Source organism: Pantoea sp. 1B4, assembly GCF_016925765.1.
Lineage (GTDB): Bacteria > Pseudomonadota > Gammaproteobacteria > Enterobacterales > Enterobacteriaceae > Pantoea > Pantoea agglomerans.
The window spans coordinates 228,965-459,650 of sequence record NZ_JAEUWZ010000005.1; the positions used below are offsets into that span (position 1 = coordinate 228,965).

181 protein-coding genes, 52 pseudogenes and 1 riboswitch (2 of these 234 cut by a window edge) are annotated in these 230,686 nt (G+C 53.4%); of the genes and pseudogenes, 128 read left to right on the forward strand and 105 right to left on the reverse strand.

Going from position 1 to position 230,686, the window contains the following annotated elements:
* Together JNO11_RS22600 and JNO11_RS22605 are read right to left on the reverse strand one after the other, a co-directional pair.
* A protein-coding gene (locus JNO11_RS22600; RefSeq protein ID WP_325177957.1) for an arginase family protein crosses the window boundary here: on the reverse strand, positions 1-41 show its 5' end (the start). 778 nt of this gene lie to the left of the window's left edge; 41 of the gene's 819 nt are visible here — the first part of the coding sequence; it begins with the start codon at positions 39-41; the stop codon falls past the left edge of the window.
* Between the two features lie 145 nt (positions 42-186).
* The gene (locus tag JNO11_RS22605; RefSeq protein WP_045139936.1) at positions 187-396 is read right to left on the reverse strand and encodes a DUF6434 domain-containing protein; all 210 of its coding nucleotides are present in this window, start codon (positions 394-396) and stop codon (positions 187-189) included.
* Positions 397-778: 382 nt separating this feature from the next.
* Here JNO11_RS22605 and JNO11_RS22610 point away from each other — a divergent pair, with 382 nt between their 5' ends.
* Positions 779-1,333, forward strand: coding sequence for an SDR family NAD(P)-dependent oxidoreductase (locus JNO11_RS22610; protein WP_325177958.1), 555 nt, complete (start codon positions 779-781; stop codon positions 1,331-1,333).
* Positions 1,334-1,798: 465 nt separating this feature from the next.
* Here JNO11_RS22610 and JNO11_RS22615 read toward each other — a convergent pair whose 3' ends face one another.
* Positions 1,799-2,125: a metalloregulator ArsR/SmtB family transcription factor gene (locus tag JNO11_RS22615; RefSeq protein WP_325177959.1), complete on the reverse strand. Its 327-nt coding sequence runs from the start codon at positions 2,123-2,125 to the stop codon at positions 1,799-1,801.
* Positions 2,126-2,197: 72 nt separating this feature from the next.
* Here JNO11_RS22615 and JNO11_RS22620 point away from each other — a divergent pair, with 72 nt between their 5' ends.
* On the forward strand, positions 2,198-3,190 hold the full coding sequence (locus JNO11_RS22620; RefSeq protein ID WP_325177960.1) for a threonine/serine dehydratase: 993 nt from the start codon (positions 2,198-2,200) through the stop codon (positions 3,188-3,190).
* Between the two features lie 209 nt (positions 3,191-3,399).
* Entirely contained in the window at positions 3,400-3,801 is a 402-nt protein-coding gene (locus JNO11_RS22625) for a GNAT family N-acetyltransferase (protein ID WP_325177961.1), read from the forward strand.
* A 143-nt stretch (positions 3,802-3,944) separates the two neighbouring features.
* Here JNO11_RS22625 and JNO11_RS22630 read toward each other — a convergent pair.
* The 4 genes and pseudogenes from JNO11_RS22630 to JNO11_RS22645 form a co-directional block, all read right to left on the reverse strand.
* Positions 3,945-4,251: pseudogene (locus JNO11_RS22630) on the reverse strand (cupin domain-containing protein).
* Between the two features lie 321 nt (positions 4,252-4,572).
* The gene (locus JNO11_RS22635; protein ID WP_346267506.1) at positions 4,573-4,791 is read right to left on the reverse strand and encodes a protein phosphatase CheZ; all 219 of its coding nucleotides are present in this window, start codon (positions 4,789-4,791) and stop codon (positions 4,573-4,575) included.
* Positions 4,718-5,194, reverse strand: coding sequence for a protein phosphatase CheZ (locus JNO11_RS22640; protein WP_325177962.1), 477 nt, complete (start codon positions 5,192-5,194; stop codon positions 4,718-4,720). Before JNO11_RS22640 ends, JNO11_RS22635 begins: the two co-directional genes overlap by 74 nt.
* A gap of 341 nt (positions 5,195-5,535) precedes the next feature.
* A pseudogene (locus JNO11_RS22645) lies at positions 5,536-6,220 on the reverse strand (hypothetical protein).
* A gap of 309 nt (positions 6,221-6,529) precedes the next feature.
* Here JNO11_RS22645 and JNO11_RS22650 point away from each other — a divergent pair.
* Positions 6,530-6,841 carry a cupin gene (locus JNO11_RS22650; RefSeq protein WP_010259799.1) on the forward strand — a complete coding sequence of 104 codons (312 nt, stop codon included), beginning with the start codon at positions 6,530-6,532 and terminating at the stop codon, positions 6,839-6,841.
* Here the strand turns inward: JNO11_RS22650 and JNO11_RS22655 are convergent, their stop codons facing one another.
* Together JNO11_RS22655 and gstA are read right to left on the reverse strand one after the other, a co-directional pair.
* Complete coding sequence (locus tag JNO11_RS22655) at positions 6,842-7,579, reverse strand: alpha/beta hydrolase (RefSeq protein ID WP_033773720.1); 738 nt, start codon at positions 7,577-7,579, stop codon at positions 6,842-6,844. It abuts the gene before it with no gap.
* A 168-nt stretch (positions 7,580-7,747) separates the two neighbouring features.
* Positions 7,748-8,353 carry a glutathione transferase GstA gene (gene gstA / locus JNO11_RS22660; RefSeq protein WP_033773722.1) on the reverse strand — a complete coding sequence of 202 codons (606 nt, stop codon included), beginning with the start codon at positions 8,351-8,353 and terminating at the stop codon, positions 7,748-7,750.
* Positions 8,354-8,482: 129 nt separating this feature from the next.
* Between gstA and JNO11_RS22665 the strand changes: the two genes are divergently transcribed.
* A complete protein-coding gene (locus tag JNO11_RS22665; protein WP_325177963.1) occupies positions 8,483-9,373 on the forward strand; it encodes a LysR family transcriptional regulator in 891 nt (296 codons plus the stop codon).
* Between the two features lie 196 nt (positions 9,374-9,569).
* Here JNO11_RS22665 and JNO11_RS22670 read toward each other — a convergent pair whose 3' ends face one another.
* The 5 genes from JNO11_RS22670 to JNO11_RS22690 form a co-directional block, all read right to left on the reverse strand.
* Complete coding sequence (locus JNO11_RS22670; protein ID WP_325177964.1) at positions 9,570-9,962, reverse strand: hypothetical protein; 393 nt, start codon at positions 9,960-9,962, stop codon at positions 9,570-9,572.
* Positions 9,943-11,088, reverse strand: coding sequence for a hypothetical protein (locus JNO11_RS22675; RefSeq protein ID WP_325177965.1), 1,146 nt, complete (start codon positions 11,086-11,088; stop codon positions 9,943-9,945). Before JNO11_RS22675 ends, JNO11_RS22670 begins: the two co-directional genes overlap by 20 nt.
* 247 nt (positions 11,089-11,335) lie before the next feature.
* Positions 11,336-12,304: a YiiG family protein gene (locus tag JNO11_RS22680; protein ID WP_325177966.1), complete on the reverse strand. Its 969-nt coding sequence runs from the start codon at positions 12,302-12,304 to the stop codon at positions 11,336-11,338.
* A gap of 135 nt (positions 12,305-12,439) precedes the next feature.
* Complete coding sequence (locus JNO11_RS22685; protein WP_325177967.1) at positions 12,440-14,317, reverse strand: M48 family metallopeptidase; 1,878 nt, start codon at positions 14,315-14,317, stop codon at positions 12,440-12,442.
* A gap of 358 nt (positions 14,318-14,675) precedes the next feature.
* The gene (locus tag JNO11_RS22690; protein ID WP_010670648.1) at positions 14,676-15,113 is read right to left on the reverse strand and encodes a DUF2628 domain-containing protein; all 438 of its coding nucleotides are present in this window, start codon (positions 15,111-15,113) and stop codon (positions 14,676-14,678) included.
* 401 nt (positions 15,114-15,514) lie between these two features.
* On the opposite strand from JNO11_RS22690, the gene JNO11_RS22695 reads away from it, so the two are divergent.
* Together JNO11_RS22695 and JNO11_RS22700 are read left to right on the forward strand one after the other, a co-directional pair.
* Positions 15,515-15,760, forward strand: coding sequence for a hypothetical protein (locus tag JNO11_RS22695; RefSeq protein WP_325177968.1), 246 nt, complete (start codon positions 15,515-15,517; stop codon positions 15,758-15,760).
* Positions 15,761-15,887: 127 nt separating this feature from the next.
* On the forward strand, positions 15,888-16,487 hold the full coding sequence (locus JNO11_RS22700; RefSeq protein WP_033760995.1) for a hypothetical protein: 600 nt from the start codon (positions 15,888-15,890) through the stop codon (positions 16,485-16,487).
* 243 nt (positions 16,488-16,730) lie between these two features.
* Here JNO11_RS22700 and JNO11_RS22705 read toward each other — a convergent pair whose 3' ends face one another.
* Entirely contained in the window at positions 16,731-17,849 is a 1,119-nt protein-coding gene (locus tag JNO11_RS22705) for an ABC transporter ATP-binding protein (protein WP_325177969.1), read from the reverse strand.
* Between the two features lie 326 nt (positions 17,850-18,175).
* Here JNO11_RS22705 and JNO11_RS22710 point away from each other — a divergent pair.
* The 6 genes and pseudogenes from JNO11_RS22710 (at position 18,176) to JNO11_RS22735 (ending at position 25,671) form a co-directional block, all read left to right on the forward strand.
* Positions 18,176-19,397 (forward strand): annotated as a pseudogene (locus JNO11_RS22710) (extracellular solute-binding protein).
* A 41-nt stretch (positions 19,398-19,438) separates the two neighbouring features.
* Positions 19,439-20,747 (forward strand): annotated as a pseudogene (locus tag JNO11_RS22715) (sugar ABC transporter permease).
* Between the two features lie 10 nt (positions 20,748-20,757).
* Positions 20,758-21,609, forward strand: a complete 852-nt coding sequence (locus tag JNO11_RS22720) for a sugar ABC transporter permease (RefSeq protein ID WP_010259151.1) — start codon at positions 20,758-20,760, stop codon at positions 21,607-21,609.
* 99 nt (positions 21,610-21,708) lie between these two features.
* A pseudogene (locus tag JNO11_RS22725) lies at positions 21,709-22,806 on the forward strand (glycosyl hydrolase 53 family protein); the annotation flags it as partial.
* A gap of 41 nt (positions 22,807-22,847) precedes the next feature.
* Positions 22,848-24,924: pseudogene (locus JNO11_RS22730) on the forward strand (beta-galactosidase).
* A gap of 422 nt (positions 24,925-25,346) precedes the next feature.
* A pseudogene (locus tag JNO11_RS22735) lies at positions 25,347-25,671 on the forward strand (glucose PTS transporter subunit EIIB).
* 83 nt (positions 25,672-25,754) lie between these two features.
* Here JNO11_RS22735 and JNO11_RS22740 read toward each other — a convergent pair.
* On the reverse strand, positions 25,755-27,017 hold the full coding sequence (locus JNO11_RS22740; RefSeq protein ID WP_157353336.1) for a maltoporin: 1,263 nt from the start codon (positions 27,015-27,017) through the stop codon (positions 25,755-25,757).
* Between the two features lie 265 nt (positions 27,018-27,282).
* Here JNO11_RS22740 and JNO11_RS22745 point away from each other — a divergent pair, with 265 nt between their 5' ends.
* On the forward strand, positions 27,283-28,353 hold the full coding sequence (locus tag JNO11_RS22745; protein WP_010259142.1) for a LacI family DNA-binding transcriptional regulator: 1,071 nt from the start codon (positions 27,283-27,285) through the stop codon (positions 28,351-28,353).
* A gap of 184 nt (positions 28,354-28,537) precedes the next feature.
* Positions 28,538-28,864 (forward strand): hypothetical protein, encoded by a 327-nt coding sequence (locus JNO11_RS22750; RefSeq protein WP_010259140.1) that lies wholly within the window; start codon positions 28,538-28,540, stop codon positions 28,862-28,864.
* A 101-nt stretch (positions 28,865-28,965) separates the two neighbouring features.
* On the opposite strand, the gene JNO11_RS22755 is transcribed toward JNO11_RS22750, so the two are convergent.
* Positions 28,966-29,739, reverse strand: a complete 774-nt coding sequence (locus JNO11_RS22755) for a hypothetical protein (protein WP_325177971.1) — start codon at positions 29,737-29,739, stop codon at positions 28,966-28,968.
* 357 nt (positions 29,740-30,096) lie between these two features.
* Positions 30,097-30,246: a hypothetical protein gene (locus JNO11_RS22760; RefSeq protein ID WP_164973029.1), complete on the reverse strand. Its 150-nt coding sequence runs from the start codon at positions 30,244-30,246 to the stop codon at positions 30,097-30,099.
* A 306-nt stretch (positions 30,247-30,552) separates the two neighbouring features.
* Between JNO11_RS22760 and JNO11_RS22765 the strand changes: the two genes are divergently transcribed.
* A complete protein-coding gene (locus JNO11_RS22765; protein ID WP_010259132.1) occupies positions 30,553-31,800 on the forward strand; it encodes a sensor domain-containing diguanylate cyclase in 1,248 nt (415 codons plus the stop codon).
* Positions 31,801-32,158: 358 nt separating this feature from the next.
* Here the strand turns inward: JNO11_RS22765 and JNO11_RS22770 are convergent.
* Positions 32,159-32,543: pseudogene (locus JNO11_RS22770) on the reverse strand (helix-turn-helix domain-containing protein).
* Positions 32,544-32,641: 98 nt separating this feature from the next.
* On the opposite strand from JNO11_RS22770, the gene JNO11_RS22775 reads away from it, so the two are divergent.
* Complete coding sequence (locus tag JNO11_RS22775) at positions 32,642-33,370, forward strand: glucose 1-dehydrogenase (protein WP_033761031.1); 729 nt, start codon at positions 32,642-32,644, stop codon at positions 33,368-33,370.
* Positions 33,371-33,623: 253 nt separating this feature from the next.
* On the opposite strand, the gene JNO11_RS22780 is transcribed toward JNO11_RS22775, so the two are convergent.
* On the reverse strand, positions 33,624-34,010 hold the full coding sequence (locus tag JNO11_RS22780; protein WP_031292508.1) for a hypothetical protein: 387 nt from the start codon (positions 34,008-34,010) through the stop codon (positions 33,624-33,626).
* A gap of 612 nt (positions 34,011-34,622) precedes the next feature.
* Between JNO11_RS22780 and JNO11_RS22785 the strand changes: the two genes are divergently transcribed.
* Positions 34,623-35,333, forward strand: coding sequence for a YnfC family lipoprotein (locus tag JNO11_RS22785; RefSeq protein ID WP_033773736.1), 711 nt, complete (start codon positions 34,623-34,625; stop codon positions 35,331-35,333).
* Positions 35,334-35,491: 158 nt separating this feature from the next.
* Here the strand turns inward: JNO11_RS22785 and JNO11_RS22790 are convergent, their stop codons facing one another.
* The 3 genes from JNO11_RS22790 to JNO11_RS22800 form a co-directional block, all read right to left on the reverse strand.
* Positions 35,492-35,920 carry an aspartate/glutamate racemase family protein gene (locus JNO11_RS22790; RefSeq protein WP_346267511.1) on the reverse strand — a complete coding sequence of 143 codons (429 nt, stop codon included), beginning with the start codon at positions 35,918-35,920 and terminating at the stop codon, positions 35,492-35,494.
* Positions 35,886-36,224: a hypothetical protein gene (locus JNO11_RS22795; RefSeq protein WP_325177972.1), complete on the reverse strand. Its 339-nt coding sequence runs from the start codon at positions 36,222-36,224 to the stop codon at positions 35,886-35,888. The genes JNO11_RS22790 and JNO11_RS22795 overlap by 35 nt, the downstream gene beginning before the upstream one ends.
* Positions 36,225-36,566: 342 nt before the next feature.
* A complete protein-coding gene (locus JNO11_RS22800; RefSeq protein WP_325177973.1) occupies positions 36,567-37,247 on the reverse strand; it encodes a DUF3313 domain-containing protein in 681 nt (226 codons plus the stop codon).
* Positions 37,248-37,560: 313 nt separating this feature from the next.
* On the opposite strand from JNO11_RS22800, the gene JNO11_RS22805 reads away from it, so the two are divergent.
* The 3 genes from JNO11_RS22805 (at position 37,561) to JNO11_RS22815 (ending at position 38,607) form a co-directional block, all read left to right on the forward strand.
* Entirely contained in the window at positions 37,561-37,854 is a 294-nt protein-coding gene (locus tag JNO11_RS22805) for a hypothetical protein (protein ID WP_325177974.1), read from the forward strand.
* Between the two features lie 82 nt (positions 37,855-37,936).
* Entirely contained in the window at positions 37,937-38,161 is a 225-nt protein-coding gene (locus tag JNO11_RS22810; protein WP_325177975.1) for a hypothetical protein, read from the forward strand.
* Between the two features lie 194 nt (positions 38,162-38,355).
* Complete coding sequence (locus tag JNO11_RS22815) at positions 38,356-38,607, forward strand: hypothetical protein (protein WP_033773987.1); 252 nt, start codon at positions 38,356-38,358, stop codon at positions 38,605-38,607.
* A 321-nt stretch (positions 38,608-38,928) separates the two neighbouring features.
* Here JNO11_RS22815 and JNO11_RS22820 read toward each other — a convergent pair whose 3' ends face one another.
* Positions 38,929-39,546 (reverse strand): TetR/AcrR family transcriptional regulator, encoded by a 618-nt coding sequence (locus JNO11_RS22820; RefSeq protein WP_325177976.1) that lies wholly within the window; start codon positions 39,544-39,546, stop codon positions 38,929-38,931.
* Positions 39,547-39,729: 183 nt separating this feature from the next.
* Between JNO11_RS22820 and JNO11_RS22825 the strand changes: the two are divergent.
* Positions 39,730-39,861 (forward strand): annotated as a pseudogene (locus JNO11_RS22825) (molecular chaperone DnaJ); the annotation flags it as partial.
* 200 nt (positions 39,862-40,061) lie between these two features.
* Positions 40,062-40,352, forward strand: coding sequence for a Bor family protein (locus JNO11_RS22830; RefSeq protein WP_033760039.1), 291 nt, complete (start codon positions 40,062-40,064; stop codon positions 40,350-40,352).
* 247 nt (positions 40,353-40,599) lie between these two features.
* Here JNO11_RS22830 and JNO11_RS22835 read toward each other — a convergent pair.
* Both JNO11_RS22835 and JNO11_RS22840 read right to left on the reverse strand, forming a co-directional pair.
* Positions 40,600-41,059: pseudogene (locus JNO11_RS22835) on the reverse strand (GNAT family N-acetyltransferase).
* Between the two features lie 51 nt (positions 41,060-41,110).
* Positions 41,111-41,728, reverse strand: coding sequence for a LysE family transporter (locus tag JNO11_RS22840; protein ID WP_325177977.1), 618 nt, complete (start codon positions 41,726-41,728; stop codon positions 41,111-41,113).
* Positions 41,729-41,857: 129 nt separating this feature from the next.
* Between JNO11_RS22840 and JNO11_RS24900 the strand changes: the two genes are divergently transcribed.
* Positions 41,858-42,439 carry a LysR family transcriptional regulator gene (locus JNO11_RS24900; RefSeq protein ID WP_346267507.1) on the forward strand — a complete coding sequence of 194 codons (582 nt, stop codon included), beginning with the start codon at positions 41,858-41,860 and terminating at the stop codon, positions 42,437-42,439.
* A 31-nt stretch (positions 42,440-42,470) separates the two neighbouring features.
* A complete protein-coding gene (locus JNO11_RS24905; protein ID WP_346267508.1) occupies positions 42,471-42,734 on the forward strand; it encodes a hypothetical protein in 264 nt (87 codons plus the stop codon).
* A gap of 74 nt (positions 42,735-42,808) precedes the next feature.
* On the opposite strand, the gene JNO11_RS22850 is transcribed toward JNO11_RS24905, so the two are convergent.
* Positions 42,809-43,591, reverse strand: coding sequence for a PhzF family phenazine biosynthesis protein (locus JNO11_RS22850; protein ID WP_325177978.1), 783 nt, complete (start codon positions 43,589-43,591; stop codon positions 42,809-42,811).
* Positions 43,592-44,040: 449 nt separating this feature from the next.
* Positions 44,041-44,625, reverse strand: coding sequence for a methyltransferase domain-containing protein (locus JNO11_RS22855; RefSeq protein ID WP_325177979.1), 585 nt, complete (start codon positions 44,623-44,625; stop codon positions 44,041-44,043).
* 244 nt (positions 44,626-44,869) lie between these two features.
* Between JNO11_RS22855 and JNO11_RS22860 the strand changes: the two genes are divergently transcribed.
* The 5 genes from JNO11_RS22860 to JNO11_RS22880 are packed head-to-tail and all read left to right on the forward strand — an operon-like array spanning position 44,870 to position 47,065.
* Positions 44,870-45,190, forward strand: coding sequence for a multidrug efflux SMR transporter (locus JNO11_RS22860; protein WP_325177980.1), 321 nt, complete (start codon positions 44,870-44,872; stop codon positions 45,188-45,190).
* 29 nt (positions 45,191-45,219) lie between these two features.
* Entirely contained in the window at positions 45,220-45,771 is a 552-nt protein-coding gene (locus JNO11_RS22865) for a TetR/AcrR family transcriptional regulator (RefSeq protein ID WP_132499815.1), read from the forward strand.
* Positions 45,772-45,822: 51 nt separating this feature from the next.
* A complete protein-coding gene (locus tag JNO11_RS22870; protein ID WP_325177981.1) occupies positions 45,823-46,221 on the forward strand; it encodes an arginase family protein in 399 nt (132 codons plus the stop codon).
* Positions 46,208-46,747: an arginase family protein gene (locus JNO11_RS22875; protein ID WP_325177982.1), complete on the forward strand. Its 540-nt coding sequence runs from the start codon at positions 46,208-46,210 to the stop codon at positions 46,745-46,747. Before JNO11_RS22870 ends, JNO11_RS22875 begins: the two co-directional genes overlap by 14 nt.
* Positions 46,748-46,789: 42 nt before the next feature.
* Entirely contained in the window at positions 46,790-47,065 is a 276-nt protein-coding gene (locus JNO11_RS22880) for a hypothetical protein (protein ID WP_325177983.1), read from the forward strand.
* A 376-nt stretch (positions 47,066-47,441) separates the two neighbouring features.
* On the opposite strand, the gene JNO11_RS24910 is transcribed toward JNO11_RS22880, so the two are convergent.
* Complete coding sequence (locus JNO11_RS24910) at positions 47,442-47,711, reverse strand: hypothetical protein (RefSeq protein WP_346267509.1); 270 nt, start codon at positions 47,709-47,711, stop codon at positions 47,442-47,444.
* A gap of 295 nt (positions 47,712-48,006) precedes the next feature.
* Complete coding sequence (locus JNO11_RS22890) at positions 48,007-48,918, reverse strand: hypothetical protein (protein WP_325177984.1); 912 nt, start codon at positions 48,916-48,918, stop codon at positions 48,007-48,009.
* A gap of 403 nt (positions 48,919-49,321) precedes the next feature.
* Between JNO11_RS22890 and JNO11_RS22895 the strand changes: the two are divergent.
* Together JNO11_RS22895 and JNO11_RS22900 are read left to right on the forward strand one after the other, a co-directional pair.
* Positions 49,322-49,661: pseudogene (locus JNO11_RS22895) on the forward strand (cupin domain-containing protein).
* 561 nt (positions 49,662-50,222) lie between these two features.
* Complete coding sequence (locus JNO11_RS22900) at positions 50,223-50,675, forward strand: GNAT family N-acetyltransferase (RefSeq protein WP_325178066.1); 453 nt, start codon at positions 50,223-50,225, stop codon at positions 50,673-50,675.
* Between the two features lie 117 nt (positions 50,676-50,792).
* Here the strand turns inward: JNO11_RS22900 and JNO11_RS22905 are convergent, their stop codons facing one another.
* From JNO11_RS22905 to JNO11_RS22920, 4 genes are all read right to left on the reverse strand, one after another.
* Positions 50,793-51,524, reverse strand: a complete 732-nt coding sequence (locus tag JNO11_RS22905) for an aspartate/glutamate racemase family protein (RefSeq protein ID WP_325177985.1) — start codon at positions 51,522-51,524, stop codon at positions 50,793-50,795.
* 370 nt (positions 51,525-51,894) lie between these two features.
* Entirely contained in the window at positions 51,895-52,440 is a 546-nt protein-coding gene (locus tag JNO11_RS22910; protein WP_067436278.1) for a CpmK protein, read from the reverse strand.
* Positions 52,441-52,497: 57 nt separating this feature from the next.
* Positions 52,498-52,986 carry a CpmJ protein gene (locus JNO11_RS22915; RefSeq protein WP_325177986.1) on the reverse strand — a complete coding sequence of 163 codons (489 nt, stop codon included), beginning with the start codon at positions 52,984-52,986 and terminating at the stop codon, positions 52,498-52,500.
* Complete coding sequence (locus tag JNO11_RS22920; protein ID WP_325177987.1) at positions 52,983-53,816, reverse strand: SUMF1/EgtB/PvdO family nonheme iron enzyme; 834 nt, start codon at positions 53,814-53,816, stop codon at positions 52,983-52,985. The genes JNO11_RS22915 and JNO11_RS22920 overlap by 4 nt, the downstream gene beginning before the upstream one ends.
* A 479-nt stretch (positions 53,817-54,295) precedes the next feature.
* Here JNO11_RS22920 and JNO11_RS22925 point away from each other — a divergent pair.
* Positions 54,296-54,893 (forward strand): annotated as a pseudogene (locus JNO11_RS22925) (glutathione S-transferase family protein).
* Positions 54,894-55,010: 117 nt separating this feature from the next.
* Here JNO11_RS22925 and JNO11_RS22930 read toward each other — a convergent pair.
* Positions 55,011-56,651 carry a methyl-accepting chemotaxis protein gene (locus tag JNO11_RS22930; protein ID WP_325177988.1) on the reverse strand — a complete coding sequence of 547 codons (1,641 nt, stop codon included), beginning with the start codon at positions 56,649-56,651 and terminating at the stop codon, positions 55,011-55,013.
* 694 nt (positions 56,652-57,345) lie between these two features.
* Here JNO11_RS22930 and JNO11_RS22935 point away from each other — a divergent pair.
* On the forward strand, positions 57,346-57,951 hold the full coding sequence (locus tag JNO11_RS22935; RefSeq protein WP_187494835.1) for a hypothetical protein: 606 nt from the start codon (positions 57,346-57,348) through the stop codon (positions 57,949-57,951).
* 509 nt (positions 57,952-58,460) lie between these two features.
* Positions 58,461-59,433 (forward strand): annotated as a pseudogene (gene hemH / locus JNO11_RS22940) (ferrochelatase).
* Between the two features lie 257 nt (positions 59,434-59,690).
* On the opposite strand, the gene JNO11_RS22945 reads toward hemH, so the two are convergent.
* Together JNO11_RS22945 and JNO11_RS22950 are read right to left on the reverse strand one after the other, a co-directional pair.
* Complete coding sequence (locus JNO11_RS22945; RefSeq protein ID WP_111534335.1) at positions 59,691-60,215, reverse strand: VOC family protein; 525 nt, start codon at positions 60,213-60,215, stop codon at positions 59,691-59,693.
* Positions 60,216-60,258: 43 nt separating this feature from the next.
* The gene (locus tag JNO11_RS22950) at positions 60,259-60,825 is read right to left on the reverse strand and encodes an NAD(P)H-dependent oxidoreductase (protein WP_325177989.1); all 567 of its coding nucleotides are present in this window, start codon (positions 60,823-60,825) and stop codon (positions 60,259-60,261) included.
* A gap of 127 nt (positions 60,826-60,952) precedes the next feature.
* Between JNO11_RS22950 and JNO11_RS22955 the strand changes: the two genes are divergently transcribed.
* Positions 60,953-61,882: a LysR family transcriptional regulator gene (locus JNO11_RS22955; RefSeq protein ID WP_163794266.1), complete on the forward strand. Its 930-nt coding sequence runs from the start codon at positions 60,953-60,955 to the stop codon at positions 61,880-61,882.
* A 172-nt stretch (positions 61,883-62,054) separates the two neighbouring features.
* Positions 62,055-63,242 carry an MFS transporter gene (locus JNO11_RS22960; RefSeq protein ID WP_325177990.1) on the forward strand — a complete coding sequence of 396 codons (1,188 nt, stop codon included), beginning with the start codon at positions 62,055-62,057 and terminating at the stop codon, positions 63,240-63,242.
* 116 nt (positions 63,243-63,358) lie between these two features.
* Here the strand turns inward: JNO11_RS22960 and JNO11_RS22965 are convergent, their stop codons facing one another.
* The 4 genes and pseudogenes from JNO11_RS22965 to JNO11_RS22980 form a co-directional block, all read right to left on the reverse strand.
* Complete coding sequence (locus JNO11_RS22965) at positions 63,359-63,835, reverse strand: glutathione peroxidase (RefSeq protein ID WP_050679441.1); 477 nt, start codon at positions 63,833-63,835, stop codon at positions 63,359-63,361.
* A 161-nt stretch (positions 63,836-63,996) separates the two neighbouring features.
* A pseudogene (locus JNO11_RS22970) lies at positions 63,997-65,021 on the reverse strand (NADP-dependent oxidoreductase).
* 202 nt (positions 65,022-65,223) lie between these two features.
* Positions 65,224-66,006, reverse strand: coding sequence for an SDR family oxidoreductase (locus JNO11_RS22975; protein ID WP_325177991.1), 783 nt, complete (start codon positions 66,004-66,006; stop codon positions 65,224-65,226).
* Between the two features lie 75 nt (positions 66,007-66,081).
* Entirely contained in the window at positions 66,082-67,170 is a 1,089-nt protein-coding gene (locus JNO11_RS22980) for an alkene reductase (protein WP_325177992.1), read from the reverse strand.
* 127 nt (positions 67,171-67,297) lie between these two features.
* On the opposite strand from JNO11_RS22980, the gene JNO11_RS22985 reads away from it, so the two are divergent.
* The gene (locus JNO11_RS22985) at positions 67,298-67,846 is read left to right on the forward strand and encodes a TetR/AcrR family transcriptional regulator (RefSeq protein ID WP_010670684.1); all 549 of its coding nucleotides are present in this window, start codon (positions 67,298-67,300) and stop codon (positions 67,844-67,846) included.
* Between the two features lie 180 nt (positions 67,847-68,026).
* On the opposite strand, the pseudogene JNO11_RS22990 reads toward JNO11_RS22985, so the two are convergent.
* Positions 68,027-68,828, reverse strand: a pseudogene (locus JNO11_RS22990) (SDR family oxidoreductase).
* Positions 68,829-69,071: 243 nt separating this feature from the next.
* On the opposite strand from JNO11_RS22990, the gene JNO11_RS23000 reads away from it, so the two are divergent.
* Positions 69,072-69,197 (forward strand): hypothetical protein, encoded by a 126-nt coding sequence (locus JNO11_RS23000; protein WP_325177995.1) that lies wholly within the window; start codon positions 69,072-69,074, stop codon positions 69,195-69,197.
* A gap of 65 nt (positions 69,198-69,262) precedes the next feature.
* Here the strand turns inward: JNO11_RS23000 and JNO11_RS23005 are convergent.
* Positions 69,263-69,890, reverse strand: a pseudogene (locus tag JNO11_RS23005) (LysE family translocator).
* Positions 69,891-70,363: 473 nt separating this feature from the next.
* Between JNO11_RS23005 and JNO11_RS23010 the strand changes: the two are divergent.
* Complete coding sequence (locus tag JNO11_RS23010) at positions 70,364-70,837, forward strand: Lrp/AsnC family transcriptional regulator (protein WP_033768618.1); 474 nt, start codon at positions 70,364-70,366, stop codon at positions 70,835-70,837.
* Between the two features lie 492 nt (positions 70,838-71,329).
* On the opposite strand, the gene JNO11_RS23015 is transcribed toward JNO11_RS23010, so the two are convergent.
* Entirely contained in the window at positions 71,330-72,304 is a 975-nt protein-coding gene (locus JNO11_RS23015; protein WP_325177996.1) for a nitrilase family protein, read from the reverse strand.
* Between the two features lie 100 nt (positions 72,305-72,404).
* On the opposite strand from JNO11_RS23015, the pseudogene JNO11_RS23020 reads away from it, so the two are divergent.
* Positions 72,405-73,281: pseudogene (locus JNO11_RS23020) on the forward strand (LysR family transcriptional regulator).
* Positions 73,282-73,434: 153 nt separating this feature from the next.
* Here JNO11_RS23020 and JNO11_RS23025 read toward each other — a convergent pair.
* A complete protein-coding gene (locus JNO11_RS23025; protein WP_325177997.1) occupies positions 73,435-73,905 on the reverse strand; it encodes a DUF1203 domain-containing protein in 471 nt (156 codons plus the stop codon).
* Positions 73,906-74,381: 476 nt separating this feature from the next.
* On the opposite strand from JNO11_RS23025, the gene JNO11_RS23030 reads away from it, so the two are divergent.
* Positions 74,382-75,722 (forward strand): MFS transporter, encoded by a 1,341-nt coding sequence (locus tag JNO11_RS23030; RefSeq protein ID WP_033768614.1) that lies wholly within the window; start codon positions 74,382-74,384, stop codon positions 75,720-75,722.
* 162 nt (positions 75,723-75,884) lie between these two features.
* Here JNO11_RS23030 and JNO11_RS23035 read toward each other — a convergent pair.
* A pseudogene (locus tag JNO11_RS23035) lies at positions 75,885-76,815 on the reverse strand (LysR family transcriptional regulator).
* Positions 76,816-76,904: 89 nt separating this feature from the next.
* Here JNO11_RS23035 and JNO11_RS23040 point away from each other — a divergent pair.
* Together JNO11_RS23040 and JNO11_RS23045 are read left to right on the forward strand one after the other, a co-directional pair.
* Positions 76,905-77,923: pseudogene (locus JNO11_RS23040) on the forward strand (NADP-dependent oxidoreductase).
* A 63-nt stretch (positions 77,924-77,986) separates the two neighbouring features.
* A complete protein-coding gene (locus JNO11_RS23045) occupies positions 77,987-78,289 on the forward strand; it encodes an antibiotic biosynthesis monooxygenase (protein WP_325177998.1) in 303 nt (100 codons plus the stop codon).
* Positions 78,290-78,486: 197 nt separating this feature from the next.
* Here the strand turns inward: JNO11_RS23045 and JNO11_RS23050 are convergent.
* A pseudogene (locus JNO11_RS23050) lies at positions 78,487-79,393 on the reverse strand (LysR family transcriptional regulator).
* Between the two features lie 98 nt (positions 79,394-79,491).
* Here JNO11_RS23050 and JNO11_RS23055 point away from each other — a divergent pair.
* Positions 79,492-80,019, forward strand: a complete 528-nt coding sequence (locus JNO11_RS23055) for a GNAT family N-acetyltransferase (RefSeq protein WP_061902261.1) — start codon at positions 79,492-79,494, stop codon at positions 80,017-80,019.
* Positions 80,016-81,209: an MFS transporter gene (locus JNO11_RS23060; protein WP_033773781.1), complete on the forward strand. Its 1,194-nt coding sequence runs from the start codon at positions 80,016-80,018 to the stop codon at positions 81,207-81,209. The genes JNO11_RS23055 and JNO11_RS23060 overlap by 4 nt, the downstream gene beginning before the upstream one ends.
* A 253-nt stretch (positions 81,210-81,462) precedes the next feature.
* Here the strand turns inward: JNO11_RS23060 and JNO11_RS23065 are convergent, their stop codons facing one another.
* The 3 genes and pseudogenes from JNO11_RS23065 to JNO11_RS23075 form a co-directional block, all read right to left on the reverse strand.
* Entirely contained in the window at positions 81,463-81,861 is a 399-nt protein-coding gene (locus tag JNO11_RS23065; protein ID WP_232526468.1) for a TonB family protein, read from the reverse strand.
* A 375-nt stretch (positions 81,862-82,236) separates the two neighbouring features.
* Positions 82,237-83,188: pseudogene (locus tag JNO11_RS23070) on the reverse strand (hydroxyacid dehydrogenase).
* Positions 83,188-83,881, reverse strand: a pseudogene (locus tag JNO11_RS23075) (RraA family protein). The pseudogenes JNO11_RS23070 and JNO11_RS23075 overlap by 1 nt, the downstream one beginning before the upstream one ends.
* Before the next feature lie 172 nt (positions 83,882-84,053).
* Here JNO11_RS23075 and JNO11_RS23080 point away from each other — a divergent pair.
* From JNO11_RS23080 to JNO11_RS23090, 3 genes and pseudogenes are all read left to right on the forward strand, one after another.
* Positions 84,054-84,765: pseudogene (locus JNO11_RS23080) on the forward strand (IclR family transcriptional regulator).
* A 462-nt stretch (positions 84,766-85,227) separates the two neighbouring features.
* Positions 85,228-86,208 carry a DUF1852 domain-containing protein gene (locus tag JNO11_RS23085; RefSeq protein WP_033760144.1) on the forward strand — a complete coding sequence of 327 codons (981 nt, stop codon included), beginning with the start codon at positions 85,228-85,230 and terminating at the stop codon, positions 86,206-86,208.
* A 27-nt stretch (positions 86,209-86,235) separates the two neighbouring features.
* A complete protein-coding gene (locus JNO11_RS23090) occupies positions 86,236-87,267 on the forward strand; it encodes a methionine synthase (RefSeq protein ID WP_010670701.1) in 1,032 nt (343 codons plus the stop codon).
* Positions 87,268-87,394: 127 nt separating this feature from the next.
* Here JNO11_RS23090 and JNO11_RS23095 read toward each other — a convergent pair whose 3' ends face one another.
* Positions 87,395-87,973, reverse strand: coding sequence for an XRE family transcriptional regulator (locus JNO11_RS23095; protein ID WP_033780126.1), 579 nt, complete (start codon positions 87,971-87,973; stop codon positions 87,395-87,397).
* A 63-nt stretch (positions 87,974-88,036) separates the two neighbouring features.
* Between JNO11_RS23095 and JNO11_RS23100 the strand changes: the two genes are divergently transcribed.
* From JNO11_RS23100 to JNO11_RS23110, 3 genes are all read left to right on the forward strand, one after another.
* Positions 88,037-88,546: a GNAT family N-acetyltransferase gene (locus JNO11_RS23100; RefSeq protein WP_325177999.1), complete on the forward strand. Its 510-nt coding sequence runs from the start codon at positions 88,037-88,039 to the stop codon at positions 88,544-88,546.
* A 196-nt stretch (positions 88,547-88,742) separates the two neighbouring features.
* On the forward strand, positions 88,743-89,372 hold the full coding sequence (locus JNO11_RS23105; RefSeq protein ID WP_010247507.1) for a LysE family translocator: 630 nt from the start codon (positions 88,743-88,745) through the stop codon (positions 89,370-89,372).
* 185 nt (positions 89,373-89,557) lie between these two features.
* Entirely contained in the window at positions 89,558-89,986 is a 429-nt protein-coding gene (locus JNO11_RS23110) for a GFA family protein (RefSeq protein ID WP_325178000.1), read from the forward strand.
* A 91-nt stretch (positions 89,987-90,077) separates the two neighbouring features.
* Here JNO11_RS23110 and JNO11_RS23115 read toward each other — a convergent pair whose 3' ends face one another.
* The gene (locus JNO11_RS23115; protein ID WP_325178001.1) at positions 90,078-90,632 is read right to left on the reverse strand and encodes an AAA family ATPase; all 555 of its coding nucleotides are present in this window, start codon (positions 90,630-90,632) and stop codon (positions 90,078-90,080) included.
* A gap of 161 nt (positions 90,633-90,793) precedes the next feature.
* On the opposite strand from JNO11_RS23115, the gene JNO11_RS23120 reads away from it, so the two are divergent.
* The 8 genes and pseudogenes from JNO11_RS23120 to JNO11_RS23155 all read left to right on the forward strand — a co-directional run bounded on the left by JNO11_RS23120 (position 90,794) and on the right by JNO11_RS23155 (position 97,495).
* Positions 90,794-91,795, forward strand: coding sequence for a hypothetical protein (locus JNO11_RS23120; RefSeq protein ID WP_262419639.1), 1,002 nt, complete (start codon positions 90,794-90,796; stop codon positions 91,793-91,795).
* 268 nt (positions 91,796-92,063) lie between these two features.
* Entirely contained in the window at positions 92,064-93,182 is a 1,119-nt protein-coding gene (locus JNO11_RS23125; RefSeq protein WP_325178002.1) for an alkene reductase, read from the forward strand.
* A gap of 16 nt (positions 93,183-93,198) precedes the next feature.
* A complete protein-coding gene (locus JNO11_RS23130) occupies positions 93,199-93,513 on the forward strand; it encodes a helix-turn-helix transcriptional regulator (protein WP_010247494.1) in 315 nt (104 codons plus the stop codon).
* 253 nt (positions 93,514-93,766) lie between these two features.
* Positions 93,767-94,314 (forward strand): annotated as a pseudogene (locus JNO11_RS23135) (cysteine hydrolase family protein).
* A gap of 63 nt (positions 94,315-94,377) precedes the next feature.
* Positions 94,378-94,497, forward strand: a riboswitch (TPP riboswitch).
* Between the two features lie 131 nt (positions 94,498-94,628).
* Positions 94,629-95,568, forward strand: a pseudogene (locus JNO11_RS23140) (FAD-dependent oxidoreductase).
* The gene (gene thiS, locus JNO11_RS23145) at positions 95,558-95,755 is read left to right on the forward strand and encodes a sulfur carrier protein ThiS (RefSeq protein ID WP_010247485.1); all 198 of its coding nucleotides are present in this window, start codon (positions 95,558-95,560) and stop codon (positions 95,753-95,755) included. Before JNO11_RS23140 ends, thiS begins: the two are co-directional and overlap by 11 nt.
* 2 nt (positions 95,756-95,757) lie before the next feature.
* Entirely contained in the window at positions 95,758-96,516 is a 759-nt protein-coding gene (locus JNO11_RS23150; protein WP_010247482.1) for a thiazole synthase, read from the forward strand.
* A gap of 9 nt (positions 96,517-96,525) precedes the next feature.
* Positions 96,526-97,495 (forward strand): annotated as a pseudogene (locus JNO11_RS23155) (HesA/MoeB/ThiF family protein).
* Positions 97,496-97,504: 9 nt separating this feature from the next.
* On the opposite strand, the gene JNO11_RS23160 reads toward JNO11_RS23155, so the two are convergent.
* Both JNO11_RS23160 and JNO11_RS23165 read right to left on the reverse strand, forming a co-directional pair.
* Positions 97,505-97,918: an ASCH domain-containing protein gene (locus JNO11_RS23160; protein WP_325178003.1), complete on the reverse strand. Its 414-nt coding sequence runs from the start codon at positions 97,916-97,918 to the stop codon at positions 97,505-97,507.
* Between the two features lie 252 nt (positions 97,919-98,170).
* On the reverse strand, positions 98,171-98,713 hold the full coding sequence (locus JNO11_RS23165; protein ID WP_061703399.1) for a thioredoxin domain-containing protein: 543 nt from the start codon (positions 98,711-98,713) through the stop codon (positions 98,171-98,173).
* Positions 98,714-99,030: 317 nt separating this feature from the next.
* Between JNO11_RS23165 and JNO11_RS23170 the strand changes: the two genes are divergently transcribed.
* The 6 genes and pseudogenes from JNO11_RS23170 to JNO11_RS23195 all read left to right on the forward strand — a co-directional run bounded on the left by JNO11_RS23170 (position 99,031) and on the right by JNO11_RS23195 (position 105,494).
* Positions 99,031-99,300 carry a hypothetical protein gene (locus JNO11_RS23170; RefSeq protein ID WP_031593389.1) on the forward strand — a complete coding sequence of 90 codons (270 nt, stop codon included), beginning with the start codon at positions 99,031-99,033 and terminating at the stop codon, positions 99,298-99,300.
* Between the two features lie 447 nt (positions 99,301-99,747).
* The gene (locus JNO11_RS23175; RefSeq protein ID WP_033773802.1) at positions 99,748-100,338 is read left to right on the forward strand and encodes a fimbrial protein; all 591 of its coding nucleotides are present in this window, start codon (positions 99,748-99,750) and stop codon (positions 100,336-100,338) included.
* Between the two features lie 97 nt (positions 100,339-100,435).
* A pseudogene (locus JNO11_RS23180) lies at positions 100,436-101,063 on the forward strand (molecular chaperone).
* Between the two features lie 117 nt (positions 101,064-101,180).
* Positions 101,181-103,631 (forward strand): fimbrial biogenesis outer membrane usher protein, encoded by a 2,451-nt coding sequence (locus JNO11_RS23185; protein WP_325178004.1) that lies wholly within the window; start codon positions 101,181-101,183, stop codon positions 103,629-103,631.
* A gap of 16 nt (positions 103,632-103,647) precedes the next feature.
* The gene (locus tag JNO11_RS23190; protein ID WP_325178005.1) at positions 103,648-104,757 is read left to right on the forward strand and encodes a fimbrial protein; all 1,110 of its coding nucleotides are present in this window, start codon (positions 103,648-103,650) and stop codon (positions 104,755-104,757) included.
* Positions 104,758-104,966: 209 nt separating this feature from the next.
* Entirely contained in the window at positions 104,967-105,494 is a 528-nt protein-coding gene (locus JNO11_RS23195; protein WP_010247467.1) for a sterol desaturase family protein, read from the forward strand.
* On the opposite strand, the gene crtB is transcribed toward JNO11_RS23195, so the two are convergent.
* The 6 genes and pseudogenes from crtB to JNO11_RS23225 all read right to left on the reverse strand — a co-directional run bounded on the left by crtB (position 105,433) and on the right by JNO11_RS23225 (position 111,945).
* A complete protein-coding gene (gene crtB, locus JNO11_RS23200) occupies positions 105,433-106,362 on the reverse strand; it encodes a 15-cis-phytoene synthase CrtB (RefSeq protein ID WP_033780147.1) in 930 nt (309 codons plus the stop codon). The genes JNO11_RS23195 and crtB overlap by 62 nt on opposite strands.
* Positions 106,359-107,838 (reverse strand): annotated as a pseudogene (locus JNO11_RS23205) (phytoene desaturase). Before JNO11_RS23205 ends, crtB begins: the two are co-directional and overlap by 4 nt.
* Positions 107,835-108,995 carry a lycopene beta-cyclase CrtY gene (crtY, locus tag JNO11_RS23210; RefSeq protein WP_325178006.1) on the reverse strand — a complete coding sequence of 387 codons (1,161 nt, stop codon included), beginning with the start codon at positions 108,993-108,995 and terminating at the stop codon, positions 107,835-107,837. Before crtY ends, JNO11_RS23205 begins: the two are co-directional and overlap by 4 nt.
* Positions 108,982-110,277, reverse strand: a complete 1,296-nt coding sequence (locus JNO11_RS23215) for a glycosyltransferase (protein ID WP_325178007.1) — start codon at positions 110,275-110,277, stop codon at positions 108,982-108,984. Before JNO11_RS23215 ends, crtY begins: the two co-directional genes overlap by 14 nt.
* A gap of 9 nt (positions 110,278-110,286) precedes the next feature.
* Positions 110,287-111,195 (reverse strand): polyprenyl synthetase family protein, encoded by a 909-nt coding sequence (locus tag JNO11_RS23220; protein WP_010670731.1) that lies wholly within the window; start codon positions 111,193-111,195, stop codon positions 110,287-110,289.
* A 218-nt stretch (positions 111,196-111,413) separates the two neighbouring features.
* Positions 111,414-111,945 (reverse strand): annotated as a pseudogene (locus JNO11_RS23225) (YtfJ family protein).
* 172 nt (positions 111,946-112,117) lie between these two features.
* Here JNO11_RS23225 and JNO11_RS23230 point away from each other — a divergent pair.
* Positions 112,118-112,345, forward strand: coding sequence for a hypothetical protein (locus JNO11_RS23230; RefSeq protein WP_010247439.1), 228 nt, complete (start codon positions 112,118-112,120; stop codon positions 112,343-112,345).
* A 45-nt stretch (positions 112,346-112,390) separates the two neighbouring features.
* On the opposite strand, the gene JNO11_RS23235 is transcribed toward JNO11_RS23230, so the two are convergent.
* From JNO11_RS23235 to JNO11_RS23245, 3 genes are all read right to left on the reverse strand, one after another.
* Positions 112,391-113,068 carry a pirin family protein gene (locus JNO11_RS23235; protein WP_033773813.1) on the reverse strand — a complete coding sequence of 226 codons (678 nt, stop codon included), beginning with the start codon at positions 113,066-113,068 and terminating at the stop codon, positions 112,391-112,393.
* Between the two features lie 126 nt (positions 113,069-113,194).
* Complete coding sequence (locus JNO11_RS23240) at positions 113,195-114,925, reverse strand: DUF2534 family protein (protein ID WP_033773814.1); 1,731 nt, start codon at positions 114,923-114,925, stop codon at positions 113,195-113,197.
* A gap of 45 nt (positions 114,926-114,970) precedes the next feature.
* Complete coding sequence (locus JNO11_RS23245; protein ID WP_010247431.1) at positions 114,971-115,390, reverse strand: DUF2946 domain-containing protein; 420 nt, start codon at positions 115,388-115,390, stop codon at positions 114,971-114,973.
* 221 nt (positions 115,391-115,611) lie between these two features.
* Here JNO11_RS23245 and JNO11_RS23250 point away from each other — a divergent pair, with 221 nt between their 5' ends.
* Together JNO11_RS23250 and JNO11_RS23255 are read left to right on the forward strand one after the other, a co-directional pair.
* Positions 115,612-116,550, forward strand: coding sequence for a D-2-hydroxyacid dehydrogenase (locus JNO11_RS23250; protein ID WP_179256638.1), 939 nt, complete (start codon positions 115,612-115,614; stop codon positions 116,548-116,550).
* 214 nt (positions 116,551-116,764) lie between these two features.
* Positions 116,765-117,694, forward strand: coding sequence for an Rpn family recombination-promoting nuclease/putative transposase (locus JNO11_RS23255; protein WP_325178008.1), 930 nt, complete (start codon positions 116,765-116,767; stop codon positions 117,692-117,694).
* 138 nt (positions 117,695-117,832) lie between these two features.
* On the opposite strand, the gene glsB is transcribed toward JNO11_RS23255, so the two are convergent.
* The 5 genes from glsB to fucO all read right to left on the reverse strand — a co-directional run bounded on the left by glsB (position 117,833) and on the right by fucO (position 122,136).
* The gene (glsB, locus tag JNO11_RS23260; protein WP_263056957.1) at positions 117,833-118,753 is read right to left on the reverse strand and encodes a glutaminase B; all 921 of its coding nucleotides are present in this window, start codon (positions 118,751-118,753) and stop codon (positions 117,833-117,835) included.
* An 88-nt stretch (positions 118,754-118,841) separates the two neighbouring features.
* Positions 118,842-120,041, reverse strand: coding sequence for an MFS transporter (locus JNO11_RS23265; RefSeq protein WP_325178009.1), 1,200 nt, complete (start codon positions 120,039-120,041; stop codon positions 118,842-118,844).
* 176 nt (positions 120,042-120,217) lie between these two features.
* Positions 120,218-120,388 (reverse strand): hypothetical protein, encoded by a 171-nt coding sequence (locus JNO11_RS23270; RefSeq protein WP_010247418.1) that lies wholly within the window; start codon positions 120,386-120,388, stop codon positions 120,218-120,220.
* A gap of 104 nt (positions 120,389-120,492) precedes the next feature.
* Positions 120,493-120,666, reverse strand: coding sequence for a GhoT/OrtT family toxin (locus JNO11_RS23275; protein WP_010247416.1), 174 nt, complete (start codon positions 120,664-120,666; stop codon positions 120,493-120,495).
* Between the two features lie 321 nt (positions 120,667-120,987).
* Positions 120,988-122,136, reverse strand: coding sequence for a lactaldehyde reductase (fucO, locus tag JNO11_RS23280; protein WP_325178010.1), 1,149 nt, complete (start codon positions 122,134-122,136; stop codon positions 120,988-120,990).
* 258 nt (positions 122,137-122,394) lie between these two features.
* On the opposite strand from fucO, the pseudogene JNO11_RS23285 reads away from it, so the two are divergent.
* Positions 122,395-124,033: pseudogene (locus tag JNO11_RS23285) on the forward strand (dihydroxyacetone kinase subunit DhaK).
* A 5-nt stretch (positions 124,034-124,038) separates the two neighbouring features.
* Here JNO11_RS23285 and JNO11_RS23290 read toward each other — a convergent pair.
* A pseudogene (locus JNO11_RS23290) lies at positions 124,039-124,919 on the reverse strand (LysR family transcriptional regulator).
* Positions 124,920-125,176: 257 nt separating this feature from the next.
* On the opposite strand from JNO11_RS23290, the gene JNO11_RS23295 reads away from it, so the two are divergent.
* Entirely contained in the window at positions 125,177-125,725 is a 549-nt protein-coding gene (locus JNO11_RS23295; protein ID WP_010247409.1) for a YbhB/YbcL family Raf kinase inhibitor-like protein, read from the forward strand.
* Positions 125,726-125,777: 52 nt separating this feature from the next.
* Here JNO11_RS23295 and JNO11_RS23300 read toward each other — a convergent pair whose 3' ends face one another.
* Positions 125,778-126,644 (reverse strand): alpha/beta hydrolase, encoded by an 867-nt coding sequence (locus JNO11_RS23300; protein WP_325178011.1) that lies wholly within the window; start codon positions 126,642-126,644, stop codon positions 125,778-125,780.
* Positions 126,645-126,820: 176 nt separating this feature from the next.
* Here JNO11_RS23300 and JNO11_RS23305 point away from each other — a divergent pair, with 176 nt between their 5' ends.
* A complete protein-coding gene (locus JNO11_RS23305; RefSeq protein WP_062759173.1) occupies positions 126,821-127,408 on the forward strand; it encodes an ABATE domain-containing protein in 588 nt (195 codons plus the stop codon).
* A gap of 54 nt (positions 127,409-127,462) precedes the next feature.
* Here JNO11_RS23305 and proP read toward each other — a convergent pair whose 3' ends face one another.
* On the reverse strand, positions 127,463-128,929 hold the full coding sequence (gene proP / locus JNO11_RS23310) for a glycine betaine/L-proline transporter ProP (protein WP_010670739.1): 1,467 nt from the start codon (positions 128,927-128,929) through the stop codon (positions 127,463-127,465).
* A gap of 309 nt (positions 128,930-129,238) precedes the next feature.
* Positions 129,239-130,418, reverse strand: a pseudogene (locus JNO11_RS23315) (aminotransferase class I/II-fold pyridoxal phosphate-dependent enzyme).
* A gap of 202 nt (positions 130,419-130,620) precedes the next feature.
* Between JNO11_RS23315 and JNO11_RS23320 the strand changes: the two are divergent.
* The 11 genes and pseudogenes from JNO11_RS23320 to JNO11_RS23375 all read left to right on the forward strand — a co-directional run bounded on the left by JNO11_RS23320 (position 130,621) and on the right by JNO11_RS23375 (position 141,254).
* A pseudogene (locus JNO11_RS23320) lies at positions 130,621-131,452 on the forward strand (MetQ/NlpA family ABC transporter substrate-binding protein).
* Positions 131,449-132,485, forward strand: a pseudogene (locus JNO11_RS23325) (ATP-binding cassette domain-containing protein). Before JNO11_RS23320 ends, JNO11_RS23325 begins: the two co-directional pseudogenes overlap by 4 nt.
* Complete coding sequence (locus JNO11_RS23330) at positions 132,469-133,137, forward strand: methionine ABC transporter permease (protein WP_010670743.1); 669 nt, start codon at positions 132,469-132,471, stop codon at positions 133,135-133,137. The pseudogene JNO11_RS23325 and the gene JNO11_RS23330 overlap by 17 nt, the downstream one beginning before the upstream one ends.
* A 3-nt stretch (positions 133,138-133,140) precedes the next feature.
* Positions 133,141-135,456, forward strand: a complete 2,316-nt coding sequence (locus tag JNO11_RS23335) for a molybdopterin-dependent oxidoreductase (protein ID WP_325178012.1) — start codon at positions 133,141-133,143, stop codon at positions 135,454-135,456.
* 131 nt (positions 135,457-135,587) lie between these two features.
* Positions 135,588-136,608, forward strand: a pseudogene (locus JNO11_RS23340) (isopenicillin N synthase family oxygenase).
* 41 nt (positions 136,609-136,649) lie between these two features.
* A pseudogene (locus JNO11_RS23345) lies at positions 136,650-137,436 on the forward strand (MetQ/NlpA family ABC transporter substrate-binding protein).
* The gene (locus JNO11_RS23350) at positions 137,429-138,217 is read left to right on the forward strand and encodes an ATP-binding cassette domain-containing protein (RefSeq protein WP_010670747.1); all 789 of its coding nucleotides are present in this window, start codon (positions 137,429-137,431) and stop codon (positions 138,215-138,217) included. The pseudogene JNO11_RS23345 and the gene JNO11_RS23350 overlap by 8 nt, the downstream one beginning before the upstream one ends.
* A pseudogene (locus tag JNO11_RS23355) lies at positions 138,205-138,874 on the forward strand (methionine ABC transporter permease). Before JNO11_RS23350 ends, JNO11_RS23355 begins: the two are co-directional and overlap by 13 nt.
* A gap of 10 nt (positions 138,875-138,884) precedes the next feature.
* Entirely contained in the window at positions 138,885-139,955 is a 1,071-nt protein-coding gene (locus JNO11_RS23360) for an iron-containing alcohol dehydrogenase family protein (protein ID WP_325178013.1), read from the forward strand.
* Positions 139,956-140,052: 97 nt separating this feature from the next.
* Positions 140,053-140,655, forward strand: coding sequence for an NAD(P)H-dependent oxidoreductase (locus JNO11_RS23365; protein WP_325178014.1), 603 nt, complete (start codon positions 140,053-140,055; stop codon positions 140,653-140,655).
* Positions 140,645-141,254, forward strand: a pseudogene (locus JNO11_RS23375) (TetR/AcrR family transcriptional regulator). Before JNO11_RS23365 ends, JNO11_RS23375 begins: the two are co-directional and overlap by 11 nt.
* Positions 141,255-141,341: 87 nt before the next feature.
* On the opposite strand, the gene malG reads toward JNO11_RS23375, so the two are convergent.
* The 3 genes from malG to malE all read right to left on the reverse strand — a co-directional run bounded on the left by malG (position 141,342) and on the right by malE (position 145,154).
* Complete coding sequence (gene malG, locus JNO11_RS23380) at positions 141,342-142,232, reverse strand: maltose ABC transporter permease MalG (protein ID WP_010247369.1); 891 nt, start codon at positions 142,230-142,232, stop codon at positions 141,342-141,344.
* Between the two features lie 150 nt (positions 142,233-142,382).
* Positions 142,383-143,906: a maltose ABC transporter permease MalF gene (malF, locus tag JNO11_RS23385; RefSeq protein ID WP_158132272.1), complete on the reverse strand. Its 1,524-nt coding sequence runs from the start codon at positions 143,904-143,906 to the stop codon at positions 142,383-142,385.
* A 57-nt stretch (positions 143,907-143,963) separates the two neighbouring features.
* A complete protein-coding gene (malE, locus tag JNO11_RS23390) occupies positions 143,964-145,154 on the reverse strand; it encodes a maltose/maltodextrin ABC transporter substrate-binding protein MalE (RefSeq protein WP_325178017.1) in 1,191 nt (396 codons plus the stop codon).
* A gap of 365 nt (positions 145,155-145,519) precedes the next feature.
* On the opposite strand from malE, the gene malK reads away from it, so the two are divergent.
* The 6 genes from malK (at position 145,520) to JNO11_RS23420 (ending at position 150,339) form a co-directional block, all read left to right on the forward strand.
* Positions 145,520-146,629, forward strand: coding sequence for a maltose/maltodextrin ABC transporter ATP-binding protein MalK (gene malK, locus JNO11_RS23395; RefSeq protein ID WP_187484507.1), 1,110 nt, complete (start codon positions 145,520-145,522; stop codon positions 146,627-146,629).
* Between the two features lie 43 nt (positions 146,630-146,672).
* Positions 146,673-147,974: a maltoporin gene (locus JNO11_RS23400; RefSeq protein WP_325178018.1), complete on the forward strand. Its 1,302-nt coding sequence runs from the start codon at positions 146,673-146,675 to the stop codon at positions 147,972-147,974.
* Positions 147,975-148,076: 102 nt separating this feature from the next.
* The gene (malM, locus tag JNO11_RS23405; protein ID WP_022624735.1) at positions 148,077-149,015 is read left to right on the forward strand and encodes a maltose operon protein MalM; all 939 of its coding nucleotides are present in this window, start codon (positions 148,077-148,079) and stop codon (positions 149,013-149,015) included.
* 188 nt (positions 149,016-149,203) lie between these two features.
* Entirely contained in the window at positions 149,204-149,419 is a 216-nt protein-coding gene (locus JNO11_RS23410; RefSeq protein ID WP_033773851.1) for a type II toxin-antitoxin system Phd/YefM family antitoxin, read from the forward strand.
* A 98-nt stretch (positions 149,420-149,517) separates the two neighbouring features.
* Entirely contained in the window at positions 149,518-149,862 is a 345-nt protein-coding gene (locus JNO11_RS23415; RefSeq protein ID WP_033773852.1) for a type II toxin-antitoxin system PrlF family antitoxin, read from the forward strand.
* Between the two features lie 6 nt (positions 149,863-149,868).
* The gene (locus JNO11_RS23420; protein ID WP_010247344.1) at positions 149,869-150,339 is read left to right on the forward strand and encodes a type II toxin-antitoxin system YhaV family toxin; all 471 of its coding nucleotides are present in this window, start codon (positions 149,869-149,871) and stop codon (positions 150,337-150,339) included.
* A gap of 188 nt (positions 150,340-150,527) precedes the next feature.
* Here JNO11_RS23420 and malQ read toward each other — a convergent pair.
* Positions 150,528-152,605, reverse strand: a pseudogene (malQ, locus tag JNO11_RS23425) (4-alpha-glucanotransferase).
* An 8-nt stretch (positions 152,606-152,613) separates the two neighbouring features.
* Positions 152,614-155,017, reverse strand: a pseudogene (gene malP, locus JNO11_RS23430) (maltodextrin phosphorylase).
* A gap of 281 nt (positions 155,018-155,298) precedes the next feature.
* Between malP and malT the strand changes: the two are divergent.
* Both malT and JNO11_RS23440 read left to right on the forward strand, forming a co-directional pair.
* Positions 155,299-158,001: an HTH-type transcriptional regulator MalT gene (gene malT / locus JNO11_RS23435; RefSeq protein WP_033760251.1), complete on the forward strand. Its 2,703-nt coding sequence runs from the start codon at positions 155,299-155,301 to the stop codon at positions 157,999-158,001.
* Positions 158,002-158,216: 215 nt separating this feature from the next.
* A pseudogene (locus tag JNO11_RS23440) lies at positions 158,217-158,754 on the forward strand (dihydrofolate reductase family protein).
* 980 nt (positions 158,755-159,734) lie between these two features.
* Here JNO11_RS23440 and JNO11_RS23445 read toward each other — a convergent pair.
* Positions 159,735-160,686 (reverse strand): annotated as a pseudogene (locus JNO11_RS23445) (AraC family transcriptional regulator).
* 109 nt (positions 160,687-160,795) lie between these two features.
* Here JNO11_RS23445 and JNO11_RS23450 point away from each other — a divergent pair.
* The 4 genes and pseudogenes from JNO11_RS23450 to JNO11_RS23465 all read left to right on the forward strand — a co-directional run bounded on the left by JNO11_RS23450 (position 160,796) and on the right by JNO11_RS23465 (position 163,624).
* A pseudogene (locus tag JNO11_RS23450) lies at positions 160,796-162,020 on the forward strand (MFS transporter).
* A gap of 318 nt (positions 162,021-162,338) precedes the next feature.
* Positions 162,339-162,803, forward strand: coding sequence for a GNAT family N-acetyltransferase (locus JNO11_RS23455; RefSeq protein ID WP_033773866.1), 465 nt, complete (start codon positions 162,339-162,341; stop codon positions 162,801-162,803).
* A 328-nt stretch (positions 162,804-163,131) separates the two neighbouring features.
* A complete protein-coding gene (locus JNO11_RS23460; protein WP_325178019.1) occupies positions 163,132-163,431 on the forward strand; it encodes a hypothetical protein in 300 nt (99 codons plus the stop codon).
* Complete coding sequence (locus tag JNO11_RS23465) at positions 163,409-163,624, forward strand: GNAT family N-acetyltransferase (RefSeq protein WP_325178020.1); 216 nt, start codon at positions 163,409-163,411, stop codon at positions 163,622-163,624. Before JNO11_RS23460 ends, JNO11_RS23465 begins: the two co-directional genes overlap by 23 nt.
* Before the next feature lie 321 nt (positions 163,625-163,945).
* Here the strand turns inward: JNO11_RS23465 and JNO11_RS23470 are convergent, their stop codons facing one another.
* Positions 163,946-164,563: an alpha/beta hydrolase gene (locus tag JNO11_RS23470; protein WP_325178021.1), complete on the reverse strand. Its 618-nt coding sequence runs from the start codon at positions 164,561-164,563 to the stop codon at positions 163,946-163,948.
* A 401-nt stretch (positions 164,564-164,964) separates the two neighbouring features.
* Positions 164,965-165,739: pseudogene (locus JNO11_RS23475) on the reverse strand (helix-turn-helix transcriptional regulator).
* 113 nt (positions 165,740-165,852) lie between these two features.
* Between JNO11_RS23475 and JNO11_RS23480 the strand changes: the two are divergent.
* From JNO11_RS23480 to JNO11_RS23495, 4 genes are all read left to right on the forward strand, one after another.
* Positions 165,853-166,578, forward strand: coding sequence for a type 1 glutamine amidotransferase (locus JNO11_RS23480; protein WP_307594935.1), 726 nt, complete (start codon positions 165,853-165,855; stop codon positions 166,576-166,578).
* Positions 166,579-166,644: 66 nt separating this feature from the next.
* Positions 166,645-167,265, forward strand: a complete 621-nt coding sequence (locus JNO11_RS23485; RefSeq protein ID WP_033773874.1) for a LysE family translocator — start codon at positions 166,645-166,647, stop codon at positions 167,263-167,265.
* 9 nt (positions 167,266-167,274) lie between these two features.
* A complete protein-coding gene (locus tag JNO11_RS23490; protein ID WP_325178022.1) occupies positions 167,275-167,721 on the forward strand; it encodes a hypothetical protein in 447 nt (148 codons plus the stop codon).
* 67 nt (positions 167,722-167,788) lie between these two features.
* Entirely contained in the window at positions 167,789-168,214 is a 426-nt protein-coding gene (locus JNO11_RS23495; protein ID WP_325178023.1) for a hypothetical protein, read from the forward strand.
* A 46-nt stretch (positions 168,215-168,260) separates the two neighbouring features.
* Here the strand turns inward: JNO11_RS23495 and JNO11_RS23500 are convergent.
* Positions 168,261-168,834: pseudogene (locus JNO11_RS23500) on the reverse strand (tyrosine-type recombinase/integrase).
* A gap of 205 nt (positions 168,835-169,039) precedes the next feature.
* Between JNO11_RS23500 and JNO11_RS23505 the strand changes: the two are divergent.
* Positions 169,040-169,492, forward strand: a complete 453-nt coding sequence (locus JNO11_RS23505; protein WP_033773878.1) for a GNAT family N-acetyltransferase — start codon at positions 169,040-169,042, stop codon at positions 169,490-169,492.
* Positions 169,493-169,623: 131 nt separating this feature from the next.
* On the opposite strand, the gene JNO11_RS23510 is transcribed toward JNO11_RS23505, so the two are convergent.
* On the reverse strand, positions 169,624-170,115 hold the full coding sequence (locus tag JNO11_RS23510; protein ID WP_033773880.1) for a heme-binding protein: 492 nt from the start codon (positions 170,113-170,115) through the stop codon (positions 169,624-169,626).
* Between the two features lie 5 nt (positions 170,116-170,120).
* Positions 170,121-170,531: a hydroxyisourate hydrolase gene (gene uraH / locus JNO11_RS23515; RefSeq protein WP_010247303.1), complete on the reverse strand. Its 411-nt coding sequence runs from the start codon at positions 170,529-170,531 to the stop codon at positions 170,121-170,123.
* 136 nt (positions 170,532-170,667) lie between these two features.
* Between uraH and hprR the strand changes: the two are divergent.
* Positions 170,668-171,349, forward strand: a pseudogene (hprR, locus tag JNO11_RS23520) (response regulator transcription factor HprR).
* Positions 171,342-172,700, forward strand: coding sequence for a heavy metal sensor histidine kinase (locus tag JNO11_RS23525; protein WP_325178024.1), 1,359 nt, complete (start codon positions 171,342-171,344; stop codon positions 172,698-172,700). The pseudogene hprR and the gene JNO11_RS23525 overlap by 8 nt, the downstream one beginning before the upstream one ends.
* A 263-nt stretch (positions 172,701-172,963) precedes the next feature.
* Here the strand turns inward: JNO11_RS23525 and JNO11_RS23530 are convergent, their stop codons facing one another.
* Entirely contained in the window at positions 172,964-173,257 is a 294-nt protein-coding gene (locus JNO11_RS23530) for a DUF1330 domain-containing protein (protein ID WP_325178025.1), read from the reverse strand.
* A 402-nt stretch (positions 173,258-173,659) separates the two neighbouring features.
* Between JNO11_RS23530 and JNO11_RS23535 the strand changes: the two genes are divergently transcribed.
* The 4 genes from JNO11_RS23535 (at position 173,660) to JNO11_RS23550 (ending at position 176,959) form a co-directional block, all read left to right on the forward strand.
* On the forward strand, positions 173,660-174,565 hold the full coding sequence (locus tag JNO11_RS23535; RefSeq protein WP_033773883.1) for a LysR family transcriptional regulator: 906 nt from the start codon (positions 173,660-173,662) through the stop codon (positions 174,563-174,565).
* Positions 174,566-174,712: 147 nt separating this feature from the next.
* Positions 174,713-175,273 (forward strand): YfiR family protein, encoded by a 561-nt coding sequence (locus JNO11_RS23540; protein ID WP_187484493.1) that lies wholly within the window; start codon positions 174,713-174,715, stop codon positions 175,271-175,273.
* 1 nt (position 175,274) lies between these two features.
* Entirely contained in the window at positions 175,275-176,483 is a 1,209-nt protein-coding gene (locus tag JNO11_RS23545; protein WP_010670302.1) for a diguanylate cyclase, read from the forward strand.
* Between the two features lie 2 nt (positions 176,484-176,485).
* Positions 176,486-176,959 (forward strand): OmpA family protein, encoded by a 474-nt coding sequence (locus JNO11_RS23550; protein WP_033786942.1) that lies wholly within the window; start codon positions 176,486-176,488, stop codon positions 176,957-176,959.
* Positions 176,960-177,117: 158 nt separating this feature from the next.
* Here the strand turns inward: JNO11_RS23550 and JNO11_RS23555 are convergent, their stop codons facing one another.
* From JNO11_RS23555 to JNO11_RS23570, 4 genes and pseudogenes are all read right to left on the reverse strand, one after another.
* On the reverse strand, positions 177,118-178,128 hold the full coding sequence (locus JNO11_RS23555; protein WP_010247281.1) for a Gfo/Idh/MocA family oxidoreductase: 1,011 nt from the start codon (positions 178,126-178,128) through the stop codon (positions 177,118-177,120).
* Between the two features lie 9 nt (positions 178,129-178,137).
* Complete coding sequence (locus tag JNO11_RS23560) at positions 178,138-178,965, reverse strand: TIM barrel protein (protein WP_033773887.1); 828 nt, start codon at positions 178,963-178,965, stop codon at positions 178,138-178,140.
* 98 nt (positions 178,966-179,063) lie between these two features.
* A pseudogene (locus tag JNO11_RS23565) lies at positions 179,064-180,513 on the reverse strand (sugar porter family MFS transporter).
* Between the two features lie 321 nt (positions 180,514-180,834).
* Entirely contained in the window at positions 180,835-181,737 is a 903-nt protein-coding gene (locus JNO11_RS23570) for a LysR family transcriptional regulator (protein ID WP_010247278.1), read from the reverse strand.
* 100 nt (positions 181,738-181,837) lie between these two features.
* On the opposite strand from JNO11_RS23570, the gene JNO11_RS23575 reads away from it, so the two are divergent.
* Positions 181,838-182,905 carry an SDR family oxidoreductase gene (locus JNO11_RS23575; protein WP_325178026.1) on the forward strand — a complete coding sequence of 356 codons (1,068 nt, stop codon included), beginning with the start codon at positions 181,838-181,840 and terminating at the stop codon, positions 182,903-182,905.
* 88 nt (positions 182,906-182,993) lie between these two features.
* The gene (locus tag JNO11_RS23580; RefSeq protein WP_325178027.1) at positions 182,994-183,650 is read left to right on the forward strand and encodes an SDR family oxidoreductase; all 657 of its coding nucleotides are present in this window, start codon (positions 182,994-182,996) and stop codon (positions 183,648-183,650) included.
* A gap of 89 nt (positions 183,651-183,739) precedes the next feature.
* On the opposite strand, the pseudogene fumA reads toward JNO11_RS23580, so the two are convergent.
* A pseudogene (fumA, locus tag JNO11_RS23585) lies at positions 183,740-185,387 on the reverse strand (class I fumarate hydratase FumA).
* Positions 185,388-185,543: 156 nt separating this feature from the next.
* Positions 185,544-187,052, reverse strand: coding sequence for an anion permease (locus JNO11_RS23590; protein WP_010247273.1), 1,509 nt, complete (start codon positions 187,050-187,052; stop codon positions 185,544-185,546).
* A 590-nt stretch (positions 187,053-187,642) separates the two neighbouring features.
* On the opposite strand from JNO11_RS23590, the gene JNO11_RS23595 reads away from it, so the two are divergent.
* Positions 187,643-190,423, forward strand: a complete 2,781-nt coding sequence (locus JNO11_RS23595; protein ID WP_031592419.1) for a flavocytochrome c — start codon at positions 187,643-187,645, stop codon at positions 190,421-190,423.
* A 63-nt stretch (positions 190,424-190,486) separates the two neighbouring features.
* Positions 190,487-191,449 (forward strand): FAD:protein FMN transferase, encoded by a 963-nt coding sequence (locus tag JNO11_RS23600; RefSeq protein WP_124890556.1) that lies wholly within the window; start codon positions 190,487-190,489, stop codon positions 191,447-191,449.
* On the opposite strand, the gene dcuR is transcribed toward JNO11_RS23600, so the two are convergent.
* Positions 191,443-192,162 (reverse strand): two-component system response regulator DcuR, encoded by a 720-nt coding sequence (gene dcuR, locus JNO11_RS23605; RefSeq protein ID WP_009093030.1) that lies wholly within the window; start codon positions 192,160-192,162, stop codon positions 191,443-191,445. The two genes, JNO11_RS23600 and dcuR, sit on opposite strands and share 7 nt — an antisense overlap.
* The gene (locus tag JNO11_RS23610; protein ID WP_033768480.1) at positions 192,159-193,748 is read right to left on the reverse strand and encodes a sensor histidine kinase; all 1,590 of its coding nucleotides are present in this window, start codon (positions 193,746-193,748) and stop codon (positions 192,159-192,161) included. The genes dcuR and JNO11_RS23610 overlap by 4 nt, the downstream gene beginning before the upstream one ends.
* 351 nt (positions 193,749-194,099) lie before the next feature.
* On the opposite strand from JNO11_RS23610, the gene mqo reads away from it, so the two are divergent.
* On the forward strand, positions 194,100-195,749 hold the full coding sequence (gene mqo / locus JNO11_RS23615) for a malate dehydrogenase (quinone) (protein WP_033760335.1): 1,650 nt from the start codon (positions 194,100-194,102) through the stop codon (positions 195,747-195,749).
* Between the two features lie 74 nt (positions 195,750-195,823).
* On the opposite strand, the gene JNO11_RS23620 is transcribed toward mqo, so the two are convergent.
* Entirely contained in the window at positions 195,824-196,135 is a 312-nt protein-coding gene (locus tag JNO11_RS23620; protein WP_325178067.1) for a VF530 family protein, read from the reverse strand.
* 208 nt (positions 196,136-196,343) lie between these two features.
* On the opposite strand from JNO11_RS23620, the gene JNO11_RS23625 reads away from it, so the two are divergent.
* Positions 196,344-197,657 (forward strand): MFS transporter, encoded by a 1,314-nt coding sequence (locus tag JNO11_RS23625; protein ID WP_187484490.1) that lies wholly within the window; start codon positions 196,344-196,346, stop codon positions 197,655-197,657.
* Positions 197,658-197,933: 276 nt separating this feature from the next.
* On the opposite strand, the gene JNO11_RS23630 is transcribed toward JNO11_RS23625, so the two are convergent.
* Both JNO11_RS23630 and JNO11_RS23635 read right to left on the reverse strand, forming a co-directional pair.
* The gene (locus JNO11_RS23630) at positions 197,934-198,068 is read right to left on the reverse strand and encodes a hypothetical protein (RefSeq protein WP_254920067.1); all 135 of its coding nucleotides are present in this window, start codon (positions 198,066-198,068) and stop codon (positions 197,934-197,936) included.
* Between the two features lie 386 nt (positions 198,069-198,454).
* Positions 198,455-199,459 carry a nitronate monooxygenase gene (locus tag JNO11_RS23635; RefSeq protein ID WP_033773901.1) on the reverse strand — a complete coding sequence of 335 codons (1,005 nt, stop codon included), beginning with the start codon at positions 199,457-199,459 and terminating at the stop codon, positions 198,455-198,457.
* 169 nt (positions 199,460-199,628) lie between these two features.
* On the opposite strand from JNO11_RS23635, the gene JNO11_RS23640 reads away from it, so the two are divergent.
* The gene (locus JNO11_RS23640) at positions 199,629-200,504 is read left to right on the forward strand and encodes a LysR family transcriptional regulator (RefSeq protein ID WP_060679114.1); all 876 of its coding nucleotides are present in this window, start codon (positions 199,629-199,631) and stop codon (positions 200,502-200,504) included.
* A 152-nt stretch (positions 200,505-200,656) separates the two neighbouring features.
* Here the strand turns inward: JNO11_RS23640 and JNO11_RS23645 are convergent, their stop codons facing one another.
* From JNO11_RS23645 to JNO11_RS23655, 3 genes are all read right to left on the reverse strand, one after another.
* On the reverse strand, positions 200,657-202,123 hold the full coding sequence (locus JNO11_RS23645) for an aspartate aminotransferase family protein (protein ID WP_039389056.1): 1,467 nt from the start codon (positions 202,121-202,123) through the stop codon (positions 200,657-200,659).
* A gap of 14 nt (positions 202,124-202,137) precedes the next feature.
* Positions 202,138-203,523: a diaminobutyrate--2-oxoglutarate transaminase gene (locus JNO11_RS23650; protein WP_022624771.1), complete on the reverse strand. Its 1,386-nt coding sequence runs from the start codon at positions 203,521-203,523 to the stop codon at positions 202,138-202,140.
* Between the two features lie 473 nt (positions 203,524-203,996).
* Positions 203,997-204,572 (reverse strand): TetR/AcrR family transcriptional regulator, encoded by a 576-nt coding sequence (locus JNO11_RS23655; protein WP_010670320.1) that lies wholly within the window; start codon positions 204,570-204,572, stop codon positions 203,997-203,999.
* A 104-nt stretch (positions 204,573-204,676) separates the two neighbouring features.
* Here JNO11_RS23655 and JNO11_RS23660 point away from each other — a divergent pair, with 104 nt between their 5' ends.
* Positions 204,677-205,570: an ABC transporter six-transmembrane domain-containing protein gene (locus JNO11_RS23660; RefSeq protein WP_325178028.1), complete on the forward strand. Its 894-nt coding sequence runs from the start codon at positions 204,677-204,679 to the stop codon at positions 205,568-205,570.
* Between the two features lie 142 nt (positions 205,571-205,712).
* Here the strand turns inward: JNO11_RS23660 and JNO11_RS23665 are convergent, their stop codons facing one another.
* Positions 205,713-206,462 (reverse strand): NAD(P)-dependent oxidoreductase, encoded by a 750-nt coding sequence (locus JNO11_RS23665; RefSeq protein WP_325178029.1) that lies wholly within the window; start codon positions 206,460-206,462, stop codon positions 205,713-205,715.
* A 294-nt stretch (positions 206,463-206,756) separates the two neighbouring features.
* On the opposite strand from JNO11_RS23665, the gene JNO11_RS23670 reads away from it, so the two are divergent.
* From JNO11_RS23670 to cspA, 3 genes are all read left to right on the forward strand, one after another.
* Positions 206,757-207,551: an MFS transporter gene (locus JNO11_RS23670; protein WP_325178030.1), complete on the forward strand. Its 795-nt coding sequence runs from the start codon at positions 206,757-206,759 to the stop codon at positions 207,549-207,551.
* Positions 207,481-207,954, forward strand: a complete 474-nt coding sequence (locus tag JNO11_RS23675; protein WP_325178031.1) for an MFS transporter — start codon at positions 207,481-207,483, stop codon at positions 207,952-207,954. Before JNO11_RS23670 ends, JNO11_RS23675 begins: the two co-directional genes overlap by 71 nt.
* A 424-nt stretch (positions 207,955-208,378) precedes the next feature.
* Positions 208,379-208,591, forward strand: a complete 213-nt coding sequence (cspA, locus tag JNO11_RS23680) for an RNA chaperone/antiterminator CspA (protein WP_003855207.1) — start codon at positions 208,379-208,381, stop codon at positions 208,589-208,591.
* Positions 208,592-208,770: 179 nt separating this feature from the next.
* Here cspA and JNO11_RS23685 read toward each other — a convergent pair whose 3' ends face one another.
* Positions 208,771-209,787: a lipoate--protein ligase A gene (locus tag JNO11_RS23685; RefSeq protein WP_010247208.1), complete on the reverse strand. Its 1,017-nt coding sequence runs from the start codon at positions 209,785-209,787 to the stop codon at positions 208,771-208,773.
* 231 nt (positions 209,788-210,018) lie between these two features.
* On the opposite strand from JNO11_RS23685, the pseudogene JNO11_RS23690 reads away from it, so the two are divergent.
* The 5 genes and pseudogenes from JNO11_RS23690 to JNO11_RS23710 all read left to right on the forward strand — a co-directional run bounded on the left by JNO11_RS23690 (position 210,019) and on the right by JNO11_RS23710 (position 215,318).
* Positions 210,019-210,931: pseudogene (locus JNO11_RS23690) on the forward strand (DMT family transporter).
* A gap of 144 nt (positions 210,932-211,075) precedes the next feature.
* Complete coding sequence (locus tag JNO11_RS23695) at positions 211,076-212,305, forward strand: MFS transporter (RefSeq protein WP_158149912.1); 1,230 nt, start codon at positions 211,076-211,078, stop codon at positions 212,303-212,305.
* A 26-nt stretch (positions 212,306-212,331) separates the two neighbouring features.
* Positions 212,332-213,393, forward strand: coding sequence for a sugar phosphate isomerase/epimerase (locus JNO11_RS23700; protein ID WP_325178032.1), 1,062 nt, complete (start codon positions 212,332-212,334; stop codon positions 213,391-213,393).
* A gap of 54 nt (positions 213,394-213,447) precedes the next feature.
* The gene (locus JNO11_RS23705) at positions 213,448-214,428 is read left to right on the forward strand and encodes a LacI family DNA-binding transcriptional regulator (RefSeq protein WP_325178033.1); all 981 of its coding nucleotides are present in this window, start codon (positions 213,448-213,450) and stop codon (positions 214,426-214,428) included.
* Positions 214,429-214,592: 164 nt separating this feature from the next.
* Positions 214,593-215,318: a pirin family protein gene (locus tag JNO11_RS23710; protein ID WP_010670327.1), complete on the forward strand. Its 726-nt coding sequence runs from the start codon at positions 214,593-214,595 to the stop codon at positions 215,316-215,318.
* A gap of 41 nt (positions 215,319-215,359) precedes the next feature.
* On the opposite strand, the gene JNO11_RS23715 is transcribed toward JNO11_RS23710, so the two are convergent.
* The 4 genes and pseudogenes from JNO11_RS23715 to JNO11_RS23730 form a co-directional block, all read right to left on the reverse strand.
* Positions 215,360-216,181 carry an alpha/beta hydrolase gene (locus JNO11_RS23715; protein WP_325178034.1) on the reverse strand — a complete coding sequence of 274 codons (822 nt, stop codon included), beginning with the start codon at positions 216,179-216,181 and terminating at the stop codon, positions 215,360-215,362.
* Between the two features lie 47 nt (positions 216,182-216,228).
* Positions 216,229-217,857 (reverse strand): MFS transporter, encoded by a 1,629-nt coding sequence (locus JNO11_RS23720; RefSeq protein ID WP_256843827.1) that lies wholly within the window; start codon positions 217,855-217,857, stop codon positions 216,229-216,231.
* Positions 217,844-218,266 (reverse strand): DoxX family protein, encoded by a 423-nt coding sequence (locus JNO11_RS23725; RefSeq protein WP_033769030.1) that lies wholly within the window; start codon positions 218,264-218,266, stop codon positions 217,844-217,846. Before JNO11_RS23725 ends, JNO11_RS23720 begins: the two co-directional genes overlap by 14 nt.
* 2 nt (positions 218,267-218,268) lie before the next feature.
* A pseudogene (locus JNO11_RS23730) lies at positions 218,269-220,147 on the reverse strand (amidohydrolase).
* Positions 220,148-220,434: 287 nt separating this feature from the next.
* Here JNO11_RS23730 and JNO11_RS23735 point away from each other — a divergent pair.
* The 5 genes and pseudogenes from JNO11_RS23735 (at position 220,435) to JNO11_RS23755 (ending at position 227,637) form a co-directional block, all read left to right on the forward strand.
* Positions 220,435-221,127, forward strand: a pseudogene (locus JNO11_RS23735) (hydrolase).
* 59 nt (positions 221,128-221,186) lie between these two features.
* Positions 221,187-221,408: a DUF1427 family protein gene (locus tag JNO11_RS23740; protein WP_022624301.1), complete on the forward strand. Its 222-nt coding sequence runs from the start codon at positions 221,187-221,189 to the stop codon at positions 221,406-221,408.
* Between the two features lie 2 nt (positions 221,409-221,410).
* Positions 221,411-221,665, forward strand: a complete 255-nt coding sequence (locus JNO11_RS23745; RefSeq protein WP_223565905.1) for a XapX domain-containing protein — start codon at positions 221,411-221,413, stop codon at positions 221,663-221,665.
* Positions 221,666-221,708: 43 nt separating this feature from the next.
* On the forward strand, positions 221,709-222,092 hold the full coding sequence (locus JNO11_RS23750; RefSeq protein ID WP_010670332.1) for a response regulator: 384 nt from the start codon (positions 221,709-221,711) through the stop codon (positions 222,090-222,092).
* A pseudogene (locus tag JNO11_RS23755) lies at positions 222,092-227,637 on the forward strand (AAA family ATPase). The gene JNO11_RS23750 and the pseudogene JNO11_RS23755 overlap by 1 nt, the downstream one beginning before the upstream one ends.
* 29 nt (positions 227,638-227,666) lie before the next feature.
* Here the strand turns inward: JNO11_RS23755 and JNO11_RS23760 are convergent.
* Entirely contained in the window at positions 227,667-228,287 is a 621-nt protein-coding gene (locus JNO11_RS23760; protein WP_010670334.1) for a response regulator, read from the reverse strand.
* Between the two features lie 820 nt (positions 228,288-229,107).
* Here JNO11_RS23760 and fdhF point away from each other — a divergent pair.
* A protein-coding gene (gene fdhF, locus JNO11_RS23765; RefSeq protein WP_325178035.1) for a formate dehydrogenase subunit alpha crosses the window boundary here: on the forward strand, positions 229,108-230,686 show its 5' portion. It continues 1,394 nt past the right edge of the window; only the first 1,579 of its 2,973 coding nucleotides appear in the window; it begins with the start codon at positions 229,108-229,110; its stop codon lies beyond the right edge, outside the window.

Genomic DNA, 230,686 nt, shown 5'->3' on the forward strand with positions numbered 1-230,686 from the left:
TTGAGACCAAGACCAGACGGGACAAGAATTATTTTTTCCATAAAAAAACCTGATTTTAACTGGGTTGAGTACCACAGAAACTAAGCTTTCTTACGAAACAGCTTTGTCGCCGAGATAAAATTCGAGGTGTTAACCTGTGCCAGAACGCACAAGGTTCGCTATAAGTGAGAGGCTGACATCCATATTTTAACGTTTATATCGCCGTTTCCACTCATCTACGACATCACCCAAATTCTTAGGGGTAGCATTACTTATCCAGATCATAAATTCACGATTGAATCGGAAATTCTCTCCACACTCTTTGATCATAAAACGGCGAACGTTTTGTGTGTTTTTGTAATTTTTATCAATGATGGTCGAACGTGTTAGTGAGGAGCTATGCCAATCAGTTTCCATTTTTCCAGTTCCCGTAATGAGTGGTTTTAAATAAAAATTAGTACTCCACTTTAGTCAGGGAAGCTGAAATTTCTCAAGGTCTGCTCCGGGAAAAAAGCGGTCTGAAACGCGGCCCCATGCCTCCAGTGCGTTTTAACCTGCCACAACCCGTCAAAACAGAGGTGCGCTTGTTAGCCGAGCTCAATATCGACTGGCGGGCCTGCTACTGCAGTCAATCGAGCGGTTCAGGCATTGACTGTACCTCTTTCAGAAAATCTACAAAAGCGCGCAGAGGTGCTGACATAAAGCGGCTGGGAAAGTAGAGCCAGGGACCTTCAAATTCGGGCCACCACTCCGGAAGCACAGGCAGCAGTTCACCCGTCGTAAAGCAGGGCTGCAGCCAGTGTTCAAAGACGGCGACAGCCGGTTGCTGTCGGAAGGCATTAAAGTGCGGCTGGCTATCATTGACGTGACAGACCAGAAAAGTGTTGATGCGGCCGTCGGGCAGATAAAGTCAGAAGATGGAAAACTAGATGTGCTGATCAACAATGCGGGTATTCCCGGAACCTGGCCCATCGCGCCTGAGTCGCAGAGCATCAGCGATATTATGACGGTGTATAACACCAACGTTTTCGGCGTCATCAGAGTAACGCAGGCTTTTCTGCCGCTGCTCAAACTGGGTGAGGAACCCCGGATTATCATGGTCAGCAGCGGGCTGGGATCGCTGGAATGGGTATCTGACAAAGCGCATCCCCACTCTCAGGTAGCGGCACTGGGCTATACCAGTTCAAAAACAGCATTAAATGGCGTTACGGTGGCATTTGCCAATTCACTGTCTGAGTATGGCATCAGCGTAAACGCAGTTGACCCGGGATATACGGCCACCGATTTTAACGGACATACCGGTTATCGAACTGTATCCCAGGCGGCCAGGGGGGATCGTCTGGCTCGCTGCTGAAGTATCCCAGACAATCACCGCAAGATTCTTTTTGGATGGAGAGCGTGCACCCTGGTGAATCTCGTCTAATAAAAGCTTTCCACCTGCCTGAATGGGGCAGGTTGGTTGACGGGTTGCGGCAGAACGCCAGGCGTGTCGTGCGCAGTCGGTTCTAAAATATGTCCGAATCATCCTGAAGGAAAATAAGCGGCTCAATGTTTCTTAGCGCATCTGAATGTAATTAATGGCCGCCTCAGGCACGGATCGTACAGAAAGTTAGGTCATAAGGTCCGCTTTGAACGAAAGCGGACCCAAACCTACAGGTTGGTCATCAGCCGGGGTAGTTTCTGAAGTTAAACGGCAGTTTTGCAGAAGATGACAACAGATAACGATGACCGAATAAATTTATCTGAAAGGCGGGCACGCCAGGAGCGAGATATACACACACACTGGATTTAGTGCCCTGTAAATACACATACTGACCAATTATGGCTGCTCAGGTGAACCAGTCGCCAGCTTCCCATATCCAGACAACATTGCCGTAGCTTCATCCATCCGTTGTCGATCAAGTTTATAGAACACCCAGTTCTTGATACGTTTCGATGTCACAATTCCGGCCTTAGCAAGAATTTGCAGATGGCCTGTCACGGTGGGCTGACTCAGTCCAATTTTTTCGGTGATAAATCCGACACACACACCATCCTTAACCAGATCGCCGTCCTGCTGCACCGGAAAATGTGACTCTGGATCGGACAGCCATTCAACAATCACGAGCCGATGCTCATTACCAAGGGCACGAAAAATATCGGCCATTAATGTCTTTGAGTTGTGCATATAGCCAATCGCCTATATAGTCATTTTCTTATATAACTTTAGGGGCATACTATGACAAACCACAGACAAAGGCTAACAGACGGTGTCACGCTGAAAGATATTTATGCCGCTTCCGGGCGAATTAAATCAACAGTATGCAAAACTCCACTGGAGCCTTCCCACTCGCTGTCTGCTCTTGTCGGGACGGAGGTCAGGCTCAAGATGGAAAATCTTCAGCATACGGGTAGCTTTAAGCTGAGAGGTGCTGCAAACGTTCTTGCCAGTCTTAATGCAGACCAGCGACGTGCCGGCGTCATCGCCCCGACGGCAGGGAATCATGGTTTAGGGCTTGCCTGTGCGGGACATGCGGCAGGCATACCCGTATCCATATTCTTACCGTTTTCAGCAGACCCGATTAAGGTTTCTGCAATGAAAAGTTATGGTGCGCAGGTTACGTTTTTTGACAACATTGAAGATGCAAGGCAGGAAGCCATTGTTGCAGCGCAACAGTCCGGCGCTACGTTCGTCTCAGCCTATAATAATCAGCAGATGATTGCCGGAGGCGGCACCGTCGGTCTGGAAATCATGGAAGACTGGCCAGACGCTGACGTTATTCTCGTGAACATTGGCGGCGGCGGGCTGGCCTCCGGTATCGCAACAGCCATCAAGGGCATAAACCCTGCAGCCGAAGTGTGGGCAGTGCAGAGTGAAGCAAGCCCGACGTTTGCGTGCTGGAAAGAAGCTGGTGAGGCGATCCCAGTGGAAATATCGTCGTCAATCGCCGAAGGCATAAGTGGCTATATAGAGCCTGAAGCGATGACCTGGCCACTTATACGCGATCGCGTCGATCGTGTTCTTCTGGTTTCAGAAGCTGAAATTAAAGCAGCGATGCTGTTAATGCTTAATCTGCACAGCCATGTTGTAGAGCCTTCAGGCGTACCCGCAGTTGCGGCAGCCATCCGTTATGCAAAAGAACTGAGCGGGCGTAAAGTTGTCTGCGTGGTGAGTGGTAGAAACATATCGGGTTCCCGCTATCTCAAATTAGTTAATGAGGCGTCACTATGAAGAAACAGAGCGGAGTTAAGGTCGGCTGAGCTCTTATTGCACAACGTTCTTATCATAACGGCTTCATTCATTATGCAGGCTTTGAGGTAGTGCCGCCTTTGACGGCCTGCCGTTTAACAGCTTTTTTTGCTCAAGATTCTATGGTTCGTTTAAGGGAATGTCAGGCATCATCATCAAGAAATATTTTTGTCATACAAGGAGTAAGACTAATGAATATTAATATAAGAACAGCCCGGGCTTCTGATGTTGATAGTATTTTCGAAGTCAGAACCTCAGTGCTCGAGAATTATTTGAGTCGTGAAGAAATGCGTCAGCTGGGGATCACCGAAAGCGTCGTGGCCGATATGATTGAAAAGAATTTATGCGCCTGGGTTGCGGCTGAAAACGACAAAATAGTCGGCTTTTCAATGATTTTACCGGATGAAGGCTGTCTTTTTGCGGCCTTTGTTCTCCCGGAATATGAAGGCCAGGGGATAGGTCGCAGGCTGGTTTTTCTCGCCGAGCAGGAATTATTCAAACATCATGAGATTGCCTGGCTGGAAACTGATAAAAATAGTCGCGCGGCGAAATTTTACATGCAGCTCGGCTGGGGTAATAAAAAAAGAGATTAACGATACCGATATCAAACTGGAGAAATATCGCAGCGCGTAATCTACTGTCATTTTCATAAACGTCCGCTTATGGCATAAGGCGGACATCTGCATCAGGCAAATTATCTTCTGATCAAATATCTGACAAACTATCGTTAGGCTACTCATGTTTCTGGCAAATCTATGATAACCAGTGTGCCAAAACTGCCTTTTTTTTACATTATGAGGAATCCCAGCCTTGGCTACGTAAAGCTGGCCAGAAGTTACAGAGATTTGTTTTCCTTTCACGCTCAGTTCAAGACGACCGTCAATGACCAGTAACCCTTCATCATACTCATGTACCTCTTCAATAACAGAGCGTTCATCCATTCGTAAAACTTTGAGATTCGCTGTGCCAATGTGGCCTAATACCTGAGAGTGCCAGGCCTCTGGTAATGCATGTGATTCAATTCTAAGGTCATAAAGCGACATAACGTCACTCCTTTGAGTGTTCTTTTAATGCTCTTATGCCATATATATTTCCTACCGTCATATAATAAATATGGGAAAATAAATCGAATAAGAGACTATACCATTCCTCATTATGCTCTTATTTCTGAAATGCCAGATTATGCAATCTGGCCTGGTCAGAACCTTGTTTATCAACGGGCCGATAGTTAAATCGCGTCAGCTAATAGCGCAAAGCGGACATTTAGCCGCAATAGCGTGTTTGCTGTCAGACGAACTGTTTGTCCTGCGCAGACCTTTAATCATTAATCGTCATTTTAAATCGCGTATTTTCTTCGGGTCGGCTTACATTCCCAGACTGGCCAGCAGGTCGTCCACATCATCCTGACTGGCAGGAGTCTCTGGTGCGGAGGAAGGTTTAGACGGCGCAGTGCGCTCGGCGGTGCTGTGTGAGCCGGTATTATCGCGGATGACCTGTATCAGCTGCTGCTCAGCCTGATTCAGCACGGCCATCATAGCCTGCACAATCTGTCCTGTGAGGTCCTGGAAGCCCTGTGACATCATAATCGCGTGTAACTGCTGTTGCGTCAGACCCGTGACGCGGGGGGACATCATTCAGCAAGGCAACGGTATCTGCCGCTAATGCCTGGGTCTGTTCTTTGTCTGACAGCGTACCGGAAGTGGCATCCCAGCGTTGCGAGAGTTTCTCAGCTTTTTCTCCCAGATCGGTTTGCAGAGGCTGCGTGATTTCCACGCTGTTGATTACGCCCTCTGCTGCTTCGCGGGTCATTGTGACGACATAACCCAGCCTTTCACGGGCGTTTGGGATGCTTCCCGCCACATCGGCGATGGTTTTATCAAGCCCCAGCTGTTGCAGACTGTCGCGAAGCTGTCGCAGGATGAAGCCAGCACGCGCCGTAATTTCGCCAATTTCCTGATGCTTACTATGGGTGTCGGATGGTGACATTGATGTTGTTTCCTGCGTACAGAGTTTCGATACCTGAGGTTATCGGCAGCTCGCGGCGGTTTTTTAAATTTCCTGAGGTTTTTACTCGTGAAAAAAGTGACATGATGTGAATGAGGCACCACAGGGCTAGCGACATCAGGTTTGTAAAAGACAGAAAGTGTTGCGCGCAGGCCCTGTTTTTTCAGCCGGAGGGGGGTTGTCAGGTATAGAGCGGAATGTGTGCGGATTAATGACTGTTATGAGCGAAAAAAGGGGCGTATTACCCACTTCTGAAACGTTTACGCGAGGACAGGCAGTGGAAACTAAGACATCTTATTTATCATGTAATTTCTTCGTCTTAATTAATCCGCCAACGGATAACATTTTGTCCAGTTGTAGTTGACCGTCGCCAGTTTTAACTCTCCATCTACATCCCCAAAATTAATGGTCTGACGTTCAAAAATAAACTCACGCACGGGTGCAGGTAAAAAAATCAGCGCCGTAGCGCAGAATCGTGCTGTGCCAGAAGGGTGCCGGTAATGGGCTGCCGGTATGACGCATCAGCAACTCATTTTTCCAGTGCGAATCCAGAACTTTTTCGCAGAATGAGTGGCGCATGGCTATTGCCGAACTATCAGGGATCCCCGCAAGCAATAACTGACTGGGCAATGCAACTAACCGCAGATCTCTGATAACAATTTTTATCGCATCAAATCCGCTCCAGATATTCGTCAATTCATCGATTTTTTCGGGCAATGGCTCGTTTTCGTTATAGAGCGGCAGAGTCAGGGACAGGAAGGTAAAATGGAAACCCTGTGTGGGCAGAATATCGGCAAGGGGATCATCCTTTGTGAGCTGCTGTAATTCACAAATAAGACGTGAGACATCAAAGGTCACCGGCGGCTGAATGCCCGCTGCAAGAGCCAGCCTTACAGGATCGTAGTAATTCCCCTCTTTAACAGCCCCAACTCCTGCATTTTCCGACCAGATGGAGACGGTGTGCTCGTTGGCAGAACGATACAGACCTTCCAGATTTATCGATTTCATTACAGACCTTTGGCATTGGTATGAATAGAGGCGATTCGTCATCCATGCGATTTCAGCCCATAACTGTTCAGAAGTATCCCTGTAGCTAATCGTGAACACATTACCATACGCTCAACGCCTGCTCTGGCATAAAGCGCACATGTGCGGTGCCGGGTTTGCCTGAAAGTATTGCGACCTTCCCGCTCTGCCCCTAAACGGACAACCAGAGGACAGATCAGGACAACAGATGCCTGACGTATAGAATCGATCAACTCTCTCTGATATTGATGATGTCGATGGCGTTAAATCACTCCTGTTGAGAGAGCTAAAATGAATTTTTATTGCAGTAAGGAATTTACCGGTTCGAAGGCCTGGGACTCACAGCATATTGCCAGCTTCGATAATGTCAGCGTGAAACTTCACTGGACCGATCAGCCTTATAAGTGGCACATCAACGATGGTCAGGAGGTTTTTGCTGTCATGGATGGGTGTGTTGAAATGCAATATAAAGAGCAGGGCGAAGTTAAAAGCCGTGTACTCAACGCCGGTGATATTTTTTATGCCAGTGAAGGGACAGAGCATATTGCGCGTCCACAGGGCGTCGCCCGCGTGCTGGTGATTGAAAAAGAGGGATCGGTTTAATTAAGGTGATTCATTAACTGGCTGAGCCAACAAGCCAGTGACAAAACGGGCGATCTCTTCTCCCAGATTGAGAAGAAAGGCGTCGCGTGATGGGTGGGTGTCAGTGATATGCGGCGGCAGGATGTTCATGAAGGTAAAATGCCCGGCATCTTTAACCACGCAAAGTTCTGTCTCAGTTCGATTATCTAATTCTTCTTTGATGAATAGCGCTTGCGATGGCGGTGTCAGGGTGTCCTGCTCGCCACTCCAGATCCTGACCGGCACTTTCACGGAGGCGAGGGCCGAGGGTGCTCTGAAAAAATCCGCAGGTGGCGCTAACAGCACAAGTTGATTCAAATCCTGTCTGCCTGCATATGTCACCTTCTCTCCGGAGCGAGTCCAGGCCGTCGCCCCGGCGTGCATTAACAAAATCACGGTGCCGAGTGAGTGTCCGATGCCGGTAATCGAGGCATAATGTTGACAAAACGCATCGCGGGCGAGGACAAGCCTTTGGCTGCGTTGCAGTAAGTCAGCCTTTGAGGGCGTGGAAGAGGTTAACCGTTCGAAATGGGGCGCTACCACTGAAATACCATTGCGGCTAAAGATCTGCAGAAGCTCAAGATGACGCAATGGACTTCCGCCAGCGCCTGCCGCAAAAAGGATGCAGTGGCTGGCCTCATTCACCTTCAATAACGTGACGTCAAAATTCCTGTCGGCATGCCTGATGACAGAGGTTTCCGCCCTGGTGTTGTTAATCATAAAGCCGACTCCCCGCTAAAAGGTCAGTCTGGAGATACTAACCCGTTCCCGGTGAAACGATAAATTTCAGTCCGCTTCTGGCTCCAGACTACCGTTACGCAAGGCGCCAGCAGCAGATCAAGGATCGGTTATTCATACTCTGGCCTCAGGCCACCAATCTGTCTGCGCTTACTGCGTCGCCTCTGCCCATAATGCCGCCTGCACAGCAGGGCGCACACTGATATTTGCTCTGTATGCCACCAGCGCAGGCCAGCGATCCAGTTCAATGCTGAAGAACTTACACCAGCCCAGTACGGTGAAAAGGTAGGCGTCAGCAATGCTGAATGACGGCCCCATCAGAAACGCTTTTTCGGCGAGCGTATCCTGCAGAAAGTCGAACCGCCGGAAGAGCTTTTCACGAAACAGTGACAGGACAGCGTCGGGCAGTGCCTGGTTAAACAACAGAGCGGAACCCGCGTGGATTTCACTGGTAATGAAGTTCAGCCACTCCTGCAGTCGAACACGCGCCCAGCTGCCTGCTGGCGGTGCCAGCCCGCTTTCCGGCCTCAGGTCGGCGAGGTACTGCACAATCGCCGGCCCTTCAGTCAGTATCTGCCCGTCGTCCAGTTCCAGTGCAGCAACATAGCCCTTGGGGTTGATAAGGCGAAAGTCGCGTCCGTCAGAGGTGAGCTTGCTCCTGTTATCCACTTTAACCAGCTCAAACTCCAGTGCGAGTTCACGCAGCACGATATGGGGTGACAGCGAACAGGTATCCGGGGCGTAATAAAGTTTCATGTCTTCTCCGTTAACATTGAAAGCGATGTGAGATTCTCTTTGTCGTTACGGAACAGACTGTGCTTAACGCAGAGAATTCTGTAAAATTAATGCTTCAAAAGTTAACTATTAGCTGAGCTACTGATAACCATGATGAATCTTCTGCACTGGCGCTTGCTGGTGGCGGTGGCCGATGCCAGCAATATTTCGCGTGCTGCTGAAACGACAGGCATGACACAGTCCGGTGCCAGCCAGGCTATCGCCCAGTTAGAGTCGTCACTCGGGTTCGCGGTATTCGTGCGTGAGCGCCGGCACATCAGTGTTACCGCGCTGGGAGAGCAGGTCATTGAACATGCCAGGATTATGCTGTCGCAGCTCAGCGCGATCCGCGTGCTGGCTGATGAGAGCCGGGGTTTAAAAGGCGGACGCATTCGGCTTGCCAGCTTTCCCTCTGTGACGTCCACACTCCTGCCTGGGCTGTTGCGTAACTTCAGGCGTCTGCATCCGGGCATGGAGGTGGTGGTGCTGGAAGGGACGGATGAAGAAGTTGAGGAGTGGCTTGCAGCAGACACCGTTGAACTGGGGGTGGTAATGAACCCCACACCCGGACGTGCTGAGGTGATACTGGGAAAAGACGCCTGGGTCGCCGTCATGCCAGCCAGCGCTCCGCACATCGGTCAGTCAGGCGCGAACGGTATAACCCTGCAGGAACTGGCAGACCAGCCCTTTGTGCTTGCAACAGGCGGATGCGTCGTTAATGGCAAAAGCCTGATGGAACAGTCAGGATTCCACCTCTCTGACGTGCGCGTAAAGGTCCGCGACTGGATCAGCGCTTGCATGCTGGTGCGTGAAGGCATGGGTGTCGCGCTGGTGCCGGAATCAGCCCTGCCAGCGGAACGTCGCGGCCTGTCAGTGATGCCGGTCATCCCGCCTCTGCACCGTGAATTCGGGCTGGTCTGTTCGCCTTCCGGAAAAGCTTCTGGCGCGACGCAGGCGCTCCTGAACGGACTGCGTAAAGGGCAGGGTAATATCTCCGGATAAACCCACTGCACAGCTGACTTTATCCGCCGTTACCCGATCATAAACAACAGAATGGCTGGCCGGGAAAGAGAGGTCTGCAGACTCTCCCGCCCGCGATCCTTTCTCAACTCACGTCTTAACGCTTTGCCGCATAAGGTGATCGGGACGAATAACGGTTTTCTGACGTGGCGGAACACGCCTGAATCATCGGGATGGCTCAGAATTCGCGTAACTGGTCGAACAGGTGATACAACCGCGGCTGATCCACAAGCGTGGCGCCTTGCTCGCCCAGTTTCTGCTCCAGCGGGTTCAGAACATCGCACAGCACACTGTAGATCTCCTCACGCTCGACCGTCTCAATCGCTTTTGAACGCCGGTCGATGAGATTAAAGGCTTCGGTATAGGCGGTTACGGCGGCGGTTAACAGGCTCGCCACATCCATGCTGCTATCGATGTTGTTCGTGGCAGCCCGCAGGTTTTTGTAAGCCAGCGATGCTTTTTTGGCATAAGTGGCCGAAATATGTTCGCGTCCATCCCAGTCCCGGAACGGATTGTGCAGATTCTCAGCCAGCCATTCCGGCTTGCGTGCTTTACTCAGCGAGAGATCCAACCCCTGAGTTGTCGCCTTTTTTATAAGCGGCTCTGACAGAGCTGACAACGTCAAGCGGGACGCTGGTCATCCACAGGCATGAGAGATTGGGCAACGCTTCTGGTGAGGGAAAGTCAGCCGCGCTGAAGCCAAACAGGTTGAAGAAGGTCAGCATCTGCAACTGTGGCAGTGCGGCAATACGATGCATATTGCTGGCTACGCCGGGATTTCCCCAGATGCGCAGCTCAGTCAAACAGGTAAAGCGCTCAACGACTGGTGCCAGATCAATCTCTTTAACGCCTGTCAATGACAATGCCCTGAGCCGGTCAATACCCTGCAGCACAGGCAAAGTCTGCGAACATTGCAGGCACAGATTGCGTCCCTCCTGATCGGCCTCTACCTGAAAGCCTGAAGAAGGCGTTGCGGTGAGTGACAGCAGGGAGAGATCAGGATTCAGACGCACGCAGCTGACGCCTTCAGGGTTCAGAATAAAACGCGACAGACGGGTCGCCCCGACATCGATTTCGCTGACGACAGCGGATTGCCAGTGCAACTCATTAATGAAGTCATGCTGCTGTATATAAGCCATCAGTTCCGGAGTGCCATGACTGGTTTCGATGGTCATCAGGCAGGGCAGGCGATCCAGTTCAGAGAGATCGGTCAGGGTTTGCAGGAGGTGGTCATTGATACGGGTGGTGTCCTGGCGAAGTGTCTGGCCGCCGACAACCACGTTGTGCGCGCCTGAAGCAGCCTTGAAACGCGCACGGCTGGCCGGGTCGATCTTCTCCCAGTTTCGCTGACGAACAAGACTCTCTCCCACGTCCCAGCCGAACTTGTAGGCGTTTACTTCCTGATCTGCCAGCGGCGGCAGGTTGGCAATTAATACATGTCCCGGTGGGACATTGGCGGAGACATAACCGTGATCGAAGCTGTCTTTGACAAAATAGTAGCTACAGCGCAAAGGCTGCATACGGCTGGCTTCCGCCCTGTCAGGCAAATGATCACCTGCCCAGTCGAGCTGGAGTATGGCTGCAAGGACTTTACCTCTGGCATTAGCAGGCTGCTGGAGGTGTGTCACCTGACAGGCGACGTACTGCTGCAACTGCGGGGAATACACGCTGTAGATATCGCCGACCTTTGCTTGCACTCTCGCTCCTCTCAGTCAAAAATTTTACAGTCAGAAAATCTGATATAGCGCGCATCCTGCTCAGGGGTGCGCTTTGCCACGGATCTCAGATCCATCCAGCACACTAGCCTGGCATAACGTTTTAACGAAATGCTGGCGCGTGAACATTTTTTTTTTTTTTTCGCGGCAGGTGACAGCGTCAGTCGGGTTGCACGCAGCAGCCCGACTGACGAAGCCTGCCCGGAGGCATGCGGGGCAGGTATTCAGCTTACAGGCGGTTACCGGCCTCAACCAGTTCGTTATAGGATTTTAAAACACGCATCGGTGAACCCGATACCATCCAGCCTGAATTGCCGCTTCCTTTCAGCAGACTCTGCTCACCCGTGCTGTAAGGTGTTTTATCGCGAATCCGACGCATGCGATCCTTGCAGTCTTTCAGGAAGGTTCCGGCATTATCCTGGAAGATGGACCAGGTTAATGGCTTGCCCGCTTCGCTGGCCGTTGCCTTTTCTGCCTCACTCAGCAGCGTACTGTAAGCATCAATCGCTTTTGTCATCTCTGTCACGTCGGGAGCGGAAGAGGTAAACAGGGTCGCCAGCGGTTTGGCCTGTGTGACTAATGCCAGGCGGTAGTAGCGACTATGACGGCCCTCAGACTTTTCAATCTCAACGAGTTGCGCAGCAACGACCTCATTGTTCTCTTTTTCAACTTCGGCACCGAACTGGTCGCTGGATTTCATAAAGCTGTTAAACGCCTTCATGAGTGGCGGATGCATTTGTTTGGCTTTCGCGAAGCCATCATCCTTGTAATCTTCCTGACTGTAGTAAAGATGAGCCTGCGAAGCCAGCGGCTGCAATGTCGTTAAATCCGCCAGATACTGTGTTGCTGCAGCATCCAGCGCCGGTAACGTCGGTTTAGCTTTCGATGCCTGGTTGATGGCTTTAGTGCAGCTCTCCAGTTCATAAGGCGTGACCTCGCCCAGTACGTTGACGCTGCGCTCTTTGCCGGTTGGCCCCTTTTCAGCATTCGCCATCCAGCTCACATAGCGCAGGGCACTATCGCGAACCGATCCATCCGTAGTGTTAAAGCAACCCACATAGGCGTTTAATTTTGTGGTGAGTTGCGCAGCGCTATCCTCCGCAACAGCCTGGGGTTGACTCTGCGGGGCGGGTTTTGCATCCGCTTTGTCACTGTTGTCACATGCTGCCAGCGGCAGCACAAGTGCAGTCACCAGCATCCCGGGTATCATGGCCCTGCTTGCTCTTTTAAACACAATCGTTCCTTTATTTATGTGGTCAGAAATAGAGATTGAAAATGGATGTTCGCATTGGCTCCCTTTTCAGCTGCGAGGAGGGAGCCGATGACAAACGGGTTATGCGCTTTGCGTCGCTGCCGCCGTTTCTTCTTTCAACAACGCCCTGACTGTCTGATGACGATGCCAGTAATAGCCGAGGGTGTTTTTAAAGGCTTCAATCTCCTTTTTCAGGCCCGGCAGAGGGATCTCACTGCGTTTTTTTCCCTGCGAGTTTGGCTGCACATGTTGCACGTAGAGCTTATCCCGGCCGAAGCTACGAATGACGTTGATGTTTTTAACGTTATCCCACTCCAGCACTTCGCCGGTTTTCGGCGACACGATGCCCTGCCAGGTGATGACGATCTGCGAGCCATCTTTCAGGGTATAAGGAACATTGGGGAAATGCTTCAGCACCAGCGCGGTTTCCATTTCACCGTCAGGCTGATAGCGCCAGGCCAGGCTCTCTTCATGCACAGAAGAGAAGTCGCGCTCATATTTCTGCCATAACTGCTGTTCAATCTCGTTGGCAACCGGCATCAGATCGACCCAGCTCTGGGCCGGGTAATCGGCGGCGATCGCTGCATAGTCAGCTTCGTTAATCTCATATCCTACGTTGCGCATCCTTTCCGCCAGCGGCGGGTGTGAATCAAACGGATGCGGCACATTCTGCTCACGGATGACGCTGATAAAGTCCGGAGAGGCGACATGTTCAGGCAGACCGGCAGCAATAGCTTTACTGATCCCCAGTTCATTTTCGTGCAGCGTCTGATTATTAAAGAAGTTTCGCTCAACTTCATTCCGGTAGCTGGCATACGCAGATACTTTGATCAGTGATTCGATAATCGCGGCAGGGGAGACCAGCGTTGATGCATTGCGATCCGCGACAAACTCACGTTCACGGCTGTTACGCTGCCACGCCAGTTCAAACAGCATGCGATAAAGATAGAGCGGATAGAAGACGATCAGCGTGGCCACATTCTGACCCATCAGCTGCATATAGAGATCAAACCGATGCAGTTTCGGTCCCAGTAATGCGCCGGAGGCGGTGTCGCCTTCATGCAGGTGGGTCAGCTCATGGACCATCACGCCATCAGCCTGGGCAACAGTGAGCTGACGCAGGAGCGGAATACTGACATAGAGCTTACGGCCGGTGAGCGGATTCCCATTCACGTTCAGCGGAGCTTCGGTCACGTAGAAGTTGGTGTCGATACCCGCAACAATATGATCGGGTGGCGTGGTGCCCACTCTGGCGGCCAGCATATCAATCTGTGACCAGAGTGCCGGTGCCGCTTCGCGGGTCACGACTTCGCCTTCAATACTCTCTTCCGGTGGGAGTTTTTTGAAGATGCCTTTAATCATGTAATACATGCCGGCCAGCACCAGCAGTCCTACTGCCATCACCAGTTTTGGATAGTAGGTTTGTGTAAAGAAGGCGGTGCCCCAGAATGAGAGCCATACCAGCATGCCGCCCTGTACCATGACTTCCAGCGAACAGGCCAGCATCAGGAACTTGCGGGCCAGCGCCAGACTGATAACCTGTCCCTGGCGGCTTTTAAAGGCCAGCGCACTGAACAACAGCACCATCAGCAGGACAGCGCCGCTGCCGATCAGCGTCCAGAATGCCACTTTATCCATCATGTAGAACTGCCACAGTTCGGATTGCGGTTCGCAGACGGCGTTTTTGTAATCCTGCAGATTTTCATCTACCGGGCCGCAGACACTGGAAGGCGGGTTCTGCTGCAGAAACGCCTGTAGTTTGTCCGTATCCTGATGTTGTTCCCGCGCATCGTCCCTGAAGAACTGCGTGTATTGCTGATCAAGTTGTTTGTTGCCATATTCAGCAAAAAACAGGGTAATGACAGGAACGAGAAACAGTGTGAACAGCAGCCAGAAAAATACCTTTAGATAACCCTTTTTCAATTCCGTTAATGTATTCAAAATAGTAACTTCCTGCATGTCTATGAAAGGGAGAAGCTGCTGCTATCAGGAAATTCCGAAAAGAATATCCTGGCCCCGGTTAAACGGTGCGGAAACATTTATGCGAGCTTCACGATATTATAATTATTGCAGAGCGATTATAAGCCAGCCTGAACCCGTTTTGAAAAGGTATAGCCGGATATTTTCGGCGATTTTTTCCTTTTCCGTCAGGTTCTTTTTCTGGCGGCTTCCGGTGGTTCTGCCACGACAGCACTAATTTGAGTTAGTGCTCATCACTTATTCTGTCCGATCTCCTGACCGAGGGCTAATCCCCGCCATCTGTCTGCATCCGATACACCATAATCCTATATTTTACCATCAGAGCGGTGCGAAAAAATTACCAGCGCATCCCTTTGAAGGGATTCCAGCCGTTATCGCCTTTTTTCTCTTTCAGGTAATAACTGTAATTGGTGCTCATGCCGTACAGGGCATTAAAGCCATAGCCCAGGCCAACCTGAAGATACCGTGGAAATTCCATGCCCGCTATCGCTAAGGCGATGATCAAAATAGTATAAACAACTACCATAATTAAAATCAGCATGATGTTCTTCTTCCACAGGCCGAGTACGAACAGATAAATCGGGCCGAAAAGAAAGGCAATTAAATTCATGTTCACTTTTAATTTTTGCCTGAAAGGCAGTTGTTTCAATGCCTGTCTGAAGCCTGGTGTACTGGGAGCACCATGAAGGTCGAAGAAATCAAAGCGGGTCTGCCATTTCGCACTGTACTCTTTAGTTGCGTTTACTTTATTATGATTTTCAATAGGTTGATTCATGGTTGCCTCAATATCCTGCGCAGAAAACTACAGAGACCGACACTGTTTCAGACGGATGACAGCCGCATGAATGGTGCTCATCGACCGCCAGAACAGCGCATACGAATTTTAAAAACAGGGTAGCCGTGTTAATTTGCACGAAAATAATATCGGTACGGTACAAATAGCCATGCTACACCCTGGGTGCGCTATTAGCTGCACGGGTGCCGAATTCAGGTTAAACAACAATATTTGAAAATAAATCCATCAGAATCAGTAATGTGAAACTTGCACAGGCCGGACATCTCCTGTGGTGGATGTAATTGATATTAGCACCAAAGAAAATATCGCCACAATGATAAAAATATGTTAATTTTCAAAAAAAATATTCCTCGTTCCTCACACCTTAGAAGGATATAAAGATGATCGCATGGAGCGGAGTGGGTTTTTTCGTCGCAGTATTAATTTCTGCCGCCTACCTCCTGTGTAAATGGCTGTTAGATATTTATTACTACGACGGTTTCTTTGTCGCCCATCTATGGGCGACAGGGGCTACGCTGATCGTTTCTGCCCTTTTTTTGTGCGGCCTTTGTCTGGGTGCTTCGGCAGGAAAAATGGCTGGACTCCCTTGCACAAGCAACGAAAAGCCAGCCAATGATGGCCCCTGAAAAAACCCACAACTTCTTTTTTATTCCCGTTCTCTACTGGCCGATTATTCTGTTTCTGCTCGGCTCAGGGATCTGTATTTACGACCTGACCCGATAACACCTCACATCACTGATACAGGCCATACTGATGCTGTATCAGCGAAATGGAAATATCATCAATACGAAGGAGTTCATGGTGAAATTAAGAAAATCATTAAACATTATGGGTGCGATCTGCCTGGCAACTGCCATCGGCGGTACTTCTCTGATGGCATCAGCAGCTGAGACAGCACCAGCTGCAAACACGCAGACTCAGACGATCTCTTTGCTGGATGGTAAACAGACGTTCAAACTGCAGGGCTATGAAAAGCAGCCTGTGCCGGGCGGCGGACCAGGCACCATGTATGTGAACAAGCAGGAAAAACGCGTATTGATTATTGGCGAAGAAGAGATTCCATTGATTGCGCGCGGTGGCAGTGACGCTGATTTTCTTGAAGGCGGGAAGTCTATCAAAGACAAGCAGAAGCAGGCTTCACCTTCTTATACGGTGATCAGTGAGAAAACTGAAAATACCAACGGTTTGCCGGTTTATCATATTGAAGCCACCGACAAAATGGGTGGCAACGATGTGCAACAGGCGACGCTGCTGGCGGTCGCCAACAAGAAATTCACCGTTATTCAGGTGATTTCAAACCACAAAGACAAGGCTGGCCACCTGAAAGCAGTAAACAATATCCTCGGTAAGTAAGGCCTTAGTCGATAAGCCCGGTTAGCTGATCGACCCGGATAAGGGGTTGCCGGTGGGGTTCATGAGTTTACTCAGAACACACCTGCAATGCCTTGTCTGAACAATGCTCAGGCTGACGCGTCTGCGCTTCATCACGGCTTGCCCGCAAACCCCTTTCCTGCCTCTTTCTTCAGGCGTTATGCCAGGCCTGAAAACAGAAAAGGCCGTCTCCGGCCTATCGTTAACTTTATGCAAACATCTACTTCAGGCTGCGCGAACCTGCGGCATCGCTATATCCGCGCTGATACGAGCACCTTCAGCATCAAACACCATGCACTGGTGCGGATGGAAGGTGGGGCGCAGCGTCTGATAAGGACGGAAATGCACATCGCCGGGCAGCAGCATCTTGAAGCCGTCGTGGCCGTGGCTCTGACCAAACAGATAGGTGTTGTTGCCAAGTCGCTCGACCACTTCGCAGTGGAAATTGATATTCAGTGGCGCATCGCCGTTGATCTGCAACTGCTCCGGCCGGATACCCAGCGTGATCTCATCACCAGGCTGCAACTGGCGGATGGGCGAGGGGAGCTGCAGCCGATGTTCGCCGTCATTGATCAGGACGACCAGGCCAGCAGGGCCGCACTGCTCCACGCGCGCAGGCAGGAAGTTCATCTTAGGTGAGCCGATAAAACCGGCGACAAAGCGGTTAATCGGGTTGTAATAGAGCGCCATCGGTGAACCCACCTGTTCAACCTTGCCGTAGTTCATGACCACAATCTTATCGGCCAGTGTCATTGCTTCCGTCTGATCGTGCGTCACATAGACCATGGTGGTTTTCAGCTCCTGGTGCAGCTTCGCAATGTGCAGCCGCATATCGACACGCAGCTCCGCATCCAGGTTCGATAAGGGCTCATCAAACATAAACACCCGGGGATTACGCACGATTGCGCGACCAATGGCGACACGCTGACGCTGACCGCCGGAAAGCTGCTTTGGTTTACGATCCAGCAGATGCGCAAGCTGTAGCGTCTTCGCCACCATCTCTACCTGATGCTGAATCTGCGCTTTCGGCACGCCGTTCACCTTCAGTCCGTAACCGATATTTTCCGCCACCGTCATATGCGGGTAAAGCGCATAAGACTGAAACACCATTGCCACTCCGCGGTGCGAGGGTGCGACATCATTCATGACCTCATCACCAATCAAAATCTCACCGTCACTGATCTCTTCCAGCCCGGCGATCAGCCGCAGCAGTGTGGATTTACCGCAGCCTGACGGACCGACGAAGACCGCAAACTCACCGGCCTCAATATCAAGCGCGATATTTTTCAGCGTTTCTGTTTTACCAAAGCGTTTGGTGACGTTTCTCAATCTGATGCTGGACATGCTGATCCTCATGGCAAGGGATTTGGCGGCTGAAATGTATGACGTATAACAGTTTGTCTTTTTTACACGTCAGCCCTGATGGTGCCTGCGCTGACTATATCGCTCCGCCAGAGTGCGCCCTACCGCTGATTTTGATTTCTGTAATAGCGATCACACATTGATGCGAACGGGCTGGAGCGCGGTACGCATTCCGCGTAGCGTATGGCTCAAATGCGATACGTTATTCACACTTCATATGCACAATAATTCCTTGTTCAGCATGTGCCTGAAAAAAGAACATCAGCAAATGACAGCTTAAAATGTCATACCTTCACACGAGGCCAGTAATGAAAATCAAAATCAGCGTTACGCTACTTCTTTCCGCATTGATGCTTAATCAATCCGCCTGGGCCGCTCAGCAACTTACCGTCTGGGAAGACATTAAAAAATCAGACGGCATCAAAACGGCGATCGCCGATTTTCAGAAACAGTTCGGCGTTGAAGTGAAAGTTCAGGAGATGCCGTTTGCACAGCAGATTGAGAAGCTGCGTCTGGATGGCCCGGCGGGTATTGGCCCGGATGTCCTGGTGATCCCTAATGACCAGCTCGGTAGCGCGGTCGTACAGGGATTACTGGCACCGCTGAAAATAGATGCAGCAGAGCAGAGCGCTTACACCCCCCTCAGCAATGGCGGCTTTCACACAGAACAGTGTGGTCTACGGCGTACCCAAAGCGGTGGAAACGCTGGTGCTGATCTACAACAAAGATCTGCTGCCGTCGCCACTGAAAACGCTGGAGGAATACCGTGCCTTCTCCCAGAAGCAGCGTGAGGCGAAGCAGTATGGCCTGCTCGCTAAGTTTGACCAGATTTATTACAGCTGGGGTGTGATGGCTCCGATGGGCTCTTACATCTTTGGCAAAGACGCCAAAGGCGCAATTAACACTCAGGATATCGGTCTGAACACCCCGGGCAGCGTTGAAGCGGTGACTTATCTCAAGCGCTTCTTCAGTGAAGGATTGCTGCCAGGCGGCATCATGGGCGACAACGGCCTCAACGCCATCGATTCGCTGTTTACCGAGAAGAAAGCGGCGGCGGTGATCAATGGGCCGTGGGCATTCCAGCCCTATCAGGCTGCCGGAATCAACTATGGCGTGACACCGCTGCCGCTGCTGCCTAACGGCAAGCCGATGAGCTCCTTCCTGGGCGTCAAAGGCTATGTGGTCTCTACCTGGAGCAAAGATCAGGCGCTGGCGCAGAAGTTCCTCACCTTCATCAACCAGCCGCAGTACGTGAAAGAGCGTTATCAGAAAACCCAGGAGATCCCACCGGTCACCGCGCTGATGAACGATCCGATTATCAAAGATGATGAGAAGGCCAACGCGGTCGCGGTGCAGGCGGCGCGTGCGTCAGCGATGCCAGGCGTGCCGGAAATGCAGGAAGTGTGGGGGCCAGCTAATGCTGCCCTGGAGCTGAGCGTATCCGGCAAGCAGGAGCCAAAAGCGGCACTGGATAATGCAGTGAAGCAGATCACCATGCAGATTGAAGCGATGCAGGCCAGCAACCAGTAATGCAGGTTCACGGGATAACCGTACAGGATAAGGATCAGGGTGTGGCTATATCTTCCGATGAAAATCTGGTGACGGCTAAGCGTCCGCGTCGTCATGCGACCACCGGTGCGCTGTTGGCACTGCTGCCTGGCTTCGGCCAGTTTTACCACCGCCAGTGGGCTAAAGGGCTCTGTTTTCTGATTTTGCTCAGCAGTTTTACCGGCGTCTTCCACGATTTTCTGCGTGAGGGATTCTGGGGGGCTCTATACGCTGGGCGAATCGGTGCCGCGTGATAACTCCATTTTTCTGCTGGCAGAGGGCATTATCAGCGTACTGATTGCCGCCTTCGGCGTGGCGGTCTGGGGAGTGTCAATGCGCGACGCCTGGGTCAATGGCGTTAAGCGCGACAAGGGTCAGCAGCTGAACAGCGTGCGCCAGCAGTATCAGTTACTGCTGCGCGATGGCTTCCCCTATCTGATGATTTCGCCAGGCTTTATTCTGCTGGTGTTTGTAGTGGTGTTTCCGATTCTGTTCGGTTTCGCCATCGCCTTCACCAACTACAACCTCTATCACACGCCACCGGCGAAGCTGGTGGACTGGGTGGGGTTCAAAAACTTCATCAACATTTTTACCCTGTCGATCTGGCGCTCCACCTTCTTTGACGTGCTGCAATGGACGGTGGTCTGGACACTGCTCGCTACCACGCTGCAGTGCACCGTGGGCGTCATGCTGGCGATTCTGGTCAATCAGAAGGACCTGCGCTTCAAGCCGCTGATCCGCACCATCTTTATCCTGCCGTGGGCGGTGCCGGGCTTCGTCACCATTCTGGTCTTCGCCGGAATGTTCAACGACAGCTTTGGGGTGATCAACAACGCTATTCTCGACTTCTTTGGCATTGCACCTAAAGCGTGGATGACCGATCCATTCTGGACCAAAACCGCGCTGATTATGATGCAGACCTGGCTCGGTTTCCCGTTTGTGTTTGCGATGACTACCGGCGTCCTGCAGGCGATCCCTGACGATCTCTATGAGGCGGCGATCATGGACGGTGCCAGCGCCTGGACGCGGCTGAAAACCATCACGCTGCCGCTGGTGCTCTACGCCATTGCGCCGATCATCATCACGCAATACACCTTCAACTTTAATAATTTCAACATCATCTATCTGTTTAACAACGGCGGTCCGGCGGTGGCGGGGTCGAATGCCGGAGGAACCGATATCCTGGTGTCGTGGATCTACAAGCTCACTATGTCGTCGTCGCAATATGCTATCGCCGCCACTATCACCATTTTGCTGTCGATTTTCGTGGTAGGTCTGGCGCTGTGGCAGTTCCGCGCGACCCGGTCGTTTAAACAAGATGAGATGGCGTAAGGAAGTAGTTATGGCGAAGTCCGGCAGTATTAAACGCGAAAGGTGGATACGCCTGTCGCTGACCTGGCTGGTGGTGCTGGCCGTCTCGGCCATCATTATCTATCCGCTGGTCTGGACAGTAGGAGCATCACTGAATGCAGGTAACAGCCTGCTCAGCAGTTCGATCATTCCGGAGAATGCGTCGCTGCAGCACTACCGCGACCTGTTCAATGGCACGGTGCCTTACCTGACGTGGTACTGGAATTCGATGAAAATCAGTTTCCTGACCATGGTGCTGACGTTGATCAGCGTCAGCTGTACCGCCTACGCTTTTTCCCGTTTTCGGTTCAAGGGGCGGCAGAACGGACTAATGCTGTTTCTGTTGTTACAGATGATCCCGCAGTTTTCGGCGCTGATCGCGATTTTCGTGCTGTCGCAGCTGCTGGGGTTGATCAACAGCCATCTGGCGCTGGTGCTGATCTACGTTGGCGGGATGATCCCGATGAACACCTGGCTGATGAAGGGTTATCTCGACTCGATTCCCAAAGATCTGGATGAGTCAGCGCGCATGGACGGTGCGGGCAACTTCCGCATCTTTGTTGAGATCATCATGCCGCTGTCGAAGCCGATCCTGGCGGTAGTGGCGCTGTTCTCCTTCACCGGCCCGCTGGGTGATTTCATCCTCTCCAGCACCATTCTGCGAACGCCAGAGCAGTTCACGCTGCCGATTGGCCTCTATAACCTGGTGTCGCAAAAAATGGGCGCCAGCTACACCACCTATGCAGCCGGTGCCGTGCTGATCGCCGTGCCGGTGGCGGTGTTCTATCTGGCCCTGCAGAAATACTTCGTTTCTGGCCTGGCCTCAGGCAGTACTAAAGGATAAATCATGACGCCAAAAACATTGATTCTCGCCCTGGCACTGGCCTGGGCGACACCGCTGCTCGCCGCCGATCAGCCTGTCATCGGCTCTGCCGGGCCGTGGCCAGCCGATTTTATCAAAGGTGCGGATATCTCATCGCTGGCTGAACTGGAGAAGCAGGGTGCGAAATTCTACAACGCAGATAACCAGCAGCAGGATGCCATCGCCATCCTGAAAGCCAGCGGCATCAACACCATACGGCTGCGGTTGTGGGTGGATCCCCGCGACGGCAGCGGTCAGACCTACGGTGGTGGCGGCAACGATCTGACGACCACGCTGGCGCTGGCGAAGCGCGTAAAAGCGGCGGGCCTGAAGCTACTGCTGGATATCCACTACAGCGACTTCTGGACAGACCCAGGCAAGCAGTTCAAGCCCAAAGCCTGGCAGTCGCTGCCTTTTCCGCAGCTGGAAACCCAGGTTCATGACTATACCCGCGACACCATCGCCCGTTTCAAAGCGGACGGTGTGATGCCGGATATCGTGCAGATTGGCAATGAACTTAACGGTGGCATGCTCTGGCCGGAAGGCAAAAGCTGGGGCCAGAACGGCGGTGAGTTTGATCGGCTGGCCGGTCTGCTGAAAGCCGGGATCAGCGGGGTGCGTGAGAATCTCAGCGACCCGCATCAGGTGAAGATCATGCTGCACCTGGCTGAGGGCACAAAGAACGACATGTTCCGCTGGTGGTTCGACGAGATCGTTAAGCGTGATGTGCCATTCGATGTGATTGGCCTGTCGATGTACACCTACTGGAACGGCCCCATCAGCGCCCTGAAAGCCAACATGGATGATATCTCCCGGCGCTATGACAAAGACGTGATGGTGGTGGAAGCGGCCTACGGCTACACGCTGGAAAACTGCGATAGCGCGGAGAACAGTTTCCAGGCCAAAGAGGAGCAGGCGGGCGGCTATCCCGGCAGCGTAGCAGGCCAGGCGGCTTATCTGCACGTTCTGATCAAAGCGGTGCTGGCGGTGCCGGACCATCGCGGCAAGGGCGTGGTCTACTGGGAACCGGCGTGGATCCCTGCGCCCGGCAATACCTGGGCGACGCCCGCTGGCATGAAATATATCCACGACGAATGGAAACAGGGTAACGCCCGCGAAAACCAGGCGCTGTTTGACTGTCACGGCAAGGCGCTGCCTTCGCTGCAGGTTTTTCATTAACCATTAGCGCAAATGCTGATGTCTACCTCTGAGGAACAGGTATGAATAAATTTCCCCCGCTCAGCGCCCGGGTTAACCGGCTGCTGCATGGTGCTGACTACAATCCGGAACAGTGGGCGCACCAGCCGGGCATTATTGATGACGACGTCATGATGATGAAGCAGGCGAACTGCAACGTTATGTCGGTGGGTATTTTCAGCTGGGCGAAGCTGGAGCCGGAAGAGGGGCGCTATGAATTTGGCTGGCTGGATGAGGTGATTGATACGCTCTGGCTGCAGGGGATATCCGTGTTTCTTGCTACCCCGAGCGGGGCCAGACCAGCCTGGATGTCGCAGGCGTATCCGGAGGTACTGCGTGTGGGGCGCGATCGCGTGCCGGCCCTGCATGGTGGCCGTCATAACCACTGCATGACCTCGCCGGTGTATCGCCAGAAAGTGCAGGCGATGAACAGCCGGCTGGCGGCGCGCTATGCGCATCATCCGGCGGTGCTCGGCTGGCATATTTCCAATGAGTATGGCGGAGAATGTCATTGCGATCGCTGTCAGCAGGCGTTTCGCGGCTGGTTGCAGCGCCGTTATGAGACGCTGGAGAACCTGAATCTCGCCTGGTGGAGTGATTTCTGGAGCCATACCTACAGCGACTGGTCACAGATTGTGTCGCCAGCGCCACAGGGTGAGATGTCGATTCACGGTCTGAATCTGGACTGGCGGCGGTTTATGACCGATCAGGTTACTGATTTCTGTCGTGAGGAGATTAAACCGCTGAAGCAGGCCAATCCCGATCTGCCTGCGACCACCAATTTTATGGAATATTTCTACGACTACGATTACTGGAAGCTGGCACCGGTGCTCGATTTTATCTCATGGGATAGCTACCCGATGTGGCATAACGAGAAGGATGAGACCACGCTCGCCTGTTATACCGCGATGTACCACGATTTGATGCGCACACTGAAGCAGGGCAAGCCTTTCGTGTTGATGGAGTCGACGCCGAGCGCCACCAACTGGCAGCCGACCAGCAAGCTGAAGAAGCCGGGGATGCATATTCTGTCGTCACTGCAGGCGGTGGCCCATGGTGCGGACGCGGTGCAATATTTTCAGTGGCGCAAGAGCCGGGGTTCGGTCGAGAAGTTTCATGGCGCAGTAGTCGATCATGTGGGTCATCTTGATACGCGCACCGGTCGTGAGGTGAGTGAGCTGGGCCGGATGCTGGCCGCAATGACGCCGGTGATGGGCAGCCGGGTTGAGGCGCGGGTGGCGATTATTTTCGACTGGGAGAGTCGCTGGGCGATGGATAATGCGCAGGGGCCGCGCAATCTCGGACTGCATTATGAGCGCACAGTGAACGAGCACTATCGTGCTTTCTGGGAGCAGGGCGTGGCGGTGGATGTGATTAACGGCGACTGCGATCTCAGTGGTTACGATCTGGTGATTGCGCCGATGCTGTATATGGTGCGGGATGGTTTTGCGGCGCGGGTGGAGCAGCATCTTGAGCGGGGCGGGCATTTCGTTGCCAGCTACTGGAGCGGCATCGTGAATGAGAGCGATCTGTGTTATCCCGGTGGCTTCCCGGGGCCGTTGCGGCCGTTGCTTGGCATCTGGTCAGAAGAGATCGATAGTCTGACTGATGAGGAATTCAATGGCGTACGCGGGGTGCGCGGCAATGAGCTGGGTCTGAGCGGGCCTTATCAGGCGCGAGAGCTTTGCGAGCATATTCATCTGGAAGGGGCAACGGCGCTGGCCAGCTATGAGAGCGATTTTTATGCCGGTACCCCGGCGGTGACGGTGAATCGCGTAGGTCAGGGCAAAGCCTGGTATATCGCGTCGCGTAATGATCTGTCGTTCCAGCGGGATTTTTATGGTGCGTTGATTAAGCAGCTGGCGTTGCCACGCGCGCTGGCGATTGATCTGCCTCCGGGCGTGGTCGTTCAGCGGCGCACTGATGGCGAACAGGCGTTTCTTTTTGTGCAGAATTTTACCGGTCAGGTGCAGCAGCTGTCGTTGCCTGCTGGGCTCAGCGATTTGATCGATGGCTCGGTTGTGGGGGGAATCGCTGGTGCTGGCGCCGTGGGGATGTCGCGTTCTGAGTGTGCCGCTAACTGAAGGCGCAACCCTTTGACGTTAGTTTAATGCCGTTTGCTGGCAGGTTTAGCATCGGCTCAGGGGGCCAGTACCTTCCGCAAAGACGCAAAAGATGGCATCCCTGCCAGCTCAACACGGGCAATTACGCACCTCATCCCTGAGGTGCGCCCGTTCCCGGGCCAACGCGTTGCGTTGTTCAAAAACGCTCCCGGCGTTTTTGTCCCTGGCCCGTGATGCTTTGCTACAGGTACTGGCCCCCATCGCTTTGCGCATGGGAGTTATCTGTTGGAAGTTTTGGACCGGCTTTAATTGCGGACTTTGTGGCGGAGGAATAGGGTTTGAGGGCAGGAAGAGTGTATTTTCTGTGAGTGCCCTGAAGCCATTCCCCCCTCGTTTTCGTTTATCAGTCGTGAGTGGCGGGCAGCAGCCCGCCTTTTTTATTATCTGGAGGAGAACAACATGGTGAGTCTGAAATCGTTTAAGCAATATTTCAGTCGGCAGCCGCTGACGGCGGAAGAGGTTGAGATAGACAGTGCGCTGCTGGAGCGTCTTGTAGAGTGCTTCGGCGGGCGTGAAAATATTCAGCAGGTGGACGCCTGTTTAACCCGGCTGCGGGTGAAAGTGACATCGCTGAGGGCGGTAGATACGGCAGGATTACAGAAGGCGGGGGGCGATTGGCGTGGTGATTCTGGGGCAGGAAGTTCATGCCATCTTTGGTACGCAATCCGACCAGCTGCGTCAGTTGCTGGAAGCCCGATTCTTCAAGCCGCTTCAGCCGGAGTAAAAAAAATGGATAACCGTCGCTGGTTATCCAAATAAGCCCCTGCATAAGAGCTTAACAATGATCACAATGAGGAGACTGCTTGGTTACCACCAGGCTTCGACCTGTACGCCGAAGTTCCAGGTGTTGTTACTGGTGTTGTCCTGGAAACTGTGTCCGTCTTCTGAGTCATTCAGGTAAGAGGCAAACAGACGCAGTTCCGGGCGTGACATAAATTCGGGACCGGCTGCAAGACCCAGCGCCAGCGTATATTTCTGACCCGCCTGTTTATAGTCACTGCCCACTTTGTTCTCATCTTTCTGCCAGAAACTACCCACTTCGCCGATGCCGCGGACATACTGCGTGAACTGATACTGACCACGACCCACCAGCGACAGCAGGGTGCTTTTGCTGGTCTGCGCGGTGACGTCATCCGCTGAACCCCAGGTAAAGACCTGATTCAGGGAGAACTTGTCGGTGATCGGCAGCAGGCCGGTATTGATTACGCGGTAGCCGGTGGCATTGCGGGTATCGTTCCACATGTCATACCAGCCGCCGCCCTGTGAAATCATATTTTGTGCCAGGCCTTTATTGGCGTACTGGAATACCAGTTTCTGATAGCCGCCCCACATATCCTGACTGATTTCACTGGTGAGCATAACGCCGTTTTCCGCATCATACAGGCCACCATACTCTTCCTGCTTTTTGGTGGTGTTCGGCATGGCGTAATCAATACCAAACTCGGTCCAGGCGCCGCTCCACGGTTTCCAGCCAGCATACCGAAGATCGAGGTAGTTAATGTTGACGTCGTTATCGCCATCCACCCTGTAATCGACGTCATTGGCATCGCCACGGATCCAGGCAAAGGAGATCGCGCCCGGGCCCAGAGTGTAATTTTCGATACCCGCACCGGAGCCGGAGATATTCCAGTATTTGGTATCAATGATGTGCAAATCGTGACGCTGATAGTAACGTTTACCGCCCCAGATCACCGCATTCTTGTCACCCGGCACCAGCCCTTTGATCTGCAGATTAAGCTGACGCAAACCAAACTGCGCATCGTCACCGAAGGTGGTTTCGTTATCGTTAGAACCGTCGGAGAACATGCTGACCATGGTGTCGACGTAAAAACTGACGTCATCCTTTTTGTAGACTTCGCTGCCCAGCTCAACCTCGCCGTAGGTGTCGGCTTCATTGCCGAGACGGCCAATCTTGTTCTTTTGATACTCTTCAATACCGCCATCCTGCGATACGCCAACGCCACCACGCAGATAGCCATGGAAATCAATGTTGTCGATAGCAGCATAGAGCGTCGGGGAGGTCAGGGCCGCAGCAAGCGCCACAGCAGCAGTACGTAACCTTGTTTCCATGTTATCCTCAATTTTATTTGTAATACGTTCACATGACAGCGGCAGTTAACGCTTTTTGTCAGATGAGTGACAAACAAAATCGCGATAATGTGTGATGCAGTGCAAATAAAGTGGCGGTATTTGTAACGATTAGTGAATCAGATCACCAAATCTCGTGATGTGAAGGTATGACTTTTACTTTTTATTTGCGCAATGTGACTGCGGTAACCTGGCTTATTCGGCTGCTGTGATACCATTCCGCCATCGGTAATCAGGGATGCGAATTATGAAATCAAAAAATGCCACCTTAGAGGATGTCGCCCGCCATGCTGGCGTCTCTTACCAGACGGTTTCGCGGGTTTTGAATAAGTCGGCAAACGTCTCAGAATCAACGCGGCGCAAGGTGGAGCACTCTATTGAGACCCTGCGCTACGTGCCAAACAGACTGGCGCAACAGCTGGTGGGTAAGCAGAGCACAACGCTGGGTCTGGTGACCACATCGCTGGCGTTGCATGCTCCCTCGCAGGTGGCCGCTGCGGTTAAACGATATGCCAATGCCGCTGACTATCAGGTGCTGATCGCCATGATTGATGAGAACGTCAATCAAAGTCTGCAGAACTGTATCAATGAGCTGAAGTCGCAGCGCGTGGATAAGGTGATTATCAACGTCCCGCTGGAAAGCAGTGATGCGGAGCAGATCGTGCAGGAGAACGACGATATCCTGTGCCTGTTTCTTGATGTTGATCCCTACAGTGCGGTGTTTAACGTTTCTTTTAACCCGGCTGACGGCACCCGTGCCAGTGTCAAATATCTCTATGAGCAGGGGCATCGGGAATTTGCTCTGCTGGCCGGGCCAGAGGAGTCGGTTTCTGCCAATCTGCGGTTAAAGAGCTGGCTGGATACGCTGGAGAGCTATCGTCTGAAGCCGGTCAGCGTCAGCCACGGTAACTGGGATGCGCAAAGTGGTTACAACGGCGTGCTGCAACTGCTGCGTGAAGCGCCGGAGTTCAGCGCGCTGCTGGTGGGAAATGATCAGATGGCACTGGGTGTGCTGAGCGCGCTGCATCAGCGCGGTGTAGCGGTGCCGGGGCAGATTTCGGTGATTGGCTACGATGACACCTATGAAAGTGCCTTCTTCCATCCGGCGCTGACCACGGTGTCGCTCGATCTTGATTTACAGGGCAAAGAGGCGGTCGCGCGTCTGTTGTTAGCCAGTGAGCAGGATGAGCAGCGTTCCTCTTCAATCCTTCCGGCAAAACTGGTGGTACGCAGCTCGACGGGTATCGCCGGTCAGCAGCAACGGGATTTGAAGCAGATTGCTGAGCAGCTGCGGCTGCTCGCCAGTCGCCTTGAGTAGCAGAACACCGTAAGCAGATAAAAAAAGCATAAGAACGCGCCGCTGCTATGCTCAGATCAGGATAACGATTCTGCACGTCGGAAAATTATCCGATCACTAAATCGGTCAGTGAACGGGCATTCTGCTTCGCGGTAATGCAGCCGACACGTTCAGCCCGGTTTCTCTACTCTCAGGGAGTGACATTATGCTGTGGCTTGAACAGGGGCTTTACCTCAGGATTGAAGAGTTAGCGCATGGCCCCAGGCCACTGCCGCTTTCCAGCGGTTTTACCCCGCAGACGGCTTATCGCGCGCTGGGCTGTTTTAACCCCTCTGAAACATCAGATGCTTACTACATCCTTTCAAATGACCGCGATGAAATATGGTTCATCTGTAACCGTCATCTGAGAACCGTTTTCCTTGATGCCAGCAACACGGCTTTTCGGGTGAAAATGCAGGAGCCAGCAGAGAGTCTGCCGGTACTCTCTGCTGCACCCGATGGTCAAATCGTCTCCTTTGAGCGCTCTGTCTGATGTAGCCTGTTACGCATCAGATAATAAAAAAAGCCGCCATCGCTGGCGGCCCTGATTACGTTTAAGTCGATGCGTTATCTGTAAATCTGCCAGTGATGTTTTTAACTCGCCGTGGCGGTCTTCATTGCCGGGCGCTGGGGCAGTATCACCAGAAGAGCGATGATGATTAGCGCCAGCGTTAGCGAGGCACCGTAGCGGCTTAGCGCGAGTCCGCCTGAGGCAAGGGGTTTGTCCAGAAAGTCGCCGACCACGGCACCCAGTGGTCGGGTCAGGATAAATGCCGCCCAGAAGAGCCCCGTACGCGAAAGTGATGTAAAGCGACTGGCCGCCCAGATGATTGCCAGCGCGCCAACAAATAGCAGTATCCCGCCATCGTAGCCCAGCCCTTCAGTGTCTGCCGTCCAGTCACCTAAGGCCGTGCCCAGGGTTTGTGAAAACATAATAGTGACCCAGTAAAAACTCTCTGTGACGCCGTTGTTCACCGAACTGACCGCGACTGTACCGCAGGTGATTTTCCACAGGAAAAGCGAGAGGATAAGCAGGGTGCTCAGCAGCAAGGTGCCCCCTAAATATCCTATGCCCAGTGAGCGATCGGCAAAGTCTGCCATCGTCGTGCCGACGGTGGTTGTGGCCACCACGGTGAACCAGTAAATCCATTTGTTGAAACTGTGGCGATTTATCTGCACCACCACCGCGATCAGAAAGATGATGGCGAAAATCAATGTCCCGGTCAGGTAACCGAGATTCATCGATATGGTCACCGCATCGCCGCCGGTTTCACCCAGGGTAGTCGCAGCGATTTTGGTTAACCAGAAAGCCGCGGTAACGGCCGGAACTTTACTGAGAGCGTGAGAAGCTGTGTTGTTATTTTGCATAGGGTGATACTCCGGAACAGCCCAACATGGGCTAATACAGAGACGATGTTATAAGATTAATCTTAAGAAAAGGTTAAGCTAAAGAAAACTATAACAGGCATTTTGATCACAGCTTGTCACTCACTAAACCGGCATTTACCCTTTGATTTAATGTAATATTTGCTCTGTCGGAGTGCAGTGTTTGGGCTGTTTTCCCTGTTAACCTATAAGAATTAATTCTGAGTTACTCTGTTTTCTTCTTAATTTTCAGGCGATGCAAAGAGTGATAGCCCGGCGGCTTAATCAGGCGAAAATTGAAGGAAAATAGCATCAGGGCGTGCGAGCCATGCCGGGGCAGTATTGCCCTGATAATCAGCATCAGGACAGAGTGGATGGCGTGGCAACCCCGACAATCTGGCGTACCAGCTTATCGAGGCCGTTCTGATCCACTACTGCCGCTACAATATTCAAGCCATGGCGCGCAAGTTCCAGCGCGGTGGCCGCGCCAATCAACTGCGAAATAATCATACCCCAGCGCTTTTGGCAGAGGTGGCATCATTAAAGATTCTGGCCCGATCGGCCGATAAACACCGGCTCGTACTTCTGACACTGAATCCCGGGTTCGCTCACTCTTGTGCGGGCAGGGCGGCACCTCAGCAGCTGCAGACGGATAAGCGCAGCGTCAGCCGCCGTCAATGGCGGGTATTCTCGCAATGGTGAACCTGTCTCCGGATCCTCCTTCAGCTACAGGCGGACATTAACGGTTATAATCAGGTCTGTAGCGACGAGTATTGAGCCTGTTTAATATCGTCAGCTACGTCGGAGTCGGCCGCCATGAACACAATGATCAAACCCTCTTTCACCGCTGTCTGGTCTACAGATGCCCAGGGTATCTGCGTCGCCAGTCAGGAAAGCCCTGCTGGTCTGATGCCTGAACTGAAGGGTGTGACGCTGAGTTCATGGCTGAGACTGGCACAGGCCGACGACGATGCAAAGATCGCGCTGCAACTGACCGCAGCACTTGATTTCCTGACGCCTTTTCATATTGAAGTGCCAATCCATTGTCTGGATGGCAAGACGCGTCGGGTTATTGTGTCTGGCCTGCCGGATCGCCAGCCTGGCACGTCCCGTCTGCAGTATAACGGCTTCATTCTTGATGTGACCGGACAGCGTAAAGCGCTGGAAGATGCGCTACGCACGGCGGCAGAATATCGTCTGTTAATTGAAAACAGCACCGATCTGATTGCCCATTGCGACGCGGATGGCCGGTACGTTTCAATCTCGCCCTCTTATAGCGAAATGATTGGCTGGACAGCCGAAGAAGTTGTCGGTCAGCTGGTGGTCGATTTCCTGCATCCCGATGACCGCGGCCCCGCCTCTGAAGCTCTGGCCTGCATCTTCAACGGGGGAGTGCTGCCGGACGTCGTTGAGGTGCGCAAGCTGCATCGTGACGGCCACTACATCATTCTGGGCACCAAAGCCTGTGGCGTCATCAATCCCTCTACCGGCAAAAATATCGGTGCAGTTCTGGTGTCGCGCGACATTACGCGAGACAAAGAGAGGATGCGCAATCTGGAGAAGCTGGCAACGCTGGATACGCTGACCGGGCTGCATAATCGTACCTGGATCAACGACCAGGTCGGGCGCATGCTGGCGAAGGTGGATGATGAGGCCTATACGACGGTGATGTTTATCGATCTGAATGGCTTTAAGGCGGTGAACGATTTGATGGGCCACGCGACAGGGGATGCCTTGCTGCAGCAGGTCAGTGAACGGTTGCAACGCTGTATGCGTCCGGGCGACTCACTGGCGCGATTGGGCGGAGATGAATTTGTTGTGGCGGCAAAGTGCAGAAATCGCGATACAGCCGCTGCCATTGCCCTGCGTATTATTGAAAGTCTGCACGCGCCATTCGCCATTGATAATATGGACGTGCGCATTGGCGCGGCTATCGGTATCAGCCTTGCCCGCTTCGGGACGGCATCGGCCAAAATATTATTCGAAAACGCGGATAAAGCGATGTACCAGGCCAAAGCCCGACGTGATGGGTCGTATCAGTTTTTTGAGTCAGAAGAGCCTTAGTCGATGCATATGATTGCTGGTATGACCTTCCGGATTTGAAGGTAATGGATCTTACGTTTAACGCTTTGCCGCCTGTTCCCGCAAGGATACATTTCCTGAACGCCTGATTAACCCGCCTAATATTCTGAAACCGCGCGCCACAGCAGAAAGATTTTCTGTTTCAGGCTCAAAAAGAAGTCTGTTGCTGATGACCAACATCTATGTGCGAGACAGGCTACTGAATTCCCTCAAACGTCTGTGATGAATTGGCCTGAGTGACTTTACGGATCTCCGCTTACGGTAACTCATTATTCCTGCTGGAATCATCTGGTCATTAACCTGACGCTATCGACATGCAGGAACGCCACCCGGGCGGAGTTCATACAGACTCATCGATATCCCGTCCATAATCATAAACCGTCTGCGCCTGTTCCATCGCTCCCCCCATGTTGCTTTGCCCAGCTCACCAGCGCGATAAAAGGATCCTGCAACGTTCGGCCCAGCGGCGTAATCGCATATTCCACCGCCACAGGGGAGGAGGCAATCACGTGGCGGCTCACTAATCCGTTGCGTTCCAATCGTCGTAATGCCTCCGTCAGAGACTTATGTGTGATGGGGTCGAGCCTGCGCTTGATGGCGTTAAAACGTGAGGGCTGGGAGCACAACACGGTCAGGATCAGTACTGACCACTTGTTTGCCACCTGTTCCAGGATAGGGCGCGTGCTGTTGATCTCGGCCAGCACTACGGTGATATCAGTGGTCATTTGGTTTCCTTGAGGATATCTGGTGTACATCAGGTGCGTAATTGACACTAAATATAATAAATATACCATCAGGTGTCTAACCCCTATCCGGAGTGGTAATGATGAAACTAAGTGGAAAGATCGCCCTGGTCACCGGTGGTAGTAGCGGTATTGGCCTCGCTGTTGCTCGCCGTTTTGTTCAGGAAGGCGCACGGGTTTTTATAACGGGTCGACGTGAAGCACAGCTGGCAGAGGCTGTAGCGCGGATTGGCGGTGAGGTCGAGGCGATTGCGGGTGACATCACCCACACAAGCGACCTTGAGCGTCTGTTTGAAACCCTCAATGCCAGGGCTGGCAGACTTGATATCCTCGTCAACTCGTCTGGCGTGTCAGAACCTGCGAGCCTGGAAGAGACCACGGAGGAGCACCTTGATCGCATCTTTGATCTGAATGTGCGTGCCATGGTGTTGACGGTGCAGCACGCGGTACGGCTCATGGGGGAGGGCAGCAGCATCGTGCTGGTGGGGTCGATCGCGGGAAGCATTGCTAATCCTGGCTATGCTGCCTATTCCGCCAGCAAGGCAGCGGTGCGATCCTATGCCCGCACCTGGAACAGCGAGCTGGCACCGCGTGGCATCAGAGTTAATACACTCAGTCCTGGCCCAACTGATACACCGATGTTTAGCCAGGCCAGCGATGAAGTCAGGCAGACACTCAGCGAACGGATCCCGGCAAAGCGGCTGGGTAATCCTGATGAAGTAGCGGCTGCGGCCCTGTTTCTGGCCTCCGATGAAAGCAGTTACGTCAGCGGCACCGAACTGGTGATTGATGGCGGCATGACTGCATAGGGGATTAGCGGCGGACGTTGCGGGGTTGCTCGATGGCATGGCGGGGAGGCTTTTGACTCATTGAGAAGCTCTCCCCATGCTATTCCAGCTAAGAACATTTCTAAGACTGGTATTTTATTCCTGGATTTGTTCTGGTCCCCCCTTTATTGTTCAGACTCAGAAGTAACTTCGTAGCGTAAAATTATATTGCGTCAGTTCATTATTTCTGTTGGTTTTTCACTTTCAGGAGACCAAAATTTAGTACTCATTGTATTCATTGTGAGGCAGAACGTCGGTCCATGATTTCTTTCACGTAATGCTCAATAACAATGTGATGTTCATGGCTTATCTGAGAAATGAATGTTTGCAGGAAATCGGGTGTTGAGTGAAGGGTGTTCGTGACCAGTTTATCGAAGTCTTTCTGGGTAAAGCGGTCATAGCCTTTTAGCGTCGAACGCTGGAGCAAGGTATGCGCAGTAATTTCGAGCACGGCACGTCTGTAATCATCGGAAAGCAGAATATCCAGATCGTGCCGGCTGATCTCAAAAGCAAATTCATAGCTGATAAAACCAGAATCGACAGGCAATGAGTAGGTCAGTTTACCTTCCTCCTGTGTCACATGAGGTTCGTATCCGTCACCCATGAGGTGAACTGATTGCATATTAATCTCCTGCTCTTTCAGCCCTGGGTTGTTACTTCAAAAGTTTAAAACCACCGAAATCGATATTATTCCGCTTCTGACGACGAGCGCAAATACTCACAATATCAGATCGTTCGATAGCGGAAGTTCCCGGTTGTTCACCTGTTCACTAACGGCAAAACTGACAAAGTGGTATGCCTGTTACGGAGAGTCATGTCAACCGTGAGCAGTGAGCTAAAGTTTTCCAGGTGACTTTATGAGCCGGTCGCCTCTCCCCGCTGGTTTTCTTGTCTGCCACGGATAAGCGCTTTCAGGCTGACCCGCCAGTGCCAGCAATAAATTCTCCTGATTAAATCCTGCGCAGAACTGCATGCAAATCGGCAGTCTATGGGAAGAAAGGAAGCCCAGAGGAACAGACATCGCGGGGGGTTACGCACACGTTCGCCAGCGCAGTAAACGGTGACTGATTGAAAACGTGATGTTAGCGCATCGACTGGCTGCTTTGAGCGAGGAGCGGTCGCTTAAATTGTGACATGGAGGCATCTCGATTATTCGTGTCTTTACGCATAGAATTTGATAACTTGAGTTGCCCCACCACCTTAGAGTGCGATCCTACTAATAAAGGAATAAATAATGAAAGCAAGGTTGCTTTTAAGTCTATTACTTTTGGCAATGTCATTTAATGTCGCTGCATTTACTCAATTCAAACCAGCAGTCTTAAATGCTGCTCTTTTGTTCGAGCATGATGCAACTACCGGGAACGTAAAACATAGCCTCCAGTGGATCCGAGATATTTACGGTAAACTTCAGGCGATGACAGAAGTTAGATACGATCGTAACGGGTGCTTTACTAATATCAACATGGTTGATAAGGCAAATGGCCATGAATTCCATTTGGTAAACAAAGATGGTGTACTGACCTCTTTTAAAGGTCAGAGTATTACCGGAAAAATCAATGAACGCTGCGAAATCACTGAGCTTGAGAATGAAAAAGGCAATTATGTACTCAGCTATAATGTGCGCGGATTGCTTGAAACAATCGCGGACAAAGATACGGGCGAAGTTGTAAAGCGATATGAATATCACAATAGCCAATTTCCTGTGCGTATAAGAAACTATAAAGATCGGAAGGACACGCGTATCTTTTATCCATCCGGAAGTGCGCAATTTGTTGACTCAGAGAGCGTATCAAAAACAGGGGACTTAATTGTCCGACTGAAGCAAAGCTGTGCTTACACCGCTGATGGTAATGCAGATAAATGCTCGCTGATCGCCTCCACTAAAGACGACTATCGTAGCTCAATCTTGATATGGATCTCTAATCACGAAACGGAATATTTCTGAATCTATTAAAAATATCAAAGCCAACGTAACCTCTCCCGAGAGATTGTCCTGCTTCCTAATTTTTAATGCCATTGAAATATTATCAATGTCCGCTCCTAGCACGAAGCGGACAAGCTAACTGAGCTAGAGGCCGCTATGAGCGAGGAGCGGACATCAGGTTAGCCGGTATTATGGGTGCCGCCTGTAATTTTCCCGGACATACGTCTGTAGTTTTTAATGGTCGCACTGGAAAGGCTTGCTGCCGTATCTACGATGACAAAGCTGAAAGTGTTTTCAGTTATCAGGGGACTAAGATCTGTACAGGCAATAAGAAGAGCCTCCACATTAAGATTTGCCACTACAGACATTAAATTCATCCACTCTGCCTGTACACCGGAGTCATGAAAACCTTTCGTTTTAATCCGTCCAATTAGCGATGTGGTCATCTCACGAAGCAGAGGTGGATCAATAATCTCTTTGCCAGAAGCTTCTATCCGCGCCTGATAAAAACCCGCTTCCAGTGTAGGTTCCGTAGCCAGTACAGCAATCCTGGTTGCCTCTGCAGGCAGTGACTCAAGTGCAATGTCTGCGATATGCAGAAGTGGGATACCGGGAGCTCACCGCCTTCATTTCGGCAAAGTAGCAGTGCGCAAGATTACAGGGAACAGCTATCAGACTCACTTTGGCCCTGACGAGTTCGGTAATACCCTGCTGCAGGGTTGCGATCATCGCATTATCATCAACTTTCTTGCCAGGCCAGAAAGGTGTCGGCAACGAGATAATATGCATTTTAGGAAAATCCATATCATATTTCGCTCCGTACCCGATGTAACAGTCTGTTACCAGCATATCAACGAAGGGGGCTGTGGAGCGGGGTCCCATTCCTGCAAGCACACCTATAGAAAAAGTCATTGTCAGTGCATCCTTTTAAGATCTTCTTTCCGCTTAACAAATTATCGCTAAGTTGCCTGCAAAATTACAGACGAACGGAATGAACATGCCGGAGGTCACTCAGAAAGGTGCAGGTGAACTGCCGCAATTGATCAACACATCATGATGCGGAGAGAGCAGGCTTCAGGCACAAAGCGGACCTACGCTCCGGAAGGTCCGCTATGAGCGAAAAGCGGGCATTCATAACACAGCCTTTTTTTGACGCGAGAATAGCTTTTATGAACGATGCCTGAAACCATCTCCTCTTAGTGCAGAGATAGCTACACTGACAAAGCCATATGCCCATAAGCCGTCACGTTCTGTTTATTGCTTGTCCTGGCGCAGTTTTTCCAGTAACTGCTCTGCGCCTTTGTCCACTCCTGTTTCTGCCGCACTCATTGAGCCAAACGTTGCACCCACGTTCATAGCATTGGGGTACTGTTCCGCCACGTAGGCCAGCAGGAGTTCACCGGTTGCGGCATCTTTCACTTCTACGGCATAGTTGACGTAACCGCTCATCAGTCCGCGCCCGCCTCGAACAGACTGAACGATATTATAAGGGCCGCCTGCCAGGTCGAATTTCGTAAAGGTTCCCACAACCTGTGGCGTGGTGTCCGCGCCGGTCAGCGTCAGCTTAAGCCGGAGAGAAGTGGTGTTCCCGGCGCTGTTGATGACAGTAAACTTCTCCCGCAGCACGTCGGCAAACTTCTTCTGCATGTAATCTGCCAGATTGCGTCGGTCTTCCTGAGACAGGTCATTAAACTGTGCGTCGCTGCCGCCATAGATTTCAACGGGATCGATAGTGATGCTGCGGTATTTGCTCCAGTCAACCGGGGCGGTGTAGCGAAAGGGGATCCGGTCGCTGTCATCAGCTTTGTTGGGCGTCATCCGGGACGTGGCCTGAATGCCGGAATATTTTACCGGTGACGTGGACGAACATCCCGCGGCGGCAATGACGGCGATCAGGATAAGCGAGCGGGACAGCTGTTTAGTGAGGCGAATCATAAATATTCTCCGGTTACTTTTTGATATAATGAACTGCACGGTATAGTTAATGTGGTTTATCCTGACACTGTCAAGAAAATGTTTCATCGCGTGTCGGTAACTTTCACATGAGGAGTGCGGAATGCTTTATTTAAACCCGGAAGTTTCGTCGTCAGGCATCACGTGCAGGCTCCGTTCTCGGCTGACCATCGCGCCGGTACTGAGGGAGGGCAGGCCGGAGGCGATGCGGGAAGTGGGTGCTGAGCGCTACTGTATTATCCTGAGCCTGCCGCTCCGCTATTCCGGTCTGCCAGTGCGGCGCAGGCTGATAAGAATGATGCTGACGCTGCAAAAATATGGCGAAGCCAGGATCAGCCCTGACAGCCCGGGACGAGACGCCTTTACACCGGCAGCGGACTATGCGCGGAGCGTTATTGATACGGCAATGCTGCGTGGAGAGTTGCGCTGCCGGCCCTCTGGCGAAATGGCTCATGCCTACCTGAAGCAGACGGAGGAGTTACGGAGCCTGATGGCTGGCCTTCAGCAGGATAAGCCGCTGCTCCGTAAAGAAGTGAGGCGCAGAACAACTGATTTTCTGCTGCTGTATGCGGCAGGTGCAGGAGCATGAAGGTGCTGCTTATCAGGACCGTTCTGGCGCTTGTGTTTATTGCCGGCGGCATTCTCACTGCATTTGACGCCCAGGTCAGCTGATGAATGGCTGGCTGATGGCCGGTGCGCTGGAAAACACGTCGGCGCGGCAATGGTTCGTATACGGGGTCATGTTACTGATCGTGGCAGGTACCCTCCTCAGAACCGCCGGTAATCTCTCTGAACTGGGCCGTCTACGCCGGTTCGGGCAGCGCCGGGCCGGATACTATGCCGTCAGGGTGTGGGGGGGCCTCATCAGGGCCGGTGCAAATATTTCTGGTGGCTGAATGCCTCATTGTGAATGCGCTTTCTGTGCTGCTGCTACTGATGCTCAGCGATGTCACCCTCTGGTGAAAATCCTGCAGCATCTGTCCCGGCTCAAAGGGATTCGTGTTTTCAGAATCCCACAATGGAAGACTTTACATGAAAGAGAATACAATGATGAAGAAACTGTCAGTGATTAACGGCGGGGGGTTCCTGGATGGACTGGAGCATCCTGATTTTATTTGGTGCTCTCGCGGTGACCGTCATAATTATGTGGTGGCACGTCATCATTAACGTAAAAGAAATCGTTCATATCCGGCGCCTGAAAGCCCGCCGCGGAAGAAAATATACAGAGGGGGCCTGGGGAGTCCACCAGAACTCGTTAATGACGCTGCTTGTTGCAGAAATTATGGTGGCTATGGCCATAAGCACCCTGATTGTGGTCATGCTGTCGGAGGTATCATTTTAGCCGTGCACAGGCGGTATCAGAAAATTGCCCGCCTGAAGGCGGGCTGGTAAAGTTCAGATGTGGCTGCCGATGGAAAGACACCCGGTGAGCATCAGTACGGTCATGCCGGTAATGAGGCTGTAAAAAAAGACGCATATTAGCTCCTCAGAATAAAGAAACGCAGCCGCTCAGCAGAAGCGAACACACGGTCAGACCTGCCACCAAAATGAAACGATTAAGCATTGATATAACCTCTCTATAATTAAACTGTACCTATCAGTTTATATATACCCAGAGAGTAGTCAACTGCTTATGGTGAGTAATCCGTCTCTGCTCGTCAGGTCAGCGTGGTGATGCACCCGATATAAATATCTCTACAGCACTTTTCACCATCGCGATGATATCTTCACGCGAATAAACCGGCATCTTGTACCGGAGAAAGAGCTCATCAGCCTCGGCCTTTACCAGCGCAGAAAACTGTTTAGCCCTAAGGTCGGGGCGGGCGGGAACAAGGTCACCAGCCTCGATATGCTGTTTCATCAGCGCTGCCAGAGCGTTCATGCTTTCGCGGACACCGGACTCATAAAAAATATCGCCGATGCCGGAATGTCCGGCCTCTCCGATAACCATGCGATACAGCTGGAGCCCCTTCCAGTCCGATGTCATTGCACCCAGCATGCCCTCACCAAAGCGCTGCAGCCTTTCAGCCAGGGGCAGATGACGACTGTCCTGACTGTAAATATCGTCCGCCGCGCGCGTAAGAAAATTGGTTCCGTAGGCCCTGACGACGGCGTCAAGAAGGCTTTCCTTGGAGGAGAAATAGTTATAGAGCGTGGCTTTGGAGCACTCTGCTGCTCTGGCCACAGCATCCATGGATGCGCGTTCGTAACCCTGACCGAGAAAGACGGTCGTGGCGGCGTTAAGGATGTCAGTTCGTTTTTTTTCAGTCAGTGTTCGCATGTGGTTTCTCCCTGTAAACAGGCTCATGTTAACAGAACCACATGGTTCATTAAAGGCGTGCATTTTTAGTTTCAGTATCCAGATTGCTGACTCTGAACTGCTCCTCATAATTAATGGAATGCAGACTCAGCAACGTCCGCTTCTGGCACAAAGCGGACTGACGGCAGCCCAGGGTCCGCTATGAGCGAGAAGCATAAGTCGCTGCTGCGTAAGCCGGAATAGAGCTTTGGTGGTGCGGCGGGCGAGAAGAACAGTCCGCATTCAAAAAGCTTTCTCGATGGCGTCAAAAAGTTCTTCGACGATTTGACTCGCTAAGCGGAAACGCTGCGGTAAACATAAAAAAGCTCCTGCTGTGCAGGGGCTTTTTTTTATTGCTGTACTATTCAGCAAAACGTATCCGTTAGGGGTACTTAAAAATTTTTCTCATGTTTCCGCTTTCGTTGTCGATAACCTGATTACTGGTTGAGTGATGATTTCACTCAGCATTTTTTTCATTTCAGGCGATAAGGATATTTATGAACAAGCTTTGTGTTGCGGCGTTTTTGGCTCTGAGTTTAACCGGCTGTGCGCAGCAGACTTTCGTAATGAAACAGAATCAAGTTGGCGCGGCGACGAAAACCACCAGCCAGCCGTTCTTTGTTTCAGGTATCGGTCAGCGTAAGAGCATTGATGCGGCGCAGGTGTGCGGCGGCCAGGAAAAAGTTAACCGGGTTGAAGTGCAGCAGACGTTTGTTAATGGCTTACTGAGCGTGGTGACGTTTGGTATCTACACGCCACGTGAAGCGCGCGTTTATTGCGCCATCTGATAATGCCTCAGGCCGGTTCGCCGGCCTAATCCTGCGCCTGTTATTAAATCGCATTAGTATATTGTAACTATTAAATTCTGCTCTCGCACCGCTGCGCGGCTCGCCTGCTGACGACGATATCCGAAACGAGTTCAGGCAACGTCGTCCAGCCTGGTAAAAGCAGTGGTAAGCTGTTGATGCGTGTCAGTCCGCTTTGAGCGAAAAGCGGACATTGCTGGCTTTACCGGGCCGCTAAGCGCGGCAAGCCTTACGCGCCCGCATACTCCATGTCCCTGTGTGGTATGCCATCATCAAGATATTCCCCGGATACTGTATTAAATCCGAACCCTTCATAGAACCTGACGAGGTGAGACTGCGCCGAGAGCTTTATCGCCTTATCCTTTTTTATGATCGCGGATGAAGGACATCGTTTTTTCCATCAGCCTGATGCCCAGTTTCTGCCCTCTGACTGAATCATCAACAATCACCCGCGTTATTTTGACCGCATCCGGGGAATCATCCACGTGCAGTACTCTTGCGTAAGCGACAAGCTTTTCGTTCAGGTATCCGGCTACGTGAAGTGTGCTTTCGTACAGATCCTGTCCGTCAATATCCTGAAACGGACAGGTCTGCTCCACGACAAAAACAGCAATACGCAGCGCCAGAATATCATGCAGCTGCTGCGCGCTGAGGCTGCTGCCCCGCAGTGCTTTCCAGCTTATTTCCATCTAAACCCCCCTTACTTTTATTCTTAACTAAAAATGACCACTGGGTCTTTATCAACGCGTCCGGCTGGCTGTAGCCAGCAGAACGCCAAAAATAACCAGAAGTCCGCCAAAGGTTCTGTCTATCCAGTGACGCATGTCGAGAAAGCGATCGCGCACCATGCCCGCTGAAAAGCACAGCGCCACGAGACTGAACCAGACCATATGTGCCAGGGAGATGAAAAGACCATAGCCTATCTGTACCATCAGCGGCGTCTCCGGCTTTACCACCTGCATAAACAGGCTGACGATAAAAATGGTCGTTTTGGGATTGAGCGCGTTCGTCAGAAAACCGGTACGCAGTGCGACCAGATCTGACAGGGGAGCGATCCGGTTATCAGTTAACGCACCACCGGCTTTTGTGCGGAGCATTTTTATGCCCAGCCAGATAAGGTAAACGGCACCCGCCAGCTTGATTGCATTAAAAAGCCAGAGCGACTGCTGTATCAACAATCCCACACCGAGCAGTGTGTAAGAAACGTGGATGAGAACGCCCAACCCGATCCCGAATGCTGTAAGCAGGCCCGCGCGACGCGATAGCATCAGGCTGTTACGTGAAACCATGGCAAAATCAGGCCCTGGGCTTATGACGGCTAAAATGGTTATAGTGATAACAGCTAGCAGTTCAGTCATGCTTTCATCCGCTTTAAGATTATGAATAAGCGGGAGTTTAACGTCTGTAAAACTGGATAAATAACGATGATTTCTAGCAAAGATGGTGAGTTTAACTCACAATCAATTGTGTCACGTTTACCCTCACTGATGGCATTGCGCAGCTTTGAGGCTGCAGCGCGTCAGGAAAACTTTAGTCAGGCGGCCGCTGAGCTTCATATCACTCATGGCGCAGTCAGTCGGGCGGTGAGGCTGCTGGAAGAAGAACTGGGCGTGCTTCTTTTTGAGCGACGTAGCCGCCGCGTCTTTCTGACCGATGCCGGACGCACGCTTGCCCGCGCGGTCGGAGAAGGACTTGGTGTTATGCAGAAGGCCGTAGATGCCCTGCGCGCAAGCGCACGTGCGCAACAACGCTGGGTGCTGTCCTGCGAACCCACGCTGCTGATGCGCTGGCTGATACCACGTTGGCCGGCATTTCAGGCAAAACATGTCGGCATTGATATACATCTTGCTGCAGGTGGCGGCCCGGTTTCATTTACCAGTGGTCTCGATCTGGCTATCCGGCGTGATGATTTTGACTGGCCGGAAAGCTATCACGCTGAATTTCTTTTTGAAGAAAAGGTTGGGCCAGTATGTCAGCCCGACAAGATTTCCCGGTGGTTTACCTCTTCAGATGAGGGTCTTCTGCTTTCTCAGGGGGGCAGAATACCTGCATACCCGTACGCGTCCTGATTCATGGCATGAATGGGCCAGCGCCACAGGGGTGACCGCCACAGGGACAAAGGGGCAGATTTTCGATCACTTTTACTTCAGCCTGCAGGCCGCCGTTGCCGGGCTTGGTGTGGCGATTGGTTCCAGGTATCAGGTCTGCGATGATCTTAAGAGCGGTGTACTGGCGGCGCCGCTGGGCTTTGTGGCGGATGGCTCCCGCTACTACCTATTGTCGCCGGAGCCTTTCGAGCCTGGCAGTGTGCGGGCTGAATTGCTCGCATGGCTCCGTACCCTGGCAGAAGGATCGCAACATTAAAAAGAGCGCTTTGCGCTCTTTTCTTTAAATCGCATTAGTATGACGTCTGGACCGGCTAACCGGCACCTAAATAGTCAGACCGGTATGCAAATATCAGCCTTCATGAACGTAACCGCCTTTCCTTCAATAACGACCCTGTTTTCTTTCAGCTCACAAAGCAGATGCCCGCCCCGCAGGGATGCCTGCCATGCTGATAGTTTATTTTTACCCAGTTTCTCTGCCCAGTAAGGCACCAGGGTCGCATGTATTGAGCCGGTCACAGGATCTTCCGGGATACCCGCGCCCGGCGCAAAGTAGCGTGAGACAAAATCGTACTGACTGCCCGTTGACTGCCCTGTAACCACTACGCCTACCGGCCCCAGCCCGGCAAGAACATGCAAATCTGGCTGACAAGCCCTGACCGCGTCTTCCCCGCTCAGCACCACGAAAATGTTTTCAAAGTTACGAAACCAGTATTGAGCCTGCCCGTTGAATACCGGACTGATGATTTCAGGAAGCTGTGTCATTTCCTCCGGAGGTATGCATGGCAAATCGAGCAAATAGCCATCCTCTTTCACCTCCACTTTCAGCTGTCCTACTCGGGCTGAAAAAGAGAGAGGTCCCGTTATTTCATATTCCGTAACCAGAACGTGTGCAGTGGCAAGCGTGGCATGGCCACAGAAATCCACTTCGACAGTCGGGGTGAACCAACGCAGATCCCAGCTATCACCAGCGCGTTTTACGAAAGCCGTTTCAGCCAGATTATTTTCAGCAGCAATAGACTGCATCAGGTTGTCAGGCAGCCACTCATCCAGAACCAGAACAGCGGCGGGATTACCGCCAAAGACCCTGTCAGAAAAAGCATCAACCTGAAACATCTTAAGAAACATCGTAAGCACTCTCTCATTGTGTTTAAACCATAGGCATTATGGTTATCTTACAATCCTTTGGCCTGATAAAACATTAAGTTAAATCTGCTAACCGTTATCAGAGAAATGAGCCTGCAATGTCCGCGTTTAATCATTTAATAATAACAGGCGCTAAATCCAGAGGACGGTTATTAATTAACTCATTTTTTATAAAGTCCGCTATGCGCCAAAGCGGACATAATCGTAAAATATCAAAAAAGTTACAGAGCGAGAACTATTATTAATTTATCGGCTTGCGAGCCCATGCGCCGAAAATGACATCACCAATATAAATACTTTCTGATTTGTTACGTTCATCATCAAGGCGTTGCTGTAACGTCTCGATCCCGATTTCTTCGGGTGTCGCAACACCGAGCGCGATGATTCGCGGCAAGCAGGCTTTTACTATGTAACCCAGGTTATATGGCGCGTCGGGGGGTTTGTACGATGCATTCAGCCCGCACAGATTCAGCATTTAGCCCAGCATTCGTAAGTATGCTGTGCAGGTTGAATCCAATATGCAAATCGGCGCCTTCCAGAGCAATCATGTTCTGAATCCAGCTCTGCGCTTTCCTATGTAACTCGAATGAATCTACGCTGGCAGGAGCCATCGTCGTATCATGTTCCTGAAAAATCATTACCCCGCCAGGCCTCAGATGTTTTACCAGTTTAGTGACGACTGCAACGGTATCAGCCTGATACATCAGCACCCGGCGTCCTGCTATTGCATCAAACGTACCGACAGATTCTGGAAGGTCGAGCAGACCGCTTTGAATAAAGGAGGGTTGAGCTTGCTTTCCTGATGTGACTTTACGTTCATGAGCTATGTTCAACGCGTTGTGATCATGATCGATACCAACAACCTCTCCCGTCTCGGTTACCAGGTGACACAACATAAAAGTGACATCCCCAGACCCGCAACCAACGTCCAGAACGCGCATGCCCGCGGAAATACCTGCGTCTATAAGGAGTTGAAGCGTGAAATCACGTTTAGCAGTAGTCATTATTTTTCAAAAGCCTGTGCTGAGTTTTGAGCTGTTAGCTCATTGGTGTGTACGCTTAAACTTTATAACATAACATCGTATTTTCAACGTCTGCTATTGGCACAAAGCTGACTGACGTCAGGCTAATATCCGCTATGCGCGAGAAGTTAACCGCAGCATTGCTACCCCACCTTTAAAATACATACGTATTGATATTTTCGAAAATTAGAATACCATTGTATTTTAATTAAACGGAAAGTGACTCATGTCCTGGCTCTATATCTTAACGGGCGGCCTGCTCGAAATCGGTTTTACAACTTGTATGCGCTACACAGACGGCTTTAGAAATGCTCCCTGGACACTGGCATTTCTGGCATGCGTCGCAGGTAGTATGTTCTTTCTTGAAATGGGGGCACGAAACATTCCTATAGGTACAGCGTATGCCGTCTGGACCGGTATCGGAGCACTAGGCACCGTGCTTATCGGCATGATCTGGTATCACGAACCCGCCTCGCTTATCCGTATACTTCTTATACTGTTGCTGATTGGGTCGGTAGCCGGACTTAAGCTAACTTCTGGTCATTAAAAAAAACGGTGCTACATAGAGGATGTATTGTGGGAAGAAGGCAGACGATTGACAGAGAGGCAGTTCTGGATGCAGCCGAGAGTGTTGTCTCTGAACATGGCGCAGTGGGGCTGACAATCGACGCCGTAGCGAAAGCGGCAGGAATCACTAAAGGTGGAGTGCAGTCCTGTTTCGGCAATAAAGAGTCACTGATTGAGGCAATGCTTGTTCGCTGGGGAGTGCGGTATGACCACCAGGTAGCCTTGCTGAAAGGCGATTCTGAGAGCCCGGTAGATGCACTGAAAGCTCATCTGGAAACCACGCACAGCGATACCGGTAATAGCACGTCGCGTTCGGCGGTGCTGTTATCCGCACTGCTTCAGTCACCCGATTATCTGGGCTGGATAAAAGACTGGTATGCACAGCGTCATGAAGAGTTTATGTCAGGTTCGGAAGCACCAGATCAGGCAAGAAGAGTGGCTTTTCTGGCGACCGAAGGACTGTTCTTCCTGCGCTATTTCAGGCTGATGGAGCTGAGTCCGGAAGAATGGGAGCGCAACGTAGCCGCCATTGAACGTTTACTGGATGACGGTAAACATTAACAGTCGCTGATTTATAGAGCATTTTGATTGATAAAGCGGAGATGAAAGAGCATGTCTGATAAAAACAGTAAGTATCTGGCTTTTTCAGGAGTTCCAACATTCTGGCGCACAGAACAAAGTCGTGACCTGAACGGGGCTGACATTGTTGTCATGGGTGTACCATTTGACTGCGGCGTCAGCAACCGTCCAGGCGCCCGTTTTGGCGCGCAGGCAATCCGGCAGATGTCTCTTCACACCGGGAATTTCTGTCATCCCTGGAATTTTGATGTGCGGGATAAGCTCAGGGTTATTGATTACGGCGATGTGGGAATGAGCGTCGGAGGTAACGCTACTACCTATATGATTGAGGACACCTTCCGGCACGCCACAAATATTATCAGCAGCGGGGCCATGCTTTTTACGCTTGGGGGGAGATCATACAATACCTTATGGCCTCGTGCGCGCGGCTAAAGAGAAATATGGCAGGATTGCACTGGTTCATTTTGACAGTCATCAGGATTCGCTGGATGGCGAAAACGGAAAAGAAATTTTTCACGGCACCTTCTCGAATGATCTGGCAGCAGAAGGCAGTGTTGATGCTTCCCGCTCCACGCAGGTTTTTATCCGCACGGATATGCCAAATGAACAGGGTTACAACATTCTGTATGCAAAAGATACCTTCTACATGCAACCACGCGAAGTGGCAGAAAAAATTCGCCATAATGCCGGTGACGCCCCGGTATACGTCACCTTTGATGTCGATGGTATCGATCCCGCCTATACACCCGGTACCGGTACACCTGTACCCGGAGGTCCGAGTACAGCCTATGTTCGGGAAGTACTCCGTAATCTTGAAGGTCTAAACGTGATTGGCGGAGATATTGTCGAGGTTTCGCCGCAGTATGACAGCGGAGAAGTGACAGCGCTGGCTGCAGGTGTTATTGCCGGAGACATCATCCAGCTAATGGCCCGGAACAGGCTTGCAGGTAAACAATAAAGCTTCGCAGTTAATCTGCGCATTCCTTGACAGGTAAAGATTATGACACTCATAACTCCAGAAAACATTGCACTGTTCTTTGATCTATCAGTGATAGGTACAGCATTCATTACCATTGTTATAACGCTGGAAAATCGCCGTTATTTTCTAAGTGCGATCAGCATTTGTCTCTGGCTGACAGCTTCAATTGTCTTTTATCTCTACCATGGGGAATTCTCCTTTACTGTAATTATGCCAGGCGCGCTGGCAGTGGTTATGGGAACGGCACTTTATCTTGTCAGGGCTACGCTTCCGTTCAGGCATGAGCAGATTGGCTGATTACAACGTATAGAGTTGTCTGTTAAGCACGTTAAATTCTAATCTTAATGTCCGCTTCTGGCACAAAGCGGACTGACGTCAGGCCAACGTCCGCTATGAGCGAGAAGCGGACCCTGCATACATAAGTAGTAAATGCCCGACAGACATACTCTTCGTGTTCATTTGGAGCTAACAGCTAATTCAGCCAGTCTTGTTCCTGAAAGGCGAAAATAGTTCACTGTTTCAAGAACTTCTCCTCCGATGGACTGATAGAAATTTTGCACTTGAAGATTGTGCTTGTCAGAAAGCCAGTCCAGCCTAAGACATTCTTTTTCCAACGCTTTTTTTGGCGAGATAGGACATTAAACTTTTTCCTATCCCAAGATTTCGGTATTTTTCAGATACAAAAATTTGTTTTATAAACATTTGTCCGGCATAAAGGGGGGGCAGGATACATAATCGATGTACAGGCAAACGCAGCCAGAGAACTGTTTATAGTAACTTTATAGATTTCCGTACCAGAATCTTTATCAAATACTCGTTTACGGAGATAGTTGCCCATAGCTTCTTTAGTGATTTCAACTTCTCCATGATGATACTTTTCCATTTCAATGAAAATTTCTACAAAACTTTCCCATTCGTTTTCATCACTAATGGTTATGAACATATGATCCTCATCTGCTCGTCAAGCTATAGATACGTTCACCCTAACATCAATCAACACCACTTTTACAGATGCGCATAAGCGATAACATTTATAGTGTTATGAATGTCCGCTTCTGGCACAAAGCGGCCATGCATGAAGGCAAGGTTCGTTATGAGCGAGGTGCCGAATCCACAATTTTCCTTACGGTTGGTGTGAGCATCCCTGTTAATGAAAAGGATGCATCTGTATGCACTATCCATGGGATTTAGTATTAGCCTTAGATGAGAAAAGAAAATCAAAAAAACTGGCTGCATTTTTAGTATTGATACCATCTGTATTGTTTTGATTCAGGAAGTAATCCATTAACGTTTTGCCCCCCCTTCTTACCAGACTGAGTATCATTTATGCCAGTGCCTTTATCCTGTACGACGTCATTGCCTTCTAACCTGAATCCATGCTTTTTACCAGTTTCGGTGACAGTAAATACACCATCTTTGTTGATGACATCAGGTTCTTCGATTTTCAGTGTGGCTTCGCTGGCAGTATTTATTATGTAGTTATTCTGCCCCTGGCTTACATAAGTTGCGAATTGAGATGACATGTGTTGGCCTTTCGATGTCACATCAGAACCGGTAGTGTTCATGATGGATTCCAGATAGTCAAAACTCGCGGTATGACTGAAAGAATATCCGGGGTCGAGTTCATATCTGAGAAAAGCAGGGTCGAGGCCAGAGCCTGAAAGGTTATCGCTACTCAGAATACGGGATGCCGTTGCAGCATCTTTATCTGTAAACGATACCGTTTGAACCCGACCACTCGCATCGTAAGTATTTCCTGTATTGTAACTACCCGATACGCTTCCAAACTTTCGGTAATTCCCTAAGTCGCGTGCTATGTCATCGACATATCGTAAGTCAGTGCCCTGAGCTTGTGCCTGACCATACAGATCTGAAAGTGCACTGAGATCGCTCTTCGTCAGAAAATTAGTGGCATCCATGTCTTGGGTACTTTTGGTTAGCTGCGTCTGAATTTCAGGTAAGGTGCTTACCTTACCAAACAGACGAGACATCATAAGTCCTTGTCCACTTATCGTAGACTGGCCTGACGATACTGGCTGCGCTACCGTGGCGTTACTTTCTCTGACAGGTTGGGGGCTGGAGATTTTAGAGGTCTTAACTGATGCAGCTTGAGTTTGGCTGTAAATATTGCTTAATGTATTGATATTCATAGTTAAATTTCTCTCCATCCTGAATAAAGCTAAGTCCGTGATTTAAATCGATGGCTTTTTTCAAGTAACGGCAGAGCGACATAAAGCTTTAGAAAAAAGGATTTACTTAAAGTCTTCAGTTAAAGATACAAACTTTCTGTTCTTTACAGATGAAAGCGAAGAGGCCGCTTCTGGCACAAAGCGGATTAACTTCAGATTAATGTCTGCTATGAGCGAGAAGCGGACCTCACGATCCTGTTTATAAACTCCTGTGCCCATTAATCCATGGCTATTCAGTATATTGAAACAGGCAATTCAGCTCCTAAATGCACTAACCCATGAAAAAATGCATTGCGAATCAATATCATACCTGAGTATAACTTCATCAGATTATTGGGAAAGTCGCATAAACAGGATAGGTATGATGATTTCAAAAGAAAATGCAGAGCATTATGTCTGGGGCGATGATTGCGACGGCTGGTATCTGGTAAACCGACAAGACATGCTGGTCATTCATGAAAAAATGCCGTCAGGTACTGCTGAAAAGCGACACTGGCACTCTGTCTCAAGACAGTTTTTCTTTGTGCTCAATGGTGTTTTATCTATGGAGTTAAAGGGTGAAACGCACAATATTAAACCCCTGCAGGGATTAGAGATTCCCCCCGGGGGCAAAACATCAAGCCAGAAACGACACGGAGTCTCCCGTGGAATTTATTGTGATTTCGCATCCCACAACACGAGGGGATCGTACTGACCTTCCTTGACCCTGCTGGCAATTCACGAACAATGGCTATGGCTTGTCATAACGTAATGTCCGAGTGGTGACGCTAACGTACCTGAGTATTGGCAACGTCCGCTTCTGGCAAAAAGCGGACATTGCTGACAGGCATATCCGGGCGGGACAAATGCAGTAATGGACACAACCGTAATTCTGTCCAGTTCTTGTACCTTGCTGGCATTACGACAGCTGCAGCTGCGCGGCCAGCCTGAAATCTGCTGGCATACTTTGCGCTCGATGCGCCGGTGAACACGGCCCGCTGCCGGCATCTTCACACATAACCAGTACTGTAAAAGTCCCGTAATACCGTGTCGCCCGGTCATTTTCAAACCATCGTTTGGCCGCTACCATTCAGTACTTTTCGTCCTGCTGACAGATGCGCCATCGCACCTGCGCGGCCAGCCTGAAATCTACTGGCATACTCTGCGCCCGGTGCGCCGGTGCGGTCGCAGAACTGCTGGCAGAAAGTCCTTTCTTCATTTTCCCGCTACCTGGATACAATGGGTATTCTGTCCAGACTATGCAGACTGAAATCACTGGAACAATCATGAATATCCATCTCACAAACATCACCCCGGACTGCCCTGGATTTGCTGAGTTAAGATCGCAGAGCATGGCTGAAGGATTTAACATGCTGCGCAGACTGGAAGAAAACTGGCTTAGCGGGCAGAATCGCTTTGACAGGCCCGGAGAAAAACTAATTGGGGCTTCTGTCGATGGATTAATCGTCGGCGTGTGTGGACTCAACATCGATCTATTTACGCTAAAAACTGGTATCGGCCGTCTACGCCATCTCTATGTAGATTCAGGATGGAGAAAAAGGCAGATTGGCAGCGCCCTTCTCAATGAAATTATTAAGGATTCTGGTCGCTGGTTTGATTTCATCAACACAAACGCTCCTCCATCGGCTTTCACCTTCTATGAACGAGCTGGCTTTGTTGCTTTAACTGGCATAGAAAAAGTCACGCACCGCCTATGCCACAGAGACACAGCGCGATAATACAGTCACGTCTTGGGCACACTGCATATTCTGTCAAAATATGCAGAACGGCGTTTTAAACATCTTCAGAATTCAAAGTAACTAACTGGCAGCTTTGAGCGAGGAGCGGACATCAGGTTAGCCGGTATTATGGGTGCCGCCTGTAATTTTCCCGGACAGACGTCTGTAGTTTTTAATGGTCGCACTGGAAAGGCTTGCTGCCGTATCTACGATGACAAAGTTGAAAGTGTTTTCAGTTATCAGGGGACTAAGATCTGTACAGGCAATAAGAAGAGCTTCCACATTAAGATTTGCCACTACAGACATTAAACTCATCCACTCTGCCTGTACACCGGAGTCATGAAAACCTTTCGTTTTAATCCGTCCAATTAGCGATGTGGTCATCTCACGAAGCAGAGGTGGATCAATAATCTCTTTGCCAGAAGCTTCTATCCGCGCCTGATAAAAACCCGCTTCCAGTGTAGGTTCCGTAGCCAGTACAGCAATCCTGGTTGCCTCTGCAGGCAGTGACTCAAGTGCAATGTCTGCGATATGCAGAAGTGGGATACCGGAGCTCACCGCCTTCATTTCGGCAAAGTAGCAGTGCGCAAGATTACAGGGAACAGCTATCAGACTCACTTTGGCCCTGACGAGTTCGGTAATACCCTGCTGCAGGGTTGCGATCATCGCATTATCATCAACTTTCTTGCCAGGCCAGAAAGGTGTCGGCAACGAGATAATATGCATTTTAGGAAAATCCATATCATATTTCGCTCCGTACCCGATGTAACAGTCTGTTACCAGCATATCAACGAAGGGGGCTGTGGAGCGGGGTCCCATTCCTGCAAGCACACCTATAGAAAAAGTCATTGTCAGTGCATCCTTTTAAGATCTTCTTTCCGCTTAACAAATTATCGCTAAGTTGCCTGCAAAATTACAGACGAACGGAATGAACATGCCGGAGGTCACTCAGAAAGGTGCAGGTGAACTGCCGCAATTGATCAACACATCATGATGCGGAGAGAGCAGGCTTCAGGCTCATAGCGGACCTACGCTCCGAAAGGTCCGCTATGAGCGAGAAGCGGACGTTAGCCCAGAAAATATATGAGCAGTAGAAGCGGTCAGAAAGAGTCTAGACTGGCTGTGAAGATTCTCTACCGGCACGTTAGTTTCAGTACTCTTGGAAAAGATGCGGTAGCAAATCTTGAAACCTTGCAAAGAATTTATCCGACAATATCCCTTAATACAGTAGATCAAGCTGTTCAGGTTCACTGATAAGACGGGGCGTTCCCTGTTTGTTCGTATCAAAGAGGGCCTGATAGCGCACTGAATTAATCCCCATTACCAGATTATCGAGGTCGGTATTGGCAACACGCACTGAGTGATTCTTCGCCCAGGCGGGCAGGGCATAGATATAATAGGTGAAGGTCACATAAGTAACGCCTGTGTGATCTGTTGAGATAGCCCTTATGGTTCTGACACGCATGGTTCCATAGCAGAAATCATGATGCTTTATGAACGAAGCTTGACCGTATGGGGTCAGCTCCCAGATTTTTCTTCCTGCTTTCACATGAGAAGTAATCAGGCCGGCATCAACAAGCGCCTCCATTTTTGCATTAATCCACCGGTCGGTACCTGTTCTGATTGAAACCGGCCACTGCCTTTCACCCAGGCAAAGAGATTGCTGATTAAGTGACTGCTGTATGAGCTCAAGGTACTGACTTTTCTGCCCCGCATTGCAGCTCAACGGTAGAAAAAACAGCAAAATCAGTGTGATACATTTCAACGAAATTTCTCCATATCCAGAATCTGAAAAGCTTCATTCACTTCATCAAAAGTTTGTTCAGTAAGATAAATCCCTGCTGGATCCCAGTAAAAAAACAGACGTCCCGGGATCGTCGTTATTTTGCTCCAGCCGAAATCGTGAAAACCTCACTCGCGATTTATCGGTAAGATCTCCGCCGCCACCGCTGCCGGCATATTTGGCCGCCCTGATAAGGTAAACTCGCCCTTTATAGCGGTGAAGTTCTGTGCCGCTTATCTTAAGGGTAGATGCTGATAGCCTTAAATCGGTCCAGGTAAAGCCATCGTCATCCGGGACCGGTACGATAAGCCAGTTTTTTTCCTGGCTGATAAAGATGTTGAGAGTTTCACTGGGATGAGAAGTATTATTGTCGTAAGTCGCGGAAAAGACGGTGTCTGGTATGCCATCACCATTCAAATCAATGCTGTTCAGCCCCTTTTTCAGGTAAATATGGGTGTCTGCCTGTAATGAAGCCGGAAGGCTTATCAGAATGGCTGTCAGCATTATAAAAGGCATTTTCAGGTTCAAAATTTCCGCACCAGTCTGAAGCCAGTATCCGGCAGGGCGTAGCCGGCACTGTGCGTGTCGCAGCTGGTCAGACTGCCCGTATGTAACAAGAAGCTGCCGCCGCAAAAATAGTACATTTTCACACCGGAAAGGGTGTCGAAAGCATCAACCCATTCCGAAACGTTACCGCTCATGTCATACAGACCGAGCGCGTTGGGCCGCAGGCTTTTCACACGGACAGTGCCAAAATGCGGATCTTTGAAGTCAGGGAACCAGGCGACGGCATTTGCGTTGTTGCTGCCAGCAAATCTGAAACCATACGAGCCATTTTCCAGTCCGGCCTTTCCTCCACGGGCGGCAATCTGCCATTCCTCGGCCGTGGGTAAGCGGTAACCATTAGCCCGGGCATCCAGGGTAAATTCGTAACGGGAACTGTCGCGTGCCGGGACGCCATTATTATTGAGATAGACAGGTCTCAGCCCTGCCTTTTCACTCAGGGCATTTGCAAAAATCACCGCATCTGACCATTCAACACTGGTAACCGGATGTGCACCGTTGTCTGTATCCGCCGGCCGGCAGTCCTCGTAAACGGCTCCGTTACATCCGACACCGAATACAAAACCACGCTCAACAGCCCATTCGTGAACATCTGAATAAAGCCGGTAGGTAATTTCAGTACGCATGATCCAGAAGGTATTCAGCGTGATGTTGGCGTGTGCTGCATAGTCATGTTGGCCAAAAACGTTACCGGCATAATATCTACCTCCGGCCACCACGATTTCATCAGGGGATTGTGTTGCAGCGGCAAAGGCGGAAAAGACAGACAGCAGAAAGAGGATTTTATTTTTCACAGAGCCATCCTGGCTGATTGATATGGGCATTCACATAGCTGATTTCCAGCATCGCCAGACTTTAGCAACCAGATGGATTTAAAGTTAGAAATATTAAGTAAGTAAGTTCTGAAATTCCTTACGGCAATGCCTGACTTTCAGCCCTCTTATACTGACTGACCGGTACAGGCTGTAAGCTGCAATTCAACAGCATCTTCACTCACAGCTTGAAATTGCCATTAAAGGGGCATAGCAGGAAAACTGCCAATGTCCGCTTCTGGCACAGAGCGGACGAACGTCTGGCAGATGTCCGCTATGAGCGAAAAGCGGACCATAAACATGTTTTTTCTAAATAACATGCCATGATGCAAGCAATGTCCGCTTCTGGCACAAAGCGGACTAAATGCAGGCCAAGATTCGGTATGAGCGAGGAGCAGAAATTTTGACATGAGCTACCCACTTGCCTTATAAAATTGTTTTCACAACAAAGGGATATTGAAATGAAGATCTATACTTACCCCAAAAGCCGATCATTAAGAGTACTCTGGGCTCTTGAAGAAATGGGAGTGAATTACGAGTCTATCAGAGTCGATCTTTTGAACCCTGCTTCTGAGGTTAAATCACCCCATCCATTGGGAAAAGTTCCTTTTTTTGACCGATGGTGAAGTGTCAATCAGTGAAACCTTAGCGATCTGTATTTACCTGTGTGAACAACATAAAAACATCTCTATTTATCCCGCAACTGCTGAAGAAAAATCCTCCGTTAATTCGTGGTTAAGCTTCACGCTATCCGATCTGGAAGCCCCCGTCTGGAGTCTGCTCAAACATGTTGTCTTCACTCCCGAAAATCAACGTTCCCCAGATTTAATGAATTACCTCAGTAAGGAAGCAGATAAAGTTATCTCTCAGATTAGGTTTAACCCAACTCAAACATGGATTGCGAGTAACAACTTTACACTGGCCGATATTTTTCTTTCTCATACGTTGTTATGGGCAAAACTGTGCGGATTGGAAATCACCGAAGAGCTTAATAGCTACATATCAAGAGCAACGAGTCGCCCCGCTTTCTTAAAGGCTCAGGAAATAAATAATCGCTAATCAGGTTTTGTCATCTCTTAAGGATGCATTGATGTCCGCTTCTGGCACAAAGCGGACATTCTTAAGAGTCAATACGGAAAAGGAGAGAGGCTGCGCTCTGCAGGACGCAGCCAGATATCAGAAGGTCGTCCAGTTTCCGTCTGTATCAGCAGGCGCATCTTTCTTCACTACGGCTGGTACAGATACAATTGCATGCCGGGTGGCTGCAGGATGAGAGACTGCAGCAAGCGTGAACACCGACACCGACTGCAGCAGCAGGGATGCCTGTTCGCGCAGGCTCTGCGAGGCTGAAGCTGATTCCTCGACCAGTGACGCATTCTGCTGCGTCACACCATCCATCTCCGTTACGGCGATGCCGACCTGCTCAATACCGCGGGCCTGTTCGGCACTTGCAGCAGTAATTTCCTCAACGGTATCACTTAACTGACCGACCGATGACACTATATCCGCCATCGTGGTCACAGACCGGCTCGCCAGGGTGCTGCCTGCACTTACGCTTGCAGAGTTTGCCTCAATCAGCTGACGGATCTCACCGGCTGCTGTGGCGCTGCGGCTAGCCAGCGTGCGCACCTCACCGGCGACGACGGCAAAACCACGCCCCTGCTCACCCGCACGCGCCGCCTCTACCGCCGCATTAAGGGCCAGTATGTTGGTCTGGAAGGCAATGCTGTCAATCACCGATGTGATGTCCGCAATCCGGCCAGAACTTTCGCCGATAGATTTCATGGTTCCGAAAATGTCGGAAGTCACCTCGCTGCCCTGACGGGCGACCTCTCTCACGTTAACAGCAAGCTGTGCCGCCTGACGGGCATTGTCGGCATTGTTTTTGACTGTGACGCTGAGCTCGCTCATGGTAGCAGCGGTCTGCTCCAGTGCACAGGCCTGCTCCTCGGTGCGCTGAGACAGGTCTGTGTTCCCCTGCGCAATCTGCAGGCTGGCTGCGGCAACGCTTTCGGCATTCCGGCGTACTGTGCTGACCGTCTGCGCCAGCGAGTCCTGCATCTCAGCAACTGCGGTGAGCAGCATACCGGTTTCATCCCGTCCGCTGACAGGGACGGCCTGACTCAGGTCTCCGCGTGCGATGCGTTGTGCGGCGGCAAGCGTTATGCTCAGTGGGCGGGCAATGCTGCGGGTGATGAGCCAGGCTGCGGCGACGGCAAGCAGAATTGCGGCAGCACTCAGCGAAGTCAGCAGAATGGTGGCCGCATGTTGTTCATCTTCAGCAGCATTACGCGCCGTTTGCATCTGTTGTTCCTGAAAAGATACCAGGTCTGCAATAGTTTTCAGATAGTCAACCTGGGTCTGGTAGCGCGGACCAAGAAGAAGTTGTGCGGCCTCGTCCCGCTTGCCTGCCATTCCCAGCGCGACAACGTCATCAGAAAAGGCAAGATACTGACTGCCGGTGCTCCTGATTTGCGCAATCAGCTCCCGGCTTTTGGGTGCCTTCAGCAGGGCATCAACCTGATCAACCGTAGCGGTAATTTTATCATGTACCCTGTCATAATCTTTTTTAAAGACGGCCTTCCGGTCAGGTGCATCCGCCAGGACAACGTTACGGACCAGCCGGCTAAGGTCAGTTGAATAGTAACGCAGATTGGTTGCAGTCGAGGCCTTCTGATAGCGGCTGCCTGCAAGCGTATCCGCCGTCTCTCCCAGAGACTGAATGCGGGTAAATCCGGTAAACGCAACGATAACCAGAAGAAGAAGGATGAAGGCAAACGCAGCGCCAAGCCGCGTGCCGATTCTGATGTTGTTCATAAGGTTCCTAGCTGAAATAACGTTTAATTAATAGAGCTTTACATGTGGATTAATGCTTATCTTTTATTTTTGTAGGGTCATTCAGAGGCAGTTGGGGGTTATTGCTGTATGCGGCTTGCGCAAAATGTTGGACTACAGGGAATGCATATCGATGCACTTACCTATTCATGCTGTGATGATTTTTTGAAGATTAAACCGGTGTTTCTCCGGCAGGTCTGGTGACAGAAATAAAAAATCCCGGCACAGGGGAAGCAAAGCCGGGAACCACTTCTAAAAGCACAAACGCTGTCAGTGACAGAGGCAATCATACCGACAGGCATAGCTTTTATCGGTTCGCTTATCAGAAACTTTATTTCTTATGAAAGATTACGCCTGAGTGAGTGTATGCATCTCCATTGGGAAAGGATGAGTGCTTCTGCCGGTTCCGTGATATGCAACTCTATTGATGTTCGTTTTGAGCGAAAAGCGGACCACCAAGGGGTATGTCAGGCAGCATGGTGTGGAAAATATAATAAGGATTTGCTTCCAATGAAAATGAGTAATTTTTAGACTTGTGGCCAGCCGATGAGTACAGCACCAGAAACACTGAGTTTAGAATACCTTGTGCAGCAGACCGAGTATCATCTGCACTATGTACACTAAAAAATGGCATTGTTCAGACCCCATATCTGCAGCTGACTAAAGTGAAAATAAAATGAACAAAAGCAGTCTTAAAGCCTTTTCCGTGCTACGTGTTCTGACGTTGACGTGCGTGCCAATGCTTTTACTGGGTTGCGCCAGTGCACTTTGCCCTTTTGGCAGCACTGAAGGCACGGTTCCGGACTTTAAAAATAGTTACTGGATATCCACTGAAAAAAAACCGGCTAAGACCAATGAACAAGTTCTGGAGGAATGCACTCATGCTGCCGATGCTGAAGAGCAACGCCTTTCGCAGGCCTATTTGCAGCTGTGTAAAACCGGCCATATAACCGGTGAAAACCAACGCTTTGCACAGAAATTACTGGGCAATCCACTCTTTTCTGTCTCTACAACAGCAAAAGCGGCACCTCAGCATCGGTCAGATGAATCAGCTGAAGCTCAGCTGAGATGGTCGGTGACTTATAGCGATAATCCCCACAACTTTAAGGAATTTTGTGGCTATTACGTTGAAAAAAACGCAGCGGAACGGTCCGGCACCATGCTGGGTTTACAGGTGGGACGTTACAAAGAGCAAGTTTTTAAACAGTGCATGGCAGAAAACCATATGGCGCTCATTGTTCCAAATACTGAATTCAGTAAGTGCGATGCGATATCGTGGTAAGCAACCGTGTAAGCCGTGAAAGCAAGCGTCCGATTCTGGCACACAGCGGACTTACTGCAGGCTTAGGTCCGTTATGAGCGAGTAACGGACATTGCTAAAAGCGTTCTGTAAGAATTAACAGGGAGCAGGTCAGTCGCCTTCATCACTTATACGCATAAAAAGATCAAGCCTAAGGCATGCATCTACGCGGGCATCCAGATGCGGTTTTCTCACCTCCTCCAGCTAACTCCTCCACACGCCGACTTCAATAATGACGTCGCGTAGCTCCGCACCGGTTAAATCTGACGATAGAGAAAGTAATGTTTTCACTGATGATTTGTCCTAAAATCATGATCATTGAGTAAAAACGATGGCTGCAATCAGACTCATAGCATCATAAGTCGTGAAACAGTCAATCTGCATTTCAATTATTTCTACAAAATGAGGTCAAATTGAGGCCTTTAAGACAAGCTGCTACGGAGTGACTGGCATGAGTGAGTTAGTGACAATGGCTTTGAGGGTCCCACCTGATGACGAATAAACAGGGTGTTTTGATTGTTAACCTTGGAACACCAAAAGAACCAACGCCTGTTGCGGTAAAGAAATTTTTATCTAAATTTCTGCATGACTACAGAGTGGTCGACTTACCAAGAATCATTTGGTGCCCCATTCTACATGGCGTGATTATCCCATTACGTGCAAGGCGAGTGGCGAAATTATATTCTTCGATTTGGATGGAGGAAGGCTCCCCTCTCATGGTTTACAGCGTCAGGCAAGCCCGTGCGCTTGAAGAAGTGACAGGTATGCCCGTCGAGCTGGGGATGAGTTATGGCGAGCCCAGTATAGGTGGTGCAATTGACAGGCTACTGGAAAAAGGCGTCGATAAAATTATCGTCATTCCTTTGTATCCCCAGTTTTCATCTTCGACCGTTTCTTCTGTTTGGGATAGCGTGAGCCGTCACCTGCAGATAATGAAGAACCGGTATACACCCTCCATAAATTTCATCAATGACTATGCCGATCACCCTGCCTACATTGAAGCGTTAAGAGCATCCGTTCAGGCATCTTTCGAAGCTAACGGCGTTCCAGATGCATTGTTAATTTCATATCATGGTATACCGGTAAGGTTTGTCAAAGAGGGGGGACCGATACCAGGAAAGATGTGAGTTAACGACAAAATTACTCATTGAAGCAATCAATATGCCGTCATTGAAAATATTGATGACGTTCCAGTCAAGATTCGGCAGAGAGCCATGGTTAACGCCTTTTACTGATGAGACAATTAAAAATCTACCGAATGAAGGAATAAAAAGCCTGCAGGTAATCAGCCCGGGGTTTGCATCAGACTGTTTAGAAACGCTTGAGGAGCTTGATGAGCAGAACAGGGAGATTTTTATGCATGCGGGTGGTACATCGTTTACTTACATACCGGCGCTTAATGATAAACCGATTCATATCGAGATGCTGCGACAACTTGTGAACCTTAATCGGTTTCAGGGATGATTTTCACACTCTTGGGAGCAGGATGTTGCAGGTGTCAACATTCATAGTGAAACCAGAAGTGGGCCCTCCCGGACATGTATGTGATACGTGCCGGGGCGGCGTTATAGGGGCCGCCTGGAAAACCAGCCACTCCAGCTGCAAGCAACTGCCTTGTACGTGGGTATGAGTCGGAGATTATTCGTGGGCAAGTCAGCTATGAGCGAGGAGCGGACGTTTAGTATTTACGGGTACGCCTGCGCTGGCGCACCCGGTTACACTCAGGGCTTCCAGCGGCGCAGAGAGGTATGGTCTTCATACGGCAGCTTTGAAGGTAAAGAAATCAGTTCAATGACGCTACCCCACGGCGTGCGGCCGTAGCAGAAAAAGTTATTCTCTCCCACCTCAGTTGGAAACATCAGGGGCTGAGGAGAAGTAAACATTTTCCCGCCAGCCTGCTCGAACAGGCTGATAGCCTCGTTGATGTCATCAACGTAAACAGCAAAATGCTGCAGGCCATAATCACTGGGTCGCACGGGCTGACTTTGCTCTGGCCCCTTCATTTCAAAAAGTTCCAGTCCCGGGCCGTGCTTCAGCTTCATCATTCTGACCGTGGTAATTTTCGTTCCCGGGAACAGGTTCAGAATATTTTCCGTTTCTTCGCCTTTTACGTCGTCGTCTGAAGGCGAGACGGAGTCATAAATAACTTCTGCACCAAAGGCTTCAGAAAAGAAGCGGGTAGCCTCATCAATATCAGAAACGGTAATGCCGACGTGGTCCATACCGCGAATAACGTTGGTAGACATAGTTTTCTCCCTGTGGTTGTTCAGATGTGAGTGATGTTATTAATCAGCCCTGGCGGGCCGCCATTGTCGCGAGCGCACTAAGCTGAGCCGAAATATGGTCACGGGTGTCTGCATCCGTTATGCGGCCGGATTTCGGATCAAGCCGGGATGAGGCCTGTCCAATCATGACCTCTGGCTTGTTAAGCACTCTGCCGTCGAGAAAGACCAGAATCTGGCGCAGGTGATACTGCGCCCTTGCGCCACCTATGGCACCGGGTGACGCAGTGATTATGGCGACGGGCTTACCGGCGACAGGGGTATCCGGAAGACGTGAAAGCCAGTCCAGCGCATTTTTCAGGGCGCCCGGCACAGAATAGTTATATTCAGGTGTGATAATAATCAGGCCGTCTGCTGCCGCTATCGCTTGTCCCATTTCCACAATCGATTCAGGAAACCCCTGAGCCTGCAGGTCAGCGTCGTAATGTGGTATTTCCCCGACAGAGCTGAGCGCGCTGACATCCACGCCTGCCGGCGCCAGCAGGCTAAGATTGCGAGCTACGACGGCGTTATAAGATTCCGCGCGAAGACTGCCCAGCAGTGAGACAAATTTCAAAGGTCTTGTCTGTGACATGACTGTTCCCCGTGTTTTTAAGATGGATACGCCGACAGGTGCCGGCACTTTGTTTTCGAACTGACTTAAGCCTGGTATAGAATTACACATCGATAAACACGCTATGAGTCGCCAGAGAGTCAACTTTATGTCTACCGGGTTTACAGCGGAATCCTTGCGAGGAATCACTACTTTTGTCACAACGGCCAGGTCCAGCAGCTTTACTGAAGCTGCGGAGCAATTGGGCATTACAAAATCTGCCGTCGGAAAAAGCGTGGCGCGGCTTGAGGAGAGGCTGGGAACGCGGCTGTTTCACCGCTCAACCCGTAAGCTAAGCCTGACCAGTGACGGAGAGGCCTATCTCACCAGTTGCCTCTCTGCGCTGGAAATTCTGGACTCGGCTGAAAATACGCTCAGCCGGCGGCAGGACAATCCTGCCGGAACGGTGCGTATAGACATGCCAGCATCATTCGGACGCAATCTGATGATGCCGGTGCTGCTTGAAGTGATGAATCGTTATCCAGCCCTGCGTCTGGTGTTGACCTTTAACGATCGTCTGATTGATCCGGTTGAGGAGGGCGTTGACCTGGTACTGCGCCTGGGCGAACTGCAGAGTACCGATGAGCTGATTGCGCGTCGTCTGAGCCGGCAGCGCCTCATGCTCTGCGCATCTCCCGCTTATGTTGAGCGGCATGGTCAGCCCTTTGATGTCGATGCGCTAAAAAAACACTGCTGCATTATGGGGTACCGGCGGGGGGCACCGCTTGCCTGGCGGCTGCGGCCAGCCGGGGAGCGGGAAATAAAGTTTATCTCGGCCTCGGCACACCAGATAAGCGACGGAGACGCCATGCTTCAGGCCTGCCTCGCAGGAGCAGGTATTGCCCAGTTTCCGGAATCGATGGTGAACAGCCATATTGATGAGGGCAGGCTTGTTGCTGTTATGCCCGATCATATGCCCGTACCCGTCGGGCTGAACGTTGTCTGGCCCCGGACAAGGCATCTGATCCCCAAAGTCAGGCTTATTGTCGATGAACTGCTGAGTAAGGCCGAAAAAGGATACTTTGGCACTCTTAAGTAGAATTTTTGTCACCTCTCAGGCGATTTCAGGGCTGTTTATCAACTCTAAGCAAGCTTATATCCTGTCTGTCCTGCTGCCATCACCGTGTCATGTGCCGGTTCTCTAAACGAAAGCCGGCACGTGTTATGCGCAGCTCAGACAAAAAAATAGGTTAACTGACAGGATATTTGTTATGCCACTTGCTCTCTGGGCGCTGGCGATTGGTGCATTCGGTATCGGTACGACTGAATTCATCATTGCCGGCCTGCTTCCCGTTATTGCCGCTGATTTCAACGTTACTATTCCCGTGGCCGGAAATCTGGCAACGGCTTATGCGCTGGGTGTTTTTGTCGGCGCGCCGGCCCTGATTATTCTGGGCTCAAAAGTGCCCCGAAAAGCCATGCTGGTTTTCCTGATGCTGCTGTTTGTGGCGGGTAACCTCGTTACGGCCTTTGCGCCCACGCTGGGAATTGCCATTCTGGGCAGGATCATCACGTCTCTGACTCACGGCGCCTTCTTTGGTATTGGTTCGATCATTGCTGCCGATATGGTTGCGCCGTCTAAGCGGGTAAGGGCGATTGCATTCATGTTCATGGGACTGACCGTAGCAAATCTTATTGGTGTTCCCGTCGGTACCTGGATCGGGCAGCATCTTTCCTGGCGAGATGCTTTTATGGTTATTGCCGCAATTGGAGTTGTTACGGTTATCAGCGTCGGTATGCTTATCCCGCATCAGCCCCGTCCGGAGAACCATAATTTCGCACACGAGTTTAATGCCTTCCGCAACGTCAATGTTCTGCTGGCGATGGGCATAACGGTCTTTGGGCCGGGTGCATTTTTTACCTCCATTACCTATATCGCACCCATGATGATCGGGCTGGCTGGATACAGCGAAAGCAGCCTGGCATGGCTGATGCTGCTGTTCGGTCTGGGGCTATTTGTCGGTAATCAGCTGGGCGGCAGATATGCCGATCGCGCGCTTATGCCGATGCTTTACGTCACCCTGGCCGCTCAGGCCGTAGTCCTGCTGGTATTTAACTTTACAGCCCACAGCCAGGTCATGTCAGCGGTATGTATTTTTCTGATGGCTGCGTTTGGGTTTGCGACCGTGTCCCCCATCCAGAAACTGGTGATGGACAAAGCGCGGGCGGCAGGGGCTCCGACGCTGGCTGCAGCCGTTAACATAGGCCTCTTCAATCTCGGTAATGCCCTGGGTGCATGGCTGGGAGGGGCAGTTATAGCGGCCGGCTTTGGTCTTCAGTCGCCTGACTGGGCAGGCGCGATACTCTCGATTATAGCGCTGATTCTGGCGGTTATATCCGGACTGACTGACAAAACCGGGCATAGCGCTGCTATGCGTTCTGCTTCTCACAGTGAGTAACGTCCGCTTCTGGCCCTGAACAGACGTCGATGAGTAACAGGCGCTGCCAGATGGGGCGGGAAGAAACAGTTTACTGGTAATCCCGTCATTGACAGTGAGATGGTAAAACACCTCACTTAAAGAGCAGCAAGAATGGCGGATTCCATTTTCTCCGGGGTGGTGGTCGGGGCAAAGCGTTTGATCGGTTTTCCGTCGCGCCCGATCAGGAACTTAGTGAAGTTCCACTTAATACGACCACCCAGCACGCCGGGTAATTCATCTTTCAGGTAACGGAAAATCGGGTGCGTTGAGGTGCCATTGACCTCAACTTTCCCGAACATCGGAAAACTCACACCATAGTTGATGTGGCATGTCTGCGCGATTTCTTCGGCACCGCCGGGTTCCTGCTTTCCGAACTGGTTGCAGGGAAAACCCAGCACCACCAGGCCCTGCGCGGCGTACTTTTTATAGAGCAATTCAAGACCTGTGTACTGTGGCGTGAATCCACAATGGCTGGCGGTATTAACCACCAGAACCACCTTGTCAGCGTAGTCGGCCATCGGGATAAGCTGGTCATTCAGACTGGTGGCAGTGAGTTGATAAAAGGGAGACATGTCGCAATCCTCAGAGCAAAAACCGTGTGACGTTAACATTACCACAGAGTGCATAACGACAGCGGGGTCTGGGAAGCAGATGCTTAGTTAGCAGGTCAGGCATCCTGGCTTCAGGTGCTACCGCCTGAGTTAATGACTATTTCCCACGTCAGATCTGGTTGTTATTCCTGATGAATTTCAACCACGACTTTACCCTTTGCATGTCCCTGTTCAAGGTAAGCCAGGGCATCTTTTGTATCTGCAAATGGGAACACCCTGTCGATTACCGGTTTGATATGTCCTGCTTCAATAAGTTTGCCGATTTGGGTGAGTTGATCGCCATCAGGACGCACAAAGAGAAATGAATAATCCAGACCGCGCTTTTTTGAAAGGCGCATAATTTTGCGACTCATCAGGGCAAAAATCATCCGCAGCAAGATATTCAGCTGCCGGGCTCGCGCGAAATTAACGTCTAATGGACCGACCAGAGAAACAATCTTTCCACCAGGTTTAAGAATCTGCATGGATTTTTCAATGGAATCCCCCCCGCAGCGTGCCGAGTACGAGATCGTAGCCACTCAGCACGGTTTCAAATTCCTGCTTTTTATAGTCGACCACTTCTTCTGCGCCCAGCCGACTCACCCACTCTACGTTGGCTGAACTGGTCGTCGTCGCTACCCTGGCGCCAAGATGTTTCGCCAGCTGAATCGCAATAGTGCCAATTCCTCCCGAACCTGCCGGAATAAACACTTTTTGTCCTGCCCGCAGATGTGCTCTCTCTGTAAACGCCTGCCAGGCGGTGAGGCTAACCATCGGCAACGAAGCAGCCTCAATGAAATCCAGATTTTCAGGCTTAATAGCCGCGAGACGTTCAGGAACGCATGCAAAATCGGCGAGTGAACCTGTTCCCCTGTCGAAAATGCAGGCGAAGACTTCATCGCCCGGCTTGAAACGTGTCACCCGACTTCCTGTTGCAATCACCACGCCTGACAAATCACTGCCCAGCGTCGCCGGAAGTTTAAAATGCAGAATCGGTTTGAAAATTCCGCCGGGGATCATGTTATCAATGGGATTCAGACCAACGGCATAGACTTTTACCAGGATTTCATCGGCACCGGGGGGAAGGGTAATCTACATTTTCAAATCCCAGCTCAGGTGACTTCCCGTAGCGTTTAAACGTAAAGGCTCGCATCGTCCTGGTTTTCATTTGGTGTTTATCCTCTGATGTTTAGCACTGACGTACTTTCAGGTGCCTCTGTTGCTGAGCAAAAAAGCGGCTCCGGGGAGCAACGTAATAAATAATGGAATAAGGTTTTGCCGGTTAATATGCTCATGCCGCCATTAAGACATTCATGGTCGATTTACCGCTCAGCAGAACCCTGTAAAAGGTTCTGCTGAGCAGGGCTTAGCTAAAGGGTTTTGTATCGCTCTGCGGCCTCTTCTTGTCTGATGTCCGAGAGCAGGCCCTGACGGGAGGCATCAAGAACATCCCAGCGATCAGCTTTATGTAATGGCGGAATCGTCACGTGCTCGCGGCGGTCAAAACCCGTCAGAGCGGCGTCAACCAGTTCGCCCACTTCCATCATTTTTGAGGCGTTACTGATGTCGATACCGGCACGATCCCAGATTTCGGTGTACGTACCTGCAGGGAGCACCGCCTGGATATAAATGCCTTTTGAAGAGAGCTCAACGTTCATTCCCTGAGAGAGGAAAAGAACAAAGGCTTTTGTTGCGCCGTAAACCGTCATTGCAAATTCCGGGGCGAGTCCGACTACGGAACTGATATTGACGATCGAACCTTCTCCGGCTTCTGCGAACCGGTGTGCTGCAGCAGTGGCCAGTCTCGTCAGGGCAGTGACGTTAAGCGCGATAAGGCGTTCAATGGAATCAGGCGTCTGCTCGGTAAACGTGCCGGATTGAGCGATACCTGCGTTATTGATAAGAGTGCCTATCCGCGTGTCTTCCCGGAGGCGTGCTTCAACAGCAGCTAAATCACTCGCCAGCGTGAGGTCGGCAGGCAGCACATCGACGGAAATATGATTTTCCTGTCGCAGCCGTTCAGCAAGCGCCTCTAATTTCAATTTGTCGCGAGCAACCAGAACAAGGTCATGTCCACGACGTGCAAAGCGCTCAGCGTAAACAGCACCAATACCCGTTGATGCGCCTGTAATGAGGACTGAAGTACGAGTCATAATTTTATCTTCTTCATTTGTTTGATAAAAATCGCTGTTAGCGATGCAGGGTTAACCGTGATACCTGAAGAGTGATTAACTGTTACCGCTAAGCGATGGATAGTCGGTGTAGCCCTCCGCACCTCCGCCATACAGTGTTTCAGGATTAAGCGGGGCCAGAGGTGCTCCCGACTTAAGTCTTTCGACAAAATCGGGGTTAGAAATGAAGGGGCGACCGAATGCGAACAAATCGGCTTTGTCCTGTGCAAGATGGTCAGACGCCAGCGCCAGGTCATAGCCATTGTTACCGATGTAAGTGTTTTTAAAGCGGCGACGCAGCGAAGTGTAATCGAACGGTGAGACATCACGGGGACCTCCCGTCGCGCCTTCAACAACATGCAGATAAACGATACCTGAAGCATCAAGTTGCTCTGCCAGGTAGTCATATTGTGGCTGCGGATCGCTGCATGAAATCGCATTAGCAGGTGAGACCGGTGAGATGCGAACGCCCGTCCGCGCTGCGCCGATCTCATCTTTCACGGCCTCCACGACCTCTAATAGCAGACGCGCACGATTCTCAACTGAACCGCCATATTCATCGGTGCGCTGATTGGCACCATCTTTCAGGAACTGCTCAAGCAGATAGCCATTCGCACCGTGTATCTCTACGCCATCAAAACCTGCGGTAATGGCATTGGCTGATGCCTTTCTGAAATCGGCAACAATGCCTTTTATTTCCTTCAGCTCAAGCGCTCTGGGTTCTGAAACATCAACAAAATGGTTGTTCACGAAGGTTTTGGTTTCAGCACGGATAGCTGACGGCGCGCCTGGTGCGGCACCCTCTGGCTGTAAATCGACATGTGAAATTCGACCTGTGTGCCACAACTGCACAAATATCCGTCCGCCTTTGGCATGGACTGCGTCTGTGACTTTACGCCAGCCCTCAATCTGGGCCTGTGTGTAGATCCCCGGCGTATCCTGATAGCCCTGCGCCTCTGCTGAAATCTGGGTGGCCTCGGTAATCAGTAACCCTGCTGTGGCACGCTGAGCGTAGTAAGTCGCTGCCAGTTCACCTGGCACCAGGCCTGCGCCTGCCCGGTTACGTGTCAGCGGAGCCATCACGATGCGATTCGCAAGCGTGACAGATCCCAGTTCATAGGGCTGAAATAAGGATTGATTCGTCATGGTTATTCCTTTGCGGATTAGCGGGTCAGTAAACTGATTTAATGATGATGATCGTAATCATTAAAGTCAACTGGTTTGATTATGATCATCATCAATGTATACTTAAGCTCAGTTTCAGGAGGAAAAGATGAAAGTGTCAAAAGAGCAGGTTCGCGAAAACAGGAACCGAATCGTTGAAACGGCGTCAGAACTTTTTCGTGAGCGGGGTTACGATGGGGTAGGCGTCGCTGAACTGATGTCAGCCGCAGGGTTAACGCATGGCGGGTTCTATAAGCACTTTGGGTCGAAAGCCGATTTGTTAGCCGAAGCGATGAACTGCGGCTTCGCGCAATCGGCGGAAAAAACTCAGGGTGTGAGTCGGGAAAAGTTCGTTGAATATTACCTTTCCCGCCAGCATCGCGATGATATGGCAAAGGGGTGTGTCATGTCGGCCCTGGGCACCGATGCAGCGCGCCAGTCTGAATCCATCCGCGAGACCTTTGCGGCCGGAATTGAACGACAGCTTGCCGTTTTAGAAACGGAACAGGTCACGCGTGCGGATCTCATCAATACGCTCGCGCAGCTTGTGGGTGCCCTGATGCTTTCGCGTGCCTGCCCGGATAATTCCGGGCTTGCTGATGAAATTCTGGAGGTCTGCCGTACGCGTCTGATCAGCCCGGATGCCTGTAAAGATTGAATCGATGCTCTTGCCGTTCAACCTTACTAAAATCGTTGCGGCCTGGACTGAACGCACCAGCCCGCTGGAGTTTTATTATGAACGACGGGAATGCGTAATCCGGACTTCCCGTTCCGGATACCATTTCCATCAACGCGCTATCAATCAGTCGGCCACTCACCTGGAACAGGGACGCATCACTCAGCCGTTGTCGCGGAATCCGGGATAAAGGCTCATTCCACCATCGATAAAAAGCGTGGTGCCATGAACGTAATCAGAGAGATCACTGGCAAGCCAGACGACGGCATTCGCCACATCTTCAGCCGCACCGATACGTCCATAAGGAATGAGCTTTAACAGCGCTTTGCCCGCTTCACCCTGGGTGCTTTCCTCGTTGATGGCGGTAGCGATAGCGCCGGGTGCCACTGCATTGACACGAATACGTTCTTCACCCACTTCCTGAGCCAGCGTTTTCATCAGCAAGTCAACGCCGCCTTTTGATGCGGCATAGTTGACGTGTCCGGCCCAGGGAATGAGCTGGTGAACCGAACTCATATGAATAATCTTACCGACAGCTTTGCTGATATCCTGGCGATGCTCCTGCCGCTTGAACTGCCGCAGCGCAGCGCGCGCGCAGAGGAACTGGCCAGTCAGGTTCACGTCCAGAACGGTATTCCAGTCCTCTAGCGTCATCTCAATGGACGGGGCATCTTTCTGCAGTCCTGAGTTCGCCACCAGGATATCCAGCCTGCCAAATTCCCTGATCGTCTGGTCAAAAAAGATTCTCTACATCCGCCTCTTTAGACACGTCTCCTTTGACAGCAATTGCACGGCCTCCATCGGCGCGGATTTTCTCAGCCAGCTCCTCGGCCGGTTCCGCCTGGCTATGGTAGTTAATCACTACACAGGCCCCTTCTTTAGCGAGTGCTTCTGCGCAGGCATAGCCGAGACCCGAGCTGGCACCGGTAACCAGCGCAACCTGATTTTTGAGAGAAAAGATCATGAGGCATCCTTATTTCTGTAAATGATGAGCGTCTTAAATCCGGCCGGCATCATCAGGGGAGTGAATATCGATGTATGGCTGACACTACGACGTCCAGCCACCCCCAAACTGATTAATCGGCTAGCCGGATCGGGCGCATGGGCCTGAGTCACTGAATTATAGATGTGAAGTACAGGGTTAGCCGCTAATGCGCCCTGGGTGGATAGTCAGGAAACGTTGAAGCAGGAACATAAGCAGTAAAAAATGGGATATCTGAAAGGCAAAAAAAGCAGCTATCAGAAGATAGCTGCTTTTGACGCTCAGGCTTTTCTGGCTGGAATCACTTTTACTATTTATTGCTTATTGCCTGATAAACAGGCCAGAGCTTGATCATTTTCTATCAAGACCACGAGACCGGCCCCCTTTTCCTGAGGCAGAGGAGGTGGTAATGAACGCTAAAGAGTCTTTACCACCATTCCAGCCGCGGCCAGCATCATGATGGTACCGGCTGAACGGAAAAGGAGTCGTTGCGCTTTAGCGCTGGTCAGGAGATGGCGTATTCTGAGGGCTGCAAAAATAAAAACGGCTCCCACACTCAAAAGGACTAACACGGTAAGCGGAACCAGCAGTCCTCCCCACATCTGAAAAGATACATTATCGAGAGAGATAACCAGAGGCAGTATAGCCAGATAGAAAGCGATGGTTTTAGGGTTGCCCAGCGTTATGGTCAGTCCTGAAAACCAGGCTGATGCCAGTTCTCGTTTTGTCGCTTTTTGATCGATATTTATTGCCTGAGGCTGGTGGCACCAGAACTGCCATGCCAGCAGGCATAAAAAGAGTGAGGCAGCCCAGTTAATCAGCGTAAAGAGAGAGGTATAGGTATGAGCGATCACCGCCAGACCAAATACCGCCACAGATAAATAAATCAAATCTCCGAGAATGAGACCGGCCAGCATCGTAAAGCCTGTTATTGCGCCCCCCACTCACGCTGCGAGCGACTAATGCAGTCATCCCCGGACCCGGAATTGCAGCAGCTAAACCGAGTGCAGCAATATAAGATAGTATTTCAGTAGTTCCTGACATAGTTATTCCTGTTGAAATGCACTTCGGTAAAAGGGAACAGCGTTAGTTGTTCAAAAATGCCTGGTTCTGAACGATGGTTGTCATATAAAAATCTTAATTAAGGGTTAAAGATATGCATCCTTTTTATCAGTTGGTTTAACGTTGAAGGTGGATGTTCAATTATTGCATGGCGGATATTACTGCATTAATTTAACTACGCAGATGACAAGTTTAATTTTCATGTGCGCGCAGTGTTCTATCTGATCCTCTCTTCAGGAGATGATCGGCTCCCGGCATTCTTTAAATTAAATTGAATCATATGCATTAAATCAGGGTTCAGTTTTTCCTTATATTGTTTGTAATAACAGGCTGGAAAAGTAAAGATATTATGCAGGAGGAAAGCGGAAAATTGTTACCTATATTATTTACTTAATGCCTTTTTTTTAGGTAAAAGTAACTCTAAGCCGCCTCCATAACGAAAGGAATTTCCCCTTATGATGCTTAGCTCGACAGATATGAAAATTCTCGAAATTTTACAGGACGATGCCCGGGTAACTAACCAGGTGCTGGCGGAGAAGATAAACATTTCAGCATCTCCCTGCTGGCGCAAAGTTCGTAAGCTCGAGGAAGATAAAGTGATTCAGGGCTATCGTGCTGTTCTTGACCGCAAGAAAATTGGGCTGGGAGTAATGGTTTTCATTCGGGTCGTCATTGACAGCCATAGCGAAGCGGAGGCCAGGAAATTTGAAGAGGAAGTGACTGCCCTGGAGGATGTGGTTGCCTGTTATAGCATCGGTGGGGATGCTGACTTTCTGCTACAGGTTGTGGCTTCAGATCTGGACTCCTATGCTGATTTTGCAATGTCAGTGGTACGCAGATTGCCAGGAATTAAAGAAATGCAGAGTATGTTTGTGCTTAAAGAGATCAAACCACTCGTTAGTTATCCTATTAAGAAAATCTCTGAGTAGTCTATCGCTGCCGGGATGCCCAGTGACTGATTATCAATTTCGCATAGAGCGGATTTAATGATCAGGCACGCTACCTGCGTTATTCAGCGCACAAAACTGATATCCGGCATGATCTTACACAAGTTAAAAGCGGCATAGCGTTAGCAAGCTTGCTGACTCTCCTCATTTTTCTGCTCTAACAACACAAATATTTGTGATGACTTGATTGTTGATAACGACCAATAGTGCCTTGCAAAACGGAGCAGCCAGCAGCTTAAACTTTAATTCATAGCCTCTCTTCAGCCTCTGTCAGCTTAAAAAGAGACGCTTATTTACATGAAATTATGCCATCAATCTTCCCCCCAGCCATAAAGTCCATGCTTTACCGTGACGATAACCGTTGTACCGGGATTTGCCGGTGTAGTTTAAGCTTTAATGTCAGGGCGGGGTTTTCACGATGCCGCGCCCTGACAATCTTTCTTGCGACTGGATGATTTCAGTCGCCGAGCCTATTTAAGGCGTCTCATCAGAAAATCGGGCGCTAATCGCATCACGTTCGTAGCCCTGCGGTTGTGTCAGAATATGGTATAAATCAGGACGGCGACCATGGATCCAGCGACGTCCGGTACTCATTGCAAGCAGACTCAAATCAAGGTCAGCGCTCACCATAAAATCTTCCGCTGCCCAGGTTTCATTAATGATTCTTCCATAGGGATCCAGGATCATTGCATTACCGGTGCGCACCTCATCATCATCTGCACCTACGCCGTTACTGAAGAGAATAAATAATCCGTTGTCATGCGCACGAGCGGGCAGCCACCTCATCAGCCATTCCCGACCATTTGCCCCTTTGAATGCAGCAGTAATTTCTTCCCTTCGCGTTTCCCGTTCCGCCCAGAGCGTCAGCGGAATGGGTTTCATCGCATAAGGACTGCGGGAATCGGTACCGCCTGTCTGATGTGGCGCGAGAAGAATATCTGCACCCAGCAATGCCGTTGCACGCACATTTTCTACCAGATTATTGTCCCAGCAAATGAGGATACCTACTTTTACTCCCCAGGGCGTTTCAAAAACGGTAAAGCGGTCACCGCTGCTGATTGACGGATGTTCAAAAGCGTGGAGTTTGCGATGAGTGTGCATTGAGCCGTCCGGCATACAGGCAACATACGCATTATAGAGGCGGCCATCATCGGCTCTTTCGATAAGCCCGGCGCCAATCAGCATTTGATGTTTCATCGCCAGGGAACGAATCAACGTAAGGGAAGGACTCCCCTCGATCGGCTCGGCGAGAGCAGTAACCTCAGCCGAGGTGAGTTTGGGTACATGCCAGTAGCCGGTAATACACATTTCCGGGAATGTGAGGATTTTCACCTGCTCAATCGCTGCCTGTTCAATAAATTTCTCCATTATCAGCAGATTATAATTTTTGTTATTTGCCTCATGCTGAAATTGCACGGTGGCAGCTTTTAAGGATGTATGGTTGCTCATGGTACTTCTCCGGTAGTAATCGGAACTGAATTACATAACCATTGCTGATAACTGTATAATCAAAACATTTCCGGTTTCGATAACCTTTTGGAATGTAAAAATGAACATCCGCTTGCTTAAGGCCTTTTTGATGCTGGCTGAAAAAAGAAATTATGCCGACGCGGCACGGGCGTTGTTTATTTCGCAACCTGCATTGACCAAGCAGATTAATCTCCTTGAGTCCCTGGTGGAAACGTCACTGTTTACGCGGGGGGCGACATGGAGCCACACTCACGGGCGGTGGCAGGCGTCTGCTGCCAGAGGCTGAAAAAGTGGTCAGGCAATCCCGATTATTTATGCATCATGCAGAGCGGGTTTCAAAAGGGATTGAAGGGCATTTAGCCGTGGGGTTCGGTCTCTCAAGTTTTTATCTTGCACCACGCTATATGGCAGAATTTCGTCGGGAGTGTCCGGGGATAGAGATGTCATTGACGGATCTTCCTTCCTTCCAGCAGTACGAACTTTTGCAAAATGACGAGCTCCAGATCGGTTTTGTCAGAGTTCCGCCTCCTGTAGCGCTGGATTACCTGCCATTGTTTACCGATCGATTGGTTTTGATTGCGCCTGCAAGTTCACCGTCATTGCCTGCTGATGACTGGCTGAAGAAACGCCCTCTGTTGCGACTTCATGCCGGGCGAGGACGGGGTTTAAATGCGCAAATTGACCGCTTTCTTCATGACAACGCGCTTTTCATATCATCCACTCAATTGAGTGGTGATATACAAACTATTGTCGCGCTGGTCATCGCGGGCACGGGTGTTGCCCTTGTGCCATACAGTGTTATGCATATTGCACCGCCGGAGCTGGTTATTATTCCGTTAACATGTGAGTCAATAAGCTGGAAAGTTGGCATTGCCTGGAACGCGAACCACGAGGATATAATCCGTGATAATTTTATTGCCAGTATTAAAAAGGGCATCGCGCTTCATGACGTCTGACCCTCCAGAAACAGGCACTCCTTTTGCCATATTGGATAGGGCAGGATTACTGACATAATTCTTAGTACCCTCTTCAGAACAGGGTCATGATACGAAAGCGACCCTGGAGACGAATAATTTCCTGTTGCGGATAGGGCTTCTCAATACAAATCGTCATTCAAAACGTTCTGCACAGCAGGAATAGCACCCCCGTTTCGCATTATGTATCTGGATATAACTAATCTGCGGATCGGCAAAAAAATGGCCGATGAGCTTTTCAGCAAGTTTCCCCTCAGCTATATCCGCCTCTTTTAAAAAATGCTTTCCGTCATAGGCCCTTAATGACAGCGTTCTGCTTAACAGGACTTCAGGTAATTCATTGATGTAAATGCCTTGCCGGGTGCATCCCTCCCATATATAGATTGCATGAGTACCAAAATAGGGCGTGTCGGCAGGCTGATAGATGTGATTAATCAGGAGGGCGCTTTCTCCAGCGGGGATATCGCACAATGAGATTCTGTCGGGATAACCCGGATAGCACTCTACCGTTTGTCGTACTGCATGGTGTTTTCTCAGATATTCATCGCTCTGTCCAAAAAGATGAGCAAATTGCCCGGCGTTCAGGCCAGTAATTTGGTATTTCATAGCATCCCTCTCTTTTCACCGTAACACCGCGAATAATGACGTTATCGAATACTGTGAGGAGAAACTCGCCGTTATCGGTCAGGGAATTTATGATGTGACCGTCCGACAGTGGCAGGCGAGTGCTTCATCAGCTGCGAACTTCTCAGATGCTGGCTGATATCTTCACACAAGTGCTAAGGCCTCACATCCCGACGGCGGCGCTCAAATTACTCTGTTCCCTCTCACTCTTTCCCGTTCTCCTGTCGTCACTTCATTAAAAAGATCGCTGAACTCCACCCGGTAACGACATACTCGTCACATAAACTAAGGTTGACGAATACTTTTTTGTGACAAATAACACAACCTGATTACATCTTCCGGCGGGAAAGAATTTTTATCGTGATAATGGTTTTACTCAGTACATTACAGTTTTACAGAGTAAAACAAAACGCTTTGCGGATTGCACGTAAAGCGATGACAAAATTGTGAGGATCATCATGTCTGAAAAACAGCACATCACGACTTTCTCTGCCGATATTGAGCAGCAGACCGTTAAGAAGGTGGTCTGGCGCATTTTGCCCTTCCTGATTGTTTGTTATCTGATTGCCATTATCGATCGCGGCAACATTGGGATGGCTTCGTTGCAGATGAACGAAGATTTAGGGTTGTCGAAAGCGGTATTTGGTTTTGCGAGTAGTCTGTTTTTTGTCGGTTACTTCCTGTTTGAAGTACCCAGCAATCTGGCCATGCAGAAAATTGGCGCAAAGATTTGGATCTCTCGCATCATGGTGTCGTGGGGTATCATCTCTGTCTGTACCGCCTTTGTTGAAAGTGCCAATACACTCTATATATTGCGCTTTTTACTGGGTGCCGCTGAGGCCGGATTTTTCCCTGGCGTCATTCTTTATCTGACTTACTGGATCCCCGGAAAGTACCGAGCACGCGTGATTGCTACCTTTATGGTGGCCATTCCTGCGGCGAACTTTATTGGATCGCCCATTTCTGGTCTGATTTTGTCACTGGATGGCTGGTACGGTATGCGTGGCTGGCACTGGTTATTTATCCTGGAAGGTATTCCGGCGGTCATTCTGGGAATTGCAGCCTTCTTTTTACTGAGCAATCGTCCCACGAATGCCAGTTGGTTAAATCAGGAACAAAAAGCGTGGCTGAACAGCACTCTCGAAGCCGAAAATGCGAAGAAGAAGGCGATAGGTCATATCTCTTTGTGGCAGTTGCTGCGTCACAAACATATCTGGGTGATGGCGCTGATTTATGCAGGCGCGTCTGCGGCGGGCTCAACGCTGAGCGTCTGGTCTCCGCAACTGCTTAAATCGTTTGGACTGGATAACTTCACCACCGGTTTAGTCAATGCGATTCCCTACGGCCTGGCCTCCATTCTGATGATTATCTGGGGGAGAAGTTCTGACCGCAGCGGCGAGCGTCGCTGGCACACCGCGTTAACGCTGTTCTTAATTGCAGGTGGCCTGCTGTCAGCCTTTATCACCAATAGTCTGACCGGCAGTGTAGTGATCCTGTCGCTGGTATTAATCGGAGCCTACTCAATGAAAGGACCTTTCTGGGCGCTGGCATCGGGATGGATGTCATCGACTACCGCTGCAGCGGGTCTGGCGGCTATCGGTGCGATGGCGAATCTGATCGGCGGTGGGGTGATGGTCAACGTTTATGGCATTATCAATCAGGCGACCGGCAGCCATACGCTGGCTATGGTGCCACTGGCTATCCTCTGTGGCATCGGGGGCATTGCCGTGCTGGTCATGGGCCGCAAAAAAGAGTTAACCATCGACGTTGAAAATAGCGCTTCGTCAGTCAGTAAATAAAGTAATCTCGCCTGCAGACGCTTAGCAGCGCGTCTGCAGGTGGGTTCTTCCGGCTTTATCTCTGCCATATAAACATTCCACATCCTGTCATTACCTGAATCAGTCTGCTGGTTGTTGATGTCTGTTATGTGTCAGATGCGGAAATAACTTACCTTTGGGGATTTACTGACAATACCCAGTTAAAGAACGTTCAGAACTGTTAAGCATGATATCAATAAAGGCGCGTACAGCAGGATTTGAACGCCTGCTCGCATGCCATACCGCAGAAATATTATGCCGCTCTACTGAAAAATCAGTAAGAAGGGGTACTAACTCCCCGCGCTTAACCCAGGAAGCAGCCATAAAACTCGACACCATGCCTATTCCGGCACCGGCCGCCACAGCCGCGATAACGGCCTCGCTTGCATCGACGATGACAGCAGATGATGGCACAATTTCAATCTCCCGCTCGCCAACCCGGAACGGCCAGCGAAAAATCTGCCCCGTATTTTGATATCGCAAATTAACCGTTTTATGCCCGATAAGATCATTGGGGTGTTCGGGTTCCGGGCATCGGGTCAAATAATCTGGCGAAGCATAACAACCTATCTGATAGGGTGACAAACGACGCGACAGAAGATTTGAATCTGCGAGGTCGCCGATCCGGATGGATATATCAATACTCTCGTCAATAATGCTAATTACGCGATCACTCAGCTTTAAGTCGATTGTCACTTTAGGATGAAGTGCACAGAATTGCGGAAGGAGAGGCGCGATCACATGAACACCAATCGGAAACGATGCCGCAATGCGTAACGTTCCCGCTGGCTCCTCTCGCGATCGCATGGCGACCTGCTCAAGCTCCTCAGCATCGCGTAATAACTGCAGCGTGCGCTCGTGCAGTTCACGACCTTCAGCAGTCAGCACCAGCGAACGGGTGGTTCGGGTGAACAATGTGACGCCAAGACGCTGCTCCAGTCTCTGGATACTTTTACTTATCGCGGAAGGGGATACTGCCAGCGAGCGAGCGGCAGCGGTAAAAGCTGCCGAGCGATCCCGCACGAGCGAATGCAATCAGACCTGTTAGTCTTTCAAAGATTATTTGTTCCTTCATGGCAATATTAAAGCGAAATCCAGCCCCATTATCAATCATCACAATTGGTCATATTCTGGCACCTGAATCTGTGTTGGAGTGAAATTGCCATGACTGAAATGATGAAAGCAGTACAGCTACATGCGTTTGGTGGCCCGGAGAATCTCAGGTATGAAGATGCACCCCGCCCAACTATCGGGGCTGACGAAGTCCTTGTGCGCGTGCATGCCGCAAGTCTGAACCCACCAGACTTGTATCTGCGTGATGGTTATCGGGCGCTTCCGCCTGAGTGGCGGCCCGAACCCCACTTTCCCTTAATCCTGGGAACGGATGTTTCAGGTGTTATAGAAGCCGTGGGCGAAAATGTTTCCGCATTCAGCACCGGAGATGAAGTCTATTCAATGGTGCGTTTTCCTGATGGGGTAATGGCCGGTAGTGGAGCTTATGCCGACTATGTAAGCGTTCCTGCATCAGAGGTGGCGTTAAAACCTCATGGAATAGACCATATCCAGGCAGCGGGTGCCCCGATGTCACTGCTCACCGCGTGGCAATTTCTTGTCGACGTCGGCCATGATGCGCCCAATCCGTTTCAATCTTTCAACCATAAACCGGTTCTGCTTGAAGGCCAGACGGTGATGGTTAACGGTGCAGGAGGTGGCGTAGGGCACATTGCTGTTCAGATCGCGAAGTGGAAGGGTGCGAGAGTCATTGCCGTCGCTTCTTCCCGTCATGAAGTGCTTATGCGCGAACTGGGCGCAGATGATTTTATCGACTACACCAAAGTAGCCGCTGAGAATGTAGTGAAAAACGTCGATCTGGTTATTGATGCTGTTGGCGGAAAGCATATAGAGCGCTTTTTTAAGCTGCATCAGACAGGGCGGAGCACTATTTCTGGTGAATCCTTTGAGTTTTACCGGGCAGACTGAGGCCGCTCAAAAAAGGGATTACTGTGTCAACAATGCAAGTGCGTTCAAGTGGTCTGCAGCTATCCGAAGCGGGGCTTTTACTGGAAAAAGGCATTATCAACGTCGTGATTGACAGCACCTATCCGTTAGCCATGGCATCAGCCGCACATCAACGTGCTTCGTCAGGAAGCATCCAGGGCAAAATTGTGCTGACTAACTTCTGATTACCCCATCCCTGATCAGCCATTTTCTGAGGGCGAATAGTAGTCAGTTAAAGGAAAAATAAGATGCTTATCATTTCCGGTTATATGTACATTGATCCTTCTGTCCTGGAACAATTTATGGGAGAACTTAACTTATTGGCAAATGCCGTTCGACAACGTGATGGAAACCTTTCATATAACGCTGCCGTAGAGGACTATCAGACCGGAAGATTGCTTATATCAGAACAATGGGTGGATCAGGACGCGCTCAATGCCCATCTTATAAAAACCGACACGGTAGAGTTTATCAACCGATGGCAGGGAAAAATGAAGGGGGAACTCTTCAAATATGACGCCTGTGACGAGAGAGGGCTTATGGATGGGTAAATAAAAATCTTATTAAAATCGAGAGTGCTTTATTATCAAGCCTCGGATCTGTGAGTAATCTCTCTTCGCTCATAGCAGGCATAAGCCTGGACGATGGTCCGCTTTGTGCCAGAAGCGGACATCAGAGGCTTAAGCAGCAAGGATATTTTTCGGAGCTGAGGAGACCGGATCTGTCAGATAAATATATTGAGTGATATTTAACTGCTTTCATCTTTTGCAAAACTGGCGTTTAGTCTTTTCAGCACTTCACTTATGCCCCTGCTGACAATCCGATCCTCCCGCATTACTGTCCCCAGAGTCCGGTGAAGCGAGGGCGTCACAGAGTAAAGGCTGAGACCCTGACTTTCTTCCATACCAGCAACGGACATAAGGGGAACGATGCTGTAGCCCAGACCGGAACGTACCATTCTTTTGATTGCTTCAATACTGCCAAGTTCCATCACAGGGCTGGCAGTATGCCCGGCATACCGGAACCATTCGTCGATTAGTGCGCGTGTCCCGCTTCCGGGTTCAAAGATAATCAGCGGCAGTGACAAAAGGGCGTCGGGAGACAGCGGGTTCGCACTCTGCTCTGATGCATCCTTTTCCATGATAACAACAAACTCATCAGTACCCAGCGGGCTTACGCTCAGGCATTTGCCGGTTACTGGAAGCGTTACAAGTCCAATGTCTATACGATTCTCTCCTACGCTCCGAACAATATCGGAAGTATTGCCCGTGCGTACGTCTACTTTCAGCAGGGGATGTGCTTGTCGCAGCTGTTGCAGTAAGGGAGGCAGAAGATGAATACAGGCTGTTGCACCAGTGCCAACAGTAACGGTGCCGGTGATGTCGTCTGAATGCAGAGACACCGATTCAATGGCCGTATTTACCACTGAATCAATTTTCATACAGTGCTCAGAAAAAGTCAGCCCGGCAGGAGTGGGCCTTATCCCCCCGGCTGGTTCTCTCAATAAGCCGGACATGGAGTGCCTGCTCCAGCTGTCTTATCTGCAGGCTGACAGCAGGCTGTGATAGTCCGAGAGCTTCTGCCGCTCCGGAGAAACTGCCCCGGCTGATGACCATCCTGAAAGTAGCAAGGTGATCAAGGTTCAGGTTTGCCATGCCAAAGTTTTCCTTATACCGCTGATAAGTCCCGCGGCCTGTCTGAAATTATTTACCCGGGTTAATCTTTGTTTCTGACCGGATAAAGAGCAATACCGATGGAAATAAATGAAGCAGATGAAAGACATATTACTGCTATCCAGCAGATTTATGCTTATCACGTATTACATGGCACCGCCACTTTTGAAACCGAACCGCCAGATGTACCTGAAATGGCAGCCCGCCTGAAAAAGGTGCGTTCAGCAGGACTGCCCTGGTTTGTGGCGGTTGATGATGGGCAAGTCCGGGGATACTGCTACCTGTCATTTTACAGGGAACGGCGCGCCTACCGGTTTACCCTGGAAGACTCAGTCTATATTGACGCCACTTGTCAGGGGCGGGGCTACGGCAAAATGCTGTTATCCCGTGCGATAGCCTGGGCAGAAGCCCGTGACTTTCGCCAGCTCGTGGCCGTGGTAGGTAATAGCGAAAATACTGCCTCCCTTGCCCTGCACCGCGCCGCAGGCTTCAGCATCACTGGCACACTCAGTTCGGTAGGATTCAAGCACGGGCGCTGGCTCGATACGGTCATTTTGCAGCGCACGCTTGGACAGGGCGACTCCACGCTTGCGGAGAGCATAGTTTGACAGCCGGACATCTGACAGGCCGCAGCATTTTCTGTATCGGTATGACACAGCTTATTAACTGGGGTATTACGTTCTACATGCCGGGTGTTTTCGGAGCCGCCATCATGGCGGAGACGGGCTGGTCTCCCGTGGTGACATTCTCTGGTCTGACCGTTGCCATGCTGGTTATGGGGCTGGTTTCACCGCTGACCGGTTCCGTCATGGCCCGGACCGGAGGACGCATGATGATGATGGCGGGAACCTTCGCCATAACCATTGGGTGTTTTCTGATGGCGATTACCCATTCCACGGTGGCATGGATTGCGGTTTGGGTCCTGACGGGAGTCGGCATGCGCCTTGCCTTATATGACGCTGCGTTTGCCCTGCTTGTGGAAACCGCAGGTGCAGGGGCCCGAAGGGCAGTCTCTCTGGTTACACTGCTGGGCGGCCTCGCGTCAGCTGTGTTCTGGACTGCTGGCGCGGCCCTGCTGCACATTACCGACTGGCGGCATGCCTTACTCGTTTACGGGTGTGCGGGTCTGGTGGGCCTGCTTTTTCTGACCGCCGTTCCGGCAGGCCGTCGGGTAAAACCTCCCGCTGCTGGTCGATCTGAGCTTCCGGCGGCAGGGACCGCAGAGGAACGAAAAGGATTTATCAGCGGCCTGTGGTATGCCGCCCTGATAGCGCTGCTCAGCTTTGTCTCCACCGGCGTGTCTACGCATTTCCCCCAGATACTGGCCGCTTATAGCATGCCTGCCCTGGCCGGCATGCTTTGGGGCGTGGGACAGGTGAGTGCCCGCCTGCTGGACGTGGCCTCCGGCGCACGAATCTCCGCACTACGCCTGAACCTTATTACCGGTATCCTGCTGCCACTCTGTTTTATGACCGGCCTTGCGGGGTACGTTACGCCTGTGGCTACAGCCCTCTTCGTCCTGGGTTATGGAGCCGTGAACGGACTGTGCACGGTCGTGAAGGCCTTACTTCCTCTCGTGCTGTTTGATCCGCAACATTACGCCCGCAAAACAGGCATGCTGTTATCACCAGGATTTTTTCTCGCGGCACTTGCCCCTTCTGCTTATGCCATGCTGCTGGAACGGGACGGCGTAGGCGGTACGCTGCTTATTTCAGCTTTCCTGACACTGTTCATTACGGCGATTTCCGTAGTGCTCTGGCGACGTCATTCCGGCTCAGGAGTACAGAGCCGTGATTAGAAAATACTACATCTGCCCGGGAAAAACGTTTGATACGGTTCGCGATACTATCAGGATTTGATCTGGATAAATCCGTATCTTGTGTTTTCGCTTTTCGCACATATCGGACTTTATCTGATGCAGATATCCGCTTTGTGCCAGAAGCGGACATCGGATAATAATTTATGTTAATATTTAGAAGAAGAACATTCAGCCATAATAACCTCCTGAATTACAGTCATTAATTTTCATTTATGCAGCCTTAAAATCAAATCTATTTTTGCACTTTTAATTTTACAGTCATGGGAAGATTCCTGGCAGGTTTGCCCTTTTCAAAACGCCATTTTGATACGGCTGTTATTACAGCATTATCGAACAAGTGGTCTGGTGTAGACTCGATAATTCTCATCTGGCTTACCCTGCCTTCTGCATCAACGTCAAAGTTAAACTTAACCATACCTTCTATCCGGTTCTTAGCCGCATAGTATGGGTAAACGGGTCGATCTTGTCGAAGGGGCTTGGGTTGTTCAACTTTAACAGGTGAATAAGTAGTACATGCATTAAGTACAAGAACAGCCAGAATCATCATAAACCCATACATAACAATATCCTTTTGTTGATAAACATTATCATTATACTTAAACATCAACGGAAGGACATTTGCTGAACTCATCGAATATCGCGTTATAATCCAAAAAAACAGTGGATATAACCCCAATAAATCCTGCTCCCGTCTTGCTGCAAACTAGTCATCCGCTCCTTGCTCATAGCGGACATATCCTTCATAACACATGCCCTTCAATTAACACTTCAATGAAACCGCTGCAGGCAGCTACCTCATTCAATACGCGGGAAGAGTCGTTAACGATTGAAGGGTAATAAACCCATTTATGTGGGCGAAGGAAGTAAGCCAGGACGGCATAGAACAGAATAAGATTCGTGTCGGAAAACCTGGCAGGTAAGCATTACGCTCTATTGCAGCAGATTTACCTATTAACCAGCCGACCAGAAAGCGCTGTTACCTGTCTGCTCGGCTGGAGAGGGCGGTTCAGGCTACCGGACTTTCATTTTTCAGTGGTTCTGCCAGTACGTTTAATATGTTACTGGCCGCGACGGTGCCCATCTTCACGTAGGAGTTATCACTGACGCCGCCGATGTGTGGCGACAGAATCACATTTCCAACACTCTGCCAGATATGCGGCGCAGTCAGGGGTTCAGTGGCAAAACTGTCCAGTGCGGCCCAGGCGACAGTGCCTTTATCCAGCGCGGCTAACAGCGCTTCTTCATCAATGAGACCACCGCGCGCCGTGTTCACCAGGATGGCGCCTTTTTTTAAACAGAGCCAGTTTCTCAGCGTTAATCATCTGTCGCGTCTGTTCGGTTAACGGGCAGTGCAGCGAAATGACATCTGCCTGTTGCAGCAGGTCGTCAAGTGAGGAGGATTCACACTCATCAGGAAAGGTTCTGGCAAAAGGATCATAAGCGAGCACCTTCATGCCAAAAGCACGGCCAATACGGGCAACACGACCGCCTATGGCACCAAGCCCTACCAGACCCAGCGTTCTGCCCTCCAGCTCCACTGACTTATGGGTCGATTTGTCCCAGTGTCCCTGGCGCATGCGTTGATCAAGCGGTATCACCGATTTTGCACAGGCTAAAATTAACGCCCAGGTATGCTCGGCCACGGCCGCTGCGTTGGCCCCCGGGGCTGACTGAACACTGATATGACGTTCAGCCGCCGCCTTTTGGTCGATAACGTCAATGCCGCTGCCGTGTTTGGAAATAACCCGCAGGTCAGGCGCGGCATCCATAATGCGGGCGTTGATTTTTCCGTATCGGACGATAATCGCCACAGGATTATGCTGCTGGCAGAGCTGGAACAGGCTATCTTCGCTGGGCTGTTTGCCGGCATAAACAATGCTGAAGTCACTAAGTAGGTTTACTGCCTGCGGTGCCAGGTCATTACCCGTCACCAGGATCACGGGAGAAGAGGTTGTCATCAGAGCGTCTCCCCATCGTCCAGCATGCCAGCGGTTTGCAGGGCTTTTTCTAACCACGGCGCGCGAAGGTCGCCATCACGAATGGCTGCGATACGGCTGGTTTCGAAATCGAGTTTTTTCTGGGCCAGTTCGAGCAACGCAGGAACGTCTTCACGCGGCAGAACCACCACGCCATCAATATCCCCGATGACGAGATCGCCTGGCTGAATGGCTGCGCCCGCCACAGAAACAGGGTAGTTGACCCGTCCCGCAATGGACTTGGTCGGGCCGCAGGGATTCAGGCCCGCAGAGAAAACCGGAAAGCCGTTCGCGCTCAGTGCATCGGCGTCACGCACCGCACCATCAATAATAATTCCGGCGATGCCGGAGGCTTCTGCCTGGGCGGACATTATCTCACCGATTAATGCACAGCTGATATCGCCTTTGCCATCGACCACAATGACATCGCCCGGCTGGGCAATCGCCAGCGCGGCGTGGATCGCCAGGTTGTCGCCCGGTCTCACCTCGACAGTGATAGCCGGTCCGGCGACTTTCATTGTGGGGGGACACAGGTTTTACGCGACCGTGCAGCGTTCCGCGTCGTCCGGCAACATCAGCAAGGATCGCCGCCTGAAACTGAGCAGCCTGTTTTACGCGCTCTGGTGCGATACGGATAATGTCGCGATTGATGAAGGTATTCTCTGCATGGGGCATAGATTAATCCTCTTTGTTTTACCAGGCACAACTAAGTTGTACAATATAAAACTACTATATCGATGTTAATTGAGTTCGCACCAGTGTTAAGCATTCATTTGTGATGTAAATACGATGTGAATCACAAATTGCGCGGTAAACTGCCTGCCGTCGCAAACAGGAGGACGTACCGATGGGGAATGAAGGCGTAATTGCCGTAGAAAAAGCGCTGGCGCTGCTGGATTGTTTCAGGCCTGGTGAGGAATCACTGACGCTGACCGCGCTGGCGCAGCTTTCGGGGTACCATAAAACGACAGTTTATCGTCTGATGAACTCACTTGAGCGCATGAACTATGTCATTCGTCGCGACAATGGCGTTTATACCCTGGGGCCAAGACTGCTTTATCTGGGCAAGCTCTATGAACAGTCCTTTCATCTGGCCAGTATCGTTCAGCCTGAACTTCACGCACTGGCGACTGCGACAGGCGAAAGCGCCACATGGTATGTGATTGAAAACGGTCAACGACTCTGTCTTTTCAGAGCGGAGCCCTCTGAAGGACTGCGTGAAACACGTCTGCCCGGCACTTATCTGCCGCTGGATAATTCGGCCATCGGGCAGGTGCTTCGTTACTGGGGGGCTGAATGAACCTCTGTTTGACTCTGTACCTGAACTCCCGTTGTTCACGTCAGGTATTCGCGATCCGCATATCGCGGCATTCTCCGTACCGGTGTTTGGTGAAGGTAACAAACTGCTCGCGGCGCTGGCATTAACCGGTCCGGCTTCACGCCTGACGCAGTCGATGCGCGACAGTGAGATGGGAAAACTGATGAAAGAGGCAGCGTGCAGGCTTTCGGTAAAATCAGGCGCACATAAAGTGATGTGTGATAACGTTTATAAAATTTAGTCGTCTTGCCTGGCCATGACCGGGATGTATCAGTTGCCGCATCCGTGCTGCGTTTTACGGTTTGCGGGCGGGAACCGATGGAGTATCGCTAATGACTTACAGCATGCTGGCGTGCCTGATTATGGGATCATGAAAGCCTCCGCGCCTTAAGTTGAGGCGAAACATCACGCCACCTCTGACATCTCTTGCTAAGCGCTCTTTGTGCGAGGCTTTTTTACACCCGGATTTTACATCAGGTGTTAAAAGACTCGCAGCCTCATGAAAATTTCCCCGCTTTAGTACCTCAACATGAATTTCCTTCATGTTCGTTGAAATTTAATCACTTTTTTTCAACCGTGTGTTGAGGCATAAAGTAAGAATTGTTAATAACTTTGAGTCATATGAATAGTTGTAAAGGGATAGCCACGCTGGATAACCCTTAACAGCAACAACGCATATCAGCGACCAGGATACCCGATAGCGATGAACAACTTAGCCTTTACCCTCAAGCGCATTCGTTTCGACGAAAACTATAATCCTTCGAAAAATACGCGGGCGACGACTAACTTCGCTAATTTAGCGCGCGGCGAAAAACGTCAGGAAAACCTGCACAACGCCCTGGTGATGATCGACAATCGTTTCAACTCTCTGGCGCACTGGGACAATCCAAAGGGCGACCGCTACTCAGTTGAACTTGAGATTATTTCTGCTGAGCTGAATCTTCGTCCCGGAAGCAGCGACGAAACGTTCCCGGCGATTGAGATTTTAAAAACGCATATCGTGGATCATAAAACCGGTCAGCGCACCGAGGGGATTGTCGGCAATAACTTCTCTTCCTATGTGCGTGATTATGATTTCAGCGTTGTTCTGTCAGAACATAACAAAGGTCAGACTGAATTCAGCCTGCCGGATGATTTTGGTCAGCTGCATGGCAATATTTTCAAAAGTTTCGTGAACTCAGCGGTCTATAAAGAGAACTTCAGTAAATCGCCGGTTATCTGCCTGAGTGTATCGAGCAAAAACACCTACGTGCGCACCGGTAATCAGCATCCGGTATTGGGCATTGAATATCAGCAGGATGAACCTTCCCTGACTGACTTCTATTTCGGAAAAATGGGTCTGAAAGTGCGTTTCTTCATGCCGCAGGGCAGTGTTGCGCCGCTGGCTTTCTATTTCCACGGTGACCTGCTCAGCGATTACACCAATCTCGAGCTGATCAGCACCATCAGCACCATGGAAACTTTCCAGAAGATCTATCGCCCTGAAATTTACAACGCGAATTCTGCTGCGGGACAGTGCTATCAACCCACGCTGCAGCATCAGGATTATTCGTTAACCCGGATTGTTTACGATCGCGAAGAACGCAGCCGCCTGGCCGTCGAACAGGGTAAGTTTACTGAGACGCATTTTATAAAGCCGAATCAGACACTTCTCGCGCAATGGTCTGCTGAATTCGTTCTTTGATTAATTAAATATAGAAGGTCACCTGCTATGAAAACCTTATTACCGACATCTACTGCTGGCAGCTTGCCTAAACCCTCCTGGATTGCGCAGCCAGAGGTGCTCTGGTCACCCTGGAAACTGCAGGATGAAGAGTTAGTTGACGGCAAAAGAGATGCGTTGCGTCTGTGTCTGGACGATCAGGTTCGGGCCGGTATTGATATCGTCAGTGATGGCGAGCAGACCCGTCAGCACTTCGTGACGACGTTTATTGAACACCTCAGCGGTGTGGATTTTGAAAAGCGTGAAGTGGTTCGAATCCGTAATCGCTATGATGCGAGCGTCCCGACCGTGGTGGGTGAAGTCTCACGTCAGAAGCCCGTGTTTGTTGAAGATGCGAAAATCCTGCGTAAGCTGACCGATCGTCCTATTAAGTGGGCGTTGCCGGGTCCGATGACGATGATCGATACCCTTTATGACAATCACTATAAAAGCCGCGAAAAACTGGCCTGGGAATTCGCAAAGATTCTGAATCAGGAAGCCAAAGAATTAGAAGCCGCTGGCGTGGATATTATTCAGTTTGATGAACCTGCGTTTAACGTCTTTTTCGACGAAGTGAATGACTGGGGCATCGCCGCGTTAGAGCGCGCCATCGAAGGTCTGAAGTGTGAAACCGCGGTTCATATCTGCTACGGCTACGGCATTAAAGCGAATACCGACTGGAAGAAAACTCTGGGCACAGAGTGGCGTCAGTACGAAGAGGTCTTCCCAAAATTACAGCGTTCGGCTATCGATATTGTCTCACTGGAGTGTCAGAACTCGCGGGTTCCAATGGATCTGATCGAGCTGATTCGCGGTAAAAAAGTCATGGTCGGTGCCATCGACGTGGCAACCCATACCATTGAGACACCTGAAGAAGTGGCGAATACGCTGCGCAAAGCGCTGCAGTTTGTGGATGCTGAAAATCTCTATCCTTCAACCAACTGCGGCATGATTCCACTGCCGCGTCAGGTTGCTAATGGCAAACTGCATGCGTTAAGTGCGGGCGCTGAGATTGTCCGCAGAGAGATTCTGGGGAAATAATCTTTCCCTGAGCAGATTCAGTCCGGCTGGCGATTTGATTTCTGAAAGGCGATCAATAGCCGGACTGAGTGACAATCATCCCTCTGCCAATGGTCGATTTACTCAGGGATTTATGCCGTCTGCCTGCTCAGGCAGGCCGGAGTACGATAACGGCATATCGACAGCCCTGAGTCGTTTTATTTCTGAACACGCAATCAGCCGGATCGCCCAGTTCCAGACAGTCGCCAGCAGCCATCTCATAGGTGCTGGAACCTGCTTCAAAAGTCAGTGTCCCTTCAATTACCCATATCAGCTGGCGTCTTGAAACATAGGAGATTGCCGGCATCGGCACAGCGGTATTTGCCGGCAGTTCGACACTGACCAGATCGACCGGCATCTCGCCCGGTGAAACGTGGCGACGCAGATAGCCGGTTTCCGGATCCTGCCACACCGGCTGATTTTCATGCCTTACCAGCGTCCCGGTTTGCACTTCAGTCTGAGCAAGCAGCTGAGAGATGGTCATATCAAACGAGCCTGAGAGGCGCGCTAACAGAACCGCCGTCGGGCTGCTCTCCCCACGCTCAATCTTATGGATCATCGCTCGTGAAACGCCTGAGTTATCAGCCAGCTCGGTAAGTGACCAGCCGCGTTTTTCCCTTTCTTCTTTTACCTTCTGACCGATGCGGATGTTCAGGCTGTCTTCTTTGCTGGACTTTTTATCTAACATAATGGATAACTATCATAGTGAACAATTCATCTACTTTAGTGAGTGAGCAAAGGGGTGTCCACCATGATTATCCGTGCGGCTGTAGAAAGCGATGCTGAAATCATCGCAGAGATTTATAACGATGCGGTGCTTAACACCACAGCCATCTGGAATGAAAATCGTATTGATGTGGCTAACCGCATCACGTGGATAAACAGCCGCCAGCAGGCCGGTTTTCCTGTGATTGTGGCGACAGACAAAGATGATACCGTGCTGGAATATGCCTCTTATGGTGACTGGCGTCCCTGGGACGGATATCGTCATACGGTTGAGCATTCGGTTTACGTTCATAAAGATGTACGAGGTAAAGGCGCGGGTGCCGCCCTGATGCAGGGGCTTATCCAGCTTGCTCGCGAAGCCGGGAAGCACGTTATGGTGGCGGCGATTGAATCGGAAAATGCAGCATCCATAGCCCTGCATAAAAAACTGGGATTTATTGAGTCTGGCAGAATGACGGAGGTTGGAACTAAGTTTGGACGCTGGCTGGATTTGACATTTTTGCAGCTGCGTCTGGATGAACGTAAACGACCCTGAGTTGTCCCTTAAAGCGAATCCTTTGATGATACTTCCGGCAGGATGCCGATCCCCGCAGAAGAAAGCTATCTCTGGTAAATGTTTGATTGCTGCAGATCGTTTAAAGCGAGAAATGAAGCCGCAACGAACCAGGAGATAGCAAATTTGCACGTCAGCCGATATAACAGATAAATAACAACCCATCGCTGAGGACATCATGGCGCTTTCGCACGAATTAATCCTGATCTTCACCACCTACTTTGTCGCTACAGCCAGTCCCGGGCCAAGTAATATGGCGATAATGGGAACGGCAATGAAAAAGGGCAGGGGGGCCGCACTGGCGCTGGCTGCGGGTGTCGTGAGTGGTTCGATGCTCTGGGCGCTGCTGGCCGCCTGCGGTGTGCTGACCGTGCTGGCCACCTTCGCACAGTTGCTGATCGTGCTAAAAATTGGCGGAGGGTTATATCTGTTATGGCTGGCGTTTAAAGCCGGCAAATCTGCGTTACGCCGCACTGAGGCCAGCGATTTTAAAGCCAGCGATGAGCGGGTCGCATATGGCAGACTGTTTCGTCAGGGTATCCTGATGCATATCGGCAATCCCAAAGCGATTCTTACCTGGGTGGCCATTATGTCGTTTGCACTGAAGCCGGATGTGGTCGCCGCCACGCTGCCGATAATCATCTGCGGCTGTGCGGTGATTTGCGTGGTTGTGTTCGGCGGTTATGCTCTGCTGTTCTCAACCGCCATGATGGGCGCATTCTACCGTCGCATTCGTCGCGGACTCGATGCGCTATTAGCCTGCTGCTTTGCGCTGGCAGGGCTGAAACTGGTATTCAGCCGCAGTTAATACTGATGAAGGTGTACGAGGGGTTATCCGCTTCTGGCTCAAATCCGCAAAAGATCATGTAATGAGCTGGAGCGGCATTAAATTAACAAGGTTGCGGTAGCGCTTCAGCAGCCCCTTACTTTAACACCACTATGATCAGGCAAGTAGTCAGACAAACCAGGAATCTAAGTGAACAGGATGATGAAATGAAAGGCGCATGTCTGTGTGAAACCGTTGCTTTCGAAATATCAGTAACCCCCACGCGCTATTACCGTTGTCACTGTTCTTTGTGCAGAAAACAGAGTGGAACCGGCTATAACCTGGCAACGATCGTAAAAGAGAGTGACTTTAGCTGGATTTCCGGTGAGAGCAAGATCGCGTCATGGCGCAAACCCACCGGTTATCGCAACGATTTTTGCGCCAGCTGTGGCTCCACAGTGCCTAACCGGTTGCGTGGCAGACCTTATATCTGGCTTCCGGTTGGTTTACTCAGTGAGCCTGCCGATATGCAGTGCACAGGTGATTATTGTACTGATGACGCCATGCCCTGGGACACAATTCGTTCCGAGACAAATCATGCCGGGCCGGTAGAATCGCTGGACTCTCTTCTGACGAGCTTAAAGCTTATTGATTGATGGCAGTGGTGCTTCTTTGTTATTCAAAAAGGGTTACTGAGTCAGAACGACCCCATTAACGGAAAACACACATTATTCCGACAGCCTGTGTTCATCGATCATTATTCGTTAGCTGTAATCCCCAGTAGTCAGAACAGGCTTTAACATCGCGGGGAGAAGGAAGCAGAAGTTTTGGCAGTCTGACCTGGTCGTAAAGCTTTTTATGGTGCTTTCGATTTTGCGGGGCAGTACGGAGAATATATTTCAGCATCTCCAGGCTCATCGGCTCTCTGCCCATCCCCAGACCGCCAATACGCGGCGTGGATGAATAACATCTGCGAATGTAGCGCAGAAGTGCCACTGTCACTTTTACATCCAGCAGAATTAAGCCTGTGGCACGCGCGAATCGTTCTTCAATGCATTTGGTGTAATTACCCTCCATCACCCATCTTTCCTGACTCACCGCCTCAGCATGCAAACGAAGAAATTCTGCCGGTGCTCTGGGCACCCATTGACTGTCCGGAATATGGTGAAGCTGATCCAGATGAACTGCTGGTAGATCTGTTTTGCGAGCAATGGCCTCAGCTAAGGTCGATTTTCCGCTGTTCGATGGACCCATAATACAAATGCGTGGCCCAAGCGCGTCTAATGGAAGTGCACTATTCACAACGTTTCCTCTGAATTAACCCTGTCTGAAAATGGATAAATGCGTACTGCTCTGAAACTTTCCTGTGCACCCCGCAAAGTCTTAAACGCTGCCGGGAGCCGTTGGCTGGTCAGCCTGGGGATTCTGAACCTTTTCTGGATCAAAGTCAGGCTGCAGCGGCCATGATAGCCAGACTTGCCCTGAGCCGTCTTAACCCAGGCAGCAATAAGATTTCGGTAAAGATTGGTTACATTTTGCCGATAAATTGTTCAACCAATCAAACCGTAGAGGGCATTATGGGGTTAATCAATGGCGTGACAACAGAGGTGGCAAGAGGATATTTAGCCACGCTCACCGTAACAAACAGATCTGAGAACACGACTAAAGAAACTATTACCGGAAAAGAATTACCTGCCAGTGTGGTGGTGATCTCACCCGAGGCAAGAGCGCGCCTGGTGCAGGCTATCGCTGAGCCCATTACGGCAGAGCAGCAGGCTAAAAATTCAGAGGAACTGGCAAAGACAAAGTCATCCGGTCAGGGACCGTCCGTTAACCTTGGATATGCATTATTCAACGATCCCTACACCAGCTGGGACGCCAGAACTTTTACTCCACTTCTGAGTATGACAGCTGCTAATACGCAGACCGCTATGGATGAGTTTGCCGCTGCACTCCATGAGGTGCTGGCTGAAGGCCAGGTGGGCCGTAATCAGTACGATAATTCGGATACCTCGGAAGCCATGGCGCTGACCCTGACGCAGTCTAAGCTCCATAAACTGATTGAAAAATATGTCTCCGGCGATAACCAGAAGCAGGCGAATGACATTGCTGATGAGATGATAAGCGTCAAAGTCGCCATTCGTGAACGTCAGACGTTGCTGGGAGCACAGGATACGCTGGCGTTAGCCATACGTCATGGAACACGCGACATGCAGGAGAGCGCACATGACTATCTCAGCCAGGTTAAGAGCGCAACCGCACGGCCACAGGTGGAGCTGGCCGGGATGATGGAAGCCATGAAGTCGGGCCGTGATATGGACTCTGTCTTCAGCACCTTTGCCGATTTGATTCGTACCACGCCGAATCCTGACAACAAAGCACAGCCCTCCATTGATGGCGCACTCAGTCAACTGGAGGTTTATCGCCAGCAGTGGCAGGCGTTCACTGAAAAATACGCTTCTTAATGTTCTTATGATCCTGCAGGCAGCACCTCCGTCCCGGCGAAGCAATTTGCCTGAAAGCGGCGTCTGCAGGATCACCTCCTGACTTTACGCAGTCAGGCGCTGCGATGTGAGACTGTTAATCCCACGCGCTGTCAGCACTCCATCCAGATAGTGACCCTCTGCCAGAAACCACAGATACCGCCCTGGACAAAAAGCACAGATTACACATTTACAAATTTAAATGTGTAAATATAATGTCGCCTCTTCACACATCAGAGGATTTTTTGTCATGCCGTCACTTTTTACCCCCTTGAGTCTGGGCGACCTTCAGCTTCGTAACCGCATTGTACTGCCGCCGCTGACGCGCTGCCGCAGTGAACAACCGGGCAACATTCCCGGCGAGATGATGGTGGAGTACTACCGCCAGCGTTCCAGCGCGGGACTGATGATCACCGAAGGCACCCAGATTGAGCCTCGCGGGCAGGGCTATGCATGGACGCCGGGGATCCACAGCGAAGCGCAGATCGCCGGCTGGAAAAAGGTTACAGAGGCAGTACATCAGCAAGGGGCCACGATTTTCTGCCAGCTCTGGCATGTTGGCCGCGTGTCGCATAATGAACTGCAGCCGGGCAAGCAGGCACCCGTTGCCCCTTCAGCCATCGCAGCCGATAACGTCCGGGTATTTATTGAAACCGGGCCTGGCGCCGGCATATTGACCGCACCCAGCGAGCCACGCGCACTGACTACATCGGAAGTTAAAGAGATCGTAGAGCTTTGCCGACGCGCGGCGGAGAATGCCAAAGCGGCCGGTTTCGACGGTGTGGAACTGCATTCCGCCAACGGTTATCTGATTAACCAGTTTATTTCTGAGCACACCAACTTCCGTACGGATGAATATGGCGGATCTGCTGAGAATCGTCTGCGCTTCCTGCGTGAAGTCGTTGAGGCAGTCAGCTCAGTATTTGGCAGCCACCGCGTTGGCGTCAGATTTGCGCCTCTGTTTACCAGTACCGACGAAGAGCGCGTCTATCTCGGTCTGGTTGAAAGTGATCCACACGCGACCTACATCCGCGCAGCAGCCCTGCTGAACGAGCTGGAAGTTGGCTATCTCTCCATTGCTGAAGCCGACTGGGACAACAGCCCGGAGATGCCAGAGAGCTTCCGTGTCGCGCTGCGGGAAACATTCCGCTCTCCGATCATCTATTCGGGTCGCTACACGGCTGAAAAAGCACAGCATGTGCTGGAAAAAGGCTGGGGCGATCTGTTTGGTTTTGGCCGCTCATTTATCGCTAATCCCGATCTGCCGGCGCGGATTAAATCAGGATATCCGCTGAATGAGGTCGACCACGCCTCCCTGTATGGCGGCACTGAGAAAGGCTATACTGACTATCCATTTTACCCATCCTGATATTCTGTGAGGCGGCATGTCCCCCGAAAATGCCCTGAAGTTACTGTCCAACCCGACCAGAGTGGCAGTGCTGAAGTGGCTTAAAAATCCTGACGAAGCATTTGCGGGCTATACCCAGCTCTATCCCTTCGATCAGTATGGCGTCTGTGCCAGCCTCATACAGGACAAGGCGGGCTTATCACAGCCCGCCACCTCGTTATGCCTGAAAGCACTTCACAATGCGGGGCTGGTTGAAGCCAGCAAAGTCGGGAAATGGACTTACTATCGCCGCGCCGAACCGCGCATTCGTGAAATAACCGATGCGGTAACCCAATCGCTGCAGGCGCTTTAAAAGCGACGGCGTACAGGGTAATGTAGATGTCAGCGCCATCCTTCTGATGGTGATTTCACCGAACGCATTAACTCAGGGTCAGAAAATGTTTATGTCAGTTCTGTCTTTCACAACCGTCACCACCACCACCACCACCGCCTCTGGCGGCGGCGTGAGCGACTCTGTGACTGGCACCTGACACAACAGATTCTCACTCCCCGCCGAACCGGACGGGGAGCTGTTCTCCGTTCTTAAAACTGAATGGAGACAGGTCATGGTTACATCTGAAAGTGCACTTTTAATTATCGACATGCAGCAGGGCCTTTTTTAATGGTCCCGAGGCTCCCTTTGCCGCAAATTCGATCTTGTCGAACATCTCACTTCTCATTACTAAAGCCCGGGCTTCTGCCGTCCCCCCTCTTTTTCGCACGCCATATCGGCCCTGATGATTCCCCTTTTAATGAGCAAAGCCCGCTGACGCGCCTGATCCCGGAATTGCAGGTTAACCCGCAGAGTGATGTCGTCTTCACCAAAAGATATCCCAGCTGTTTCAGGGATACTGGCCTGCAGCTTCAGCTGAGGCAAAAGGGCATTAAGCAACTGGTGATTGCGGGGATGAAAACGGAGTTCTGTGTTGATACTACCTGTCGGGCAGCCCCGGAACTGGGTTTTAACGTTGTACTGATTTCCGATGCGCACACCACGGTTGATAATCCCCACTTCTCTGCGGAGAAGATTATTGCGCATCACAACCAGACGCTGGCGGGCCCCTTTGTGACGCTGGCAACCGCAACTGACTGGCATTTCGGTTCTGCCGGTTAAGTCCGATTTTCTTACCCGGTTCTATGCAGTCTGCTTGACGAAGCTGTCTGCTTAACTTACAACTAAATCCGTCAGGGGAGTCTCGCCAGAGAGACTGAGAGGCTAATAGCGCACCGCGCGGCTTAGCGACCCTTAGAACCTGACCCAGTTGATACTGGCGTAGGAAGACGGGTATCTCATCAGATACTTGCCGCAGGGGCGCATTCGCGACGTTCCTGCCTTTTCCCTCTGTATCACGGGTCTTCGTTAACGGATAACGAGGCCAAATTGAAAAATCTCATCCTGAATCTTTCTTTTCCTGTCCGGTGGACACTATGAGCCGCTGGTCGGTGCTCGGCAGCGGCGTGGCCGGGCTTTGTGTCGCCACGCGGCTGCTGGAGCGGGGAGAAACGGTCGAAGTTATTACTCAGCCTGACTGCCGTGCGGCCTCGCACTGGGCGGGCGGCATGCTGGCGCCCTGGTGTGAAGCAGAAAGCGCACCGCCACAGGTGATCGAATGGGGCCAGCACTCGGCCAGTTGGTGGGCGAAACGCGTTGATGGCGTGGAACAGCAGGGCACGCTGGTGGTGGCTCCGCCGCGTGACAGCCGCGAACTCACGCGCTTCGCCAGCATGACGCAGCAGCATCAGTGGGTTTCACCCGGTGACATCGAACCCGCGCTGGAAAACCGCTTTGCCCGCGGCCTGTTTTTCGCCGCAGAGGCGCATCTCGATCCGCGCCGCGCCTTGCAGCAACTGCGTGACAAACTGCAACAGGCTGGTGTTCCCTTTCACAGCGGTAAACCCGGCGGCAAAATCATCGACTGCCGTGGCATCCACGCCACCGATCGGCAGCCAGCCCTGCGCGCCGTGCGGGGCGAAATGGTGATCCTGCACACATCCGACGTACAACTCTCCCGTCCAGTGCGGCTGCTGCACCCGCGCTTTCCCTGCTATCTGGTGCCGCGTGCCGGGGGGCCACTTCATGCTGGGAGCCACCATGGTGGAAAGTCACGATAGCAGCCCGATCAGCGCCCGGGCGATGATGGAATTGCTCAGCGCCGCTTACAGCCTGCATCCGGCGCTGGCTGAAGCGCGGATCGTGGAGAGCGGCACCGGTCTGCGTCCTGCTTACCGGCAGAACCTGCCAGAAGTCCGCTACGAAAATGACCGTTTCTCACTTAACGGCCTCTACCGCCACGGCTTTTTGCTGGCCCCGATCATGGCTGAAAAACTTATGCTGCAACTGACTCAGGAGATGACTCATGCGCGTTGAACTGAATGGACGCACGATTGAAACCGGCGCAACGACGCTGGCGGAGCTTATGGCGGAGCAGCAGATCGATCCGCGGACCGTCGCCACCGCGCTGAACGGGGAGTTTGTACCGCGTAGCCGCTATGCCAGCCAGCAACTTGAGGCGGGCAACCAGCTCGAAATCCTGTCACCCATGCAGGGAGGTTAACCATGTTCTATCAATTTACTCCGCAATCCCGATTTCTGCTCGGCACGGCCGGTTATCCGTCACCGGACATTCTGCATCAGGCGATCAACGCGTCAGGCGCGGAGATTATTACCGTCAGCCTGCGACGGGAAGGCAGTGAAGGCGGCGCTTTCCGCACGCTGCTGCAACAGCTCAACAAACGTATTCTGCCGAATACGGCGGGCTGCCACACGGTAAAAGAGGCGGTGACGACGGCGCAGATGGCGCGTGAACTGTTCGACACACCGTGGATCAAGCTGGAGGTGATTGGCCATGCCGACACGCTGCAGCCCGATCCTTTTGCCCTGGTTGAGGCTGCGCGGATTCTCTGCGCTGACGGGTTCCAGGTGTTTCCCTACACCACGGAAGATCTGATTGTCGGCGAAAAATTGCTGGAAGCGGGCTGTGAAGTGCTGATGCCCTGGGGCGCGCCGATCGGCTCCGGCCAGGGGCTGCGTAATATCGAGGGACTGCGCGCTATGCGTGCGTGGTTTAAAGATGTGCCGCTGATTATTGATGCGGGCATTGGCGCGCCTGGCCAGGCGGCTCAGGCGATGGAGATGGGTTTTGATGGCGTGCTGCTCAACACGGCGGTGGCAAAAGCGCGCGATCCGGTGCGCATGGCCGGTGCTTTTGCTGCTGCGATCCACGGCGGACACGAGGCGTTTCAGGCGGGATTGATGGAGCAGCGCGACATGGCGTCTGCCTCTACGCCCATTTTTGGTCTGGCACAATTCAGTTAAGGAGCAGCGATGGAGCGTTATCAGCGACAGACGATGTTGCCAGAGATTGGTGAGGCGGGGCAGCAGCGGCTGAGCAGGGCAAAGGTGCTGGTGGTGGGCGCAGGCGGGCTTAGTGCAACGCTGCTGCCGTTACTGGCAGGCGCGGGTGTGGGATTTATCCGTCTTTACGATGGCGATCGGGTTGAACTGCACAACCTCCACCGGCAGACGCTGTTTGGCGTCGACGATGTGGGTCAGCAGAAAGTATTTTGCGCTCAGGGTGCGCTGGCGCAGCGCAATCCTGACTGCCACGTTGAGGCGCATCCACACGCGCTAAGCGCCAGTCAACTGCCGCAGGCGCTGGAGGGAATTGATCTGGTGGTGGATGCGGCGGATAACTTCGCCATTACTTATCAGCTCTCCGACGCCTGTTATCCGGCAGGCCTGCCGCTGATCTGCGCCTCGGTGCTGGGACGCAAAGGCTATGTTGGCGGATTCTGTGGCGGTGCGCCTGGCTATCGCGCGCTGTTCCCGCAGTTGCCCACGGCCTCGGGTAACTGCAATACGGCAGGCGTAATGGGACCGGCGGTAGCGACGCTGGGCGCAATGCAGGCGCAGATGGCGCTGAGCGTATTGTTAAAACTGACGCCATCGCCGCTCGGCTGCATGATCCACTGTGACTTTGTTGACTGGCATGTACGGCAGTTTCGTTTTGACGACGCGCCAGAACCTGACGCGCCCGGCACGCCCTTTATCGATCGGGCCATGCTGATGGAGGATGATTGCATAGTGGAGTTGCGCAGCCTGGAAGAGGCACCGATCAGTGTGGCCGAGCGGGTGGTGCGAATTCTGCCGCAGCAAATAGCAGCCTGGCAACCGCCGGTCAATCAGCGTGTGGTTCTGGTGTGTGCCAGTGGCATGCGCGCAGCCCAGGCGGCTGAGAACCTTGCCGCGCGGGGGGATTGCGCGGCTTGCGCTGGTGGCGGCAAACACGCTGTAGCGTGCCGGTTTAGACTACCTCGACCAGCTGGAACGTCTCGAAGATCAGCTCAATTTCGCTGTGAAAATAGCCTTCACGCTCGAAGTAGCGCTGATGTTCCTGACGCCAGTGGTCGAGGCTCATATCGCCTTCACCCTCCAGCATCGCCATCTCGGGCGTCACGCGGTCAAAGCGCGTCAGGAACAATCCGGTGGTGCGGATCACGCAGACGGGCTGCTGTTCGCCGTTGAGAACAATGCTGTAACCGCCCGGTTGAGGCAATGCTTCCTGATCCTGCCAGCTCCGCAACGACCCGCAGGTGGCCACTTTCTTACCGGCAATAATCAGCGTTGCGAGCTCGCTGGCTAATTCCGGGGAGTCACCAAATGCATCTGTGAAGGCACCCGGATATTTGTCCTGCAGTTGTTGCAGCGTCATCGTCATCAGCAAATCCTCAATGAATTAGGCGTGCGGGCCCGGCGTAACGTCAGGTTATCGCCATGCAGGCCAGCGGTGCCGTTAAGATGAACAACAGCAGCGGCTTTAATCCCACCGTCTGCTGCTGATAGCGGTACAGCTTACCCGGCCTCCACATGGGAAAACAGGCTTAATTATCAGGATATTGAGTTTGCGCGTGAGTGGGGTCGCAAAGGAGAGACTCAGTCTGGCGCGGCCAGGCACAGCCGCGCACTAAGATTAACGAATCAGAAAGCTTGCCCAGTGCGCTATATCGTCACCGCTGCTGATTTCGGGCTGTACCAGACCGTTAACCATAAAGGTTGGTGAAACGTGAATGCCGTTCTGACGCGCATACTTGCAGTGCCATTTAATGGCGTTCTGCAGGTCGGGCTGATCAAACGCGGCGCTGGCATTCACGCCGCTGTAATCTTTCAGGCGGGCGAGGATCTGATTCGGCGTGGCATCGCGGTTCGGACCGGTACAGTGATCTGTGAACTCAAACTCTTCACGGTGATCGGCCACCGCCTGCATCACCTTTTTCGCGGCCTCTTTACTTTCGCAGGCGGCGGCAAGGATATAGCGCACTATCAGCCCGGAATAGAGGTGCCACGGCTGTGATTGCAGACGGATCTTCAGGGTGATGTTCTCTTCACCCGCGTGCGCCAGTAACGCCTCGAATTTATTGAAGGCGCGCACCGAAAAAGGACAGGTGGGTTCCAGAAAGACTTCAAATATCTCAGGGCCGTGGCCCCATACCAGTACATCAGCGTGCTGACTCATCGACAACTCCTTGAACATTAACGAGACGGGAAACCTGTTTACCCTGGCAAATCCCTCTGACATCAGCCAGTTAAGAATCAGCTGCAATTGTTACAAAAAACAGCAATCAGCTGATGAGTCGCGTGTAATACGCGACAGGCAGGTCCATTAGTCGTTAGAATTGCCAACTTTGGCATTTTCAACTGCTGGCACGGCGTAGCCGCCCACGAACAGCTATAGTTGTCAGCAGTGTGCAATCTTTTGCAGGATGCAGCCATTTAAGCTGCTTCACTGCTGTTTGTTTGCCCGGAGCTGATAAGCGTTAGAAGAGGTTAATTTTGCATACCGATCTCACCTGGAAAACTCTCCATCACGTCATCAATCAGACGATTTCTGACATGCTTGACGAGCAGCAGACCATTGATGTGTTATCACTGCGCGCCCGCCTGCATGAACTGGCTGAAAAAGAGGAGGATGAGGTTATGCTGCTCTGTTACTGGCAGGCGAGCAAAATTCTGATGCGCTTACCCACGACCGTCACCGCCAGTCAGTTAATGACCGCGGCACGCCACGCTTTTCGCACTCCCATAGGTCACGATTTGCTTTGAGCTGACTGGCTCGCGGCATCAGTAAAAATCACGCAAGTCGAAAACCTGGTGTGGCTAATGATGTAAAACCCGAGGTGAGCCGCTGCTAATCACCGCTGAGAATTTCCGGCACTGCATAATTTTCACGGCGGCCAACTTATATATTCGCATTCTGGAATGAATATATATTTAAGGTTTATATTAAGTGCCGTCTTAGTAAAAATAGTTTTTCAATAAATAATCTTTTTTACCTTCTTAAAGTGATGTAGATCAAGGAAGGCTACCAATGTATCTCTTCTGTGTAAGAACCTGAACGTCTCGTTTAATTTTTATATAGCCGAGAGAGGCTAATATAGCAGCAACATAATAAACCTCAGGTTGTTATGTTGGCGCATTTCTGTAAATGCATATTTATCCATCAGGTGACTCATTGCAGCCACTTTGCATGTATTAAAAGAGACAGGTTTGATGAATATCAGAAAACATATTCTGCCCGTGGCACTGGCTGGCCTTATGGTGTCCGGATCAGCATTAGCAACGCCTGCTGATGGCCCATCACCGATTACTCCTAATCCGGGAGCAGCAGCCGGTACACAGGGTGCCGGTGGTGAAGTGAAATTTACCGGCGAAATTACCGATGTTTCCTGTGACGTTTCTACCGCCAGTAAAAACCAGAGCGTTGATTTAGGTAAATGGGCGAAATCGTATTTCGAAAGCCGTAACGAAACTACAGAAACGCCATTCACTATCTCTGTTAAGGATTGTCCTTCATCAGTTAAAACCGTGGCTGTGCTGTTTGATGGCGATAAAGATAGCGGTGACAACTCCCTGCTGAAAGTCACCAGCGGTGGTGCGTCCGGCGTAGGAATTAAACTTTATGAAGCTGACCGCAGCACACCGATTGCTATCGGATCCGTCTCCAAAGCGGTCAGCCTGGTAACGGCTGACGAGGGCGGTTCTGCGGACTTAAATTTCTTTGCCGATTATAAAAGTGATGGTGCGCCGATTGCTGTCGGTGCTGCCAACTCAGTCTCTAACTTTGTGATGATTTATAACTGATTAATAGCAGGGGTAACCCTGCTTCCCCTCCGAAATATCGATGGCACAAATATCTATGTTTAAGGTAATAAGACTTATTTCACTCTTTTCTGCGTGCATGCTGGGCATGGCTGCCCATGCGGGTGTGGTAATGGGAGGGACGCGTGTTATTTTTGTGGAAGGCAAAAAAGGAGGCAACACTTTCGGTTACCAATCAGGATAAAAATACGCCGTATCTGGTTGAATCCTGGATAGAGAACTTTGATCAAAATAATCATTCCCGGGTACCATTTATTGTTACGCCACCGCTATTCCGGCTTGATGCGGAAAAAGAGAATCTGTTAAGGATTAATTATCTGGGGATGCCCCTGCCGAAAGATCGTGAATCGGTATTCTGGCTGAATGTGAAATCTATTTCACCGACGCCGCGCGATAAAAGTAACCAGCTTCAGGTCAATATTAAATCGAAATTTAAGCTTTTTTATCGGCCAAAAGATTTGCCGGGTAATCCGGCTGATGCCTGGCAGCAACTCTCATTCCGCCATGAAGGCAATCAGCTGATTGCGCATAACCCAACGCCTTACTTTGTCTCATTTTATTCGCTCAGCGTTAATCATCACGAGATACAGGATCCTGGCATGATTGGCCCTGGAGAAGATCGGCACTGGCGCGTCGCTGATTCCGGCGCAGTGAGCTGGTCTGCAATCAACGACTATGGCGGCATTACCGAACAACGTACGCGCTAGTTGTTATTTGTAATTTATTTTGTTTTAAACCCGGGGCCATCATCAGTGAAAGTTAATCAGCACGCTCAGAGAGGAAAGAGAAGGTACGCAAAGCCGCTTTACGCCTCTCCCTGGTTAATGCTGATTTTGTTCTGCCCGCTGCGTGGTGCTCGTGCGGATGACTATTTTGACCCGGCGGCACTGGAGTTCTCATCCGATCAACATCACGCCACCGATCTCCACTATTTTGCTCGTGAGGGCGGACAGCAACCCGGCACTTATCATGTCACGCTGTTGCTCAACAACAGAGTTATTGATAGCCGCGATGTCAGCTTCGTACAGGGCAGAGCCGGGCTGGTTCCGCAACTGACGGTGGCAGAGCTGGCCGCGATGGGGGTGAACGTCAACGGTTTTTCCGCGCTCACTAATCTGAAGAAAGATGAGGCCATCGAAGAGTTAGGCGATTTCATTCCCGATGCATCGACCCACTTTGATTTCGCGCATCAGCAGTTAAACCTTTCAATTCCACAGATCGCGCTGATGGTGAAAGATCGCGATTATGTCAATCCAGCACGCTGGGATGAGGGGGTATCGGCTGCTTTTGTGAACTATACCTTGTCTGGCAGCAGTAGCCGCAATCACAGTGACCGCTGGAACTCGACGTTACTCAGCCTGCGCAGCGGGGCCAATCTTGGTGCATGGCGGCTGCGTAACACGTCCACATGGCGCTACGATCTGGCCAGTCAATGGCAGTCTCAGACCTCATTTCTGGAGCGGGATCTTAAGGCGCTGAAAAGCCAGTTTCGGGTAGGGGATACCTATACGTCCGGCGATATTTTTGACAGCGTGCAGTTTCGCGGTATGCAGATCATGTCTGATGACACCATGCTGCCGGAAAGCCAGCGCGGCTTCGCCCCGATGATCCACGGCATCGCCCATAGTAATGCGCGGGTTACGGTGAGCCAGCACGGCTATGTGATTTATGAAACCGTGGTCGCACCGGGTGCGTTCGAAATCAAAGATCTCTATCCCACCTCCCAGAGCGGTGACCTTGAGATTACCATTCATGAAAGTGATGGCTCGGTGCGCACCTTCACTCAGCCTTACTCTGCCGTGCCTTATATGCTGCGTCAGGGCCATCTGAAATACAGCGTCAGTAGCGGTCGTTATCACTACTCAGGCAGCAGCAACCTGCGTTCGCCTGAGTTTGTGCAATCCACGCTGTTCTACGGACTGCCGCATGACTTTACCGCCTTTGGTGGCGTGCAACTCGCGCAAAACTATCACGCTGTGGCGGCGGGCCTGGGTAAAAGCCTGGGCGATTTTGGCTCGCTGGGAACCGATATGACTCTGGCAAAAACCCGTATGCCGGAAGGACAAAGCCGGAGTGGTCAGTCGGTGCGTGTGCAATATCAGAAAAATTTCTCCTCCACCAATACGACCTTCAGCATGGCAAGCTATCGCTACTCTTCCAGCGGTTTTTACGCCTTCAGCCAGGCCAATGCGATGACCAGTCCGGCAAGCTATGTGGCTAACAAACGCAGTCGCTCGGAGATTTCAGTCTCTCAGGGTATCGGTGATTATGGCAGCCTCAGTGCCTCCGCGTATGTTCAGCGTTACTGGCGATCAGACAATGAAGATCGCACATTACATCTGGGCTTCTACAGCAATTACAACGCCATTTCGTGGGGCATTGCCTGGTTTTACAACGACTCGACCAGTGCCCGTAAAGCTGATCGCGCGGTCTCTTTTAATGTCTCCATCCCCTTCAGCGCGCTGCTGCCAGACAGCTTCGTCAGCTACAGCATGAATGCCACCAATGATGGCGATGTGTCTCAGCAGGTCAGTCTTTCGGGCAGCGCGTTGCAGGACGATAACCTGCACTACAACCTGCAACAGGGCCATGACAGTCAGGGACAGAACGTGAACAGCAACGGCTCGCTGGACTATCGCGGCAGTCGCGGCAGCGTCAGTGTCGGGGTCAGTCACGATCGACACAGCAGCCAGTTTAACTATGGCCTGTCGGGTGGGATCGTCGCGCATGAACACGGCATTACTTTGAGCCAGCCGCTGGGCGATACCTTCGCGATTGTTCGGGTACCGGATACGGCAGATGTGGGCATCCAGAGCGGCAGCAAAGTGGTCACTGATGGCCGCGGCTATGCGATTGTGCCTTCACTCTCGCCCTACCAGGAAAACGCTATCGAACTGGAAACGGATACGCTGCCCGACAACGTTGACGTCGAACTGGATGGGCAAAAGGCTATCCCTACGCGTGGAGCAATTGTGATGACCGACTATACCACCCACGTAGGTAACAGGGTGTTGTTCACCCTTACCTGGCAGGATACTTTTCCGCCCTTCGGTGCGGCTGGCCAGGTCGCACTTGCTGCCGCGGGTAAAGAGAGCAGTACCAGCGGCATCGTGGCCGAAAAAGGGGAATTTTATCTGAGCGGTGTACCGGCTCAGGGCATCATCGAAGTGAACTGGCAGGATGAGGGAGGGCAGAAAAGCTGTCGCGCACCGTTCCGCCTGCCAGCCGCCACTGGCTCTAACCCGGTCAGGCTGGTCTCTGCGGTTTGTCAGTAATCCACAGGAATTTAAGATGAAATCAGTTCAGCGATTAATGACAGGAATCATACTGATGATCCCGGCGCTGGTTTGTTTGCAGGCGCTGGGGCAGGAGTCCTGTCAGGGTATCAGTCAGGTTGTGGTACAGGTGCAAAACGTCAACTATGTGCCGGGCGCAGCCGATGGCACGGCCATCTCGGCGCAGATGCCTTTGCAAAGCAGTAATGCCTTTACCTGCAATAGAAACAGCGGTGAGCAGGGCTATAACTACAAGGATCTGGGGTTTGAGATTAACGCCGAAGAGTCCGGCTTACAGACGAATATTGCGGGCGGTCATAATACGCCAATATATCGTGTGCCGGGAGTAGATAGCATCGGATTCGCTATTGGTTTCAGGGAGCCCTCCTGGTGCGCCGGTACCTTCTCTGATACCAGCGGCAAGGGCAAAATCAGCTCGATCTGTAATTCCCATACCGGCCCACAGTTGAATTCTGCACATGACATTACACTTCAGTCCTATGTGGTCTTCTATAAAATCCCGGGCCAGCAATCGCCGCTTAATCCAGGCAATCAACCGGCCAACGTCGGTGAGGTGAATATTGGCAATGCCAGCTTAAAGGTGGGGGATAGTGCAGCCAGTAGTCAGCCGATCAATGATAAGCCGCAGATCTTCCTCTCCAGCTTTACCGTGCAATATGGCAGCTGTGCCGTTGTCACCTCCCAGTCCGTGATTAATGTGGAGATGGGAAAAGTGAGTAAGGCAGAGTTTAGCGGTATCGGTAGCCGGGCGGGAAGTGAAAAAGGTTTTCAGATTCAGGTGATGTGTGAACACAGTGCAGCGGTTAAAGTGGGCTTCTTCGGTATGACTACTGCGGGTGATAAGGATGCCCTTAGCCTGACGCCACAGAGCAACTCTGCTTCAGGTGTGGGCATTGCCCTGACCTATGGGTCGGGCCTGCAGGTTCCTGAAGGCCAGCGGGTCCCTCTGAATGTGCCGACCGATCAACTGCCGGTGCTGACGACGATCTCCTCACCCAATCAAACGAAGTCGATGGCGTTTAACGCGCAATATATTCAGACCGACGGGCAGGTTATGGCGGGCAAAGCGGACAGCACGGTGACCTTTAACCTGGTTTATAACTAGGTTGTTCAGACGGTGCATTACAGGTGGGGACGGTGTAATGCATGCTGAATGCGCCACATGTTTCTACCCTGAGCGCTGACAAAATCATTATCCGGGCTATCTCCTGCAGCAATCGTTAAAACCGGCACAACCCGACCCGCTGTTTTCCCCAATCTCTGTTAAAATTGAACCTCTGCGCCACTTTGCAGGATGCATGTTCGGGAGAAACTATGTTGTGGATTTGGAATGCCCTGATTGTTCTGGTCACTGTTATCGGAATGGAGATAACGGCTGCACTGGCGCACAGATACATTATGCATGGCTGGGGTTGGGGCTGGCATCTGTCACATCATGAACCGCATAAAGGCTGGTTTGAGGTTAATGACCTCTATGCCGTAGTGTTCGCCGCTCTGTCGATTTTGCTCATTTATCTGGGCAGCACGGGTGTCTGGCCCTTGCAGTGGATCGGCGCGGGTATGACGCTCTACGGCCTGCTCTATTTTATTGTGCATGACGGCCTGGTGCATCAGCGCTGGCCATTCCGCTATGTTCCGCGCCGGGGTTATTTACGCAGGCTTTATATGGCGCACCGCATGCATCATGCGGTACGAGGCAAAGAGGGCTGTGTCTCGTTTGGCTTTCTTTACGCGCCGCCGCTGTCAAAACTGCAGGCGACGCTGCGAGAACGTCATGGCGTTAAACGGGGCGCTGCCAGAGATCAGCGGAGCGTGGAGCGTGACGCCCCACCCGGGAAGTAACTGCCTGACCCGATGCCGCCACCAGCAGTGCCAGTTTCTCTGGCGTGCTGGTGGACTGGCGTTGCTCCCACGCCTGTGAACCCGCCTGAACCACCTTCATACCGATTTTACGATAGACCTGCTGCGCTGTAGCAATCGCCCACGCTGAACGCAGCGGTAAACCCGGCAGGCCAGCCGACGCCGATCGATAATAGGGCTCCGCTGTTTCCACCAGCCGACGGGCGACGCGGCTGAGTGCCTGGCGATTTTGCGGATCGGCGAGATTCTCTCGGGTCAGCCCCTCTTCAGCCAGCCACGCAGCGGGCAGATAGCAGCGTCCCGCTTCAGCATCTTCAACGATATCGCGCGCAATATTGGTCAGCTGAAACGCCAGACCGAGATCGCAGGCGCGATCCAGCGTGGCGTTGTCGCGTACGCCCATAATCTGCGCCATCATCAGGCCAACCACGCCCGCGACGTGGTAACAGTAACGCAGCGTATCATCCAGCGTCTGATAGCGTGTCTCATGCACGTCCATCGCAAAGCCCGCCAGATGATCAAAAGCGTAAGCAGGCAGAATATCGTGTGCCATTGCCACCTCCTGAAAGGCCGCAAAGGCGGGCTCATGCATCTGGGATCCGGCATAGGCCTGACGCGTTTTCATCTCCAGCTGCGCCAGGCGCTGTTCGGCGGATTGCAGCGATGGCGTATCGTTACTGAATCCCAGCACCTGATCGTCAATCACATCATCACAGTGACGGCACCAGGCGTAGAGCATCAGCACGCTGCGTCGGGTTTTGGCATCAAACAGTTTTGACGCGGTGGCAAAGCTTTTCGATCCCACCTCCATGGTGTCTACGGCATGATCGAGCAGTGACGGACTATTCAAGCCAGATCCTCCAGCATCAATCCTGCGGTAGCCTTGGCCGAGCCAATCACGCCTGGAATACCCGCGCCAGGATGGGTACCTGCACCGACCAGATAGAGATTATTAATATTTTTATCGCGGTTGTGAGGCCGGAACCAGGCGCTTTGCGTCAGGATCGGCTCCACCGAGAAGGCCGAGCCCTGATACGCATTCAGCTCATCGCGGAAATCAAACGGCGTGAAGATGCGATGCGTGACCAACTGGCTCCGCAGGCCCGGCATATAGTGCTGTTCCAGATAGTCAAAAATGCGATCGCGCAGGCGCGGACCTTCAACGGCCCAGTCGATATCGGCGGTGCCGAGGTGCGGTACTGGCGCCAGCACGTAGTAGCTGCCGCAGCCCTCCGGCGCCAGTGAGGGATCGGTCACGCAGGGCGCATGCAGATAGAGCGAGAAGTCCTCTGCCAGGCCATCTTTGTTAAAGATCTCATCAATCAACTCACGATAGCGCGGACCAAAGCAGACCGTGTGGTGCGCCAGCTGATCGTGATGATGATTCAGGCCAAAATAGATCACAAACAGTGAGTTGCTCATGCGTTTGTTTTGCAGTGATCGTCCCTGCGCCTGCGAAGCGGGATGCTGGCTCAGCAGTTCGCGGTAGGTGTGAACCACATCTGCGTTGGAGGCAACCGCGCGGGTTGGGAAGACCCGGCCATCTTTCAGGTGTACCGCGGTAATCCTGTTTTCCTGGGTCTCCAGCCGGGCAACGCTGGCATTGAGCTCCACTTCGCCGCCCAGATCTTCAAACAGTTTCACCATGCCCTGCACCAGCGCGCCCGTGCCACCGCGCGGGAACCAGACGCCCCATTCACGTTCCAGCGCATGAATCAGGGTATAGATTGAGGAAGTGGCAAACGGATTTCCGCCCACCAGCAGTGAGTGGAAAGAGAAGGCCTGACGCAGATGCTCATCTTCAATGTAGCTCGCCACTTTGCTGTAAACGCTGCGCCATGCCTGAAGTTTTGCCAGCTGAGGCGCGGCCCGCAGCATATCGCGGAATGACAGAAACGGCACGGTGCCAAGTTTCAGATAGCCTTCAGCAAACACCGCTCGGGAATAGGCCAGAAAGCGACGATATCCTTCAACGTCACGCGGATTAAACGCGGCAATCTGCGCTTCCAGCGCGGGCTGATCGTTGTCATAACTGAACACCTTGCCGGACTCCCAGCAGAGGCGATAAAACGGCTTCACCGGCATCAGCTCGACATAGTCAGAGAGCTTTTTTACCCGCCAGGGTGAACAGCTCTTCAATGGCGCTGGGATCGGTGATTACCGTGGGGCCGGCATCAAACGTGAAGCCCTGATCCTGATAGACATAAGCCCGGCCGCCCGGCTTGTCACGCTGCTCCAGCAGTCGGGTGGGAACGCCTGACGCCTGAAGGCGAATTGCCAGAGCCAGACCACCAAAGCCTGCGCCAATTACTGTAGTTCTATTCATTGCATCGCCTGTTGACGGTGAGGAGTCATAATAGCCTGTAACGCCGCCAGAACGGGGACCGGGGGCTTGCCGCTTAAGATGCGCAGCCGATCAGGCAAAGTGAGTTTTCCCGCATAAAAACGGGCGATCAGACCTTCGGGAAGGCCGTAAAAACGTTGCATCACCTGCCAGCGCTGGTCAGCCGGGCCCGCCAGAAACAGCATACGGTTCAGCATGCGGAAGAAGCGCTGTTGCTGCCAGGCCTGACTGGCGAATTGCTGAATGGTGGCGTGCAGGGTCTCAGAGGTAAACGTCTGCATCTGCGCCAGCCGGTCAGCCAGCGCGACCGCCAGCGGCAGAGAATAGCCAGTAGTGGGATGGAATAAACCGGCACGCAAACCGCTGCAGGGCAGATCGCGTTTCTGCCAGAAGGCGGCCACGTCGCCAGTCAGCGTAATGGGTAACGCGCCTTGCTCTTCGCGTAGCAGCCGGTCTAATCGCCATCCCTGCTGCGCGGCATAGGCGCGGATATTCTGACGGGCGCGATCGCCTTCCAGCGTGGCGTTATCAATGTAGTGGGTATCTTCAATCAGCAGGGTGTCTGCAGAAAAGGGCAGGCTGTAGACAAAGCGATAGCCTGCCTGCTGATCTACCGTGGCATCCATGATGATCGGCGCGGTCAGGCCATGTGGCTCGCTGAGCTGCCACTCCTGTCCGACAAATGACTGGAAGCCCATGCGCAGCGCGGCATCGGGCTGGTAGCCACGGCCATCAATCACTGCGTCACTCTCCAGCACCCGGCCATCGTCCAGCGTAACCGCGCGTGAAGCGATGCTCGCAACCCGGGTATTCAGCAGCAGATCCGGCGCAAACCTGTCGCGGATGACCTGCGCGAAGCGCTCCGCAGTCACGCAAAAATAGCCACTGTTCAGGCTGCGACTGCGTTGGGGAAAGCGGACCTCATAGCCAGGCCAGTGATGTACTACCAGCGGAGCGATCCAGCGATGCTGCGTTTCGGTGAGATCTTCCGCATGAAACGACCAGGTGTGATTGGCACCCGGTTCACGTTCGGCGTCAATCAGCAGAATGCGCAGGGAGGGCCGCTGCTGTCTCAGGCGCAGGGCGATCAGCCCGTTGGCCAGTCCCGCACCCACCAGAATCAGATCATACCGCGGCATAGTGTCTCCTGGTGAGCACCGGCTGGCGGGTCAGCATCGCCTGTTCGACGATGTCCGCCGCCAGGGTGGTTCCGCCCGCCTGACGAAGTGCGCTACGCAGCGTTTTCATCTGCTGAACGTAGCTTTCATCAGCCAGTAAGGTCTGGAGCTGACGTGCCATGGAGTGGCTGGTGGTAAAGCGTGAGGCGCGACGTCCGATACCGTGCCAGACCACTCTGGCAGCCACACCCGGCTGATCAAAGGCCAGCGGGATCGTCAGCAGCGGCGTCAGGTGGTTAATCCCATCCAGCACCGTATTCATGCCGCCGTGCGTAATGACAAGATCGGCCTGCGCCAGTGCAGCCGCCTGGTCGGCAAAATCGACCACCTGAACATGGCTGGCCTGCGCCAGTTTCTCCGCCTGGAAAGGTGACAACCGACCGCAATGCGCCAGCAATAACTGAGCATCGATCTCCTGGCAGGCGCGTACGATGGTTTTAAACAGGCCGTAGCGATGTCCCTGCAGCGTGCCGAGTGAAGCAAAAATGCGCGGTCTGTCGCCATGCGGGAAGTAGCGAGGCTGAGATGCGGCGGATGCCTGTTCAGTGGTACGCAGCGGGCCAACCGAATGGAAATGATCGGGCAGCGCCTGGCGGGGAAAATCCAGTTCCGGGATCAGCTGGCTGATCTGCGCCAGCGGTGAAAAACAGTGATGCAGTTTTTCCCGTGGTGCTAATCCCATCGCATGAGCGTTGCGGGCGATCACCCGATCGTGACGTCGCATCAGCCAGTCATAGATTTTTTCACTGGTGCGATAGCGTTCCCGTGCCTGATCGGTCCTGGCATAGTCAAACGGCATCACGGCCAGCGGGAAATCCGCTTCACGGTTAAGTGGCAGCGCACAGGCAACCGAAACATAAGGCAGGTTCAGCGCTTCTGCCGCCAGTGCACCGGCAGGCTCCATCTGATCGACAATCACGCCATCAATCGCCAGGGTGCTCAGCACCACGGGCAGTTCACGACAGAGCATATCGGTGCTGCGGGCCATCTCATTGATCAGTTTCAGCATTGAGGGGCCGAGAGGATGCGCCGCCAGTTGCAGGGTATGTGCCAGACTGCCCGCCGGATGCGAGGCTAAACCCAGCGGGAAAAAGCCGATACGGCTATCGGTGAGTAGCGCGCCAACGTCCGTCTGCTGGATGAAAGTGATCTGGTGTCCGCGTGCGATTAAGGCCTGGCTAAGGTGCTGAAGCGCCTGCACATGGCTATAGAAAGGCGGTGCAATGACCGCAAAGTGGCTCATGCAGCATCCTTAACTGACGGCAGCGAGTTTTTTCTCAAACCAGGCCTGAACAAAATGGTGTGTGGCATAACCGTCCTGGCAGGCCGATAACAGATGCTCGCTGGCGCAGCGCAGATGATCGCGCAGTCGCGTTTCAACCGCCTGTGGTCCCAGCAGATTCACCAGCGTTGATTTCCCCTCATCCTGATGGGCATCTTTACCGGTGTCGGCCATGCCGTCAGTGAGATCGTCTAATAACTGGAAAGCCTGACCAAGATTAAGCGAAAAACGATGCAGCTGTTCGCGGGCTTCACCTGAGGCTTCAGCCACGATAGAGGCCATCTGCATGGAGGCGCAGAACAGGGTGCTGGTTTTATAGTGATTGGTCATCAGAATGGCGTCAGCACTGCGTGGCTTGTCACCTTCGGAGAGATCCTTAAACTGCCCCTGTACCAGCCCCTGCATGCCGACTGCGTGGGATAATTCTGCCACAGCGTCGGCTCTGGCGGTTGCCGTTAAGCCTTCTGCCGCAGCAACCACGCCGAATGCCTTACTCAGCAGGGCCACCGCGGCCAGAATCGCGACATGTTCACCATACTGGCAATGAATGGTCGGACGTCCGCGACGCAGTTGCGCATCATCCATGCAGGGCATGTCATCCAGAATCAGTGATGCGGCATGCACCATCTCTACCGCGCAGGCGAGATCGAGCAGGCCGGCAGGCGTGGCGTTGCAGCCCAGATCGCGCGCTGCCAGCAACAACAGCAGTGGACGGATACGCTTTCCTGGTGCCAGCGCACCGTCGCGCATGGCAGCGCCCACTAAGTCACGTTCGCTTTCAACCGGTAAAAGCTGATCAAGCCGTTGCTCAATGTCGTTCAACAGGCTGGCTGCATCGCTGTGTATGAAATTGACGTGTTGTTCTGCACAGACCGTCATCATGGCTGTCCTTATCTACAGAGGAAGTCACAGCAGGTCGAATGATTCGATGCCATCTTCAATAATCGTCCCCGACTGCCATAGCATAGTTGGCAGGTTTTCAAAGAACGGCGGGTTAATCCATTACAACTAAGAGTAGTTCACGATAATAAAAATGTCGGAGAATTCAGCAGCCTTCCGCGTTTTGCGGCGATAGCCGGACGAGCATTATGCGTGAATTAACCCAGTAATGCGCGCAGCTGTTTCATCACGCTGGCGACATCCTCCGCAGATAATGCGCCATCTTTAGCAAAGCGCACAATGCCTGCCGGATCAATCACCACCACGGACGCGCTTTCCGGCTTAAGATGCCAGCTGTGCGCGGTTACGCCACTGCTGTCGATAATGAATTGCTGCCACGGTGCCGCTTTTTTTACTGGAAGCGATGCTGCGCACCACAAAAATGGCACTGCCAGGCAGCGCATCGTCAGTATTCACGATGGTGGTGGTCTGAAAACGGTCACGCGGCAGGCTGGCCTGCTGAATGGCTTCGATTAATCGTGCACTCTGATCCTTCGCTGAGAGACGACCCGCCACATGAATCACCAGACGCACTTTTCCGGTCAGAGTCTGACTGTTCCAGCGCTGATAATTTATGTCGCCCTGATTCAGCACCATTTCGCCTTTATCGGCAACGAAGACAGGTGGTACAGGCTGACCAGGGGTCAGGGTGTGGGCGGTGGCAAAGCCGGAAAACAGCAGGGCAATCATCAATCCATAATGGCGCACGGGTTCCTCACTTCTTTCTCGGTTTGCGTCAGACGCGGTGAACGCTCTCATTAGCAGGCAGAAGATTAGTACCACATCTATGTTTCAGATCAATAAAAGCATTCAGGATTTGGCCTGAAAATGCAGGGGAGATTGTGTTTACAGGAGGTGGGAAATGAGTACAGCATTGATGACATTACCTGAATTTGCCCGTTATATCGGCATTGCCACCCCAACGCTGGCGCGCGCCTTTTGCTGCCGGGGATCGCTGGCGGGTGTGCCGCTGCCGCAGGCGCTGGATGATGCACCGCTGACGCAACGCCACTGGCTGCGCGATGATGTACGTCAGTTCGATCATGCCTATAAACGGGTTCAGGCGATGCAGCAACGTAGCACGCTTTAATCTGCTTAAAGCAAGAGATGAGCGCGGGAATTTCCCGCGCTTTTTTTATGCAAAATTATCGGGCTTTACCAGGAAGCAGACCAGATTGGCATCCCGATCGCCCACGATCTCAATGCTGGAATCCAGCCCGCTGACGGCATCACCGCGACTCAGTCGCAGATCGCCGACGCGAATAATCCCTTCAAGCACGGTAAGATAAGCGACAAAGCCCGGCATCGACGGCACGTCCAGCGTATGGTTGCGCTCAAGCAGTGTGTCGAAGATGTAGACTTCCTGGCGAAGTTCCAGCGGCGCATCAGACTCTTCCGGCCCGGCCAGTTCGGTCCAGCCATTGGTCATAATGCCCTGATCGCGCTCCAGCACCTGGGTCATTGCTTCACCGCCCCGAAGTGCCGGTCGGATAACCGCCTGTAACAGCTCCGCTTCATATAACGGCACCGACTCTTCATATTGAACGCCATCACCCGCGTTCACCACCATCACGCGTTTTGCAGAGAGCTGGGTACGTTCGCCATTACTGTCCTGATGCTGCATCGAACCACGCCACAGGTAGGTGAAAACTTCTTCATCCTGATGCTGCTGCATCGGAATCCGGGCATCGAGTTTTAGCGACATCAGATCAACACTGACCAGCGGGCTTAACGCCTCGCCAGGACGCTGGCGACGGACGGTAAAAGGACCGTACTCAAACAGTTGTTCAGGATTAGCTCGCACAATGTTCATGATTTGCTCTCAAATAAAGTGACTCATAACAACGATCATAGACCTCAGGCGGAGAATGAGAAGCCGGGAGTTTTGCCCGGCTTCGTCAGTTATTTTGAATAATAGAGTGTTCGGCGTCTTGCCAGCTTACTTGCCCTGTTCGTCGCTCTCACCGAGGAAGAAATACCAGAGTGGAATCGACAATAGCCCGGTAAAGACCGTGGAGTAGAGCAGGATCATCATCGCCTGGGTGATATACATGGTCAGCGACCAGTGACTGAAGGGGATCTGATACTGATCAATCACTCCGCCAATCATCGCATTCGCCATCACCGTAATGACAATCAGCGCCAGCACCGTCACGCTGCGCAGAAAATAGCGCATCTCTTTGCGCTTCCCGGCAAAACGCGACTGGACGATGGCCAGCGGCGACTGCTTGTCCGGGGCGACATCCACGCGAACGACCGCGGCGCGCTGTGCGCTGCGCCAGCGCTGAATATCCAGCAGCACCAGCACCAGCAGGCTGATACCCATAACGGGCAGGGCATATCCCAGCGCCAGCATCACTATCAGACTGGTGCCCTGCGCATAGCGCGGCAGCGCCAGCCAGGCGGATAACAGCGTCTGCGAGGGGTTGAGCTGCGGAACAGCCGGGCGACGAATCCACCACATGCGGTAGCCCAGCACAATCATTGTGCAGAGTCCAAAGCCAGACAGCGCCAGAATCAGCTGATTAGGCAGGCCAAACAGCACGCCCATATGCGCATCCACGCCCCAGCGGGTCAGTTTCGCCACCAGCGGGAAGCTGGCAAACTCAACGCGGTCAACCACGCTAAAATCAGTCGGGTTAATTGAAACCGCATCGACCTGGCTTGGCCAGCTGCGGTCAATCTCCGAAACCGTCCACGCCTGTTCAGCGTTCTTAGGCTGGCGTAGTTCCAGTTTCGCCGCGTGCAGTCCGGCCTGACGCGCCGCTGCCAGCGCCTGATCCCAGCTGGCATTCGGCTGATTGAGAATCACAGGCGCAGCGGTTTTCGCTGGCATGGTCATTCCGGACATCGTCATCCCTTCCATCGCACCGCGATGGTCAGCATGGGGATCGGCGGCTTCAGCGGGCGCGTTACCGTTTAGCGCGGTATTAACCTGCGGCGTTTTCCAGCCAAAGTCGCTGCGCATCTTTTCAATATTATTGCCCGCCCACTGTGACCAGGTCAGCCCGGTTACTGAAAAGAACACCAGTCCGATTGCCAGCAGCAGCCCCAGCGTGACATGCCAGTGACGGGTTGCCGCGAAGCCGCTCCGTGCTTTACTGCGGGTGCGCGGCGGCCGGGTGCCGGACCATAAGACAATCCCACCCAGCGCAGCGACCCACAGCCAGGAGGCTGCCAGTTCACTGTAGTTTCGGCCAAAATCACCCAGCAACAGGCCGCGATGCAGCTGATCCAGCCACATGCGCAGCGGCAGCACACCGCTGGTGCCATACACCGTCATATCGCCTTTCACCTGCAGGGTGTAGGGGTCAATAAACAGCGATCGTGATTCCGATGGGCCAAGCTGTGGCTCGGCAAACTGCACGCGGGTTGTATCCTGCGGGCCGGGTGCCGGACGCACAGCGTAAATGCGTGCTGATTCACCGGCACGGGCTCGCGCAGCGGCAATCTGGGCGGACAGCGGTTGTGCCACACCCTGCGCGTCGGTGGTCAGGGCATCATGGTAGATAGCCTGTTCCAGTTGCGGTGTCAGAACGTAGAGCGTGCCGGTGAGTGCCGCGACAAAAATAAACGGCGCAATAAACAGGCCGATATAAAAATGCAGGCGGCGAAAGAGATTAAACACCGTGCCGCGCGGTGCAGGGGACATTTCCTGAGAAGAGGACATAGCATTCCACACTTTTCAAAAGACAAAGACGATCAGGTGACGTTGTCACGCAATCGGATTAGTAAGCAGTGAGTGTGACGCGATAAAGGGTGGCGCGCGCGGTCGATGAAGACGCAACAGCCGTTGCCATTGGGGTGGATTGATAGCCGCTGGCGGCGGGGCGCGGCTGATCAGGCACATCCACCAGATAAACGGGATAAAAACCCAGAGCATCAGCGGAACATGCACCAGCAGATCGCAGTAGCCACAGGCAAAGCCCGGGCCCATCATCATCCCGTGGTCCGCCATCGACATCTCGCTGTGATGATCCATCATCGGCATCTCTGCGCTCATGATCGAAGCGCCTTGCATCCTGGCATGATGTTCAGCGAGATTCTTTGAGATCATCGGTGCAACAAACAACAGCAGCACGGCCAGTATCGCAATACCGGCGGTGAGTCGTTGTCTGAGTGAAGATCCCGGCATGATTTCAACGGTCGTATGAGGTCAGAATTCAGGGCGGCAGTGTAACGCGAAGGGAATAAAAGGGTTAAATAAAGTGGCATCTGTTCCGAAAAAATTCGCACTCTTTGAACATTTTCACTTTGATTTCAGCATCATTTAACTTAGTTGTTACTCGCGGTGCACATACAAATAACATTAATCATTCGCCTGCGGTTTAACCAAACCCAATGAAGGAATAAAAAATGAAAATTGTAATGCTGGATGGTGACACGCTGCCCGTACCCCTGCCGACCGGTCAACAGCAGGCTGACTGGGAGATTCGCGCGCAGACCAAGGCTGATGACATTGTGTCTTCGCTGGCGGGCGCAACGATCGCTATCACCAATAAAGTGCCGTTGCGGGCTGACACACTGCAACAACTGCCTGAACTGCGTTTTATCTGTGTCGCAGCGACGGGCTATGACTGTATCGATCTTGATGCCTGCCGCGCACGCGGCATCGTGGTCAGTAATGTTCCAGGCTATTCAACTCAGAGCGTTTCAGAGGCGGTGATAGCCGCGATTTTTGCCCTGCGCCGTCAGCTGATGGCTTATGCCAGCAATACCCGCATCGACTGGCCCCAGGCTAAGCACTTTTGTGTGCATCATCAGCCGATAGGGGATATTGGCGGTGCCACGCTGGGCATCGCGGGCAAAGGCGACATCGGCCAGGCGGTCGGCAGGCTGGCCCAGGCGCTGGGAATGCAGGTGCAGTACGCCGAGCGAAAAGGCAGTGAAAGGGTGCGTGACGGTTATATCAGCTTTGAGCAGATGCTGGCGACCAGCGACATCATTTCGCTGCACTGCCCGCTGAGTGACAGCACCCGCCAGATGATTGATCGCGAGGCGCTGGATAAAATGAAGCCACAGGCGCTGCTGATAAACACGGCACGTGGCGGACTGATTAACGAAGCCGATCTTGCTGCCGCGTTAAAGCAGGGGCTGATTGGTGGTGCGGCGCTGGATGTGCTGAGCAGCGAGCCGCCCGCTCCGGATAATCCGTTGCTGGCGGATCTTCCAACTCTGCTGCTGACACCGCACATCGCCTGGGCAAGTCGCAGCGGCGTGGAGAATCTGGTGGCTGGCGTGATGACCAATATCGTGGCCTTTATTCAGGGCGAGCCAATTAATGTGGTGAGCTGAGTCAGATGGAATAGTTTTTAATGCCCGACAGGGGTTGATATTCAGAGCAACCTCGTAGATTTCAGGAAAAGCGTTTTACGCGGTTTAGTCATCAGGGTATTAATTTCGTTATTTCCATCAGGACTTTAAACGTTCGTGCGCTACAGGAATTAGCGCCTTTTACTGGCTGAATCAGCCAATGTAAGCGCTTCAGGAACAGAAAGGATTCTGGCCAGTGAAAAAGAAGAACAGCACGCCTGTGCCTCATGATGCCACATTCCGGCTATTTCTGACTCAGCCGGATATTGCCAGGGATTTCATGGAGCTGCATTTGCCGCCAGAGCTGCGCATATGCTGTGATCTCAGCACGCTGAAACTGGAGCCGGGGTCGTTTGTCGAGGATGACCTCCGGCAGTACTTCAGCGACGTGCTATACAGTCTTAAAACAACCGCTGGCGATGGATATATCCATGTACTCATTGAGCATCAATCTGTGCCAGACAAACATATGGCATTTCGGCTGATGCGCTATGCAGTGGCTGCCATGCAACGCCATCTTGAAGCAGGGCAGAAGCGGTTGCCGCTGGTGATTCCCGTCCTGTTTTACACTGGCAGACGCACTCCCTATCCCTATTCGACCCGGTGGCTGGATGAGTTCGACGCCCCGGCGCTGGCGGACAGGCTTTACAGCCGTAGTTTTCCGCTGGTCGATGTCACGGTGATTCCTGACGATGAGATCATGCAACATCGCAGCATGGCGGCTCTGACCCTGTTGCAGAAGCATATCCGGCAGCGTGATCTGGCTGAAATGATGGACAGGCTGGTAACCATTTTGCAGGCTGGCTATCACTCTTCATCACAGGTGATAACGCTGGTACACTACATTGTACAGGCAGGTGAAACATCGGACGCCAAAGCCTTTGTACGGGAGCTGGCACAGCGTGTGCCCCAACACGAGAACGCACTTATGACTATCGCACAACAGCTTGAGCAGATAGGGCTTGAGAAAGGCATTGAACAGGGTATTGAACAGGGACGTACAGAAGGTAGTCGTGGAGCAAGCCTCAGAATTGCCCACACCATGCTGAAGAGTGGCATGGATCGCAATACCGTTATGCAGATGACTGGTCTGAATGAAGACGATCTGGCGCAGATTTCGCACTAATTAATTTTTTGAGTTCTGATTATCGCTGACGACTCAAATCGCCAGCGCACTACACGGAAAATGCAAAATCAGCTTCCTGAAATCAAGGGAACCCCGTCGCATTTCACCACGGCGAGCCTGTGACTTGCGCGCTCAGACTCAGAATATCGATCGCCCCAGCTTCTCGGTCAGCAATTCCAGCACAGCGGTACCGGCCAGAGAATTGCCCGCGCTATCCAGCCCAGGCGACCAGACGGCAATGCTCATCTCACCTGGGATAATGGCAATAATCCCGCCACCCACGCCCGATTTTGCGGGCATCCCGACCCGCCACGCGAATTCGCCTGCGCCGTCATACATCCCGCTGGTGATCATCAGTGCGTTAATCTGCCGCGCCTGACGTGGAGTAATCATCTGGCTGCCATCCAGCGTTTTGCCCTGATTCGCCAGATAGATAAACGTGCGGGCCAGCTCAACGCAGTTCATCGACAGGGAACAGTAGTGGAAATAGGTCTGCATCACGCTGGTGACATCGTTGTCGAAATTTCCAAACGACTTCATCAGCCAGGCGATCGCTGCATTGCGGGCAGAATGTTCGAACTCAGAGCGGGCAACGTGGCGATCATAATTGATATCGGACTGCTGACTCAGCTGGCGCACAATTTCCAGCATTCGCTGACGCGGGGCGGTCAGTCGGGTTTCCAGCAGATCGCAAATCACCAGCGCACCGGCATTAATAAACGGATTACGCGGCTTGCCCTGTTCCAGCTCCAGCTGAACCAATGAATTAAATGGCTGGCCAGAAGGCTCTTTGCCGACCCGCTGCCAGATTTCGCTGTCCTCATAGCGGGTCAGTGCTACGGTCAGAGAGAGCGCCTTGGAGATCGACTGAACCGAAAAGCGCGTCTCAGCATCGCCCGCCTGAAAGAGGGTGCCATCACGCAGGCAAACCGCTATTGCCAGATGATCGGCAGCCACATCCGCCAGCGCAGGGATATAGTCAGCCACCTTTCCCTGATGGATCAGCGGACGCACCTGATCCAGGATCTCCTGCAGCAAAGCATTATTCAGTTCAGACACGCACATTCTCCCGTCGATTCCCGCCGACCCGTGATGCTAAGCATCCGCGATCGGCGAGTCATTTATTGTTAACGGCTCCGCCGCATTTTCAGCTAATGGGTTTTGACTGCGCTGCCAGCGGAGCCAGCAGCATCTGTAACAGGCTCAGCATTGCCAGCACGCTGAAGGGCAGCGTCCAGTTACCGCTCTGCTCATGGAGCACGCCAAAGAACAAAGGGCCGAGTGCCGCCAGCGCATATCCGACACACTGTGCCATGCCCGACAGCTGTGACGCCTGACGGTGATGGGTGGCTCGAAGATTAAACAGTGAGAGGCAGAGCACCAGTGATGCGCCTGCGCCCAGTCCGGCCAGTGTCAGCCAGATGACGGCCCACTGCGGATTGAGCAAGAGGCCCAGCATGCCGAGGAAAATGCCTGATGAAGCAATAAACGCGGTAAGCCGGGCATCTTTTACGCGCTTCAGCGCCACCATGCAGCCCAGGTTGGCGACGATCGCAATTGCCTGATACCAGAACAGCAGCCAGCCTGCGTGGGCCTGACTGAAGCCGTTATCCTGGGCAAACAGCGTAAACCAGTCAATCAGGGTATAAAACGCCAGCGATTGCAGCGCCATAAACAGGGCGATTTGCCAGCCGCCGGGCGTTCGCCACGGATGGCGATATGCAACGGGCGCGTCGGCGGACGCTGCGGTTGACCGCCGTTGACGTAACAGCGGCAGCCAGACGAGTAGCGCAATCAGCGCCGGTAGCGCCCAGACAACCAGCGAGAGTCGCCAGCCTGCCGCTGAAAGCTGGCTTAGCGGAACGGCAATGCCAGATGCCAGGCTGGCAGTAATCGACATGGCGGCGGCATAAAGGCCAATATATTTAGCGGTGTGGGCGGTGAAATCGCGTTTAATCAGTGGCGGCAGCAGCACGTTGGCGGCGGCAATACCTGCGCTGAGCAACAGCGTTCCGCTCCACAACGCCGCTTCAGCAGGCTGCCAGCGCAACAGCGAACCGGCAGTGATCAGGCATAGCGCGCCCCATAAACTGCGCTCAAGCCCGACGCGATTTCCCAGCCAGGCGGCCAGTGGGGCGAGCAGGGCAAACAGCATCAGTGGAATAAAGTTAAACAGACCTGCTTCACCGACACTCAGGCCAAAGGTCTGGCGGATATCCTGTAGTACCGGGCCGATGACAGTAATGGGCGCACGAAGATTAGCCGCGGTCAGTAGCAGGACGAACAAAAAAAATGTGGCGCTGGAATACGCAGCGAGAGGTTTAGCTGGGTGTTGTACAGGCATCATGGCAGGGATCATCACATGCAGCAGTGCTGCGGGGGGCGTTGGTTGACGTTAACGCTTACGCATCAGAATTGATGTCTGGGCGCTACTTTACTGACCGGTTAGCAGCGTGTAAAGCCTTGTTATGCGATGAAATAGCGTAATTGAGATCTCACAGCAGCGATCGCCTTGTGACAGGATCAATGGAATTCAGGTTCAGGGAAATGACCGCAGTCGTTCTGGCTGGGATTGGAGCCTGGCTGGCAGGTCTGCTGGCGGGTTTCGGCCGCCGGAACCGGTTTTTCAGCGTGCCATGGGGCACTACAGGCACTGAGAAGAGAAACCAGAATCATCACACTGATAACGCGCATATCCGCTCCTTATTAACCGTCATGAACAAGGCCACGTCGGTGATCGGCGGTTTGCAGGTCAGGGACGTCTTACCTGAGTGTGGTATCTAAGGGGATAATGTCAATTAAAACAGAGCAAACATCAGCGCGACAGGAAAACTCATCGGCCAGGTGGCCCCCACCAGAAAGGCGCTCAGCAGTTTGATGCTCAGCTTATCTTTGGCGATGAAGAACGTGATCAGCGTAGCGATCAATGCAACAACGGCATAGAAAATTAGCATACCCTGGTACAGTGTCATTGATATCTCCGCAGCGTCATTAAGGTTTTCGCTGCGCATGATGCGGATTTTTGTGATCCAGATCAAGTGAATCAGGGTTTAGCATCTAAAGAAATCATGGGTAAAGGCAGTTGGTTCGCTCGCTGAACTTCATCGTAACAGCGGGCGATTTCAGGCTGAAACCAGGCAGGATAAACGCGGCTAAAACCTTGGCTGATGCTGTAAGTCAGACTGAACAACCTCTGGCGAAGGCTCCCGGATTAAGCGTTGCCATGACGTAAAAAAAGCCCGCCAGCGTGGACGGGCCTGTTATCGGCAGTGCATCACTACAGGATATGCGCTTTAACTCTGGCGGTATAACGCCACCACGTCCTCCAGGTCCGGCGTACGTGGGTTGCCGCCGGTGCAGACATCATCCAGCGCGGCCTGTGCCAGTGCAGGGATATCCGCTTCTTTTAAGCCCACTTCACGCAGTGAGCGGGGAATACCCACATCGCGACAGAGCTGACGCACCGCGGCGACCGCCGCTTCCCGCGCCTGATCCAGCGACAATGACTCAACCTGTTTCACACCCATTGCACGGGCAATGTCGCGATATTTTTCGCCAGTGCTTGAGGCATTCCACGCCATCACCTGCGGCAGCAAAATGGCATTGGCTACGCCGTGCGGGACATTGTAAAAGGCGCCCAGCGGGTGTGCCATGCCATGCACCAGACCAAGGCCGACATTAGAGAAACCCATACCGGCCACATATTGTCCCAGCGCCATCTGCTCAACCGCCTCAATATTTCCTGCCACCGATTCGCGCAGTGACTGGCTGATAATCTCAATGGCTTTGAGGTGCAGCATATCGGTCAGGGTCCAGGCACCGCGTGTGATATAGCCTTCAATGGCATGGGTTAGGGCATCAATACCGGTCGCAGCCTTCAGCGACGCTGGCATGCTCGCCATCATCTCCGCATCAATGATCGCCACTTTCGGTATGTCATGGGGATCGACACAGACAAACTTACGGCGATTCTCTTCATCGGTAATGACGTAATTAATCGTCACTTCTGCGGCGGTGCCTGCCGTGGTCGGGATGGCGATGATCGGCACGCACGGATGACGGGTAGGGCTGACGCCTTCCAGGCTGCGCACATCTTCAAACTCAGGGTTATTAATAATAATGCCGATCGCCTTGCTGGTATCCTGTGGTGAGCCGCCGCCAATGGCGATCAGGTAGTCGGCACCTGACTCTCTGAACACCGCAACACCCTGCTGCACAACCCGAATGGTAGGATTCGGCACCACCTCATCATACACCGCCCAGTCAAGCTGATGTTGCGCCAGCAGATCGGTCACCCGCTTCAGCGCACCCGCCGCGACCAGCGCTTTGTCAGTGACGATCAGTGCTTTTCGCATCCCGCGACGTTGTACCTCTTCCGGCAAATGGCGCAAAGCACCAGCACCAAACCAGGCGGTTTCATTGAGAATCATACGTTGGGTCATTAAAACATCCTCTGTTAACAAATGAATTTTTACCATCCGTGATCCCCGGTTCATGTTCTGCGCAGAACCTCTCACTTTCAGGTAAAGACATTTGATAAAAATCAATCAATTAGTAAAAATCACTGCGCCTGTGTCAGCTGGTTTCCGTGCGGTATGTCTGAAATCAGGCTACTGACCTGTTGATGGATTTCTCACTGTCGTCAGTGGTATGTAACACTGGGTCATCAGCAAACCCGCATGCCTATGAGGAAAGAAGACATGACCCGATTCGTAATGAATAAAAAAGGATGATCTCGTCGACAGCGCGTTAGATGGCATGATTTACGCCAGCCCGTGGCGCAATCTGGTCCGGTTGCAGGTCGATCCGCGCATTCGCATCGTGATGCGTAATGACTGGCAAAAACAGCAGGTCGCGCTGATTTCCGGTGGTGGTTCAGGCCATGAACCGGCCCATGTCGGCTTTATCGGCAAAGGGATGCTGACGGCTGCCGTCTGTGGCGATGTTTTTGCTTCCCCCAGCGTTGACGCGGTTTACAACGCCATCATCAATATTACCGGTGAGGCGGGATGTCTGCTGATTGTGAAAAACTACACCGGAGATCGCCTCAACTTCGGTCTGGCGGCAGAAAAAGCGCGCAAAGCGGGATTCGGCGTCAATATGGTGATTGTCGGTGATGATGTTGCGTTGCCCGATAACCCTCAGCCACGCGGCGTCGCGGGCACGTTGCTGGTGCATAAAGTGGCGGGCTTCGTCGCAGAGCGGGGTGATGACCTGACGGCGGTGACCGAGGCAGCAGAGGCAGCCAGTCGTGCTATCGCCACCATGGGCGTTGCGCTCTCAAGCTGCCATCTGCCGGATGAACAGACCGGCCAGCGAGTGCCAGACGGCAGCGTTGAAATGGGGCTGGGGATTCACGGCGAACCGGGCGTTGACGTCATGCAGACGCAAAACAGTCAGCAGATTGTGCAGCATCTGCTGGAGAAATTGATGCCGGACAACGATCAGCCACGCGCGCTGTTAATCAATAATCTTGGCGGCATGTCCGCGCTGGAAATGAGTCTGGTCACACGCGACCTGATTGAGTCGCCGCTCAGCCGGGGCAGTGATTATCTGATTGGCCCGGCTCCGCTGATGACCGCGCTGGACATGAAGGGCTTTTCCGTCACCTCCATGACGCTGACGCCGTTGTTCGAAGAGGCGATCTGTGCGCCGGTTGAGGTCACCGGCTGGGTTCAGGCGGTTAAAATCGCACCGCTGCAGCCGGTAAACGCGACAAAAGAGGCAACAGCGCATCCGGCGCAACCCTCAGATAACCCGACCGTCGCTGCGTTTGTTAACAGCATCTGTGAAACCCTGATCGCCAGCGAAAGCGAGCTGAACAAACTGGATGCGCAGGTCGGTGATGGCGATACCGGTTCGACCTTTGCTGCTGGCGCACGCCAGATCCAGCGCGAATGTACAGATAATCAGCTGCCGTTAAATGCCTTGCCCGATCTGCTCGCGGTGACGGGTGAGCGACTGGCGACCGTGATGGGCGGCTCCAGCGGCGTACTGATGGCGATCTTCTTCACCGCTGCTGCGCAGCAGCTGGCCGAAGAGGATGCGCTGCCCGCGGCCCTGCAACAGGGTCTGGAGAAGATGAAGCAGTATGGCGGGGCACAACCAGGAGATCGCACGCTGATAGATGCGCTGCAACCGGCAATCGAGGCGTTGGTGGCGGGTAAATCGCTGGCAGAGGCGGCTGATGCGGCACAGCAGGGCAGTGATGCAACCGCCAGCATGGGGAAAGCAAAAGCGGGCCGATCATCTTATCTTAACAGTGCTAACCTCAACGGCGTGTCTGATCCGGGTGCCGTCGCTGTCGCCAGAGTCTTTGCGGCATTAAAAAAACTTTAGTGCTGTCACGACGCTAAACGCGCCTGGAGAAAGGCCAGTAACTGGCGGTTTACTTCGCTGCGCTGACGGTGCTGCGGGTAAACCGCATTCAGAGAGAGTGCGGGCGGCAGATAGTCGTCCAGCACGGTCACCAGCTCACCGCGTTGCAGGGCTGTCTCAACAATAAAGGCGGGTAACAATACCAGTCCTAAGCCTGCCAGTGCGGCATCACGCAGAACCTCGCCATTGTTACTCACCATCGGGCCCTGAACCGCCAGCCACTTGGGTTTACCATTGACCTGCAGTTCCCAGCCATTCTGACCTTCACGTCCGTAGCGCAGACAGGCATGTTGCAGCAAGGCTTCTGGCTGCTGCGGCACGCCTGCCCGTTCCAGATAGCGGGGGGCTGCAGCAGATAACCCGCTTCAGCTCGCCGAGCGGACGGGCAATCAGCGTGGAATCAGCCAGCGTACCGATGCGAATCGCCATATCAACGCCTTCGCCAATCACATCGGCATAGCGGTCAGCCAGCTCAATATGAAACTGCAATGACGGATGGTGGCTCAGAAACTCGGCAATCAGGGGGGGACAGGTGGCTCATGCCAAAGGACATCGGCAGATTGATTCGGAAGGTGCCGCGCAGCGCCTGCTGCTGCTCTGACACCGCCAGTTGCGCTTCCTGAATCTCATCCAGAATGCGCTGAGCATGTTGCGCGAACAGTAAACCTGCATCCGTTACAGACAGCTTACGGGTGTTACGGATCAACAGTCGTACCCCTAATGATGCCTCCAGCGCAGCCATACGGCGGCTGACATACTGTTTCGATAGCATCAGATGCTCAGCTGCTGCAGTAAAGTTGCCAGCATGCATTACGGCCACGTAAATCCGGAGATCTTCAATCTGCATAGTGTCCACTTATTGGTGACAGTGACGATGATTCAGGCGAAACTTCAGCCAGACGCGTTAACTTATATCGGGTAATGCGTCACAGGGCAACGCGCCAGCTCTCTCAGCCAGCGCGACGGAGATCATAGATTTGCCGTTTCCTTACCCCTGAACAGGCGGTCAGTCGGGTCAATCGCGTTAAAGCCGTTATAGTAATCAGGCAGTGACGCAATCCATACGGAACATAATCTCTTGAGTAATCTGATAAGGAGTGGCTAGTGAAAAAATTACTCTGCGCGACCGTGCTGGCCGTTTTGCCAATGACCACGCTGGCGGCGTCGGTATTTACGCTGCAATCACAGGACTTCAGCGATAATGCGCTACTGGATAAAAAGTTTGCCGGTGCCAATAAAAGTAATCCTTCCTGTACCGGTGAGAATATCTCTCCCGAATTGAACTGGTCTGCGATTCCGGCGGGCACCCGCAGTCTGGCTCTTCTGATGACCGATCCGGTCGGGGCCAAAGGGCTCGGCGTTACCCACATGGTGGCCTATAACATTCCCGCCAGCCGCTCGTCATTTGCGCAGGGGGCTCTGACAAAGGGCAAGGACTACACCGGCGGAAAAAATACCCCAGGGACGCTGCACTATTATGGTCCTTGTCCGCCTGCAGGCAGTGGGCTGCATCACTATAACTTTGTGCTGATCGCCACCGATTTGCCGGTGGGTCAGTTGAAAGCGGGGTTAACCCAGGCAGAGCTGGTTGCACAGCTAAAAGGCCATGCGCTGGGCGCGGCCAGCACCGTTGGCCGCTTTAGCAATGAATGACCTGCACGTATGCAGAGGCAGCGCTGAATAGCCTGCCTCTGCGCGCAGCGGGTCAGTCGCCACTGAACATCTCGCGGATGCGCGACGCAATGTGATGGGTGTGCGTCTCCAGCGCGAAGTGGCCGCTATCCAGCATCTCGACCACCGCCTGTGGATTATCCCGCTGCCAGGCCACTGCGCCCGGTGGAAGAAAGAACGGATCGTGCTTGCCCCAGATCACCAGCGTTGGCACCTGCTGCTGGCGAAAGAACGCCTGAAATTCCGGATAACGTTTCAGATTACTGGCGTAATTGAGAAACAGGGCCTGCTGAATATCTTTGTTACCGGGGCGCTCCATCAGCAGAGTATCCAGGGTATAGGTTTCCGGGGCGATCTGCTGCGGATCGCTCACCCCATGCAGATACTGCCACTTCACCCCTTCCAGCGTCAGGATGGCGTCACGGATCACCTGACCATTTGCTTCGCTGGGATCGTCCCAGTAGGCGCGGACCGGCGCCCAGGCTTCTCCTAATCCCTCCAGATAGGCGTTACCGTTTTGTGATATCAGTCCGCTGACGCGATCGGGGTAAGCCAGTGCCAGTCGCAGACCGGCAGGTGCGCCATAGTCGAAAACATACATCGCATAACGTTCCAGCCCCAGTGCATCGACAAAGGCGGTCAGCGTCTGGCCCAGCGCGTCGAAGGTCCAGGAATAGTTGCGCTCAGCAGGCACTTCAGTGAAGCCAAAGCCCGGCATATCGGGTGCGATGAGATGAAATTTATCGGCCAGAAGCGGGATCAGATTGCGGAACTGATGTGAAGAGGTGGGAAAGCCATGCAACAGCAGCAGTACCGGCAGGGAAGGATCGCCCGCTTCGCGATAGAAAATATTGACGCCATCGGCCTGCTGGTAACGATAGGAAATGGATTGATCACGCATGCTGAACTCCTGTAACTGGTTAAATGATATTTATGGGGTTACCAAGAGTCATTATGCAGCCAGAATGTAACCTGTCAAATCAATTTATAATGGTTACAAAAGATGCGGTGTAACTATTCAAATAGTACTTTGTCGGTTACAGTGGCATCAGCAGAGTTAACAAGGGAGGCAATATCATGGCGGAAACGCAATCACACACCGCCCAGGGACCGTGGTTTCTGGCTGATCATCCGGCGCTGGATTTCATCAATACCGTGGCCATCGTGGAAGGCCAGCCGCACGACTTCTGGCAAACCGATCAGGATGTTGAAGCCTGGCTACACCAGGCCGGACTGGCACCAGATGCCCCGGCTCCGCAGCATGAACCGGGTGCGCTGTTGGAAGCAGCGCGTCACTTACGTCAGATCATTCGTGATAACGTGCAGCAGCACAAAGCGGGAGAGGGCATTGATATTCAGGCGCTGAACGCCTGGCTGGGTGAAGCGACCAGCCATCTGCAAATGACCGGGGAGCCGGGTGCCTTAAAAATCAGGCGGGTCTATGCGGGCCAGAGTGTGATGCAGCGGCTGGGACAGGTTGCGGAACAGGCCGCGATGTTGCTGGCGCAGGAGGACTTCAGCAGAGTCCGTGGCTGTGAACATCCCGCCTGTACACTGTGGTTTTACGATCGCACCAAAGCGCATCGCCGTCGCTGGTGCAGCATGGCGCTGTGTGGCAATCGGGCGAAAGTGGCGCGTTTCAGGGCAGTTAAATCAGCTGGGTAAACAGATCGGATGGCAGATAAAAAAAACACCCTGCAGAGCAGGGTGTCAGAACAGTTATTTCGCGGTGGTCGCTGATGGCTTGTGCCGCTTGCGCAGCTTGTCGATCAGGCGATGCGCTTCCGCTTTGGTCGCTACCGCAGGGGATGAACCGGTCAGCGGTTGACGGGCTGTTTCACGTACCGTCAGAATGGTGAGCAGGCCAATCACGCCCGCGCCCATCATGTAGTAAGCCGGCATCATATTGTTTTTAGTGGTATCCACCAGCCACGCGGTAATCAGCGGTGTCGTACCCCCAAACAGCGATACCGAAAGGTTGAAGCCGATGGCCAGCGCACTGTAACGGATATCGGTAGTAAACAGCGCAGGCAGCGTCGAAGGCATAGTGCCGCTGAAGCAGGTGTGCAGTACACCCAGAATCATCAGGCCGCCAAATACCGCCCACATATTACCGGACCCGATCAGCATAAAGCTCGGGATGGCGAGCAGGATCAGACCCACCGCACCAAAGGCAATCACCGGACGACGACCGATGCGGTCAGTCCAGCGACCCCACAGCAGCGTCAGCGGCATCATCACGAACATCGCCACCATCACCAGCAGCAGGCCACTTAACTCTGGCAGACCCAGCACGCCGGTCAGATAGCTCGGCATGTACGAGGTCAGCATGTAGTTAGAGACGTTAAACAGCAGCACCAGACCGATACATTTCATCATCGGTGCGCGGTATTTGCTCAGCATCTGCATCAGCGTCAGACGCGGCTTGCTTTGCTCCAGTGCTTCCTGTTTTTCCATGTGCTGCTGGAAAGCCGGAGTCTCTTCCAGCTTCAGTCGCACATAGAGACCAAACAGGCCCAGCGGCGCGGCGATAAAGAACGGCACGCGCCAGCCCCAGGACATCATCGCCTCATTCGACATCACGGTGGTCATCACCGTGACCAGGCTGGCACCCAGCAGGTAACCACCGATGGTGCCGAATTCCAGGAAGCTGCCCATAAAGCCCCGGCGTTTATCGGTAGAGTACTCCGCGATAAAGGTCGCTGCGCCACCATATTCACCACCGGTTGAGAAGCCCTGGATCAGACGTGCCACCAGCAGCAGAATCGGTGCCATGATGCCTATTGAAGAGTAAGCCGGGATCAGACCGATACAGAACGTACCAATCGACATCATGATCATCGTCATCGCCAGCACTTTCTGCCGTCCGATGCGGTCACCCAGCGGGCCAAATACCAGGCCGCCAATCGGACGTACCAGGAAGGCCGCGGCAAACGTACCAAAGGTGGCGATTAGCTGCACCGCGTTGTTGGCATCCGGGAAGAAGACTTTGCCGATGATCACGGCGAGATAGCTGTATACGCCAAAGTCGAACCATTCCATCGCATTACCTAACGCAGCTGCGCCAACTGCACGCTTCAGCATGTCGTTGTCGATTACGGTAATGTCGTCAACAGTCAGCTCTTTTGGCTTCCTGTTCCAGAAATGTTTCTTTGGGTGTTCAGACGATGAGTTTCTGGTGTCCATATTCTCCTCAGGTGCATCAATGAAGGAGTCTTATAGCTTTCGCAGCCGCAAACAATGTTCAGAAGAAACCGTGGAAATGAAAGCTATAAGAAGCCGAATAATTTTTAAGTGAAGCGGCAGAAACCGCAGCCGGTAAACTCTAGACTACGATTGTAAGTTTTTGCAAGTTTTCAGCCGAAATAACTGCATTTACTGACAAACCCAGCATAGTGAACTTATTCACGCCTGCTTACGGGTCTGAACATTTGGTAATAACTTGCGGCTGGTGCTCTGGTTATATCTGGAACTGGTTTTCCCGGTGCTGATGCGCTACTTAAACAGTTTCAGTTCGTCGATGCGATCCAGCGCCTGCAGTAATTGCTCCGTCCCGGTTGTCAGGCTGATGCGAATATAATCACGACCCGCTGCGCCAAACCCGTTACCCGGTGCCACCAGCAGATGACACTGGGCCAGTAGCAGGGCGGCGAACTGCTCCCCGGTGAAACCAGCTGGCGCTGCCAGCCAGAGGAAAAAGGTGCCCTGACGGGCGCGTACCGGCCAGTGCATTACTGCCAGCCTGGCTAAAATCACTCTGCGGCGCTGATGGTAATGCTCTGCCAGCAAGCTGAGTTGTTCAGCGGGCAGCGACAACGCGGTGATGGCGGCATCCTGCACCGCGCCATACACCGTGCTGTAGCTATGAGTATGAAGTTTTTTAAATGCTGCAATCATCGAGGCGTTTCCCACCGCAAATCCCACCCGCCAGCCTGCCATGAGTGCGCTTTTTTGACAGCGTGTAGATTTCCACGCCCCAGGCTTTGCCATCGGGCTGTGCCAGCAGACTCAGCGGCTGTTCGCCCGACTCACTGCCCAGCGTGGCATAGGCGAAGTCATGAATCAGCGGAACATGATGCTGGCGGGCGAAGGCCAGCGCGTCGGCGAACAGCGCGGCTGTCGCCAGTGCGCCAGTGGGATTATGGGGATAATTGAGCAGCAGCAGACCGGCACGCGCCGCGATCTCGTCCGGCACCAGGGTGAAATCGGGCAGGAAAGCATTGCGCGCCTCCAGCGGAATGCCATAAAAATCGGCACCTGCCTGACGGGCCGCTGAGCGGTAGAGCGGATAGCAGGGATCGGTAGAGATCAACACCTGCCCCGGATTGAGCAGGGCGCGGGGAAAACCATTGACGCCAATGTGCGCGCCCTGGAACAGCGCCACTTCAGTTTCAGGATCGAGCGTGACGCCGTAGTGACGCTGGTAGAAGGCTGCGATAGCACGTCGCAGCGCGGGTTTGCCCCAGAACGAGGGATACTCATGGTTCTCCGGTTTCGCTGCCGCAGCCTGTAATGAAGCGATTACCGCGGGCGGCGTTGGCTGACGCGGACTGCCGGAAGAGAGATCGATCAGCGGTAACAGCGCATCATCCAGTTGTGCTGCCTGCTTTTCCAGCATGCTGAAGAGGTTCTCTTCCAGCCCTGCGACCATCTCTGAAGCTGCAAACTCCGCCATATCTCTCCCGCAATAAATAGTGTTAAGCGAGGAAGGATGACACAGCTGACATTAAAATCTTTAGCAGAAATAACGCTGTTCTTTGCAAGGATTCGAATATCCAGCATGTGACTATCGTTAGCATAAATAAGCCAAAGTCGGGGCTGGGTTTTGCCTGTTCCTCTCCGCGATGGCTGTGATTAAATCGATCGCTCTCACAATAATGAATCAGGGCAAACAATGCAGATCACATCCCGGGGGAATTATTCTGGCGCTGACCACCGCCAGCCTTTTTTATTTCTGCCGCTCAGGCAGCCGACCAGAAGAAAATACGGATTGGATTTAATCCAGGGCCTTATAAAGAGCAATTTGAAAAAGGCGTCGCGCCCTTATTAATCAGGCAGGGGTATACTCTGGAGTATAAAGATTTCAGTGATGGAATTCAGGTTAATGATGCTGTTCATCGCGGGACGATTGACGCCAATATCATGCAGCATCCCGTCTATCTTAAGTCGGTTAATGAGCGGCTTGGCATTGATAACGTTGGGATTGTGCAGGTGCCGACCCCGCCAATGGGGCTCTACTCTGGGCGCGTGAAAACGCTGACTCAACCCGCGCCGGGCAGCACGGTCTCTGTGCCCAATCAGCCCTCAAATGAGTACCGGGCGGCGCTGTTACTCCAGAGCATCGGCTGGCTCAAAATCAGCCCCGATAGCGATGCTGCCACTTTTTCGCAGAAAAATATCACGGAAAATCCCTACAAAATCGTGCTTAAAGAGATGGATAACGCTCAGCAGGTGCGTGCACTCCCCGATGTTGACTATGGAGTCATTCAGGGCAACTTCGCGGTATCCAGTGGCATGAAACTCAATTCGGCACTGAAACTGGAAGCGGCAACCAGCCAGTTTATTAACGTGGTGACGGTAGCCGGTAAAAATAAGCAGGCTCAGTTTGCCCGTGACATTATTGCCGGCTACCACTCAGCAGAATTTAAAACCTATATCACCGGTAATGCGCAGTATGCGGGCTATCTGCTGCCAGATTATTTCAAATGAGTCAGGTAGCCATTGCGTTTCGCCATGTCAGCAAAACGTTTGCGCGTAACGGTGCTGAAGTGCAGGCGCTGAAGGAGATTAATCTGCGTATCAACCAGGGTGACATCTTTGGCGTCATCGGCACCAGTGGAGCCGGAAAAAGTACGCTGCTGCGCCTGATTAATCACCTGGAGACCCCCCACAACCGGCTCGGTTGAGGTGCAGGGTGAAGCGTTACAAGGGATCAGCAAAAAGCGCTTAATTCAGGTCAAAAAGCAGATTGGCATGATCTTCCAGCACTTCAATCTGCTCAATGCCAGAACGGTGTTTCACAACGTCGCCATCCCACTGATTTTACAGGGCCGGGATAAAGATTTTATCGCCACCCGTGTAGCGCGAGCTGCTGGCGTTTGTTAACCTCAGCGACAAAGCCCACAGCTACCCGGATGAACTCTCCGGCGGACAAAAACAGCGCGTCGGAATTGCCCGCGCGCTGGCAACCAATCCCGCGATTCTGTTGTGTGATGAGGCGACCTCCGCGCTGGATCCCCAGACCACGGTACAGATTCTGCTGCTGTTACAGGAGATTAATCAGCGTTACGGCATCACCATTGTCCTGATCACCCATGAGATGTCGGTGGTCCAGAAGATCTGCAACCGGATGGCGGTGATGGAGCAGGGCCGTATCGTTGAACAGGGCGATGTCCTGTCGCTGTTTGCTGAACCGCAACAGTCGGTGAGCGCCAGCTTTGTGCAGTCCGTCATCCACGATCGTCTGCCACAGCAGACCCTTGCGCTGTTAAGCCAGCATCCGGCTGTCGACGTGTTGCGGCTGGAGTTTGTCGGCAGCACGGCACAACAGCCGATCATCAATCGCCTGATCCGTGAACATGAGGTTGAAGTGAATATCCTGTTCGCCAGCATGACGGAAGTACAGCGTACCATTCTGGGTTTCATGATTGTGCAGATCAAAGGCGAGCCCGCAAGACGCGAGGCGGCCATCCAGTTTCTCATCGCGACCGGAGTGAAAATCAGTGATGTCAGAACTCTTTGAAACCGCCGTTACCGGCGATCAGTTCCTGACGGCGATGCAGGACACGCTGATCATGGTGGCGTTGTCGCTGGGCTTTGGTTCGCTGCTGGGCCTGCCGCTTGGCATTGTGCTGGTGATCTGTCGTCCGGGTGGGATACAGCCGAATCGACTGGTACATCAGTTGCTGAACCCGATCGTGAATATCATCCGTTCACTGCCGTTTATTATTCTGCTGATCACGATTCTGCCGCTGACGCGCCTGCTGGTGAACACCACCATCGGTACGGCGGGAGCCATTGTGCCGCTGGTGATATTTATCGCGCCCTATATTTCGCGGCTGGTGGAGAATGCCCTGCTGGAGGTGGATGAGGGCATTCTGGAGTCAGCCAATGCGATGGGTGCCACCACGCTGCAGACTATCTGGTATTTCATGATACCGGAAGCCGCCTCGTCGCTGGTGTTAGCCCTGACCACCGCCACTATCGGCCTGCTGGGTGCGACGGCGATGGCGGGCACGGTGGGCGGCGGCGGCATTGGCGACCTCGCCATCACTTACGGCTATCAGCGCTTTGATGCCTTTGCCACGATTTCGACTGCGCTGGTGCTGATTGTCATTGTCCAGCTACTGCAAACCCTGGGTACGCGTCTCTCGCGCCGTATCCGACGCGAGTGAGCCATGAAAAAGAATGATTTAGCCGTTATGCACTGGGGCACGTATCACGTCACCACCGATGGGGACACGCTGACGTCCGTCAGGCCGGTGGCGTGGGACCGTAATCCCTCTGCGATCGGGCAGTCGTTACCGGGCGCGGTGCAAAGCGAAACCCGGGTCAAAAATCCGGCCGTCAGGCTCGGTTATCTCCAGAACAGAAGCGCATCCCGCAACGGGCGCGGCAAAGAGCCGTTTGTGGAAGTGAGTTGGGATGTTGCGTTGCAACTGGTGGCGGAGGAGCTGGGGCGTGTCAAAACAGAGCACGGCAATCAGGCGATCTACGCCGGCTCTTACGGCTGGTCGAGTGCCGGACGTTTCCATCATGCCCAGAGCCAGCTTCATCGTTTCTTTAACCACTATGGCGGCTATATCGCCAGCACCAACACCTACAGCATTGCGGCCGGTGAACGCACGCTGCCGCACATCATCGGCAACCTCGATGAGTTACAACGTCACCATACCCATTGGCCGGTTCTGGCAGAGCATTGCGAACTGTTTGTGGCTATCGGGGGTTTGCCGCTGCGCAATGCGCAGGTCAATGGCGGCGGGGCTAATGACCATGCGCTTTCTCATTGGTTAACCACGCTACGGCAGAATGGCACCCGGTTTATCAACATCAGTCCGGTCAGAAACGATCTCGCTGGGGTGGCGGATGCGGAGTGGCTGGCGATACAGCCCGGCTCCGATACGGCGCTGTTACTGGCAATCGGGCAGGTGTTAATTACTGAATCTCTCTATGACGCGCCATTCACAGAACGTTACACGGTGGGCTTTGACCACTATGCCGCCTACCTGCTGGGTGAACGCGACGGTATAGCTAAAACGCCAGAATGGGCCGCTCCGCTGACCGGGCTGGCGGCCGCGGAAATCCGTGCGTTGGCACGGCAGATGGCGGCGCATAAAACGATGGTGAATATTGCGTGGTCAGTGCAGCGGGCGCGGCAGGGCGAGCAGGCTTTCTGGGCCACCGTTGCGACTAGCGCTCTGCTGGGTCAGATCGGCACGCCCGGCGGCGGGCTGGGCTTTGGTTACGCCTCAACCAATCTGGCCGGTGCCGCCCGGCGACAGTTTTCCGGGCCTCGTCTGCCCGCCGGTCATAATCCGGTTCAGGAGACGATTCCGGTGGCACGCATCGCCGACATGTTGCTCAATCCCGGAGGGCACTATGAGTTTGATGGGCAACAGCTGGTCTATCCCGACATCCGGCTGGTCTACTGGGCGGGCGGCAATGTCTTTCATCATCATCAGGATATCAACAAGCTGATACGCGCCTGGCAGCGGCCGGACACCGTAATTGTGCATGAGCAGTTCTGGACGGCACAGGCAAAATTTGCCGACATCGTGCTGCCTGCGACCACGTCGCTGGAGCGTGAAGATATTGGCAGCGCCAGCAACGACGGTTTTATCATCGCCATGCCGCAGCATCTGCCGCCGTTTGGCGAGGCAAAATCGGATTACGCAATTTTTGCCGCTCTGTCGCAGCGACTCGGTTTTGCTGACGCCTTTACGCAGGGGCGTGATGAGCGCCAGTGGCTTCAGTCACTCTATGAAGATTCCCGGCCACGCGCTGCAGCACAGGGCATCGAACTGCCGTTATTTGAGGCATTCTGGTCACAGGGAGTGGTGGAGTATCCCGCGCCGGAGACGCCGCAGATCCTGCTAAAAGCGTTTCGCGATAACCCGGAGTCAGCCCCGCTCAGCACGCCGTCGGGGAAAATCGAACTTTTCTCTCAGCAGGTGGCCGATTTCGGGTATGACGAAGCGCCCGGATTTGCCTGCTGGTATGCGCCGGAATACCAGGCGCAACAGCAGGAAAAGCAGCAGTGGCCGTTGCATCTGCTCTCCAGCCAGCCACGGACCCGGTTGCATAGTCAGTACGATCATGGACGGGTCAGCCGGGCCACCAAAATTGCCGGGCGTGAGCCACTCTGGATGCATCCTGAAGATGCTGCTGCGCGCGGCATTGAGGAGAACAGCATCGTAAAAGTCTTTAACGGACGCGGCGCGCTGCTGGCGGGTGTGCATCTGACGCAGGATATCCTGCCGGGTGTCGTACAGATGTCGACCGGCGCCTGGTATGACCCGCTCGATCAGCAGGAGGGCCGGCCGCTGGATAAACACGGCAATCCCAATGTGCTGACCCAGGATAGCGGCAGTTCACGACTCGGCCAGGGGTGCAGTGCGCAGACCTGTTTTGTCGAGATTGCGCTTTATCAACAGCCTTTGCCTGAGATTACGGCATGGTTACCGCCGGCATTCGCGGCGTGGAGCGCAGAGTAATCTGCGGGTTTAAAGCCCGCAGCGTGGTGGGATATTCCCATCCGTCGCATATCCATAGCAGGATTAGTTGGTAGTTAACGCATAAATGAAATGGCAGTGTAAAGCGATTCCATGCCAACAGAGTGTCAATCATGAGCGCGTTAACCACAGCAGAATTGCCGGTAATTGATTTCGCATTATTGTCAGGTAATCAACAGCAGCAGCAACAGGTCCTGGAAAAATTAAGCCAGGCCGCGCGTGATGTCGGTTTCTTCTATTTAATCAATCACGGCATCGACCGTGAATTATTAGATGAGGTTCAGCACGTCGCGCGGAAATTTTTTGCCCTGCCACAGGCGGATAAATCCGCAGTGGCGATGGCGAACTCGCCGCATTTTCGCGGCTATAACCTGGCGGGGGGTTGAAATAACCCGCAGCCAGCCTGACTATCGCGAGCAGTTTGATATTGGTGCGGAACGGGAAGCGCTGCCCGTTACCGCCGATTCACCCACCTGGCAACGGATGCAGGGGCCGAATCAGTGGCCTGAAGCTTTACCTGAACTGCAAACGGTGGTCACCCGCTGGCAGCAGCAGATGACAGCGGTGGCGCTGGAGCTGCTGCGCGCCTTTGCCGGGGCACTGAATCTGCCGCGCAACGCCTTCGATAACCTCTATGGCGACTATCCCAACGAACATATCAAACTGATCCGTTATCCGGGCCGCACGGAGGGCGAATCACGCCAGGGTGTTGGCGCGCACAAAGATTCAGGCTTCCTGACGATGTTACTGCAGGACGATCAGCCGGGCTTACAGGTGGAAGTGACGCCGGACAACTGGATCGATGCCTCACCACTGCCGGGCGCGTTTGTGGTGAACATTGGCGAGCTGCTGGAGCTGGCGACCAACGGTTATCTTCGCGCAACGGTGCACCGTGTGGTGTCGCCACCGCAGAGCAGCGAGCGCTTATCCATCGCCTTTTTCCTTGGCGCGCAACTCGACGCCGTGGTGCCGATCTATCAACTGCCTCCTCAGCTGGCTGAACTGGCACAGGGACCGAGCAGCGATCCGCTTAATCCGCTGCTGCGCGAAGTGGGCTGGAACTACCTTAAAGGCCGGTTGCGTTCGCATCCGGAAGTTGCCCAGCGTTTCTATCCCGAACACAACACCCACTGATAACGATAAGAGATAAATGATGATGATTAAAAAAGCGCTTTCTGGCCCTGGCCGGTCTTTCACTGCTGATTGCCCAGAGTTTACAGGCCGCGCCGCTGCGCGTAGCGGCCGATCCGCTGCCCCATGCGGAAATCCTGGAGTATGTCAAAACCCTGGATCCGAAACTGGATCTCAAAATTGTTGAGCTGAGCGGGGGGCGTGAATGCCAATGAGCTGCTGGCCGCCGGGGATGTGGATGCCAACTACTTCCAGCATCTGCCTTACCTGAAAGATCAGGAGAAGGCGCTGGGGAAAACCTTTGCCGTGGCCGCCAGTGTTCACATCGAGCCGCTGGGTATCTATTCGCGGAAAGTGAAAAGTTTAGCGGCGCTACCTGAAGGGGCCAGCATTGCGGTACCGAACAATACCACTAACCTGAGCCGCGCACTCTGGCTGCTGCAGGACAAAGGGGTGATCAAACTTAACGCGCAGGGTGAAACGGGTTCGACGCTGGTGACGCCAAAAGATATCAGTGAAAACCCGAAGAAAATTAAGATCGTTGAGATTGAGTCGCCGCAGCTGCCACGCTCGCTGGATGATGTGGATGCCGCAATTATCAACGGCAACTACGCGCTGGAAGCAGGTCTGACCCCGGCGAAAGATGCGCTGGGACTGGAGTCTGCAGCACATAATCCCTACGCCAACCTGCTGGTAACGACGCCAGAACTGGCGAAAGATCCCCGCGTGTTACAGCTGGCGAAAGATCTGCGCTCGCCGCAGGTAGCGGAGTTTATCCGTAAAAATTATCAGGGCTCAGTGATTCCGGTTGCGGACCAGCAGCATGATTAAACTCAGTCATCTCAGCAAACAGTATCCTGGCGCATCTGCGCCAGCGTTAGACGACATCTCACTCACCATCGAAGAAGGGACCATCTTTGGCATCCTCGGTCGGAGCGGAGCGGGAAAAAGTACACTATTGCGCTGCCTCAATCGGCTGGAGAGTCCCACCAGCGGCCTGATTGAAATTGACGGGCAGGATCTCGCTGCGATGAGCCTGGCGCAACTGCGTCAGCAGCGACAGCAGATGGGGATGATCTTCCAGCACTTCAATCTGCTGCATTCGCGCAACGTGCAGGACAACGTCGATCTGGCGCTGGAGATCGCCGGTGTGCCTGCGGCTGAACGCCGCGAGCGGGTCGCATCGCTGCTGAAACTGGTGGGGCTGGCCTCCTTTGCGGCGGCCTGGCCGTCGCAGCTCTCCGGTGGACAGAAACAGCGCGTCGGCATCGCCCGCGCGCTGGCCGCCCGACCCCGTTATCTGCTGTGCGATGAGGCGACCAGCGCGCTGGATCCCGAAACCACCACTTCGATTCTCGATCTGCTGGCCGATATTCAGCAGCAGCTCAATATCACCATTGTATTGATCACCCATGAAATGGCGGTGGTGAAGCGGATTTGTGACGGGGCGGCGCTGCTTGAGAATGGCCAGCTGGTTGAGAGCGGCAGCCTGAGCCAGATCATGGGACGTGAAGAGGGACGCCTGCGCAAAATGCTGCTGAAGGATGGCGAAGCAGACCGGGCGTTTATCGAAAAATATCAGCGTGAGGCGTTAACCCGATGCGTAGCATGAGTAGTGAGCGGTTTCAGGAACTGCTGCTGAACGCCACTGGCGAAACACTGTATATGGTGTTGCTGGCGGCCCTTTTCACGGTCGCGATAGGGCTGCCGGTAGGCGTGCTGCTGTTTCTTACCCGGCCAAAAGGCATTCTGCCCAATCGCGCGATTTCACTGCTGCTGAATACGCTGGTAAATACCGGACGCGCCTTGCCATTTGTGGTGCTGCTGATTGCGCTGATCCCCTTTACCCGTCTGCTGGTCGGCACCACGCTGGGCAGCACTGCCGCCATTGTGCCGATTACGCTGGGGGGCATTTCCCTTCTTTGCCCGCATCGTGGAGAACGCGCTGGATGAGGTCGACCGCGGCCGCATAGAAGCGGTGGTATCAATGGGCGGTACGCTGTGGCATATCGTCAGCCGTGTGCTGCTGCCGGAAGCGCTTCCCGCGCTGGTGGCGGGCGTTACCCTGACGATTGTGATGTTGATTGGCTTCTCGGCGATGGCGGGCGTGGTTGGCGGTGGCGGGCTGGGCGATCTGGCGATTCGCTACGGTTACCAGCGCTTTGATAACCAAATCATGGCGGCCACCATTGTGGTGCTGCTGGCGCTGGTAATGCTGATTCAGAAACTCGGCGACCGGCTGGTGCGCTCGCTGGCTTATCGTCGATAAGGGGGGAACGATGTTTCGCGTGATGTCGCCGAAAGGCTATCTGCAACGGCCAGGGCTGCGGGCCGGGGTGGGAGAAATTATCCGGCCGCTTGCCTCGCATATTCACATCTTCACCTCGCCGCGGGCCTGGCAGGCGGTGAATCCTGACATGAGCATAAGTCTGGAACGGGCGGGGATCCGCTGGCAGCTCGACACGCTGACCGGTGAGTGTACCGATGCGGCGATTGCTGCGCTGCAACAGCAGGTGCAGACGCATGGCGCTACCCTGATTCTGGCTGTGGGTGGCGGGCGGGTGCTGGACTGTGCCAAAGCGGTCAACGACGCGTTGCCGGATATCCGGCTGGTTAACTTCGCCACGCTGGCCGCCACCTGTGCCGCCTGGTCTCCGCTGGCGATTATCTATGATGAGCGCGGCGGCCATCTGCGCAGCCAGCCACTGAATGCCATGCCGGAGCGGATTCTGGTGGACAGCGAGGTCATCGCCCGCAGCGAGGTACGTTATCTGCGGGCCGGGATCGTGGATGCGCTGGCCAAATGGTTTGAATTTGAGCCTTATCAGCGACAGACGCCGCACCAGCTGGCGCTGGATCTTAAAGTCGCAGCCGCCTGGCAGGCGGTAACGGTGCTGAAACGCTGGGGCGAAATGGCGGTGGCCGATAACATCAGGCAGCAGGTCACCCCGGCGCTGGAGAAAGTGATTGAAGCCAACATTGTGCTGGCGGGGCTGGCTAACAGTATTCAGGATGCGATGGCGACTCCCGGCTTCGCCCATATCATCCACGATCGCCTGACTCACCAGCCGGAGCTGCATCACTGGCTGCATGGTGAAAAGGTCGGCTTTAGCTTGCTGGTACAATCCTGGATTGAACAGCAGGGTAAGCAGGTGGAGCCTGAACTGCTGGCGCTGCTGCGCCGTTTCCACTCGCCTCTGACGCTGCCTGCGGCGATTAACGCGGACAGGGTAAGAGAGATTGCGCAGCAGATCCATTTCCCCTCCGCCAGCCTGGCGCACCTTCCCTTTACGTTCGATCACCCTCTGCTGGAGCAGGCCTTGCTGGCGACTTCTGCGTTTAAACAGTAAGTGCGGTCAGCGAATTGATCAGTGGTCGCCGCTTGCTAACCTACTAATGGTAACTTACCTTTAGTAGCTTAATGACTAATCAGGTAAGGTGACGACGATGCATGCATTAATAGTGACTTCCCATCCCAATCAGGACGCTCACACCCATCGCGTGGCGGACCAGCTGGCGCAGGGCATTATCGCGACAGGCCACCATACGGCTGAACAGGCCGATCTGTCAGCAGAAGGGTTTGATCCACGTTTTACGCTCAGCGATCACAGACATTTCAACGCTCTGGCGCCGACGCCACCCGATGTGCTGGCAGAACAGCAGCGGCTGGATCGTGCCGATGCGCTGGTGCTGGTCTATCCGGTCTACTGGTGGTCATTTCCGGCACAGCTTAAAGGCTGGATAGACCGCGTCTTCATCGCGGGCTGGGCCTTTGATGAGCAGGATGGCCATATCGTAAAACGCCTCGGCCATCTTCCCGTGCATCTGGTTGCGATTGGCGCGGCTGACACCCGAACCTTTCTGCGGCGCGGCTATTTCGCCAGCATGCGGAATCAGATCGATCACGGCATCTTTGACTATTGCGGTGCGCCGGTGGTGACCAGTGAACTGTTGCTTAGCGGCGATGAAGGTTATCCTGAGTCACACTATCAGCTGGCGCATCAACTGGGCCAGCGTCTGTTCGCCCATCAGGAAAAACATGACCGTTGAAAAAACACCCCGTAAGCGTCTGTCACGCGAAGCACGACGCAGGCAGTTGTCAGACGTCGCGTGGCAGATAATGCAAACCGAAGGCAGCGAGGCACTGACGCTGGCCAGAGTCGGCGACGCGGCGGGGGGTCAGTAAACCGGTGGTTTATGACCACTTCACCACCCGTCATGGATTGCTGGCGGCATTGTATGACGATTTTGATCGTCGCCAGACCGAAAAGATGGAAGCGGCGATAAATGCCGCGCCGATGGTGATGCAACAAAAAGCGGAAGTGCTTGCGGCCTGTTATGTGGATTGTGTGATGACGGAAGGGCGTGAGATTCCGGAGTTGCTGTCAGCGCTCAGCACCTCACCGGAACTGGCTGCCGTCAAACGCCACTATCAGCTCGACTTTATCGCCCGCTGTCAGCGCTGGTTTGCCCCTCTGGCAGGCAGCAGCGGTATTCCGGAAGCCGGCATGTGGGGCTTGCTGGGGGGCGCGGATGCCATCGCAGGCGCGGTGGCACGCGGCGATGTCAGCAAACCGGAAGGAGAGCAGGCGATCACTGCCATGGTCGTGGCGCTGGTGGCAGGCAGCCGTGCGTCGGAATCGGATTAGCATAAAAAAAGGCGGCCCGCAGGCCGCCGAATCCTTCAACCACAACAGGCGTTGTGTAAGTAGTGGCAACGTACAATGATGATCGTTTTAGCCTTTCACCCCGCCCGCAGTTAAACCGCTCACCAGCCAGCGCTGCGCCAGCAGGAAAACTAGGGTGATCGGAATCGCGGAGAGCACCGCCGCAGCGGCGAAATCGCCCCACAGATAGTTCTGCGGATTGAGGTACTGCTGCATCCCGACCGCCAGGGTGTAGCTGTTCACATCGCGCAGCAGCAGCGAGGCGACCGGCACTTCAGTCACCGCGGCGATAAACGCCAGAATAAACACCACCGCCAGAATCGGCACCGACAGCGGCAGCAGCACCAGCCGGAACGCCTGCCACGGCGTTGCGCCATCCAGCGCGGCCGCCTCTTCCAGTGACCCGTCGATAGTTTCGAAATAGCCTTTGATGGTCCAGACATGCAGCGCGATACCGCCCAGATAGGCGAAGATCACCCCACCGTGGGTATTCAGCCCGATAAAGGGCAGATACTGACCGAGACGATCAAACAGGGCATAGAGCGCCACCAGCGACAGCACCGCCGGGAACATCTGGAATATCAGCATCCCTTTCAGCAGGCTGGCACGGCCGGTAAAGCGCATACGGGCAAAGGCATAGGCGCAGGTGGTAGAGAGCGCCACGATGCCCAGCGCACTGATTGCCGCAATCTTGATCGAGTTCCATAACCAGAGCAGCACCGGGAAGGGCGGCGGTGTCACCCGGCCATCCGCATGTTCCACGCTGAAACCCAGCGCCAGCCGCCAGTGCTCCCACGAGATCTGCTCCGGGATCAGGCTGCCGGTGGCGAAGTTCCCGGCACGCAGCGAAATCGCAATCACCATCAGCAGGGGAAAGAGAATCGCCGCGATAAATAACAGCAGCAGCAGATGCGTGGTGAACAGACGCAGCCGTTGCGATTTCGGTTGTACCATAGCCATAACAACTCCTCAGAGCCTGGTCCCTCAGGCTATTTTATTTGTCAGTCTGAACCCGGGCAGTGCTCACAATCCTCACCTCCCAGGTTCCGGTTGTTCCACGCTCTTCGCGTCCGGACTGCCTGCAACCATGACGCCAGTCGGGCCAGGCGCTTAGTCGAATTTCATCCGCGAGGCTTTCAGGTTAATCACCGCCAGCGCACCCACCAGCAGGAAGATCAGCGTGGCGATAGCGGCGGCCAGCCCAAAGTCCTGCCCGCCGCCGCCTTCAAAGGCGATACGCCAGGTGTAGTTCACCAGCAAATCGGTGTAACCGGCTGGCGTGGTGGTGCCGAGGCGATCCGGCCCGCCGTTGGTGAGTAACTGCACCAGAACAAAGTTATTAAAGTTAAAGGCAAAGCTGGCGATCATCAGCGGCATCAGTGGTTTCAGCAGCAGCGGCAGAGTAATCAGGAAGAAGTTCTGCAGCGGCCCCGCACCGTCCATCGCCGAGGCTTCATAGAGATCGTCCGGAATCGCCTTCAGCAGGCCCATGCAGAGGATCATCATGTAGGGGTAGCCGAGCCAGGTATTGACGATAATCAGCATGGCGCGCGCCAGCGTCGGGTCACTGAACCAGGCGGGCTTCACGCCAAACAGCGCGCTGAGCATCACGTTGATTTCACCAAAGCTCTGGTTGAACAGTCCTTTGAAAATCAGGATCGAGATAAACGCCGGCACGGCATAGGGCAGAATCAGCATTACCCGATAGACCGCTTTGCCGCGCAACGCCTCCCACTGCACCAGACAGGCCAGCACCATGCCCACCGCTACGGTCAGCACCACGGTGATCAGCGAGAAGAGTAGCGTCCAGCCAAATATCGCCAGGAACGGCTTCTGAATCCCTTCGTCAGTAAACACCCGCACGAAGTTTTTCCAGCCGGTATTCACGGTAAAGCCGGGACTCAGGGTTTCGTTCGCCCAACTGCCGTCGGCGTTAATCGCCTGGTAGAAACCAGTCTGCGGATTAGCACGATAGCGCGCGTTACTCTGCTGGTTGATCAGCTCATCCTGCACACCCACCCGATAGAGCGGCTGGGTGCCGGAGAACTGGCGCAGTGAACTCATCCGTAACTGACGACCATCCGGCAGTTCCGCCCGGATCTGGCTCAGTGCCTGACGATGGGTCGTGATCGCTCTGAAGTTCGCCCGTTCACCTGAAGGTGCAGCAGCAGGGGCCATTTTCAGGGTCTGTTCAGCGCCAAACTGAAACGGCGGTGAAACATAGTCTTTGCCATCATTCAGCACCAGCTGCCAGCGATCGCCGGCCGGGAACAGAGAAAAACCGACTGCTTCACCGGACTGGAAGGTGCGGCCCAGCAAAACCTGCTGCGCCCGTTCAAAGGTGAGCTGGTTGCTGCTGCTGTAGTTGGTAAAGGCAATGGCAATCGTGCAGGCGAGAGGGAACAGTACAAACAGCGCCATTCCCGCCACGCCGGGATAGACATAACGCCACGCATAGGCGCGACGGTTAGCAAAAATCCACAGTCCGGTCGCACTGAGGATCAGCGTCAGCAGCGCAAACAGATATTCGCCCTGCGCGTACATCAGCACCAGCAGATAGCCGACCAGCAGACAGCAGATCCCGATGAGAACGCTTTTCAACAGCACACTGCGCGTTTTCGGTTTTCCTGACATGATGCGGTTTTCCTTAACGGTCACTCAAGCCGGGGTGCCCCGGCTGCAAGGGGAGAATTACTTCTTCAGACGGGCCTGAGCATCTTTCAGTGCGGCGTCGACGCTCTGACGACCGCCCAGCGCGTTCAGGGTAGCGGTGCGCATCGCATACCAGAATGCCGCCATCTGCGGGATATTCGGCATGATGTCACCCTGACGGGCATTGTTCATGGTGGCGGCGATACGCGAATCTTTTTCCAGCGTCTGCTGGAAAGATTTCAGCGCCACAGCACCCAGCGGTTTATCTTTGTTGACCGCATCCAGACCGATGTCAGTCAGCAGATAATTCTCCAGGAACTCTTTCGCCAGCTCTTTGTTAGGACTGGCGGCGTTGATCCCGGCACTCAGCACGCCGACAAAGGCTTTCGACGGTTTACCGTTCAGGGTTGGCAATTCGGTGACGCCATAGTCGATGCCGCTCTTGTCGAGGTTGCCCCACGCCCACGGACCATTAATGGTCATGGCGGTTTCGCCTTTGTTAAAGGCGGCCTCAGCAATCGAATAATCGGTGTCCGCATTCAGGGTTTTGGCTTTAACCTGATCGACCAGGAACTGCATGCCCGCTTTAGCACCGGCGTTATCGACGCCGACATCCTTCACGTCATAATGTCCGTCGGTGAGCTTAAAGGCGTAAGCACCGCCTGCGGCCAGCAGCGGCCAGGTGAAGTAGGGCTCCTGCAGGTTAAACATGATGGCGCTTTTGCCTTTGGCACGCAGTTGCTTGTCGAGACCGGCGATCTCTTCCCAGGTTTTTGGCGGGTTCGGCAGCAGTTTCTTGTTGTAGATCAGTGACAGCGACTCAACGGAAATCGGGTAGCCAATCAGCTTGCCGTCAAAGCGCACCGCGTCCCAGGTGAACGGGAAAATCTTCTCGCGGAAGCTGGCATCCGGCGTGATCTCAGCCAGCAGGCCGGATTGCGCATAGCCGCCGAAACGGTCATGTGCCCAGAAGATAATATCCGGGCCATCGCCGGTCGCCGCGACCTGCGGATACTTCTCTTCCATTTTGTCAGGATGTTCGACCGTAACTTTGATGCCGGTCTCCTGCTCAAATTTCTTACCCACTTCGGCAAGGCCGTTGTAGCCCTTGTCACCGTTGATCCAGATGACCAGTTTACCTTCCTCAATTTTTGCCATCGCGCTGGCCGAAAAGAGCACGGCAGAGAGGGCAGAAAGGGCCAGAATTCTTGCTCCGGTTTTCATCGTCATAAATCCATCCTGTTAGCGGAAGTGGTGAATGCTGTACCGGCATCATTGTGCTTATCCGCCACGGCTTCTCATCCTCCTCTGCTCTACGCCCCTCGACCTGCCGCTGTGATCGCGCTGGCAAAAAAGCCCTTTAAGCGGGCGCTTACGCGGCAAAAATTCCTGCGGGTCTGCGTTAGCGATCACAAAAAAAGCGCGGCAGCGTGCAGTCCGCGGCGTCAGCCCGCGTTTCTCCTCCTCCCGCCTCCTCCCCCCAGTGGAATGCAGTGCGGTGGAGGATGTTACCGTCTGTTTCCTCTCGCATAGTGAGCCCCGGAACCCGTCTGCCGCTGGGCAGACACGACTATGCAGCTAAGAGGGAAGGGATCATGGCGAGCGTTGTGTTACGCAATGTCACGAAAGCCTGGGGCGATACGGTGGTGTCGAAAGATATCGATCTCACTATTCGTGAAGGGGAATTTGTTGTTTTCGTCGGCCCATCAGGCTGTGGCAAATCGACGCTGCTGCGCATGATTGCCGGGCTGGAGACCATCACCAGCGGCGAGCTGTTAATCGGCGACCGGCGCATGAATGAAGTGCCGCCCGCCGAACGCGGCATCGGCATGGTGTTTCAGTCCTATGCGCTCTATCCCCATCTGTCGGTGGCGGAGAACATGTCTTTTGGCCTCAAACTCGCCGGGGTGAAAAAAGCGGATATCCATCAGCGGGTTAATCAGGTGGCGGAGATTCTGCAACTGGCGCATCTGCTCGATCGTCGGCCTAAAGCTCTCTCTGGCGGGCAGCGTCAGCGCGTGGCGATTGGCCGCACGCTGGTGGCGGAACCGCGCGTCTTCCTGCTGGATGAACCGCTGTCGAACCTTGACGCCGCGCTGCGCGTTCAGATGCGGATTGAGATCTCCCGTCTGCATAAGCGCCTGAAGCGCACCATGATTTACGTAACCCACGATCAGATCGAAGCGATGACGCTGGCCGACAAAATCGTGGTGCTGGATGCCGGACGTATTGCGCAGGTCGGTAAGCCGCTTGAGCTGTACCACTATCCCGCCAACCGCTTTGTCGCCGGATTTATCGGCTCACCAAAAATGAATTTCCTGCCGGTCAAAGTGACCGCCACCGCCATCGATCAGGTTCAGGTGCGGCTGCCGAATCAGCAGCTGGTCTGGCTGCCGGTTGACAGCGCCGGTGTGCAGGTCGGCAGCAACATGTCACTGGGTATTCGCCCGGAACATCTGCTCTCCAGCGATATCGCCGACGTCACCCTGGAAGGGGAAGTGCAGGTGGTGGAACAGCTGGGGCATGAAACACAGATCCACATCGAGATTCCCGCTATCCGTCAGAACCTGGTTTACCGCCAGGAGGACGTCGTGCTGGTAAAAGAGGGCGCCATCCTCGGTATTGGCCTGCCGCCCGAGCGTTGTCACCTGTTCCGCGAGGACGGGAGCGCGTGCCGCAGGCTGTATCAGGAGCCGGGTGTATAGCCCTGCCAAAAACAATAAAAGCAATGACCTCAGGAGATAGAAAATGTTAACTCTGCGCAAACTTCCCATCGCCGTTGCCGTCGCGGTGGGAACCCTCTCCGCCCCGACGATGGCGGTTGATTTTACCGGTTACGCCCGTTCCGGCATTGGCTGGACCGGCAGCGGTGGTGAACAGCAATGTTTCCAGGCCACCGGTGCCCAAAGTAAATACCGTCTGGGCAACGAATGTGAAACCTACGCCGAACTGAAATTAGGCCAGGAAGTGTGGAAAGAGGGCGACAAAAGCTTCTATTTCGACACCAACGTGGCTTACTCCGTGGCACAGCAGAATGACTGGGAAGCCACCTCGCCCGCCTTTCGTGAAGCCAACGTAAAAGGTAAAAACCTGATCGACGCGCTGCCTGGCTCTACCATCTGGGCCGGTAAGCGTTTCTATCAGCGTCATGACGTTCATATGATCGACTTCTACTACTGGGATATCTCGGGTCCGGGTGCCGGTCTGGAAGATGTCGATCTCGGCTTCGGTAAACTCTCTTTCGCCGCAACCCGTTCATCTGAAGCGGGCGGCTCTTACACCTTCTCCAGCGATCGTATCCGTGACTTCGCCACCAGCACTGCCAACGACGTGTTTGATGTGCGTCTGGCCGGTCTGGAAACCAACACCAACGGCGTGCTGGAGCTGGGTGTCGACTACGGTCGCGCCAATGCCCGTGACGACTACCGTCTGGAAGAGGGTGCCTCTAAAGATGGCTGGATGTTCACTGCTGAACATACCCAGAGCATGATGAAGGGCTACAACAAATTCGTGCTGCAGTATGCCACCGATGCGCTGACCTCTCAGGGCAAAGGCGTGCCGCAGGGCACCAGCCTCAACAACAATGGTGACATGTATCGCATCCTCGACCACGGTGCGATCTCGCTGGCGGAACGCTGGGATCTGATGTACGTCGCCATGTACCAGAATATCGATCTGGACAACAACCGCGGCACCGAGTGGTACACCGTGGGTGTGCGCCCGATGTACAAATGGACGCCGATTATGAGCACGTTGCTGGAATTGGGCTACGACAACGTCAAATCGCAGCAGGCTAACGAACGCAACGGCCAGTACAAAGTGACGCTGGCGCAGCAGTGGCAGGCGGGCGACAGCATCTGGTCACGTCCGGCTCTGCGTCTGTTCGCGACCTACGCCAAATGGGATGAAAAGTGGGGCTACAACAAAGATAACTCAGGCGATCTCACCACCTTCGCCTCTGCGGACACCAGCGGCAACGGCATCCTGACTAACAGCCGTGGTAAAGACGATGAAGTGACCTTCGGCGCGCAGATGGAAATCTGGTGGTAAACCAGCACCTTTTCTGACAGGCGCGCCTGCGCCTGATGGATCTCTTTGGTCGCGGTGTGCCATTGCCTGGTTAATGCCGCGACCTGCAATAAGGTAGACATAATGAAAATGAAAAAACTGGCTGCACTCTGCCTGAGTGCGGTGTTACTGACAGGACATGCGCTTCCCGCCCTGGCGGATGTCAATCTGGTGCCGCAGGATCTCTCGTCTGCACCGGTCGTGGCACCCGAAACACTGCAACGCCTGAGCTGGCAACCGCTGGCTGCTTCTCAGACACAGACCACAAAACTCGCTAACAGCGGACAGACGCTGAATGCGCCACACATTGCCGGTCCGGTCGCGGCCTACAGTCTGCCCGCCAATATCGGCGAACTGACGCTGACGCTGAGCAGTGAAGTGGCGAACGGTCAGGTTTTCGCGCCGAACGTGCTGGTGCTGGATGAAAACCTGCGTCCTGCGGCCTGGTTCCCCAGCCGCTACTTTACCTATCAGAAGCCGGGTGTGATGGCGGCAGATCGGCTGGAAGGGGTGATGAAATTAACCCCGGCGCTGGGTCAGCAAAAAATCTACCTGCTGGTGTTCACCACCGACAGCGATCTGACACAAACCACCACGCTGCTTGACCCGGCCAAGGCCTACGCGCAGGGCACCGGTCATGCGGTACCGGATATTCCCGATCCCGTCGCCCGCCACAGCCGGGAAGGGACAATCAAGCTGAAGATGCAGACCAGTTCCGGCTCATCCATTCTGGTCGGGCCGCTGTTTGGTTCATCCGGCCCGAGCGCGGTGACCGTCGGCAATACCGCACCTGCGGCAGCGTACAGCGCAGCACCGGCGCCTGCACCCGCCGCAGCGCCCGCGCCAAAAGCCCGTGCGGAACCGATCATGAGCGACACCGAGAGTTACTTTAACCAGAAGATCAGACAGGCGGTGAACAGCGGCAATATCGATAAGGCGCTGAAACTGCTGGATGAAGCCGAGCGGCTGGGTTCCACCTCTGCCCGGCAGACCTTTATCAGTAGTGTTAAAGGCAAGGGGTGAAGCTGCCCCGACAATACTGATGTTGTTCCATCTGGTGCGCTGCGGCGCACCTTTTTTTGTTGCAGAGATCCTGATTGCATGATTTTTTTGCGTGGTTTTACGCATTGCGTAAGTCATGCTGTGGGCAATAGCGTTTGATGAATATAGGCTAACTAAGCTGTTTCAGGGATGACTTTTCTGGAGGCTAAATGCGAAGTTACACGACAACACAGGCCCGAAAATATCTTGCTGAAATCATGGATATCGTGATGGCGGGTGAGCCTGTGATTATCACCCGGCGGGGCGGTTCTGCTGCTGTGCTTATCAGTCGCGAAGAGTTTGATGTCTGGCAGGAAATAAAACAGGGTGCCAATTTTTCAGTCGATACGGAAAAGCGTAATCAGAAACTTTTAATGAAGACTTAGTAACAAAACATTCGCTCTTATCGCGATCAATGCATTTGCATTGCCAATGCACTTGCATTACTGTTGCGCTATCTTGTTTTTTCTAGTGAGAATCCGCAATGGGAACTTTGACTCATGCAAACATCTCTCTGCGTGCTTCATCAAAACTGACAGCCCGCAGCCAGACCACTATCCCTGCCGCAGTTCGTGATGCGATGAATCTGCAACCGGGTGAGAATATCGAATACGCTGTTCTGCCGGGCGGCAAAGTCCTTATTACCCGTCAGGAAACGGTGACTGATGATGATCCAGTGATGGCGAGCTTTCTGAGTTTTCTTGCTGCTGACATACGCAACACACCTGCAAATATTAAAACGCTGGATCGAGGATTATTAACTCGCATTACATCGTTGACCGAAGGTATGGACGTTGATTTGGATGCTCCACTCATGGACGATGAGTAATTAAGTATGGAAGACAGCACGGTTATAAATGGATGGCACGTTTATGTTCATCCCTGTTTTGAATCGCAGCTGATTGCGCTGACCAATGAAGTGGAGTTACTCAGGGCTAAATATCCTGAAAGTTACCAGCGAAAAGCGACGACTAAGCTTTTAGCCGCTGTGTTTAAAGTTATCAATAGTGAGATTTGCGCCGATCCACATCAGGCAAAGTTTCGCCAGGGCGATACGCTGGGAGAACAAAATAAGCATTGGTTCCGTGCAAAGTTTTTGATGCAGTATCGTTTGTTCTTTAGATTCAGCGAGCAACATAAAACCATCATCCTTGCATGGATGAATGACGCTGAGACCAAACGTGCTTATGGCAGTAAGCGTGACGCCTATAAAGTATTTTCAGGAATGTTGCATAACGGCTATCCACCTGACGACTGGGCATTGCTGTTAAAGCAATCTCAGGATTGGGCGAATACAAATTCTTAAGTTCATTAAATCCTGAACAGAATCCGGTTAGTGTTTTTAGACGCTCGTGCTCAGGGTGATATTATCACTGTTGAGAGGCGCTGATTACAGTAGCAGCGTGCGAGCCGTTGCCGGCCCGCACGCTGTAATAACTGAAAATGATGTAAAACAGGCTGCGTCAGACACGAGTCTGAGTCGCGCGTTAACCTTCAATTGCGCAGTAGTCGCTTCCGGCGTGCCGTCAGATCACGCAGCAGCGTGTCAGTGGCAGGATCGCTGAACAGCGTTTCAAGCGTGGCGCTGAGCTTGCGTCGCCAGTTCGGATATTCATCGCTGGTGCCCGGAATATTGACCGGCGTCGCCATATCCAGCCAGTCCTCCGGTTGCAGTCCCAGCAGGGCGCTGTGGCTATCAGCCAGATAGCGCTGCATCGCCCGGTTTAATGCCTTGCTCATGCCGGTGCGACGTGCATCGCGTCCGGCACGTTTCGGCAGGGCACCAACGCGATGCAGACTCTGCAGCAGCGCCTGCTTCGCCCGCAGCCGATCCTGATACAGCCCGGCCAGCACCACTTTGTCAGGATAGAGGCCGAGTTGTGCGCCGGTGGTCAAATCATCGCTCTGCCACCAGCCACGCAGCGTCGGAAGATCGTGCGTGGTGGCGACCGCCATTGCCTGCCGTGGCCATTCGGCGGGCGGACGAAAACGCTGGGCTGACTCCTGCTCAAAATAGAGCACCTTATAGGAGTAGACCCCGCCATCGCGCAGCTTATCGACAATCGCTTCCGGCACCGTACCGAGATCTTCGCCAATTACCATGCAGCGATGACGCTGACTTTCCAGCGCCAGAATCGCCAGCAGATCGTCGATGGGATAGTGCACGTAGGCACCGTGCATCGCGCTATCACCGGCCGGAATCCACCACAGCCGCATTAGCGCCATCACATGGTCAATGCGCAGTGCGCCGCAGTGACGCATGTTGGCGCGCAGCAGGGCGATCCACGGCTCCCAGGCGCGCTGACGCATCACCTGCGGATCCATGGGCGGCAATCCCCAGTCCTGGCCGCGCGGGCCGAGAATATCGGGCGGCGCACCGATGCTGGCCTCCATGCAGTAGAGATCGCGCTCGCTCCAGGTCTCTGCGCCACCCTGCGCAACACCCACCGCCAGATCGCGGTAAAGTCCAATCGGCATCTGCTGCTGCTGGCATATGTCCCAGCAGTCGGCAAACTGCTTCGCGGCCAGCCACTGCAGCCAGAGCCAGAAGCGCACCTGATCGGCGTGCTGTTGCAGGAAGGCCTGCACGGCCGGACTGCCGGGATCCTGCAACGCCTCCGGCCACACCGGCCAGCCCCAGCGATCACTATCCTGTGCTATCTGATCGGCGTGCAGCGCGTCAAACAGCGCCTGATGCTGAAGACTCTCGCCTCCTTCACGTATAAATCCATTAAACGCCTGCACCTCGGGATCGCTGGCGTCACGCTGAGTAAACTGCGGCCACGCCAGCCTCAGCGCGTCAATTTTTAGCCGGGTCACCGCCGCATAATCCACCCATTCTGCTGCGCGAGCCTGCTCCAGCGCCTGCTCTGTTTCCGGACGTTGCCACCAGGCCTGAGCGGCAGCGCTCTGCCGGAAGTCAGCGACTGCGCCCACATCGATGTAGAGCACATTGAGCCAGCGCCGGGACGAGGGGCTGTAAGGGCTGGCACTCTCCGGGCTGGAGGGAAACAGCGCATGGATAGGGTTAAGACCGATAAACGCGCCGCCGCGTGCGGCTACCTCCGGCAGCATCCGGCGCAGATCGCCAAAGTCGCCGATTCCCCCAGTTCTCCGCCGAGCGCAGGGTATAGAGCTGCACGCAGGCGCCCCATAATGACTCACCTGCCAGCAGGGCCGGGGGGTTCATAACAGCGGGCCGGGGCAATTATTATCCGGCACGACCACTGCTGCGCGCCCTGTTGCAGCGTCAGCTGATGATAGCCTTCTGGCAGCGGCGGCAGATGCAGCGGCTGAGCGGGCTGGCAGCGACCTGAGCTGATTTCACCCGCTTCACTGGTGAGATGCCAGTGGGCATCGTCAGCGAGCTGTGGCGACAGGCTCAGAAGATCGCCGCTGCGAAAAATTACCACCGGTGGCAGTGGCGTGCTCAGCGGATGGGAAGGCTGCATCACCGCCAGCAAACGCTGGCGGGTCAGGGTCGGGATCGCCTGTGGCTTGCCGTGAGCATTGATATACTCAGCGGCGATGCCCGCCCGGGAGAAATCGTCCATAACCGGATCTGTTTTCATGGCGTTCCTTAGCGTTTCGCTTGCCAGATGCGCTGCTGGTAATCGCGGATAGCGCGATCGGAGCTGAACATGCCACAACGTGCGGTATTGAGGATGGTGGCACGTGTCCAGGCCTCCTGATTGCTCCACAGCGCTTCTACCTGCGCCTGTGCGTCAAGATAGGGCTGGAAGTCAGCCAGTACCAGATAGGGATCACCCCCTTCCGGGCCGAGACTCTGCAACATCGCATCAAAGGCGTGGCCGTCGCCCTGGCTGAAGGTGCCATCTTCCAGCGCCAGTAAGACCTGATTGAGCTGCGGATCTTTCTTGCGCCACTGCGCCGGGGCATATCCGTCTGCTTTTAACGCCACCACCTGTTCCACGGTATGCCCGAAGATAAAGATGTTCTCGCTGCCAACCTGCTCAGCGATCTCGACGTTCGCTCCATCCAGTGTGCCGATGGTCAGTGCGCCATTCAGCGCCAGCTTCATATTACCGGTGCCGGACGCTTCTTTACCGGCGGTGGAGATCTGTTCGGAAAGGTCGGCGGCGGGAATCAGCCGCTCGGCGACGGAGACGTTGTAATCGGGAATAAACACGACTTTCAGCCGGTCACCGATACGGGGATCCTGATTGATCACCTCGGCCACTTTGTTGATGGCATAGATGATGTTTTTCGCCAGTGCATAGCCGGGTGCGGCTTTGGCACCAAACAGCACCACGCGCGGCGTCCGGTTAGCCTGCGGATCGGTGACCAGCGTCTGCCACAGCGCAATGATGTGCAGCAGGCTCAGATGCTGGCGTTTGTACTCATGCAGTCTTTTGATCTGCACGTCAAACAGCGCGGTAGGGTCAATCTCAATGCCGGTCCGCTGTTTCACCCAGTGCGCCAGCGCGACTTTGTTCTGCTGCTTGATGGCGCGATATTCCGCGCAGAAGGCGGCGTCATCCGCAAAGGCTTCGAGCCCCTGCAAGGCATCGAGATCGTTTAGCCAGGATTTTTGCAATGTCCGGGTGATCAGGGCACTCAGCGCCGGGTTGCACTGATTGATCCAGCGGCGCGGCGTAATGCCGTTGGTCACGTTGTGAAATTTCTCTGGCCACATCTGGTGATATTCCGGGAAGAGATCCTGCACCACCAGTTTCGAGTGCAGCGCTGCCACACCGTTGACCGCGAACCCGCTGGTCACGCAGAGGTTCGCCATCCGCAGCTGGTTATTATGCACCAGCGCCAGTCTGGCCCACTTCGCTTCATCGTCTGGCCAGCGCGCCGTGACAGCCGTTTTTAGCTGCGCGTTCAGGGTATTGATGATCATCATATGGCGCGGCAGCAGACTGCGCACCAGACGCACATCCCAGCACTCCAGCGCTTCCGGCATCAGGGTGTGATTGGTGTAGGCAAAAGTGTGCTGTGTGATCTGCCAGGCGCGATCCCAGCTCAGCTGATGCTCATCCAGCAGCAGACGCATCAGCTCCGGGATGGCCAGCGTCGGATGGGTGTCATTAAGCTGGATCACTTCATGATCGGCCAGGGTTTCGATGCTGCGTCCGGCCCGATGATGGCGACGCAGAATGTCAGCCAGCGCGCAGGCGCACTGAAAATATTGCTGCATCAGACGCAGTTTTTTTACCGTTCTGATGATTGTCATTGGGGTAGAGCACCTTGGTCAGTTTTTCAGCATCAATACCCTGTTGCTCCGCGCGCAGAAAGTCGCCGTCGTTGAAGCGACTCAGGTTAAACGGCTGGGCATGTTTCGCCTGCCATAGACGCAGTGGCTGGCTGATACCATTCTGATAACCGACCACCGGCAGATCCCAGGCTTCGCCGAGCAGTTCAAACGCCGGTTGCCACTGTGGCTGACCCGCAACCGTCACCACTTTACCGCCCAGTCCGACCCGCACGTTAAGCGCGGCGTTGTGGTTAAACCACGGATAGCGGTCGCGCTGCCAGTCATCGGGGCTTTCAATCTGCGCGCCCTGTTCGAAGCGCTGCCGGAACAGACCGTACTGATAGTTCAGACCGTAGCCCGTAGCGGGCTGACCCACATTCGCCATGGAATCCAGGAAACAGGCTGCTAGACGACCCAGGCCGCCATTACCCAGCGCCGGATCCGTTTCGGTTTCCAGCACATCAGTGAGTGAGATATTCCAGGCGGCCAGGGCCTCATTGACCGCGTCATACCAGCCCAGGTTCAGCAGGTTGTTGCCGGTCAGGCGACCAATCAAAAACTCCATCGACAGATAGTTAACATGGCGCAGTTCTGTTGGGTCCGGAAGAGCAGGCTGCGCGGCCAGCATATCGGCCAGCGCACCGCTGAGTGCCTGCCACCACTGTGTCGTGGTCATCTCCTGCGCATCGCGCAGGCCAAAACGCTGCCACTGACGGGTCAGGGCAGCATTGAACTGAATCGGGTTGAAATCGGGCTGTGTCATGGTTGATGTCCTGTAAAACGGAAAATGGATCAATGTGGCGACAGTCTGCCCGCGCGGAAACCCTCGCTCATCCTCCTGCAAAGAATTAGCGGAGGAGGATGGGGAGGGTGGAGAGGATGAGGCTAATCCGAAATCGTTGAAGGAGTGTGATAGCACACGCTTTTGTAAAGATTAGTTAATGGGTTTGCTTGCATTCATCTGACGAAATGCTGAACCTGTGTAAGGAATAATTACGAAGCGTAAAATAATGATGCGCTCGACAAATGGAGAAACGCGCGCCCATGTTAATACCCGCTAAACTCAGCCGCCCGGTGCGTCTTGAAGGCACTGTGATTCGGGAGAGATTGCTGCAAAAACTCACCGCTGCCGGTAACTATCGGCTGGTGCTGGTCACCAGTCCGGCGGGCTACGGTAAAACCACACTGGTGTCGCAGTGGGCGGCAGGGAAAAGCGATCTGGGGTGGGTTTCTTTAGATGAGGGCGATAATCAGCCGGAGCGTTTTGCCGATTACCTGATCGCTGCACTGCAACAGGCCACCCACGGTGGCTGTCCGCGTAGTGAGCTGCTGGCCCAGAAGCGGCAGTATGTGAATCTCAATGCCCTGTTTTCTCAGCTCTTTATAGAGCTGGTGGAGTGGCAGCAGCCTCTGTGGCTGATCGTTGATGACTACCATCTGATTACCAATCCGGTGATCCACGACGCGATGCGCTTTTTCCTGCGCCATCAGCCTGAAAATCTGACGCTGATTTTGATGTCACGTAACCTGCCGCAACTCGGTATCGCCAACCTGCGGGTGCGTGAGCAACTGATTGAGCTGGGCAGCCAGCAGCTGGCTTTTACCCACCAGGAGGCGCGACAGTTTTTTGACTGCAGACTGGCGGCCCCGCTGGAAAGCGAAGAGAGCAGCCGACTCTGTGATGATGTAGCGGGCTGGGCTACGGCGCTGCAACTGATCGTGCTGTCGGCGCGACAGGGTGCCAGTTCGGCTCAGCATTCCGCCCGGCGTCTCTCTGGCATTAATGCCAGCCACCTCTCCGATTATCTGGTTGAAGAAGTTCTGGATAACGTCGATCTGCCTACCCGCCATTTCTTACTGAAAACCGCGCTGCTGCGTTCAATGAACGATGAACTGATCGCCTGTGTCACCCGCGAAGAGAACGGCCAGATGCGGCTGGAAGAGATTGAGCGTCAGGGTCTGTTTCTGCAGCGCATGGACGACTCCGGCTGCTGGTTCAGTTACCATCCGCTGTTTGGTAACTTCCTGCGTCAGCGCTGTCAGTGGGAACTGGCGGCGGAGCTGCCTGCGCTGCATCGGGCTGCGGCAGAGAGCTGGATGGCGCAGGGCTTTCCCGGCGAGGCGATTCATCATGCGCTCGCCTCTGGCGACGCCACTATGCTGCGGGACGTGCTGCTGAAGCACGCGTGGACGCTGTTTAATCAGAGCGAACTGCCGCTGCTGGAGAACTCCCTGAAAGCACTGCCGTGGGAGATGATGCTGGAAAATCCAATGCTGGTGCTGCTGCAGGCCTGGCTGATGCAGAGTCAGCATCGCTTCTCCGAAGTCGACAGTCTGCTGGCGCGTTTTGAACAGGCCAGCCGCTGCGAGATCGACGCAGCACTGCGCGGTGAATTTAATGCGTTGCGCGCCCAGGTGGCGATTAACGATGGCAATACCGATGAAGCGGAGCGGCTGGCGAAAGTGGCGCTCGATACCCTGCCAGCGAGCCGTCACTACAGCCGCATTGTGGCAACCTCAGTGCATGGTGAAGTGATGCACTGCAAAGGCGAGCTGGATGATTCACTCAAACTGATGCGGCAGACCGAACAGATGGCGCGGCGCGATGAAGTGTGGCACTACGCCCTCTGGAGCCTGATTCAGCAGAGCGAGATTCTGTTTGCTCAGGGCTTTTTGCAGGCAGCCTATGAGATCCAGAGCCGCGCCTTTGTGCTGGTCGACGAACAGCATCTGGCGCAGTTCCCGCTGCATGAGTTTCTGCTGCGCATCCGCGCTCAGTTGCTGTGGGCCTGGGGACGACTGGAAGAGGCGGAGCAGGCGGCCCGGGAAGGCATCAAAGTACTGAACGGTTTCCAGCCGCAGCAGCAGATTCAGTGTCTGGGATTGCTGGTGCAGTGCTCACTGGCACGCGGCAATCTGGATAACGCCCGCAGCTACCTGAACCGGCTGGAAAACCTGCTGAACAATGGCAACTGGCACAGCGACTGGATAGCCAATGCCGACAAAGTCCGGGTCATTTACTGGCAGTTGACCGGCGACAGCCAGAACGCCCGTGACTGGATGCGGCAGACGCCTAAACCTGCCTTTGCCAATAACCATTTTCTGCAGGGACAATGGCGGAACATCGCCCGCGCGCAGATCCTACTGGGTGATGTCAGCCAGGCGGAAGTGGTGCTGGAGGAGCTGAATGAGAATGCCCGTGCCCTGCGCCTGATGAGCGATTTAAACCGTAATCTGCTGCTGCTGAATCAGATCTACTGGCAGACCGACCGCAAAGCGGAGGCGCAGCGTGTCCTGATAGAGGCGCTGAAACTGGCGCGCAGCACCGGTTTTATCAGCCATTTCGTGATTGAAGGCGAGATGATGGCGCAGCAGTTGCGGCAATTGATCCAGCTTAATACCCTGAATGAACTGGACAGCCACCGCGCCCGGCGCATCCTGCTGGAGATCAACAAATATCACCGTCACAAGTTCGCTCATTTCGATGAAGGCTTTGTCAGCCGGTTGCTTAACCATCCTGACGTGCCGGAGCTGATCCGAACCAGTCCGCTGACGCAGCGTGAATGGCAGGTGCTGGGATTGATCTATTCGGGCTACAGCAACGATCAAATCGCCGGTGAGCTGGCGGTGGCCTCCACCACCATCAAAACCCACATCCGTAATCTCTATCAGAAGCTGGGCGTCACCCATCGCAGCGAAGCGATGAATCAGGTGCAGTCGCTGCTGAAAATGATGGGATATGTCTGACGACAGGCGTTTACAGGGCGGCTTTAGCCCGCTTTGCCGCATGTCAGCACACCATCGAAACAGGCGGTCTGTATCAATGGGAAGCGCATAACTACTCCTGACTACTCATAGGGACATTCCCGGTAAGGATGAAAGGGTAAAGGCCCTTTTAAGGGCTATATCGCCAGTATCACTAAACTCAGCCTGAAATATGCAGCCTCAATACGGAGCACCTGATGATCACCACACACGTTTTCATCGCAGTTAGCCTTGATGGTTACATCGCCCGACAGGATGGCGATATAGACTGGCTGTTGCAGCGCGCGGATCCGACAGAAGATCATGGCTATGCCGCATTCATCGCGGATAAAGATTGGATTGTTATGGGCCGGGGGGAGCTATGAGAAGGTGCTGACCTTTGATGTGTGGCCTTATGATCAGCCCGTGCTGGTGCTTTCCCGACAGCTAGCCGATACCCCGGTGCCCGAGGCATTAAAAGGCAAAGTGCAGTTCACCCGCCGTACTCCAAAGGAGGTGATCAATGACCTGGCAGCACAGAACGCACATCGCATCTATATCGATGGCGGGCAGGTGATACAGTCGTTCCTGCATGAAGGACTGGTCGCCGATATCGTTATCACTACCGTTCCTGTCCTGCTTGGTTCGGGAAAATCCCTGTTCGGCTCCCTGCATCAGGATATCGATTTGACACTGCTATCAAGCCGCAGCTTCCCTTCGGGTCTGGTGCAGTCGCACTATCGGCTGGCGTCATAAACCCCACATAGACATAGCGGCGGCCTGCGGTAACGCGAGATGACCGCCCCTGAGGCCAGGGCGGCCATTAAATAAAGGATGAAACTTCTATGTCAAAGCTACACAACACGCTGATTTTTTTCCACTATCTGCAGGGCTGCTCCTTTCCCTACCGGTATTCAGTCAGACACACCCGCAGGACACTACTCAGCTGTCTGCCTGTGAGAGCCAGAACGGACAGGATGGGAACGGCAGTTCGCCTGATGGAGAAAAGGGTAAAGACGGCGTGCCCGGTACAGGCCGTCTGAACGGAGGTAACGGCGGTAATGCTGACCCAGGCTCCAATTCAAATGGCGGAGATGGCGAAAATGACGGCACAAACGGAGCCGATGCGTGTCCTGGCGGCGTCGGCGGGCAGGGTGGCAGTGGCGGGAATGAGGGAGGACATGATGGTTCTCCCGGAATGAGTGGAGCTAAAGAGTTATCCCTATGCAGTTAACGTAGTTTGCCGGAGGTTGATGACCCCGGCGACCTCATAAACACAGACTAAGCAGACAGCAAGGCAATGCGGAGACACCGGGTTGCCAGGCCTGAACTGCAAAGCCGGTGAAGTCATATCAGTCGTTTTTACCGGTCCCTGCAAGTCCCGATCTTCCTTAAAAGACATGGCATAGTGTCAGCCTGAGTGATGGCAGCTTATCCGGCACCACCCAACCATCCAGTTCCCGCCCGGCCTCTGCCGACTCCTGTGACATAACCCCAGCCTCTTCTCCTTCGGGGTGTGCTCAGTGCTCACATTTTACATAACAGTGTGTGCCTACAGTTAATGTGAACGTCCGCTCCTGTCACAAAGTAAACTGTCATCGGGCTGATGACCGCTATATGCCAGAAACGGACACTGTTTTTAATGTGATTTATTTATTTAATGCTGCCTTTGCTGGAGCACAAAGGAAGTCAGGCTACGTTGCGATTACTGCTATCCCCGCTAGGGATAAAACCCATTAGCTAAGGAAACGAACCGCGCCTGGAGACTTGCCCGTTACACGCTTAAAAGCCCGGCTGAAAGCAGCCTGAGAGGAGTATCCTAACCGTTGCGATGCGATGTCGACGGTGATGTTTTCTGACGACAGCCAGCGGACAGCGAGATGCATCTTTACTTCCGTTACATACCGTAGCGGTGGGACGCCGATAGTGGTCTGAAACCTTTCGGCGAATGCGGAGCGGGATATATGCGATTCGGCGGCGAGTTCTGCCACGCTCCAGTCCCGGCCCGGTTCGCGATGAATCGCCAGGATGGCCTGAGCCAGACGCGGATCGCGCAGTGCTGCAGCCAGACCAGCGCTATTGCCGCAACCATCTTCCACCCATCCTCTGATAAACATCGCTCCAGCCACATCGGCAAGCCTGGCGAGAATACCTGCATAGCCCACGCGTCCGGAGCATATCTCACGCTTCATCGCATCAAGGATATGCATGAGTCCCGGCCACTGAATCCCCTTTGCATCGGCATGCATAATTTCAGGCAGCACATCCGCCAGCCGCTGCATGCTTCCCAGATCGATTTTCATACAACCAAAAAACAGCACAGCACCTGGCGTTTCCTGAGTACTCGGGCAGGTATCAATCCCACTCACTTTTTCATCGAGTGGTGCCGTTTCAATATTGTCGATATCCAGCACGTCGGCGGCTGTTGCTGACAAAAGCTGATGCCGTTCGCCGTGGGGAAGAAATACAGCCTCTCCGGCTGAAAGCGTAAGAACTTCGCCGTTTGCACTATGAAGCACCATCTCCCCCTACAGCGACGTAGTGCAGATAAGCATGACCGGGCCTGCTTGCGAAGTTCAGGCCAAACGTATCTCCCGTCTGGATACGCTGATATCGCACGCCGTATAGCCGTAGACCGGAAAGCAGCTCGCTGATGAGTTCTGATGACAGAGCGAAGGATGAAGTCATATGCCTTTTCGGGTTTTGGGTAAAAAAAGTGAGGGTTTTAGAGCATAGATCATCCAGCTGCGCCTGAATAGACTTCTTCTCCTGAAACGACTTTCCAGGAGACTTAGAAATGACGGATGAAACTTCTATCAGGGTTCACAAAGAAAGAGTGCAAAGAGATGAGAAAATCCAGCCAGCCTGGCTTGCGGTTTTTTCGTTAACCATGGGTGTTTTTGGCCTGCTCACCGCAGAGTACCTGCCTGCCAGCTTATTAACGCCTATTGCACGGGATTTGGGTGTGTCAGAATCTCTTGCAGGACAGGCCGTAACAGTGACGGCGGTGATTGCGTTATTTGCCGGATTACTGATACCGCGATTAACGCGTGCGCTGGACCGGCGCGTCGTGTTGTTGAGCTTTACCGCCCTTATGATCTTCTCAAATCTGCTCGTGGCGCTCTCTTCAGGTATTGTCATGCTGCTGGCAATGCGCATCCTGCTGGGTATCGCGTTGGGTGGATTCTGGAGTATGGCAGCGGCGGTAGCGATGAGGTTAGTGCCGGAGAGGCTGGTACCGCGGGCGCTGTCGATCATTTTCAGTGGAATTGCGGTAGGTACTGTTGTTGCCGTACCGCTGGGAAGTTATCTGGGCGAGATGTCTGGCTGGCGTAGCGCATTTATTGCCGCTGCTGCGGTTGGTGCACTCTCTTTCATTTTTCAGTGGCTGACGCTGCCCGGAATGCCGCCGGTAGTCAGGACCAGGACGGCATCCGTATTTTCTCTGCTCCAGAGGCCGGGCGTGAGCGTGGGCATGCTGGGGTGCGTGCTTGCACACACCGGCCAGTATGCGCTGTTTACCTATATACGGCCGGCGCTGGAAGGACTCGCACACATAGACGCAAAAGGGCTGGCGTTAATACTGCTGGTGTTTGGCATTGCTAACTTTATCGGGACACTGTCGGCAGGGTGGCTGATGGAACGCAGCCTGCGTTTTACGCTGATTATTATGCCTGCTCTGGTAGGAGCTGCGGCACTGGGTATGATCACTCTGCCGTTATCAATCGCCGGGCTTACGGCGCTGGTCATGCTGTGGGGGGCTGGCATTTGGTGGCATACCGGTGGCTTGGTCAGGTTGGGTCGCCCGGACTCTTCCCGATGAGGCCGAGAGCGCAGGGGGTATGGTGGTCGCCGCCGTCCAATCCTCCATTGCCGCGGGTGCAGCAATAGGTGGCCTGATATATGGCCTCAACGGGGTGACGGGGGTATTCATTACTGCAGCCTGTATCATGCTTACTGCCGCGCTGGTTATTGCATTCCGGGTCAGAGTCTCATCATCAGCTGAAGGAACGCAAAACTGACCATTTCAGTGACATTTTAAAATGTCAGGACATCTCGATCGAACAGCTTAACATCCCCGGACCGCGCAGCGTTCCGGGCCTGCTGACTGAGTGTGATGGCAAAGGGGCTGGTTAACTTATGAAGCTGGTTAACAGGCGCTATGGCAAAAAGCGGAGCTTAGCAATAATCAGTAAGTGCCGTTTTACTCGCTATTCTGAAATATCACCATTCTCAGTGGTGATTCATGCGTGCAGAGAAAATATTCCTTAACAGAGAAGCTTGAAAAACAGTTTCCAGGTGATATCTTCAACACATAACTACCTCATCAGGAAGATAGTGTGATTACTCTCAGGAATATGAATGAAGAAGAATTCAAAAATTATCGTTCTCTTTTCATCCATGAATATTCGCAGGATCTGCAAAAAAATCGCGGATATCTTTCCGAAAAAGCACGAATCAAAGCCATAGAATCTATTGATACAGTGTTAACAAAGGGCGTTGTGACCCCGGCTAATCAGCTGTGGTGTATCCAAGAGCCTGATGAACCAGAGGAAGTTATTGGCATCCTCTGGTTGTCGATCACCGGGTCATCAGCCTGGATAAGTGATTTCTACATTTATCCTGACTGGCGCGGCCGTGGATTCGGTGGTCTGGCCTTATGCGAAATGAAAAGATTGCTAAAAATAATGAACATCGATGAAGTCGGACTTAGGGTAGCGCCGAATAATGCCTCAGCCAAAGCACTGTATCAGAAGAATGGCTTTCATATTACCGGCATCAATATGTCTCAAAATTTAAACTAAATAATTTAAGAAAGCGTTTTTACCAATAGCCAAAGAAAATATCTTTTTTTAAAGATTCCGCGGTGCAGCGCCTTATAATACACATTTGAGGCATGAGTTTTTACTACTCCTGCATTTTCTCAATAACCCGCTGAGCAAAGAACTGCCTCTTAACCACAACGGGTTTAACCGTGATTTTGACTGAGTTCGTCCCGTGAAATGTATCAACTTTGTGAGGGGCTGCTCCGGGCATAGAGTTGTCTGGCGCTGGCACACGGTTAGCTAAGAGTGAGGAGCGGAACATAAATAGTTGTCATCTCATTGACGGTTCTGTGGCTCCTTAGAGGATATGGCTGCATTATCATCAGAATTTATCTTTGTCATACATGGAGTAAGTCTTATGAGTATAAATATAAGGCCAGCACAATTTTCTGATGTTGATGGAATTTTCTCAGTCCGAACATCTGTTACGGAGAATCATCTGAGCCGCGAAGAAATGCGAAGAATAGGGATCACCGAAAGCGTCGTGGGCGATATGATCAAAAACGACCATTGCGCATGGGTTGCCTGTGATAACGACGAAATTATTGGTTTTTCAATGATCTTAACGGATAAAGGCTGTCTTTATGGTCTTTTTTGTTCTTCCTGAATACGAAAGCAGAGGTATAGGTCGCAGACTCACTATGCTTGCGGAACAGGAGTTATTCAGACATCACGAAATTGCCTGGCTGGAAACCGAAGAAAACAGCCGTGCGGCAAAATTTTACATGCAACTCGGCTGGGGTAATAAAGCAAATCTGGATGGCACTTTCATCCGGTTAGAAAAGCAACGTGATAGTTGATCTTCTATAGCTCTCATCTGGTTCCGCTTCTGGCACGAAGCAGCCGAACGTAGATGCAGGGTTCGCTATGAGCACAGGATGTTAGTCAGTTGCTTGATAAGTAGCCTGATAGCTTCTTTACTGCAACTGGATAAAAACTACAAAAACGTTCAAAGCAATTTCAGGATCTCCTCCAGCACATCCGCCGGCCTTTCAAGTACGGCCAGATGAGTTCTGGCCGTCTCTAACCGTTTCACTTCAAAGAAATTATGTTTCCTTGAGAAACGTTGTTGTAAAGCCAGGTACTTGTCGCTTCTGTCCAGGGAATAGATGTGAGAAGCCTTAGGGGGGATTTCTGAGCTGTTCGAGACGCAGGAGTGGCGAACCATATTTATGGTATGCATCAGCAATGACCTGACCAGCAAGTCGCCAAAGCTGATAGCTGGATTCAGCCATCTCAGTTTTTAGATGATGGATCATGACTGGAGAGTCGCTTTCTGCCAGCCAATATTCGTAAAGGGCATCCCGTGCATCTTGCCAGCTGTCTTCATTCTGCATGTCTCTGACCGAGTCGAAAAATCCAGGCTCCGGCTGATTCATGATCCAATCAAGAAATATGACTGCAGGTATGCGATTTCTTAAACTTTCCACCAAATCAATAGATACCCAACTGGCATGAGCAACGGAAACAGGCACTATCCGTGTTAAGCCAAGATGTTTAATTAGTGCTAAAGCATCTGATAATAACGCCTCACCGTCAACATCCTGACCGTTGGTCGATGATTTTCCATGACCACGCCAGTCTATAGTGACAACGCGGAAAAAGACGGCGGCCTGCTCAGAGAAATCTTTAAAAACGGTTTTTGGTTGGCACCAGCCAGGCATGAGGAACAGAGTCGTGTCACCCGTGCCAATATCATGATAATTAATATCACCATAATTTGTATGTAAAACCGGCATATTAATTTCTCTTCATAAAGTGAATGAACAACTAACCTATTCTCTCCCGCATCACTAAAAAAAGCATTTATTAACTTAGTAGCACTTATGTCATGGTTTATCAGAATTGAGTAAGTGATTTACGGGCTGCTTTTGGGCTGGAAATGTAAACCTGACCACTTCCGGATAGGATATACGGCTCGCAGTATCCGACAGCGTCAATCCTTAAAACTTCAGGCCACTGCGATACTGATTCCAGCGTACGTATAGCATGTCCGGATAACTTTCCGCAGCCTGTTCTCCAGCGTCTGTCAGGCACCATGAAGTTGTTGAGTCACTCAAAAATGTCCGCTTCTGGCACAAATCAGACATGCTTGCGGGACATAGTCCGCTATGAGCGATAAGCGGACATTGGCCGTGTGCTAAAGAAGAAAATTGCGTGGTGTTAATTCCAGAATGGAACGAAATGCAGCGGTAAATGCAGCCGGACATGAGAAACCCAGTTGGTAGGAGACCTGCTTAATTGAGATGCCATTGGCGAGGAGATCTAATGACGCACAAATTCTTGCTCTTTGCTTCCAGGTTCTGAAGCTGAAGCCCGTATCCTTAATAAACATTCGCGAGAAGGTGCGTTCAGACATATTGGCAATATGGGCCAGATCGCTTAGAGACGCTTCCCAGCGGTGACTGACCAGTAACTCTTTGGTTGCCCTGTTTAAGCGCTCATCATGCGGCATAGGTAGCTCCGCGGTCAAAGGCTTTGCCTCACTGAGAATTTCTAAAATTAACAGCGCCATTTTACGCTGGCTCGGTCCAGTGTAGTCGGCATTGAAAAGCCCGGCTATCAGCTCTTTCACCAGTGCGGTGGCTGTAATCACATGCACCTGGCGACTCTTAGTAAAATTCAGGCATTCTTCGATAAGACTGCTACTGAAATAAATGGCCCGTAAGTCGGTGTGGGATAGCAGATTGTAGCTGTGAATCTGCAGAGGCGGTAGCCATAATGCCCGCTGAGGGGGGGATCACCCAACGATTGCCCTCTGTTTCGACCAACATAACGCCCCTGGTAGCAAATAACAGCTGTCCTTCAATATGATGATGAGGAGGATCGGTCTCTCCGCGTTGATAGCTGATGGCGGTGCTAGACCATCCCGTCGCTTCATCATGTCTTGGCGCTTTATCTATGCTACCTGGCATTTCAAATTTAGTTCCTGCAGTTATCTTAGTTGGACTCACCCGATTCATAACATCCCGACAGGGTGAAACTTGAAAAATTAAGGTTAACATAAGCATTACAGGAGCATATTTAAATGCACGTGCATTTCATCATCCATGAAAGTTTTGAGGCTCCCGGCGCTTATGAGTCCTGGGCCATAGGCAAAGGTAATCACGTCACCTATTCACGAGTTTATGAAGGTGAGGCTCTACCGTCCAGCGTGGATGACATCGATTTTTTGATTGTTATGGGCGGTCCACAGGACCCGGCAACCACCCCTGAAGAGTGCCCGCATTTTGATGCAAAGGCTGAGCAGGCGGTCATCGCATCCGCTGTGCGCGCAGGTAAAGCCGTTATTGGCATCTGCCTGGGTTCCCAGCTCATTGGTGAGGCGCTCGGTGCTTCTTTTGCACACAGCCCGGAAAAAGAGATCGGCAAGTTTCCTGTCTCTCTGACGCAGGCAGGGCAACAGCATGAGCTGTTTTCACATTTCGGACACACGCTTGAGGTCGGTCACTGGCATAACGATATGCCTGGGCTGACGCCTGATGCCACGGTCATCGCCCACAGTGAAGGGTGCCCGCGTCAGATCGTCGCCTACAGCGATCTGGTGTTCGGTTTCCAGTGCCACATGGAGCTGACACCGGAAGTAGTCGAACTGCTGATTGCCCACTCCGAAAAGGATCTGGGCCGGGCGGGTGAATACCGCTTTGTCCATACGCCTGCACAACTGCGTGCACATGATTACCGGGAGATGAACCAGGCTCTGTTCACATTCCTGGACAAACTGGCCGGGCGTTACAACCAGAGCCGTCAATGATCGTCTTTTGCGCAGATTATCCAGCTCAAAAGAGGCAATTCTGAAACTAACAGTGCAGGTAACACTATGACTGAATCGCCAGCCGCCCTTCTGACGATAGCCGGCGCTATCCTGGTAGGCGCCATGAGTCCCGGACCAAGCTTCATCATGATAGTACGTACTGCCGTCGTCTCATCTCGCCTCAGTGCGCTCTCCGCCGCCGCAGGCATGGGCGTGGGATGCATGATTTTCTCAGTTATTGCGCTGGCCGGGCTGCACTCTCTGCTGGAGCTGGTTCCCTGGCTGTATGCCGTGCTTAAAACCGCCGGTGGGGTTTACCTTCTCTGGCTTGGCTGTGGCATGCTTTTCAGAACGGGCGACAGCCTGGATCTGAGCCTGGGAGGCGAAAACGCACACCGTCCGGGCCGCGCGTTTATTACCGGTATGGCGACTCAGCTCAGTAATCCGAATACAGCAATTGTATTTGGCAGTATTTTTGCTGCGCTGCTCAGTCAGCATATCTCGCCCTATCTTTATCTTTTGTTGCCCGGTATGGCGTTCTTCATTGATGCAGCCTGGTATGGCCTGGTGGCATGGCTGTTATCGGCTGAAAAGCCACGTCTCACCTATATGAAATACAAATCCCGGCTGGATAAAGCGAGTGGGCTGGTGATGGGGTATCTGGGGATCCGGCTCCTTCTGAGATGATCTTTGTCAGTGTTGACCTCTCCCTCTGTTCTTAAGTTAACTGTGAGCAAAATTACTTTGAAAGCCCTTTTACGCAATGTCAGTTTTATCGCTGGTTTCATGCTGGCATGTTACCTCCCCGCTGCAGTTGCTGCTGGCACGGTGGCGTGTTCATCTTCACAAAAACTGTCTGAATGCATTAAGCAGGTCGCCGGTGGCGGCACGGTACTGCTCGGTAAAGGTACCTGGTTTCAGGCCAGCAGCCTGTTGCTGAGCAGCAATGTGGCACTTCAAGGCACGGGGCCGGGTACGGTTATCACCTGGAGTCCTGCGGTGAGGAGCACCATTAATGCGCCGCTTCTCTATACCACTGCCGCCAGCCACGTCACGATAAAGGATGTGAAACTGGTCGGCACCATTGACCAACGGTCTGACAGTCAGGATTTGAGGAATAATCAGATTGGTCTCTTTTTTTAACTGCAGCGGAGACCCGACCGCCGGTGAAAAAACCGGCTGTAATGATATTACTCTTCAGAACGTTGAGGTGGAGAACAGCAGCGATGGGATCCATATCAAAGGCGCCAGCCATGTCACGGCGACGGATCTGAAGTTGCATAACAATGGCAACACTGAGAAGGACTATTTTCACAATATCTACCTTCGCCGCGTCGCAGATGTTCGTCTAATCCAGACCGGAAAAAACAGCGGAGGTTATTATGCCAGCCCACGCGGGCACGGCATTCGTGGTTCGCACCTGATCAACGTTTATATGAGCGATCTGGAGGTGCATGACAATGCCGATTACGGTATCCATATGGACACCGTCTTTAATGTCAGACTGCATAACATGCACGTTTATCACAATTGCCTCAGCGGTAAGCCTGACTGCCAGCAGATAAAATGCTTTGGCCCCCAGTGTGATGTTCATCTCAATGCACTGGCTGAACCAGCGTCCATAATATCCCAATAAATTTTGTCCGCTTTTGGCACAGCGCTGCTGTTGCAGCCCTGACAAGTTAGACTTCAATCGACTCTGATATCTCCAGGGCATCATCTACTTCGATGCCCAGGTAACGTACTGTGCTTTCGAGTTTTTTGTGACCCAAAAGTAACTGGATCACACGAAGATTTTTCGTTTTTTTAAGGATCAGATATGGCTTGGTTCTGCGCATGGAATGCGTACTGTAGAGCGTTTCATCAAGACCCAGCTTCTCAATCCATCCATGAAAAATACGATTATATTGTCTGGTTGAAATGTGTCTTGATGAACTAATACGGGACTGAGAAAGATAGTCGCTACTGCGTAGATGAGCCATTTTGATCCATGCGGCTACAACCTCTCTGGTTCCCTTCGTCAGTTCAAACTGGACAGGGCTGACCGTTTTTTGCTGCATCACAGTCGCTCTGCCCGAAACAGTGTGTCCATAGGCCACATCAGAAAATTTCAACTTAACCAGATCACAGCCCCGAAGTTTACTGTTCAGAGCCATGTTAAACAGAGCCAAATCGCGGACTTTTCCTTCCCGCTCAAGACGGATACGAATCCCCCCAGATATGAAAGATCTGAAGAGGCCGTTTCTGGCCGATAATGCGGCTTTTGTTCCAGGGGGGATGTTGTCATGTTCAATCTCCATTGGGTTAGGAGATGTGATTATGAGTGTCCCGTATGAGCGAGGAGCGGACATGACATCCAAAGGATGGTTTGAATAATTGTTGTCCCATCACCCGTTTTAGGCTGATGCTTTCCTTAACAGGATGCTTTAAGTTGGTCACATTTATCCTGCAGGATATAACCATGATAACAGTAGAAAAATCAGATCCATTTTCTTCAGAGTCCCGTCGCTTAGTCGAAGCTCTATCAGCAGAACTTGCCGCTATTACTGGTGATAACGGCAAAAGCAATTTCACCGTCGAAGCAATGAGTGATGACAATGCTTTATGGGCATTAGCAAAGAATTCTCAAGGCAAAGCTGTGGGATGTGGTGCTATACGGCCATTAACCAAAAATATAGCCGAGATTAAAAGGATGTTTTCAGACCGAAGTGCGTCAGGGATTGGCGGTGCTTTACTCACTTTTCTTGAAAAATCTGCAAAAGAGATGGGATATATCGAAATTAGGCTGGAAACCCGACACATCAACTATCGTGCAGTAAATTTCTACATGAAAAATGGTTATGTCCCTATCGAGAATTACGGCCCATATATAGGCAGGGCAGAAGCTGTCTGTTTCTCAAAGGCATTGCGCTGACTATATTAATTGGAACTGATGTCCGCTCCTGGCACAAAGCAGCCGTTCTTGCAGCGACTTATTTAAACAACACGGGGAACAGTTTATTCCCCGTGTCTGGCAGGAATATACCCGCCGCGCATTCATCATGATTACTGTTGCTTGCTGTTACCCAGCACTTTGTTAATCGCTTCGGTCCCACATTGATCGTCGGATTCCGCGCCGCCGGTGCCCGCCATGCCGATAGCGCCGATCCACTGGCCGCGATATTGCACCGGCACGCCGCCGCCAAGCAGCAATAGCTCATTAACCGTATTCAGGTTGACGCTTTCCGGTGAGGATTGCGCCTTTATGGTCAGTTGTCTGGTTGGCGTTTTGGTGGAGAGCGCAGTAAACGCTTTACGCCATGCCGCCTGAGTGTTGTGCGGCCCCACGTTGTCATCCCGCATCAGCGTGACCAGATTTCCACCCCGATCTACCACGGCGACTACGCCTTGACGATTCATATTATGGCAGGCGGACAAGGCCTCCGTTGCCAGTTGATTACTCAGCGCCTGCGTCATGTCATAGACGGAGGCTGGCTCAGCAGCGAGCGCCACGGCAGGTCCGGTAGTCAGCATCAATGCCAGCAGTAAACGTTTCATTTATTTCAGCTCCCGCGATAGGTGGAATATCCGTACTGGCTCAGCAGCAACGGAATGTGATAGGTGGTCGTGGTATTGGTGATATGGAACTCCACCGGGATTTCGGGGAAGAAACTCTGCTGTTGATGTGCCGCAAAATAGTGACCGGTTTTAAAAATCACCCGATAGTCTCCCGCCTCAAAGGGCTTTGCTGGCCAAAGGGCATCAATCCGACCCTGCTGATTAGTATTGGCGGTATTCAGTACTTTCCAGCTTTCTCCCTGTTTCTGCTCAAGCATTACCTCAACCTCTGAGGCCGGCAGCCCGGTCTGCTGGTTCAGCACGTGAACGCTCAGCGGATTTTTACTGGCCGCGAAGGTGACCGCGGGAACGGCAAGCAGCGTAGTGAGGGCCAGGGCAGTGAGACTCTTTTTCATTTTTTAATACTCCGGTGTTAATCACCCCGCTGTTATACCTGTACGGTTGTTCGTTCTGCCTGTCAGAAAGATGACCATATTGTCATCTGGCGCTGAAACGCTGGGGCGGTCATAAATTTCATGGCAAACTGCGCCGATGAAACTATTACTGATCGAAGATAACCAGAAGGCGAGCGCCTGGGTGCGTAAGGGGCTGGAAGAAGCGGGCTATATCGTGGATTACGCTGCAGATGGACGGGATGGTCTGCATCTCGGGCTGTCACATCCCTACAGCCTGGTGATACTGGATATTATGCTGCCGGGAATGGATGGGTGGCAGGTGCTGAAAACCCTGCGTACCGCTAGTCAGATTCCGGTGATTTGCCTGACCGCCAGAGACTCGGTGGATGATCGGGTGAAAGGGCTGGAACTGGGGGGCCAATGATTACCTGGTTAAGCCGTTCTCTTTTGCGGAGTTGCTTGCTCGGGTAAGAAATCAGCTACGGCAGCAGCAGCCGCACAGTAGCGTACTACGGGTGGGCGATCTGGTGCTGGACTCAGCGCGCTTTCAGGTTGTGCGTGACGGTGTCACTCTTGCACTGACGCGCAAAGAGTTCATGCTGTTATGGCTGCTCGCCAGCCGTCACGGTGAGATTCTGCCGCGGACGCTGCTGGCCAGCGAAATATGGGGCGTTAATTTCGACAGTGAAACCAATATCGTCGATGTTGCTATCCGCCGCCTGCGCCGTAAAGTCGACGACCCCTTTCCTAAAAAGCTCATCACTACGGTAAGGGGCATGGGATATTGCCTGTCAGAAAAAGGAGGCGAGGGTGACTAGCCCTTCTCTGACGCTGCGGCTGACGGCAATTTTTACGCTGATCATGGCGATGGCCTGTGGCGGCATCAGCCTGATTCTGTATAAAGCGTTACGCAGTGAACTGGTCTGGCGGGACGATCAAACGCTGATTAATCGGGCGGCGCAGTTAAGACAACTGCTTGAAGATGGTGCCCATCCCAGCTCGCTGCCGCTCTACTTCAATCGGATGGTCGATATCCATCAGGACATTCTCAGCATCCGCTCGCAGCATGAGCAAAACGTCAGTATTAATCATACCGGGATAACGTTGCCCGCGATCTCGCCCACGCCGGTCAGTACGCCACCCAGTGAGAAACAGCTGCACCGCTGGATCAATGCGGATAAGACGGAAGCGTCGGCGTTAAGCCTGCAGGCAAACTCCTCGCTCGGGCCGGTAACTATTACGCTTGCCCGGGTCGCGCGGGAGCGAGCACTGATGCTGGAGCGTTATCGCCAGCAAAGCATTCTGGTTTCACTGGCGGCCATATTGCTGTGCGCCGCAGTCAGTCCGCTGTTGATTCGCAGAGGGCTAAGGGCGATCGGCCGGTTAAGTAAGATCGTGGCAGAAACGGCCAGTGACCGGTTAAATCAGCCCGTGCCGCTTCAGGCTATCCCGCAGGAGCTGCTACCGATTGGCAATGCACTTAACGCTATGCGTCAGCGCTTATCCACGGACTTTATCCGTCTGACCCAGTTTGCCGACGATCTGGCCCACGAAATCCGCACGCCCATTAATGTGTTACTGGGCCAGAATCAGGTCGCGCTGGGTCATGAACGCTCAGCCGCTGAATATCAGACGCTGCTCGAAGGCAACATTGAAGAGCTTGAGAGTCTGTCGCGTCTCACTGAAAACATTCTCTTCCTGGCTCGCGCCACGCACCACAATATCAGACTCAATAAACAGGACTTCCTGCTGCAGGACGCGCTGGAATCGCTGATCGACTTTCTTGAACCGGTTGCGGAAGAGCAGGAGAAGGCCATTGAGCTGAGCGCCGCAGGCAGCCTCACCGCGGATAAAATGCTGTTCCAGCGTGCGATGAGTAACCTGCTGATCAACGCCATTCGTTATTCGCCAGAAAAAGGCACGATTCAGGTCAGTACCTGTCATCACGCTGACTACGTTGAGATTGAGGTGTTGAACGCGTGCGAAGCGCTGGAGGAGCCTGAAAAATTATTTGAACGCTTCTGGCGGGGCGATAACGTCCGTCATACGGTCGGAAGCGGGCTGGGACTGTCGCTGGTACGCGCCATCGCCGCTTTACATGGCGGAAGTGCTTACTACCGGCATGAGAACGGGCACAATATCTTTGGCCTGCGCCTGCCCCGAAAGTGAGCGTCTGTAAGAAAAACCTCATCCGTGTTGCTTTAATGAAAGCAGAAGAGGATGGAAGCGATCTGCGGAAGTCATAAAGTCAGACACAGCCACCCCCTTGCCTGTTACACGCTACCTAACCGGCACGGTGGTCAGGTAGCGTCAATTACCAGAATATCCCTTGTCACTTTCTCGGGTAAATCCCGGCACCACTGAGCATACTGGTGACATCCTGCGGGCCCCAGGTTCGCTGGAGTCTGCATCGGCACATGACGGTGAAGTGTTTAAAGGCTGGCCCCTTCAACCAGCACAAACGTCCCGTGCGCAGCCCCTGCACGCAACAGCCTGGCAGCCTGATACGCAGGGCTTTCATAAAAACCTTTGGCTTCGGCAAAAGATTCGAACTCAAATACCACATGCCGTTCATGCGCCTCTCCCTCCAGATTTTCATACTGCCCTGACCAGGCAACGATCTTCGGATTAAACGCCTGCATGGCTTCGCTTGCAGCTCTGGCATAGTCAGCGTATGCGACAGGGTCCGATACGGTCACGTGAGCGATTAAATAACCTTTGTTCATTTCTCTTTTCCTTCCTGACAGGGGGGTGAAATCCAGCGTAAGGCAGCGCGACTGGCGTTAACCAAATCCGGAATGGGGGTTAAGTTTTCAAATCTTCCTTCGGGTCAACGGACTGAGTGGTGAGTAACAACCTTTTCACTGAGTTCTTCCCGATACCTTGGGTCATGTTTGTCGCGGAACCGACAGTGATCTGAATGATGCGGGGATCTGAACCAGTGCTTATGTACACAAACCTGCATGGCAGTTCGCAACGGCGTTGAGCCTTTCAGAGAGACGGTTCACCTTCATAACGTTCAGATCGCGTTCTGTAATATCCGCGGTGTGAAAGCAGTCTATTACCCATTAATATGGTGATAAATAACGTAAGAAATAACGCACTGTTACTCTGAAGGAGAACAATGAATGAAAAACCTTGAGGCGCTGATTATTTTTGCACGCGTGGCGGAAATGAAGAGTTTTACTCAGGCAGCTGAAAGCCTGGGAATTCAGAAAGGACGCGCCTCATTAGTGGTGCGCGAACTCGAAAGGGAGACAGGCGCGACGCTTCTGCATCGCACCACGCGAACAGTGCAGTTAACGGAAGATGGACGGGCTTTTTACTCACGCGCCCGCGATCTGTTATCGGAAGCCGAAGAATTACAGTCCATGTTCTCTCACGAGGGGATGTCACTGCGGGGCCGGATACGCGTTGATATGCCTGCCGTGCTGGCACAATGCGTGGTAATCCCCGCGCTGCCGCAGTTGCTGGAGGCACACCCTGAACTGGAGATCGAGCTTTCAAGTACCGATCGGCGCGTTGATTTAGTTCATGAAGGATTTGATTGTGTCATCCGTCTGGGGCCAATCGTTGATGACACGCTTATTGCTCGCCCGCTGGGGCAGCTGCGCATGATCAATGCAGCCAGTCCGGGCTATCTGGCGCGCTTCGGGGTACCGCAGACAATTGATGACCTTCTCAGTCAGGGCCACCAGATGGTTCATTACCAGCGGAGCTTTGGTTCGAAGCCAGATGGCTGGGAGTATCCGGCGGATGACGGCTATCAATTGCTGATGTTACCCGGCGCCATAAGGGTCAACAGCGTACCGGCCTATCATGAGGCGGGACTGGCCGGGCTGGGCTTGATCCAGGGCGGTTACTCAACACTGGCGCCCTATATTGAGCGCGGTGCGCTGGTTGAAGTCCTTCCCAATCTGCGTCCTGAGCCGCTTAGTGCCTCTTTTGTTGTCGCACACCGACGAAATCTGTCGCGGCGTGTCAGAGCCTTTATGCACTGGACCGAAGAAATTTTAAAACCTTATTTTGACTGATAGCACAGTGATTCTTACGCCAGATAAAAGTACAACAACAGGGTATGTGGCAAACCAAACCAGAAGTACAAATTTAATCACCGCTATGCTAATATTTCCGCGCTTATTAAGGCGTCCTGCCATGCGTAGAATTTTTGGGAACGCAGTATGATCGATAAATATCAAATTCATCATGACGTCGATGTGCTGCTTTTCATACGCCACATCTGCAAACTCGTTTATACGGGACTTATTTTGCTGCTGCTTATTCCTCATATTGCCAGTGCCGAAATAAAAGATGACAAAGCCAATGATATCGTCAGTGGTATTATTAGCTTCACCCAGTGGACGGGCTTAAAACAACCGCCTCAATTATGTATTTTTTCTTCAGCCCGGCATCTCTCCTTGCCGGACTCTGCCTCCTCGGCGGCAGCCACATTCACCGTTGTTTATCTTGCCAGCGCAGGCGACCTGCCGTCGCACAGATGCGACGCCGTCTATTTCGGCGATCAGACGTCACAACAGCAGGTGGACCTTATTCAGCAGTTTAAGGGCAGAGCCGTTCTTACACTCGCGGAGAACAATGCGGATTGCACGCGGGGCGCCGCGTTTTGCCTGATTTTTCATCCGGGCCACACGCTTTTTTCCGTTAACCTTGATTCGCTTGCCAGAAGCGGTGTCAGGGTGAGTCCGGACGTGCTTTTGCTGTCCCGCGAGAGAAGCGAATAAAATGAAATTCGATAAATTAAGAAATGACAAATCATCGATACGCAATAAACTGCGAAAAATAAGCACCATCAACGCTGCGGTGATATTACTGTTGTGCTGGCTGTTGCTCTCTTCGACGTCGCTGCTATTCATTAAAAATTACGAGAAGCGAAACCTTGAATTAATCGGCGCAACCCTCAGCACCACGCTAACCGCTGCGACCGTTTTTTCCGACAGTTACGATGCGCACAATAAAATTGCACGGCTCGGCAATGAAGGGATGTACGCGTCTGCGAAACTGGTCACTAAAGATCAAATTGTTCTGGTCAACTGGCATGCTCAGCAGGAGCAGACGGGCTGGTATTCGCGGTTATTACGTGAGTGGATTTATCTTAAACCGCTTAACGTCAGTATCATTCACTCTGACGTTGCTGTCGGTACATTAACGCTGGAAGGCACCGTGACCGGCGCGGTGAGTTTCATTCGATACTCCTTCATGATTCTGACCAGCGGTATGCTATGTGTCCTGATTATCTCCCTTTTGCTGAGTGAATTTCTGCATCGGGGTATGCTCGCTACACTGCGCAACATTACCAGCTCGATTCACTATGTGATTCATTCCGGTGATTTTTCCTTGCGTATACCGGAGAGCACGACGAGTGAGTTTCAGCTATTTTCAGATGATCTCAATTCGTTGCTGAGGGAAATGCAATCGCTAAAGGCTTCGCTTATGCGTGATAATCGCTCGCTGGCAGCCAAAGCGCTGGAGGACCCGTTAACCGGTCTTGCAAACCGCAGCGCCTTTGCTGCTCACCTTTCCCGGCTTCTCGACCAGCAATATGCTGAGGAGCGTTTTGCCTTACTCTTTCTTGATGGCGATCGCTTTAAAAGTATCAATGATAACTGGGGCCATGCCGCCGGGGATGAGGTATTAAAAGCGATAGCAGCACGCCTGCTATCACTGGCATCTGAACAGGATTTAGTCGCCCGTTTAGGTGGGGATGAATTTGCCATGCTGGTGAGCAGTCAGGTCAGTGAGGAGCAATTACAGCAACTCATGCAGGACATCCATGACCTCATCATGGAAAAAATCATCCTTGCAGAAGGTACGCCGATAAATACCTCGGTTACCATTGGCTACGCCTGGTCACAACACGGCGATACGGTTGAGTCTATTCTCGAACGCGCTGACATGAATATGTACAAAAATAAGCGAACAAATAAGGCTTAAAGATGAAAAAAAATATTTCCCTGATGCTGCTTATTTTGGCGCTGGTCGGTTGTCAGTCTAAAGAACGTTTTACTGAGGCGCAGATCGCAGCGATGAAGCGTGCGGGATTCACTCAAAATATGGAAGGCTGGGGATTAGGCTTATCAGACAAGATCCTGTTTGGTGTAAACGAGTCAGAACTTACACCCTCCAGCAAAAGTAACATTCAGGGGATGGCAAAAAACCTGGCGTCGACCGGTATTAAGCATGTGCGAATTGACGGGCACACCGATAATTACGGCAAACCGGATTATAACCAACAGCTGTCGCTAAAAAGAGCTAACGCAGTCGCGTCACAGTGGGCGGAAGGGGCTGCTATACCGCGCGAAAATATTATCACACGTGGATTAGGCATGAGTGCACCGGTTACCAGTAACAACAGTGCACAGGGACGCGCGCAAAATCGGCGTGTGGCAATTGTGATTACTGCGCCGTGATAATGAGTGAGCAGTGAGCAGTGCTGCACGCTCAGGCCGGTATGACTCAATATCCTGCCTGGGGGCTTTATCCGGTTACCGATGATGCGTGAAGAGCCGCTGGAAAAGATGAAACGCAGAGGAAAATGCACGGCGGAACCCGCCGTGCAGTGTTGCTATCAGCGATAAAACGCCGGTCTTGCTGGCATACTGACCGGCACAATTTCACCGGAAGTCTGGGCCGCGACGCAGGCATCAGCGGCCACCGCGGCGGCGTAACCATCCCAGGCGGAGGGACCGGTCATCTCACCGCTGATGACGTTGTTGATAAATGCCTGCAACTCCACGTCATACGCATCGATAAAACGCTTTTTCCAGTCAGTCAGAATGGTGGTGGAGAGCTTAGCCGCGCTGCGTAGCTGCACAGAGACTGGCTCCGGCAGACGAGCAATGCCGCTTTCACCCACCACTTCACACTGAATGTCGTAACCATATTCACAGTTCACGAAGATTTCGACATCAATGCGCGCCCCTTTGGTCGTCTCAAGCAGCACGATTTGCGGATCGCGCAGATGTGACGACGCCTTACGGGTTTTACGCGGGAAGATCACCTGCACGCTGGCATAATCATCATCCAGCAGCCAGCGCAGCACATCGAGTTCGTGGATCAGGGTGTCGGTGATCGCCATGTCGGTGGTGTAGCTGTCGCCCACTTCCGGGTTGCGGTGTGCGCAGTGCAGCATCAAAGGCTCGCCAATTTCGCCGCTGTCGATCACCGCTTTTAGCGCGCGATAGCCGCTGTCATAAGGGCGCATAAACCCGACCTGCACCAGCTGACGTCCTGCCTTAATTTCTGCTTCCACAATGTTCATGCAGCCCTGCGCGGTGACCGCCAGCGGTTTTTCGCAGAACACCGCTTTACCCGCCTCAATGCAGGCCAGCACAAAGGCTTCATGCGTCGGGCCCCAGGAGGTGACCAGCACCGCATTGACCTGCGGATCGTTAATCAGATCGATAGCATTGTCATAAATACGCGCTTCCGGCGTCAGCTCGTTAACGATTTGCTGGCAGTTTTCACGGTTGATATCGTTAAGCGCCACCACGCGCGCATTCTGTAACACGGTGCTGCAACGGCGGATGTGTTCGCGACCGATTGCGCCGGTGCCGATGACGCCAATATTAATAGTCATGATAATTCCTTAAGCTGAGTGGTTTAACAGCTGGATGCTGTCGCGAATTTCGCGGGCAATGTCCGCTTCCTGCCAGCTGTTCATCACTGAGGAGAACGGCTCAAAGGCGTAAAGGCCGGTGTAACCCATTTTCTCCAGTCGCTCGACCTGCTGCTTGCTGCGCAAGCGGTCGTCCGCGCTGAGCATGATGCGTTCTTCGTCGGTTAGCTGATTAACCGGGCGCGGGTCGGTGACGCCGGAAAGGTGAACCAGACCGATCTGCTGAATATCGATCTCCTGTTCGAAAGTCTGTTCCGCATCTTCAAACAGATGATGATGGAAGGTATCGATCAGCAATCTGAATGGCACACCCGCTTCATGGATCAGCGTCTGAGCCTGAGTTGCTGAACGCAGCGAGCTTTGCGGGAAGCCCAGCGGTTCCACCAGCCCCTGAATACCTGCCTCAGCGAACAGCGGGGCCAGGGTTTTCAGCGCGCTTACGGTGTCGGCAGCGCTGATCGGCGTGCCGTCATTAAGCGGGCAGAGCACCAGCGATTCAGCGCCGACCGCCTGCGCATCACTTAACAGCTGGCGGGTGCGTTGCAGCACCTCTTCATTCAGCTGATTAAAGGGATAGAGCGCATTAATGGTGACAATCCGGATGCCTGACTCACGCGCCAGGGCTTTTACCTCGTCGCCGCTGAGATCGTCGGTGACGCGGCCGCTGGGCATATCATTACGCAGTTCGACATTATGGATACCGAGCTGGCTGACCAGTTTAAAAAACTGCGGAAGGGTGAGGCTGGGCGCAATTTTACGGTTGATGCAAAAGCGCGCGTTGGGAATATTCAGGCTCATAACAATTTCCTTGAATGTAGGGGTACAGTGTTAATAGCAATCGGGTAGTCAGCGTAATGACGCGGGCCGTGGATTATTCAATACAGACGTTTCAGGCACTATTTTTTGCCGTTGCCGTTATAAAGCGCATAGAAATAGTGCTCGACCTGCTCAAGACTTCTTCCCCGGGTCTCGGGAATAAACTTCACAACAAAAACAGAACCGCCGATGCCGATAGCCGCGAATATAAAGAAGGCTCCGGACAGACCAAATGCGGCTAATAACAGCGGGAAGGCCATGGAGATGGCGAAATTGGCGATCCACAGCGAGAAGACTGCGCCACCCATACAGATGCCACGCATCCGTGCGGGAAAGATTTCCGACAGCAGCAGCCAGGTAACGGGTGACAATGCGCCCTGCTGGAAGCAGAGAAACATCAGCATCCCCGCCAGCACCAGATAAGCCCGCAGCAGGTTGACCGTGCCGTTGAGGTATTCCGGCATCAGCCAGCAGACCAGTCCGATAAAGAACAGGCAGCAGGTGCAGCCCATCTGTCCGATTAACACCAGCGGACGGCGTCCCACTTTGCCGATTAACCAGATGCCCGCCAGCGTCATCACCACTGAAATCACGCCATTGGCGATGGTGGCGAACAGCGCGGCATCGTTGCTCAGTCCGGCGGCGGTCAGCATGGTGGGGGCGTAATACATAATGGTATTCACCCCGGTCAACTGCTGGATTGCGGCAATACCCACGCCCAGCAGGAAGATTTTCATCAGCCAGGGTGTGGCGAGATCGCGCAGGCGGCCTTTGCCACGCTGACGGTTCTCTTCAATGGTTTCCTCAATCTCTTCCAGCTCCCACTCGACATCTTCGGCGGCACGGGTTTTTTCCAGGACCTCGCGCGCTGCCTGACTGCGGCCTTTCATTACGTGCCAGCGCGGGGTTTCAGGCATAAAAATCATGCCGATCCAGAGCAGAACAGCGGGGACAATCGACAGCGCCAGCATCCAGCGCCAGGTATTTTCGCCGCCCCAGATATCGTTAAAGGTGGCGTTGGAGATGTACGCCAGCAGCTGACCGCTGACGATCATCAGTTCCTGCAGTGTGACCAGCTGGCCACGTTTATTGGCGGGGGCGATTTCTGCGATGTAGACCGGCACGGTCGCGGCAGCACCCCCCCACGGCAAAGCCCAGGAACAGGCGAGAAGCGATCATCCAGGTGACATCAGGCGCCAGCGCCGAGCCGACAGCGCCAAAAGCGAAGATAAGCGCCAGCGCAATGATAATGCGTCGTCTGCCGAGGCCATCCGCCAGATGACCGGCTGCCAGCGCGCCGAAGGCTGCACCAAACAGCAGGGAGCTGGTGACCAGCCCGGTAGTAAAGGGGGTGAGATGCAAATCGCCGCGCATAAACAGTAATGCGCCTGAGACTACACCGGTGTCATAACCAAACAGCAATCCACCCAGGGTGGCGACCAGCGCAATAATCTTCACAAAAGGCTCGGTGCGGGTGGTGCTATTTGGACCGGATGCCGGGTTCGACGAGATATAAAGTTCTTTTTCCATGAATACTCCTGGTAATAACGGCAAAGACAAAACGTCAGAACATGAAGAAGACATCACCCTACTGATATTTTTATTTCGGGTTAAATTATATTTGAAACTTAGTTTTCATTATGTGAGCTCAACCCTTCCACCATTTTTATTTTGATGGGATTCCATCAGAGCAAAAATAAAAACATTAAATTTAAGCGGGTTATAGGTGAGGTTGATAAGTTACCGGCGGTTCAGGCAGGGCGGAACAGCGGGAAATCAGCGGCTGGAAAGAGTAAATGATCGCGGTCAGGATGAAACATCCCAACCGCGATAAACAGATAGCAGGGCGGGTTAGCGGATTTCCAGCGCGGTGAGCGCCGATAACAGCGCATCGACCTTAGGCAGGAACTGTTTACGGCGTGGCCACACCACGCTCAGCGTCAGCCCCTCGGGCTGCAACTGCGGCAAAATTATCTCCAGGTCGCCCTGTTTCACGGCATGCTGAATCAGCCACGAGGGCATTTGTGCCACGCCCAGCCCGGCGATGACAGCCTGCAGCTGGGCATCAACGTCGCCCAGTGCCAGCCGGTACGGCACCTCGCGCCAGTGCGGCTGACCATCTTCGGTGGTGAACAGCCAGGGTTTGGTGCTGCCGTCTACACGCTCATAAAGGATGGCGCGGTGGTTCAGCAGCGCCGCCTCATCTTCAGGTCGTCCTTCACGTGCCAGATAAGCGGGTGAGGCACAGAACTGCATCTGCTCGCGGCCCATATTACGCCAGCCCAGCGAAGCAGGCAGGTCGGGCGCGCCGCCGATCCGTACCGCCACATCCACGCCCTCTTCAAACAGGTCAACGAAGCGGTCAGAAAAACTCAGGCTCAGTGCCAGTTCCGGGTGTTGCTGACAAAAGGGCATCAGCAGCGGCATCACATTGAGGCGGCCATAGGTGGTGGGCACCGCCAGGCGCAGGCGACCGGAAGGAATCGTTCGCTGTGCCGCCAGTACCGCTTCGGCTTCGGCCAGATCCTCCAGAATACGCAGGCAGGTCTGGTAATAGGCGCTGCCCGCGTCGGTGAGGTGCAGGCTCCGTGTGGTGCGCTCCAGCAGTCGCGAGCCTAATCGCGTCTCCAGGCGGCTGACGCTTTTACTGATCGCCGACCCGGTCACGTGCAGACGCTCCGCAGCGGCGGTAAAACTGCCACACTCTACGCTGGCAACAAACGGCAGAATATCTTTGAGGCGATGATCGTGCATCGATTAATGAACTCAGGTTGAGAATGCTGTGAATAAATGCCAGAGATAAGAACTGAATTCTCTATTAGGCTTAGCATTACGCAAAATGAGGAGAAATCAAATGAAAAAGCACGCTTTGATTGTGGGCATCAGTGGCGTTATTGGTCGCGGACTGGCAGATAAATTACAGAAGGAAGGCTGGCAGGTCAGCGGTCTGTCACGCGGACGTGGCGCGATACCTGAAGGTGTCACCAGCCTGACGGCCGATCTGACCGATGCGGATGCCGTCCGTGACGCGCTGAAAACAGTGAAACCGGATGCGCTGTTCTTTAGCGTCTGGGCGCGTCAGGAAAATGAAAAAGAGAATATCCGCGTTAACGGCGGCATGGTGCGAAATGTGATTGAAGCACTCGGCGACCGCTTACAGGGTTCGCACGTGGCGCTGGTAACCGGACTGAAGCACTACCTGGGGCCGTTTGAAGCTTACGGCAAAGGCGCTGTGCCAGTCACGCCGTTCCGTGAAGAGCAGGGCCGTCAGCCAGTCGATAACTTCTACTACGCGCAGGAAGATGAAGTGTTCGCTGGTGCAGAGAAGTATGACTACCGCTGGAGTGTGCATCGCCCGCACACCATCATCGGTTATGCCGTGGGCAATGCGATGAATATGGGTCAGACGCTGGCGGTCTACGCAACGCTGTGTAAAGAGAAAGGCTGGCCGTTTATCTTCCCTGGCTCACCCGAGCAGTGGAACGGTGTCGTTGATATGACCGATGCGGGCCTGCTGGCTGAGCAGCTGCACTGGGCGGCGACCTCACCTAATGCCGCTAATCAGGATTTCAATGCGGTAAACGGCGATGTGTTCCGCTGGAACTGGATGTGGCCAAAACTGGCTGACTATTTCGGCATTGAAGCAGCAGAATACCCGGCGCAGATGATGCCGCTGGAAGATCGCATGCAGGAAGCCGCCAGTGCATGGCAGACGATTGCAGATCAGCATCAGTTGCGTGAATCGGATGTCACCAGACTGGCTTCCTGGTGGCATACCGATGCCGACCTGGGACGTCCGATGGAAGCCTTTACTGATATGAGTAAGAGCCGCAAAGCGGGCTTCACCGGTTATCGCAGCACGCTCGACTCCTTTATTCAGCTGTTTGATAAGCTGAAAGCGGAAAAAGTGATCCCGCAATAACCCATCAGGCGCCGCATCAGGCGCCTGTTTTGTTTCTGACTGATAGCTATACTCTGGCACTCAATCAGTAAATGGAGGATTGGATCCTATGGCGACATGTTTCATTATCGGCGCAGCGGGCAAAGTGGGCCAAAAGCTGACTCGTCAACTGAGCAGTAAAGGCCATACAGTGACGGCGCTGCACCGCAAACCGGAGCAGGCAGAGACGCTGCAGGCCGCTGGTGCTAAACCGGTGGCTGGCGATATTCAGCAGCTGAGCGTGACGGCACTGGCAGATCTGATGACCGGTCACGATGTGGCTGTCTTCACGGCGGGTGCGGGCGGTGCCGGGATCGAGCTGACAAATGCCATTGACGGAGAAGGGCTGAAGCTGGCGGTTGCCGCAGCAGAACAGGCGGGGGTATCACGCTTTATGCTGGTTTCCGCTTTCCCGGATGCGGGCCGCGGTAAAACTCCCTCAGAGGGATTTGAGAATTACATGCGGGTGAAGCGTCTGGCGGATGCGGAGCTGGTGGCGAGTAAGCTGGAGTGGGTGATCCTGCGACCGGGTACGCTGACCGATGAAGCCGGTACCGGTCAGGTTCATGCCGATCTGGCGATTCCGTATGGTGAGATCCCGCGCGAAGATGTGGCGGCGACACTGGTCGGCCTGATTGAAAATCCGGCAATTAAGTATCAGATCATCGAACTCACCAAAGGTGATGTGCAGATTGATGTGGCGTTGCAGCGATTGCTGCGGGGCTAAAAAAAGGCTCGTTATCACAGCCAATACGCCTGAATGCGTAACAAATAAAAGCCCCGAAGTCGGGGCTTTTTTCTTTCTTAACGCATATGCTACTTAACGCATTTCGCGCAGTGCGCGCGCTCAATGTGCTGGAAGAAATCGTTACCTTTGTCATCGACCAGAATAAAGGCAGGGAAGTTCTCCACCTCGATTTTCCAGATTGCTTCCATTCCCAGCTCGGGATACTCCACGCATTCCAGACTTTTGATGCTCTGCTGCGCCAGCACCGCTGCCGGACCACCAATGCTGCCGAGATAGAAGCCGCCATGTTTATGACAGGCATCCGTCACCTGCTGGCTGCGATTGCCCTTGGCCAGCATGATCTTACTTCCGCCGTGCGCCTGCAGCAGATCCACGTAGGAATCCATACGACCGGCAGTGGTCGGGCCGAGTGAACCAGAAGCATAACCTTCAGGCGTCTTCGCCGGGCCAGCGTAATAGACCGGATGATCTTTGATGTACTGCGGTAATCCATCGCCGTTATCGATGCGCTCTTTGAGTTTTGCATGTGCAATATCGCGCGCCACGATAATAGTGCCGGTCAGTGACAGGCGGGTTGAAACCGGATAAGCGGACAGTTGCGCCAGAATCTCTTCCATTGGGCGGTTGAGATCAACCTGCAACGCTTCACCTTCGCCCTGCTGACGCAGTGCTTCCGGGATCAGGCGGCCTGGGTTGGCTTCCAGTTTCTCAATCCAGATACCTTCACGGTTAATCTTCGCTTTGATGTTACGGTCAGCCGAGCAGGAGACGCCCATGCCGATCGGGCAGGAGGCGCCGTGACGTGGCAGACGCACCACGCGGATATCATGTGCAAAATATTTGCCGCCAAACTGCGCACCCAGACCGAGCTGCTGCGCCGCTTCCAGCAGTTCCTGCTCCAGCTGAACGTCGCGGAACGCCTGACCGTGCTCGTTGCCTTCAGTGGGCAGCCCGTCGTAATAGTGAGTTGAGGCGAGCTTCACGGTTTTCAGGGTGCTTTCTGCCGAGGTGCCGCCGATGACAAACGCAATATGGTAGGGCGGACAGGCTGCGGTGCCGAGGGTACGCATCTTATCCACCAGGTAATTTTTCAGCTTGCCCGGGCTCAGCAGCGCTTTGGTTTCCTGATAGAGATAGGTTTTATTGGCGGAACCGCCACCTTTAGCGATACAGAGGAACTTGTACTCATCGCCATCCACGCTGTAGAGGTCGATCTGCGCTGGCAGGTTAGTGCCGGTATTCACCTCTTTATACATATCCAGAGCGGCATTCTGCGAATAGCGCAGGTTATCTTCGATATAGGTGTTGTAGATACCCTGTGACAGCGCAGCTTCATCACCGCCGCCGGTCCAGACGCGCTGGCCCTTTTTTGCCCATGATGATCGCGGTGCCGGTATCCTGACAGGTTGGCAGCACGCCTTTGGCGGCAATTTCAGAGTTTCTTAAAAACTGCAGGGCGACATATTTATCATTGTCGCTGGCTTCCGGGTCATCAAGGATGGAGGCGACCTGCTGCTGGTGGGCCGGACGCAGCATAAAAGAGGCGTCGTGGAACGCCTGCTGGCTCAGTAACGTCAGCGCCTGAGGATCGACTTTAAGGATCTCCTGACCCTCAAACTCGGAGACGGAGACATGCTCACGACTCAGCAGATAGTATTCGGTATCTTCGTGGGACAGCGGGAAAGGGTTCTGATAGACAAAAGGCTTGTTCGACATTTTTTCTCACTTAATGACCGGCTGAACCTCCGCGGACAGGCTGCGGGGCGCAACATCATAGGCGAATTAATTGTTTATTATGCTTCCCCACCGCGGGTGCGGTGGGGAAGTGCAGGAATGGTATCTTATAACGCGTTGATCTGCATGTTGTATCCGTCAGAACAACCACACCATCCACGGATAGGCAATCAGCATCATGGAGCCTAAGAAGATGGCACCGAAGATGGTTCCCAGACGCCAGTAGTCTTTGGTAGGCAGATAACCGCTGCCGTAGTAAATCGGGCTTGGGCCGGTGCCGTATGGCGTGATGATGCCCATCACACCCAGAGAGGTACACAACATCAGGCAGAAGACCGGCATATTGATGCCCGGAATGGAGGCTGCAATGGTCAGCATGGCCGGTAACAGCGCGGTGGTGTGTGCGGTGGTACTGGCAAACAGGTAGTGCAGCAGGAAGAAGGCGATTAACAGCACCACGGCCGAAACCTGTGGGTCATAACCCTGCAGCAGCATGCCACCCTCTTTACCTAACCAGGTAATAAAGCCAACGCGGGCCAGACCATCGGCCAGTGCCACCAGGGTGGCGAACCAGGCAAAGGTGTTCCAGGCCGGTTTATTACTGGTGATGTCATTCCAGGTCAGTACGCCGGTCCACAACATCAGAACGACTACCAGCAGCGCCGCCATGGCAGGTTCGATCCACGAGGTGGCGAAAATCCACATCAGCAGTGCACAGACTACAAACACCAGCAGCAGGATTTCATTGCGGGTCAGTCTGCCCAGTTTTTCCAGTTCAGCGATGGCCCATTTCGGCACTTCATCATTGATTTTAACTTCAGGTGGGTAGAACCAGTAAGCCAGCAGCGGCATGGTCAGAATCAGCAGCACACCCAGCGGCAGGAAGGCCAGGAACCACATGCCCCATGAGATATCAAAACCGACGATGCTTTTTACCAGTGCCAGTGCCAGCAGGTTGGGTGCCAGCGCAGAGAGGAACATGGAGCTGGTAATACAGGCCGCGGTAATCGCTACCCACATCAGATAGGAACCGATTTTACGGGCGCTCGGGTCGTTAGGTTTAGAGCCGTAAAGCGGCGGCAGGTTGGCAATAATCGGGTAGATGGTACCGCCACTGCGCGCGGTGTTTGACGGCGTAAAGGGCGCAAGAAGCAGGTCAGCAAAGGTAATGGCATAACCCAGCGTCAGACTGCGGCGACCCAGATACTTCACCAGAATCAGGGCCAGGCGGCGACCAAACTGCGTTTTGTCATAACCTGCGGCGAACATAAAGGCACCGAAGATCAGCCAGACCGTGGAGTTGCCGAACCCACTTACCGCCCATTTGAACGACTCACTGGCGACTTTGAATTTCGGGTTAGCCAGTTCAGCCGGGCTGAAGAGCAGAAACTGGCTGAACAGCGCGATGACTACCACGCCGGTCAGGCCGATCACCGCGCCTGGCAGGGGTTCAAAGATCAATCCGACAATCACGCCGACGAAGATGGCGAAGAAGTGCCAGGCGTAGGGTTCGAGTCCGGCTGGTGTGGGCACCAGCAACAGCAACACGGCAACGAGCACCGGCAGAGCAAGCATGATAGCTTTCTTTTTACCCGGCGCCGCAGGTGCGACTTTTGGGGGTTCAGTTACAGCTGAGAGTGGTTTCATAGTATTTTATCTGCAAGTTAAGAAGAATGCGATTTGCGCCCCGGACCTTCACTGATGACTTTCTTTCTTATTCTTAATAGTGTGAATAAACCGCGATGCACTGATTTTTTAATCGACTGCTTAGCTATTGAGCTGCATTTTTAAATCCATGTAAATATGATGCGATTTTTGCAAATATAGATTTTGATCCAGATCAAAGAAATTAATTCATTATTCCCCATTTTTAACATTTATTTTTTATTTATATTTACGGCATCGACATTTTGACAGTTCTGTGAAGCTGGTCGACAAATCAGCAGCTCACGCAAACTGAATGCCTTGCTTTAACTGCATGATGATAAACGATTTATTTTTTATGTAAACGAATGGTTGATTTTTGGTTACCCATGGTTAACAATTAATATAACTTCACTTTATGCATTCGGCAAATAAAAACTCTAAATCATTTAAAAGTTAAAAAAAGTAAATTTATCGCTTATGAAAGCAAAGAAAAGGGTATATTAGTCTCATGACATCGGACCACTTAATTAAGCGATAATTTGCGTCCGCTAAAAAAATTTCCAGACTTTTAAATCTTGGAGTTTATCGCAATGAAATCTCTCACACCTATCCTTAATCCACTGACCCTGCCTAATGGCGCTGTGTTGAAAAACCGACTGGTAATGGCACCGATGACCACCTGTACCGGCTTTTATGACGGTACGGTCACCAGTGAGCTGGTCGAGTACTATCGCGCACGTGCAGGCAGCATCGGAACCGTGATCGTTGAATGCTGCTTCATTGACAACCGTGGCCCGGCATTTCCGGGTGCCATTGCTATCGACAGCGACAACAAAATCCCTGGTCTGAAACGCATTGCGGACGCGATTAAATCTGAAGGCTCTACGGCCATTTTGCAGATCTATCACGGCGGCCGTATGGTGGAACCGGAGCTGATTGGTGGCAAAACGCCGGTTGCGCCAAGCGCCATCGCGGCACCGCGTGAAGGGGCAACCAAACCCCTGGCGCTGAGCGCCGAAGAAGTCGAAACCATGATCACCAAATTTGGTGATGCGGTGAACCGCGCTATCAAGGCCGGTTTCGATGGCGTCGAAATTCATGGTGCTAACACCTACCTGATTCAGCAGTTCTATTCGCCGAACTCTAACCAGCGCGATGACAAGTGGGGCGGCAGCCGCGATAACCGTGCACGCTTCCCGCTGGAAGTGCTGGAAATCACCCACAAGATGGCTGAGCGCTTCGCCCATAACTCTTTCATCATCGGCTATCGCTTCTCCCCGGAAGAGATCGAAGTGCCCGGCATTCGCTTTGACGACACGCTCTATCTGCTGGAAAAACTGGCGGCGCGCGGACTCGATTACGTCCATTTCTCGGTAGGCCAGCTGCTGCGTCCGTCAATTGTTGATACCCAGGATCCGACGCCGCTGATTGAGAAGTTCGTCGCGATGCGTTCGCCTGTGCTGGCAAAAGTGCCGGTGATTGGCGTTGGTGGCGTCGTCAATAAAGCCGATGCCGAACTGGCGCTGGAGAAAGGCTACGATCTGGTGGCGATTGGTAAAGCCTGCATCGCTTACCCGAACTGGGCTGACCGCATCATTAATAACGAACACCTCGATCTCTACATCGACAGCAACAAACGCGAAGAGCTGCAGATCCCGGAACCGCTGTGGCGCTTCTCCCTGGTCGATGCGATGATCCGCGACATGAGTGAATCGGGCCGTAAATACAAAGCGGGCGTCTATCAGGAAAAAGTCGAAGCCGAAGCGCTGAAACTGAAAATCAACGTCACGCTGGATACTGACCGTATCACCGACATCTCGCTGGTGCCGGATGACACCCTGGATGTGGACTTCACCACTACCTTTGAAAGCCTGCGTAGCCGCATCCTGGTGGCCAACAGCCCGCACGTCGATGCGATTACCGGTGCGACTACCCAGAGTGAGGCGCTGAAAAAAGCGGTTTCACGCGCGCTGACCACCTCCAGCAAAGAGCATGTGATTGAAGAGGGCGGCAACCCTAACGCACCGCAGAATTACGATGTGGTGATTGTGGGCAGCGGCGGCGCCGGTCTTGCGGCGGCGATTCAGGCGCACGATGAAGGTGCGCGCGTGGTCATCATCGAGAAGATGCCGACCATCGGCGGTAACACCATTAAAGCCTCAGTGGGCATGAACGCCGCGGAAACCCGTTTCCAGAAACTCAAAGGCATCGAAGACAGCAAAGAGCTGTTCTACGAAGAGACGCTGAAAGGTGGTCAGTTCAAAAATAATCCGGTGCTGCTGCGTGAGTTTGTAGAGCTGGCTCCGGAGGCGATTGAGTGGCTGGCGAATCACGGCATTGAGCTTAACGACATCACCATCACCGGCGGGATGAGCATCGATCGTACCCACCGTCCGGCGGATCGTTCAGCGGTGGGTGGCTTCCTGATCAGCGGTCTGGTTAAAAACATCAACAGCCGCAACATCGAAGTCCTGCTGGAAACCTCAGTCTCAGAAATCCTCTATGAGAACGGCGCGGTAGCGGGTGTGAGAGTGGTCGATGAGTACAACGACAGCCGTATCCTGAACGCGAAAAGCGTGATTGTGGCGACCGGCGGATTCAGTGCGAACCGTGAACTGGTAGTGAAATATCGCCCTGAACTCGATGGCTTTGTTACCACCAACCACAAAGGCGCCACCGGCAGCGGTATTGCCATGCTGGAAAAAATTGGTGCCGGTACCGTGGATATGGGCGAAATCCAGATTCACCCAACGGTTGAACAGACCACCTCTTATCTGGTCTCCGAATCCATTCGTGGCGGCGGTGCTATCCTGGTCAGTCAGGCGGGTGAGCGCTTCTACAACGAAATGGAAACCCGCGATAAAGTCTCGGCGCAGATTATCGCCTTGCCAGAGAAGAGTGCCTGGATTGTGTTTGACGAGCAGGTGCGGATGAATAACAAAGCGGCTGACGAATATATCGCCAAAGGCTTTGTGGTCAGCGCGCCAACCGTGGCAGAACTGGCGGTGAAACTCAACATGAGTGAGCATCATACGCTGGAAGCCACGCTGGCCCGTTACAACAACTTCGTTATCATGCAGAAAGATGAAGACTTCGGTCGTCAGACCGCGCTGCGTCATCCTCTGAGTGAAGCACCGTTCTACGCGATTCGTGTTGCACCGGGCGTACACCACACCATGGGCGGCGTCACCATCGACACCACCACTGCGGTGCTGGACAGCCAGAAACAGGTGATTAACGGCGCCTGGGCCTGTGGCGAGGTCGTTGGTGGCATCCACGGTGCTAACCGTATCGGCGGTAACGCAGTCGCCGATATCATTATCTTCGGCATTCTGGCCGGTGGTAACGCCGCCGCTTACGCCCGACGTTAAGGGTCGTCTCCGGCATCCGCGCTCTGCGGATGCCGTTCTTTTCTCTTTAAAGCAGAGTCGCCTATGTTAACTGATGCGCGTGTCTATGCTTACTCCGCTGTCTTAATGGGTTCACCCATCCTGCTCAAACTCTTCGACGATAATCAGACCCTGGCCGGACAGGTCTTCCGCCTGATTAAACAGCAGGAGAATCTCTTCACGGTTAACCGCGCGGCGTCTGAGGTGATGGCGATTAATCACGCGGCAGGGCAGCATCCGGTGGTCGTGAGTCAGCCGGTGTTTGACCTGATCGCCTGCGCGCATGCGGTGAGCCTGCTGCCCGACAGCCTGTTTAATCTGGCTATTGGCCCGCTGGTGAAGTGCTGGAAAATCGGCTTTCAGGGCCACCGTGTTCCATCAGAGACAGAACTTCAGGCGCGCATGGCGCTGACGAATCCGCATGACGTTATTCTTGATGACGCAAGCCGCAGTGTCATGCTGGCCCGGCCGGGGATGGAGATCGACCTGGGCGCCATCGCCAAAGGCTATATCGCCGATGTTGTGCAGGCTTTTTTGCGCCAGCAGCAGGTCAGCAGTGCGCTGATTAATCTGGGGGGAAATGTGCAGACGGTGGGTGCGCCGCCAGAAGAGGCGGGCTGGGCAATCGGCCTGAAAAAACCGTTTGGTGAGGCCGATGAGCTGATCGGGGTGATCGGGGTGGATAATCGCTCGGTGGTGACATCCGGTATCTATGAGCGTTATTTCGAGCTGGATGGCGTCTGTTATCACCATATCCTCGACCCGCGTAGCGGTTATCCGCTGGATAACGACCTGCTGAGCGTCACTGTGATCTCTGACCGTTCACTGGATGGCGACATCTACACCACACTGCTTTATGGCCTCGGCGTTGAACAGGGCATTGCCTGCCTGGCGGAGCAACCGGGCATTGAAGCGATATTTGTGACCCGTGACAGGCAGGTGATCTGCTCGTCACAACGTCACTTTTCTTTTCAGTTACTGGACACCGATTACCGGCTGGTTCACTGACAATATTGTTTGAGCAAAGTGTGATACTCCGGCTGCAGGCGATAGCGATAAACCGGACGGCCCGTGACCCCATAATGAATGCTGGTGAACAGAATATTAATCTGCGCCAGCCAGATCAGGTACTTGCGGCAGGAGACGCGAGAGATATTCACCTCGGTTGCCAGTTCGTCGGTGGAGAATTCGGTACCCGGATGGGCGTCGATCCACAGACACAGCGTGCGCAGCGTCTGCGGTGTTAATCCTTTCGGCAGTCGCTTCTGCTCGCTGGCCCCCGGCGGATTGCCATGCAACAGCTGATCAACGTCCGACTGCTGATAGAACTGATGATTATCCATCAGCGATTTTTTCTGTCGCCAGCCAGTCAGTGCCTCTTCAAAGCGGGCAAACTGGAAAGGCTTGATCAGATAATCCACCACACCGTAGTTGAGTGAGGTTTTGATGGTGGCGGCATCTGCTGCTGACGAGATAATAATCACGTCAACCGGACGTCCTGCGCTGCGCAGTTCCGGCAACAGGTCGAGACCGTTCTCCTGCTGCATATAGATATCCAGCAGGATCAGATCAACCTGAGGTTCGGCCTGCGCCAGCCGCTCTTTGGCCTGCTGTAAGGTTGAGGCGGTGCCGCAGCAGGTAAAGCCTGGGATCTGCCCGATATAACAGCGATTCAGCTCGGCTACCATGGCGTCATCATCGACAACTAACACATTGATCATTGGGTAATCATTCCTCTCTCCCACGGAAGTTGTACTAAGAATTGGGTGAATACACCCGGTTCCGACTCGACACTGACACTGCCGCCCAGGCTTTCGGTCTGCTGCTTAACCAGAAACAATCCGACACCGCGATCTTCGCCTTTTGACGAGACGCCACGCTCAAAAATGGCGCTGAGCTGCGTACCGTCGATCCCGGGTCCGTCATCACTCACTTCACAGGCTAACCAGCCATTCTGATAATGCAGCATGAGGTGGATTTCCCCTTCGGTTTCCGGATCCAGCGCCTCAAGCGCATTTTCAATTAAATTGCCCAGCACCGTAATCAGTACCGCGCTCTGCTCCTCGCTGCCGCAGTCGGGCAGAAAACTCGCCTCATCGATAATCAGCTGATGGCCTTCATCGGTCACCCGGTTGATTTTGCTGAGCAGGAAACCCGCAATGATGGGCGATTTGATCTTTTGCAGTAGCGAACCAATCTCCGTCTGATAGGCGTTGGCGGTTTTCAGGATGTACTCTTCCATCTGCGCATAGTTTTTCATATGCAGCAGGCCCAGAATGACATGCAGCTTGTTCATGAACTCATGGGACCGTTCACGTAACGCGTCTACATAGTTTACCATGCCGTCCAGACGCTGCATCAGCTGGCTGATTTCGGTCTTGTCCCTGAAGGTGGTCACCGCGCCGATAATGCGGTCACGACTGCGAACCGGCACGGTATTGCTGATCAGGATGCGATTACCCAGCGTCAGCTCCTGATCGTGCCAGGCTTTGCCCGCATGCAGCGCATCCTGCTGATGGCGGTGCATTACGCTCTCTTCAGCAATCAGATCGCCGCTTAATGGCATCTTGCGGGTGGTCTCATGCAGCAGCTGCTGCGCCGCGTGGTTAATCAGGCTGACGCGTGACTCATCATCTACCGCAATCACACCCTCTTTAATAGAATTGAGGATCGCCTGACGCTGCTCGAACAGGCTGGAGATTTCATGCGGCTCCAGCCCGAGCAATATGCTCTTCAGGCGCCTGACCAGAATAAGAATCCCCAGCAGACCCACCAGGCCGCCAAATAAGACAGTCCAGACAATGTTCCAGCGGCTTTTGGCAATCTGCGCCGCCACATCATTCAGCGCAATGCCGATCGCCACCACACCAATCTGCTGATGATCTGCGTTATAAACCGGGGTAAATACCCGCAGTGCCTCTACCAGCACGCCGTGATTTACCGCCACATTTTCCCGCCCGCTGAGGGCCGGATAGATATCGTTGCCGACAAAATGTTTGCCAATCACCGCCGCGTTCGGGTGTGAAAAGCGAATGCCACGCATATCCGTCACCACCACAAACAGCAGGCCGTTGCGTTTGCGCGCGGCTTCAGCCAGTGGCTGAATCTGGCTGCTGCCGTCCGGTAACAGTAACCCACGCTGCACTTCAGGGCTGTCTGCCAGAGTGCGTGCCACTGCCATCGCCTTATCTTTAAGATGCGACTGAGCAAAGTTATCGATCTGCACAAAATAGAGCAGATGGACAGCGAGCAGCACGGTGACGATAACCGCGGTCATCATCAGGGTGGTCAGGGTACTGAGTTTCATGGGTCGTTTAGTCACGGCATGTCGGTTCTGTGGTTGGCTTGTCATTGGCGTTCAGCACGGGTGGGAGATCGCCCGGAAACATACGCTAACTGACCGCATCAGTACAGTTTTAGCGGTCTGCGCGCGGGCAATCGCCGGAGAACAATATTTGTGTTAGGGGATTGTATAATTCAAAGGACACCCTTAATGTGTGGTTAAAATATGTGAGCAATTCGGTAAGCCTTTTGTAATTAAATTAAGGCTAAATTGCTATTTTTAATTTTATAACTATTTTCACATTAACTCACAAATAACATTATTTTAAACTTTAAGGACTTTTTTTAACCAGTACCGTCTGAGCTGTAGATTAAAATGATGAATTCAAAGAAAGTTATTCCCACTCTTTCCCTCGCGGCCTTGTTAGTTTCTTCAGCACTGCATGCTGAAACTTCACCAGAAAAAACCGACGTCCTGTTAATTGGTGGCGGCATCATGAGCGCCTCAATGGGCACCATGCTGGAAGAGCTGCAGCCTGGCTGGAAACAGATCATGGTTGAGAAGCTGGATGGTGTGGCACTGGAATCCTCTAACGGCTGGAACAACGCCGGTACCGGTCACTCTGCCAATATGGAGCTGAACTATACGCCTGAGCGTAAAGATGGCTCGATCGACGTGACGAAAGCGTTGGAAATCAACGAAGCTTTCATGGTTTCACGCCAGTTCTGGAGTTCGCAGGTCAAAGAGGGCGTGATGCACGATCCGCGCTCTTTCATCAACTCAACGCCACATATGAGCTTCGTCTGGGGCGACAACGTCGACTTCCTGACTAAACGCTATGCGGCGTTACAGAAAACCGCGCTGTTCCAGGGCATGAAGTTCTCTACCGATCACAAGCAGATCGAGCAGTGGGCACCGCTGGTGATGGAAGGTCGTGATCCCCAGCAGAAAGTGGCCGCAACCTGGACGCCAGTTGGCACCGACGTAAACTACGGTGAAATTACCCGTCAGCTAATCGGCAGCCTGAAGAAGAATGACAACTTCCGTCTGGAAACCTCGTCTGAAGTCACCGATTTCAAACGTAACGGTGATAACTCGTGGCACGTCACCATTAAAGATGCCAAAAACGGCAACGAGCGTGCAGTTGACGCGAAATATGTCTTTATTGGTGCTGGCGGCGGCGCGCTGAAATTACTGCAGAAAACCGGCATCCCGGAAGCGGAAAACTATGCAGGCTTCCCGGTGGGTGGTTCATTCCTGGTAACCGAAAACAAGGCGATTGCCGATCGTCACCTGGCGAAAGTCTACGGTCAGGCGTCTACCGGTGCACCACCGATGTCCGTTCCGCATCTGGATACCCGTTATCTGGATGGCAAACGCGTCGTGCTGTTTGGACCGTTTGCGACCTTCTCAACCAAGTTCCTGAAAAATGGTTCACTGTTTGACCTGCTGAGCACCACCACTACCCATAACATCGTGCCAATGACCGATGTAGGTATGGATAACTTCGACCTGGTGAAATACCTGGTTGGCCAGGTGATGCTGACAGAAGAAGATCGCTTCGAAGCGCTGAAAGAGTACTACCCGGACGCGAAGAAAGAGGACTGGAAACTGATTCAGGCCGGTCAGCGCGTACAGATCATCAAGAAAGATGCTGACAAAGGTGGCGTGCTGAAACTGGGTACAGAAATTGTGACCGATCAGCAGAAAACCGTGGCGGCACTGCTGGGTGCTTCTCCTGGTGCATCGACCGCTGCGCCTATCGCGTTAAGCGTGATGCAGAAACTGTTCCCGGAAGAGTTTAAGTCAGCGGAATGGCAGGCCAAAATCCACAAGATGATCCCAGGCTACGGTCAGAAACTGAATGACAATGTGCCGATGCTCCAGCAGGTATGGAATGACACCGCTGCAACTCTGCAGCTGACCACGCCGCCGGTTATCAACATGGATGGCAAAGCAGCCGAGGCGCCAGCAGCACAGCCAGAGCAGGCGGCGCCTTCAGCGAAGCACGACATGGCGCTGTAACAGCGACCTGACGTAAAAAAAGCCCGCACAGGTTATCCTGCGCGGGCTTTTTTTATTGCCGCGTTGTCTGCCCGTTACTCCGGCTGGTTACCGCGCCAGTTGCCCCAGGGATCTTCTGCGGGTGCTTGATCCGCCTCTTCAGACTCTTCTTCGCGGGAGGCCGGTTCCTCTTTTAACGCGGCGAGATAAAGCGCTTCGACTTCAGCCCGCGCCCAGGGCGTGCGCCGCAAAAACTTCAGGCTTGATTTAACACTCGGATCGCTTTTAAAGCAGTTAATGTTGATCCGTTTTCCCAGCTCCGCCCAGCCATACTGCGCGACTAAACTGTTTATCTGCATCTCCAGCGTTACGCCATGCAGAGGATCTTTTGAGGTTTGTGCGTTCATCATCTATCCGCCTGATTCATTCAATGCCGCACATCCTGACAATCGTAAAGCCGTTGTGCAAGGCGTGAAGGTGAAAAAGGGCGTGCCGTGGCGCGTTAAGCGCAGATTTCTGTGTCTGAGTTAACGTGACAGGCAGAAGAGTGCGCAGGCGTGCGGCGATTGTGCTAATCATAAGCGACTGATGATGCTCAAAAAAGGATCCCCTGCCATGTCTGTGCCCGTCGATAATCTGCTCAGCTCCGCCAGCCGTAAACGTGCTCTGATAGCCGGTTCGGTAGGTAATTTCATTGAATGGTATGAGTTTGCCGTCTATGGCTTTCTTGCCACCGTAATAGCGCAGAACTTTTTCCGGCTGGAAGGGGAGTCAGCGCTGACCGGGCTTCTGCTGACCTATGCGTCATTCGCCATCGCCTTTTTCTTCCGTCCACTCGGAGCAATCATTTTCGGCCGGATGGGTGACCGTATCGGGCGCAAACCCACGCTGATATTTGTGTTGATCATGATGACGCTGGCGACGGCGGCTATCGGCCTGGTGCCGACCTATGCCCATCTGGGCATCCTGGCGCCACTGATCGTGACCGGTCTGCGTATTCTGCAGGGGCTGTTCGCGGGGGGTGAGTATGGCGGGGCGGTATCACTGATGACCGAGTTTGCACCGCGCGGTAAGCGGGGCCTTTATGGATCGTGGCAATCTTTTACTGTGGCGCTGGGATTGCTGGCAGGCGCGGGCATCGTGGCGCTGCTCTCGCTGCTGCTGTCGCCTGAGCAGATGCTGAGCTGGGGCTGGCGCATTCCGTTCTTCATTGCTCTGCCGCTGGGTGTCATCGCGCTCTGGCTGCGGGTTCAGATGGAGGAGACCCCGGCGTTTATTCAGCAGCAGGCAAAACCCGTTGCAAAAGTTGACGCCAGCCTTGGCGATACGCTGAAAACGATCCTGCTCGGTATCTGTCGGCTGATGGTCTGGTCGGCGGCCGGTTACACCTGGCTGGTGATTATGCCGACGTACCTGCAGGCATCGCTGCACACCGGTTTTAACCAGGCGTTGCTGATTGCGGTGATATCGAACCTGGGCTTTGCTGCCACCATCATCCCGGCCGGCATGCTGAGTGACAGGATTGGCCGCCGTGCGGTGATGGTGACGGCGGCGGTATTGCTGCTGGTGCTCTCTCTGCCGCTGCTTAACATACTTCAGGCAGAGAGCACCGGGCTGCTGCTGAAAGCGCTGGTGGTGTTTATCGCGGGCGGAGTGGTCGGGTTGCTGGCCGGACCGGGACCTGCGATGCTGTCAGAGATGTTCCCGACGCGGGTGCGTTATACCGGACTGGGTCTGGCCTATTCGCTTTCTAACGCGGTGTTTTCCGGCTGTGCCGGATTGATCATCACCGGGTTGATTAAACAGACCGGTAATCCCGATATCCCCGCCTGGTATGTGATGGCGACTGCGCTGGTCAGTATTGTTGCGTTGATGACCCTGAACAAAGATGATCATCTGCGGCTACTGGATGAGCCACCGTCGCGCTAAGTGTCGGTAAGCGAGCTGAGCGGGAAATACAGGCTGCTGAAGTGGCATGCAGCCTTCTTTGGCAGGTCTGCCGGGAAGGGCAACAAACCAGCCTGCTTATCAGGAATGCAACTGTAATATCACCGGCGTAACGTGCCGCTCTGTTCAGGCCGATGTAACAGGGTTTTATCCCGTAAGCGATTCAGCCGGATCAAAGTTTCTGGTCTTCACGCTTCATCAACACCGTCAACAGGTCTGAAGACAAAGAGGATGCTGGAGAGAAGGATTCAGACAAGGTCATTCACTTTGCGATGATGGCAAACTGAAAACCTGATCGCGGCAATTAACTTTATGAGCATGGTTGTCGGCAATAATGATGACAGCAGCCATAATCATACCGAGAAGAATGATAACTATTTTACGCAGGAGCATAAGCGTTAATTCCTGTGAAATTAAACTATTCTTATCTGTAATATGTTATTCACTGTTATCAGTGACTTAACATAAGTTTTTATTAATTATGGCTGAAATAAAATCTTTATTTATTGATCGCGATACGGTTTTCCAGACTCTGCTGAAATAAAGGCGTCATGCAAATTCAGAAATAAACGAAATCTAAATGAGGGAATAAAATCTGTTAATTTATCTTGTATCTGTTTGACTGAAAAGGGTTGAACCTGTATGGCTTCAGGCTGTGAAGAGGATAAGCTGAATAACGGCCCACAACTGAACACTGCGGGCAGCACGCGGGACCCGGTCGGGACTCATCCGACAACCGGATCCCGCTGGTGGCGGTCACATCACTAACTTTAAACAGATTACAGACTGAGAACGGTGTCGTCAGATTTCTGTTTCTCCGGCTGAGTGATAAAATCTTGTGCCAGATCGGCGACGATGGCTGCAACGGTTCGCACCGATTTGATCATCGAGATGCCAGTGCCTGTCGAAACAACGCCTTTGTCAAGATTGCCCAGTCGCATCGCCTGCCATAAAGAGTGGTAGCCATTCATTGCAGTGAACAGGGTTTCACGGTCAGCGCCCTGCGCATCAAGTTCTGCCAGCCTGGGGCTGAGCGGCGTGGGCAATGTCCGGTAATAAGCGGGCAGGGTGCGGAAAAGTAGCAAATCTTCTGCGCTCGATGAAACAATCAGCTGCTTAACCTTCTCATCCGCCGGGTTCTCCTGCGCGGTTAAAAACAGGCTGCCTATCCAGACGCCTTCTGCACCTAACGCCATGGCTGCACGCACGCCACGCACATCCCCAATGCCGCCTGCCGCCAGCACCGGAATTTTCACACTGTCAGCGATCATAGGCACGATGCTGAACGTTCCGATAATGCGTGATGGCACGGTGCCGCCTTCATCAAATCCGGTGGCGACAATGATATCGGCGCCAAGCTTTTCAGCCTGCTGAGAATTCGCTACGTCAGGCGTCAGCGCACGATAAAGGATTTTGATGCGATGTTGTTTCAGAAAATCGAATATTTCGGCATCAAGCACTTCATTAACTAAAACGACCTCTACCTTCTCTTCAACAAACATTTCAGCGGTGGGCCGCCAGAAACTCATATCCGGCCCATTGATCAGGGTTGCCCCAAAAGGTTTATCGGTCAGCTGTTTGGTTTTTCTGATTTGCTCACGCATGCGCTCCAGCGCCATGAAACGAGAGTCTGGCAATGTATCCTGCCCGGCGTTGGGGCCAATTATGCCTAATCCGCCTGCGTTTGATACTGCGGCAACAAACGTTGCATTGGTCAGAAAGTACATGGGTGCCTGAATAATGGGATAGCGAATATTCAGAATTTCTGTCACACGGTTTTTCATAGTTTTTCCTTATCCGGATACTGTGTAGCCAGACTTATTCGTTAGAAATAAGAATTTTTTTACGGGCCGTTTTATTTTTATTCTCTTAGCCAAAACAGGGAGTTTAATAGTTGAAAATAAGAAGTAAACGGTCAGAATTGGGTACGTGTTTGCCAGATATGGAAAGATAATGGATCTCAACGCGACAAAACTCTTTATTGCAGTCGTTCAGGCAGGCAGCTTTTCAGCGGCAAGTGAGAGAACGGCTATCCCCATCTCTACGCTGGTGCGGAAAGTGAACGAGCTGGAGCGGGCACTGGGTGTGCAGTTACTGGAGCGATCAAAGAAAGGGGTCAGGCCGACCTACAAAGGACAACAGTTCTTTGAGCAATCGCGACCTGGCCTGGAATTGCTGGAAGAGGCCACCAAAACGGTCAGGTCTGCGCACAAACTGGCGGGCAAACTGCGAATATCGGTGCCGCCTGACTTCACTATCTGGTGGGAGTTACTGCATGCGTTTCAGCAACGCTATCCTGATATCAAAGTGTTTTGCCACTCAGGGGAAAGAGTGGTGGATCTGTTTGAAGATGGCATTGACGTGGCACTCAGGCTGGGCGAGTTGCATACCGAGGATGTAATTGCGAAACCGGTTATGAATGTCGAGGCATGGTTTGTTGCCACGCCTGAACTGGCTGAACGCTTTGGACATCCGCAGACGCTGGCGGCGCTGGCGACGTATCCGATAGCCAGCTGGGAAGGGCTTAACAGTGGTTCCTTTGAGTGGGTATCCGGAGACGAGAAGGTAAAGTTTGAGCCGTTTTTTTCCTCCAACAATACGCAGGGCCTGCGCCACTATGCACTGAGCGGTGCCGGGGTATCGCTGTTGTTTGATTTTTTAGTTAAACCTGATGTGGAGAGCGGGAAGCTGGTGCGACTGCTGCCTGATTATCCGACTCACTCGATGCCCTTACATCTGGTCTATGTCCGGCACAAACATCCTTCAGCCATCACACTCGCGTATCTGGAGTTTTGTGCTGAATGGGTGAGTCAATACAAGATCGGCTAGGGGCTACACAAAAGGGGCAGAGGCAAAGATGTCCGGCAAACCAGCGCACAGGCGCTGTGGCCTCACCGATGAATGAAAGGGATAAACACAGAAAAAGAAAAGGCGCCCTGAGGCGCCTCTGATAGTGACCTTAACGCCACTATTTCCAGTATTTACACCAGCTGCTGTGCCGTGGTTTCCACCAATGTCAGCAACACTTTGATATCCTCCAGCGTCACTGTCGGATTCAGCAGGGTCATCTTCAGGCAGGTCACGCCATCGAACTCGGTCACGCCAACGTTGGCGCGGCCCGATTCCAGCAGGGCATCACCGATACGCTGATTCAGCAGCGCGATATCTGCACTGCTGAAGTGCGCCAGATGCGCCGGACGATAGCGGAACAGCACGCTGGCCAGTTGCGGTTTCATCACCAGCTCCAGCGCAGGCTGCTCATCAACGTACTGTGCAACCTGCTGCGCCAGTGTCACACCGTGATCGATGATTTCGGCATACTGTTTCTGACCCAGCGCTTCCAGGCCCATCCACAGTTTCAGTGCATCGAAACGGCGGGTGGTCTGAAGCGATTTGGATACCAGATTCGGCACACCCTGCGCTTCATCAAACTCAGAGTTCAGATAGGCCGCCTGGTAGCGCATCAGCTCATAGTGGCGTGCTTCCTTCAGCAGGAAAGCACCACAGCTGATGGTCTGGAAGAACTGCTTATGGAAATCCAGGGTAATGGAATCTACCAGCTCAATGCCATCCAGATAGTCACGATACTTTTCAGAGAGCAGCAGCGCGCCGCCCCAGGCCGCATCAACGTGCACCCAGATGTTCTCTTCGGCCGCCAGCGCCGCGATTTCGCGCAGGGGATCGATCGCACCGGCATCGGTAGTACCCGCCGTGGCAACAATCGCCAGAATGTTTTCACCGTTGGCTTTGGAGGCTGCCAGCTTGTGGCGCAGGTCATCCATATCCATGCGGGCAAAGCGATCGCATTTCACCTGCGTCACGGATTGATAGCCCAGACCCAGCAGCGCCATGTTCTTCTGAACCGAGAAGTGCGCATTCTCTGAACAGAAGACTTTAATCTTCTTCAGATCGCCGGTTAAACCATCCTGCTGAACAGAATGACCCTGGCGGGCAAACCAGGCGTCACGCGCCAGCATCAGACCCATCAGGTTGCTCTGGGTGCCGCCGCTGGTGAAGACACCCGCGTCGCCGGGCTGATAACCGACCTGGGTACGCAGCCACTCAATCAGCTTCATCTCAATCAGGGTGGCTGAAGGTGCCTGGTCCCACGAATCCATACTCTGGTTGGTAGCGTTAATCAGCACTTCCGCCGCCTGGCTGATAACCAGGCTCGGGCAGTGCAGATGCGCCACACACTGCGGGTGATGAACCGACAGGCTGTCTTTGAGGAAGTACTCAATGGCGCGTTCAATAGCTGCCTGGTTGCCCAGGCCCTGAGGATTGAAGTCCAGCTTAATGCGCTCGCGCAGCTCTGCGACGGTTTTTCCCTGATACATCTCAGGTTGTTCCAGCCACTTCACGACGGCCGCGCTACTCTGGGCAATCGCCTGCTGGTAGGCCTCGGTACTTTGTGCTGAGGCCGCCAGAATCGGGTTTAACCGGGACATTGCATTCACTCCACTCAAACTGGTTTCACGCCAGCTGACAGCAGGGCGTTTTCAAATTTATCCATAAACACGTCCAGTTCTGCATCTGTGATCAGCAGGGAAGGCAGCAGACGTAATACGCTGCCGTGACGTCCGCCACGCTCCAGAATCAGGCCGTTCTCAAAACATTTTTTCTGTACCAGCGCGGAGAGCTCGCCGTCTGCCGGGAAGCTGCCCATGTGATCAGCGGCTTCGTCAGGTTTCACCAGCTCAATGCCGATCATCAGTCCCAGACCACGCACGTTGCCGATTACCGGGTAGCGCTGCTGCAGCTCGCCCAGTTTGCCTTTCAGCCATTCGCCCTGTGCAGCAACTTTGTCAGCGATGTTGTTATCTTTCAGCAGTTTCAGCGTAGTCAGGCCGGTCGCCATTGCGAGCTGGTTGCCACGGAAGGTGCCGGTGTGGTGGCCAGGAGACCAGGCGTCGAACTCTTTCTTAATGCCCAGTACCGCCAGTGGCAGACCGCCGCCGACCGCTTTTGACATCACGATGATGTCCGGCTCAATACCGGCGTGCTCAAAGGCGAAGAATTTACCGGTACGGGCAATGCCCGCCTGCACTTCGTCGATGATCAGCAGAATGCCATGCTCTTTGGTCACTTTACGGATGCGCTGCAGCCACTCAGCCGGAGCCGGGTTAACACCGCCTTCGCCCTGAACTGCTTCCAGAATGACGGCTGCCGGTTTACGAACGCCGCTCTCAACGTCGTTGATCAGGTTTTCGAAGTAGTAGGTCAGCGCTTTCACGCCCGCTTCACCGCCAATGCCCAGCGGGCAGCGGTAGAGGTGCGGATAAGGCATGAACTGCACTTCCGGCATCAAGCCGTCGACGGCTTCTTTCGGTGACAGGTTGCCGGTGACCGACAGCGCGCCGTGGGTCATGCCGTGATACGCACCAGAGAAGCTGATGATGCCGGAACGACCGGTGTGTTTTTTCGCCAGTTTCAGCGCCGCTTCAACGGCATCCGCGCCCGACGGGCCGGTAAACTGCAGGCAGTACTCTTTGCCCTGACCCGGTAATAACGAGAGCAGATACTCAGAGAACGCATCTTTTAACGGCGTGGTTAAATCAAGAGTATGTAACGGCAAGCCGCTGGTAATGACATTTTGAATGCTCTGCAGAACGTCTGGATGGTTATGACCCAATGCCAGCGTTCCGGCACCTGCAAGACAGTCGAGATACTGATTATTCTCGACGTCTGTGATCCAGACACCCTGTGCTTTCGCAATCGCGAACGGCAATTTGCGAGGATAACTTCGAACGTTTGATTCAAATTCAGCCTGACGGGCTAAATAGGTTTCATTGGTTGCGTTTAAGTTCTGTGCATTCAAACTATCAATACGGACTTTATCCGTCATCATATCTCTCCTACAACCGGGACGGGCGTAGCGTCGCAGTTGAATAAATGTATTTAAATGGGGGTATGTGTTTTAAGCGCGGCCAATATAGGTGTTTTTAAGGTCCGACTCAATGTTTAATTTTATCGGCAGATAACAGATTCTTTGCTATAGGAATCAATCATTTGGTGAGTTTGTGAACGTATACATTATTGCCGCTTCGCTAGTCCGTGGTTAATAAGTGGCGTAAAAACACCAGCTTACCCGGCGCGGAGCGTGCTAAGTCAATGATAATAATCTGTGTAAATAGCTGTTTCCGGGGCAAAACGCTATCAAAAAAGGAGCTTTTTCAGAGGGAAAAAGCATAAGTCAGTTTGACTGAAGAAGCCGCATTTATAGCGGGTTAAAAGTGCAGACCAATTAAAATAATAAACCTTTTATTAACATTTAATTAAAATCTCGCGTTGTTAAAGCCTTTATAACGCGTCAGATCCACGTTATGACAGGAGATGATCAATAAACTGCGTTAAGTCAGCCATCCCTTCGCTTGCCTTTTTCTCCGACGGATTGATGGTCAGCAAATCGGCATAGCCGTTAAGCATCGCACTGATTTGCCGGGCGGTGCGCGGTATATCGGCACAACGCAGCGTTCCATCTGTGACGCCGTCACGAATTATCTCCTCCACCAGCGCCTGCCACGCTGCCGTCATTTGTTCTGCCAGCGCGGCATAGGCTTCGTGATGCGCAGCCATCTGCCAGAATGAAGCATAAAGTTGCCAGGTTGCATCCGGTGCGCTCGGCAGATGACTTTCGAACAGCGTCAGCAACCTCTGGCGGGGTGTGAGTAGAGTCAGGGAGTCAGCAAAATTTTCTAAATCCACGTGCATAAAGCGTTCAAGCGCTGCCAGGCAGAGCGTCTGCCAGTTGCTGAAATAGTGATAAATATGACTGCGTGAAATGCCCACCGACTCAGTGAGTTCCCGAGTGGTCACTTTTTCGATCCCTTTCTCGATAAATAACACTATCGCGGCATCCAGGATTTTGGTTCTCAGTGCTTCAGCTGACTCTTTCATCTCTCTCTCAATGAGTGTCACGTTGACTTTGAGCAACTGCTCAAATAGACTGCTTTTCGTTCTTGAGCAACCGCTCAAGACTCATGATATCAGAAACAGAAACTATGCATTCCTCAAAAACGATCCTGCCGGTAGCAAAACCCCGCAGCGCTATTCTGACATTAAAAATGCTCGGCCGTCGCCATAGCCGCAAGCTGTTCCTCACGCTGCTGCTGGTGGTGACGGAAAATGTCATGTATCTCCTCTATCCGCTGCTGGCGGGCTTCGCTATTAATGCGATTCTCTCCGGCAGGACCTGGCATGCGGTGCTCTATGCGGTGATGGTGTTTACCATGTGGGCCATCGGAGCGGCACGACGCAGCGTCGATACCCGCACCTTTGCCCGTATTTACGCCGGGCTGGCCGTGCCGGTGATTGTGGCACAGCGTAGCGAAAACCAGAGCGCATCCACCATTGCCGCGCGGGTGGCCTTGTCACGCGAGTTTGTCGACTTTTTTGAGAAACATCTGCCGGTGCTGATTACCTCGCTGGCCTCTATGACCGGCGCCGCGGTGATGCTGCTGGCTATCGAGTTCTGGACCGGCGCGGGCTGTCTGGCGATCCTGTTGTTCTTCGCCTGTTTCCTGCCGGGATTTACCCGCAAAAACGATATGCTGTTTGGTCGTCTGAATAACCGGCTGGAGAAAGAGGTGAGCTTTGTCAGCAACGCTAACGCTGCGTCACTGGACCGTCATTATGGCGTGCTGGCCAGCCTGCGGATCCGTCTCTCCGATCGGGAAGCCTGGGGTTATCTGGCCATCGGTAGCGTGGCAGCGCTGCTATTTGCTGTCACCATTGCGGTAATGTCGAACCGTGGCGGGACCAATGCGGGTCACATCTATTCGGTGATGACCTATATGTGGATGTTTGCCATGAGCCTGGATGATGGCCCACAGCTGCTGGAAAAATATTCCCAGTTGAAAGACATAGGTCGCCGGGTAAATACCGGCACGCACTGATTTGGCCGATTCATGCGCTGCCTTCTTTTGGGCGTTGTCTCAGTTGAGGGCTCAAGCAGCCGCCGGAGGGACCGGCGGCAACGGAGGTGAAGAATAACGAGCCGACTCGGGACCGAAAGCGATCACGGCTCAGGGGGAGGGGCTAATAATCCAGCTCACCTGGCGCAAATGCTCTGAATGCGTTATCAGATGGCGTATAGCCCAGCACTTCTCGCGTCTGTGTCAGATCAAAGCGCTTAAAGCGGTTATCGGAAATGCCGTAGCCAATAAAGAAGGTGATCTTCTCTGCCTCGACAGCGCCAGTCACCAATCTGACGGCATCTTCCGGACTCAGCCATGCGCTGTAATCCCTCGCATTATGCAGGCTGTTATCCAGTGCAGGTTCAAACGCCCCGATTCTTAATGCCACACAGCTCAACCCGTGCTGGCTGGCATAGAAGGCGCAAAGTGCTTCACCATAACATTTGGTGACCCCATACAGATTCGCAGGAGAGACGGCCATGCCGGGATGTATCTGGACATCCGCCGGGTAGCCCTCAATGGTCTGCGCACTGCTGGCAAAGACCAGACGACGACAGCGGTGCTCAGCTGCTGCCTTGAGTATCCAGGTCGTAGAGAGAATATTGGCGGGCAGCAGATCGTCGAAACTGGCCTGCGCATCCGGGATACCGGCGAGGTGGATGACGGTATCGACAGGCTCTTCAGCCAGTAATTTCTCCGCTTCACCAGGTTGTGACAGATCCGCCACAATAAAACGATGGGGTGCGGGTATCGCGTAATCCGGCTCACGTAAATCGGTCAGGATAAAACGGTAGTTGTTCTGGCTGGCCGCAAAGAAAGTGCGCCCGATTCGCCCGCTGGCACCGGTAAGAAGGATAACTCTGGTCGTCATCTGCTGATTCCTGTTATGCAAAAGAAGCGCTGAGAGGTCAGTTAAACAGAGATTCACGACTCAGGCCTGCGTAGCTTTCCGGATTGTGATCTTAAACAGGTCGCTATGCGCCAGAGTTGCACGGATAAAGACCCATGTTACCGCAGCCTTCACTGTGCGCCAGATCACATAAATGGGTTGCTAAGCGCAGCCTGACTTTTTATAGTCTGCCCGCTTCAACCGGACGGGAACACGCTCTGCTTTCTCTCTCCGCCTCACTTCAGTTTTTTCAGTTCTGGCCATTGGGAATCAATTTTGTTAAGAAAAAATCATAAAACCGACGATGCCGGTTTTGTCCGCTGGGCATTACTGGCCCTCGCGCTGGGCGGCTTTGGCATCGGTACCGGTGAGTTCATCATGATGGGCCTGCTGCCAGATGTTTCACGCTCCCTTGCGATTACCGAGCCGCAGGCGGGCAACGCCATTGCCAGTTACGCGATGGGCGTGGTGGTCGGTGCGCCGTTTATTGCGGTGCTGGCGGCGCGAATGGCACGTAAATCGCTGCTGCTGATCCTGATGGCGCTGTTCAGTATCGGTAATGTTGCCAGCGCGATGGCCGACAGCTATCACGGCCTGCTCGTGGCGCGTTTTCTGACCGGGCTGCCTCATGGCGCCTACTTTGGTGTGGCGTCGCTGGTGGCCGCTTCGCTGGTGCCGATTGAACGTCGTGGCCGCGCGCTGGCGTCACTGATGCTGGGACTGACGGTAGCGACCCTGATTGGTGTACCGCTGGGCTCCTGGATAGGGCAGTTATTTAGCTGGCACGTGGTGTTCACCTTTGTGGGCGCAATCGGACTGCTGACCTGCCTGCTGATTGGCCGCTATGTTCCTTACACGCCTGGCGATGTGGATGCGCATCCGCTGCGGGAACTGGGCGCGCTGAAAAACGCGCAGGTGCTGCTGACCCTGCTGGTGGGGGCGGTAGGATTTGGCGGGATGTTCGCTATCTTCAGTTATATCGCGCCGACGCTGATTAACATTGCTGGCATCTCCCCCCTCGCTGATCCCCTGGGCGATGGTGGCGTTTGGGCTGGGAATGATCATCGGTAATCTGGTGGGTGGCCGTCTGGCTGATGGCCCGGTGCTGAATATTATTGGCTGGACGCTGTTATGGAACGTGCTGGTGATGCTGGCCTTCCCGGTGCTGGTTCAGCATGTGGCAACTGGCCTGCTGGCTACGTTCCTGATCGGCACCTGCTCAGTGTTGCTGCCGTCATTGCAGATTCGCCTGATGGATGTCGCCAATGAGTCGCAAACCCTGGCGGCTGCGATGAATCACTCGGCGTTGAACATTGCCAATGCGATGGGCGCGTATCTTGGGGGCCTGACGGTGTCGCTGGGCTATGGCTGGATCTCAACAGCGTGGGTGGGTGTTGCGCTGGGCGTGGCCGGTCTTATGGTCTTTGTGCTCACGGCGCGTCATGCTGCCCGTCAGCAGACTCAACTGGCCTGATATGAGTAAAGCAGGGCGCAGCGATACTGTTTATCGCTGCGCTTTATTGCTACATGGCCGCCGTATTATTTTTCAGCAATGATTAACCGCATTATTATTTACTCTCTGACCGTTCAGCGAAAATTATCATTCTGTCAGCCCTGATATTTCAAAATGCTCGGAAAATCAACAAGGGCGCTCCGGACGTCTGGATGTTAAAAGTAAATTAAAATAATGTTTGCTAATGTCGGTGAGGCGTGGCTTAATAGCGTCATCGGTTTGGAACACAGACCTTATCAAAGCAGTTTTAGTAAAGCAGTCCTCAGTGCAAGCGATATCACAAGATACCCTTATTCATGAGTCTCCTCCTAAAAGCCTGGTAAGTTACCTTCTGAAAGACAGGCCATCTTCGCCACTTTGTGGCTCATAAATTAAGGAATTATCGATGTCTAATAAAATGACTGGTTTAGTAAAATGGTTTGACGCTGGTAAAGGTTTCGGTTTTATCTCTCCTCAGGATGGCAGCAAAGATGTATTCGTACATTTCTCTGCAATTCAGAGCAACGATTATAAAACTCTGGACGAAGGTCAGCAGGTCGAATTCACTATTGAAAACGGCGCTAAAGGTCCTTCAGCGGCAAACGTTGTCCCTATGTAAGCCTTAATTATCAATAGTGCTTATCAACGCGTGATGGCAATAGCCTCAGCAGATAAGCCTGATATTGATAATTAATTAAAACCCGCCTTGTGCGGGTTTTTTGCGTTTATGATTTGCCTGATGCTTACGCGATGTTTTTTGCCCGCGCCAGATATCGGCGCAGGCCAGTAAAAAAATGTTCAGCGCACGCTGGCGACCAGCCACTGCTGCAATTCTGTCAGCTCCGCGCGTTGCTCCGGAAAATCCGCAATAAGCTGATTCAGCACCGGTTCAAGGGCATCGGGCCGATAGGTCACACCCTGCAACCGCTGCGCCAGCGCTTCCAGCGGCGCAGGGTTAAGGCTGTCGCTGAAGATCTGACAGCGGCTGATCACGCCGCGTTCTACATCGAAATGAATCTCCACACCGCCCCAGACAAAACGCTGGTCCAGCAGATGCGAGAAATCGGGTGCCTGACCGAAATTCCACTCCCAGCTACTCTGCTTTGCGAACTGCTCTCTGAAACCCGGCAGATCGGGCAGGGCGTCGGGAGAGATCCTCTCTGGCTCACAGCGCTCACCGTAATAGTTGAAAAATGCGTCCGTCACCGCGGAGCAGATCGCCTGATAGCTGATACCCGGCGTTAATTCCGCCAGATTGGTCACTCTGGCGCGCACTGAGGTAATCCCCTTCGCCTGCAATTTCTTCACATCCGGATTAAGGTAATCCGCCAGGCGGGAGAGGTCGGCATCCATCAGAATAGTGCCGTGATGGAAACCGCGATCCGGCGTTTCACGGTAGGCTGAACCGGATATTTTGCGCAGCCCGTCAGCGGTGTTCACCACTAAGTCATTACGGCCAGAGGCCTCCGCGGGTACGCCAAGCGAAGTCAGTGCGCGCAGGATGATCTCAGTCGAGACGCTTTTATCATACTCCGGCTTGCCGGCCATAAAGGTAAAACAGCAATTGCCGAGATCGTGAAACACCGCGCCACCGCCGCTGCTGCGACGTGCCAGCCGGATGCCATCTTCCGCCATGCGTCGGGTATTGCACTCTTTCCACGGATTCTGTGCCCGCCCGATCACCACCGTTTCCGCATTACGCCACAAAAACAGCACCCGCTGGGTGGCCGGCATCTGGCGGAAAATGCACTCTTCTACCGCCAGGTTAAACCAGGGATCGTTGGATTCAGATAACAGTAAACGCAGCGTGGACATCGGTGACTCCCGTTCCTTAAGAGAAGAGGCCCATAAAGCAGGGCAGAAGGCAGAGTGTACCAGCCGGGAAACGGGACTACATGCCTCTTCATGCCGTGATGCTGCGGCAAAAAAAGATAAAATGCCGTCTGCAGAGTAATCGCGGCAGATTGGTGTACGACATTATGACAATATGGATAAGGAGTGTGCTGATTCCCCTGCTTATTTTCCCTTTAAGAGAACAAAATCCGTATGAACGCTTCCGCTGGCATAGCGATGAAGATCACCGCTGCATTAAGTAGCACGCTGATGCTGGCCTGTGTAAAAGAACTCGATGGGGCGATACCGGTCGGCGAAGTAATATTTTTTCGCTCGCTGCTGGCACTGGTGCCGCTGTTAATCTGGCTGAGCTTGCAGGGCAGCGTGCTGGACGGCATTCGCACCCGCAATATTCGGGGGGCATTTTGTGCGCGGGCTGGCCGGAACCGGTGGACTTTATTTCAGTTATCTGTCGCTGCTCTACATTTCTCTGACCGACGCCACGGCTATCAACTATGCCGCGCCGCTGTTTACCGTGCTGCTGGCGGCGCTATTTCTGCGCGAAAAAGTGCGTCACCATCGCTGGGTCGCGGTCTTTACCGGTTTCAGTGGCATTCTGGTGATGTTCTCCGGGCATCTCACACTGACACGCCAGGCAACATTTTCCCTTTCTGCATCGGCGGGTATTCTGCTGGCGTTGATGGCAGCCTTCTGTACGGCCTGTGCGCTGGTGCAGATCCGCTTTCTTAACGGCAAAGAGAAGCCGGGCGCCATCGCTTTCTGGTTCGCTATCACCACGGCCTTAACGTCGCTGGTCACGCTGCCAGGCGGCTGGAAAGTGCCGCATGGCAATCAGCTGGCGTTACTGGTGGGATGTGGGCTGCTGGGCGGTATTACTCAGATTCTGATGACTCTGAGCCTGCGCTATGCTGAAGCGTCGTTGCTGGCCCCGTTCGACTACACCACCTTAATCTGGTCAGTGGCGGTGGGTTATCTGCTGCTCGGCAATCTGCCAACCTCCACCACGGTGATGGGTGCGATTCTGGTGGTGGCAGGCGGCCTTTACTCGGTGCTGTATGAGCGTTACCGCTTCCGTAAAGCGCGGATAGTTAATGCCAGTCGCTGATCGGCCCGCCCGGCATCGCCTTGTTATTTACAGAGTGATAACGCAGAGTTAATAATTTGTGATCGCGGCGAAGGAACCGAGGGCTGCATTCGTTTACGTTGTGAGCAATCAGAATGTAATCGATTACTTATTCGTGAGGTTCCCATGATTGCAACAGTGCAGGAGAGAGCAGGCCAGCAGATGCAGCATAAGCTGCTGGTGCCGCGCCTCTCTCTGATGATGTTTATGCAGTTCTTTATCTGGGGCAGCTGGTCGGTGACGCTGGGGCTGGTAATGACTCGTCACAACATGCCGTTGCTGATTGGGGATGCGTTTTCGGCCGGGCCCATCGCCTCAATTCTCTCGCCGTTTGTGCTCGGCATGCTTGTGGATCGCTTTTTTCCCTCGCAGAAAGTAATGGCGGTGATGAACCTGGCGGGCGCAGCGATTCTCTGGTTCGTGCCCCAGGCGCTAATCGCGGAGAACGGGGCGCAGCTGATCGCACTGTTATTTGGCTATACGCTCTGCTTTATGCCGACGCTGGCGCTTTCAAATAACATCGCCTTTCACAGCCTCGCCAGCAGCGAGAAAAGCTTTCCCATTGTCAGAGTTTTCGGCACCATCGGCTGGATCGTGGCGGGGATCTTTATCGGTGTAACGGGCATTGCTGACAGCGTGGCAGTGTTCCAGCTGGCGGCGCTCTGTTCGGTACTGCTGGCGATCTACAGCCTGACGCTGCCACATACGCCGGCTCCGGCCAAAGGATTGCCGTTAAAAGTTCGCGATCTCTTCTGCGCCGATGCCTTCGCACTGCTGCGACTGCGTCATTTCCTGGTCTTCGCTGTATGTGCCACCCTGATCTCTATTCCGCTCGGCACCTACTACGCTTTTACCGCCTCCTGGCTGGCGGATGCCGGTATCCGGGAAGTGAGCACCCTGATGTCACTGGGTCAGATGTCTGAAATTGTTTTCATGCTGATCATTCCACTGCTGTTTCGCCGTCTTGGCGTAAAAGTCATGCTGCTGATTGGCATGACAGCGTGGTTTGTCCGCTATGCACTGTTTGCGCTGGGCATGAGTGATGAGACGCGCACGCTGATTTATCTGGGCATTCTGCTGCATGGCGTCTGCTATGACTTCTTCTTTGTGGTGGGATTCATCTACACCGATCGGATCGCCGGTGAAAAGGTCAAGGGGCAGGCGCAGAGCATGGTGGTGATGTTCACCTACGGTATCGGCATGCTGCTGGGATCGCAAATCTCCGGTGCGCTCTACAATCAGCTGGTGGCGGGTAACGCCAGCCCAGAGAGCTGGGCGATATTCTGGTGGATCCCTGCCGTGGCGGCTGCGGTGATTGCGATTATTTTCTTCTTCTCATTCAAATACCGTGATTAAGCGGTAACTGAACTCAGGAGTCACAGATGAAAACAGTTAAGGGACCCGGCATCTTCCTGTCTCAGTTCATTGCCACCCAGCCGCCTTTTAACTCACTGGCGGGGCTGGCGGAGTGGGCCGCCGGGCTGGGATACCGGGCACTTCAGATCCCCTGCCACCAGCCCGCTATTTTCGACCTTAAGCAGGCAGCGGTCAGCCAGACTTACTGCGACGAGGTGCGGGGAACACTGGCCGGTTTCGGGCTGGAGATCAGTGAGCTTTCAACGCATCTGGAAGGGCAACTGGTTGCCGTGAACCCGGCATACGATCTCGCTTTTGATAATTTTGCGCCTGCCGCGCTGCGAGGCGATCCCGCCCGGCGCACCGACTGGGCCATCGCTACGCTGAAGCGTGCGGCTGCTGCTTCTGAAAAACTCGGCCTGCGCGCACATGCCACCTTTTCCGGCTCGCTCGCCTGGCCCTGGTTCTATCCCTGGCCGCCACACCACGAAGCCCTGTTTGATGAGGCGTTTGCTGAGCTGGCGCGCCGCTGGCTGCCGGTGCTGGATAGTTTTGACCATCACGGTGTGGACCTCTGCTATGAGATACATCCCGGCGAAGACCTGCATGACGGTGTCACGTTTGAGCGCTTTTTGTCAGAGGTGAATCACCACCCGCGCTGCAATATCCTGTTCGATCCCAGCCATCTTCTTCTGCAACACATCGACTATCTGCAGTTCATCGACCTCTATCATCCGCGTATCAAAGCCTTTCACGTTAAGGATGCGGAGTACCAGTTAAATGGACGCAGCGGAGTATATGGCGGTTATCAGCCGTGGCTGGCGCGCGCAGGCCGCTTTCGCTCGCCGGGCGATGGCCAGATCGACTTCAGCCGCATTTTCAGCAAACTGGCCCAGTACGACTATGACGGCTGGGCGGTGCTGGAGTGGGAGTGCTGTCTGAAGGATGGCGAGACCGGGGCGCGTGAAGGGGCAGAATTCATCCGCCGGCATATTATCCCGGTGGCTGACCGCGCTTTTGATGATTTTGCTTTAGCAGAGAACGCCCCTGCGGTGCGCCATCAGCTGGGTCTGGATCGCGACGTCTGAGGCGGCATGGATTCAAAGGTTTTCTGCGGGTGAGTTAAAAACAGAGGGATCGCTATGTCTATTCAGAAAATCGCCCGGATGGCGGGTGTTTCGGTTGCCACCGTTTCCCGTGTGTTGAATAACAGCGACAGCGTAAAACCGGCTAACCGGCAGAAAGTCCTTGAGGCAATCGAAGAGAGCAACTATCAGCCTAACCTGCTGGCGCGCCAGCTGCGTACGGCGCGCAGCTCGATGATTCTGGTTCTGGTTTCCGATATCTCTAACCCATTCTGCGCAGAGGTGGTCAAAGGCATTGAGGAGCAGGCGGAGAAAAATGGCTATCGCATCCTGTTGTGTAACTCGGGCGCGGATATTGCCCGTTCGCGATCCAGCCTGCAACTGCTATCCGGCAAGATGGTGGATGGCATTATCACCATGGATGCTTTCAGCAAGCTGCCGGAGCTTAGCCAGCTGATAGGCAAGGCTCCCTGGGTTCAGTGCGCCGAACATGATGATAATGGCCAGATCTCCTGCGTCGGGATTGATGATGACGTCGCTGCGCAGTCAGTGGTGCACTATCTGGCCGGACAGGGATGTCAGCGCATTGCGCTGATCAATCACGACCTCCGCTACCGATATGCCCGCCTGCGTCAGCAGGGCTACGCATATCAACTTAAAGAGCAACAACTGGCATGGCAGGCCATCGCTTACGCCAGTGAGTTAAGCTTCAGCGCCGGAAAAGCAGCGATGAATCAGCTGCTGGCGGGCGAGACACGACCTGACGCCGTGTTTGCGGTTTCCGATACGCTGGCAGCGGGTGCCATGGCGGCGATACAGCAGGCGGGTCTGCGGATACCTCAGGACATTGCCGTGGTGGGATTTGACGGCAGTGAACTGGCCGACATGGTATCGCCGCCGCTGACGACTCTGGCTCAGCCCTCCAGGGAGATTGGCCGTCGTGCCTGTGAGCTGGTGCTGCAAAAAATCATCCGGCCAGACTCTCCGCCACAATGTGTGATCATGCAGGGAGAGCTGGTGGTGCGAGCCAGTAGCTGAAGGATTAATCCGCAAAACCTGGCCCCGCTATAACCTCGTCTTTATTGTCTACTAAAACGCGACAGTCATTGCCAGTTCACGCCATTGTGTGACTACCTGGTTTACTTATATGCTGTTTCCATCGAAGGGCATTCGCACTTCCCGAATCAACGAAGGGGCAGAATATGATTGAGCAAAGATTGTCAGAGCAACGCGGCGTGGGCGATCACGGCTGGCTGAATTCACGTCACACCTTCTCTTTTGCAAATTACTGGGATCCAAAGCAGGCGGGCTTTTCAGATCTGCTGGTGATCAATGATGATCGGGTAGCCAAAGGTCGCGGTTTTGGCGCCCATCCTCACAGCAACATGGAGATTATCTCCTATGTCCTGGAGGGCGCGCTGGAGCATAAAGACTCCATGGGCACCGGCTCTGTGATTGTTCCCGGGGATGTGCAGCTGATGAGTGCCGGTAGCGGTGTGACTCACAGTGAGTTCAACCACTCGGGTACCGAGGGTGTTCACTTTCTGCAAATCTGGGTGGTGCCGGCAGAGAAAAATAGTCCGCCAGGCTACCAGCAGGTCTCCGTTAGCGAAGCGGATAAACGCGGTAATCTGCGACTGATTATTTCGCCGGAAGGTGAAAACGGGGCATTGCGGGTGCGCCAGGATATTCGCATCTATGCGGGACTGTTCCAGGGGGATGAGCAGCAGACAATCACTCTGCCGGACGACCGCTATGCGTATATTCATGTGGCGCGCGGCAGTGTCAGGGTAAATGGCCTGCAATTTAGTGCCGGAGACGGTGCGCGGGTTCGCAATGAGAAAACGCTGTCGTTCAGTCACGGTGAAGGAGCGGAGGTGTTGTTATTCGATCTGCGTCCCAACGAAGTGAATCATCCAACCCGTTAAAATGAAAACTGCGCGGCTGTCACCGCGCAGTTTTTTTTGCATCACTGTGCGTTAAGAAACGCCAGCAGATCCTGATTCAGTTGATCCTGATGCGTCACCGCAAAACCGTGCGGCGCATTGTCATAAACCTTGAGTTCAGCACCCTCAATCATCTCCGCCGCCACTTTGCCGGTGGATTCAAACGGAACGATCTGGTCGTTGCTGCCATGAATCACCAGCGTCGGCACATTCACTTTCGCTACGTCAGCACGGAAATCGGTCTCAGCGAAAGCGGTGACGCAATCAACGGTGCTCTTCAGCGAAGCGAGCAGCGCGATGTTCAGCGTCTGCGTCATGACGCCATCAGAAATGGTCTGTCCGGCATTGGTACCATAAAACGGCGTAGCGAATTCTTTGATAAACTGCGCGCGATCCTTAAGCAGGCCATCACGAATCCCTTCAAACACCGACATATCGACACCCTGCGGGTAGTCTGCCGTTTTGCCAAAGATTGGCGTGACGGCACCCAGCAGCACCAGTGCCGCGACGCGATCGCTGCCATAGCTGCCGATATAGCGTGTGACGTCGCCGCCACCCATTGAGAAACCCACCAGCGTCACATTCTGCAGGTCGAGATGGGTGATTAAATCGTTGATGTCAGAAGCAAAGGTATCGTAGTTATTACCGGTCCAGGGCTGATCAGAACGACCAAATCCACGACGGTCAAAGGCGATAACCCGATAACCGTGCTCCGCCAGGAAGTTCATCTGGCTGTCCCACATATCGGCATCCAGCGGCCAGCCGTGGCTGAACAGAACCGGCTTACCGGTGCCCCAGTCTTTAAAGTAGATCTGTGTGCCGTCGGTCGTTTTAAAGGTGCTCATGGTATTGCCCTCTGTATGTCGTGATGGATGAAAAGATGGTGTGCCAGTCACGCTGGCGCCACCAGATAGCGAACCTCGGGTGAATGTTCACCCTGATGAAAAGCGAAAACCCGTCGCTCTATCTTTTTGTCGTTGATGGTGTAGCGCTCTTTCTGACGCAGATGCTCGACCCAGGAGCCGACGACAAACGTCTCAACGAAAATGCCAGGCTGCAGAATATCTTCATACAGTGACCAGTTGATGGCGCCACCGCGACGCCTGACCCGCCGCATATCCTGCATGCAGACGGTAAAGGCATGTGTATCATCAATAGTAATCCGGTATTCGTAATTCACCATCACCGGGCCGCGTTCGTGACGAATATCCAGTGCGGGCGCGTTAACGCCATCACCAATCATATCGAGATTGAGGTCGGGATCCTGGTCGAGACGCCAGCGCCAGACGGTGCTGCTGGCCAGCACCATGCCCAGTGCGGCGATGCAGAGCGACAGCGGAATGCTGAAGTGCGAGGCGAGCTGTCCCCAGAGTGCGCTGCCAGCGGTCATGGAGCCGAAGAATACCGTCAGATAGACCGCCAGCGCGCGGGCTTTTACCCATTTCGCGGCGCTGCGCTGTGCGCCGAGATTCAGCGTCGAGAGCACGGCAATCCAGGCAAATCCGGTAAAAAATTCAAACGCATTCAGTAGCCAGAAGTGGCGTACAAAAGCCAGCGCCAGCATGGTCAGGGCGAAAACAAGACTGGCGAGTACCATCAGGCGATCGGAGCTCAGGCGACGACGCAGGCGCGGCAGCAGCACCGCGCCGGTAATCGCGCCGACACCGATACAGGCCAGCATGATGCCGTAGCCGCCAGGGCCCAGGCCGAGTTCACGACGCGCCACCAGCGGCAGCAATGCCCAGCCCGCACTGCCAAACAGGAAGAAGGCAAAGGTTCGCACCAGCACATTACGCAACACCGGTGCCGCGTGAACGTAGCGCAGTCCGGCACGCACCGCCGGAAAGAAGTGCTCAGGCGGGAGGCGCTGCACGCTCGGCTCCGCCTTCCAGCGCCAGAGCACCCAGGTGACGCCCAGCACTGAGAGCGCATTGAGCAGGAAGACCATCCAGGGACCAGTGAACGAGAGGATCAGGCCACCCAGCGCCGGGCCGATGGCACGACTGATATTAATACCGAGTGAGTTAAGGGCAATGGCCGCACCCAGCTCCGGTTTCGACACCAGATCCGGCACTACCGCCTGAAAGGGCGGTGAACTCATGGCGGCACCGGCGCTCAGCAAGAAGGCTGCCACCAGCAGCACCTCGGGAGTGACATGGCCGGTCCAGGCGAGCACCGTCAGTCCACAGGCGGCGATAAAGGTCCATAGCTGGGAAAACAGCAGATATTTGCGGCGGTCAACGATATCCGCCATCACGCCTGATGGCAGCGCGAACAGGAACATCGGCAGGCTGCTGGCCGCCTGCACCAGCGCCACGGCCAGCGGATCGGCACTCAGCGTCAGCATGCTCCAGTTCACACCCACATCGTTCATCCATGAACCGATATTGGAGACGACGGTGGCGATCCACAGCATGCGGAACACCGGCCTGCGTAGCGGCTGTAACGGCGAAATCTCGCCAGCGGCCTGGACCTCAGGCTGCTCCTGCTCCAGCTGGTGGATATCATTAACCTGCGCCATGACGAACCCCCTGATGTTTCACCGCGCCGATTCGCCAGCCGCCAGGCCCGGTCAGCGCCAGCGTGGTAAAGATAATCAGCAGCAGCCAGCCGAACTGGCCTTCCGCCAGTGACCAGCCAGGGTGTACCACCAGCATCGCGACCAGCAGCACCGCGATGATCGGCAGGCAGGCAATCCGGGTACCCCAGCCGAGAATAATAAAGATCGGGCAGATGACTTCTGCCACTATCGCTGGCAGCAGGCTCATCATCGGTCCCAGACCAAACGGGTCTTCTATACGCGTCAGTTCTTCGCTGAAATGCAGAATTTTCGGCAGTCCATGCACCTGTAACAGCAGCAGGCTGCCGGTCAGGCGCAGGAAGAACAGCCCCGCGTTGATGCGGGGCGATTGAGTGATAGCGTTATTCATGATTAAAACGCGAAGCAGCTGCAGCCGAGCGCGCCCCAGAAGGCGTTATCTTCGGCAACCGGAACGCTGGAACCACGGGCGATCTCATGCGAGTGGCGATGAACACCGCAGGGGCCGCTGCAGTGGTGCACAGCGGGCATCATACCCGCACGGCTCTGCGCAACCGGCGGAGCGCTCCGATAGTGACCTGGCACATTCACCACCGGCGACCACTCAGGCAGAACCGGAATAGCGGGCGGCGCATCCGCGCTGAACGATCCGGCGGCATAGACAATATTGCCATCCACCACCGTCAGCACTGACTCAATGCCTTTAATTTCCTCTTCCGGCACGCTGAAGAAGTCTTTGCTCAGCACGGCCAGATCCGCCAGAAGACCTACCTGAATCCGACCTTTTTTTATTTTGTTCACTGGAGAACCATGCGCTGCCCTGTGTCCAGAGCATCAGCGCCGTTTCACGGTCAAGGCGGGCATTGACGTCATACATCTGCATGCCGCCTACGGTGCGACCGGAAACCAGCCAGTAGAGCGCGGTCCAGGGGTTCTAACTGGCGACGCGGGTTGCATCGGTGCCGAGTCCGACCGGGACGCCGGTTTCCAGCATTTTCTGAACCGGCGGTGTATGGCGGGTGGCTTCAATGCCGTAGCGTTCGGCAAAGTATTCGCCCTGGAATGCCATGCGATGCTGCACCGCAATGCCACCGCCCAGTTCTTTGATACGATCGATATTGCGCTGAGTAACGGTTTCCGCGTGGTCAAAGAACCAGTGCAGACCATTAAACGGGATATCGCGGTTGACCTTCTCAAAGACATCCAGCATCCGGCTGATCGACTCGTCATAGGTTGCATGCAGCCGGAAAGGCCAGCGATGTTCCACCAGATGACGCACCACGCGCTCCAGTTCATCCTCCATGCCAGGCGCTAAGTCCGGACGTGGCTCCAGAAAATCTTCGAAGTCGGCGGCCGAGAACACCAGCATTTCGCCTGCGCCGTTGTGACGGAAATAGTCGCTGCCCTGACCTGGCGTCAGCATATCTGTCCACTTCTCAAAATCTTCCAGTTCATGACCCGGACGCTGAGTGAAGAGGTTGTAGGCGATACGCAGCGTCATCTGCTTTTTCTGATGCAGTTCAGCGATCACTTCGTAATCTTCGGGATAGTTCTGGAAGCCGCCGCCCGCATCAATGGCGCTGGTCAGACCCAGTCGATTCAGCTCGCGCATAAACTGACGGGTCGAGTTGACCTGCTGTTCCAGCGGCAGTTTCGGTCCTTTGGCCAGGGTTGCGTAGAGGATCATCGCATTGGGACGAGCGATCAGCAGGCCGGTGGGATTGCCGTTGCTGTCGCGCTGGATTTCGCCACCCGGCGGGTTCGGTGTCTCTTTGGTGTAGCCGACGACTTTCAGCGCTGCGCGGTTGAGCAGGGCGCGGTCATAAAGATGCAGCACGAAAACTGGCGTGTCGGGGGCCGCTTCGTTGATCTCATCCAGCGTCGGCATCCGGCGCTCGGCAAACTGGAACTCGGTCCAGCCGCCTACCACACGCACCCACTGCGGTGACGGCGTGCGCAGCGCCTGCTCTTTCAGCATTCGCAGCGCATCGGCAACCGACGGCACCCCTTCCCAGCGCAGCTCAAGGTTGTAGTTCAGACCACCACGTATCAGGTGCAGGTGGGAATCGTTCAGGCCCGGTACGGCGGTGTGACCTCTCAGATCGATCACTTTGGTGCCGTCGCAGTGATACTCCATTGCCTCTGCCAGTGTGCCTACCGCAACGAATTTGCCATCACGAATCGCAACCGCTTCTGCCACCGGATTGCTGCGGTCAACAGTATGAAATTTGCCATGGGTCAGTATCAGTTCTGCTTTACCCAGCGTAACCATAGATCCTCCTCAACGGGGTTGTCCGACGTAGTGCGGGACAGGAAGTGCCGCAGATAACAGGGCACGAATAAGCCGGATTATGGTGAGCGGGTTAATGCGTCGTCTAGTTATACAGAGGGATACCTATACCTTCGTATAGTTATACGCAGAGATAATAGTTTGCCTTCGCCCGTCGCCCTACACTGCGACCAGACAGCCAGCAGCAGGACGTTAAACCTGCACTGACCGTCCTTTTGCTCCGCGCCAATTGGCGAAAATTCCGTTACATAACCTCTATGGGTGAACGCATGTCCAACGCTAAGCTTGAAGTCCTCACGCCACATAACAGCCAGATTATTTTCATCGACCAGCAGCCGCAGATGGCCTTTGGCGTGCAGTCGATTGACCGCCAGGTGCTGAAAAACAACACCGTTGCGCTGGCGAAGGCGGCGAAAGTCTTCAATATCCCCACCATCATTACCACTGTCGAAACCGAAAGCTTCTCGGGCCACACCTATCCTGAACTGCTGGATGTGTTTCCGGGTCAGGACATTCTGGAGCGCAGCTCAATGAACTCCTGGGATGACCAGAAAGTGCGTGATGCGCTGGCCGCGAACGGCAAGAAAAAAGTGGTGGTGTCCGGTCTCTGAACGGAAGTGTGTAACAACAGCTTTGCGCTGTGCGCAATGCTGGAAGGGGATTACGAGATTTATATGGTGGCGGATGCGTCAGGCGGCACCACCAAAGAAGCGCACGACTACGCGATGCAGCGCATGATTCAGGCGGGTGTGGTGCCGGTCACCTGGCAGCAGGTCATGCTGGAGTGGCAGCGTGACTGGGCCAACCGTGACACTTACGATGCGGTGATGAACATCGCCAAAGAGCATTCAGGTGCCTATGGCATTGGTGTGGATTATGCCTACACCATGGTACACAAAGCGCCGTCACGTCAGAAAAGTGAACACCGTACCCTGGCACCGGTTCACGCACCGGTCCGCTAAGGGACGTCCTGCTGATCGGCTTTCTTCTGCCGGTCAGCAGGCATAACAGGAGTCCGGTTATGAATCCTTTACTGCTTTCTCTGGCTGCAGGGGTATTGATTGGCCTGCTTTACGGCCTGCTAAAGGTGCGTTCACCGGCTCCGCCCGCGATTGCGCTGGTGGGGTTGCTGGGGATGTTGCTGGGTGGGGCGCTGGTGCACGCAGTCTTGCCCGCAGAGCATGCGACCACCCTGCAGCAATCCGATGCGCCGTTTGTTACACCTGTTTCGCGGGTAAGCTGAACATGTTGAAATCCTACATTATTTCTCTCACGGTGGGGCTGCTTGCCGGGGTAATCTATGCCCTGATCAACGTGAACTCTCCGGCACCGCCGGTTATTGCTTTAGTGGGGCTGTTTGGCATGCTGGTGGGTGAGCAGTTGATTCCGCTGGTTACGCGTCTGTTCCGCCGTCAGCCGGTGACGCTGAAGTGGTTTCGCCATGAGTGTGTGCCAAAAATCAGTGGGACACCGCCACCCGATGGCGATGACCACCCTTAAGTCCTCGCGTGCCGTACGATGAGGCGTTTCAGAGGATAACTGCATGGCGCTGTCACAGCGTATTGTCATTGTGGACGATGAACGCGCGGTCCGCAGTGGACTCAGCAATCTGTTGCATTCAGACGGCTATTCGACCCGACTATTTGAGTCAGGTGAGGCGCTGCTGAGCGATGACGATGCGCTTTCAGAGGTGGGCATGCTGATCATTGATGTCGGACTCAAGGGCATGTCCGGCTTTGAGCTGTTCACTATTTTGAAACAGCGGGCAGGTCTGCCACCGGTGATTTTTATCTCAGCAGATCTGGAAGAGACCACCCTGTGGTATGCCATTGCCTTGGGTGCCGTGACTTTTTTGCGAAAGCCGATTGATGTTGATACGCTGCTGACACTGATCCGTTGCGAGTTATCTCAGGGAAAGGTGCGCTGATGAGCATGCTTTCGGTTAATTTTCAGGAGAGTGACGACGCAGGGATCGCGATTGAAGATTTCGACACGCTGACGCCGCTGGCGCAGGATGGCTGTCTGCTCTGGATGCTGGCGCGCCGTCACTCAGGTGAGTCACTGATAATCGCCACCGGACAGAGTGACGACGTCACGTTTCAGGCGACGCAGCGGTTGAAAAATGAGCGAGCGCTGGCTGCTTATCTTTCGCCCCGCTGGGCCATCACCGCGACGGGCACCACCCGTTACCTCAACCGCTATGCGCTGATCTACCCCACGTTTCCGTTTCGCAGCCTGGTGAATAACCTCGCGACCCCTCCCGATAAAATCGCTGACTTCCTGCAGGTTGCATTGCAGCTTTTGCTACACGCTCGGCCAGGCGCATCATCAGGGCATCGTGCATGGGGATATCAAGCCGGGCCATTTTTTTATCAGTGATGATGGCCGGTTCCGGCTGGGCGGGTTTGGTCTCGCCTCGCTGGCAGCGCAATCGGCGGAAAAAAACAGCCTGCGCGTCTCTGGCGGTACGCTGGCCTATATGTCACCTGAACATACCGGCCGCACGCCGCATCCGGTCAGTAGCCTCAGCGATCTCTACAGTCTGGGTGTCGTGCTGTATGAATATCTCACCGGTAAGTTGCCGTTTGGCTCACCGGATGCGGGGGGAGGCGGAGTGGATTCATCATCACATCGCCAGTGCACCCCGGCCAGCCGGACAGGTCAGAGAGGATGTGCCGCCGATGCTCTCTGTGATTCTGCTGCGTCTGCTGGCAAAGTCACCTGCTGACGGGTATCAGACCGTGCAGGGGCTGATGGCTGATTTACGCCGCTGTCAGGCGACGCTGACCGCAGAAAACACCATTGCGCCGTTCACGCCCGGTCTGCAGGAGCGGTTCAGCAACAGTTTCCGGCCCGAGACCCTGTTCACGCAACATCCGCAGGCTCGCGTGCTGCTGACGACGCTGGATGCGGTCAACCGTACCGGCACGCAGAGCCTGGTGATGCTGAGCGGTGCGCCCGGCTCGGGTAAGTCCGCCATTATCGCTTCCGCCCTGAAAACCCTGCAGCACCGACAGATTCTGCTGGCCGCCAGCAAGGCCGATCAACATTCGCCTGCCGCACCTTATTCCGCCGTCGCCTCAGCGTTTCGCACAGTCACGCTTTATCTGCTGGGATTGTCAGCCCTGGAGCTAAGCAAATGGCGGGTTCGCCTGTTGCGCTTGCTGGGTGGCTATACCGATTTAGCCATTGAACTGGTGCCTGAACTAAAACAGCTGCTGAATATCCGGACAGTGCAGCCGGTGGTGCGCCATGCTCCGGACGCCCGCGAGCAGTTTAATCAGATGGCGTCTGCGCTTATCCAAGCCTTTGCCACGCCGGGCCGTCCGCTGGTGATGCTGATTGATGATGTTCACTGGGCAGACAATGCCACGCTGCAACTGCTGGAAAATCTGATTACCCGTAATGAGCATCTGCCTTTTATGCTGGTGCTCGCCTTCCGGGAGGGTGAGTCGATGCCCTGTCCGATGATTGCCGGGTTTCTGCTGCGCCTCAGAGCATCAGCGGCACGTGTCGTGGCGCTGACGCCGCAGCCGCTCAGCGTTAAAAGCATCACCCGCTGGCTGGCGGGAATGCTGCACACCCGTCCCGGCGGCAATCGTGAGCTGGCACAGATTATCTTTGAGAAAACCGGCGGTAATCCGCTCTCGATGCAGGAGTTCTTCCGTCAGGCGGTGGATGATGGGGTGATTGTCTATCGTCAGAACCCGCTGAAGTGGCATTACGACAGCCAGGCGCTGATTGCGCGTCAGTACACCGACAATGTGGCGACGCTGGTATTAAATCAGCTGGCGCGGATGCCGGAGGCAACACGTCAGCTGCTGGGTTCGCTGGCCTGTCTGGGGGCCAGCGGTGAACTGTCGCTGTTAAGTCATATCAACGCGACATCCGTATCGCGGATTCAGCAGCAGCTTGAGCCTGCCGTCAGCGGCCGTTTTATAACCCTGACTGGCGGGAACTACGCCTTTACCCACGACCGCGTGCATAACGCAGCGTTTTTACTGCTCGACCTCCTGCAGCAACACTCTCTTCATCAGCAGGCGGCGGCATGGCTGTCGGCCGCGGTTGTAAATGCCGATTACAGTGAGACGCTGTTCCGCGCGGCTTATCACATCGGCATGATTGCTGAACTGCCGCTAAGTGTCGCAGATCGTGAACGCTATTATCCCCTCTGTTTACGTGCTGCGCAGGGAGCGAAACGTGCCGGAGATTATCTCTCTGCGCTGCGCTATCTGCGCAGCGCCCAGCAACTCAGCCAGCGGATGGTGACCGGCAATGACTTTATGCTGGGCATCGATGAGGCGGAGTGCGAATTTCTGCACGGTAATCTCACGACCGCGCAAAAGCTCTGTACCCGACTGCTGAGTGAGCCAGGCACGCTCAGTGAAAAATCGATGGCAGCCTGTCTCTCTGCTGAAATTCATATGCGTCAGTCCGACAACCATCTGGCGCTGGAAACTGCGCTCGCCTGGCTGGCTGTCTTTGGTGTGCATCTCAGGCGTGATCCGGACGACGCGGAGATTGACGCCGCCTGGCAGGCGATCAGGGCGCGGATCGGCGATTCTCCGCAAGCGGCTTTTTCCCACCTGCCACGCAACACCGATCAGGAAACTGAGTCGGTGCTGAACCTGATGGCCAGCACCATCTTTGTCTCCGCCTACGACTGCCCGCAGCTGCATCTGTTGCTGGTCTGCCGGATGCTGGAGATGACGCTGGATCACGGCGTGACCGGTGCTTCTGCGTTTGGTCTCGCCTGGTTCAGCGTGCTGATCAGCGAACGCTATCAGGCCTGGCATTTTGGCTATGCCTGTGGTCGGGTGGCCCGTGAGCTGGTGGAGCGGTATGACTTTACCCGCTATAAAGCCCGCACGCTGCTGCCTCTGGATCAACTGGGGATCTGGACGCAGCCGCTGGATGTGGCCGTAGAGAGTGCCCGTGAAAGTTTTCGCGTCGCGGTGATGCACGGTGACCGATCCTTTGCCTGCCTCTCGTTGCGTCATCAGATCATGAACACGCTGACACGCGGCGATCACCTGGAGTCGGTCATGACCTCCATTGAGCGCGGACTCGCTTTTACCCGCAAAACCTTTTATCCCGATGTTGAGAACGTGCTGGTCATGCAGAAGCAGCTGGTGATGCAACTGCGGAACAGCAACGGGTTCAGGGCAGGCGATCGCGATGGGGCTTTGCCGATGGTGGCGGGCAGCGAGCCGGGCGTGATCTCTGGCCCAAAAGCGATGGTGCTGTTCTGGGCGGGGTTGTATCGGGGAATGGCGCATTTCTTTGCGGCAGAATACCGGGAGGCGCTGCGCTGTTTTGCAGAAATTCGTCCGCTGACCAGCGCAGTGCCCGCTTACATCTACCTGATGGATATGCATTTTTACAGCGCACTATCGCTGAGCCTGCAGCCCGGTGCGGCTGACAGCAACACGCTGCGCTGCGATCTGGACAAATTTGCGGGCTGGGCCGACCTCAATCCCGGACTCTTTGCTGATAAATATGCCCTGCTCAGGGCAGAATGTGCGCGTCTTGAGGGCAACACGGGTGAGGCGCTGAAGCAGTATGAAAATGCGATCTGTCTCTCCCGCCAGGGGGGGGATATCTGCACATCCATGCGCTGGCGAATCAGCTGGCTGGCCGCTACTGCAAAGCATTACAGCTAGATACCGCCGCCGATGCCTACGTTAAAGCGTCGATGAGAAGCTGGGAGAGCTGGGGCGCGCTGGCGATGGTGCGCCAGCTTGAGCAGCACTATCCGCATCTGACCACGCCGATGCAAAACAGCGCGGTGGCGACCATTCCCTTTACGCAGGATGCCTCGTTCTACGACCTTGAGAGTGTGCTGACCGCCGTGCGCGCCCTGACGGAGGAGATCAACCTTGATCGGTTGATTCATACCCTGATGCGCATCCTGCTGGAGCGGGCCGGTGCCCAGCGCTGTCGGCTTATCCGGATTCTGGATGGTACGCTTCCGGAAACGCAGGCCTGGGCAGAAAGCACGGCTGATGGCGTGCGGGTGCAGATTGTCAAAGAGCGCCCCGTCGCAACTGACCTGCCGCTATCGGTACTGGCCGCGGTGATCCGTACCGGTCAGGAGATACGTACTGGCAAGCCGGAAGAGTTCAGTCCGTTCAGTCAGGATCCTTACCTGGTGGCCTCGGGCGCTGCGGTGTTATGTGTTCCTATGTTCAGGCAGGCCAATATGGTTGGGGTGCTCTATCTGGAGAATCGCCTGATGCCCGATGCGTTCACGGCTGAGCACTCCCACATTGTTAAAACGTTGAGTGCTCAGGCGGCAGTTTCGCTGGAGACGGCGCGCCTCTACGCTGAACTGCTGGAGGAGAACAACCATCGGCGACGGGTTGAGAAGCAGCTACGCGCCAGCAAAACCTCGCTGATGCTCGGCGAGAAGATCAGCCATACCGGCACCTGGCGCTGGGAAGTGGCAGAGGACATGATGATGGTGTCTGAAGAGTATGGCCGTATTCTGGGCCTGCCAGCCCATCAAAAAAGGGTTGTCGATGGCAGATTTTCTGACCCGCGTTCATCCCGATGATTATGAGTGCATCAGCGAACTGGTGACCCACAGCGTCAGTCAGGGACGTAGTATGCAGGCTGAGTTCCGTGTGCTCAGGCCGGATGGGGAATGCCGTTATATCAAAGGTATCGGAGAGCCGGTAGAAAACTTCCCCGAGGTGAAAGAGTACTTCGGCACCATTTCCGATATCACCTTGCAGCGCCAGGCAGAAGATGCCGCGCGCATGGCCCAGGCGGATCTGGCCCGTGTAACCCGCGCCACCACAGTCGGGCAACTGACTGCCTCAATCGCGCACGAAATTAACCAGCCACTAATGTCGATCGTGGCCAATGCCGGTGCCAGCCTGCGCTGGTTAAAGCGTGAACCGGTGATGCTGGAAAATGCCAGCAGCAGTCTGGATGAAATTATCAAAGAGGGAAAACGTGCCGGAGAGATAATTCGTGGCCTGCAGGCGCTGACCCGCAATCATGAATCAAGCTTTGCCTCGGAAAACCTCCATCTGATCGCCCGCGATATTCTGGCGCTCTCCCGGGTGGAGCTGGAGCGACGCGGAATTTCGCTGGAGCTGAAACTGAGGGCCGGAAAGGCGGATATCTATTGCGACCGCGTTCAGATTCAGCAGGTGCTGCTGAATCTGGTAATCAATGCCATCGATGCCATGTCCGACGATTTACCGCGCGCGGCGCTTTTGCGGCTGACGTCAGAGAACCCGACGCCGGACACGCTGCGTTTTGAGGTGCTGGACAGTGGTTGCGGCTTGCCGGATGGCGTGCGTGAACGGATTTTTGAGTCGTTTTACACCACGAAGAAAAGTGGCATGGGCATGGGATTAACCATCAGCAAAGGGATCATCAAAAAGCATTGTGGTGAGTTAGGCGCGGAGAACCGGGCGGAAGGCGGCAGCCGTTTCTGGTTCACTCTGCCACTGGGATAATCGTATTGAGGCCAGGTGTCTGCCTGGCCTTAGCGGCGTCGGGTATGATCAATATTGAGCCGCTCTGCCGCCCGCACCAGATCGGTGAGCGACCGCGCCTTCATTTTCTCCATCACCCGCCGCTTGTGAACTTTAGCTGTGATCTCACTGACGCCCATTTCGGCGGCGATCTGCTTATTCAGCAGGCCGCTAATCGCCAGCAGCATGACCTCGCTTTCACGCGGTGTCAGGGTCTGATGTCGCTCCAGTATCTCCCTTCGCTCCTCGGAAGAGGCCATATTCTGCCCGGCGATCTGTAAGGCTTCTGAAACCGCCTGCAAAATACGATCGGGATCGACAGGTTTAGTCAGAAACTCATAAGCACCGGTTTTCATCGCCCGCACCGTGACCGGAATAGTCCCGAAGCCGGTTAAGAAAATAGTGGGAATGGCGTAGCCACGATCGATCAATGCCTGTGCAACATCAAATCCATCTGCACCAGGCAGATTAATATCCAGAATCAGGCAACAGGGAAGGGGAGTAAAAGCGTGAGCCAGGAAATCATCAGCCGATGAAAAAGAGATAACCGTGTAATCGTCGGCAGTGAGCAGATTACGCAGTGCAGCAGTCACAGCAGCGTCGTCGTCAACGATATAAACGATGGGATTCATAGGGACCTCATTTCAGCCAGGTATTTACTGATAATTTAATTAAGCATGACGCGTAAAGAGGCCCTGATGAGAAAGTGTCGGGCAGGGTTAACAGGATATTACCATAACAGTTATCATTATCATCTTATAATTATCAGCTTGTTAAAATTAAGATAAATGGCTGATAGGTATGACTAAAATGTGAGCGTCAACTCTGGGGTGGAGCGCCACTGTTCTGGCCGTCAATGCTGATAACTGTCATTTGATCGACATAGCTATGCCATAAATTGTTCGCTCACTCACGGGCAGGAGAATAGTCCCGTTTAATAGCTAAAATAATCCATAAACCCGTTATCCAGATTAAATCGTTTCAGCCTGATATGTACTGGAATAAGTTAGTGGCGGTACGTAATTAATTTGGGAGTAGTCTATCAACTCGCGGCGGACCTGATAATTAATTCACTGAGGGAAAAACGACGGATTGATAAGCGTGCCGATCATTACCCTGCGTCTTATAGCGAAAAAAGCCAGTTGATTATATAGTTACAACATACATTATGTTTGATTATTAACCCTCAACTTCACCATTGTGCGACCAATGCTTATCAACGCGAAGCCTCTGTGCCAGATTCTGACGATCAGCCGGGTAAAACCTGACCCGTTTTTAGCCGGTAAGAAGTCATTACATTTAAAAAAGCCTTACCTGTCAGCGAGTAACCTTGATAAGCGTAGCGGTATTCATGGCGTGGCTGCTAATCCTCACTAAGCTTGTGAAGCAACCCTTTAAATAGAGGGAGATTTTCCATTCGGTAGCTCGTCGCAATGTCGTCATGAGGCTTATATGAGTCAACATTACTGCACCATTATCTACAATGGTGAACGGTTAAAAGGGTTAGCTGATCAACCGCTAATCGATTTTCTGGATGCTCAAGGGAAAAAACTACCTCATGTCTGTTACCACCCGGCGTTGCCGCCGCTGCAAAGTTGTGATGTCTGCTGGGTAGATGCCAACGGCGAGCGGGTTCGCGGCTGCACGCTCCGCACTGAAGAGGGGCTGGAGGTGCAGAGTGAAGGCAGTGCGCTTAAGGCCGCGCAGCAGGAGGGAATGGATCGGCTGCTCAATCGTCATGAGCTTTACTGTACCGTCTGTGAGCACAACACCGGTGACTGCACGCTGCATAATGCCGTGGCAGATATGCACATTCCGATTCAGTACTATCCTCATGAGCCCAAGCCCTACGCAAAAGATCATTCCAATCCGTTTTACACCTACGATCCTGACCAGTGCATCTTATGCGGTCGCTGTGTCGAGGCGTGCCAGAATGTCGAGGTTAACGAAACACTTTCGATTGACTACACCCAGGCACATCCTCGCGTGCTCTGGGATGGCGGAACGGAAATCGCCGGTTCCAGCTGTGTAAGCTGCGGACATTGCGTCACAGTTTGCCCGTGCAATGCGCTGCTGGAAAAAACCATGCAGCCAGACGCAGGCCCCTTTACCACGATGGATGAAGGGCTGAAGCGTCCGCTGATCGACTTTGTTAAAACGCTGGAAAACAGCATTGGCATGGAGCCGATTACAGGCGTTTCGAAAATCGATGTGGCGCTGCGCCAGTCTGAGATTAAACGCACCAAAACTGTTTGCACCTATTGCGGCGTGGGCTGCAGCTTTGAAATCTGGACCCGTGACCGCCACATCCTGAAAGTTCAGCCGGTCGCCGAAGCCCCAGCCAACGGCATCTCGACCTGCGTTAAAGGTAAGTTCGGCTGGGACTTCGTCAACAGCCCGGAGCGCCTGACTACGCCGTTGATCCGCGAGCATGGTCGTTTCCGGCCCGCCAGCTGGGATGAAGCTTTGCAGCGGGTAGCCGAAGGTTTACAGGGTATCGCTCAGAATTATGGAGGCGATGCGATTGGCTTTATCGGCTCCAGCAAGGCCAGCAATGAAGAAGCCTATCTGACCCAAAAAATCGCCCGTTTAATTTTTGGCACCAACAACGTTGATAACTCCTCGCGCTATTGTCAGAACCCGGCCACAGAAGGGCTGTTCCGCACGGTGGGCTACGGCGGAGATGCCGGGACGATTGAGGATCTGCAACAGACCGATTTGATTGTGCTGGTCGGCAGCAACCTGGCCGAGAACCATCCGGTCATTGCTTCTCACATCAAACAGAGCCACAAACATCGCGGTCAGAAACTGCTGGTCGTTGATCCGCGCCGTCATGAAATGGCGGAACGTGCTGACTGTTATCTGCGTATCCGGCCCGGTACCGACCTGGTCTGGGCCTCGGCGATGGCAAAATATATGTTCGATCACGGTTATGCGGATGAGGCTTTTCTGGCCCAGCGGGTCAACCAGGTTGATGAGTACCGCGCCTCACTCGCTCCCTTTACGCTGGCCTTTGCCAGTGAGACATGTG

Bases quoted from the DNA above. Each gene is read 5' to 3' on its own strand.
- JNO11_RS23120 (WP_262419639.1), top strand. From the start codon at position 90,794: ATGATAGCCAGACTTGCCCTGAGCCGTCTTAACCCAGGCAGCAATAAG.
- dcuR (WP_009093030.1), bottom strand. From the start codon at position 192,162: ATGATCAATGTGTTAGTTGTCGATGATGACGCCATGGTAGCCGAGCTG.
- JNO11_RS23100 (WP_325177999.1), top strand. From the start codon at position 88,037: ATGATTATCCGTGCGGCTGTAGAAAGCGATGCTGAAATCATCGCAGAG.
- JNO11_RS23760 (WP_010670334.1), bottom strand. From the start codon at position 228,287: ATGAATCCCATCGTTTATATCGTTGACGACGACGCTGCTGTGACTGCT.
- thiS (WP_010247485.1), top strand. From the start codon at position 95,558: ATGCGCGTTGAACTGAATGGACGCACGATTGAAACCGGCGCAACGACG.
- JNO11_RS23230 (WP_010247439.1), top strand. From the start codon at position 112,118: ATGAGTACAGCATTGATGACATTACCTGAATTTGCCCGTTATATCGGC.
- JNO11_RS23010 (WP_033768618.1), top strand. From the start codon at position 70,364: ATGATGCTTAGCTCGACAGATATGAAAATTCTCGAAATTTTACAGGAC.
- JNO11_RS22850 (WP_325177978.1), bottom strand. From the start codon at position 43,591: ATGTTTCAGGTTGATGCTTTTTCTGACAGGGTCTTTGGCGGTAATCCC.
- malF (WP_158132272.1), bottom strand. From the start codon at position 143,906: ATGTCAGGAAAACCGAAAACGCGCAGTGTGCTGTTGAAAAGCGTTCTC.
- JNO11_RS23000 (WP_325177995.1), top strand. From the start codon at position 69,072: ATGGGATATCTGAAAGGCAAAAAAAGCAGCTATCAGAAGATAGCTGCT.
- JNO11_RS23655 (WP_010670320.1), bottom strand. From the start codon at position 204,572: ATGAAAGAGTCAGCTGAAGCACTGAGAACCAAAATCCTGGATGCCGCG.
- JNO11_RS22870 (WP_325177981.1), top strand. From the start codon at position 45,823: ATGTCTGATAAAAACAGTAAGTATCTGGCTTTTTCAGGAGTTCCAACA.
- JNO11_RS23700 (WP_325178032.1), top strand. From the start codon at position 212,332: ATGAAAACAGTTAAGGGACCCGGCATCTTCCTGTCTCAGTTCATTGCC.
- JNO11_RS23750 (WP_010670332.1), top strand. From the start codon at position 221,709: ATGGCGCTGTCACAGCGTATTGTCATTGTGGACGATGAACGCGCGGTC.
- cspA (WP_003855207.1), top strand. From the start codon at position 208,379: ATGTCTAATAAAATGACTGGTTTAGTAAAATGGTTTGACGCTGGTAAA.
- JNO11_RS22680 (WP_325177966.1), bottom strand. From the start codon at position 12,304: ATGCTGGTGACTGCACTTGTGCTGCCGCTGGCAGCATGTGACAACAGT.
- JNO11_RS23275 (WP_010247416.1), bottom strand. From the start codon at position 120,666: ATGACACTGTACCAGGGTATGCTAATTTTCTATGCCGTTGTTGCATTG.
- JNO11_RS23645 (WP_039389056.1), bottom strand. From the start codon at position 202,123: ATGTCCCGGTTAAACCCGATTCTGGCGGCCTCAGCACAAAGTACCGAG.
- JNO11_RS23610 (WP_033768480.1), bottom strand. From the start codon at position 193,748: ATGAAACTCAGTACCCTGACCACCCTGATGATGACCGCGGTTATCGTC.
- JNO11_RS23695 (WP_158149912.1), top strand. From the start codon at position 211,076: ATGATTGCAACAGTGCAGGAGAGAGCAGGCCAGCAGATGCAGCATAAG.
- JNO11_RS23235 (WP_033773813.1), bottom strand. From the start codon at position 113,068: ATGAACATTGTGCGAGCTAATCCTGAACAACTGTTTGAGTACGGTCCT.
- JNO11_RS23300 (WP_325178011.1), bottom strand. From the start codon at position 126,644: ATGCGTGATCAATCCATTTCCTATCGTTACCAGCAGGCCGATGGCGTC.
- JNO11_RS23175 (WP_033773802.1), top strand. From the start codon at position 99,748: ATGAATATCAGAAAACATATTCTGCCCGTGGCACTGGCTGGCCTTATG.
- JNO11_RS22950 (WP_325177989.1), bottom strand. From the start codon at position 60,825: ATGTCACAGACAAGACCTTTGAAATTTGTCTCACTGCTGGGCAGTCTT.
- JNO11_RS23420 (WP_010247344.1), top strand. From the start codon at position 149,869: ATGGAAGACAGCACGGTTATAAATGGATGGCACGTTTATGTTCATCCC.
- JNO11_RS23400 (WP_325178018.1), top strand. From the start codon at position 146,673: ATGTTAACTCTGCGCAAACTTCCCATCGCCGTTGCCGTCGCGGTGGGA.
- JNO11_RS22855 (WP_325177979.1), bottom strand. From the start codon at position 44,625: ATGACTACTGCTAAACGTGATTTCACGCTTCAACTCCTTATAGACGCA.
- JNO11_RS23125 (WP_325178002.1), top strand. From the start codon at position 92,064: ATGCCGTCACTTTTTACCCCCTTGAGTCTGGGCGACCTTCAGCTTCGT.
- JNO11_RS22760 (WP_164973029.1), bottom strand. From the start codon at position 30,246: ATGATTATTTCGCAGTTGATTGGCGCGGCCACCGCGCTGGAACTTGCG.
- JNO11_RS23045 (WP_325177998.1), top strand. From the start codon at position 77,987: ATGCTTATCATTTCCGGTTATATGTACATTGATCCTTCTGTCCTGGAA.
- JNO11_RS23710 (WP_010670327.1), top strand. From the start codon at position 214,593: ATGATTGAGCAAAGATTGTCAGAGCAACGCGGCGTGGGCGATCACGGC.
- JNO11_RS22955 (WP_163794266.1), top strand. From the start codon at position 60,953: ATGTCTACCGGGTTTACAGCGGAATCCTTGCGAGGAATCACTACTTTT.
- JNO11_RS23245 (WP_010247431.1), bottom strand. From the start codon at position 115,390: ATGCCGGGATCTTCACTCAGACAACGACTCACCGCCGGTATTGCGATA.
- proP (WP_010670739.1), bottom strand. From the start codon at position 128,929: ATGGACACCAGAAACTCATCGTCTGAACACCCAAAGAAACATTTCTGG.
- JNO11_RS23025 (WP_325177997.1), bottom strand. From the start codon at position 73,905: ATGAAATACCAAATTACTGGCCTGAACGCCGGGCAATTTGCTCATCTT.
- JNO11_RS22690 (WP_010670648.1), bottom strand. From the start codon at position 15,113: ATGAATCAACCTATTGAAAATCATAATAAAGTAAACGCAACTAAAGAG.
- JNO11_RS23715 (WP_325178034.1), bottom strand. From the start codon at position 216,181: ATGAGCACCTTTAAAACGACCGACGGCACACAGATCTACTTTAAAGAC.
- JNO11_RS23165 (WP_061703399.1), bottom strand. From the start codon at position 98,713: ATGAGTCAGCACGCTGATGTACTGGTATGGGGCCACGGCCCTGAGATA.
- JNO11_RS23580 (WP_325178027.1), top strand. From the start codon at position 182,994: ATGGCGACATGTTTCATTATCGGCGCAGCGGGCAAAGTGGGCCAAAAG.
- JNO11_RS23185 (WP_325178004.1), top strand. From the start codon at position 101,181: ATGCTGATTTTGTTCTGCCCGCTGCGTGGTGCTCGTGCGGATGACTAT.
- JNO11_RS22755 (WP_325177971.1), bottom strand. From the start codon at position 29,739: ATGCAAAATAACAACACAGCTTCTCACGCTCTCAGTAAAGTTCCGGCC.
- JNO11_RS23650 (WP_022624771.1), bottom strand. From the start codon at position 203,523: ATGATGACGGATAAAGTCCGTATTGATAGTTTGAATGCACAGAACTTA.
- JNO11_RS22685 (WP_325177967.1), bottom strand. From the start codon at position 14,317: ATGCAGGAAGTTACTATTTTGAATACATTAACGGAATTGAAAAAGGGT.
- JNO11_RS22890 (WP_325177984.1), bottom strand. From the start codon at position 48,918: ATGAATATCAATACATTAAGCAATATTTACAGCCAAACTCAAGCTGCA.
- JNO11_RS22785 (WP_033773736.1), top strand. From the start codon at position 34,623: ATGAAAGCAAGGTTGCTTTTAAGTCTATTACTTTTGGCAATGTCATTT.
- JNO11_RS22840 (WP_325177977.1), bottom strand. From the start codon at position 41,728: ATGACTGAACTGCTAGCTGTTATCACTATAACCATTTTAGCCGTCATA.
- fucO (WP_325178010.1), bottom strand. From the start codon at position 122,136: ATGACCCAACGTATGATTCTCAATGAAACCGCCTGGTTTGGTGCTGGT.
- JNO11_RS23625 (WP_187484490.1), top strand. From the start codon at position 196,344: ATGTCTGTGCCCGTCGATAATCTGCTCAGCTCCGCCAGCCGTAAACGT.
- uraH (WP_010247303.1), bottom strand. From the start codon at position 170,531: ATGAAAAAGAGTCTCACTGCCCTGGCCCTCACTACGCTGCTTGCCGTT.
- JNO11_RS22745 (WP_010259142.1), top strand. From the start codon at position 27,283: ATGAAATCAAAAAATGCCACCTTAGAGGATGTCGCCCGCCATGCTGGC.
- malM (WP_022624735.1), top strand. From the start codon at position 148,077: ATGAAAATGAAAAAACTGGCTGCACTCTGCCTGAGTGCGGTGTTACTG.
- JNO11_RS23545 (WP_010670302.1), top strand. From the start codon at position 175,275: ATGAAATTCGATAAATTAAGAAATGACAAATCATCGATACGCAATAAA.
- JNO11_RS23090 (WP_010670701.1), top strand. From the start codon at position 86,236: ATGAAAACCTTATTACCGACATCTACTGCTGGCAGCTTGCCTAAACCC.
- JNO11_RS23240 (WP_033773814.1), bottom strand. From the start codon at position 114,925: ATGTCCTCTTCTCAGGAAATGTCCCCTGCACCGCGCGGCACGGTGTTT.
- malT (WP_033760251.1), top strand. From the start codon at position 155,299: ATGTTAATACCCGCTAAACTCAGCCGCCCGGTGCGTCTTGAAGGCACT.
- JNO11_RS23030 (WP_033768614.1), top strand. From the start codon at position 74,382: ATGTCTGAAAAACAGCACATCACGACTTTCTCTGCCGATATTGAGCAG.
- JNO11_RS23510 (WP_033773880.1), bottom strand. From the start codon at position 170,115: ATGAAACGTTTACTGCTGGCATTGATGCTGACTACCGGACCTGCCGTG.
- JNO11_RS22635 (WP_346267506.1), bottom strand. From the start codon at position 4,791: ATGATGTCACAGGGCTTCCAGGACCTCACAGGACAGATTGTGCAGGCT.
- JNO11_RS22705 (WP_325177969.1), bottom strand. From the start codon at position 17,849: ATGTCCAGCATCAGATTGAGAAACGTCACCAAACGCTTTGGTAAAACA.
- JNO11_RS22655 (WP_033773720.1), bottom strand. From the start codon at position 7,579: ATGATTAACAACACCAGGGCGGAAACCTCTGTCATCAGGCATGCCGAC.
- JNO11_RS24900 (WP_346267507.1), top strand. From the start codon at position 41,858: ATGGCATTGCGCAGCTTTGAGGCTGCAGCGCGTCAGGAAAACTTTAGT.
- JNO11_RS23745 (WP_223565905.1), top strand. From the start codon at position 221,411: ATGTTGAAATCCTACATTATTTCTCTCACGGTGGGGCTGCTTGCCGGG.
- JNO11_RS23505 (WP_033773878.1), top strand. From the start codon at position 169,040: ATGATAACAGTAGAAAAATCAGATCCATTTTCTTCAGAGTCCCGTCGC.
- mqo (WP_033760335.1), top strand. From the start codon at position 194,100: ATGATGAATTCAAAGAAAGTTATTCCCACTCTTTCCCTCGCGGCCTTG.
- JNO11_RS23550 (WP_033786942.1), top strand. From the start codon at position 176,486: ATGAAAAAAAATATTTCCCTGATGCTGCTTATTTTGGCGCTGGTCGGT.
- JNO11_RS22820 (WP_325177976.1), bottom strand. From the start codon at position 39,546: ATGCGAACACTGACTGAAAAAAAACGAACTGACATCCTTAACGCCGCC.
- JNO11_RS22750 (WP_010259140.1), top strand. From the start codon at position 28,538: ATGCTGTGGCTTGAACAGGGGCTTTACCTCAGGATTGAAGAGTTAGCG.
- JNO11_RS23640 (WP_060679114.1), top strand. From the start codon at position 199,629: ATGGATCTCAACGCGACAAAACTCTTTATTGCAGTCGTTCAGGCAGGC.
- JNO11_RS22780 (WP_031292508.1), bottom strand. From the start codon at position 34,010: ATGCAATCAGTTCACCTCATGGGTGACGGATACGAACCTCATGTGACA.
- JNO11_RS23195 (WP_010247467.1), top strand. From the start codon at position 104,967: ATGTTGTGGATTTGGAATGCCCTGATTGTTCTGGTCACTGTTATCGGA.
- malK (WP_187484507.1), top strand. From the start codon at position 145,520: ATGGCGAGCGTTGTGTTACGCAATGTCACGAAAGCCTGGGGCGATACG.
- JNO11_RS23725 (WP_033769030.1), bottom strand. From the start codon at position 218,266: ATGAATAACGCTATCACTCAATCGCCCCGCATCAACGCGGGGCTGTTC.
- JNO11_RS22945 (WP_111534335.1), bottom strand. From the start codon at position 60,215: ATGTCTACCAACGTTATTCGCGGTATGGACCACGTCGGCATTACCGTT.
- JNO11_RS22615 (WP_325177959.1), bottom strand. From the start codon at position 2,125: ATGGCCGATATTTTTCGTGCCCTTGGTAATGAGCATCGGCTCGTGATT.
- JNO11_RS23365 (WP_325178014.1), top strand. From the start codon at position 140,053: ATGCATGCATTAATAGTGACTTCCCATCCCAATCAGGACGCTCACACC.
- JNO11_RS23630 (WP_254920067.1), bottom strand. From the start codon at position 198,068: ATGCTCCTGCGTAAAATAGTTATCATTCTTCTCGGTATGATTATGGCT.
- JNO11_RS22830 (WP_033760039.1), top strand. From the start codon at position 40,062: ATGAACAAGCTTTGTGTTGCGGCGTTTTTGGCTCTGAGTTTAACCGGC.
- JNO11_RS23265 (WP_325178009.1), bottom strand. From the start codon at position 120,041: ATGATGCCTGTACAACACCCAGCTAAACCTCTCGCTGCGTATTCCAGC.
- malG (WP_010247369.1), bottom strand. From the start codon at position 142,232: ATGGCTATGGTACAACCGAAATCGCAACGGCTGCGTCTGTTCACCACG.
- JNO11_RS22810 (WP_325177975.1), top strand. From the start codon at position 37,937: ATGAATGGCTGGCTGATGGCCGGTGCGCTGGAAAACACGTCGGCGCGG.
- JNO11_RS22860 (WP_325177980.1), top strand. From the start codon at position 44,870: ATGTCCTGGCTCTATATCTTAACGGGCGGCCTGCTCGAAATCGGTTTT.
- JNO11_RS22640 (WP_325177962.1), bottom strand. From the start codon at position 5,194: ATGTCACCATCCGACACCCATAGTAAGCATCAGGAAATTGGCGAAATT.
- JNO11_RS22905 (WP_325177985.1), bottom strand. From the start codon at position 51,524: ATGACTTTTTCTATAGGTGTGCTTGCAGGAATGGGACCCCGCTCCACA.
- JNO11_RS22625 (WP_325177961.1), top strand. From the start codon at position 3,400: ATGAATATTAATATAAGAACAGCCCGGGCTTCTGATGTTGATAGTATT.
- JNO11_RS23360 (WP_325178013.1), top strand. From the start codon at position 138,885: ATGTTTCGCGTGATGTCGCCGAAAGGCTATCTGCAACGGCCAGGGCTG.
- JNO11_RS23685 (WP_010247208.1), bottom strand. From the start codon at position 209,787: ATGTCCACGCTGCGTTTACTGTTATCTGAATCCAACGATCCCTGGTTT.
- JNO11_RS23595 (WP_031592419.1), top strand. From the start codon at position 187,643: ATGAAATCTCTCACACCTATCCTTAATCCACTGACCCTGCCTAATGGC.
- JNO11_RS23350 (WP_010670747.1), top strand. From the start codon at position 137,429: ATGATTAAACTCAGTCATCTCAGCAAACAGTATCCTGGCGCATCTGCG.
- JNO11_RS22965 (WP_050679441.1), bottom strand. From the start codon at position 63,835: ATGTCTCCCTTTTATCAACTCACTGCCACCAGTCTGAATGACCAGCTT.
- JNO11_RS23215 (WP_325178007.1), bottom strand. From the start codon at position 110,277: ATGAGCCACTTTGCGGTCATTGCACCGCCTTTCTATAGCCATGTGCAG.
- JNO11_RS23470 (WP_325178021.1), bottom strand. From the start codon at position 164,563: ATGCCGGTTTTACATACAAATTATGGTGATATTAATTATCATGATATT.
- gstA (WP_033773722.1), bottom strand. From the start codon at position 8,353: ATGAAACTTTATTACGCCCCGGATACCTGTTCGCTGTCACCCCATATC.
- JNO11_RS23065 (WP_232526468.1), bottom strand. From the start codon at position 81,861: ATGAGTTCAGCAAATGTCCTTCCGTTGATGTTTAAGTATAATGATAAT.
- JNO11_RS23660 (WP_325178028.1), top strand. From the start codon at position 204,677: ATGCATTCCTCAAAAACGATCCTGCCGGTAGCAAAACCCCGCAGCGCT.
- JNO11_RS23335 (WP_325178012.1), top strand. From the start codon at position 133,141: ATGAAAAAGAATGATTTAGCCGTTATGCACTGGGGCACGTATCACGTC.
- crtY (WP_325178006.1), bottom strand. From the start codon at position 108,995: ATGCCGCGGTATGATCTGATTCTGGTGGGTGCGGGACTGGCCAACGGG.
- JNO11_RS23250 (WP_179256638.1), top strand. From the start codon at position 115,612: ATGAAAATTGTAATGCTGGATGGTGACACGCTGCCCGTACCCCTGCCG.
- JNO11_RS23460 (WP_325178019.1), top strand. From the start codon at position 163,132: ATGGCTGCATTATCATCAGAATTTATCTTTGTCATACATGGAGTAAGT.
- JNO11_RS22960 (WP_325177990.1), top strand. From the start codon at position 62,055: ATGCCACTTGCTCTCTGGGCGCTGGCGATTGGTGCATTCGGTATCGGT.
- JNO11_RS23270 (WP_010247418.1), bottom strand. From the start codon at position 120,388: ATGCGCGTTATCAGTGTGATGATTCTGGTTTCTCTTCTCAGTGCCTGT.
- JNO11_RS23220 (WP_010670731.1), bottom strand. From the start codon at position 111,195: ATGACGGTCTGTGCAGAACAACACGTCAATTTCATACACAGCGATGCA.
- JNO11_RS23635 (WP_033773901.1), bottom strand. From the start codon at position 199,459: ATGAAAAACCGTGTGACAGAAATTCTGAATATTCGCTATCCCATTATT.
- JNO11_RS22805 (WP_325177974.1), top strand. From the start codon at position 37,561: ATGATGCTGACGCTGCAAAAATATGGCGAAGCCAGGATCAGCCCTGAC.
- JNO11_RS23560 (WP_033773887.1), bottom strand. From the start codon at position 178,965: ATGAGCCTGAATATTCCCAACGCGCGCTTTTGCATCAACCGTAAAATT.
- JNO11_RS22605 (WP_045139936.1), bottom strand. From the start codon at position 396: ATGGAAACTGATTGGCATAGCTCCTCACTAACACGTTCGACCATCATT.
- JNO11_RS23330 (WP_010670743.1), top strand. From the start codon at position 132,469: ATGTCAGAACTCTTTGAAACCGCCGTTACCGGCGATCAGTTCCTGACG.
- JNO11_RS23095 (WP_033780126.1), bottom strand. From the start codon at position 87,973: ATGTTAGATAAAAAGTCCAGCAAAGAAGACAGCCTGAACATCCGCATC.
- JNO11_RS23130 (WP_010247494.1), top strand. From the start codon at position 93,199: ATGTCCCCCGAAAATGCCCTGAAGTTACTGTCCAACCCGACCAGAGTG.
- JNO11_RS22935 (WP_187494835.1), top strand. From the start codon at position 57,346: ATGAACAAAAGCAGTCTTAAAGCCTTTTCCGTGCTACGTGTTCTGACG.
- JNO11_RS22980 (WP_325177992.1), bottom strand. From the start codon at position 67,170: ATGACGAATCAATCCTTATTTCAGCCCTATGAACTGGGATCTGTCACG.
- malE (WP_325178017.1), bottom strand. From the start codon at position 145,154: ATGACGATGAAAACCGGAGCAAGAATTCTGGCCCTTTCTGCCCTCTCT.
- JNO11_RS23465 (WP_325178020.1), top strand. From the start codon at position 163,409: ATGGTCTTTTTTGTTCTTCCTGAATACGAAAGCAGAGGTATAGGTCGC.
- JNO11_RS22765 (WP_010259132.1), top strand. From the start codon at position 30,553: ATGAACACAATGATCAAACCCTCTTTCACCGCTGTCTGGTCTACAGAT.
- JNO11_RS22775 (WP_033761031.1), top strand. From the start codon at position 32,642: ATGATGAAACTAAGTGGAAAGATCGCCCTGGTCACCGGTGGTAGTAGC.
- JNO11_RS23705 (WP_325178033.1), top strand. From the start codon at position 213,448: ATGTCTATTCAGAAAATCGCCCGGATGGCGGGTGTTTCGGTTGCCACC.
- JNO11_RS22800 (WP_325177973.1), bottom strand. From the start codon at position 37,247: ATGATTCGCCTCACTAAACAGCTGTCCCGCTCGCTTATCCTGATCGCC.
- JNO11_RS22815 (WP_033773987.1), top strand. From the start codon at position 38,356: ATGGACTGGAGCATCCTGATTTTATTTGGTGCTCTCGCGGTGACCGTC.
- JNO11_RS23720 (WP_256843827.1), bottom strand. From the start codon at position 217,857: ATGGCGCAGGTTAATGATATCCACCAGCTGGAGCAGGAGCAGCCTGAG.
- JNO11_RS23150 (WP_010247482.1), top strand. From the start codon at position 95,758: ATGTTCTATCAATTTACTCCGCAATCCCGATTTCTGCTCGGCACGGCC.
- JNO11_RS23600 (WP_124890556.1), top strand. From the start codon at position 190,487: ATGTTAACTGATGCGCGTGTCTATGCTTACTCCGCTGTCTTAATGGGT.
- JNO11_RS23485 (WP_033773874.1), top strand. From the start codon at position 166,645: ATGACTGAATCGCCAGCCGCCCTTCTGACGATAGCCGGCGCTATCCTG.
- JNO11_RS23085 (WP_033760144.1), top strand. From the start codon at position 85,228: ATGAACAACTTAGCCTTTACCCTCAAGCGCATTCGTTTCGACGAAAAC.
- JNO11_RS23415 (WP_033773852.1), top strand. From the start codon at position 149,518: ATGGGAACTTTGACTCATGCAAACATCTCTCTGCGTGCTTCATCAAAA.
- JNO11_RS23410 (WP_033773851.1), top strand. From the start codon at position 149,204: ATGCGAAGTTACACGACAACACAGGCCCGAAAATATCTTGCTGAAATC.
- JNO11_RS22695 (WP_325177968.1), top strand. From the start codon at position 15,515: ATGATCGCATGGAGCGGAGTGGGTTTTTTCGTCGCAGTATTAATTTCT.
- JNO11_RS22620 (WP_325177960.1), top strand. From the start codon at position 2,198: ATGACAAACCACAGACAAAGGCTAACAGACGGTGTCACGCTGAAAGAT.
- JNO11_RS23665 (WP_325178029.1), bottom strand. From the start codon at position 206,462: ATGACGACCAGAGTTATCCTTCTTACCGGTGCCAGCGGGCGAATCGGG.
- JNO11_RS23190 (WP_325178005.1), top strand. From the start codon at position 103,648: ATGAAATCAGTTCAGCGATTAATGACAGGAATCATACTGATGATCCCG.
- JNO11_RS23160 (WP_325178003.1), bottom strand. From the start codon at position 97,918: ATGACGATGACGCTGCAACAACTGCAGGACAAATATCCGGGTGCCTTC.
- JNO11_RS22740 (WP_157353336.1), bottom strand. From the start codon at position 27,017: ATGGAAACAAGGTTACGTACTGCTGCTGTGGCGCTTGCTGCGGCCCTG.
- JNO11_RS23105 (WP_010247507.1), top strand. From the start codon at position 88,743: ATGGCGCTTTCGCACGAATTAATCCTGATCTTCACCACCTACTTTGTC.
- JNO11_RS22900 (WP_325178066.1), top strand. From the start codon at position 50,223: ATGAATATCCATCTCACAAACATCACCCCGGACTGCCCTGGATTTGCT.
- JNO11_RS23620 (WP_325178067.1), bottom strand. From the start codon at position 196,135: ATGAACGCACAAACCTCAAAAGATCCTCTGCATGGCGTAACGCTGGAG.
- JNO11_RS23570 (WP_010247278.1), bottom strand. From the start codon at position 181,737: ATGCACGATCATCGCCTCAAAGATATTCTGCCGTTTGTTGCCAGCGTA.
- JNO11_RS23480 (WP_307594935.1), top strand. From the start codon at position 165,853: ATGCACGTGCATTTCATCATCCATGAAAGTTTTGAGGCTCCCGGCGCT.
- JNO11_RS22880 (WP_325177983.1), top strand. From the start codon at position 46,790: ATGACACTCATAACTCCAGAAAACATTGCACTGTTCTTTGATCTATCA.
- JNO11_RS23555 (WP_010247281.1), bottom strand. From the start codon at position 178,128: ATGACTATTAATATTGGCGTCATCGGCACCGGCGCAATCGGTCGCGAA.
- JNO11_RS22975 (WP_325177991.1), bottom strand. From the start codon at position 66,006: ATGACTCGTACTTCAGTCCTCATTACAGGCGCATCAACGGGTATTGGT.
- JNO11_RS23305 (WP_062759173.1), top strand. From the start codon at position 126,821: ATGGCGGAAACGCAATCACACACCGCCCAGGGACCGTGGTTTCTGGCT.
- JNO11_RS23110 (WP_325178000.1), top strand. From the start codon at position 89,558: ATGAAAGGCGCATGTCTGTGTGAAACCGTTGCTTTCGAAATATCAGTA.
- JNO11_RS23575 (WP_325178026.1), top strand. From the start codon at position 181,838: ATGAAAAAGCACGCTTTGATTGTGGGCATCAGTGGCGTTATTGGTCGC.
- JNO11_RS22930 (WP_325177988.1), bottom strand. From the start codon at position 56,651: ATGAACAACATCAGAATCGGCACGCGGCTTGGCGCTGCGTTTGCCTTC.
- JNO11_RS23055 (WP_061902261.1), top strand. From the start codon at position 79,492: ATGGAAATAAATGAAGCAGATGAAAGACATATTACTGCTATCCAGCAG.
- JNO11_RS23015 (WP_325177996.1), bottom strand. From the start codon at position 72,304: ATGAGCAACCATACATCCTTAAAAGCTGCCACCGTGCAATTTCAGCAT.
- JNO11_RS22795 (WP_325177972.1), bottom strand. From the start codon at position 36,224: ATGACTTTTTCTATAGGTGTGCTTGCAGGAATGGGACCCCGCTCCACA.
- JNO11_RS23535 (WP_033773883.1), top strand. From the start codon at position 173,660: ATGAAAAACCTTGAGGCGCTGATTATTTTTGCACGCGTGGCGGAAATG.
- JNO11_RS23540 (WP_187484493.1), top strand. From the start codon at position 174,713: ATGATCGATAAATATCAAATTCATCATGACGTCGATGTGCTGCTTTTC.
- JNO11_RS24910 (WP_346267509.1), bottom strand. From the start codon at position 47,711: ATGTTCATAACCATTAGTGATGAAAACGAATGGGAAAGTTTTGTAGAA.
- JNO11_RS22700 (WP_033760995.1), top strand. From the start codon at position 15,888: ATGCTGTATCAGCGAAATGGAAATATCATCAATACGAAGGAGTTCATG.
- JNO11_RS22985 (WP_010670684.1), top strand. From the start codon at position 67,298: ATGAAAGTGTCAAAAGAGCAGGTTCGCGAAAACAGGAACCGAATCGTT.
- JNO11_RS23740 (WP_022624301.1), top strand. From the start codon at position 221,187: ATGAATCCTTTACTGCTTTCTCTGGCTGCAGGGGTATTGATTGGCCTG.
- JNO11_RS22650 (WP_010259799.1), top strand. From the start codon at position 6,530: ATGAATTTTTATTGCAGTAAGGAATTTACCGGTTCGAAGGCCTGGGAC.
- JNO11_RS23530 (WP_325178025.1), bottom strand. From the start codon at position 173,257: ATGAACAAAGGTTATTTAATCGCTCACGTGACCGTATCGGACCCTGTC.
- JNO11_RS23590 (WP_010247273.1), bottom strand. From the start codon at position 187,052: ATGAAACCACTCTCAGCTGTAACTGAACCCCCAAAAGTCGCACCTGCG.
- JNO11_RS22720 (WP_010259151.1), top strand. From the start codon at position 20,758: ATGGCGAAGTCCGGCAGTATTAAACGCGAAAGGTGGATACGCCTGTCG.
- JNO11_RS22665 (WP_325177963.1), top strand. From the start codon at position 8,483: ATGATGAATCTTCTGCACTGGCGCTTGCTGGTGGCGGTGGCCGATGCC.